At 67.4% G+C, this 218111-nt stretch carries 185 protein-coding genes and 3 tRNA genes; 97 read left to right on the plus strand and 91 right to left on the minus strand.

The genetic code is table 11. The features are described 5' to 3' along the window. Positions 1–324 precede the first annotated feature (324 nt). Positions 325–1014 carry a GAF and ANTAR domain-containing protein gene (locus tag ABZ004_RS17560; RefSeq protein ID WP_355680909.1) on the plus strand — a complete coding sequence of 230 codons (690 nt, stop codon included), beginning with the start codon at positions 325–327 and terminating at the stop codon, positions 1012–1014. 97 nt (positions 1015–1111) lie between these two features. After that, complete coding sequence (locus ABZ004_RS17565) at positions 1112–1339, plus strand: ANTAR domain-containing protein (protein WP_355680910.1); 228 nt, start codon at positions 1112–1114, stop codon at positions 1337–1339. Positions 1340–1481: 142 nt separating this feature from the next. Here the strand turns inward: ABZ004_RS17565 and ABZ004_RS17570 are convergent, their stop codons facing one another. Then, complete coding sequence (locus ABZ004_RS17570; RefSeq protein ID WP_355680911.1) at positions 1482–2429, minus strand: helix-turn-helix transcriptional regulator; 948 nt, start codon at positions 2427–2429, stop codon at positions 1482–1484. Between the two features lie 175 nt (positions 2430–2604). On the opposite strand from ABZ004_RS17570, the gene ABZ004_RS17575 reads away from it, so the two are divergent. After that, positions 2605–3450, plus strand: coding sequence for an SDR family NAD(P)-dependent oxidoreductase (locus ABZ004_RS17575; RefSeq protein ID WP_355680912.1), 846 nt, complete (start codon positions 2605–2607; stop codon positions 3448–3450). Between the two features lie 42 nt (positions 3451–3492). Here ABZ004_RS17575 and ABZ004_RS17580 read toward each other — a convergent pair whose 3' ends face one another. From ABZ004_RS17580 to ABZ004_RS17605, 6 genes are all read right to left on the minus strand, one after another. After that, positions 3493–3621 carry a hypothetical protein gene (locus tag ABZ004_RS17580; protein WP_355680913.1) on the minus strand — a complete coding sequence of 43 codons (129 nt, stop codon included), beginning with the start codon at positions 3619–3621 and terminating at the stop codon, positions 3493–3495. Between the two features lie 460 nt (positions 3622–4081). Then, positions 4082–4411 carry a multidrug efflux SMR transporter gene (locus tag ABZ004_RS17585; protein WP_355680914.1) on the minus strand — a complete coding sequence of 110 codons (330 nt, stop codon included), beginning with the start codon at positions 4409–4411 and terminating at the stop codon, positions 4082–4084. Continuing rightward, complete coding sequence (locus tag ABZ004_RS17590; RefSeq protein ID WP_355680915.1) at positions 4408–4755, minus strand: SMR family transporter; 348 nt, start codon at positions 4753–4755, stop codon at positions 4408–4410. Before ABZ004_RS17590 ends, ABZ004_RS17585 begins: the two co-directional genes overlap by 4 nt. Then, the gene (locus ABZ004_RS17595; protein WP_355680916.1) at positions 4752–5321 is read right to left on the minus strand and encodes a TetR/AcrR family transcriptional regulator; all 570 of its coding nucleotides are present in this window, start codon (positions 5319–5321) and stop codon (positions 4752–4754) included. Before ABZ004_RS17595 ends, ABZ004_RS17590 begins: the two co-directional genes overlap by 4 nt. Positions 5322–5351: 30 nt before the next feature. Next, positions 5352–5951 carry a cadmium resistance transporter gene (locus tag ABZ004_RS17600; RefSeq protein ID WP_355680917.1) on the minus strand — a complete coding sequence of 200 codons (600 nt, stop codon included), beginning with the start codon at positions 5949–5951 and terminating at the stop codon, positions 5352–5354. Between the two features lie 58 nt (positions 5952–6009). After that, positions 6010–6132 carry a hypothetical protein gene (locus ABZ004_RS17605; RefSeq protein ID WP_355680918.1) on the minus strand — a complete coding sequence of 41 codons (123 nt, stop codon included), beginning with the start codon at positions 6130–6132 and terminating at the stop codon, positions 6010–6012. Positions 6133–6409: 277 nt separating this feature from the next. Between ABZ004_RS17605 and ABZ004_RS17610 the strand changes: the two genes are divergently transcribed. The 3 genes from ABZ004_RS17610 (at position 6410) to ABZ004_RS17620 (ending at position 8764) form a co-directional block, all read left to right on the plus strand. Next, entirely contained in the window at positions 6410–7480 is a 1071-nt protein-coding gene (locus ABZ004_RS17610; RefSeq protein WP_355680919.1) for a carboxylesterase family protein, read from the plus strand. Further along, on the plus strand, positions 7407–7649 hold the full coding sequence (locus tag ABZ004_RS17615) for a hypothetical protein (RefSeq protein ID WP_355680920.1): 243 nt from the start codon (positions 7407–7409) through the stop codon (positions 7647–7649). The genes ABZ004_RS17610 and ABZ004_RS17615 overlap by 74 nt, the downstream gene beginning before the upstream one ends. A 92-nt stretch (positions 7650–7741) precedes the next feature. Next, on the plus strand, positions 7742–8764 hold the full coding sequence (locus tag ABZ004_RS17620) for a zinc-binding dehydrogenase (RefSeq protein WP_355680921.1): 1023 nt from the start codon (positions 7742–7744) through the stop codon (positions 8762–8764). 87 nt (positions 8765–8851) lie between these two features. On the opposite strand, the gene ABZ004_RS17625 is transcribed toward ABZ004_RS17620, so the two are convergent. Then, positions 8852–9784, minus strand: a complete 933-nt coding sequence (locus ABZ004_RS17625) for an AraC family transcriptional regulator (protein ID WP_355680922.1) — start codon at positions 9782–9784, stop codon at positions 8852–8854. Positions 9785–9913: 129 nt separating this feature from the next. On the opposite strand from ABZ004_RS17625, the gene ABZ004_RS17630 reads away from it, so the two are divergent. Further along, positions 9914–10285: an MmcQ/YjbR family DNA-binding protein gene (locus tag ABZ004_RS17630; protein ID WP_355680923.1), complete on the plus strand. Its 372-nt coding sequence runs from the start codon at positions 9914–9916 to the stop codon at positions 10283–10285. Positions 10286–10611: 326 nt separating this feature from the next. Here ABZ004_RS17630 and ABZ004_RS17635 read toward each other — a convergent pair whose 3' ends face one another. Further along, entirely contained in the window at positions 10612–10908 is a 297-nt protein-coding gene (locus ABZ004_RS17635) for a hypothetical protein (protein WP_355680924.1), read from the minus strand. A 116-nt stretch (positions 10909–11024) separates the two neighbouring features. On the opposite strand from ABZ004_RS17635, the gene ABZ004_RS17640 reads away from it, so the two are divergent. Continuing rightward, a complete protein-coding gene (locus ABZ004_RS17640) occupies positions 11025–12224 on the plus strand; it encodes a LuxR C-terminal-related transcriptional regulator (protein WP_355680925.1) in 1200 nt (399 codons plus the stop codon). Positions 12225–12304: 80 nt separating this feature from the next. Here the strand turns inward: ABZ004_RS17640 and ABZ004_RS17645 are convergent, their stop codons facing one another. Further along, the gene (locus ABZ004_RS17645; protein ID WP_355680926.1) at positions 12305–13129 is read right to left on the minus strand and encodes a class I SAM-dependent methyltransferase; all 825 of its coding nucleotides are present in this window, start codon (positions 13127–13129) and stop codon (positions 12305–12307) included. Between the two features lie 264 nt (positions 13130–13393). On the opposite strand from ABZ004_RS17645, the gene ABZ004_RS17650 reads away from it, so the two are divergent. Next, the gene (locus tag ABZ004_RS17650) at positions 13394–14053 is read left to right on the plus strand and encodes a hypothetical protein (RefSeq protein ID WP_355680927.1); all 660 of its coding nucleotides are present in this window, start codon (positions 13394–13396) and stop codon (positions 14051–14053) included. Positions 14054–14286: 233 nt separating this feature from the next. Here ABZ004_RS17650 and ABZ004_RS17655 read toward each other — a convergent pair whose 3' ends face one another. Then, on the minus strand, positions 14287–17043 hold the full coding sequence (locus tag ABZ004_RS17655) for a LuxR C-terminal-related transcriptional regulator (protein WP_355680928.1): 2757 nt from the start codon (positions 17041–17043) through the stop codon (positions 14287–14289). A 124-nt stretch (positions 17044–17167) separates the two neighbouring features. On the opposite strand from ABZ004_RS17655, the gene ABZ004_RS17660 reads away from it, so the two are divergent. Further along, entirely contained in the window at positions 17168–17824 is a 657-nt protein-coding gene (locus ABZ004_RS17660; protein WP_355680929.1) for a hypothetical protein, read from the plus strand. A 24-nt stretch (positions 17825–17848) separates the two neighbouring features. Further along, the gene (locus ABZ004_RS17665; protein WP_355680930.1) at positions 17849–18175 is read left to right on the plus strand and encodes a rhodanese-like domain-containing protein; all 327 of its coding nucleotides are present in this window, start codon (positions 17849–17851) and stop codon (positions 18173–18175) included. 90 nt (positions 18176–18265) lie between these two features. Here the strand turns inward: ABZ004_RS17665 and ABZ004_RS17670 are convergent, their stop codons facing one another. Beyond that, positions 18266–18904: a helix-turn-helix domain-containing protein gene (locus ABZ004_RS17670; RefSeq protein ID WP_355680931.1), complete on the minus strand. Its 639-nt coding sequence runs from the start codon at positions 18902–18904 to the stop codon at positions 18266–18268. Between the two features lie 105 nt (positions 18905–19009). Here ABZ004_RS17670 and ABZ004_RS17675 point away from each other — a divergent pair, with 105 nt between their 5' ends. Beyond that, complete coding sequence (locus ABZ004_RS17675) at positions 19010–20455, plus strand: MFS transporter (RefSeq protein WP_355680932.1); 1446 nt, start codon at positions 19010–19012, stop codon at positions 20453–20455. Positions 20456–20662: 207 nt separating this feature from the next. Here the strand turns inward: ABZ004_RS17675 and ABZ004_RS17680 are convergent, their stop codons facing one another. The 6 genes from ABZ004_RS17680 to ABZ004_RS17705 all read right to left on the minus strand — a co-directional run bounded on the left by ABZ004_RS17680 (position 20663) and on the right by ABZ004_RS17705 (position 24043). Further along, on the minus strand, positions 20663–21022 hold the full coding sequence (locus tag ABZ004_RS17680; protein WP_355680933.1) for a hypothetical protein: 360 nt from the start codon (positions 21020–21022) through the stop codon (positions 20663–20665). A 2-nt stretch (positions 21023–21024) separates the two neighbouring features. After that, positions 21025–21201, minus strand: coding sequence for a hypothetical protein (locus ABZ004_RS17685; RefSeq protein WP_355680934.1), 177 nt, complete (start codon positions 21199–21201; stop codon positions 21025–21027). 9 nt (positions 21202–21210) lie between these two features. Beyond that, entirely contained in the window at positions 21211–21573 is a 363-nt protein-coding gene (locus tag ABZ004_RS17690; RefSeq protein ID WP_355680935.1) for a nuclear transport factor 2 family protein, read from the minus strand. 228 nt (positions 21574–21801) lie between these two features. Next, the gene (locus ABZ004_RS17695; protein ID WP_355680936.1) at positions 21802–22374 is read right to left on the minus strand and encodes a hypothetical protein; all 573 of its coding nucleotides are present in this window, start codon (positions 22372–22374) and stop codon (positions 21802–21804) included. Between the two features lie 61 nt (positions 22375–22435). Beyond that, entirely contained in the window at positions 22436–22864 is a 429-nt protein-coding gene (locus tag ABZ004_RS17700; RefSeq protein WP_355680937.1) for a hypothetical protein, read from the minus strand. Between the two features lie 210 nt (positions 22865–23074). Further along, a complete protein-coding gene (locus tag ABZ004_RS17705; protein ID WP_355680938.1) occupies positions 23075–24043 on the minus strand; it encodes an AraC family transcriptional regulator in 969 nt (322 codons plus the stop codon). Between the two features lie 105 nt (positions 24044–24148). On the opposite strand from ABZ004_RS17705, the gene ABZ004_RS17710 reads away from it, so the two are divergent. After that, positions 24149–24727, plus strand: coding sequence for a dihydrofolate reductase family protein (locus tag ABZ004_RS17710; RefSeq protein WP_355680939.1), 579 nt, complete (start codon positions 24149–24151; stop codon positions 24725–24727). Between the two features lie 153 nt (positions 24728–24880). Here the strand turns inward: ABZ004_RS17710 and ABZ004_RS17715 are convergent, their stop codons facing one another. Together ABZ004_RS17715 and ABZ004_RS17720 are read right to left on the minus strand one after the other, a co-directional pair. Continuing rightward, a complete protein-coding gene (locus ABZ004_RS17715; RefSeq protein ID WP_355680940.1) occupies positions 24881–25252 on the minus strand; it encodes a VOC family protein in 372 nt (123 codons plus the stop codon). A 14-nt stretch (positions 25253–25266) separates the two neighbouring features. Further along, positions 25267–26019 carry an ArsR family transcriptional regulator gene (locus tag ABZ004_RS17720; RefSeq protein WP_355680941.1) on the minus strand — a complete coding sequence of 251 codons (753 nt, stop codon included), beginning with the start codon at positions 26017–26019 and terminating at the stop codon, positions 25267–25269. Positions 26020–26333: 314 nt separating this feature from the next. Between ABZ004_RS17720 and ABZ004_RS17725 the strand changes: the two genes are divergently transcribed. Both ABZ004_RS17725 and ABZ004_RS17730 read left to right on the plus strand, forming a co-directional pair. Next, entirely contained in the window at positions 26334–26696 is a 363-nt protein-coding gene (locus ABZ004_RS17725) for a trypco2 family protein (protein WP_355680942.1), read from the plus strand. Positions 26697–26701: 5 nt separating this feature from the next. After that, positions 26702–28153, plus strand: coding sequence for a hypothetical protein (locus tag ABZ004_RS17730; RefSeq protein ID WP_355680943.1), 1452 nt, complete (start codon positions 26702–26704; stop codon positions 28151–28153). A gap of 481 nt (positions 28154–28634) precedes the next feature. On the opposite strand, the gene ABZ004_RS17735 is transcribed toward ABZ004_RS17730, so the two are convergent. The 3 genes from ABZ004_RS17735 to tenA all read right to left on the minus strand — a co-directional run bounded on the left by ABZ004_RS17735 (position 28635) and on the right by tenA (position 31003). Continuing rightward, positions 28635–28710: transfer RNA gene (locus ABZ004_RS17735), tRNA-Lys, on the minus strand. A gap of 74 nt (positions 28711–28784) precedes the next feature. After that, positions 28785–30338: an NAD(P)/FAD-dependent oxidoreductase gene (locus ABZ004_RS17740; protein WP_355680944.1), complete on the minus strand. Its 1554-nt coding sequence runs from the start codon at positions 30336–30338 to the stop codon at positions 28785–28787. Next, positions 30335–31003, minus strand: coding sequence for a thiaminase II (tenA, locus tag ABZ004_RS17745; protein WP_355680945.1), 669 nt, complete (start codon positions 31001–31003; stop codon positions 30335–30337). Before tenA ends, ABZ004_RS17740 begins: the two co-directional genes overlap by 4 nt. Positions 31004–31087: 84 nt before the next feature. Here tenA and ABZ004_RS17750 point away from each other — a divergent pair, with 84 nt between their 5' ends. Continuing rightward, a complete protein-coding gene (locus tag ABZ004_RS17750; protein WP_355680946.1) occupies positions 31088–32863 on the plus strand; it encodes an aminotransferase class V-fold PLP-dependent enzyme in 1776 nt (591 codons plus the stop codon). A 7-nt stretch (positions 32864–32870) separates the two neighbouring features. Here the strand turns inward: ABZ004_RS17750 and ABZ004_RS17755 are convergent, their stop codons facing one another. Continuing rightward, complete coding sequence (locus ABZ004_RS17755; protein WP_355680947.1) at positions 32871–35489, minus strand: hypothetical protein; 2619 nt, start codon at positions 35487–35489, stop codon at positions 32871–32873. 183 nt (positions 35490–35672) lie between these two features. Between ABZ004_RS17755 and ABZ004_RS17760 the strand changes: the two genes are divergently transcribed. Genes ABZ004_RS17760 through ABZ004_RS17780 form a run of 5 tightly spaced genes read left to right on the plus strand, consistent with a single transcriptional unit; the run spans position 35673 to position 40415 of the window. Then, complete coding sequence (locus tag ABZ004_RS17760; protein ID WP_355680948.1) at positions 35673–37037, plus strand: extracellular solute-binding protein; 1365 nt, start codon at positions 35673–35675, stop codon at positions 37035–37037. Position 37038: 1 nt separating this feature from the next. Beyond that, entirely contained in the window at positions 37039–37980 is a 942-nt protein-coding gene (locus ABZ004_RS17765) for a sugar ABC transporter permease (protein ID WP_355680949.1), read from the plus strand. Between the two features lie 2 nt (positions 37981–37982). Continuing rightward, a complete protein-coding gene (locus ABZ004_RS17770; protein ID WP_355680950.1) occupies positions 37983–38876 on the plus strand; it encodes a carbohydrate ABC transporter permease in 894 nt (297 codons plus the stop codon). A gap of 28 nt (positions 38877–38904) precedes the next feature. Further along, positions 38905–40080, plus strand: coding sequence for a mandelate racemase/muconate lactonizing enzyme family protein (locus ABZ004_RS17775; RefSeq protein WP_355680951.1), 1176 nt, complete (start codon positions 38905–38907; stop codon positions 40078–40080). Next, positions 40077–40415 carry an L-rhamnose mutarotase gene (locus ABZ004_RS17780; protein ID WP_355680952.1) on the plus strand — a complete coding sequence of 113 codons (339 nt, stop codon included), beginning with the start codon at positions 40077–40079 and terminating at the stop codon, positions 40413–40415. Before ABZ004_RS17775 ends, ABZ004_RS17780 begins: the two co-directional genes overlap by 4 nt. 2 nt (positions 40416–40417) lie before the next feature. Here ABZ004_RS17780 and ABZ004_RS17785 read toward each other — a convergent pair whose 3' ends face one another. Further along, positions 40418–41200: a FadR/GntR family transcriptional regulator gene (locus tag ABZ004_RS17785; protein WP_355680953.1), complete on the minus strand. Its 783-nt coding sequence runs from the start codon at positions 41198–41200 to the stop codon at positions 40418–40420. Between the two features lie 47 nt (positions 41201–41247). Then, positions 41248–41763, minus strand: coding sequence for a hypothetical protein (locus ABZ004_RS17790; RefSeq protein WP_355680954.1), 516 nt, complete (start codon positions 41761–41763; stop codon positions 41248–41250). Between the two features lie 153 nt (positions 41764–41916). Between ABZ004_RS17790 and ABZ004_RS17795 the strand changes: the two genes are divergently transcribed. The 6 genes from ABZ004_RS17795 to ABZ004_RS17820 all read left to right on the plus strand — a co-directional run bounded on the left by ABZ004_RS17795 (position 41917) and on the right by ABZ004_RS17820 (position 45681). Next, complete coding sequence (locus ABZ004_RS17795) at positions 41917–42570, plus strand: DUF1345 domain-containing protein (RefSeq protein WP_355680955.1); 654 nt, start codon at positions 41917–41919, stop codon at positions 42568–42570. Positions 42571–42663: 93 nt separating this feature from the next. Continuing rightward, positions 42664–42858 (plus strand): hypothetical protein, encoded by a 195-nt coding sequence (locus tag ABZ004_RS17800; RefSeq protein ID WP_355680956.1) that lies wholly within the window; start codon positions 42664–42666, stop codon positions 42856–42858. A gap of 1 nt (position 42859) precedes the next feature. Next, positions 42860–43366 (plus strand): redoxin family protein, encoded by a 507-nt coding sequence (locus tag ABZ004_RS17805; protein ID WP_355680957.1) that lies wholly within the window; start codon positions 42860–42862, stop codon positions 43364–43366. Then, positions 43341–43511, plus strand: a complete 171-nt coding sequence (locus ABZ004_RS17810) for a hypothetical protein (RefSeq protein ID WP_355680958.1) — start codon at positions 43341–43343, stop codon at positions 43509–43511. Before ABZ004_RS17805 ends, ABZ004_RS17810 begins: the two co-directional genes overlap by 26 nt. 56 nt (positions 43512–43567) lie before the next feature. After that, the gene (locus ABZ004_RS17815; RefSeq protein ID WP_355680959.1) at positions 43568–45157 is read left to right on the plus strand and encodes an ABC transporter ATP-binding protein; all 1590 of its coding nucleotides are present in this window, start codon (positions 43568–43570) and stop codon (positions 45155–45157) included. Further along, positions 45154–45681 carry a MauE/DoxX family redox-associated membrane protein gene (locus tag ABZ004_RS17820; RefSeq protein WP_355680960.1) on the plus strand — a complete coding sequence of 176 codons (528 nt, stop codon included), beginning with the start codon at positions 45154–45156 and terminating at the stop codon, positions 45679–45681. Before ABZ004_RS17815 ends, ABZ004_RS17820 begins: the two co-directional genes overlap by 4 nt. Here the strand turns inward: ABZ004_RS17820 and ABZ004_RS17825 are convergent. From ABZ004_RS17825 to ABZ004_RS17835, 3 genes are read right to left on the minus strand one after another with little or no spacing between them, the layout of a single operon-like run. Next, positions 45651–46085, minus strand: coding sequence for a S26 family signal peptidase (locus ABZ004_RS17825; protein ID WP_355680961.1), 435 nt, complete (start codon positions 46083–46085; stop codon positions 45651–45653). The two genes, ABZ004_RS17820 and ABZ004_RS17825, sit on opposite strands and share 31 nt — an antisense overlap. Continuing rightward, positions 46082–48427, minus strand: a complete 2346-nt coding sequence (locus ABZ004_RS17830; RefSeq protein ID WP_355681089.1) for a hypothetical protein — start codon at positions 48425–48427, stop codon at positions 46082–46084. The genes ABZ004_RS17825 and ABZ004_RS17830 overlap by 4 nt, the downstream gene beginning before the upstream one ends. A gap of 18 nt (positions 48428–48445) precedes the next feature. Then, positions 48446–49198, minus strand: coding sequence for a hypothetical protein (locus ABZ004_RS17835; RefSeq protein ID WP_355680962.1), 753 nt, complete (start codon positions 49196–49198; stop codon positions 48446–48448). A 294-nt stretch (positions 49199–49492) separates the two neighbouring features. Between ABZ004_RS17835 and ABZ004_RS17840 the strand changes: the two genes are divergently transcribed. Next, complete coding sequence (locus tag ABZ004_RS17840; protein ID WP_355680963.1) at positions 49493–54868, plus strand: Ig-like domain-containing protein; 5376 nt, start codon at positions 49493–49495, stop codon at positions 54866–54868. Positions 54869–54902: 34 nt separating this feature from the next. Here the strand turns inward: ABZ004_RS17840 and ABZ004_RS17845 are convergent, their stop codons facing one another. The 4 genes from ABZ004_RS17845 to orn all read right to left on the minus strand — a co-directional run bounded on the left by ABZ004_RS17845 (position 54903) and on the right by orn (position 57294). Further along, positions 54903–55139 (minus strand): hypothetical protein, encoded by a 237-nt coding sequence (locus ABZ004_RS17845; protein ID WP_355680964.1) that lies wholly within the window; start codon positions 55137–55139, stop codon positions 54903–54905. Positions 55140–55207: 68 nt separating this feature from the next. Next, positions 55208–55708 carry a hypothetical protein gene (locus tag ABZ004_RS17850; RefSeq protein WP_355680965.1) on the minus strand — a complete coding sequence of 167 codons (501 nt, stop codon included), beginning with the start codon at positions 55706–55708 and terminating at the stop codon, positions 55208–55210. Positions 55709–56566: 858 nt separating this feature from the next. Continuing rightward, a tRNA-His gene (locus tag ABZ004_RS17855) sits at positions 56567–56639 on the minus strand. A gap of 46 nt (positions 56640–56685) precedes the next feature. Continuing rightward, on the minus strand, positions 56686–57294 hold the full coding sequence (orn, locus tag ABZ004_RS17860; RefSeq protein ID WP_355680966.1) for an oligoribonuclease: 609 nt from the start codon (positions 57292–57294) through the stop codon (positions 56686–56688). A 238-nt stretch (positions 57295–57532) separates the two neighbouring features. Here orn and ABZ004_RS17865 point away from each other — a divergent pair, with 238 nt between their 5' ends. From ABZ004_RS17865 to ABZ004_RS17875, 3 genes are all read left to right on the plus strand, one after another. Beyond that, positions 57533–60754 (plus strand): tetratricopeptide repeat protein, encoded by a 3222-nt coding sequence (locus ABZ004_RS17865; RefSeq protein WP_355680967.1) that lies wholly within the window; start codon positions 57533–57535, stop codon positions 60752–60754. A gap of 33 nt (positions 60755–60787) precedes the next feature. Next, positions 60788–61147 (plus strand): M23 family metallopeptidase, encoded by a 360-nt coding sequence (locus ABZ004_RS17870; RefSeq protein ID WP_355680968.1) that lies wholly within the window; start codon positions 60788–60790, stop codon positions 61145–61147. An 86-nt stretch (positions 61148–61233) separates the two neighbouring features. Continuing rightward, positions 61234–61716: a GNAT family N-acetyltransferase gene (locus ABZ004_RS17875; RefSeq protein WP_355680969.1), complete on the plus strand. Its 483-nt coding sequence runs from the start codon at positions 61234–61236 to the stop codon at positions 61714–61716. A gap of 78 nt (positions 61717–61794) precedes the next feature. On the opposite strand, the gene ABZ004_RS17880 is transcribed toward ABZ004_RS17875, so the two are convergent. Then, complete coding sequence (locus tag ABZ004_RS17880) at positions 61795–61998, minus strand: cold-shock protein (protein ID WP_112239219.1); 204 nt, start codon at positions 61996–61998, stop codon at positions 61795–61797. A 350-nt stretch (positions 61999–62348) separates the two neighbouring features. Here ABZ004_RS17880 and ABZ004_RS17885 point away from each other — a divergent pair, with 350 nt between their 5' ends. The 3 genes from ABZ004_RS17885 to ABZ004_RS17895 all read left to right on the plus strand — a co-directional run bounded on the left by ABZ004_RS17885 (position 62349) and on the right by ABZ004_RS17895 (position 67908). Beyond that, complete coding sequence (locus ABZ004_RS17885) at positions 62349–64994, plus strand: FAD/NAD(P)-binding protein (RefSeq protein WP_355680970.1); 2646 nt, start codon at positions 62349–62351, stop codon at positions 64992–64994. A 134-nt stretch (positions 64995–65128) separates the two neighbouring features. Beyond that, complete coding sequence (gcl, locus tag ABZ004_RS17890; protein WP_355680971.1) at positions 65129–66898, plus strand: glyoxylate carboligase; 1770 nt, start codon at positions 65129–65131, stop codon at positions 66896–66898. After that, complete coding sequence (locus tag ABZ004_RS17895) at positions 66895–67908, plus strand: 2-dehydropantoate 2-reductase (protein WP_355680972.1); 1014 nt, start codon at positions 66895–66897, stop codon at positions 67906–67908. The genes gcl and ABZ004_RS17895 overlap by 4 nt, the downstream gene beginning before the upstream one ends. 98 nt (positions 67909–68006) lie before the next feature. Here ABZ004_RS17895 and ABZ004_RS17900 read toward each other — a convergent pair whose 3' ends face one another. Genes ABZ004_RS17900 through sucC form a run of 3 tightly spaced genes read right to left on the minus strand, consistent with a single transcriptional unit; the run spans position 68007 to position 70944 of the window. Continuing rightward, positions 68007–68882, minus strand: a complete 876-nt coding sequence (locus ABZ004_RS17900; protein WP_355680973.1) for a 2-hydroxy-3-oxopropionate reductase — start codon at positions 68880–68882, stop codon at positions 68007–68009. Position 68883: 1 nt separating this feature from the next. Next, a complete protein-coding gene (sucD, locus tag ABZ004_RS17905; RefSeq protein WP_355680974.1) occupies positions 68884–69774 on the minus strand; it encodes a succinate--CoA ligase subunit alpha in 891 nt (296 codons plus the stop codon). Between the two features lie 15 nt (positions 69775–69789). Next, the gene (gene sucC / locus ABZ004_RS17910; protein WP_355681090.1) at positions 69790–70944 is read right to left on the minus strand and encodes an ADP-forming succinate--CoA ligase subunit beta; all 1155 of its coding nucleotides are present in this window, start codon (positions 70942–70944) and stop codon (positions 69790–69792) included. Between the two features lie 141 nt (positions 70945–71085). Between sucC and ABZ004_RS17915 the strand changes: the two genes are divergently transcribed. The 7 genes from ABZ004_RS17915 (at position 71086) to ABZ004_RS17945 (ending at position 80319) form a co-directional block, all read left to right on the plus strand. Continuing rightward, entirely contained in the window at positions 71086–72450 is a 1365-nt protein-coding gene (locus ABZ004_RS17915) for an OFA family MFS transporter (RefSeq protein WP_355680975.1), read from the plus strand. A gap of 20 nt (positions 72451–72470) precedes the next feature. Next, positions 72471–73004 carry a hypothetical protein gene (locus tag ABZ004_RS17920; RefSeq protein WP_355680976.1) on the plus strand — a complete coding sequence of 178 codons (534 nt, stop codon included), beginning with the start codon at positions 72471–72473 and terminating at the stop codon, positions 73002–73004. Positions 73005–73113: 109 nt separating this feature from the next. Next, positions 73114–74829 (plus strand): thiamine pyrophosphate-binding protein, encoded by a 1716-nt coding sequence (locus tag ABZ004_RS17925; RefSeq protein ID WP_355680977.1) that lies wholly within the window; start codon positions 73114–73116, stop codon positions 74827–74829. A gap of 13 nt (positions 74830–74842) precedes the next feature. Next, entirely contained in the window at positions 74843–76069 is a 1227-nt protein-coding gene (gene frc / locus ABZ004_RS17930) for a formyl-CoA transferase (RefSeq protein ID WP_355680978.1), read from the plus strand. A 23-nt stretch (positions 76070–76092) separates the two neighbouring features. Continuing rightward, a complete protein-coding gene (locus ABZ004_RS17935) occupies positions 76093–78237 on the plus strand; it encodes an acetate--CoA ligase family protein (protein WP_355680979.1) in 2145 nt (714 codons plus the stop codon). Positions 78238–78275: 38 nt separating this feature from the next. Beyond that, positions 78276–79769 (plus strand): Nramp family divalent metal transporter, encoded by a 1494-nt coding sequence (locus ABZ004_RS17940; protein WP_355680980.1) that lies wholly within the window; start codon positions 78276–78278, stop codon positions 79767–79769. A gap of 1 nt (position 79770) precedes the next feature. Further along, entirely contained in the window at positions 79771–80319 is a 549-nt protein-coding gene (locus ABZ004_RS17945) for a hypothetical protein (protein WP_355680981.1), read from the plus strand. 172 nt (positions 80320–80491) lie between these two features. Here ABZ004_RS17945 and ABZ004_RS17950 read toward each other — a convergent pair whose 3' ends face one another. From ABZ004_RS17950 to ABZ004_RS18010, 13 genes are all read right to left on the minus strand, one after another. Next, complete coding sequence (locus ABZ004_RS17950) at positions 80492–81226, minus strand: GntR family transcriptional regulator (protein ID WP_355680982.1); 735 nt, start codon at positions 81224–81226, stop codon at positions 80492–80494. A 109-nt stretch (positions 81227–81335) separates the two neighbouring features. Next, the gene (locus tag ABZ004_RS17955; protein ID WP_355680983.1) at positions 81336–81482 is read right to left on the minus strand and encodes a hypothetical protein; all 147 of its coding nucleotides are present in this window, start codon (positions 81480–81482) and stop codon (positions 81336–81338) included. A gap of 162 nt (positions 81483–81644) precedes the next feature. Continuing rightward, entirely contained in the window at positions 81645–82805 is a 1161-nt protein-coding gene (locus tag ABZ004_RS17960; RefSeq protein ID WP_355680984.1) for an NAD-dependent formate dehydrogenase, read from the minus strand. Between the two features lie 108 nt (positions 82806–82913). Then, positions 82914–83852 (minus strand): LysR family transcriptional regulator, encoded by a 939-nt coding sequence (locus ABZ004_RS17965; RefSeq protein WP_355680985.1) that lies wholly within the window; start codon positions 83850–83852, stop codon positions 82914–82916. 88 nt (positions 83853–83940) lie between these two features. Continuing rightward, positions 83941–84822 carry an aminoglycoside phosphotransferase family protein gene (locus tag ABZ004_RS17970; RefSeq protein ID WP_355680986.1) on the minus strand — a complete coding sequence of 294 codons (882 nt, stop codon included), beginning with the start codon at positions 84820–84822 and terminating at the stop codon, positions 83941–83943. 96 nt (positions 84823–84918) lie between these two features. Then, positions 84919–90351 carry a PKD domain-containing protein gene (locus ABZ004_RS17975; protein WP_355680987.1) on the minus strand — a complete coding sequence of 1811 codons (5433 nt, stop codon included), beginning with the start codon at positions 90349–90351 and terminating at the stop codon, positions 84919–84921. A 435-nt stretch (positions 90352–90786) separates the two neighbouring features. Next, positions 90787–91842, minus strand: coding sequence for an acyltransferase (locus tag ABZ004_RS17980; protein ID WP_355680988.1), 1056 nt, complete (start codon positions 91840–91842; stop codon positions 90787–90789). A gap of 196 nt (positions 91843–92038) precedes the next feature. Then, complete coding sequence (locus ABZ004_RS17985) at positions 92039–92797, minus strand: maleylpyruvate isomerase family mycothiol-dependent enzyme (protein WP_355680989.1); 759 nt, start codon at positions 92795–92797, stop codon at positions 92039–92041. Between the two features lie 67 nt (positions 92798–92864). Further along, the gene (locus ABZ004_RS17990) at positions 92865–94007 is read right to left on the minus strand and encodes a winged helix DNA-binding domain-containing protein (protein WP_355680990.1); all 1143 of its coding nucleotides are present in this window, start codon (positions 94005–94007) and stop codon (positions 92865–92867) included. Between the two features lie 57 nt (positions 94008–94064). Next, positions 94065–95222 (minus strand): xylose isomerase, encoded by a 1158-nt coding sequence (gene xylA, locus ABZ004_RS17995; protein ID WP_355680991.1) that lies wholly within the window; start codon positions 95220–95222, stop codon positions 94065–94067. A 118-nt stretch (positions 95223–95340) separates the two neighbouring features. Further along, positions 95341–96225, minus strand: a complete 885-nt coding sequence (locus ABZ004_RS18000; RefSeq protein WP_355680992.1) for a carbohydrate ABC transporter permease — start codon at positions 96223–96225, stop codon at positions 95341–95343. 1 nt (position 96226) lies between these two features. Then, complete coding sequence (locus ABZ004_RS18005; protein ID WP_355680993.1) at positions 96227–97150, minus strand: sugar ABC transporter permease; 924 nt, start codon at positions 97148–97150, stop codon at positions 96227–96229. After that, complete coding sequence (locus ABZ004_RS18010) at positions 97147–98496, minus strand: extracellular solute-binding protein (protein ID WP_355680994.1); 1350 nt, start codon at positions 98494–98496, stop codon at positions 97147–97149. Before ABZ004_RS18010 ends, ABZ004_RS18005 begins: the two co-directional genes overlap by 4 nt. A 266-nt stretch (positions 98497–98762) precedes the next feature. On the opposite strand from ABZ004_RS18010, the gene ABZ004_RS18015 reads away from it, so the two are divergent. Beyond that, positions 98763–101162, plus strand: a complete 2400-nt coding sequence (locus ABZ004_RS18015; RefSeq protein WP_355680995.1) for a glycoside hydrolase family 3 N-terminal domain-containing protein — start codon at positions 98763–98765, stop codon at positions 101160–101162. 4 nt (positions 101163–101166) lie between these two features. Then, positions 101167–102210 carry a LacI family DNA-binding transcriptional regulator gene (locus tag ABZ004_RS18020; RefSeq protein WP_355680996.1) on the plus strand — a complete coding sequence of 348 codons (1044 nt, stop codon included), beginning with the start codon at positions 101167–101169 and terminating at the stop codon, positions 102208–102210. On the opposite strand, the gene ABZ004_RS18025 is transcribed toward ABZ004_RS18020, so the two are convergent. Together ABZ004_RS18025 and ABZ004_RS18030 are read right to left on the minus strand one after the other, a co-directional pair. Further along, positions 102172–102717 carry a DUF1707 domain-containing protein gene (locus ABZ004_RS18025; protein ID WP_355680997.1) on the minus strand — a complete coding sequence of 182 codons (546 nt, stop codon included), beginning with the start codon at positions 102715–102717 and terminating at the stop codon, positions 102172–102174. The genes ABZ004_RS18020 and ABZ004_RS18025 overlap by 39 nt on opposite strands. Then, on the minus strand, positions 102714–103463 hold the full coding sequence (locus tag ABZ004_RS18030) for a PadR family transcriptional regulator (protein WP_355680998.1): 750 nt from the start codon (positions 103461–103463) through the stop codon (positions 102714–102716). Before ABZ004_RS18030 ends, ABZ004_RS18025 begins: the two co-directional genes overlap by 4 nt. 140 nt (positions 103464–103603) lie before the next feature. Between ABZ004_RS18030 and ABZ004_RS18035 the strand changes: the two genes are divergently transcribed. The 3 genes from ABZ004_RS18035 (at position 103604) to ABZ004_RS18045 (ending at position 106409) form a co-directional block, all read left to right on the plus strand. Then, on the plus strand, positions 103604–104845 hold the full coding sequence (locus tag ABZ004_RS18035; RefSeq protein ID WP_355680999.1) for an MFS transporter: 1242 nt from the start codon (positions 103604–103606) through the stop codon (positions 104843–104845). Positions 104846–105115: 270 nt separating this feature from the next. Beyond that, a complete protein-coding gene (locus ABZ004_RS18040; protein WP_355681000.1) occupies positions 105116–105316 on the plus strand; it encodes an isoprenylcysteine carboxylmethyltransferase family protein in 201 nt (66 codons plus the stop codon). Between the two features lie 61 nt (positions 105317–105377). Beyond that, the gene (locus tag ABZ004_RS18045; protein WP_355681001.1) at positions 105378–106409 is read left to right on the plus strand and encodes an aminoglycoside phosphotransferase family protein; all 1032 of its coding nucleotides are present in this window, start codon (positions 105378–105380) and stop codon (positions 106407–106409) included. A 124-nt stretch (positions 106410–106533) separates the two neighbouring features. Here the strand turns inward: ABZ004_RS18045 and ABZ004_RS18050 are convergent. Beyond that, positions 106534–106610: transfer RNA gene (locus ABZ004_RS18050), tRNA-Arg, on the minus strand. A 220-nt stretch (positions 106611–106830) separates the two neighbouring features. Here ABZ004_RS18050 and ABZ004_RS18055 point away from each other — a divergent pair. The 3 genes from ABZ004_RS18055 to ABZ004_RS18065 all read left to right on the plus strand — a co-directional run bounded on the left by ABZ004_RS18055 (position 106831) and on the right by ABZ004_RS18065 (position 113557). After that, positions 106831–108399: a PrsW family glutamic-type intramembrane protease gene (locus ABZ004_RS18055; RefSeq protein WP_355681002.1), complete on the plus strand. Its 1569-nt coding sequence runs from the start codon at positions 106831–106833 to the stop codon at positions 108397–108399. A gap of 89 nt (positions 108400–108488) precedes the next feature. Continuing rightward, the gene (locus ABZ004_RS18060; RefSeq protein WP_355681003.1) at positions 108489–111890 is read left to right on the plus strand and encodes a dynamin family protein; all 3402 of its coding nucleotides are present in this window, start codon (positions 108489–108491) and stop codon (positions 111888–111890) included. After that, on the plus strand, positions 111887–113557 hold the full coding sequence (locus ABZ004_RS18065) for a GTPase (RefSeq protein ID WP_355681004.1): 1671 nt from the start codon (positions 111887–111889) through the stop codon (positions 113555–113557). Before ABZ004_RS18060 ends, ABZ004_RS18065 begins: the two co-directional genes overlap by 4 nt. Positions 113558–113570: 13 nt before the next feature. Here the strand turns inward: ABZ004_RS18065 and ABZ004_RS18070 are convergent, their stop codons facing one another. Then, entirely contained in the window at positions 113571–114197 is a 627-nt protein-coding gene (locus ABZ004_RS18070) for an SRPBCC family protein (RefSeq protein WP_355681005.1), read from the minus strand. 178 nt (positions 114198–114375) lie between these two features. Between ABZ004_RS18070 and ABZ004_RS18075 the strand changes: the two genes are divergently transcribed. Beyond that, the gene (locus ABZ004_RS18075; protein WP_355681006.1) at positions 114376–114873 is read left to right on the plus strand and encodes a single-stranded DNA-binding protein; all 498 of its coding nucleotides are present in this window, start codon (positions 114376–114378) and stop codon (positions 114871–114873) included. Positions 114874–114949: 76 nt separating this feature from the next. On the opposite strand, the gene ABZ004_RS18080 is transcribed toward ABZ004_RS18075, so the two are convergent. Then, a complete protein-coding gene (locus ABZ004_RS18080; protein WP_355681007.1) occupies positions 114950–115972 on the minus strand; it encodes a sigma-70 family RNA polymerase sigma factor in 1023 nt (340 codons plus the stop codon). An 82-nt stretch (positions 115973–116054) separates the two neighbouring features. On the opposite strand from ABZ004_RS18080, the gene ABZ004_RS18085 reads away from it, so the two are divergent. Both ABZ004_RS18085 and ettA read left to right on the plus strand, forming a co-directional pair. Next, on the plus strand, positions 116055–116489 hold the full coding sequence (locus ABZ004_RS18085) for an SRPBCC family protein (RefSeq protein WP_355681008.1): 435 nt from the start codon (positions 116055–116057) through the stop codon (positions 116487–116489). A gap of 135 nt (positions 116490–116624) precedes the next feature. Further along, the gene (ettA, locus tag ABZ004_RS18090; RefSeq protein WP_355681009.1) at positions 116625–118307 is read left to right on the plus strand and encodes an energy-dependent translational throttle protein EttA; all 1683 of its coding nucleotides are present in this window, start codon (positions 116625–116627) and stop codon (positions 118305–118307) included. A gap of 4 nt (positions 118308–118311) precedes the next feature. Here the strand turns inward: ettA and ABZ004_RS18095 are convergent, their stop codons facing one another. The 5 genes from ABZ004_RS18095 to ABZ004_RS18115 all read right to left on the minus strand — a co-directional run bounded on the left by ABZ004_RS18095 (position 118312) and on the right by ABZ004_RS18115 (position 122691). Beyond that, complete coding sequence (locus tag ABZ004_RS18095) at positions 118312–118983, minus strand: response regulator transcription factor (protein WP_355681010.1); 672 nt, start codon at positions 118981–118983, stop codon at positions 118312–118314. Further along, entirely contained in the window at positions 118983–120317 is a 1335-nt protein-coding gene (locus ABZ004_RS18100) for a sensor histidine kinase (RefSeq protein ID WP_355681011.1), read from the minus strand. Before ABZ004_RS18100 ends, ABZ004_RS18095 begins: the two co-directional genes overlap by 1 nt. Positions 120318–120340: 23 nt before the next feature. After that, a complete protein-coding gene (locus ABZ004_RS18105) occupies positions 120341–121192 on the minus strand; it encodes a hypothetical protein (RefSeq protein WP_355681012.1) in 852 nt (283 codons plus the stop codon). Next, on the minus strand, positions 121189–122112 hold the full coding sequence (locus ABZ004_RS18110) for an ATP-binding cassette domain-containing protein (protein WP_355681013.1): 924 nt from the start codon (positions 122110–122112) through the stop codon (positions 121189–121191). The genes ABZ004_RS18105 and ABZ004_RS18110 overlap by 4 nt, the downstream gene beginning before the upstream one ends. A 129-nt stretch (positions 122113–122241) precedes the next feature. Then, on the minus strand, positions 122242–122691 hold the full coding sequence (locus tag ABZ004_RS18115; RefSeq protein ID WP_355681014.1) for a MarR family transcriptional regulator: 450 nt from the start codon (positions 122689–122691) through the stop codon (positions 122242–122244). Between the two features lie 111 nt (positions 122692–122802). On the opposite strand from ABZ004_RS18115, the gene ABZ004_RS18120 reads away from it, so the two are divergent. Next, positions 122803–124161, plus strand: coding sequence for an NAD(P)/FAD-dependent oxidoreductase (locus ABZ004_RS18120; RefSeq protein ID WP_355681015.1), 1359 nt, complete (start codon positions 122803–122805; stop codon positions 124159–124161). On the opposite strand, the gene ABZ004_RS18125 is transcribed toward ABZ004_RS18120, so the two are convergent. Together ABZ004_RS18125 and ABZ004_RS18130 are read right to left on the minus strand one after the other, a co-directional pair. Next, positions 124158–124817 (minus strand): SGNH/GDSL hydrolase family protein, encoded by a 660-nt coding sequence (locus ABZ004_RS18125; RefSeq protein WP_355681016.1) that lies wholly within the window; start codon positions 124815–124817, stop codon positions 124158–124160. The genes ABZ004_RS18120 and ABZ004_RS18125 overlap by 4 nt on opposite strands. Continuing rightward, entirely contained in the window at positions 124814–125272 is a 459-nt protein-coding gene (locus ABZ004_RS18130) for a MarR family transcriptional regulator (RefSeq protein WP_355681091.1), read from the minus strand. Before ABZ004_RS18130 ends, ABZ004_RS18125 begins: the two co-directional genes overlap by 4 nt. Before the next feature lie 137 nt (positions 125273–125409). Here ABZ004_RS18130 and ABZ004_RS18135 point away from each other — a divergent pair, with 137 nt between their 5' ends. Further along, positions 125410–125967 (plus strand): YceI family protein, encoded by a 558-nt coding sequence (locus ABZ004_RS18135; RefSeq protein ID WP_355681017.1) that lies wholly within the window; start codon positions 125410–125412, stop codon positions 125965–125967. A gap of 87 nt (positions 125968–126054) precedes the next feature. On the opposite strand, the gene ABZ004_RS18140 is transcribed toward ABZ004_RS18135, so the two are convergent. Next, positions 126055–126654, minus strand: coding sequence for a TetR/AcrR family transcriptional regulator (locus ABZ004_RS18140; protein ID WP_355681018.1), 600 nt, complete (start codon positions 126652–126654; stop codon positions 126055–126057). Positions 126655–126725: 71 nt separating this feature from the next. On the opposite strand from ABZ004_RS18140, the gene ABZ004_RS18145 reads away from it, so the two are divergent. The 3 genes from ABZ004_RS18145 to ABZ004_RS18155 are packed head-to-tail and all read left to right on the plus strand — an operon-like array spanning position 126726 to position 129860. Next, complete coding sequence (locus tag ABZ004_RS18145) at positions 126726–127871, plus strand: acyl-CoA dehydrogenase family protein (RefSeq protein WP_355681019.1); 1146 nt, start codon at positions 126726–126728, stop codon at positions 127869–127871. A 13-nt stretch (positions 127872–127884) separates the two neighbouring features. Next, complete coding sequence (locus ABZ004_RS18150; RefSeq protein ID WP_355681020.1) at positions 127885–129105, plus strand: acetyl-CoA C-acetyltransferase; 1221 nt, start codon at positions 127885–127887, stop codon at positions 129103–129105. Further along, positions 129105–129860 carry an SDR family oxidoreductase gene (locus ABZ004_RS18155; RefSeq protein ID WP_355681021.1) on the plus strand — a complete coding sequence of 252 codons (756 nt, stop codon included), beginning with the start codon at positions 129105–129107 and terminating at the stop codon, positions 129858–129860. Before ABZ004_RS18150 ends, ABZ004_RS18155 begins: the two co-directional genes overlap by 1 nt. 82 nt (positions 129861–129942) lie before the next feature. Here the strand turns inward: ABZ004_RS18155 and ABZ004_RS18160 are convergent, their stop codons facing one another. After that, entirely contained in the window at positions 129943–130506 is a 564-nt protein-coding gene (locus tag ABZ004_RS18160) for a TIGR03086 family metal-binding protein (RefSeq protein WP_355681022.1), read from the minus strand. Between the two features lie 77 nt (positions 130507–130583). Between ABZ004_RS18160 and ABZ004_RS18165 the strand changes: the two genes are divergently transcribed. After that, on the plus strand, positions 130584–131561 hold the full coding sequence (locus tag ABZ004_RS18165) for a WYL domain-containing protein (RefSeq protein ID WP_355681023.1): 978 nt from the start codon (positions 130584–130586) through the stop codon (positions 131559–131561). Here the strand turns inward: ABZ004_RS18165 and ABZ004_RS18170 are convergent. The 5 genes from ABZ004_RS18170 to ABZ004_RS18190 all read right to left on the minus strand — a co-directional run bounded on the left by ABZ004_RS18170 (position 131552) and on the right by ABZ004_RS18190 (position 135713). Continuing rightward, a complete protein-coding gene (locus ABZ004_RS18170; protein ID WP_355681024.1) occupies positions 131552–132073 on the minus strand; it encodes a hypothetical protein in 522 nt (173 codons plus the stop codon). The two genes, ABZ004_RS18165 and ABZ004_RS18170, sit on opposite strands and share 10 nt — an antisense overlap. A gap of 227 nt (positions 132074–132300) precedes the next feature. Then, positions 132301–133017 (minus strand): ABC transporter permease subunit, encoded by a 717-nt coding sequence (locus tag ABZ004_RS18175; protein WP_355681025.1) that lies wholly within the window; start codon positions 133015–133017, stop codon positions 132301–132303. After that, a complete protein-coding gene (locus ABZ004_RS18180; RefSeq protein WP_355681026.1) occupies positions 133017–133931 on the minus strand; it encodes an ABC transporter ATP-binding protein in 915 nt (304 codons plus the stop codon). Before ABZ004_RS18180 ends, ABZ004_RS18175 begins: the two co-directional genes overlap by 1 nt. Then, positions 133928–134821 (minus strand): ABC transporter permease, encoded by an 894-nt coding sequence (locus ABZ004_RS18185; RefSeq protein ID WP_355681027.1) that lies wholly within the window; start codon positions 134819–134821, stop codon positions 133928–133930. Before ABZ004_RS18185 ends, ABZ004_RS18180 begins: the two co-directional genes overlap by 4 nt. Further along, on the minus strand, positions 134814–135713 hold the full coding sequence (locus ABZ004_RS18190) for an ABC transporter ATP-binding protein (RefSeq protein WP_355681028.1): 900 nt from the start codon (positions 135711–135713) through the stop codon (positions 134814–134816). Before ABZ004_RS18190 ends, ABZ004_RS18185 begins: the two co-directional genes overlap by 8 nt. Before the next feature lie 120 nt (positions 135714–135833). Here ABZ004_RS18190 and ABZ004_RS18195 point away from each other — a divergent pair, with 120 nt between their 5' ends. From ABZ004_RS18195 to ABZ004_RS18205, 3 genes are read left to right on the plus strand one after another with little or no spacing between them, the layout of a single operon-like run. Next, a complete protein-coding gene (locus ABZ004_RS18195; protein ID WP_355681029.1) occupies positions 135834–136724 on the plus strand; it encodes a GNAT family N-acetyltransferase in 891 nt (296 codons plus the stop codon). Continuing rightward, positions 136721–137605, plus strand: a complete 885-nt coding sequence (locus tag ABZ004_RS18200) for a GNAT family N-acetyltransferase (RefSeq protein ID WP_355681030.1) — start codon at positions 136721–136723, stop codon at positions 137603–137605. The genes ABZ004_RS18195 and ABZ004_RS18200 overlap by 4 nt, the downstream gene beginning before the upstream one ends. Positions 137606–137653: 48 nt before the next feature. Then, complete coding sequence (locus ABZ004_RS18205) at positions 137654–138541, plus strand: GNAT family N-acetyltransferase (RefSeq protein ID WP_355681031.1); 888 nt, start codon at positions 137654–137656, stop codon at positions 138539–138541. On the opposite strand, the gene ABZ004_RS18210 is transcribed toward ABZ004_RS18205, so the two are convergent. Both ABZ004_RS18210 and ABZ004_RS18215 read right to left on the minus strand, forming a co-directional pair. Next, positions 138538–138993: a MaoC family dehydratase gene (locus ABZ004_RS18210; protein ID WP_355681032.1), complete on the minus strand. Its 456-nt coding sequence runs from the start codon at positions 138991–138993 to the stop codon at positions 138538–138540. The two genes, ABZ004_RS18205 and ABZ004_RS18210, sit on opposite strands and share 4 nt — an antisense overlap. 9 nt (positions 138994–139002) lie before the next feature. After that, the gene (locus ABZ004_RS18215) at positions 139003–139761 is read right to left on the minus strand and encodes an SDR family oxidoreductase (protein ID WP_355681033.1); all 759 of its coding nucleotides are present in this window, start codon (positions 139759–139761) and stop codon (positions 139003–139005) included. Positions 139762–139857: 96 nt separating this feature from the next. Between ABZ004_RS18215 and ABZ004_RS18220 the strand changes: the two genes are divergently transcribed. Genes ABZ004_RS18220 through ABZ004_RS18235 form a run of 4 tightly spaced genes read left to right on the plus strand, consistent with a single transcriptional unit; the run spans position 139858 to position 141595 of the window. Continuing rightward, positions 139858–140304 carry a thioesterase family protein gene (locus tag ABZ004_RS18220; RefSeq protein ID WP_355681034.1) on the plus strand — a complete coding sequence of 149 codons (447 nt, stop codon included), beginning with the start codon at positions 139858–139860 and terminating at the stop codon, positions 140302–140304. Continuing rightward, on the plus strand, positions 140301–140708 hold the full coding sequence (locus ABZ004_RS18225; protein ID WP_355681035.1) for a thioesterase family protein: 408 nt from the start codon (positions 140301–140303) through the stop codon (positions 140706–140708). The genes ABZ004_RS18220 and ABZ004_RS18225 overlap by 4 nt, the downstream gene beginning before the upstream one ends. A 13-nt stretch (positions 140709–140721) precedes the next feature. Further along, positions 140722–141141, plus strand: coding sequence for a globin (locus tag ABZ004_RS18230; protein ID WP_355681036.1), 420 nt, complete (start codon positions 140722–140724; stop codon positions 141139–141141). 22 nt (positions 141142–141163) lie between these two features. Then, positions 141164–141595, plus strand: a complete 432-nt coding sequence (locus tag ABZ004_RS18235) for an OsmC family protein (RefSeq protein WP_355681037.1) — start codon at positions 141164–141166, stop codon at positions 141593–141595. Between the two features lie 43 nt (positions 141596–141638). Here the strand turns inward: ABZ004_RS18235 and ABZ004_RS18240 are convergent, their stop codons facing one another. Beyond that, entirely contained in the window at positions 141639–143069 is a 1431-nt protein-coding gene (locus ABZ004_RS18240) for an MFS transporter (RefSeq protein WP_355681038.1), read from the minus strand. Positions 143070–143281: 212 nt separating this feature from the next. On the opposite strand from ABZ004_RS18240, the gene ABZ004_RS18245 reads away from it, so the two are divergent. Next, positions 143282–143881: a dihydrofolate reductase family protein gene (locus tag ABZ004_RS18245; protein WP_355681039.1), complete on the plus strand. Its 600-nt coding sequence runs from the start codon at positions 143282–143284 to the stop codon at positions 143879–143881. Next, positions 143878–144570 carry an aspartate/glutamate racemase family protein gene (locus ABZ004_RS18250; protein WP_355681040.1) on the plus strand — a complete coding sequence of 231 codons (693 nt, stop codon included), beginning with the start codon at positions 143878–143880 and terminating at the stop codon, positions 144568–144570. The genes ABZ004_RS18245 and ABZ004_RS18250 overlap by 4 nt, the downstream gene beginning before the upstream one ends. On the opposite strand, the gene ABZ004_RS18255 is transcribed toward ABZ004_RS18250, so the two are convergent. Next, positions 144567–145775, minus strand: coding sequence for an ROK family transcriptional regulator (locus ABZ004_RS18255; protein ID WP_355681041.1), 1209 nt, complete (start codon positions 145773–145775; stop codon positions 144567–144569). The genes ABZ004_RS18250 and ABZ004_RS18255 overlap by 4 nt on opposite strands. Positions 145776–145841: 66 nt before the next feature. Beyond that, positions 145842–146690 (minus strand): mechanosensitive ion channel domain-containing protein, encoded by an 849-nt coding sequence (locus ABZ004_RS18260; RefSeq protein WP_355681042.1) that lies wholly within the window; start codon positions 146688–146690, stop codon positions 145842–145844. Positions 146691–146710: 20 nt separating this feature from the next. On the opposite strand from ABZ004_RS18260, the gene ABZ004_RS18265 reads away from it, so the two are divergent. The 3 genes from ABZ004_RS18265 (at position 146711) to ABZ004_RS18275 (ending at position 151721) form a co-directional block, all read left to right on the plus strand. Further along, a complete protein-coding gene (locus ABZ004_RS18265) occupies positions 146711–147898 on the plus strand; it encodes a hypothetical protein (RefSeq protein WP_355681043.1) in 1188 nt (395 codons plus the stop codon). A 421-nt stretch (positions 147899–148319) separates the two neighbouring features. After that, entirely contained in the window at positions 148320–150455 is a 2136-nt protein-coding gene (gene malQ, locus ABZ004_RS18270; protein WP_355681044.1) for a 4-alpha-glucanotransferase, read from the plus strand. A gap of 225 nt (positions 150456–150680) precedes the next feature. Beyond that, complete coding sequence (locus ABZ004_RS18275; protein ID WP_355681045.1) at positions 150681–151721, plus strand: helix-turn-helix transcriptional regulator; 1041 nt, start codon at positions 150681–150683, stop codon at positions 151719–151721. Here ABZ004_RS18275 and ABZ004_RS18280 read toward each other — a convergent pair. The 7 genes from ABZ004_RS18280 to ABZ004_RS18310 form a co-directional block, all read right to left on the minus strand. Further along, the gene (locus tag ABZ004_RS18280) at positions 151713–153302 is read right to left on the minus strand and encodes a hypothetical protein (protein WP_355681046.1); all 1590 of its coding nucleotides are present in this window, start codon (positions 153300–153302) and stop codon (positions 151713–151715) included. The two genes, ABZ004_RS18275 and ABZ004_RS18280, sit on opposite strands and share 9 nt — an antisense overlap. After that, positions 153299–154951, minus strand: coding sequence for an acyl-CoA dehydrogenase family protein (locus ABZ004_RS18285; RefSeq protein WP_355681047.1), 1653 nt, complete (start codon positions 154949–154951; stop codon positions 153299–153301). Before ABZ004_RS18285 ends, ABZ004_RS18280 begins: the two co-directional genes overlap by 4 nt. Continuing rightward, positions 154951–156660 (minus strand): AMP-binding protein, encoded by a 1710-nt coding sequence (locus ABZ004_RS18290; protein WP_355681048.1) that lies wholly within the window; start codon positions 156658–156660, stop codon positions 154951–154953. The genes ABZ004_RS18285 and ABZ004_RS18290 overlap by 1 nt, the downstream gene beginning before the upstream one ends. 84 nt (positions 156661–156744) lie before the next feature. After that, positions 156745–157509, minus strand: a complete 765-nt coding sequence (locus ABZ004_RS18295; RefSeq protein ID WP_355681049.1) for a 4'-phosphopantetheinyl transferase superfamily protein — start codon at positions 157507–157509, stop codon at positions 156745–156747. A 1-nt stretch (position 157510) separates the two neighbouring features. Further along, positions 157511–159292 (minus strand): fatty acyl-AMP ligase, encoded by a 1782-nt coding sequence (locus ABZ004_RS18300; protein ID WP_355681050.1) that lies wholly within the window; start codon positions 159290–159292, stop codon positions 157511–157513. A gap of 64 nt (positions 159293–159356) precedes the next feature. Continuing rightward, positions 159357–161111 carry an acyl-CoA dehydrogenase family protein gene (locus tag ABZ004_RS18305; protein ID WP_355681051.1) on the minus strand — a complete coding sequence of 585 codons (1755 nt, stop codon included), beginning with the start codon at positions 161109–161111 and terminating at the stop codon, positions 159357–159359. After that, positions 161111–161371: an acyl carrier protein gene (locus ABZ004_RS18310; RefSeq protein ID WP_355681052.1), complete on the minus strand. Its 261-nt coding sequence runs from the start codon at positions 161369–161371 to the stop codon at positions 161111–161113. The genes ABZ004_RS18305 and ABZ004_RS18310 overlap by 1 nt, the downstream gene beginning before the upstream one ends. A gap of 262 nt (positions 161372–161633) precedes the next feature. On the opposite strand from ABZ004_RS18310, the gene sbnA reads away from it, so the two are divergent. The 16 genes from sbnA (at position 161634) to ABZ004_RS18390 (ending at position 196265) form a co-directional block, all read left to right on the plus strand. Next, positions 161634–162638 (plus strand): 2,3-diaminopropionate biosynthesis protein SbnA, encoded by a 1005-nt coding sequence (sbnA, locus tag ABZ004_RS18315; RefSeq protein WP_355681053.1) that lies wholly within the window; start codon positions 161634–161636, stop codon positions 162636–162638. Then, positions 162635–163642 (plus strand): 2,3-diaminopropionate biosynthesis protein SbnB, encoded by a 1008-nt coding sequence (gene sbnB / locus ABZ004_RS18320; RefSeq protein ID WP_355681054.1) that lies wholly within the window; start codon positions 162635–162637, stop codon positions 163640–163642. Before sbnA ends, sbnB begins: the two co-directional genes overlap by 4 nt. Positions 163643–163654: 12 nt before the next feature. Beyond that, the gene (locus ABZ004_RS18325) at positions 163655–163864 is read left to right on the plus strand and encodes an MbtH family NRPS accessory protein (protein ID WP_355681055.1); all 210 of its coding nucleotides are present in this window, start codon (positions 163655–163657) and stop codon (positions 163862–163864) included. A gap of 36 nt (positions 163865–163900) precedes the next feature. After that, positions 163901–168802 carry an amino acid adenylation domain-containing protein gene (locus ABZ004_RS18330; protein ID WP_355681056.1) on the plus strand — a complete coding sequence of 1634 codons (4902 nt, stop codon included), beginning with the start codon at positions 163901–163903 and terminating at the stop codon, positions 168800–168802. Between the two features lie 3 nt (positions 168803–168805). Continuing rightward, complete coding sequence (locus tag ABZ004_RS18335) at positions 168806–177871, plus strand: amino acid adenylation domain-containing protein (RefSeq protein ID WP_355681057.1); 9066 nt, start codon at positions 168806–168808, stop codon at positions 177869–177871. Positions 177872–177883: 12 nt separating this feature from the next. Beyond that, a complete protein-coding gene (locus tag ABZ004_RS18340; RefSeq protein ID WP_355681058.1) occupies positions 177884–178816 on the plus strand; it encodes an ornithine carbamoyltransferase in 933 nt (310 codons plus the stop codon). Beyond that, entirely contained in the window at positions 178813–180066 is a 1254-nt protein-coding gene (locus ABZ004_RS18345) for an MFS transporter (RefSeq protein ID WP_355681059.1), read from the plus strand. The genes ABZ004_RS18340 and ABZ004_RS18345 overlap by 4 nt, the downstream gene beginning before the upstream one ends. Beyond that, positions 180059–180271, plus strand: a complete 213-nt coding sequence (locus ABZ004_RS18350; RefSeq protein ID WP_355681060.1) for a hypothetical protein — start codon at positions 180059–180061, stop codon at positions 180269–180271. Before ABZ004_RS18345 ends, ABZ004_RS18350 begins: the two co-directional genes overlap by 8 nt. 72 nt (positions 180272–180343) lie before the next feature. Then, positions 180344–181267 carry a hypothetical protein gene (locus ABZ004_RS18355; protein ID WP_355681061.1) on the plus strand — a complete coding sequence of 308 codons (924 nt, stop codon included), beginning with the start codon at positions 180344–180346 and terminating at the stop codon, positions 181265–181267. Then, the gene (locus tag ABZ004_RS18360; protein WP_355681062.1) at positions 181264–182031 is read left to right on the plus strand and encodes a DUF6182 family protein; all 768 of its coding nucleotides are present in this window, start codon (positions 181264–181266) and stop codon (positions 182029–182031) included. Before ABZ004_RS18355 ends, ABZ004_RS18360 begins: the two co-directional genes overlap by 4 nt. A gap of 74 nt (positions 182032–182105) precedes the next feature. After that, positions 182106–183047, plus strand: a complete 942-nt coding sequence (locus ABZ004_RS18365) for a TauD/TfdA family dioxygenase (protein WP_355681063.1) — start codon at positions 182106–182108, stop codon at positions 183045–183047. Positions 183048–183075: 28 nt separating this feature from the next. Further along, positions 183076–184077, plus strand: a complete 1002-nt coding sequence (locus tag ABZ004_RS18370; RefSeq protein ID WP_355681064.1) for a TauD/TfdA family dioxygenase — start codon at positions 183076–183078, stop codon at positions 184075–184077. Next, on the plus strand, positions 184074–184811 hold the full coding sequence (locus ABZ004_RS18375; protein WP_355681065.1) for an alpha/beta fold hydrolase: 738 nt from the start codon (positions 184074–184076) through the stop codon (positions 184809–184811). Before ABZ004_RS18370 ends, ABZ004_RS18375 begins: the two co-directional genes overlap by 4 nt. Next, a complete protein-coding gene (locus tag ABZ004_RS18380) occupies positions 184808–185008 on the plus strand; it encodes an MbtH family protein (protein ID WP_355681066.1) in 201 nt (66 codons plus the stop codon). The genes ABZ004_RS18375 and ABZ004_RS18380 overlap by 4 nt, the downstream gene beginning before the upstream one ends. A 93-nt stretch (positions 185009–185101) precedes the next feature. Beyond that, the gene (locus ABZ004_RS18385; RefSeq protein WP_355681067.1) at positions 185102–195211 is read left to right on the plus strand and encodes an amino acid adenylation domain-containing protein; all 10110 of its coding nucleotides are present in this window, start codon (positions 185102–185104) and stop codon (positions 195209–195211) included. Positions 195212–195269: 58 nt separating this feature from the next. Further along, positions 195270–196265, plus strand: coding sequence for a TauD/TfdA family dioxygenase (locus ABZ004_RS18390; protein WP_355681068.1), 996 nt, complete (start codon positions 195270–195272; stop codon positions 196263–196265). Positions 196266–196315: 50 nt separating this feature from the next. Here ABZ004_RS18390 and ABZ004_RS18395 read toward each other — a convergent pair whose 3' ends face one another. Then, complete coding sequence (locus ABZ004_RS18395; RefSeq protein ID WP_355681069.1) at positions 196316–196588, minus strand: dihydrofolate reductase family protein; 273 nt, start codon at positions 196586–196588, stop codon at positions 196316–196318. A gap of 25 nt (positions 196589–196613) precedes the next feature. Further along, the gene (locus tag ABZ004_RS18400; protein ID WP_355681070.1) at positions 196614–196775 is read right to left on the minus strand and encodes a hypothetical protein; all 162 of its coding nucleotides are present in this window, start codon (positions 196773–196775) and stop codon (positions 196614–196616) included. 185 nt (positions 196776–196960) lie between these two features. On the opposite strand from ABZ004_RS18400, the gene ABZ004_RS18405 reads away from it, so the two are divergent. Then, the gene (locus ABZ004_RS18405) at positions 196961–197512 is read left to right on the plus strand and encodes a hypothetical protein (RefSeq protein WP_355681071.1); all 552 of its coding nucleotides are present in this window, start codon (positions 196961–196963) and stop codon (positions 197510–197512) included. A gap of 146 nt (positions 197513–197658) precedes the next feature. On the opposite strand, the gene ABZ004_RS18410 is transcribed toward ABZ004_RS18405, so the two are convergent. From ABZ004_RS18410 to ABZ004_RS18420, 3 genes are read right to left on the minus strand one after another with little or no spacing between them, the layout of a single operon-like run. Beyond that, complete coding sequence (locus ABZ004_RS18410) at positions 197659–198759, minus strand: amidase (protein WP_355681072.1); 1101 nt, start codon at positions 198757–198759, stop codon at positions 197659–197661. Between the two features lie 46 nt (positions 198760–198805). Next, positions 198806–200653, minus strand: a complete 1848-nt coding sequence (locus tag ABZ004_RS18415) for a BTAD domain-containing putative transcriptional regulator (RefSeq protein ID WP_355681073.1) — start codon at positions 200651–200653, stop codon at positions 198806–198808. 23 nt (positions 200654–200676) lie between these two features. Continuing rightward, on the minus strand, positions 200677–200847 hold the full coding sequence (locus ABZ004_RS18420) for a hypothetical protein (protein WP_355681074.1): 171 nt from the start codon (positions 200845–200847) through the stop codon (positions 200677–200679). Positions 200848–201467: 620 nt separating this feature from the next. Between ABZ004_RS18420 and ABZ004_RS18425 the strand changes: the two genes are divergently transcribed. From ABZ004_RS18425 to ABZ004_RS18445, 5 genes are all read left to right on the plus strand, one after another. Further along, positions 201468–202067, plus strand: coding sequence for a lytic polysaccharide monooxygenase (locus ABZ004_RS18425; protein WP_355681075.1), 600 nt, complete (start codon positions 201468–201470; stop codon positions 202065–202067). Positions 202068–202130: 63 nt separating this feature from the next. Further along, entirely contained in the window at positions 202131–202634 is a 504-nt protein-coding gene (locus ABZ004_RS18430; protein ID WP_355681076.1) for a hypothetical protein, read from the plus strand. 99 nt (positions 202635–202733) lie between these two features. Continuing rightward, positions 202734–203012 carry a hypothetical protein gene (locus ABZ004_RS18435; RefSeq protein WP_355681077.1) on the plus strand — a complete coding sequence of 93 codons (279 nt, stop codon included), beginning with the start codon at positions 202734–202736 and terminating at the stop codon, positions 203010–203012. After that, the gene (locus ABZ004_RS18440) at positions 202999–203397 is read left to right on the plus strand and encodes a DUF5130 family protein (protein WP_355681078.1); all 399 of its coding nucleotides are present in this window, start codon (positions 202999–203001) and stop codon (positions 203395–203397) included. The genes ABZ004_RS18435 and ABZ004_RS18440 overlap by 14 nt, the downstream gene beginning before the upstream one ends. A gap of 3 nt (positions 203398–203400) precedes the next feature. Continuing rightward, positions 203401–203961 carry a GNAT family protein gene (locus ABZ004_RS18445; RefSeq protein WP_355681079.1) on the plus strand — a complete coding sequence of 187 codons (561 nt, stop codon included), beginning with the start codon at positions 203401–203403 and terminating at the stop codon, positions 203959–203961. Here ABZ004_RS18445 and ABZ004_RS18450 read toward each other — a convergent pair. The 3 genes from ABZ004_RS18450 to ABZ004_RS18460 form a co-directional block, all read right to left on the minus strand. After that, positions 203958–204584: a response regulator transcription factor gene (locus ABZ004_RS18450; RefSeq protein WP_355681080.1), complete on the minus strand. Its 627-nt coding sequence runs from the start codon at positions 204582–204584 to the stop codon at positions 203958–203960. The genes ABZ004_RS18445 and ABZ004_RS18450 overlap by 4 nt on opposite strands. 80 nt (positions 204585–204664) lie before the next feature. Next, positions 204665–206119, minus strand: a complete 1455-nt coding sequence (locus ABZ004_RS18455; RefSeq protein WP_355681081.1) for a dynamin family protein — start codon at positions 206117–206119, stop codon at positions 204665–204667. Continuing rightward, on the minus strand, positions 206116–208200 hold the full coding sequence (locus tag ABZ004_RS18460; protein ID WP_355681082.1) for a dynamin family protein: 2085 nt from the start codon (positions 208198–208200) through the stop codon (positions 206116–206118). Before ABZ004_RS18460 ends, ABZ004_RS18455 begins: the two co-directional genes overlap by 4 nt. Positions 208201–208286: 86 nt before the next feature. Between ABZ004_RS18460 and ABZ004_RS18465 the strand changes: the two genes are divergently transcribed. Beyond that, positions 208287–209345 carry a hypothetical protein gene (locus ABZ004_RS18465; RefSeq protein WP_355681083.1) on the plus strand — a complete coding sequence of 353 codons (1059 nt, stop codon included), beginning with the start codon at positions 208287–208289 and terminating at the stop codon, positions 209343–209345. Here the strand turns inward: ABZ004_RS18465 and ABZ004_RS18470 are convergent. Beyond that, a complete protein-coding gene (locus tag ABZ004_RS18470; protein WP_355681084.1) occupies positions 209342–210895 on the minus strand; it encodes a fibronectin type III domain-containing protein in 1554 nt (517 codons plus the stop codon). The genes ABZ004_RS18465 and ABZ004_RS18470 overlap by 4 nt on opposite strands. Positions 210896–211087: 192 nt before the next feature. Here ABZ004_RS18470 and ABZ004_RS18475 point away from each other — a divergent pair, with 192 nt between their 5' ends. From ABZ004_RS18475 to ABZ004_RS18485, 3 genes are all read left to right on the plus strand, one after another. Beyond that, on the plus strand, positions 211088–211744 hold the full coding sequence (locus ABZ004_RS18475; protein ID WP_355681085.1) for a DUF4255 domain-containing protein: 657 nt from the start codon (positions 211088–211090) through the stop codon (positions 211742–211744). Beyond that, positions 211741–213804, plus strand: a complete 2064-nt coding sequence (locus ABZ004_RS18480) for an ATP-binding protein (RefSeq protein WP_355681086.1) — start codon at positions 211741–211743, stop codon at positions 213802–213804. Before ABZ004_RS18475 ends, ABZ004_RS18480 begins: the two co-directional genes overlap by 4 nt. A 111-nt stretch (positions 213805–213915) precedes the next feature. Continuing rightward, positions 213916–216201 carry an Hsp70 family protein gene (locus ABZ004_RS18485; RefSeq protein WP_355681092.1) on the plus strand — a complete coding sequence of 762 codons (2286 nt, stop codon included), beginning with the start codon at positions 213916–213918 and terminating at the stop codon, positions 216199–216201. Here the strand turns inward: ABZ004_RS18485 and ABZ004_RS18490 are convergent. After that, positions 216198–216980, minus strand: a complete 783-nt coding sequence (locus ABZ004_RS18490) for a methyltransferase (protein WP_355681087.1) — start codon at positions 216978–216980, stop codon at positions 216198–216200. The two genes, ABZ004_RS18485 and ABZ004_RS18490, sit on opposite strands and share 4 nt — an antisense overlap. Before the next feature lie 60 nt (positions 216981–217040). On the opposite strand from ABZ004_RS18490, the gene ABZ004_RS18495 reads away from it, so the two are divergent. Further along, the gene (locus tag ABZ004_RS18495; RefSeq protein ID WP_355681088.1) at positions 217041–217601 is read left to right on the plus strand and encodes a TetR/AcrR family transcriptional regulator; all 561 of its coding nucleotides are present in this window, start codon (positions 217041–217043) and stop codon (positions 217599–217601) included. Positions 217602–218111: the final 510 nt, after the last annotated feature.

Consider the following 218111-nt stretch of genomic DNA (forward strand, 5'->3'; position numbering starts at 1 on the left):
TGCCGTCCTGGACGGTGATCCAGGCGCCGTCGGCACCCAGGATCAGGCGGCTGGCCTCGCACAACCGGTCGGCCAGGTGCTGGTGGCTGGCGTTGGTCGCCGCGAGGCGGGCCAGTTGGGCCAGTAACGCCGTCTTGTCGGTCACCGTCGCTCCTTGTCCACCGGTCCACTGTGCCAGCACCCGCAGGTACTTCGCTCTACGCCCGGTGCCCAGATGGATGCGTGTCTGTCTGAGGGGGTGCCTAGCGGCAATTGTGTCCGCTGTCGGTGCAGACTGAGCTATCGGTCGGTAGTCAACTGGCCTTCTTGAAGCGGTGGGCACGAGTGGACCAGCAGGAACTGATTGCTGTGGTGACCGAGGTGGCTGGCTCGCTCAGCCTGCCTATGGATCTGGACGAGGCACTGGAGCGGATTACCCGCGGCGCGGTCGACACGATTCCCGGGATCGACTACGCGAGTCTGTCGGTGACCGCGAACGCCGGCCAGATCGAGACCCTGGCTCCCACCGATCCAGTGGCGCTTCGGGCCGACCAGCTGCAGTACGACCTGCGCGAAGGCCCCTGCTACGAGGCGGTCGATGGTGCGCCGGTGCTCGAAGTCGACGATCTGGCCTCGGACCTGCGGTGGCCCGACTACGGCCCGAAGGCTGCCGCAACATTCGGGCTGGGCGCTCAGATCGCCTTCCAGTTCCGCGCCGCGCCACATGCCCGCGGCGCGCTGAACCTGTACGCAGAACGGCCGCACGCCATCGACGGCGAGACCCGCGAACTCGGCGAGATGTTCGCCAACCTGGCGGCGGTGGCGCTGGGCTGGTCACGCCACGACCAGACCCTGCACGAAGCGTTGTCGACCCGCGAGCTCATCGGACAGGCGATCGGCATCGTGATGGAACGTTACCGGCTGGACGCCGACCGCGCGTTCGCGTTCCTGGTCCGCACCTCGCAGGCCGGCAACGTCAAACTGCGAGACGTCGCCGCCGGCATCATCACCGACGCCGCCGGCAAGGCTGAATAGCGGTACACGCGTAGGCTGGACGTGCCGTCGGCTACTCGACGTCGCCGCTCAAGGCGCGTCGTCAGCGGTTCTCGACCAATCGGTCAGACCGTAGGCCATGAAACGGACGTGCCCGATGGGCGACGACCACCTCCGCGACACCGCCCCGAACCGCATCGATCTGGACGCGGTTCACACCATCGCCATCGCCCAAGGAATCCTTGTCGAACGCCTCCGCGCAGACGCCGACCGCGCGCTCGATCTCCTCGACCAGCACGCGCAACGCGCAGGGATCCCGGTAGTCGAGGCAGCAAACTGGCTCATCGCCACCGGCACGCTCCCATAAACCAGCACGCGCTCGGTGAGGCTACGGGCTTCGACGCGAGAACCTCGTCGCCCCGACCAATTTCAACACCGCCGCGCCCTCCGCTGCTCCGACTTGTCAACGAGGTTCTTCAGCTGGCGGCCGAAGTCGCGAAGCTGGCCGTTCAGTCGGCCTTTGGGGGTGTCGAGCTGGGCTCTGGATCCTTGACGGGGCGGAGTGGCTCGAGGTTGTCCCTGGTGGCGGTCCAGCTGGCCAGCAGGTTGAGGGCGTCCTCGGTGGGCGATCCGGGTTCGGCGGTGTAGGTGAGCAGGCTCTGGCTGGGGTCTGCGGGCAGAGGAAGGGACTCGAATGCCAGGTCGAGATCCCCAACGACGGGATGGTGGAGGAGCTTGGCGCCGCTGGTGTGGATTCGGACGTTGTGCGCGGCCCAGCGCTGTCGGAACTTATCGCTGCGGGTGGACAGCTGACCGATCAGGTCGGAGAGGTCGCGGTCGTAGGGGTCGCGCCCTGCTTCGGCGCGCAGCAGGGCGACGGTGTCGTTGGCGGCCTTGTCGTAGTCGCGGAAGAATTCGGTGGCGAGCGGGTTGAGGAAGACGAACCTGGCGGTGTTGGCCGGTCGAGCGGGGTCCGCGTAGATCGGTGAGTACAGCGCAGCCCCGAGGTGGTTGGCGGCCAGGATGTCGAGTCGGCCGTTGAGCACGAAGGCCGGTGCTCCGCTCATGGAGTCGAGGATGCGCTGGACGGTGGGCCGGACGCGCTGACGGGCGGGGCGGCGCCGTGGCGGCCGGGTGCTGCCTGCAGTGCGGAGCAGATCTTCCAGGTGAGCCCGTTCGGCGTCGTCGAGCTGAAGAGCCTGTGCGAGGCCGTCGATCACGCTGGCGGAGACGCCGGTGGCATTGCCGCGTTCGAGCTTGGTCATGTACTCCGGGGAGATCCCGGCCAGGCTCGCGACCTCGGAGCGGCGCAGCCCCGGCACCCGGCGGCGGTCTCCGCCGTACGCCGGCAGGCCGGCCTGATCGGGACTGATCCGTGCCCGCCGGGTCGTGAGGAACTCGCGGATCTGAGCGCGGACGTCTCCTCGCACGTCGCCATGGTCGTTGCCCTGGGTCATATCTCGACTCTACGAGCAGTTCCGGCGGTTTGGGGGACCCTGCCGGTACCCCTCTCGCAGGGTCTCCCACCTTCGCGACTCAGCTGGTTGCGTAGTAGATGCCACCGGCCACGAGGCGGTGGACCTACAGGCAGAACCCATCCCACCCAGCACCAGACGAAGGAACAGCATCACCATGAACGAGCAGAAGGTTTGGTTCATCACCGGCGCCGGACGGGGCCTCGGTGTCGACATCGCCAAGGCGGCCCTGGCCGCCGGCCACGCGGTGGCCGCCACCGCCCGCAACGCCGAATCCGCCATCTTGGCGCTCGGTAAGCACGACGACCTGCTCACCGTCGACCTCGACGTCACCGACCCGCGCGCCGCCCAGGCCGCCGTCGCCGCCACCGTCGAGCGGTTCGGCCGGCTCGACGTACTGGTCAACAACGCCGGCAACTTCCAGGCCGGATTCTTCGAGGAGATGGCGCCCGAGGCGTTCCGCTCCCAGCTCGACACCACTCTCTTCGGGCCGGTCAACGTCACCCGCGCCGCCCTACCCCAGCTGCGCGCACAACGCTCCGGCCTCGTGGTCACCATCTCCTCGACCGCCGGCATCGCCTCGCCGGTGGAGTTCACGACGGCATACGCGGCGTCGAAGTTCGGCGTCGAGGGGTTCATGGAGGCGCTGGCTCCCGAGATCGCACCGTTCGGGGTCAAAACCATGCTGGTCGAGCCGGGGTTCTTCCGCACCGAGCTCCTCAGCCCGCAGTCCACGCAGTACGCCGAACCCTCGATCGCGGATTACGCCGAGCGCACGCAGCAGACCATCCAGGCCTGGCAGGGCATGGACGGCACCCAAGGCGGCGACCCCGCCAAACTCGCCGACGCTCTCGTCGAGCTCGCTGCCCTCGAACAGCCCCCGATGCGCTTCGCCGCGGGCGCCGACGCCGTGGCTGTCTTCGAACAGAAGGCGAACGACCTCCTCGCACAGGCCGAAGCCCACCGCAAGCTGTCCACGAGCCTCGCCAACGACGACGCCTGACGCCCATCCGCTACGCACTCCGAAGGAAGAACAGCAGCCATGTCACCCGAAGCTGACCGTCGACATCAGCTCCATCGCCGGCCGGGTCGCGTCGACATCGCCGACGGCATCACCTACATGGTCACCCGACCACGCCACACCTCCATCAAGCGAGCTGTGGATCATGCCCACCGACCAAGTCTGACCAGACCGACGCATACGGGCTACGAAGTCCAGCCCCGGTGTCCTTGCCGCCAGGTAGTGGCGCATCTACTTGCCTAGGGCAACATCTGAATAGATGGGCAGGCTGACGCCTGGATTGATCGGGCCCATTGGGCTGGACCTCGCCCGGGCGGTCGACAGTTGCCCGGACCCCACCGCCGACGACTGGCTTTGGCCGTGAATTCCGGCGTCGTTTGCTCGTGAATGTTGGAGTCAGTGCGGCTTGGCGAGTGGCCGATCTTTCCGCGAATTCTGAAGTCGGTGGCCCTGAGTGGTCAGCGGCTAACGGTCCTCAGTTCAGGTCATCCACGGCTACTCGCGGAGGTTGCCCTCGGCACCGCTCGAAGGGGGCCCAGGTGGATGGGCGTGAGCGGCATCGAGGCCCCTGTCCGATCGTGCTGGTGTGGGCCGTGATTGCTGATCGTCGCTGTTAGTGGGCGGCGTCGGCGCCGAGTTCGACGACCAGGACGCCGGCGGCGATCAGACCGATTCCGATAGTCATTACGGCGGTCAATGGCTCCTTGAAGATGACACGGGCGAGGGCTGCGGTGAGGGCGACGCCGGTCGCGGCCCAGATGCCGTAGGCGACACCGAGCGGCATGCCTTCGTCGAGTGACAGGCTGAGTAGCACGAAGGCGAGGACGTAGCCGCCGGCGATGGCGGCGATCCACTTCTTCTTGCGCATCCCGTCGGAGGCGCGCAGTGACATAGTGGCGCCGACTTCGGCGGCGATGGCTCCGAGGAGGAACAGCCATTTCATGCTTCGATCTCCTTTTCGTGCTGGGCCTTTTGGGAGCCGAGTTCGACGGTGAGGACGCCGGCGATGATGAGCATGATGCCCAGACCCATAAGTACTGTCAGTGGTTCGCCGTAGATGCCGGCGGACAGGAGGGCGGTGACGGTGACACCGCCGGCACCCCAGATGCCGTAGGCGACGCCGATCTTCATGCCGGCCTGTAGGCAGGCCGAGATGAAGACGAAGGACGCGACATAACCGGCGACCACCAAGACGTACCAGGCCGGCCGATCCAGCGCCGCCTTGAGCGACAGAGTTGCTGCCACCTCGAAGCCGATCGCGGCCACGAGGGTGAGCCATTTCTTCATACGGACATCTTCCTGTCGGTGTCGGGCTGAGCGGTGTGGGTCAGGTCGACCAGTTGGTCGATGACGGCGTCGCGGTCATCGGCCGGTGCGAAGATGCCGGTGGCGTCGGCAATCCACAGACCGTCCGCTGCCAGGTGGGCGGCGCGGAGCCGGGCCCGGATTGTCCGGTCGGTGACCTTGTCGAGGGCCAGCCAGCGCTCCAGGGCCGTTTCCCAGGGAGCGGCCAGTGCTGGATTGGCCAGGGACTCGGCAAAGATCGCCAGGTCGGCGCGGGTCAGCCGGCCGGCAGCGACGACCCTGATGTAGGCGCGGATCCGTTCTGAGGCCGTGGCCTCCTCGAACGGCTTACCCAGCTGACCGAGCATTGCCTCGTCGACGCGCTGGGCAACGTATTCGACGACGCCCAGCACCAGGTGGTCGCGGGTCGGGAAGTGGTAGAGGACGCCGCCCTTGGTGACACCCGCCTCCTTCGCGGTGGCCTCAAAAGTGATCTCGATTGAGCCACCGTCGTGGCCTGCCAACCTGAACGCCGCGTCGAGGATCGCGGTTCGTGAACTTGACCTCATTTCCGTAACTATACCATACGGCTGGTATAGTTACGGAATGGTGGATGAGACGCCTTCGATGAGGATGAGTAGACCGATGCCGATGAGGACGACGGGAAGCAGGATGTGGCCCCACCGCGACAGTGCCTTGGCGATCGCGGGTCGGGTGGCGAAGTAGCGACCGGCGGCGATCCAGACGGCGACCAAGATCAAGAAGACGACGACATAGACGATCATGCCGCCGATGCCCGCGGTGGCGAAGACGGGGACGTAGACGCCGATGTTGTCGCCGCCGTTGGCGAACGTCACGGTCGCCACGGCCGCGGCGGCGGGCGCGCTGGTCTTGGCCTGGTTGTCGTCGTCGGGGTCGCTGCGATGCCGCCAGACCTGGATCGCGGCCCTGATCCCGAGCGCCAGCGGCAGCAGGCCGAGGTAGGGGATGGCCTGGTCGGGAAGGAACGTCGCGCCGAAGGCTGCGGCGACCGCGAGGGTGAGGATGGCTATGAACCCGACGTACTGGCCGATGGTGATGGAGCGTGTCGCGCCTCGGTGCCCGGCACCTTGGGCGAAGAACAGGGCCAGGACGAGGATGTCGTCGATGTTGGTAACGGCAAACAAGCCGGCAGCCTGACCGATGATGCCGAGATTCATGCTCGACGCGCTCTCATAGCGGCAGCCGAATGCGTTTCCCCCACGTGTTTGCCGTCCCTCAGCGAGTGTCGTCCTGGCCGTCGATCAGGGGCAGCATCGCAGATCCGCGTGCCCTCTCCGGCGTCATCGGTATCAGCCGCTCGGCGTCGTTCTTGCTCGGCACGATGTGCAGCAGCGGCACCAGCGTCCCGGTCGACGCGGCGGTGTAGTGGCGCAGTGACAGCTGGGTGAGCTCGAGCAGCTCCTCGACCCGGATCCCGGTCAGGCGCAGCGTCTCGATGACCGGTCGAGTGCTCGTCGTACTCGCGGCAGAGTGTCAGCTGATGACCACGGGGTGACTGCTGTCCGCTCGGTGATCTGTCGGATTCCGGGCAATGCTTGGGGAGCGTCACTGCGAGCGTTCAGCTGCGGGTACGGCGCGCGAAACACCCGAACCTCATCGGAAGGAATCTCACGCCATGACCGCGACCGTCCCCAAGGCTCCGACTGCACCAGGAGTGCGGTCCTGGTGGGGAATCCCGTTCGCCACCGCGGAGCGATACCGCCGCCCTGCGGTCGCGGATTTCGATCCGGACCGCCGCTATGACTGCAAGGGCGTCGTCGCTGTTCAGCCCGACAGCGGCGACTGGCTTGAAGCGGACAGCGGGATGGGCGAGGACTGCCTGAACCTGAATGTGTGGGCTCCTGAGCAGCCGACCGCCGACGCGCTGCCGGTAGCCGTGTACATCCATGGCGGCGGCTTCGAGTACGGCGCGAACACGCAGATCACCTCGAATGCCGCCGGTCTCGCCGCGTCGGGGCGCGTGGTGAGCGTATCGGTCAACTACCGGCTCGGCGCGCTGGGCGCGGTGTCGCTGTCGCAGTACGGCGGGCGGCTTGCCGAGGCCAGCAACCTCTGTCTGCAGGACGTCGTCGCCGCGCTGACCTGGGTCCAGCGCAACATCGCCCACTTCGGCGGCGACCCCGACAACGTCACCGTCTACGGTCACAGCGGCGGCGCCTATGCCACCTTCGGGCTGCTGGGCGCGGCCGTCGGCAACGGCCTGTACCGGCGGCTGGCCGGCTTCTCGGCCGGGCCCTCGCGTCTCCAGCCGGCCTGGTGGGCCGAGGAACTCGCCCACCGGTTCGTCGTTGAGCTCGGCGTCGCGGACACCCCGGAGAAGTTGCTCGACATTGATACGGCCTCCCTGGTGGCCGCGCTGCACAAGGTCACCCCGACGGACCTCGGAGTCCGTGGCGGGATGGACAGCAAGAGCCTCGGCGTCGTCCTGGACGCTGGCCAGCCCGGCGCGGTCCTGCACGCGCACCCCATGGACGAACTCGCCTCGGGCGCACACCGTGATGTCGACGTGCTGCTGAGCATGGCCAGTGACGACATGGTGTGCCCTGGCGCACACCGCGGCGGGCGGCAATGCCCATCTGCTGCTGATCGGGCCCGCCGAGGGCGCGCCCGCCGTGCACGGCTCCGAGCTGTACGCCCTGGTCGGCCAGGAAAAGCCGGGCCGCAGCGCCGAACAGGCCGCCCGTGACACGCGCATTCGCGACATCGTGCTCGACTTCGCCACCGGCGAGCAGACCCGGTTGTGGCCCGCCGTCATGGACCGGCCCACCTCGGAAAGCGTCGGCAACCCTCCCTTCGACGCCACCGCCCACTACCAGCAGGCCCTCGAACTGTGGGAGGGCATCGAGCGCCCCTGACAGCCGTCGGGCGACACCGAGACGCATAACGGCGTAGGTCAGTCACCGGCTGACCGCACACCACAATGAGCCAAGGAGAGAAGGAACTCGGCATGGGCCAATCGACAGCAGCCGGCGAGGCCACACCGGCGACGATGCGAGCCGTTGTTGTCGCCCGCCCTGGCGGCCTAGACGCACTGGAGATCAAGGAAATCCCCGTACCTGAACGCAAACCCGGCTGGGTGCGGATCAGGGTGAAGGCGTTCGGTGTGAACGAGTCCGAGGTCACCACCCGCAAGGGTGAGGCGGATGCGGACGTCACCTATCCGCGTGTTCCCGGGATCGAGGGCGTCGGTGTGGTCGACCAAGCCGACGTGGACAGCGGGCTGTGGCCGGGGCAGCAGGTGGCGACCATGATGGGCGGGATGGGTCGCTCGTACGACGGTTCGTACGCGCAGTACCTGACTGTCCCCTCAGAGCAGGTCATCCCGTTGGATACCAGCCTGCCGTGGGATGTGGTCGGGGCGCTTCCGGAGATGCTCCAGACCGCGTACGGATCGCTGACCATCAGCCTCGGCCTGCAGGTGGGACAGACGCTGCTGATCCGCGGCGGCACCTCCACGGTCGGGCTCAGCGCGGCCACGATCGCGAAGGACCTCGGCGCCACCGTACTGTCCACCACTCGCAGCCGGGAAAGGGCCGGTGAACTCACGGCCGTGGGTGTCGACCATCCCCTCGTCGACGACGGCACGCTCGCCGACCAGGTGCGCGAGCTGGTGCCGGACGGTGTCGACGCCGCTCTGGAGCTGGTGGGCTGCTCGGTTCTCGCCGACACCCTGCGCGCCGTTCGCCGCCACGGCACGGTCTGCTTCACCGGAGCTCTGGCGGGGCAGTGGACGCTCCCCGACTTCAGTCCGTTCATGATCCCGCGCGGGGTGCGGCTGACGTCGTACGACGGTCAGGCCGCCGACCTTCCGGCCGATGTCTTCGCGCGCCAGCTCCGAGCCATCGCGGAAGGGCGCCTCAAGGTCCCGGTCGCGAAGGTCTACCACGGCCTGGAACAGGTCCGCGACGCCCACGCCGACCTCGAGTCCGGCACCACGCCGGGCAAGCACGTCGTCGTCCTTGCTGGTTGATCGTCTGGACTCACGCACCTGCAAGCTGTCCAGCTTCACCACCGACTGACCGCTTCGGGAGCCATCCCGTCAGGCAAAGGGCCTCCGTCACGCGTCGGCCCTCACTTCTCCGGCCGCGAAGGCGGCCGGGGTGAGGCCGGTGCGGTCGCGGAAGAAGCGGCCGAAGTTCGCAGGGTCGGTGAAACCGAGGTGGACGGCTACCGCCCGGGCGTCCCACCGGGCAGCTCCCAGCAGGCGTCGGGCTTCCAGGAGGCGCCGCTCGTCGATGAGCTCGCGTACTCCCTTGCCGGTGGCGTCCTGGGCGGCGCGGCTGAGGGTGCGGACCGAGCAGCCGAGCAACTCGGCGTACTCCGCGGCTTGGTGCAGTTCGCGAAAGTGCAGCTCCAATGCGTCCAGGAAACGCCCGTACCTGTCGGCGCGGCCGTTGCCGGCCGTTGCCGTGCCGGTTCTGGCGATGCCTGGGGAGTTGGCCAGGCGCAGCAGCAGCGATTCGAGCAGGCTGCGCCGCAGGGCGTGGTGGATGTCGAGGGGCCGGCGCCCCAGCGCGCGGTGTTCGTCCAGGAGCTGGAGCGCGGTCTGCTGAAGCCACGCGCTGTCATCTGGGTGCGGGCTGAGCACGGGAGGCGCCTCGTGCGCGATGAGCGGCGCCAAAAGACGGGCGAGGTCGGGCCGCAGCACGCCCGGTTCGAACAGGATGAACGGGCCGCGGGCCGCTCCGGGCGGATGCCAGCACTGCGCGTGCCCGGGACGCACCCACAGCCACTGACCGGGGCCGACGATCCGCGTGACGTAGTCGACGTCATGCCGCAGCTCACCCTCGGTGACCGCGATGAGGTAGTGGAAGGTGGCACGACCCGGAAGCGGCGGGTTCCACGGCCAGTCGTCGTGCCGGGCGAAGAAGTCCTCGACAGTATTCACCTCAAGCCCGTACGGAGTACCGACCGGGGGCTGGAAACCGAAGAGCGGCACCGCAGCCGGTTCGGCTTGACTGCTCGGCTCGGAGTGTCGCTTGTCGACCATCACGTGTCCGCAGGCTAGCACCTTTCTGGTCGGCTTCGAGGGAAGGATGGGACCTGCCACCGCGCCCGCGTGGCGCCCCCTCCACCTACTTCGATGCCACAGTCCATCAACACCTGAGAAGGCTCACCCATGAACGGATCGGCCCTGCACAAGACCGCCGCCGCCTGCGCGCAGGAGCTCCCCGGAGCCCAGCTGGAGCATCCCTTCGGCCCGGCCTGGGAAGTCTTCAAGGTGCGCGGCAAGGTGTTCATGCTGATGACCGAAGTCCCGGGGCGGCCCGTCCTCATCCTCAAGGCGGACCCCGACGAGGCCCACGCCCTGCGGGAGCAGTACAGCCAGATCACCCCCGGCTACCACATGAACAAGAAGCACTGGATCACCCTGGACAGCGGAGAAGGCGTCGACAAAGAGCTCGTCGAGGAGCTCGTCACCGACTCCTACCGGCTGGTCGTGGCCCACCTGCCAAAGGCCGACGCCGAAGCGATAGAGCAACTGCTCTGAACCTCAGGGGTCCATGGCTAGCGGTCCGTCACGATGGTTGGGGTTGCGATGCCACTTTCGCTGATGAGGAACGATCCTCTCGCGCTGCCTTCGAAGGTGCCGTTGGCGGGAGTGCAGCGGGGGCCGGAACGGCCGCCGAGGTGGAGAAGGTGGCTTCCGCAGTGCACCTGGACCGAGCAGCAGGAGACGGTGGCGACGCACGGTACGTCGCGTGGATCGCGTGCTGGGTTCGGACATGAGGCGGACTCCTTGCAAGGTGATGCGTTAGCGATCGATGCAGTGCCGACGGGCAGTGGAATCGCTGCGAGACTTCGCAGATCTCGGACTCACGTGGTGACGGTTCGCTGTTCCCGGAGCTCTCGCAGCTCTGGATCGGGGTGGCCAGTCGCTACGGCGCGCGAGAGCGGTGTCCGCCAGATTCTCTCCAGGAGGTGGACGAACTCGTCCGCATCGTGGCGACTTTGGAAGTCGAGGTCGACGTAGACAGCATGATCGTCGTCAGCGGGCTGACTGATCCGGTAGGCGAGAACGTGATGGTCGCGCCGGGCGCCGTCGTACCGGTCGAACGCCTGCTTCCAGGCGTCGTAGTCGCTGATCTGGTTCACGACGTGCACCGTGATCACGGCAACCTCCCTCTCTTCGTCCTGCTGTCAGCGTGGGTCTGGTGGAGGGAGATTCCCATCCCCGATCCGGGGGGATAAAGCGCCGGTGCCTGACTCTGCGGCCGTATGCTCTTACCGTGCTGGACCGAGTGGAGCGGCTCTGTGCTGGTGTGCTCGACGCGAAGACGTTGCGCGAGCAGACACTGGCCGAGTTGCGGCGAAAACTGGCCTTCGACGGTCACGTCTGGGCGCTCACCGATCCTGTCTCGCGGGTGGGAACCTCGCCACTGGCCGACGTTCCTGGGCTGTCGTGGGAGGAACTGCCGCGGATGGTTCGGTGGCGATACCTCAGCCAGGGCACCCGGTGGACCGACCTGATCCAGGCGAAGACGAGATTCATATCGTTGCGTGAGGCAACGGCCGGTGACCTGGGCAGGTCGCCGGGATGGCGGGAGGTGCAGCAAGCGCTCGGCGTCGTCGACGTGCTGACAGCGGCCTTCTGGGACAGATTCGGCTGCTGGGCCTGGCTCGACCTGTGGCGCACCGCCCCCGCCCAGCCATTCACCCGACCCGAACAAGAGTTGCTGGCATCCCTTGTGTCCGTGCTCACCACAGGTCTGCGCCGTAGCCAGGCCCGGACGTTCATCCCCACACCGCGTATGAAGCCGCAAGCCGAAGGTCCGGCCATCATGCTGCTGAGTCCCGAACTGCGCGTCCGACTGCGTACTTCGGCGGCCCAGGCGACGCTACAGCGGCTGAACCCACCAGACGACCCGGATGCTGCAATCACGGCGATTCCGGCCGCCGCCTACAACGTCGCGGCCGCGCTGATAGCCCATGAACACGGAGTTCCTGTCGGACCACCATCGTCGCGTGTCCATCTCGGCGCCGGTCGATGGGTAACACTCCGCGCCGCACGCACAGCGACCGGCGACCGGTCGGCAGATATTGCCGTCAGCATCGAGGAATCCACGCCCGCGGAGCGACTCGAAGTTTTCGGGCTGGCGTACGGACTCAGCCCCCGCGAGCGCGAAGTACTGTCCGAGCTCGCCACCGGCGCCGACTCCCGCCAGCTGGCCCGGCGACTGGTGCTCTCCGAGCACACTGTCAACGACCACGTCAAAGCCGTATTGGCCAAGACAGGCTCCCCTACGACGCCTGGTGCCGCCGATCACATCACGCCGATCCGGCTAGCACCGACGGTTGTTGCCTACCTGCCCGAGGCGTACGTCGTCGACAGCGTTACCGGCACCAACTGGGAGGGCGTCGGCGTCGCGCCCGACGTCGTGAGCCCGCCCGACACGGTGATCGAGACGGCGGTGGCAGCGCTGCATTGAACGGCCGCCGACGAGATCGACGGCAGTTACGCCGACGTGAGCTGCATTCCGCAGCTCGCATTCCGGGACCGCCGAGACGATCAGACCGGTCGCCGGCAAGTGAACATGACGGTACGGATGCGTCGCTCCGCGAGGTTGGCGACCTGATTGGCAGCCATTTGCCCGAACGTTTCGCCAAGGAATGCTGCGAAGGTGACTGGTGGTGGTCCGTCTCGTTGGATCCGGGCGCGCATCTGCTGGAACCAGACGAGGCTTTCGTCCGACGAGTCGACTTCCGAGATGACCTCAAAACCTGCTGCTGGGAGCAGTTCGCGCATCTCTTCTGGCGTGGCGAGAAAACTCGTCGAGGAATCGTAGGCCCATGGGACCGGGTAATGGAGGTCGCCGCCTTCACCCTGGAGAACGTCGTAGACGACGAATCTGCCGCCGGGTCGGAGCACTCGGAAGGCTTCTGCGCAGAGCGCATGCTTGTCGGAGATGTTCATCGCCACATGTACGGTCAGCGCACCGTCCACAGACGTGTCGGCAAGACCGGTGGCCGTTGCGTCCCCAACGTGAAAGCGGGTCCGGTCGGACAGGCCTGACCACTCCGAGAGCGCCGTCGCCACCTCGCAGAATTCTGGTGTGAGGTCGATGCCGGTGATTGTGCATCCAGTCAACTCGGCAAGCGTCCGTGCAGGCCCGCCCAATCCGCTACCGAGGTCGAGCACGTGAGAGTCGGCAGTGAGACCGAGTGCCTCCATGATTTCCAGAGTTGCCGCACGACCTCGGATGTGGAACTCGTCGACCGGAGCGAGGTCAACCGGTCGCAGATCTGCACGGTCCAGACCGGCCGCGTCAAATGCGGAACTGATGGCCGCTACAAGTTCCCCGGGGCCGCTGTAGAACCTCGCAACCTGGCTCATGGCGCCATCGTCGCACTAAGTGGCCGCGGCGTCGACGGAAAGATTGCTCCTTCCAAGCCCACGCCTGGCGTGCAGGCACGCACATCGGCAAGAGGTGCAATCCGGACCGCCTTCAAAATCGGCATACCGACGCGTAGTGGTCCCAGGTCGTGGAGGAGCTGCTGCAGACGTCGTCCTAGTTGCTTCGTACCGCTCGATTTTCGCTCGGCCAGCTGTGGCCAGTGGCAGCGTCACGCTCGTCGCCCGCGTTGATATTGTGCCGAGATGTCCGACGTGCCAGATCGACAAGAGCTTCTCACCGCCCTGACAACCGAGCACTTCACCCTCCAGGGCGCCAGGGCGCAGACGGCGAGCGAGAGCGCCTCTCGGGCCTCCCTCTTCATCTTGTCCGTCTCGAGCACCCTGGTCGCTCTGGGCTTCCTGGGCCATGGGTCCCCGTCCGACGACACGTTCGATGTGTTTGCGCTGATCGTGCTCCCCACGCTCTACCTGCTCGGCGTCTTCACGTTCATCCGAATCGTTGAGTGCGGGGCGGAGGACTTCCAGTACGGCGTGGCGATCAACCGCATCCGCAACTACTACAAGCAAATTGCCGGTGCTGAGGCCAAGCTGTTCCTGCTGTCGGGGCATGACGACGGTCGCGGGGTGTTCGCCAACGCCGCTGTGCCGGCCGAAGGGCGCACGCAACTTTTCAGTTTCGCAAGTGTGGTTGCGCTGATCGACAGTGTGATCGGCGGCAGCACGATCGCGATCGCCACCAGCGTGGTGTTCGACGCTCCGCTCGCGGTTGCTGCGGGCGCAGGAGGGGCCGTTGGGCTGATCTCACTGGCGCTGTTGCTCCGAATGGCCGCGCGTCTCCTCGCCAGGCGGACGGGCAATATCGACCCGCTCTTCCCGACCCCGGAGGTCGGCTCGCCGGTTTGAGCATACAAGCGGACGGCCGAAGCGCAGACGTCGTCCGTCGAGTTGAAGCGGCACCTGTGGCCCGGTCGATTCGGCCATATCGAGGCGGTTGCTGACGGCAACGGAACCACAAACGCTCGCACCCGGGCCTCCAACTCCCAATTCAGCTTCCGCCACGAGCGCCACCGTCGGACCCGCCTTCCAGCTGTTCGCGTAGCCAACGTCGTCCTGACCGTTGCGTTGACCAGGACCGGTCATGGGCTGCCATCCGAAGGGAGATGAGCTGTCGCCCGGGCGGCCAGCTCGGTTCGGCTGACGATGCCGAGCTTGGCGTACACGTGGTTGAGGTGGGACTTCACGGTGGCGCGGCTCACGAATAGCCGCTCTGCGATGAATTCGTTGGTCCCGCCGGTCGCAACGAGTCTGACGACCTCCAGTTCGGTGGGTGTCAAGCTGCCCCAGCCTGACTTGGGGCGGCCGCGACGTCCGCGGCCCCGGGTGGTCTGCTCCACTGCCTCCGCCAGTGACATCGCCTGGCCCTCGGCCCACGCCGACTCGAAGGCGCTGCCCAGGGCGGCGCGCAGGGACTTCCCGACCCGCTCGTGCTCTCGGCGAGCGGGGATCGAGCGCGGGTAGTGCAACTGTTCGCGAACTGTGGAGCTGCAGCTCAACCACCGGGCAGCCGCCTCGGTGGGTTCGTGCTCCGCGCTCAGCGCGACCAGAGCGTCCAGGCTGTCCGGAAGGTAGGTCGTGAGTCCAGCTTGGCGACGCTCGGCCAGGGCCTCTTGGTGCAGATCGAAGGCTCTGGCGGGATCGTCATCGCGCACGAAAAGTGCTTCCAGGTCCGCCAGATCGGCTCGAAGCTGCGGCGCATCGAAAGTGGCTGTGAGCGCGCGGCCGACGGCGAGCAGCTCTCGGGCATCGTCTGTTCGCCCGAGCTGCTGCATGGCGCGAACGGCACCGGGCAGACAGCGTGCTGCGGTCCACTCGGGTCCACTACTCTCGAGCCGCGAGAGGGCCCTCGAGTACCAGGCGAGGGCGTCCTCCCAGCGTCCTTCGAAGAGGCTTAGATAGCCCAGGGGTACCTGGAAGCCAACGACATCGACATCCGGCGCCAAGTCGATCGAGGCGACGATAGGCCGCATGATCCGGCGCGCACCGTCGGTGTCACCGTGCAGCGCCATCGCCAAGGCGAGGTTCGAGGTCAGCGTGCCGACGCCGAAGTAGTCACCCAACGGCGCGATCACGTCGACCATCTGACGTCCAAGCTCGATTGCTCGTACGAGCTCGCCGGTCTGCATCGCGCAGTACTGTTCGACGCCCAACCCGAACCCCAGGCAGAATCGATCACCGCGTGATCGGCTGCGCTCCAGCGCACGCCTCGCCAGCTGGACGGCATCGGTATGACGTTCGCGCGGGACGAAGCTGTACGCCGCCATGATCAGACTGAAGTCTTGGCTGAAGGGATCTGCACCGCCCTCCAGGTCCGCGGTCTCGCGACCGAGCCGCTCGCAACGAGCGAAGTCGGAGAAGAACGACTGGAACGTGTCGACCAGCAACCGTCGAGCGCGCAGGCGACCATCGATCGCCGTGTCAAGGTTCGTCGCACCCCTGGCTGGTGGCTCTGCGGACTCGAGCGCTTGGCGGGCCGTGCGGTGACCGCTGATCATCTCCAGCATGGACACCGATGCGGCGAGGTGGTCGCGAATGCCTTCGCGGTGATAGTCAGAGTCGGCAAGCGCCCGGCGCAGGAAGGACAGACCGACGTGCGTCTGACCGCTGAGGAACCACGACTGTGTCATCGCCACGGCCAGCCGCCAGGCCCGCAGTCGTTGCACCGACGGGCCGGTCAATCCCCACTCCAAGGCAGCCGCGACATCGTCACGGAGGGCGGCGGCCCAGTCGAGAGCCCGATCCTGGTTCGCTCCGAGGTCGCTGTCGATTCGCAAGGCCGCGCCCAGCACCCAGTCGAGATGGCGATCCCGAAACCGCGCGACCTCGCCTCGTTCGTTCAGGCGGTCGATGGCGTAGTCCCGCACGGTGTCGAGAAGCCGGTAGCGGACGCGCCCCGCACTGAGGTCGGAGATGACCAGTGACTTGTCTACGAGGCGTGCGAAGACCGGCAGCAGGTCGACGCCGTCGTTCACGTCGTCGGCGCAGACCTCGGATATTGCCTCGAGCTTGAACCATCCCGCGAAAATTCCGAGCCGCGCGAAGAGGGATTGTTCGCCCGCGTCGAGCAGGTCGTGGCTCCACGCCATGGACGCCTTCAAGGTCTGATGCCGTGGGGTCGCATGCCTCAGACTCCCGGTCAGCAGGCGAAAACGGTCGTCCAGTCCGGCGAGCAGCTGGGCAGGGGAGAGTACGCGCGTCCAGGCAGCAGCCAGTTCGATGGCGAGCGGCAGGTGATCGAGTCGCGTACAGATCGCGCTGAGGTCACTCTGATGACGTTCGACGTCCAATTCCGCTCCGGCCAGTTCGGCTCGCGCGGCGAACAAGGCCATGGCGTCGTCGTTCGTCAGCGAAGACACCCGCCAGACTGCCTCGCCGTCAACCGAGAGCGGCTCGCGGCTGGTCGTCACGACGTTCACACCGGAGCAGCGCGCAATCAGTTCCGCTGCCAGCGCGGCGGCCACGTCCAGTACGTGCTCACAGGTGTCAAGGCACACCAACGTCCGTCGATCACGGAGGCCCCGAACCAACGCGGCCAACGGGTCGCCCTCGGGGTCGAGGCGGACATCCAGCTCGACCGCGCACAGAGAAATAGCCTGGTCCGGGTCGTGAGCCGATCCGAGGTCCACCCACCAGACGCCGTCCGGCCACCGGCGCTCGGATATCGGGTCCTCCACCAGTCGCAGCAGCGCGGAGCTGGCGAGTCGGGACTTTCCGCATCCGCCGATGCCGGTCAGCGTCACCAGACGCTGCCTGGCGATGGCGGCGCAGAGGTCGGCAAGCTCGCGAGCCCGTCCCACAAACGGGCTCGATGTCGCCCGCACATTGTGTCTGACCATCCCATGATCCTTTGCAGTCACCACCAACGCACGATCCCATGTGCCGGTCACGTTGGTGATGGACATCTCGGATATCAACCACTTGGCCGATGTTCATAACGCCGAGCAGTTTCAGGCTCGAACCATGTCTGATTACCACCATCGTCCCGATTTTTCCGCAGCTGTCAGCGGCGTCCTGACCGGCGTCAGTTTTGTGGCGGCCATCACCGGCGCCACGCGGCTGGCGGCGACGCCCATCCCTCGTCCCGGAGCTGCAGCTCCCGCGATCCGCGACTACTACTCGGGCAGTGCCGCGGCCGTGCGGTTCAGTGTGGCCGGGCAGGCCGTCTCGATCGCTTCGTTGCTGGTGTTCACTCGGGCCGCAGCGCGACTCGCCCAGCCCGGGAGCGGAGTGAAGCGCGGGGTGCTGATTGGCTCCGGCATTGCCTCTGCGGCTCTCCTCACCGCTTCGGCGGCGACGCACGTCTCCTTGTCCGTGCCGGCCGGCCGTGACGACGAAGCGGTCCTGCGCTCGGCGCGAAGGGTGTTCGTGCTCGGCGGACCTGTTCACGGAGTGACCTACGGCGTCTTCACCGGCGTGCTCGCACTTCTCGGCCGACGTGCCGGGCTGTGGGGGCGAGCCGGGCTGGGCATCGGCCTGGCGTCCGCCGTCGCCGGGGTGCTCTCGCCGTCGTACTTCAAGTGGGAGAACGCGGGGTGGCTCATCCCGATCGGCCGCTTCTCCGGATACGCCCTGGGCGCGCTGGCCGGTGTGCGTATGTCCCGCCGTGCCTCGAACTGATTCCAACACCAAAGGAGAAGACTCGTGACGACAGTCCAAGACGTTGATCGCGATTTCGTGCTGGCGGCCATGAAGGCCGGCGCCATCCTTGTCGACGCGCTGCCAGCCGCGCCCTTCGCGCGCAGACATCTGCCTGGAGCGCTGAACATCGTGGCAGAAGACCAGGATGCGGATGTCGAGGACGCTCTTCCCGACCCATCGGCGGCCATCATCACCTACTCGACCGATAAGGACTGTGACCGCGGCCCGGCCCTGGCCGCACGCCTGATCACCTTGGGGTACACCGACGTCCGCCATTACCGCGCAGGCATCTCGGACTGGGTGGCCGCCGGACTTCCGGTGTCGAACTAGCGGACCGTGAGGCCACGACATGGGATTCACAGGGCGTTGTGTCGCTCGCATAATCGTCTCGATAGGCGACCAGAATCGTTGGACAAGGGCTTACCGCAACGATTCCGCGTCTCGGAGTGCCATCTGGGCCAGACCGTCCCGCGAAAGGGCAGGGCCCACCAGCTTGTCCCCTCGCCGGCCGAGCCCTCGGACGAAGAGCTCGAGGTGGCGTCGGGCGAGCTCGTGCTTGAGCTCGTCGGGCAGCGGGCCGGGCAGCGGCCTGGCGATGCGGACCAGCATCATGCCGACGTCGGCGAAGGTGACGTCCTCCGGCAGTTGCCCGCTGGCGTGGGCGGCGTCAACCAGCTCCTCCGTGGCCCTGGCGGACGCCTCGCGGGCGGCGGCGAGCTCGGGCTCATTGAGGTCGAGCACGTCGAGAACCAGCGGAATCACCGCGGCGACCCGGAGCTCCAGGGCCGCGCGGAGGTACGCCGCAAGCGCCTCGAAGGCGTCGTCATGCTCCTCGGCCGCCCGCTCGGCGGCGGTCCTGGTCTGGTCGAGCGAGTGCAGCACCACGCCCCGAAGCAACGCGGTGCGGTCCGGGAAGCGGCGGTAGAGCGTGGCGATCCCGACGCCGGCCCGCTGCGCGACCTCGTCGAGCGCGACGCCGGCGCCCTTCTCGGCAACAAGGTCGCCGGCCGCCGCAAGCAGCTGCTCGAGGTTGCGGCGGGCATCGACGCGCAGAGGCACGAACTCACCCTACCGAACCGGAGAAAACTTCTCCACATCCTTCCGTGGTGACCATCTGGTCCCAGAGCGATGCGGAGGGAGACATTCCACTGAGGAGGAACGCTAATGGCCACAGGCTCTGTTCAAACACCAGCACGGACCGACCACCGCTGGGCCGGCCTGGGCGTCATCGCGCTTGCGCAGCTGATGGTCGCCCTGGACGCGACCATCGTGAACGTCGCACTGCCGACCGCCCAACGCACCTTGGGCTTCGACGACGCCCATCGCTCCTACATCGTCACCGCCTACACGCTCTCGTTCGCGGGGCTGCTGCTCCTCGGCGGCAAGACCTCCGACCGGATCGGTCGGCGCCGCGCGCTGACTTTTGGGCTGATCGGCTTCGCCGCCTCCTCCGCCCTGGCCGGCGCCGCGCCGACGTTCGAGGTCCTCGTGGCTGGTCGCGCGCTCCAGGGTGCGAGCGCCGCATTCATGGCGCCCGCCGCGCTCGCCCTGATCGCCTCGACGTTCACCGAGCCGCGCGAGCGGGGCAAGGCCTTCGGTGTCTTCGGTGCGGTCGCCAGCAGTGGCGCAGTCGTCGGCTTGCTGCTGGGCGGCGTACTTACCGAGTACGCCGGCTGGCGCTGGTGCCTCTACGTCAACGTAATCGTCGCCCTCATCGTGATCGTCGCCGGCCGCCGGGTGCTGTCGGCCGACGACGGCTTCCCGGTCAGGGTGGACGTCATCTCTGGCCTGCTGGGCACTGCTGGCCTGGCGGGCCTGGTGCTCGGCGCCAGCGAAGCGGCTGCCCACGGTTGGGAGTCGGCCGCGGTGCTCGTCCCCGGGTTGGTCGGGCTGGGAATGATCGCCGGCTTCCTGGTCCGTCAACGGGCTCTGGCCGCGCCGCTGCTGCCGCTGGCAGTGCTCGCGGACCGGGGCCGCGCGACGGCGTATGTCGCCACCGCGATCAGCGTGGTCGGCACTTTCGGGATGTTCCTGATGCTGACCTACCACTTCCAGGTGGCGCTCGGCTGGAGTCCGGTCCGCACAGGACTGGCCTTCCTGCCGATGAGCCTGGCTGTCGCCGGCAGCTCCTACGGTCTGGCCAGCCGCCTGATGGATCGCGTCGCGCCCCGCGCTCTGGTGGCTCCCGGGCTCCTCTTGGCCGCCGCCGGTCTCGGACTGCTCACGCAGTTGACGCCGACCAGTGGCTACCTCACCGTCATCCTGCCCGCCGAGGTGCTCGTGGGTCTCGGCATCGGCTGCGTCTTCACGCCGTCGATCGGGGTCGCCACCAGTGGTGTCGACCCGCGCCAGGCCGGCATCGCCGCCGCTATCGCCAACACGGCCATGCAGATCGGAAGTAGCGTGGGGACCGCTGTGCTGAACACCGTGGCAGTCAGCGCCACCCGCGACTTCGAGGGGGCGCCGATCGCGGCATTGGTGCACGGCTTCGCCACCGCAACGGGTGGCGCGGCGGTCGCCCTGGTCGTGGGTGCGGCGCTGGTCGTCGCCTTCCTGAGGCCAGCGGCGCCAGTTGACTCGGCCCGGACCACAAGTCAGAAGCTCGCGTGAAGGTTGACAATTTCGCCGGGGGACTGAGGATGCGCCGGGCGGCAGGTCTCCCTAGTGCGTCAGTGCTGAGTTGAGAATCCGATCAGCCCATGCCAACACATGTCAGTTGGTTGGTCATCTACAGCGTGGGCCGTGCCGGGGGCGCGGCCCACGCTGTCGCCCATGGTCACAAGCGATGTGCCGAGAGTTCATTGCACCGGTCAGCTGTCATTGTGGCCCGCGGGGGTGCGCGAGGTCGTAGGCGCGGGAGAGCTTCTGAGGGACGACCATGCGCCACGCGTCGACTACGAGCTCGCGGGCCTCGGTGGGTTCCAGAGACGCAAGGTCGGCGTGAACCCAGTTGAAGCGCAGATCCGACTCCGAGGGCATCTGGAACTTGCGCGGATCTCCCGAGACCAGCGCTGCCCGTTCCTCCTTCGGGAAGGCGAATTCCATCACGGTCTCGTCGAGCGAGAATGCCACGTAGACCATTTGACCGACGCGGAACTTCAATCGTCCCCGCACGTAAACATGGTAGGAGCGCTCCAACTCTGCCCCCAGTGCTCGGACATCGTCGATCGTCGCCATTGTCAGAGCCCGCCGGTCATGGCGGGGGACAAGCAGCCTGTTCGCAACCGGTGCCGCATCGGAGCGTCGTCGGCGCGGTCACCGGACGCCGAGATGCCGACGGCGGCGCAGGGCTTCTGCAACACCGCGCGATCCGCGATGGGTAAAAGGGTGCCCGTGCGGGCAAACGTCCGAACCATAGCGACACCTCAGGCCTTCACATAGCCCCGTGCCTCGACGATCCTGCCGTCGCGGATGCGGATGAGATTGACGCCGCGGACCCAGTCGTTCTTGCCCTGTCCCCAGCGCAGGACCCACGGTGCCACGGCGAGGTCGCCGGCGATGTCGGCGGGCTCGGTCGAGAAGTTGAGGGCTTGGTTGCCCGCGAGCTCGGACCAGCGCGCCAGGCACGCTGGACCGCCCTCATGACGGGCTCCGTCGGGAGCCGGGCCTGTGTCCTCGATGACGCATTCTTCCGCGATCAGATCCTCCAGAAGCGTTGGATCATGCAAACGGAACGCTGCGTTGTATCGGTCTATGACCTCATGAATGGTCCGGGGTGATTCGGTCATTGCGGCCTCCGGGAGTGGTGGAGCGATCGGATATTTGGCTTGACGCGGTCAGCTGTCTCGACAGCCGTAGAGCGAAAGGTCCGTGGGGATAGGTCGTCCTGGCGATCGGTACTTCACTGGGTTCAGCCGCGCCTCTCGCGATCTTGCTGCCATCGTCAATCCTGCGATCACTGTGGGTTCGCGAGTTCCCATGGCTGCTGTTGTCACCTGTTCGCGGCCCTGCAGTGCTCAGCTGGTAAGTGCAGTGACAACCAGCGCTGGACCCACGATCAGATCGACCACCACGCACATCTCCGACCAAGCGCGGGTGACGATCTTGTTACGCACGAAGTGATAGCCGTCCCACAGCCCATGGGTGAAGAACCCGATGCCGGCGAGAACCCCGGCGGCGCGCTGGTCTACTGCCAGAGCCAGCAGGGTGAGCCCGCCGAAGAAGACCATCCCTGAGGTCTGGATGGCGAACCAGCGACCGTCGCGGGCATGTCCCTTGCCTACGGCAACAATCCAGAGCGCAACCAGGAGGACCGTCAGACAGATCCGTGGATCGACGCCGGCGTACTCCATGACGACAGAGACCGCGACGACCCCGGGGTAGGCCGCCCACGCGACAGCGCCGCGCCCGGCGGCGTAAGCAGCCATGTAGATGCAGGCCATGGCAGCGACGCCGGCTGCGAAGTCCGTCTTTCCCTCACTGAGGATGAAGTAGAGGGCTGCGGCGACCTGGAGAAGGGCGAGTGCGGTGGGCCAGCGCCGGGCGAGGCCCATAGAGGCCACAAGTCGGTCCGGCGAGCTAGAGGTCATGGCGCGTCGCCTTCCGCAGACTCTCCGAGAAGGTCGTGGCCAGGGCCAGGTCTCACCGGGCTCACGAGTTGACGGTTCCAAGGTCGGCAGCTGCGGCGAGCTTCTTGCCGCCTATCGCGAGTAGAGCCAAACCTGAGAACCGGCCGATAGGGATGAGCCAGCCTGCGGTCTCCGCGGCGAAGTAGGACGGGCAGAGGATCCCGGCGACGCTGGCCACGATGCCGAGGCCGGTCAATTGTGGCCCAAGGGCGCCGTTGCCGGATCCCGCTGCCGTGAGGGCGGCGGTCATTACGCCGAACCCGAGTCCGTGTGCTGGGCCGCCCGCGACGAAGGCACGTCTCGACAATGCGACGGACTCGTCCACGGCCATCCGGTCGGCGAGCGTGACAGCGAGCGTCGCGGAGCCGGCCAGTCGTGCGGCTAGCAGCTCCTGGTGCATGCTCGGCACATGGTCGGTCACAGGCTCGCCTGGATCGTCCTCAACGGTCATTGTCGTTCTTCCTTCTCAGCGGTCGAGGGCTCACGAAGCTGGGCCTGCGCCATGACGCCAAGGGCGAGCCAACGCTGCTTGACCGCGCTAAGGCCAAGCGGTTCGGGCCTCTCGGTAAGCATCTCGGCAACCGCGTCTGGCAAGTGGAGGAAATCGCTCCGGATAGCATCGTCGGGCGGTGGAGCCCATGTCAAGATATGCGGAGGAGTTTCATCCGATTAGCTTTTTTTGGGGTTTCTCATCGTCGCCGTTGAGGTCCAGCAGGCCGTGCTGTCTCGCTGGGCCGGCTACGGACTTGATCCTGCGCTCGGCCCGGGTGGCGGGTCGGTCGTGCTGGCCCAGTCGTGACCGGAGTTCGCTCAGTCGCTTGCCGGTGAAAGTGCGGACGGCCTGTGAGAGGTGGCTCTGGTCGACGAAACCGAGCTCGGAGGACAACAGTGCGAGGTTCTCGTGTCCGTCGGCCAGCCGGTCGAGTGCGATGGCGACCCGAACCCGGTTGCGGAACTGCGAGAGCGTCATACCGGTCGTCCGCGAAAACACGCGGCTGACGTGGAATCGCGTGTGCCCGAGGGTATGCGCCAGGTCTGCGAAATCCGTGCCCGCCGGGTCCGAGACGATCGCTTCCCGGGCTTGCTGAACGATGCCGTGGTGACTGGTCCGGGTGGCCGAACGGCGGGCCGTCAACCGCCCCGGTGCCGCCCGTTCGGTCAAGGCACCGACGAGGTGCACCAGCCGTTCGTCCAGTTCGAACCGATCGATGCCGCGGCGCAGCGCAACGACGAGTTCGCGATGCCGAAGATCGATGGCAGGGGTGGTGGTGATCGGCTCATCGGGAACGCGCCCGTCGCCGGTCAACGCGCAGACGGCGTCTTCGGACAGCCACAGCGACAGGCAGCGGTCGCCGCCGTCGCGATGGTGGGTGATGCGCTGTTCGGCGAACGGTCGCTCGAAGAACGCATCGGTCGGTCCCAGGTAGGCGCCCTGGCCGTTGACCTCACGCCAGTACCCGCCCCGGCGTACGAAGACCACGCCGAAATCGCGGCTGTATTCGTACGAGCCCCGGTCGCCCGCCGGTTTGCGGCAGTCGTGGTCGACGACCCGTACGCCGGGCGCTTGACCGAGCAGCGTGAGAACAGCATCCGGGGCCGCGATCTCCCCATGGAGGCTTGCCGTTGGCATCGTGTTCGTCCTCCGATCCAACCGGACACAAATCTACAAGAGAGCCTAACCGCTCTCGACTAGCGTCGTCGGCGTGAACATCACCGGCGCCGAAGCGAGCTCACGATGCGAAAACTGATTGCTGGAATGCAGGTCTCCGTCGATGGCAAGATCGCCGGATCGGAGGGGTTCGCGGACTGGGTCGACGAGTGGGGCGACAACTACGAGCTGATGCCGCGCATCGACGCCTGCCTACTGGGCGGAGGGATGTATCCCGGCCACGAGCAGTACTGGACCGCGATCGAGCAGGCCGAGCCCGGCAAGCCGCTTCCCTTCACCGGCACGGTGCCGACGCCGGCCGAGATCGAATGGGCCCGCTTCGCCGCCCAGGTCCCGCACTACGTCTTGTCCAAGACCCTGACGAAGGCGAACTGGCCCCGGACGACCTTCCTGCGCAGCACCGACGAGGTCGCGGCGCTCAAAGACCAACCAGGCAAGGACATCTACCTGATCGGCGGCGCCCGCACCACCACCGGCCTGCTCGAGGCCGGCCTCGTCGACGAGCTACACCTCCACATACACCCGCTGATCGCCGGCGACGGAACGGCGCTCTTCCCACCCACCGGAACGCGTCGCCCCCTTACCCTCCGCACCGTCCACCAACTCCCAAACGGCCGCGTGAACCTGGTGTACGAATTCGGATAGAGGCTTGCGCGCGCGGCATGGCGATATCCCCGGTCACGAAAGGATCGGACGGGCTAGCTCGCCATCATGCGTCAATGTGGCGTCGGCCATGCAGCCCATGCTTGTAATGCACGGCCTGCTTGCTGACCTCCTCCAGCGACGCTCGCTGTAGCGTCAGGTCGCGGGCTGGAACAGTTCGACGAGGTTGCCGGCGGGGTCGGCGATGAGAATCTGGCGGCCGCCTGGTCCTGTGGTGAGTTCGCTACGGAACGGAACCTCGGCGGCTTGCAGCCGATCGATCTCGGTATCGAGGTCGTCCACGATCAGGTGGATACGGTTCCGGCCCGGTCCGGCTGTCTCGTCTGGAGTGGCCCGGGCGCCCGAAGACTGGGGTCCGGACAGGAGCAGGCGCAGCGGTCCGAGGGTGACGTCGGCGAAGGCTGGTGCCGGGTTGCTGCGCAGGATGAAGCCGAGGTGGGTGGTGTAGAAAAAGCTGGCCGCCGGTACGTCGTCGACGATGTAGCGGACGCTTGCGAAGGTGTCCATGCTCAATCCTCCAGCTACATGCTGAGGCTCGGCAGCAGATGCCGAACGCGGGTGTCGATCTCGGCCGCGACCGACACGTATGTCGAGTAGTTGCTCCGGCCGTCGCCGTCGGCCGCTGGGTCGGCGATGGACCAGTGTGTGCGCGGCCGGAACCCGGTGGCGGGGAGTGCTTCACGGGCGTTGTCGCACAAGGTGATCACGCGGTCGAACCGACGACGGCCTTGCGCTGAGTCGAGCGCACGAGGGGCCTGTCCATCGATGTCGATGTCGTACTGCTCACGCAGTACCCGGATCACGTGAGGATGGATGTGGTCCTTGGGCCGGGTGCCGGCGCTGCTCACTCGCACCCGGTGCCCGGCTCGGTGATGCAGTAGGGCTTCGGCGATTGGCGATCGGCCGCTGTTGCCGCTGCAGACGAACAGGACGCTCGACCTCCCTGACTGTCGCGTCGGCGAATCCGGCACCGGCGGCACCCGCAGAGCGGGATGGAGCGCGGTTCCAAGACCCGCAAGCTCTTCGACGCAGCGGTCGAGGTCGAGGTGGTAGTAGCTGTCTCGCGCGTCGAAGCTGCTGCGTCTCGATGCCACCAGGCCGCCGTCGCGCAGGAGTCGCAGATGATAGGAGACAAGATTCTGCGGCTCATCGACAAGGGTGACGAGCTCACGGACCCGCAAGTCGCTTCGCGCGAGCTCGCCCATCACTCGCCATCGCAGCGGATGGCTCACGAGCCGAACGAACTCTGGCAAGGCCGCAACATCGGAAACCACGGGCTCGAAGTTACATCAAACCCAGTTGATGTACTAGATCCGAGGGCACGCTGGGGTTACAGTCCGGGCTGCCCAGCAAGAACAGCTGGACTATCTCCGAGCATCCGGCCGACAACAGCCCCCACGGGTGCAGCACCTGCCACGCAAGGCCGTCTGGGATGCCGGCTATATCGCCAGGCCGTCCCGCGCCCGGGCTCAATCCGATCGCTGCCGGATCGAGGGATCTCGCCGCGCAGTCACCGTCGATTTGTCCCACGTCTCCCATGAGAAGCCTTACGCTGCTAGGCAGACGTCCGTCGTACGAGGGAGATCGCATGCGCTTGCGGCCGAGGCAGACAGTCGCGGACCTTGAAGGCTCGTTGTTCCTCAAGGAACTGCTCGCGCGGGTGCAGCGGGAGCTTCGGGAATCGCAGCAGGAGCGCCAGGAACGTGGCGAAGGGGCGATCTTCGAGGTCGAGCGGCTGACTCTCGAGGTGAACTTCGTGGCCCAGGTCGACCGTGAGATTCAGGGCGGACTGGATCTCCAGATCGTCACGGCCGGCGGCAGCGCGTCGTACCAGAACCAGCAGATCCACAAGATCGTCCTCGAGCTGGTTGGTGTAGGCCAGGCCGATCCGGACGACGAGACATTGCTCGATCTGGAGACCGCTCCGCGGTTCCGGCCCCGCGAAGACTGACCTCGATGAGCGACGGGGACGACATCCTCGATCTGGTCGCCGGGCCGACGCTGCGCGACCGCCCGCTCTCCGGGCACATGGACGCGATCTCGCTCACCGCCAGCTACGACTTCAGCCGGGCCGAGTACGAGAACGGCGGCCCGGCCTTGCGGGCGACCAGGACCGTCCGGCACGAAACGACGCACGCGTACCAGACGCTGGCCACGTCGTACGGGTACTACTTCCAGCTGATCAAGCAGTTCCAGACCAGCCGGGTGCTTCACCTCCTCGCCGGCCTCGACGCCCTCGGCGAAGACCCTGCGCCGCCACTCATCACCCAGATCGCCCGGCAACGCGGCGATCGCTGGCGGCAACTTCGCATCGAGCTCTATGCCTGGTATCTCGCGGAGGTCGTCCTGATCCATCTCGAAGGAGAACAGGAGCATTGGACCCGCGTCCTGCTGGAGAACCCCGCCTTCGCCGGGCGTACGTTCCCCGACCTGTACGTCGAGCTGGAGGAGCTGCTGGTGCTCTGGCTGACCGATCTCGGGCATCGAGTGGGAGTCGCTCCCGGGGCACCTCGCCAGAGCAGCCCGGCACTGGATCTTCATCTGCGAGCCCTCACCGACAACGGCAGTACTGCGGCGGTTCTGGAGAGCGCTGCACACATCAGTGAGCACTGGCGTGTGTACCCGTCCGACCTGGAGACCCTCGCAAGGCAGTTGCCCGGCTCCACGCAGTACAGCAGCTGGATCCGCTGGGCCCTCGCGGCGGGCTTCACCGACGATCCGGCGGCCTTCTGCCTGACCTTCTCGGCAGTCGCCGACCTGGCGCTTAATGGCGCGTTGCTGCCCCACCAGGCGGGATTTCGGCGCCCCGGCTATGACGCCAACAGTGTCAGTCCGCCGCACCGCATGTTCCTGGCCATCGGAAACCTCGGCCGCGGCAACCTGTCGCCGATCCGCGACCTCGCGACAGAATACGTGCCGTTCGTCCAGGCGCTCTGCGACCGGCTGGAGTGGCCGCTGCCCTGGGAGATGGCGCGGTTCGTCGTACCGTCGCTGCCTGAGACCGGCCAACTCGATCCACTCGGAGAGATCTTCCGCTTCTCCCAGGAGTTGCGGCTCAACGTTCCCTACGCGTTCGTCGACCTGGACATCTGGTCGATTGACGGCCCGCTGGCCCGGAAGTTCCGGCACGCGTTCGTTCACCCGGTGATCCAGTTCTCCGACCAGGTCTTGCACCACCAGGACCAAGACATTCCGGCGTACGCCGTGCTGAACCACGCCCTCGGCACCTACCTGCGCCAATTGATGATCGTGGGCAACCAACCCGTCCGCCTTCCGCTCCGGGCCGGCGCCGAGGAGTTGGCCTTCTACCAGGATCTGCTCGAACGTCATCTCGCCGCGACCATCGGCCTGCTCGATCCGCGCATCACCCTCGAGTCAGCTCCCCCCAGCATCAACGGCGTCCACTGAGCCAGGCAAGCCGGTCGCGTGTCAACCGGGCGACAACACCGTCGAAGCGGTCCAGCTCTGCCGGCTCCGCTACGGCAGGCCGCGGTGCACGAATACCGAGTCTCCGGTCGGGTCCGAACAGGCATCTCGAAACCGGCGGGGTCGTAGGTGTTGTGGCTGACAGGGCTCTGCTTGCTGGTCGACGCCCGCGCGTACCGAACTGCGCGATGAGCTTCCGAACTTCCGGTCGATCGCTTCTGGGACTGATGGAGGCCGCGGTCGGAGGCGAAGCGGGCTGAGTCTTCGGCGTAGAACTGGGCTGCTGAGGGTTGTGATGTGACGCACAGTGATGATGGGTCAGCATGGCCGATCGCCGGGAGGGTCGTCGGCGGGTGCGGGCTCGGTCGCTGGCGAATCCGAGAGGAACGACGTCCGGCAGAGTGGTGCGTGGACAGCACAAAGGCCCAGGAACAGATTGCGATATCTGCCTGGGCCTCGATGCTGGTGCGCCGCCAGGGACTCGAACCCCGAACCCGCTGATTAAGAGTCAGCTGCTCTGCCAATTGAGCTAGCGGCGCATGTTCCGTTGTGCGAACGAAGAGGATCGTAGCAGGAGCGGCGGGGTGATGCGAAATCGGTTATGGCCCGAACTTCAGGGGTGTAGTTCGAGGACGGCCTGGGCGGCGTTGTGGCCGGGGATGCCGCTGACGGCGCCGCCGCGGCGGGCGCCGGAGCCGCAGATGAGGAGGTTGGCGACGTCGGTCTCGACGCCCCAGCGGCCGGTGTCGACCGAGTCGTCGAGCCAGGGCCATTGGAGGTCGCCGTGGAAGATGTGGCCGCCGGGCATGCCGATCGATTCCTCGATGTCCAGCGGGGTTTTCGCCTCGATGCAGAGGTTGCCGTCGGCGTCCCGGGCGATGCAGGGTTCGAGCGGCTCGGCCAGGTAGGACTCGAGGCCGGCGAGCACCCGGCGTACGGACTCGTTGCGGGCGGCATCGTTGTCGGAGGCAAACAAGCGGGCGGGGAAGTGGACGCCGAAGACAGTGAGGGTCTGGTGCCCGGAGGCGACCAGTGATGGGCTGAGGATGGACGGGTCGGTCAGTGAGTGGCAGTAGACCTCGGACGGCGGTACGGCGGGCAGGACACCGCCAGCTGCCTCAGCAAATGCTGTAGCAAGCTGGGAGTAGTCCTCGTCGATGTGGAAGGTCCCGGCGAAGGCGCGCGAAGGGTCGTCGCCGGACCGCAAAGCGGGGAGCCGCGACAGCAGCAGGTTGATCTTCAGCTGCGACCCTTCAGGCCGCGAGACACCAGGTCGGCCGCGGAGGGCATCGAGGGTGGCAGGCGCCACATTGGCCAGCACGTAGGAGCAGTCGACCGAGCGCTCTCCGTCACCGCCGAGCCACGTCACGGATCCGCGAGTCCCGTCGGCCTCGACCGCGGTCACGGAGGCGTTCGTGACCAGCGAAGCGCCGGCTCGTCGGGCAGAGGCAGCCAGCGCGTCCGTCACGGCGCCCATCCCGCCGACCGGCACCCGCCATTCGCCGGTCCCGTTGCCGATCAGGTGGTAGAGGAAGCACCGATTCTGGATCAGCGACTCGTCCCACAGCGAGGCGAACGTCCCGATCACGGAGTCGGTCGCGACCACACCCCGCACCGTGTCGTCCGCGAAGCGCGACTCCACCAGCTCCCCGAAAGGCCGCTCGACCAGCGCCTCCCACAAGGCAGGATCCACCCGACGACGTAGCGAAGTACCCGAGACAAGCGGCTCGAGCAGTGTCGGCGCCACGACAGCAGCGACCTCTCCCACCGAGGCATAGAAGGCTTGCCAGGCGTCGTACTCCGCGTCGCTCCCGGTCAATGCGGAGAAGGACGCGCGGGTGGCCGGCCCCTCAGGGCGATCCACCAGAAGGCCCAGGTCGCGCCCACCGCGGCGTACGGGCGTGTACGACGCGACGGAGCGGGACCGGAGTTCGAGGGAGAGCCCGAGGTCGGCGACGATCTTGTCGGGCAGCAGGCTGACCAGATACGAGTACCGCGAAAGGCGCGCGTCGACGCCAGGGAACACCTGCTGACTGACCGCCGCGCCGCCGGTATGACCCTGCTGCTCCAGCACCAGCGTGGACAGGCCGGCGCCTGCCAGATAAGAAGCCGCGACCAGCCCGTTGTGGCCGCCGCCGACGATCACGACGTCGTAGAAGTCCTTCATCCGACCGGCCAATCGAGCTCGCGGTACGCGGCGTCCCAGAACATCCACTCGTACCTGGTAGTGGTGGAAAAGTGCCGGTGGCAACGTTCGCGTTCGCCCGGGCCGACCTCGGAGCCGAGCCGATCCGTCACCGCCAGTACCGACTCTACGACCGAATCGAACTCCGCGGATCCGTAAGTCCCGATCCATTGCGCATACACCGGATCCGGCGACGACCGCTTGATCAGCTCCCGGCCGACGTCGCGGTAGATCCAGTAGCAAGGCAGCACGGCCGCCACCGCTTCGGCGTACGTGCCAGTGGCGCAGACGGCCGTCAGATAGGACATGTACGCCGTGGTTGTCGGCCGCGAGCCAGCTGCGTCGACGTCGGCCGGCGTGAGACCGAGTGGCCCAAGGAGCGACGTGTGCAGGTCCTGCTCGACCTCGATCGCCTCGGCCGCGTGCTTGGCGAACATGCGAACCGCGTCCGCATCGGTCGCCCGCGCCGCAACGAGCGTGAGCGCACGGGAGTAGGCGCGGAGGTAATGACTGTCCTGGACGATGAAGTAGCGGAAGGCGGCGTGGTCCAGCGTGCCGTCGGTCAGCCCGGTGATGAACGGATGCCGGAGGATCTCCTCGTAGACCTTGGCGGCCCCGCGATCCCACAACTCGGCGGAAAACGTCATCCCCAGCTCCTCACCATCGACTGCCCTGAACCCTAGCCACTATGGCAGGAGGCAAAAGTCACTGACGAGCCTTACTCTGGCGCCATGACCATCCAGGACGCCCTGCCCAGCGACGCGCTGCCGACCGGCGGACCGTTCAGTCAAGCACTGGCGGGCGACCGGTCAGCGATGCCGCCGGACACCCCGCTGCTGAGCAAGATCCGCTCGTCGGTGATCGGTGACGACCAGGTGATGCCCGGGCCGTACGGACCGCGCCGCGTCACGTACGCCGATTACACCGCGTCCGGCCGCGCCCTGACGTTCCTCGAGGACTTCATCCGTGACGAGGTGCTGCCGCGGTACGCGAACACCCACACCGAGTCCAGCGGCACCGGTCTGCAGACCACCCGGCTGCGTGAGGACGCCCGCAAGATCATCCACGACAGCGTCGGTGGCGACGCCGAGACCGCGGTGATCTTCTGCGGCTCCGGCGCGACCGGCGCGATCGACAAGCTGATCGGCGTCCTCGGCCTGCGCATCCCGGCCGGCCTCGACGACGAATACAGCCTCACCGACACGATCCCGGCCGACCGCCGCCCGGTGGTCTTCATCGGCCCGTACGAGCACCACTCCAACGAGCTGCCGTGGCGCGAGTCGATCGCGGACGTGGTGACGATCGGCCAGGACTCCGACGGCCACATCGACATCCCGCGACTCGAGGAAGAACTCCTCCGGTACGCCGACCGCCCGCTCAAGATCGGCTCGTTCTCCGCCGCGAGCAACGTCACCGGCATCGTCAGCAACACCCATCGCGTCTCCGCCCTGCTGCACCGGCACGGCGCCTTGTCGTTCTGGGACTTCGCCGCCGCCGCGCCGTACATCGAGATCGACATGTACGGCGGGCGCTCGGCCGACCCGCTGGCGTACAAGGACGCGATCTTCCTCAGTCCGCACAAGTTCATCGGCGGACCCGGTACGCCGGGCGTGCTGGTCGCGCGCCGCGACCTGTTGCACAACCGCGTCCCCGACGTACCGGGCGGCGGCACCGTCGCCTTCGTGAACCCGACCGGGCACCGCTACCTCGACGACCCGATCCATCGCGAGGAAGGTGGCACGCCGGCCATCATCGAGTCGATCCGGGCCGGCCTGGTCTTCCAGCTCAAGCAGGCGGTCGGGATCGACGTGATCCGCGCGCACGAGGACGCCTACCTACGGCGCGCGGTCGACGCGTGGCGCGCGGAGCCGAACATCCAGATTCTCGGCAACCTGGACGCCGAGCGGCTGTCGATCGTCTCGTTCGTGGTGAAGGCACCGTCCGGGCGCTACCTGCACCACAACTTCGTCGTCGCGCTGCTGAACGACCTGTTCGGGATCCAGTCGCGCGGCGGCTGTTCGTGCGCCGGACCCTACGGGCACACGCTGCTCGGGATCGATCTGCAGCAGTCGGCGGAGTTCGCCGAGGAGATCATGCACGGCTGCGAGGGGATCAAGCCGGGCTGGGTCCGGGTCAACTTCAACTACTTCATCTCCGAAGCGGTCTTCTCGTACGTCGTGGAGGCGGTCCGCCTGGTCGCGCGAGACGGCTGGCGGCTGCTCCGCGACTACCGTTTCGACCCGGCGAACGGCCTCTGGAAGCACCACCGCGGCCCGGTCGAGCCTCCCATGCGCCTCTCGCAGGTCGGTTACGACGCGGACGGCACGCTGCGCTACCCGCGCCACGACGACAAGGCTCCCGAATCGGCGCTCGACGACTACCTCGCCGAAGCCCGCCAGTTGCTGTCCGCTTGCCAGCACACCGCGAGCTCCGACGAGGCAACCGTCAACGCCGAATTCGACAACCTCCGCTGGTTCGACCTCCCGGCAGGCTGCATCAGCAGCTGAATCAGGGCTAGCTAGGCCACGCGACGGCGTCGAACTGGTTGATGGCGGACTGGGTGACGTCGTGGGAGGTGGAGAAGATTCCGGCGTCCTGCTGAGCTGCGGCCGAGTTCAGGGTCACGGGGGCGCCGATCGGGACGTAGTTCGCACCGTCATAGGAGTACGAGGCGCTGTAGGACCTACCGGATCGGGCGAGCTTCACCCAGACGGGCCGGTAACTGTCGACGGCTGCCCGAGCGTCGGTGTCCAGGTAGCCGTCGCCGTTGGCGTCCCACTCGAAGACGACGCCGTTGCGTGCGGTAACCGCGACGACGGCATAACCGGCGGACGCCCCGGGCTTGGTGATGTCGTTGCGGACCATCACCCCGGACTTGGCCCAGGCGTTGGCGTCGTTGACCGCGACGACCCGCGCGGACACCGTCGACTCTGCCGCGAACGAGCCCGCCCGGTAGATCGAGCCGAACTGGTCGTCGTGTTGACCGCCGGCGCCCCAGACATCGGCACCGGCGGCAGCGATCCCGAAGGATCCGCCGCGCTGGCCGAAGTACGAGCTGACCGTGGACGTGGTGGCGAGCCCGGCGGCTACGGGGGCGTCGACCGGGCAGCCGCTGAACCCGAACTGGTTCGCGTTGAGTGACGTCCGGTACTGCGGCGCGACACCGGCGGCGCAGATCACGTCACGCGCGCCGGCGGGCCAGTTGGCCCCGCTGATCTTCACGTTGTTGATCAGCTTGTTGTTGTGGGCAGCGGCACCCGGTGTGGAGGCCCCGCCGGAGTTGTACCAGTTGTTCTGGATGAGGTTGTCGCTGGTGTTGTTCCGGTTGGAGGCGTTGGTGAACACGAACGACCCGCCCTGGATCACGTTGTTCTCGTACGTCATCGACCGTGAACCCTCATCGAGGTACAGGCCGACGCCCGAGATGTTGAACAGGTAGTTCTTGTCGACCACGCTGCCTGGGCTTGCGGAGAGGTTGTAGACCGAGCCGCCGTCGGCGAAGCGTGCCTTCGTGTTGTGCACGAGGTTGCCTTCGACCCGGTTGTCCTTGAGCGTGGTCGGTGTCGTGTAGAGCGGGTTCCAGTTGTAGTAGCCGCGGTCGACGTAGTCGTTCGAGCCGCCGGCGTCGTTGATGCCCCAGCCGTAGCCGGTGTCGATGCCGTCGTACGGAACGTTGGAGACCTCGTTGTGGAGGATGCGGGCGTTCGTGACATAGGTGCTGAGGATGCCGCTGTTGTCCTTGTAGTCAACGGCGACCCGGTTGATCGTGTTGTTCTCGATCAGGATGTTCTGGTTGGTCATCCGCGGATCGCTCGGGTGATGCGCGTCGGGCAGCACGCCGCCGACGGCGACCCCGTGGCCGCTGTTCTCGACGAAACGGTTGCCGACGACATCGATGCCGGCGGCACCTAGTCCGAGTCCGGTCAGGGTGGCGTTCGCGTCGTTCCCGATGCCGAGCGCCGACTGTCCGAGGTTGGTGAACGTGTTGCCGGTGAAGGAGATGCGGCTGGCGGCCGATACCTGGACGGCGGCGGGTTCCTGGAACCACGTCGTACGGGCTCGTTCGAACAGCTCGCAACCGCGCGAGCAGCTCGCGAAGGCGTCCGCGGGGCGATAGTCGTACGAGCCCTTGAGGAAGAGTCCGTTCTGCTGATCGGCGTACCCGTCGACCGACGGGCCGAGCCACGACGTTCCGGAGAACTGGATGCCGTCGAAGGCAAGCCCGGTCACCGGCTCGTCGTACGTGCCGCCGATGCTGATCAGGGACTGCAGCCGCGGCAGCTCGACGTCGAGTTGGTTCGGGTCGACGCCGTCGGCGGGCTTGTAGTAGAGCTTGCCGCCGGTCGGGCTGATGTACCACTGACCGACCTGGGTGAGGAAGCTCAGCGAATTGTCGAGGTACCAGCTCGGGCCGGCCAGGAAGGATCGCTGGACCGTGTCCCAGCCCCAGGTGTTGTTGTCCCAGGCCGGCTGCGCCATCGTGATCTCGGTGGCGCTGATGCTCTGAACCGGCGAATACCGGTTGGTGAAGTCGCCCAGTGATTCGAACTCGATCCGGCCCTGGTCGGGCAGCGTCGCGAGATAGCTGAGCGCGGGGTTGTTGATGGTGAGCCCCGTCGCGGTCGGAGTGACGTCCGAGTTGGCGAGGCGGATGGCGGCGCGCGGAGCGATCACGCCGTTCACGTACAGCTGACGGCTGTCGAGGCCGGCCGGAGTGTTCGCCTCCCAGATCCCGGATCCCGCGCCGGACCTGGACCAGCCGGTGACCTTCGATGCGCCCGTGACGACGGGATGGGCGCCGGGTGCGGCAGTCCAGCGGACGGTGTGCTCGCCGCCGCCGTCCTCGGCCCCGAACCGGAGCGGTGCCGAGAGACGATAGTTGCCGTCGGCAAGTTCAACGGTCACGTCGCCGTGCTTCACGGCCGGCCGGATCACCTTCTGCGCTCGTTCGAGCGAGCAGGGTTTGGCCTGGCTGCAGTGACCGGTGTCCTTGCCGTCGGGCGCTGCGTAGTAGACGGTCGCCGGTGCGGCCTGCGCAGTCAGCGGACTGAGCCCCGCTGATGCGATGACGGCACCACTGCCGAGCAGCGCGAGGACGACCGAGCTGCGCCCCCTTGGCCTGGTCAATGTCATGTGCGATCGCTTCCTGTCGGAGGGGCGTCGATACCCCGACAGACAGAGTTAGCATACGTATGATGTTTGCGACAAGGGCTCTGTTCTTCCAGCTGCAGCGGTGATAAACATAATACGTATGCTCGATGATCGGGCACGATTCACTCCGCGTCGTCACCGGAGCCGACAAGACAAGGACAGTTCATGGCCGGATTCCACACCGCGGTTCACCGCCGTCCCACCGCGGCGCTGATCGCCGCCGGACTCTGCGCGTTCTTGGCGCTCGCCGGATGCGGCAGCAGCACCAGCTCGGCGACCGGGTCGTACGGCTTCCCCGAAGCCAAACAGGACACCGCCTCGACGATCACGGTCTGGGTGGACGCCGACCGGCAGGCCGCTGCGAAGGCGTTCCAGAAGGCCGATCCGGACACCAAGATCCAGGTGGTCAGCTACGACGGCTCGGCGAACGGGTCGAACTCGTTCCGCACGAAGATGCAGCTCTTCGATCGGGCTGACAGCGGCTGGCCGGACGTCGTCTTCTCCACCCAGAACAACGACGCGGCGTGGGCCAGTCAGAAGAGCGGCGGTAAGCAGGCATTCGCGGGCGTGCTGGACAAAGGTCTGGTCCCTGCTGAGACGCTCGCGAAGTTCACCGAAGGCTCACTCAACCCTTGCACGGTGGACGGTCACGTGTACTGCCTCCGTAACGATCTCGCCCAGGCGGTGCTCTGGTACAACAAGAAGCTGCTGGATCAGTTCGGTTACGCCGTACCGACCACCTGGGAGGAATACCAGGCCCTCGGTGAGAAGGTTGCTCAGCAGCACCCCGGCTACATCATCGGCACTGCCGGAGACGCCTGGACGCCGGAGGTCTTCTTCTGGGCCAGCAAGTGCCAGGCCAATGGCGTTACCGGTCCCAAGGCAGTCACCGTGAAGACCGACACGACCGAGTGCAAGCGGGCAGCGGCGATGCTGGACACCCTCCGCGGAAACGGCACGGTCCCCGTCGTCAGTGTCTTCACCCCGGAGTTCGTGAAAAAGTACTCCGGCAAGGTGCTGATGATGCCCGGTCCCGCCTGGTACGCCGGAGCGATCTTCAACAACCCGCAGTCTCTGAACGTTCCGGCCGGCCAGCTCGGCATCGCCGCGCCGCTGCCGTGGAAGGGTGAGGACAAGCCGGTCACCGGCAACGTGGGTGGCGGGACGTGGTTCATCTCCAGCCATTCCAAGAACCTGCAGGCTGCGGAGAAGTTCGTCCAGTTCGTCACGACCGCCGACGACTACCAGGTGAATGTCGCGCCGGGCTACCCCGCCTATGCGCCGGCCGCCGAGAAGTGGGTCGCCAAGCAGGAGTCCAGCAAGTACTTCGCGACCTCGCTGGAGCCGGTGGTGACCGCCGCCTCGCAGATCTGGGACGGCTGGGGCTACGGCACCTTCAGCCAGGAAGCGGTCTGGGCGAAGACGGTGACCACGGCGGTCACCGGGGGCAAGTCGATCGTGGAACTGCTGCCGACCTGGCAGCAGGCGATCGAGAACCAGGCCAAGGTCAACGGATACTCGGTGAACTGACATGACCATCGCTCCACCGAGCGACCAGCTGATCGCCGGTGCCGCCGAGCACCGGCGACCGGCCCGGCCGACCGGCCGGGCACCCGGTCACACCCGGATCGGCTACGTCTTCGTCTCGCTCTACGCACTCCTCGCGCTGGCGTTCGGGGTAGTTCCTTCCCTGTACGCCGTGGTGCTGGCGTTCACCAATGTCGACGGGGGATTCGCCGGCATCGCCAACTTCACAAAGGTGATCGGCGACTTCCGGTTCTGGCCGGCCGTGCTCCATGTGACGGTCTACCTCGTCATCTGGCTCGTCGGTCTGGTCGTCTTCGTCGTCGGGCTGGCCTTGCTCGTGCACGCCGTACGCCTGCGCTGGGCGAGCACCGCGTTGCGCTTCATCTACTACCTGCCGGGCGCTCTCGCGGGCGCGTCCAGTGTCCTGCTCTGGCTGTTCGTCCTCGATCCGACCGCCAGTCCGGTCAGCGGCCTGCTGCACGCGTTCGGGTTCGACAGCTTCGTAGCGGTGATCCAGCCCGGGCATCTGCCGGCCATCTTCGCGATCATCGCGTTCTGGACCGGAGCGGGCGGGTGGATCGTGATCATGTATGGCGCGCTGAACAACATCAGCACGGAGGTGATCGAGGCAGCCAAGGTCGACGGTGCGAGCGCCGTACAGATCGCGCTCAAGATCCAGCTTCCACTGCTCCGCAAGTGGATCGCCTACATGGGGGTCATGTCGCTGGCGGCCGGCACCCAGCTGTTCGTCGAGCCGCAACTGCTCAGCCAGGCCAGCAATGCTGTGGTCCCCAACGACTATTCGCTGAATCAACTCGCCTACCAGTACGCCTTCCAGCAGAACGACTTCAACGGAGCTGCCGCCATCTCACTCATCCTGCTGGTCGTCGCGCTCCTGCTGTCCTGGGTGTTCGTGACCCGCGGTGGCCTCTTCGAGAGGGAATGAGCATGTACGCCGAAAGCCGTCGTGTGAACCTCCGAGGATGGAGTGGCCGGTCGGTCGCGAGCCTGGTGACGATCCTCTTCGTCGGTTTCTTCGCCATTCCGATCGTCTGGCTGTTGTTCGCGGTCACCAAGTCCGCCAGATCCCTGGTCGTCTCGAATCCGTTCTCCGTCGGGTCGTGGCACGACCTCGTCGCCAACTGGAACCAGCTGTTCGCCTTCCAGGACGGCGCGGTCACGACCTGGATCGCCAACTCCGCGGTCTACGCGGTGGGAGCGCTGGTGATCACCCTCGTGGTGAGCATTCCCGCCGGGTACGCACTCGCGCTCACCGAGTTCAAGTTGCGCCGTGCGCTTCTAGTGCTGACCCTGGTGGTGATGCTCATTCCCAGCACGGCACTGGTTCTGCCAATCTTTCTGGAGCTGAACGGCATCGGCTTGATCGGGAGTCCACTGTCGGTCATCTTGCCGATGTCGTTCTTCCCCTTCGGCGTGTACCTCACCTACATCTATTTCTCGACGAGCATTCCGCGTGACCTGCTGGCAGCCGCCCGGATCGACGGTTGCACCGAGTTCCAGGTCTTCGCGCGGATCGCTCTGCCGCTGGCCGCGCCGATCGTTGCGCTGGTCGCCTTCTTCAGCTTCGTGCAGAACTGGAACAACTTCTTCCTGCCGTTCGTGATGCTGCCCTCGAGCGACGGCTACCCGATCCAGGTCGGCCTCACCTCGCTGCTGGCCGCGACTCCCGCGTTCAACCCCAGCTCGGCGGGCTCGGACTCCATCCAGCTGCCTACCCTGGCGTTGGCGACGGTCGTCTCGATCCTGCCGGTGCTGATCGTCTTCCTCTTCTCCCAGCGGTTCCTCGTCGATGGGATGACGGCGGGAGGAACCAAGGAATGACCGCTCCGGCTTTCAAGGAGAACTACCTGTGAAGATCACTGGATACCGAAGTCTGAGCACCGTTCATGACTGGGGGAGAGTCACCGGCGACGTCAACGGCGTCCAGAGTGGCAACACCACGCCGGTGCCCGTCCTCATCATCGAGACGGACAGCGGGCTCGAAGGAGTCGGCGTCGGCCCGCACGGCGACATCGCGCGGGTCTTCCCGGCCGTCGAGGGCGAGGACCCCCGGGCGGTCGTCGCCCTCTACGACCGGATGCTCGACTGGGTTTTCAAGACCGGTCATTCCGGACCGGTGTTCGGCACGATCGGGGCGATCGACACTGCCCTGTGGGATCTCAAGGCCAAGGCGGCCGACGAACCGCTCTGGCGGACGCTCGGGGCGCGCGAACGGTTCGTCCCCGGGTACGCCTCCGGCCTCGAGTACGGCCTGGCCGACGAGGAGCTCGCCGAACTCTACGGCCGGTTCGCTGACCGCGGGTTCAAGGCGGGGAAGCTCAAGGGCGGCCGTGATTTGGACCGTGACCTGCCCCGGCTGGAGATCATGCGCGAGGTGCTCGGCCGTAATTCCCGGCGGCCCGCGCTCATGTTCGATGCCAACGAGTCATGGAACCAGGCCCAGGCCACCCGGTACGTGGCTGCCATCGAGGAGAAGATGGACCTCACCTGGGTGGAGGAGCCGCTGCGCAGGTGGGACGCCGCAGGTATGGCCGCGTTGCGCGGGAAGGTTCGGGCGGCGATCGCCAGCGGCGAGAACCTGACCGGGCTGGAGCAGTATCGTCCGCTGCTCGATGCCAGGGCGCTGGACGTCGTGCAGGTGGGCAACGTCTGGGGGATCACCCATTTCCTCCGGGTGGCGACATTGGCTCACGGGCACGACCTGCCGGTGAGTCCCGTTGCCTACAACGCGAATCCGGTCGCTCACGCGGCTGTCGCCGTACCGAATCTTCTGACTTATGAGGTCCAGGATCTTCATTTCCCGATCGGGCTGGACGTCGACCAGACCTTCGACGACGGCGGGATCATCTTGGGCGACCGTCCGGGGATCGGCATTCTGGTGGACGAGTCGCAGCTGGTGCCGTCCGCGGCGGCGGTTCCGGCAGCGACCGGGCCCCACGTCCGGCCTGAGCGCGCCGCTTTGCGGCTGGTGGCCGAGCCGGACGTGATCGACGTTCCCGCCGTACCGCTGAGGCCGGTCTCGTGACGCGCGAACCGGAGCGCCGGGCGTTCGTGGTCGGTGTGCGTCCTGAGAAGCGCGAGGAATACCTGAAGCTGCACAGTGCAGTCTGGCCTGGCGTCGAGCAGAAGCTTGCCGAATGCAACATTCGCAACTACAGCATCTTTGTCTTCGGCGACATTCTGTTCGCGTACTACGAGTATGTCGGCGATGATCACGATGCCGACATGCGGCGGATCGCGGACGACCCGGTGTCGCAGGAGTGGTGGACGCACACCGACCCTTGCCAGGTGAGGATCGCCGAGGAACGCACTCCTGGTGCGTTGTGGCAACCGATTGACGAGGTGTGGCACCTCGGCTGACACTACTGCCGCTTCTGATTCCGCTTCCGGTTGCGTGGCCGGGGAGCGTGGTCCGAGGGCCGGCGTCGCTCCCACGCCACGTGGATGTGAGAAAGCATCGCCTTCTCGGCGGCGGCTACGTCGTTGCGCGCGATGGCGCTGACGATCGCCTCGTGTTCCTTGATCGTCAGCGCCACGGCGTCGGGCGGGTTGATGCCCTGGTACCGGCTGGACTCCACCGCTCGTTTGTAGATCTGCTTGGCGATGTTCTCGGCCAACCGGTTGCCGGAGATCTCCATCACGGCGTAATGGAAGATCACATCCGCCTGCCGGAACGAGTCTGTCTCCGACTCGCTTTCCCGCATCGCCGTCAGGGCGTTCTCCAGCCGCCGGAGCTCGTCCGCGGTGTGCGATCCGGCCACCGCCCCCGCCATCGCCGACTCGAGGCTGGCCCGCACGATCGTCAACTCGTCGAGGACGCCGAGGGTTTCGTCGTTGTCGATCAGGGCCGACAGCACCACCGGGTCGAGCATGTTCCAGTACCCCGGCGCCCGCACCTGCGTCCCCCGGCCCTGCGAGACGGTCACCAGACCCTTCTCCTCGAGTCGCTTCACCGACTCCCGCAGCACCGTCCGGCTCACCCCGAAGTGCTCGCTCAACGGCCCTTCCGGCGGCAGCAGGTCGCCCTCCTTCAACCGCCCGGTCACGATGAGATCCACGAGCTCGGCAACCACCGAAACCCCGAGCCGACCCACCGGCAGCCGTCGCGGCATCAACTGCGCAGCAGGAATCGAGTCCTTCACCATACGTATGATCTTAGCTTTCGCAGGCTTTGGATCTGGTGATCGTGTGCTCAGCTCGTGGGGCTTGCCTCGAGGAGATGAAGGACCGGTACGTCGAGGTGGCGGCGAGCTCGGGCAGACCAGTCGAGGTGGAGCAGTTCGGCGACGACGTGGGGGCGGGTGAGGATGACGACTTCCTGGCCGTTCACCTGCTTGATGCGGTCGACAAGTTCGTCCACGGGGGATCGGCGGGTGATCAGCCCGTCCGCCTGCTGGTCGAGTGCGTGCAGCCGTTCAAGACTGCGATCGAGGGCCGCCGGGGCTTGGGCGTCGACAGCGCGTTGCGCATCGTGCGGAGCCCGGGCTGCAGCTTTGTCCGATGCGACCGAGTATCGCTCAGCTGCGATCCCGTAGAACTCGGTTCCGGCGAAACCGGACAGCGACGCCTCGACCTGAGCCTCGGCGTCTTCGCACGGAATGATCACGTGGTATTTCACCTGCTCTTGCGAGCTTGCGTAGAGCTGCACCAGTTCTTCCGCGTCCCGCACGCTCAGCTCTTGCTCCACCAGCACCACAACGTCGTACATGTCTCTCGCCTGATTCCCACATCGCGAACACCTGACCGGTACCCATCTGCGCCGACGGCACTCTGCCGCTTGAGCCTGCGGTGTCGTGGCGAGTGTGTTGCTGGTGGGCGTGGGGGCGGCTGGATCGGGGTGAGTGGTCGTAGCTTGCGGGGCATGCTGGCTGTTCGGGTTGATGCCCTGGTGCGCGCGCTGCTGCCGATGGCGGGGATTGCGTTACTTGTCATTCTGTGGATCGTGGGCGGCGGGACCCATCTCCTGACGCTGACGCTTGGCGGGTGGGACGTGCTCGCGTTGCTGTTCCTGGCCCGTCAGGTGCTGTTGATGCGCCGTGGCTCGGGTGATCTCAGTGACGACGAGGTGCCCTCCTGGGTATTGTCTGCCCGGGCAATCCGGCCGCGGTACGGCGCATTACTCGTCGCCAGTGGAGCAGGGCTCTCCGCTGGGCTGCTGATCGTGACGCTCGACAGCTTCACTCCCGAAGAGGCATTGGCATCGGACTCGGTGGTCCGGATCCTCGCCGCGGCTACCGTCGTACTGGCCTGGCTGATCCTGCACACCGGCTACGCGATGCACTACGCGACGCTGTACTTCTCCCGCGGCCGCGGACTGAGCTTTCCCGGTACGACGCTGCCGAACTTCCTCGACTTCGCCTACTTCTCGTTCGCGATCGGCGCCGCCTTCGCGACCTCCGATGTCGAGGTCTGCCGCCGGCCGATCCGGCACGCAGTCCTCTGGCACTCGGTCCTGTCGTTCTTCTACAACGCCGCCGTCCTCGGCATCGCCATCAGCACCTTCACCGGCAAGTAGTTCCGCCCTTTTCGAGGATTTGTGAATAGATATCGCGACCGGCCGTCCGGGGACATACTCGGAATCCCCTGATGAGAGGAAGTGGGAGCGATGATGAAGTCGTTCGTACGGCAGGTCAGTGATCGGCTGCTGGAGTTCGTCGTACCGAAGGGGACTGCTGAGGCAGCACAGCCGCCGCCGCAGTGCCGGCCGGTCGGCAACTGCGCCTACAGCCCCACGCTGCAGGGCACGCTCTACTGGGACGAGCAGCACGACACCTCCTGTGGTTGCTGGTACCCGCACCCCTGAGATGCCCTACCTGATCGCGGCCGTCGCAATCCTCGGTGTGCTCACCCTGTTCAATTTGTTCTTGCTGTATGGCGTGATCCGGCGACTGGGTGCGCAGAACCAGCCGCGGTCGGCCGGCATCGCCGAGGCCGGTTCGGTGGTGGGCGCATTCGCTGCGACCACCACCGACGGCGTGGACCTGACGACCAGCGACCTCCAGCCGGACACTCTGGTGGGCTTCTTCACGCCGAGTTGTAGTGCCTGCACGGAGGAGTTGCCGAGGTTCGTCGACGCTGCTGCCGGGCGTGCGCAGGACCGGGTACTTGCCGTGGTGGTCGGCACGGAGACCGACACGATCGAGCAGGCAAGAGCGCTGTCGCCGAAAGCGCGGGTCGTGGTGGCACCGCTCGGTGCCGGGATCGTGAAAGCCTTTGATGTACAGGGATATCCATCCTTTGCACTGATCGGCGCTGCCGGTGAGGTGAAGGTCTCGGGCGGGTTGAATGCCGTCACCCAAGCGATCAGGTAGCCGCGCGAGCGTAGTACTGGCCGCGATCCGTTGGGCGCTGCAATCGGCGCCGCGGCTCGTGGCCGGGCAGCTGCTGGTGGCGCTGGCGACCGCAGTACTGCCGGTCTTCGCAGCCTGGTTGACGAAGCTGGGGATCGAGAGCTGATCGACCGGCGCGCGCCACTGGGGCTTACAGGCGGGCTGGTCGGAGCCGGTCTGGGGTTGGCGCTGTTGCCGCGGGCAACGGTGTTTCTGCAGCAGGCAACCGGCCGGGTGGTCGCGCGGCGGGTGCAGGAGCAGCTCTATCGCGCGGTGGAAAGCTTTACCGGGTTAACGCGGTTCGAGACGCCCGCGTTCCTGGACCGGCTGCGGCTGGCGCAGGCGATGGGAGCGCAGTCGCCCGCGAGCGTGGTGGAGAACTGCCTCGGACTGGCCGGCGCGGTGATCACCTCGATCGGATTCGTGGGCTCGTTGGCGGTGATCAGCCCGGTGATGGCAGCGGTCGTCGTGACTGCTGCGGTGCCGGCTCTGATCGCACAACTGCGACTCTCCCGCCGGCGTGCGGGGATGATGTGGACGCTGGGTCCGGTGCAACGCAGGGAGTACTTCTTCGCCACACTGCTGAGTGATGTACAGCCCGCGAAGGAGATCCGTCTGTACGGCGCGGGTGAGTTCCTGCGCGATCGGATGATGGCAGAGCGCCGTACGGCGGACGCCGAGAAGCAGCGGATGGATCTGCGCGACCTGCTCACCCAGGGCGGTCTCGCATTGCTGTCGGCTTCAGTAGCTGGTGCCGGGCTTGTGTGGGCGATCGTGAACGCCTCTAGGGGTGTGATCACTCCAGGGGACGTGACGATGCAGGTGGCGGCGATCGCCGGAGTACAGGGCGCGTTGGCCATGCTGACTGGGTCCCTGGCTAACGCGCATGCTCAGTTGCTGCTCTTCGAGCATGTGCTCGCTGTGGTGGAGGCAGGTCCTGATCTGCCTGTCGCTGCACGTCCGGTGCTGGCGCCTGCGTTGCAGGAGGGGATCGAGTTGCGTGATGTGTGGTTCCGCTACTCCGAGGCGCATCCCTGGGTGTTGGCCGGCGTGAACCTGTTCCTTCCGGCTGGGCAGGCGATTGCGCTGGTGGGACGCAACGGTGCAGGTAAGTCCACGTTGGTGAAGCTGCTGTGTCGGCTGTACGACCCGGTGAAGGGGCAGATCCTGTGGGACGGCGTAGATCTGCGCGATCTGGCGCCTAGCGACTTGAGGCATCGGATCGGGGCGGTGTTCCAGGACTTCGTGCAGTACGACCTGACCGCGGCGGAGAACATCGCGCTTGGTGATGTCGATGCGCTGGGCGATCAGGAGCGGATCACTACTGCGGCGCGGCTGGCTGGGATTCACGACACCATTGAGAAGTTGCCGAATGGATACGACACCCTGCTGTCGCGGCTCTTCGGGTCAGCTTCAGAGGCAGAGACCGGGACGGTGCTTTCCGGAGGGCAGTGGCAGAGGCTGGCGCTTGCCCGGGCGTTTCTGCGGGACAGGCGGGATCTGCTGATTCTCGACGAGCCCAGCTCGGGGCTGGACGCGGCTGCTGAGCATGAGGTGCACACGCGGCTGCGCGAGCACCGCACTCGGCGTACGAGCTTGTTGATCTCACACCGGCTTGGCGCAGTGCGTGGTGCTGACCGGATCGTCGTGATCGATGGCGGGGCGGTGGCGGAGCACGGTACGCACGACGAGCTGATCACTGCCGACGGCTTGTATGCCGAGCTGTTCCGGCTGCAGGCGTCTGGCTACCAGGAGGACGTGGTGGCGCTGTGAGCGCGTTGATCGGGGTTGGGTGTTGCTGGCTGGTCGCTGTTGTGTTCGCGAGCTCGGCTGTCGGCAAGTTGAGGGTTCGTACTGCGTTCCGTCGCTCGGTAGCCGACATGGCTGTGCTACCCGCCCGACTAGTCGGACCGGTGGCTACTGCTGTTCCGCTAGCCGAAGCAGTGGCTGCAGTGCTGCTCGTGGTGCCGCCTACCGCGGTGGTCGGCAGCCTGCTGGCGCTTGTGCTGCTCGCTGCTTTCACCACGGGGATCGTGATCGTACTGCGCCGCGGTACGGAGGCCAGTTGCCTCTGCTTCGGCACCACAGAACGCCCGTACGCCGTACGTCATCTCGTCCGCAACGGTCTTCTCATGGTGGCCGCTGCAACCGGTGTGGTGGCAGCGGGTCCAGTTGCCGATCTCCTGGCGACGCTGATTGCGATCGTGGCGGGTGCTGTGGCTGCTTTGATGCTGATCGTCTCCGACGAGTTGCTCGGTGCGCCGGCTCAGCCCATCCGTCGTACGACGCGTCCGTAGGTGAAGGTGGTCGGGACGTAGCCGATCATCCGGGAGTCGAAACTGGCTGCGAGGTTGTCGCCGAGCAGGACGAGCTGGCCGTCGGGAACGACTGCATCGTCCATCGGAACGCTCTCAGGCACCGGCTCACCGGCAACCGCCGCAACCCGCTTGATCATCCGCCGACCGTCCTCCGTCCCGGCGGGCCTCTCTGGCCAGCCAGGCTCGCCACTCGGTCGCCGGACAACCACCACATCCCCGCTCGAAACCGCCCGCTGCCGCCGTACAAAGACCCGATCGCCGTCGTGGAAGGTGGGTTCCATGCTTGGGCCCACCACGGTGATGACTGCCCAGTTGCGGCGTACCCACGCCACGCCACCGACTGCGAGCCCAAGCCCGGCAACGACAGCGAGTTTCCGGATCATGGAAGTTCGTAGATCAGGGCGTCTGAGGACTTGTAGCGCAGGGTGGCGTAGTCGTTGAGCTTGGGGGACACGACGGTCTGGGTGGGGTCGGCGTAGAGCCAGCGGACGCCGTACTTGGTCTTCAGCAGCCGCACGTTGTCGCGCGTCGGGGTGATGAACGCGCGGTCGTTCTCCTCGAGCTTCTCCTGGTCCCAGAACGGGAGGCCGTTCGAGTTCGAGCCGGTGCCGGCGACCAGTTCGTTGATGGTGTTGGTGTAACCCCAGCCTTCGACCAGGACGTGGCGCTCGCTGAGGGCGGCGATCCAGAAGTGCCTGGCGTCGCAGCCACTGGTGTTCTTGGCCGCGCAGTGTGCGTTGGTCGCGATCAGCTCGTCGGGCGCGGTGTGGTCGCGGAGCCAGGTGGCAGCGGCTGCTTGGGTGGCGGAGGGACCGAGCGGGTTCTTGTCGCTGATCGGTGCCAGGTCGGGCGCCTTGTACTGGCTCATCGCCTGGATCGGCAGGAACAGTCCGGCACCCATCCCGGCGAGAACGAAAGACGCCATGGCGATCCGCGACGGCCGTCCTCGGCGCTTGAGTAGCTTCCACACCACGGTGACCAGCGCTGCGACCGCGAGCAGGAATCCGATCGTCCACAACCATGGCGTGACCAGTCCGGTCAGGTGGCCATCGGGAGTCAGGAAGGGCCTGCCGGCGGACGGGTGCGCCTTCACGATCGCCCGGGCCGCCGCGGTCGCGCCGTACCCGCCGGCGAGCGAAGCAGCGACGAGCAGACCGGATCGTCGGTCGGCGAACCAGAAGACCAGCATCCAGGTCCCGGCTGCGGCGAGGGCGGCGATCAGCGGCACCGCGGTGCGGTGGAAATAGAGCTGGCTGCCGCCGGGCTGGTCGGTCAGCACCATCCCGCCGAAGCCGGCGATCGAGATCCCGACCAGGAAGATCATTCCCGGATCGCGGAACCAGCGGGCCGCAGTACCGAGCAGGACCAGCAAGCCGGCCGAGCCGAGGAGCAGGCTGAGGCTCATCGTGATCGCGGTGATCCACATCGCGCCGTGGTCGTACCCGCCGCCTTCGAGCTCCTTGGAAACATAGGGATAGAGCCCGAACTTGGCGAAGATGACCCACGGCCGCACGGCCAGGCCGGAGGACTTGTTGCCGAAGACGACGAAGATCGCGGCGACGAAGATCCCACCGAGTACGACGGCCAGTAGCAACGCGCCTTTCGCGAAGCGCCCGTAGAGCAGCCGGATGAAGACCACCAGCCCGAGTCCGCAGATGATCAACGGCAACACGGTCGCCTTGGACCCGGACGCGGCCGCCGCGATGACGACGAACAGCACCCAGGTGCCCGGCCCGCTTCGGCCACGCAACAGGTCGATCCCGATCAACGCCAGCAACGTGACCACCGCGCCGCCAAGGTTCTGCGTCGGGCTGCCCCAGTCGTAGCTGATCAGGCTCTCGGCGGGAAGCCGGACCGAGGTGTAGGCATCCACATTGCCGCCGATGGCAGCGACAGCGATCGCCAGCGGGCCTACCCACCGGGATCCAGGAGCAAGCCGGTCGGTGACTGCGAAGATGATCGCGCAGCCGGCCAGCATCAGCGGCAGCCAGCCGGTGTTGTAGACCAGATCGGTCAGGTTCACGCCGCTCGCCCACGAAGTCGCAGCGGTGAACTGGTGCCAGAAGTAGTGGTAGTCCATCCGCTCGCCGTTGACGTACGGCGCTTGCAGCGGGGAGTCGTACTTCGCGCTAGCTGCCAGGGCGTGATGGAAGGCCATGTCGGGCACGTTGGAGCGGGCGTCGGTGTAGGGCTCCGGCGCCAGGTTCCGGTAGCGGCCGATCGAGTAGAGCGGCAACCCGCAGGCGATAGCGATCAGCCAGGCAGTTAGTGGAGAGATGGGCCGTTCCACGCGGCTCAGGCAGCGCCGGCGCCAGGACGGCACCGCCACCACGAGCACCAGGACCGGAACAACCCAGAGCCACGCCCACTGCTGACCGCCGAGTGGCGCTACCGCCAGATAGACCAGGATCAGTACTGCGACGCCGACCAGCGAGCCGGCGGCGAAGTCCTCGACCAGGTTGTGCCGGAACGGGCTGGCCAGCCGCCACAGCACGGTGCCCGGCAGGGTGATCCCGAAGATCCAGAACCGGAGCAGGGCGACGATGCTGTCGCCGGACGCATGTCCGGCCATCAGCCAGATCATCAGCCAGGCAAGGGCGACGCCGGCGGCGGCCTTGACGGCACCGGCCCCGACCTGTCGCCAGGGCAGCGTACTGACGGACCACGACGGACGGGCGACCGCACCCTCCGGAACAAGCCGGCTACTGGGCGCGACGCCCGTCATCGTTGGCACAAGGAGAGCTTAGGCAGCCCGCAGCCACCAGTGTGTCGCCTGGGGTCCCGCGGCGCCGTGGTACCGGCGGCCCTTCTCGGACTTCTCGATCCGGAAGCCGGCCTCTTCGAAGATCTTGGTGCAGATCTCGTCGGTGAGGATCAGCGGGTGCATCGAGTCCGGCTGGTCGTGCATGTCGAAGCTCAGGATCGCCAGGCCGTCGTCCTTCAGGTACTTGCGGATGTTCTTCGCGCCCTCGGCGAAGTTGTACCCGTGGTCGAGCGCGTTGATCGAGACGATCAGGTCACCGCGGTTGACGAGCTGGGGCAGGAACTCCTCGGCCGGCACGGAGTACATCTCGTCGGCCTTGTCCAGGTCGTGCCAGGCGACCTCCTGCACGTACCGGTCCGCGAGCGGCTCCAGCACGATCAGCGTCGCACCCTCGAACCACAGGCTGCGCAGCTTGCTGCCGGCACCGACGTCGATGATCGTCTTGCCTTCCCAGCCGGTCGGCTTGAGACCGAGGGCCTCCCAGTCCTTGGTGACGTGCGCCCACCAGACTTCCTGCTCGGCACGGAAGTTGTGCCGCTTGTGGAAGCCGAGCTCGCCTTCCTGCGCCGCGGACGCCCAGGCGTCCCGGTCGATACTGGAGCGCCCTTCCGCTGGGGCTTTCGGTGCTGCCGGTGCTGCGGCCGCCGCGGGCTTCGGGGCCGGCTTGGCCGGCTGCCCGGACAACATGCGACGTAGGCGCCGCTTGACCCGCTTCAAGAATGGTGTGGCCATGCCCCAGAAATTCCTTCCTAATGGTATTTAGCGAGACAGCATAGGGGTAAAAACTTTCATCCCGCTGTCATCCGCAGACCGGGTGCCGCCTGGCGTATTTCCCTACCGGCCAGTACGCGATGGCGGCCCCTGCCGGATCCCCTCCGAGGCGACTGAGCCTAGGGGATCAGGGTGTCAGCCGAAAGTCCGATCTCCGTGACCGGCTGTGACGGTGCGTCATCCGGCCGCCTTTAAGGCTGGCTGAAGACCCGTCCGGACGATCGGTCCAGGTCTGTCGAGGAGAGGTCTGGGGCGATGGTGCAGTTCTGGGGTGGCTGGGTACGGGGTGGCAGGGTCCGGGCGGCAGTGCTGGCCGGGGCACTGATCGCGGTGAGTGCGGTGGTGGCCGGTACGCCGGCCTGGGCCGCGCCGCCGGGCAATGACGATTTCAGCGCGGCGACGGTGCTCACCGGAGCGTTGCCGATCGACATTTCCGGAAATACCAGCGAGGCGACCAAGGAACCGGGGGAACGCGCGCACGGCGGCGATCCTGGCGGGGCATCGGTCTGGTTCAGCTGGACTCCTTCGGTCAGCGGGCCGGTCGTGATCGACACCTGCGACGCCGACCACTGGTCCACGCTCGGCGTCTACACCGGTACGACGGTCTCCGCGCTCACCTCCGTCGGCGCGGAACCCGAGCTGTGCGACGACTTCCCCGGCAGCTCCTCGCTGATCCGATTGGCGGCTGTCGCCGGTACGACGTACCGGATCGCCGTTGACGGACAGGGTGGGGCGACCGGCGGCTTCGGGCTGCATATCCGTACTGCGCCACCGAACGATCAGTTCGCGGCGGCTCAACCGCTGAATGCAGCGCTGCCCGTCTCCGTCACCAGCTCCACGTTCGGTGCCAGCCGGGAGGCAGGCGAGCCGACGCATGCAGGCAAGGAGGGTGGGCACTCGATCTGGTTCGACTGGACTCCTGCCACTTCCGGTGCGGTCACTGTTTCCACGTGCGCGAGTGACTTCGACACGTTGCTCGGGGTCTATCGAGGGACTGCTCTGGCCGCTCTGACACCAGTGGCTGCCAACGACAACGGTTGCGGCTCCAAGAGTGCTGTCTCCTTCACCGCGGTTGCTGGTACGGCGTACAAGATCGCTGTGGACGGGCCGAGGGGCGACCAGGCGGCCGAGATGGGGACGGTCAAGCTGGTGATTCGAGCGGCCGCTCCGCCTGCGAACGATGACTTCGCTCAGGCGCAGGTTCTCAGTCAAGAGCTGCCGGTCTCAGTGACAGGCAGCAGTGTGGACGCAACGGCCGAAGCTGGCGATCCGTCGGCAGGTGGGCGATCTGTTTGGTACAGCTGGACCGCGGGGTTCACAGGGCGGGTCACTGTCGATACCTGCTTGAGCAACTTCGACACTCTCCTCGCTGTCTACAGCGGCTCGGCACTGGGCGACCTGACGACGCTGGCTTCCAATGACGATGCCTGCGGCTCCAGTAGTACGGTCCGGTTCCAGGCGACGGCCGGTACGACGTACCGGATCGCCGTCGACGGCTACGACGGCGCTAGTGGGCAGCTGCAGCTCAAGCTGAACCGCACGCCTGGGAACGACGACTTCGAGTCCGCACAGGTGTTGACTGGCTCGTTGCCGGTCAGTGCTACCGGGAGCAATGTCGGTGCGACGAAGCAACCGGGTGAGAACAGTGGTGGCGGCGGTGCGACCGTCTGGTACCGCTGGATGCCGGCGGGGACAGGTCAGGTCACGCTGAGCACGTGCTCGAGCCAGGTCAACACCAAGCTCGCTGTCTACACCGGTGACGACCTCGCTGGTCTGGCTCCTGTGAACCTCAGTGATCTGCACTGTGGCGGCGGGGGAAAGGTGTCCTTCAGTGCCAACGCCGGTACGACGTACTGGATCCAGGTGGACGGCGGAGCCTACTCCGATGGGTCGGCACTCACTGGAGCCATTGGACTGACCATCAGGACGTCCACACCGCCTGCCAACGACGACTTCGCGGCAGCGGAGACGCTACCTGGAGCGCTGCCGGTGTCGGTGACTGCTGCCACGACGGACGCCACTGTGGAGACAGGTGATCCGCTCGGTGCTGCATCAGTTTGGTACCGCTGGACTCCTGCGGCCAGTGGGCCTGTGGTGGTGAACACCTGTAGCGGCGCCGCGATCGGCAACCTGTCGGCGGTCTACACGGGTTCCACCCTGGCGGACCTGACTCCGCTGCCGGGTCAGAGTGGCTGTCGGTCGGTGGTGACGGTTGCCGCCGGCACGGAGTACAGGATCGCCGTGGCGGGGCAACCGCCTAATGAGTTCTTTGCCTTCACGCTGACCATCCGCTCCGTACTGCGGCCTGCCAACGACGACTTCGCGCATGCCCAGGAGCTGACGGAACCGCTGCCTTTCGAGGTGACGGGGAACGCTGCTGATGCCACGACTGAGACTGATGAGCCGAACGGGCCGGATGCCACCGTCTGGTATCGCTGGACAGCCTCTGCAAACGGTCCGGTCTCGGTCGACACCTGTGACTCCGGGCGAGGGCTTGAGTCGACCCTGGACGTCTACACAGGTACGGCCATCGCAGCGCTGCACGCTGTGGGCACTCACAAAGACTGCGGAGGTCTCAGCCGAGTGATCTTCACGGCGACCTCCGGTACGACGTACGCGATCCGCGTCGGCAGGTCACTGGGCTCCTTCAAGCTCCGCCTGCGGGTGCCCAACCCGCCGGCCAATGACGACATCGCCAATGCTCGCGTGCTGTCGGGCTCCATGCCGCTTTCTGTTGCCGGGACCAATCTCGAGGCGACGCAGGAGAGCTCTGAGCCCAGTCGTGGTGACCTCCGTGGCTATGCGTCGGTCTGGTATCGCTGGACGGCAGTTAGCTCTGGGCGCGTCTCGGTCGACACATGCGACAGCGACTTCGACACTCAGCTCGTTGTGTACGCGGGGAGCAGCCCAGCTACGCAGATCGATGCCAATGACAACGGTTGTGGGACACCGGCAGCAGGAAGCAAGCTGGCGTTCACTGCAACGGCCGGTACGACGTACTGGATCCTCATCGACGGGACTACCGACTACATGGGTACCCCGAGCCCGGAGGGATCGTTCACGCTGGGGCTGAAGGCGATTGACCGGCCGGACAACGACGATCGCGCGCAGGCCGCAGTACTGGCTGGGGCTCTTCCTGCTTCTCGTGCCGGCACGACTGTCGGTGCCGGCAAGGAGCCGGGCGAGGGCAGCCACGTAGGTAACGAGGGGGGCGCGTCTGTCTGGTACAGCTGGACGCCTGCAGTCAGTGGCGCGGTCACGATCGATACCTGTGACGCGGCATTCGCCACCCTGCTTGCTGTTTACCGGGAGCGGTCGGATGGTGCGAACGTAGTCGTCAGCACCAACCGCAACGGTTGTGGACAAGGCAGCCGGGACACGTTCGTTGCCACGGCTGGCGTCAACTATCAGATCGCTGTGGACGGTGCGGATGGCGCGCAGGGGACCTTCACACTTCGGTTGCGGGCTGCTGACACTCCTGCGAACGACAACTTCGCCAACGCGATCGCACTGACCGCAGACTTGCCGCTGACCGTCACTGGGACGAATCGCGAAGCGACACGGGAGACCGGCGAACCATTCCACGACGGCACCAATGGTGGGGCATCCGTCTGGTACCGCTGGGTCGCGCCAACTACTGGTCCGGTATCGATCGACACGTGCGCCAGCGACTTCGACACTGTCCTCGGGGTCTACACGGGCTCTGCTGTGAACGCCCTGGCGAAGGTGGCGAGCAACAACAACACCTGTGGAGACCGCAGCCAGGTCGACTTCACTGCAACAGCCGGTACGACCTACTGGGTTGCCGTCGACGGTCCGATTCGCAACGTCGGGACGATCCGACTGGCGATCCGCAAGGTAGTGCGGCCGGCCAACGACAACTTCTCCGACGCGCAACAGCTCACTGGTGCGCTGCCGGTGACCGCTAGCGGCAGCACCCTCGATGCCACTCGGGAGCCCAATGAGCCCATGCACGGTGGAGTTCTTGGTACTGCGTCTGTCTGGTACCGGTGGACTGCTCCTTCTGCAGGCAAGGCGGTCGTGGAGACCTGCGGTAGTGCTTTCGACACGACGCTCGGTGTCTACACGGGTGTCGAGGTGGGCGATCTGAGTACGGTTGCGTTCAACGGGGATGCGTGTGGTGCACAGAGCCGCGTGGAGTTCGGTGCAGTCGCCGGCCGGACGTACTGGATCGCAGTCGATGGTGCGGGCGGAGCCGTTGGAGCAGTGCAGTTGACAGTGAGAGCACCGCAACGACCCTTGAATGACGCGTTTGCGGCGGCGTCAACACTCAGTGGTGCACTGCCGATCGGAGTCACTGGCAGCACTGTCGACGCTACGAGCGAGAACGGTGAACCTGTGCATGCGCAGTACAGCCAGGGCACGTCTGTTTGGTACAGCTGGACGCCGTCTACCAACCGCCGGGTCACTCTCGACACCTGTGCGAGTCAGGTGAACACCGTCATCGGCGTGTACTCCGGCTCAGCCCTGGCCGCTGTGTCCGAGGTGGCCTCGGCTGATGATGGCTGCGGTAAGACCTACGGCGGCAGCAAGGTGACGTTCACAGCGAACGCTGGTACGACGTACAGGATTGCTGTGGACGGCTGGACCAGTGGGGTCGCCGGTGCCTTCCCAGGGACCGGGGAGTTCCGGTTGGCGTTGACTGGTACCGATCCGCCTGCCAACGACAACCTGTCTGCTGCGCGGGTGCTCGGTCCGGCGTTGCCGATCAACGTGACTGGGACCAACGCAGGGGCGACCCGGGAACCGGGTGAACCGTTCCACGCGGGCTTCGTCGGCGGTACCTCGGTTTGGTACAGCTGGACGCCGACGCTGTCCGGGCGCGTGTCCATCGACACCTGTGGCAGCACCTTCGACACGCTGCTCGCGGTCTACACCGAGCCGGGTCTGACCGCAGTGGCTTCGAACAACAACGGCTGCGGGTCAGCGAGCAAGGTCAACTTCACAGCAACCGCTGGTACGACGTACCGGATCGCTGTGGATGGTCGCGATGGGGCGACTGGCACGATCTCGCTCGCAGTGGTGGACCTGGAGCCACGCACGCCCACTGTCACCCAGGTAACCGCAGCACCTTCGCCCTCGGCGTACGGGCAAGCGGTGACGTTCACGGCGTCGGTGAGCGGCGGCGCGAGCGGGACCGTGCAGTTCAGTGTCGACGGTACCGACTCCGGAGCACCACGACCGCTGTCGGCAGGCAAGGCGACACTCAGCCTGTCCACGCTCGGCGTCGGGTCGCACGTAGTGACAGCCCGGTACGCCGGGGATGCCGGGCACTCGCCTAGCTCAGGCAGTGTCACGCACCGCGTCGACAAGGTGGGCACCAAGCTGGTCGCCCACCCAGCAGTTCTGCAGGTGCTACCGCTGAGGGTCTCCCTACTGCTCTCCGCAACCCTCACCGATGCAACCGGCCACGCTCTATCCGGCCAACCGGTTCGCTTCGTGGTAGCGGGCCGCGCAGCGTGCACAGCCACTACCAATACCAGCGGGGTCGCCACCTGCAACTCCCTGGGGGCCTGGCTGGTCGCAGTACTCACCCTCGGCTACGACACCTACTACGACGGCACTGCAACCCACCAGGCGAGCCACGCACACGGCACAGTCCTGGGCTAACAGCTTGACGCCGGCACCTCGGTGCCGGCGTCAGCTACACCCGCTTACCCACCGGATCCCGCCGGTAGTAGAACTGCCAGGCCCGCTCAGCAGCCTTCACTGCCGCGAACTTGTCTCCCAACGCCTCATAAATCCCAGCGCGGTCGTAGTACAGCGAACCCAGCACCCGATCGTCCTGCGGGAACGATGCGCTCATCGCGATCGCCCGCTCGACCGATTCCTCCGCCTGCTGGTTGGCCGCCATCGCCAGATACCAGCGCTTCGCCTTCACGGAGAACTCGCAACGCCGAATCTGCCGATGCGCAACCCGCCGCCACCCATCCGCCGACCGCCAGAACATCAGGACCCGGTCCGCAACGCCTGCCGATACTTCCCGGTCTCCGTCGCCGTCCACGGCACCCCGTTGACAATCACCACCCGATCCCCGAGCGGCGCCTTGGCGGTCACCAGCACCGGCCGCCGCAGCCACCGGCACCCACCCGTCACCCGCTGAGTAACCCGCACCGCCACCGCCCCGTCTCCCTCCGCATAAGCCACCCCACGAAGATTCTCAGCACACCCCACCGGCGTTGCGACGATGACAACAACCTGCCGCGCATCAGCCACCACCCCCCGAACCTCCAACACCTGAGCCGCCTTCACAACCGGCTTCACCGAAGGCTCCACCGAGTCCGTCACCGACGGCTGCGCCTGCACCACCGCAGGCCGCTCATGCTCAGCCGAATCCCCGCCGAACACCTTCGACAACACAAACACCCCAAACGCCAATACTCCGATCACGAACGTGACCAGCACAGCCACCCCATACCCAAGCCAAACGCTCCCAGAGCCCTTCTTCACCCCCGGATCCTCCCAGCCAACCCAGTCCAACCCCGGCAGGAAAACGCACTACGGGCGTGACGGGTATGGAGCACCGTACCGAGGGGCCGGCGCGAACCCGGTTGCGGCAGACAAGCCACGCCACCGACGCCAACCGAGCCGACGTATGCCAGACCGCGCCTGTGCCCGGGTCAACGGTTCCCCTCGAAAATGACCTCTCGGTGCGACTCGCCGCCAGAGGTTCCACTCACCGGCTCGACTCGCCGTGGCTTCTCGACGTACCGGTTCGACACGCCGATTTGTCGCCTGAAACCCGGCGAGTCGAGACGGCAGGATCAACGGCACCGCCAGTCGAGTGGTGGGGGTTGAGGTGGGGGTGGGGGTCGACTTTGAGCATGACCTGAGCGTTCTGGGGTCTGGTTGATGCTCAGGTGGTGCTCAAGGTGGGTTGGTGAGGTGCCCACGTGGGGGTGAGGGAGGGCGGGGTTGGTGAGGGTGCGCCGGAGGTGGGGCGCGTGTGGGAGTGCGGCGGCTGAGGTGAGGGCGAGCGGGCCAACGCTGAGTGGGGTGGTGCTGTGATGTCGGTGAGGTGTGCGGGTGCGGTGAGGGAAGGCGGGGTGGGGGTCGCAGGTGCGGTGAGGCAAGGCGGACGGACGGCCGGAGTACAGGCGGGGACCGATGCGAGGAAGGTGATGGTGCGGGGGAACCTCGGCAATGTGGTGACCCAGACCCCGCAGCTTCCCAACCACCCCACCCCCCGCCAAACCCAGGGGGGTGCGGGTGGGCGAAGCCCCCCGCCCGCGCGGAGCGAAGCGACCGCGCACAAAACAAGAGCCCGACTGCGCTCTGCGCACTCCGCAGACACAGCCGGGCCAGTCGGGTGAGTAACGGGACTTGAACCCGCGGCCCCCTGGACCACAACCAGGTGCTCTACCAGCTGAGCTATACCCACCATTGCCGCCCTTACTGCGACGGCTGGGTAATCATAGCGACGATCCTCAGTTCCCTGAAATCGGGTCCTTCAGAGCACTCGCGGCAGCTTTCGCGGTCTCGCTGTCGGGCCCGGGTTGAGGCACGAAGACGGTCTGCCGGTAGTAGCGGAGTTCGGCGATGCTCTCGGTGATGTCGGCGAGGGCGCGATGGTTGCCGTTCTTGGCCGGCGTCGCGTAGTACACCCGCGGGTACCAGCGCCGGACGAGTTCCTTGATCGAGCTGACGTCGACGTTGCGGTAGTGCAGGTGCGCCTCGACCTTCGGCATGTCCCGGACCAGGAACGTCCGGTCGGTGCCGACCGAGTTGCCGGCCAGCGCCGCCTTCCGCGGGTCCGGCACGTACCCGGAGATGAAGTCGAGCACCTGCTGTTCGGCGTCGGCGAGCTCGATCCCGTGCTCGAGTTCGGCGAGCAGCCCGGAGCCGGTGTGCATGTCGCGGACGAAGTCGCCCATCTGTTCGAGCGCCGCCGGGGGCGGTGCGATCACCAGGTCGATCCCTTCGCCGAGCACGTTCAGTTCGTAGTCGGTGACCAGGACCGCCACCTCGATCAGGGCGTCCGCCACCAGATCGAGTCCGGTCATCTCACAGTCGATCCACACCAGCCGGTCGTTCATGGGGACCCACCCTACGGCGACACGCCGACAGGCTCACGCCCGGCAGCCTCAACATCGGGCGTGGCGGTGCTTTCGGTACGCCGGCCGCGGCGCCCGGGACAGCGGTCCCGCCGGGTTGGGACAACCTCCCGGCGAATTCAGGGGTAGCACCGTTGCGGCGCGGCTACTGACGGTGCTGTTGTATCTGCAGGCCCTCCCGCGACACTAATGTCGCGACAGGGGACAGGAAGGTGAGGCCATGCCTGGCGACGGGGCAACGATGCAGGGGACGGTGCCACGGCCGCGCCTGCTGGCGCTGCTCGACGAGGGGGCGCAGCGGCGGCTGATGACGGTTGTCGCCGACGCGGGCTTCGGCAAGTCCACCCTGCTCGGTTCCTGGGCTGCCGGGCGGCCTTGTGCCTGGCACACCGTTCGTGTCGAGGACCGTTCGCTGGCAGGCATGGTCACTGCACTCGTGGAGGCCTTGAGGCGCCAGGTGCCCGCGCTGTCCGCAGTACTGGCTGCGGAGCTGCAGGGACCTCGTGGGCCGGACGCGGATGCCGAGCAGGAGACCAGAGCTCTTGCGTACGCCGCAGTGCTGGCCGAGGCACTCGAGCAGAACCTCAACGACGACCTGGTGCTCGTCCTGGACGACCTGCACGAGATCCACCCGCACGACCCGGCGGCCAAGCTGATCGAGGGACTGGTCCGGGTCGCCCCGTCGTTGCTGCACCTGGTGGTGGCCTCCCGTACGGCGATGCCGTTCGGGATCGACCGTCTCCGCGGACGCGGCCAGGTGCTGGAGATCGACGCGACCGCAGTCGCCTTCACTGTCCCGGAGACGCTGGCAGTGCTGCACGCAGTACTGGGTGAAGGAGTCGACGAGCTGGCCGAGCCGCTACAGGCCGCAGTACAGGGCTGGCCTGCTGCTACTCGCCTGGCAGTGGAGGCCTTGCGGACAGTGCCGCCTGCTGAGCGGTCCATCCGGCTGAGGCGTGCGCTGCGTTCGGACGGGCCGCTCTACGACTACTTGGCCGAGGAGGTCTTCTCTGCCGAGCCTCCTTCCGTACGCCGGTTGCTGGCCGCCGTCGCCGTACTACCGCGCTTCGGAGCGGACCTCTGTCAGGCCATCGGGCTCATCGACAACCCCGACACCCTGCAGCAATTGAGGACCCGAGGACTGCTTGTCTCTGCCGGTGAGGCGGACGGGTACGAGCTCAACCCGTTGGTCCGCGACTTCGCCAACGACCGGTTGTCCAGTGACGATGCGGAGATCACCGAGCTCACACTGCAAGCCGGTAGATGGTTCGAGTTGGTAGGGGACCACCGGGACGCGCTGGCCTGTTTCCAGGCAGCTGACCAGGCGCAAGCGGCTCGCATGCTGATCGAGAGCGGTCACACGATGGTCTCGGGAGGTCTTGCCGAGTCGGTCGTTGCCGCCGTCACCATGTTGCCGCAGGAACTCCGTGACTCCGCGATGGACCAGCTGGAAGGCGAGGCCAGACAGGTCCTGGGTGACTGGCAGGGCGCCGAGGACTGCTTCGACCGGATCATCGACCCGGAGGGTGAGATCCCGGTGGCGGTCGCGTGGCGGCTGGGGCTCATCCACCATCTGCGTGGACGGACAGACGTTGCCATCGCCACCTATCGCCGGGGCCGGATCGACGGCGGGCAGCCGGCCGACGAAGCGCTGCTACAGGCCTGGTGGGCCGGGGCGCACTGGTTGCGTGGGGAGTTCGACGACTGCCGCAAGCTGATCGAGTCGGCCCACCGAGCAGCCAAGGTGTCCCGCGACGACCGCGCTCTAGCGATCGTCCACACGGTCCTAGCCATGTTGGCCGCTGTCGACAGTGACCCACGTGGCAACGCCTCGCACTACCTGCGCGCCTTGGAACATGCAGAGCGGGCAGGCGATCTGCTGCAGTCGATCCGCATCCGGGTGAACCGCGGATCCCACCACATCGCTGAGGGGGACTACATGCTCGGTCTGGAGGAGTTGGATCGGGCACTGGAGCTCGCTGACCGTGCTGGCTTCGCAGTGTTCCGTGCGTTGGCTTTGAACAACCGTGGTGAAGCCCTGCTCAGGCTGGGCCGACTGGACGAAGCCATTGGTGAGCTGGAAGGTTCCAGGGCGCTCTACCAGAAGCTGGAGTCGAAGCGGGTCGCACAACCCCTGTCTGTGTTGGGGGAGGTGTACCGCGAGCGCGGTGATCGCGCGATGGCCCGTGCTTGCTTCGAGGAAGCCATAGCGATGGCGGACGAGACCAAGGACATGCAGTCGCTGGTGCCGTCCCTCGCTGGTCTGGCGCGAGTGCTGGCGGGCGAGGAGCCCGAGAGAGCGGCAGAGTTGGCCGAGATCGCCCAGCAGGCCGTTGCCTACGGCCCGGTGCTCGGTCAATCCAGCGCGCTGGTCGCCCTCGGTTGGGTGAAGCTGCACGCAGGTGACAAGACTGGTGCAGCAGCCGCCGCGGAGGAGTCGGCAGCTCTCTGCCGCAGACGTCGCGACCGGGCCGGCCTGGCAGACGCTCTGGAACTCCTAGCCGCAGCTGACGGCGGAGCTGAGCCACTGCACGAAGTACTGAATATCCGTACTGAGCTGAAGGACACGCTCGGACAAGCGCGTGCTGAGTTGATGCTCTCCAAGCGCACGCGTGGTCCTGAAGCGCGGGAGTTGGCACTGCGTGCGCACAAGCAGTTCCTCGCGGCCGGAGCGACCCGCTATGCAGCGGCTGCTCTAGCAGCAGGTGAAGAGACCGGTCCCGCTCCCGTGCGCATCGAGTGTCTAGGCGGCTTCCGCGTACTCCGTGATGGCCGGACCGTGCAGCTCGGTGAATGGCCGTCCAAGAAGGCCCGGGACCTGCTGAAGATCCTGGTAGCCCGTCGCTGCCGCCCAGTGGCTCGGGTGCAGCTACTCGATCTCCTCTGGCCCGACCAGGGCGAGTCGGTTGCGTCCCCACGTCTGTCGGTAGCGCTGTCGACCGTCAGATCAGTGCTGGATCCCGAGAAGACCTACGCCGCCGACCACTTCGTCGGAGCCGACCGCGCCACTATCTGGCTCGACGGCGACCAGACCGCCGTAGACGTCGAGGACTTCCTCCGGGATGCACGAGCGGGCCTCGACAGCAACGACCTGACCAAGTTGCGCGCGGCCGAGGCGTCGTACAGCGGCGACTTCCTTGAAGAGGATGTGTACGCCGACTGGGCAGCCGGCATGCGTGAGGAAGCCCGTGCTTTGTATGTCCGAGTAGCGCGCGTCCTGGCCGACCGGGGCAAGCGCGACCCGGACGCGGCCGCCGGCTACCTCCTCCGCATCCTGCAACGCGACCAGTACGACGAGCGGGCCCACCTCGGCCTCGTCTCGGCCTTCCAGAACAGCGGGGCCCACGGCGAAGCCCGCCGCGCCTACCGCACCTATGTCCAGCGAATGAGTGAATTAGAGGTCGAGCCCGCCCCCTACCCAGCGGCCCCGGCCCGGGTTTAAGGGTTTCTGAAGATGCCTGCGGAGCATGGAGTCATGGCTGCGCCGGTGCACAACGCGAGGGTGACCTGTGAGTTCGGGGTCGCGGGGGAGTGTGGTGCGCATTCGGGGCGGGATTACGGGGCCGAGCCGGGGACGCCGGTCCGGGCGACGCTTGCGGGGGTCGTCGTCCGGACCGGGAGTGACGAGGTCGTGGTCGAGTCGAACGCGATCTGGCACTTCTACGGCCACCTGGCGCAGGTAGAGGTCCGGCAGGGGGACACGGTGGAGACAGGGGATCGGCTGGGCGTCGCGGGCGGTCCGCACCTGCACTACGAGGAGCGGATCACGCCGTACGAGCCAGGCGACCACCGGAGCCCTCGGTTCGACCTCTACCCGAATGCCCGGTTGCCGTAGCCGGCGCAGCTGTTCGGTACGGGGGTGTCGCCGGGCGGGTCGGCCGAGGAGGGAGCGGCCGGATCACCCGGCGCTACCGTGTGCCGGTGATTGCCACCAGGTTCGAGACCGAGCGACTGGCCATGCTGCCGCTGGAAACCCGGTACGCCGAGGAGATGGCCGGCGTACTGGCCGCACCGGAGATCTACGCCTTCACTGGTGGTGAGCCGCCGACGGTAGAGGCTCTGGCGGCGCGCTACGAGCGACAGACCAAAGGCCCGGACCGGCCTGGTGAGTACTGGCTCAACTGGGTTCTTCTCCAGCAGAACGAGACTCTGGTCGGCTACGTGCAGGCAACTGTCACTGACGACGAGGCGGAGATCGCCTGGGTCGTCGGTACTGCGTGGCAGGGGCGCGGCTATGCCAAGGAGGCTGCAGTTGGCCTGGTCACCTGGCTAGAAGCGCACGGCGTACGGCGGATCGTCGCTCTGATCCACCCGGATCACGCGGCGTCGGCGGCGGTGAGCTCAGCGGCCGGCCTGACCCGCACCGAGGTGATGCAGGACGGCGAATACCGCTGGCAGAAATGAAACAGGCCCGGCCGAGGCCGAGCCTGCGTCAGACATGAAACAGACCCGGCCGGAGCCGGGCCTGCGTCACACGGTGGTTCAGACCGGGCGGACGTTCTCCGCCTGCGGGCCCTTCGGGCCCTGGGTCAGGTCGAACTCGACCTTCTGGTTCTCATCCAGCGAACGGTAGCCGTCCGTCGTGATCGCCGAGTAGTGCACGAACACGTCGGCGCCGCCGCCGTCCTGCGCGATGAAGCCGAAGCCCTTTTCGCTGTTGAACCACTTCACTGTTCCGTTAGCCATGATCTGCTCCTTTGTGGGGCGAGTTGACGAGTTCCGGCGAATACCGGTTCCCGGGTTGCCGAACGAGCCCTCCCACATCGGACCAAGGCCCGGAAATGAGAAAACGCCCTGCGGATCACAAACTCCGCGGGCGTCTCGAAAACGAACGTGGAACTGCAAAACTGCAACCGGAGAAAACGGTAGCACACAATGCCGGGGGAACTACCGGCAGCTCGCACCGCGCGTCGCCGGTCACCCAGGACCCGCGGCAGCAGGCCGCGCTGCTGGTGATCGGGGCCGGGATCGGCTACCGTCAGACCAGTAAGTCTATTGGTTCAGTAGAGTTTCGCGCCTGTGGGGGGTGGGTCAGCATGACCGAAGGGGAAGCCGGCTGTACGGTCGCGGTGATCGGCGCCGGCGCCGCCGGTGCGTTGACCGCGGCCAGACTGCTGGATGCGAACGTCCACCGGGTCGTCCTGATCGATCCAGGCCCGAATACCGCGAGGGGTGTGGCGTACTCCACCCCGGACGGCCGACACCTGCTCAACGTCCCGGCCGCCGGGATGAGCGCGCTGCCCGACCAGCCGGACGACTTCGTCCGCTGGTTGCACGCGAACGTCGACCCCGAGATCAAGCCGTCCACCTTCGTGGCAAGAGCCCGGTACGGCGACTACCTCGCCGACCATCTAGCCACCGCGGCCACCAGTTCCACAGGAGTGCTGGACCGCATCCATGCTCGCGTGTCCGCAGTGGACCACCACGGTCGCCGCTTGACCTTGCACCTCGACAACGGGCAGACCCGGGTCGCCGACGCCGCCGTAGTCGCCAGCGGTACGGCACCGGGCGTCGCCTGGGCTCCGCCGGGTCTCCAGACCTCAGACCGCTTCGTCGCGGACCCGTGGCGTCCCGGCGCACTAGAGAACCTCCCCGACACGGATGTGCTGCTGGTCGGCACCGGTCTCACCATGGTCGACGTAGTACTGGCCGCTGACCGCCCTAGTCGCAGCCTGCATGCAGTGTCGAGGCACGGCATCATCCCGGCCGTCCACCGCTCCGAGAAGACACCGCCAGTGCAGCCTCCTGCGGAACTGGTTGAGGCCGACAACCTCGCAGTACTGCGGTCAACGCTCATGCGGCACGTGGTGCAGACGGTACGGCGTACTGGTGACTGGCGGGCTGCTGTCGACGGGCTCCGGCCGATCACTGCACGGGTGTGGAAGCGGTTGTCCGCAAGGGACAAGCAGGAGTTTCTCCGCAACGACGCACGGACTTGGGATGCGCACCGGCACCGCATGGCGCCCATCACGGCTGAGCGGTTGGCTGTGGTTCGCGAGTCGGGACGGCTCTGTCAGCACACCGGTGAGGTGGTCAGCGCAGAGGACACCGGCGACGCCGTACGTGTGCTGCTCAGTGACGGCACCGTCATGACGGTCGGTGCCGTAGTCAACTGCACAGGTCCGGTCGGCGATGCCACGGCAGACCCGCTGCTGCGGGAGTTGCTGGCGTGTGGCCTGGCCAGGGCCGGCGAGGTTGGGCTAGGACTCGCCACTGCTGATGACGGCCGGATCCTTGGCGCTACTGGACGTCGGGCACCGCTTTGGACGCTGGGAGCCCTGCGGCGCGGCAGTCTGTGGGAGTCGACCGCTATGCCGGAGATCCGCTCACAGGCGGCCGATGTGGCCAAGGCGGTTGTCGCACATCTCAGCCTTCCCGCCGTACGCCGGCAGGCGGACGTCTACGGCCTCGCCCTCACCACGACGGTCGACGCGGCCGCGAACTACAACGAGGCGCTCAGGCGCTTGCTGCGGTTGCAGGGCGGAGCTGAAGAGCTAGTCGTTGCAGCGATCGAGGAAGACCCGGACTTCGCGGTCGGCCATGCCGCGATCGCTCTGCTCGGTCATGAGTGGGGCGTCGGCGTGGATGTCCGAACAGCCCTGTCCAAGGCTCAGCAAGCGGGCAAGAAGCGTCTGTTGGATGACCGCGAGCGCAGCTTCCTCAATGCGGTCACCGCACGAGTTGACGACGGCAGTGCGAGCGCGTTGCTTTCACACATCCGCGAGTACCCACTGGACGCGCTGGCTGTCAGCGTGGCGATCCCGACAGTTGCCTTCGGTGGTCTGACCTCCGGCTCCGAGACGGCTGAGCTCGTGGAGAGCCTGGCTCCGTCGTACGGCGGTGACTGGTGGTACGCCGGTCAGCTGGCGTTCGTCCGACAGGACCAGGAGCGCTGGAGTGAGGCGGAGCAGCTCTCGGCGTACGCGCTGTCGCTGGAACCGTCGTCGGGGCACGCGGTCCACGCCAGGGCACACGTGTTCTACGAGACCGGCCTACACGTCGAAGGACTCCGCTGGCTGGACGGCTGGATCAACGAGCGTGGTCCGCAGGCGAACCACCGGGCACACTTCTCCTGGCATGCCGCCCTGCACGAGCTGATGATGGGCGACACCGATGCTGTCCGGCAGCGGTACCTCACGCAACTGGCGCCGCCCGGTGTGAGCGGCTCCCGAGTACTGGTTGACTCCGGCGCGATGCTGTGGCGCTGCCGGATGACTGGCGCCTGGTCCGATCACCTACCGGTCGCGGACGTGATGGCTGCTGCTCCGGATGGTTGGCTGCAGCAACCACCGACAGGTTTCGCGGCTCTGCATAGCGCTGTCACCCTCGCGGCCGCCGACGACCTCGCCGGACTCGACCAGCTTCGCCGCAACGCCGCAGTACATCCGGACCCCGTCTTCCGGAACGTAGTCGCGCCTCTGTGCTCCGGCCTCGCTGCCGTAGTTGGCGGTGACTGGGGGACCGCGCTGCTCATCCTGGAAGCCCTCCCGTCCCGCCTGCAGGCTCTAGGCGGCAGTGCTGCCCAGCGCGACGTCGTAGAGGAGACGCTGGTCTACGCCCTCTCCGCATCAGGCCGGGGCGAAGACGCAGCCACTCTCCTCGACACCCGGCTCACCAGGCGCCCGTCACCCCTCGACGTCCGCCGCCGCAACGCCCTCGCGGCCCTGGAACGCTCTGCTTAGTAGCTAGCTCGAGCAGTAGAAGACACCTATCAAGAGCCCCATTTTGTGAGCTTCGTCATGCCTTGACCGCCTTCGGGCCTCGGCCTACTGTATCCGGTATACAAAGCCACTCCGGAACTGAGAAGGAGTCAGGCATGCCACGAATGACTGCCGCCCGCGCGGCGGTGGAGATCCTCCGGCGCGAGGGAATCACCAACCTGTTCGGCCTCCCCGGTGCGGCCATCAACCCCTTCTATGCGGCCGTCCGCGCGCAGGGCGAGCTCAAACACGTCCTCGCCCGGCACGTCGAAGGCGCCTCCCACATGGCAGAGGGCTACACCCGTGCCAGAGCCGGCAACATCGGCGTCTGTGTCGGTACGTCGGGTCCGGCCGGCACCGACATGATCACCGGCCTGTACTCCGCGTCCGCCGACTCGATTCCCATCCTCTGCATCACCGGCCAAGCCCCGGTCGCCAAGTTGCACAAGGAAGATTTCCAGGCGGTCGACATCACCGAGATCGCCAAGCCGGTCACGAAATGGTCGGTCACCGTGCTCGAGGCCGCCCAGGTCCCAGGCGCTTTCCAGAAGGCGTTCCAGCTGATGCGCACCGGTCGTCCCGGACCGGTGCTCATCGACCTGCCGATCGACGTCCAGCTGACCGAGATCGACTTCGACCCCGACCTCTACGCCCCGCTGCCGATCGCCACGCCGCGGATGACCGTTCCCCAGGCCGAGACCGCACTGCGCATGCTGGCTGACGCCGAGCGCCCGCTGATCGTCGCCGGTGGCGGGATCATCAACGCCGATGCGGCCGACCTGCTGGTGGAGTTCGCCGAGGTGACCGGCGTCCCCGTCGTACCGACCCTGATGGGTTGGGGCGCGATTCCGGACGACCATCGACTGATGGCCGGCATGGTCGGGCTGCAGACGTCGCATCGCTACGGCAACGAGACCTTGCTGGCCTCGGACCTGGTGATCGGGATCGGCAATCGCTGGGCCAACCGGCACACGGGTTCGATCAAGACTTACACGGAAGGCCGGAAGTTCGTTCACGTCGACATCGAGCCGACCCAGCTCGGCCGGGTGTTCGCGCCCGATCTCGGCATCGTGTCTGATGCGAAGGCGGCACTCGAAGTTCTGATCCATGTCGCCCGGGAGAACGCTCCGCTGCAGGATCGGTCAGAGTGGACGGCCGCTTGCCGTGAACGTAAGCGCACGCTGCAACGGCGTACGGACTTCGACAATGTGCCGATCAAGCCTCAGCGTGTGTACCAAGAGATGAACAAAGCCTTCGGTCCGGACACTCGCTATGTCTCGACGATCGGGTTGTCACAGATCCAGGCCGCTCAGATGCTGCATGTCTATCGGCCGCGGCACTGGATCAACGCCGGTCAGGCAGGGCCGCTCGGCTGGACCGGTCCGGCGGCGCTCGGGGTCGCGGTCGCAGATCCCGGCACCACGGTCGTCGCGTTGTCGGGCGACTACGACTTCCAGTTCTTGATCGAGGAACTCGCGGTGGGTGCGCAGTTCAACATCCCCTACATCCATGTCGTGGTGAACAACGCCTACCTCGGGCTGATCCGGCAGGCGCAGCGCGGGCTGGACATGGACTACTGCGTTCAGCTTGCCTTCGACAACATCAACACGCCGGAGCTGGAGGGCTACGGCGTCGATCATGTGAAGGTCGTGGAAGGCCTTGGCTGCAAGGCGTTGCGGGTGCTGGAACCGGAGGGGATCCTGCCCGCGCTGGACGAGGCGAAGAAGCTGATGGCCGAGTTCCAGGTGCCGGTGATGGTCGAGGTGATCCTCGAGCGCATCACCAACGTGTCGATGGGGCTGGAGATCGACAACATCATCGAGTTCGAGGAACTCGAGGGTGTCCAGAACCCGGTCCCGACCGCGTCCGGGTTGGTGACACCATGAGAGTTGCTGTTCTCGGCGCCGGCGCGATCGGTGCCTATGTCGGCGCGGCCCTGCACCGGGGTGGGACCGAGGTGCACCTGGTTGCCCGTGGCCCCCATCTGGAGGCGATCCGGAAGAACGGCGTACAGGTCTACAGTCCGCGCGGCGACTGGCTGGCCCGTACGCCGGCAACGTCCGACCCGGCCGAGATCGGGCCGGTCGACTTCGTCTTCCTCGGGCTGAAGGCGAACTCCTATGCGTCGTCCGGGCCGCTGATCAAGCCGCTGCTGCACGAGACGACGGCCGTGATCGCGGCCCAGAACGGGATCCCGTGGTGGTACTTCCACGGCCTCAAAGGTCCGTACGAGGGTCGCCGGATCGAGTCCGTGGACCCGGGCGGTGAGGTGACCCGGGTCCTCGCGCTCGAGCGTGCGATCGGCTGCGTGGTGTTTTGCTCCACCGAGCTCGAAGGGCCTGGCGTCGTCCGGCATCTGGAGGGCACCCGGTTCTCGATCGGGGAGCCGGTCGGTGGGCGGAGCGATCGCTGCCTGGAGTTCAGCGAGGCGATGATCGCCGGCGGGCTGAAGTGCCCGGTGGAGGACGACATCCGCAACGACATCTGGATCAAGCTGCTCGGCAACGCCGCCTTCAACCCGATCAGCGCGCTCGCCCGCGCGACGATGGTGGAGATCGCCCAGCACGAGGGCACCCGGGCGATGATCCGGCTGATGATGGAGGAAACCCTGGAGATCGCCGCCGCGGTGGGCTCCCATCCCGACATCTCGGTCGACAAACGCATCGACGGCGCCGAACGCGTCGGCGAACACAAAACCTCCATGCTCCAGGACCTGGAAAAAGACAAACCCCTGGAACTGGACGTGATCCTCGCCGCCGTGGTCGAGCTCGCAGACCTCACCGGCACCAAAGCCCCAACCCTCAGAGCCGTCCACGCAGTAGCCGACCTCCTCTCCACCAAGATCGGCCAACCCCCCAGAGCCCACGCCCCCACCGCGGCGGTAGCGCCGGGTTAGACCCAGGTGGGTCCGAGGAAGCGTGCCCTGCCAGGCCCCCTCGGACCCACCTGTTCCACGAAACGCCCCCTCCATCAAGGAGGGGGCGTTCTCTTCGGTCAGCGATCTGACAAGCCTTCGATGACTGCAAGAAGCGACGAGTGGTCGTCTGAGCCGTGGCCCTGGGCCCTGGCTGCGGCGACCAGCTGCGCCACCAACGCAGTGACCGGCAACGAGACCCCCGCGCTTCGGGCGGACGACAAAGCGATGCCCATGTCTTTGTGGTGCAGGTCGATTCGGAAGCCGGGGGTGAACTGTCGGGCCAGCATCGTCGACGCTTTGAGGTCGAGGATGCGGTTGCCGGCCAGGCCGCCCGCCAGTACTTCGAGTCCGCGCTCAGCGTCGACCCCCGACGCCTCCAGCAGGACGATCGCTTCGCTGACCAGGCTGATGATCCCCGCCACCAGCAGTTGGTTCGCCGCCTTCACCGTCTGCCCCGCACCATGCGGACCGACATGCACGATCGTTCGCCCGAGATCCTCGAACACGGGCCGAGCCGCCTCGAAGTCCTCAGCACAACCACCGATCATGATCGACAACGACGCGTTGATGGCACCTTGCTCACCACCACTCACCGGCGCATCCAGCACCCGTACGCCGTGCTCCTCACCGGATGCGGCGACCGCGAGCGACGTCTCCGGCGCGATCGAGCTCATGTCGATCAGCAGTACGCCGGGCGCGGCCGCCTCCAGTACGCCGCCCGCACCAAGCACCACTTCGGCAACCTGCGGCGAGTCGGGCAGCATCGTGATGATCACCTCCGCACCCGCCACCGCCGCGGCGATGTCAGGCGCGGGTTTCCCGCCGGCCTGGAGCAGCTTCTCGACGGACGCCGGCACCAGATCGTACCCGGTCACCTCGTGCCCGGCCCGGATCAGATTGGCCGCCATATGCGACCCCATGATCCCGAGCCCGATGAATCCGATCCTCGCCATCTCAATGCACCAGCAGCTGTTCGAGAGCGTCGCGCATCAACTGCGCAGCCTCTGACGGCGTCTTGCCGACCTTCACCCCAACAGCCTCCAACGCCTCCTGCTTGGCAACCGCGGTCCCCGACGAGCCGGACACGATCGCCCCGGCGTGACCCATCGTCTTACCCTCCGGCGCCGTGAACCCGGCGACATACCCAACGACCGGTTTCGTCACGTTCTCCTTGATGAACGCCGCCGCCCGCTCCTCGGCATCACCACCGATCTCACCGATCATCACGATCGCATCGGTCTCCGGATCATCCTGAAACGCTTGCAGCGCGTCGATGTGCGTCGTACCGATGATCGGATCACCACCGATCCCGATCGCGGTGGAGAACCCGTACTCCCGCAGCTCGTACATCATCTGATAAGTCAGCGTCCCCGACTTCGACACCAACCCGATCCGCCCGGCGCCGGCGATGTCGGCCGGGATGATCCCCGCGTTCGCACGACCGGGACTGATCAGCCCGGGGGAGTTCGGCCCGATGATTCGAACGCCGGCCGCCTCCGCATGCGCGAAGAACGCCGCCGTGTCATGCACCGGCACACCCTCGGTGATCACCACGATCAACGGGATGCCGGCGTCGATGGCCTCGATCACCGCACCCTTGGTGAACCGCGGCGGCACGAAGACCACGGACACGTCGGCACGCGCCGACTTCACCGCGTCCGCACAAGATCCGTAGACCGGGATCGACCGCCTGGCGAAGTCGACCGACTGGCCGCCCTTGCCCGGCGTCACGCCGCCGACGATATCGGTGCCCGCGGCAAGCATCCGGGTGGTGTGCTTCAAACCCTCGGACCCGGTCATGCCCTGGACGATGACTCTGCTCTGTTCGGTCAGGAAGATTGCCATGCTCCGACTGCCTCCTCAGGCTTGGGCTGCCAACTCGGCGGCGCGATCGGCGGCGCCGTCCATGGTGTCGACCACTGTCACCAGTGGGTGGTTCGCCTCGGCGAGGATCCGGCGGCCCTCGGCGACGTTGTTGCCGTCCAGCCGGACCACCAACGGCTTGTTCGCCTTGCCTCCAAGAAGTTCGAGCGCCTGCACGATCCCGTTCGAGACCGCGTCACAGGCGGTGATCCCGCCGAACACGTTCACGAACACGCTGCGGACCTGCTCGTCGCCGAGGATGATGCTCAGCCCGTTCGCCATCACCTCGGCGGATGCGCCGCCGCCGATGTCGAGGAAGTTGGCCGGTTTCACGCCGCCGTGCTTCTCGCCCGCGTAGGCGACCACATCCAGCGTCGACATCACCAGACCGGCGCCGTTCCCGATGATGCCGACGGAACCGTCGAGCTTGACGTAGTTCAGGCCCTTCTCCTGCGCGGCCGCCTCGAGCGGCTCCGCGGCGGCCTTGTCGTCGAAGGCCGCATGATCGGGATGCCGGTACGCCGCGTTCTCGTCGAGCGTCACCTTCCCGTCCAGCGCCTCCAGCGACCCGTCGGCCAGCTTGACCAGCGGATTCACCTCGACCAGCGACGCATCCTCCTTGAGGAAGACATCCCACAGCGCCCGTACGACGGACGCCGCGTCGGCCGGAAACCCTGCTGCGGCGACGATCTCGGCCGCCTTCGCCTCGTCGACACCGGTGGCCGGATCGATCGAGACCTTGGCGATCGCCTCCGGATGCGTGTGCGCGACCTCCTCGATCTCCACGCCGCCCTCGGTACTGGCGATGCAGAGGTAGCTCCGGTTCGCCCGGTCGATCAGGAACGAGAAGTAGTACTCCTCGGCGATCTCGGCTGCCGGGGCGAGCAGCACCCGTCGTACGGTGTGGCCCTTGATGTCCATCCCGAGGATGTCGCGGGCGCGCTCGGTTGCCTCGGCGCGGGTGGTCGCGAGCTTCACGCCGCCCGCCTTCCCGCGGCCGCCGGCCTTCACCTGCGCCTTGACGACGACCCGCCCGCCCAGAGATTCGGCCGCGTCGGCTGCATCGTCGGGGTCCTCGATCACCCGCCCCAGCGTGACCGGCACCTGGTGCCGGGCGAAGAGTTCTTTGGCTTGGTACTCCATCAGATCCACGGGCATGTCCTCCTCGTGGCGGGATTTATGACGACTGTATGCTGTATGCACTCTAGTCACAAGACGCCATCAGCTCTGGACAACTCGTAGCGCAGGGGAGTACCAAGGTTCCATACGGTATGCAGTAGTCAGGGAGGCGCCATGAGCGAGACAGTTCCCCGGGACGTACGCGATGTCTATGGACGCAGGTATCGGATCGGTGAGGATGCGCAGGAGCTGACCGGTCATTCGCGGCGCTGGCAGCTGTGGGCCGCGTGGGCCTGCATGGTCGCGATCGGCCCGCTGCAGTACTCCTTCGGTTCTGCCGCACTCGGCCTGGAGACGAGTCGCGGCTGGGGTGTGGCGCAGGCGATGTGGCTGCTGGCGCTGTTCGTCGCCTGCCAGGCGCTGGTGGCGATCCCGGCTGCCCGAGCGCAACGCATCCGGCGCGCTTCGCCGACGCAACTCGTCGTACTGGGTGGTGTTCTGGCTGCTGCGGGATTGGCGACGCTGGCGCACTCGGGTAGTTATGCCGCAGTGGTTGTGGGGTATTCGGTGCTCGGCGGGATCGGCGCGGGGCTGGTCTATGCCGCATGCATCACGACGTCGGCCAGGTGGTTCCCGGATCGGCGGGTGGCGACGATCGGGTTCGTCACCGGCGGATTCGCTTGCGGCGCCGTGCCGAGCATCGCCTTGCTGACCATCTTCGACTCACCGGCCGGCCAGCGACTCGTCTTCGATCTGACGGCGGTGGTGACGCTGCTGATCGTGATGACGGCAGGTGGCGTCCTCAAGGATCCGCCGCGACATTGGTGGCCGGCCGACATCGATGCGCAGGCGTGGGCCGTGGATCGCAAGCTGAACCGAAGCATCCCGCACAACATCCCCGCTGCCCGCCACTACCGGCCGGGTGAGGCGATGCGCACCGGTGCGCTGCCGCTGATGTGGCTCACGCTGGCTTTCAGTACTGCGCTGTCGTTGTTCGGCATCGCCTTTGTCGTCAGCTATGCAGTCGATTCCAACCTCGGTACTGCGGTGGCGGGCTTCGCTGCCGGATTGCTTGCCGTGGTCAACGGTCTCGGCCGGTCCTTCGCCGGGCACTTGTCCGACCGGTTCGGGCGTCGCCGGGTGCTGGCCGCAGTACTGATGCTCGAAGGGCTGGCGCATGTCGGTCTCGTCGCGGCCGGCGAGTCCGGCGTACAGGCTGCGTTCGTGGTCTGTGCGATGTTCGCCGGCCTGGGTGGCGGCGCCTTCTACGCGATCATGGCGAACCTGGTGCTCGAGTTCTTCGGCGAGAACAGCCTGCTGCAGAACCAGGCGATCCTCTACAGCGCAAAGGCCGCGGGCGGTCTGCTCGGCGTCGGCGTGACGGCCAGCCTGGTGGCGACCGTAGGCTATCGCCCGCTCTTCCTGGCGGCAGGGCTTGTCGGCCTCGTCGCTGCTCTGTCCGTCCGATTCCTCAAGCAACCAGGCAGACCCGCACTGCCGGTCCGACCACAACTCGGTACGCCGGTCGCAGGCGAGTGAGCCGCTCGCAGTACACGCAGGTGAAACGCCCCGAACCCTGCGTGTTGGAGATCGTGTCGAAGCTGGCGCGCGAACCGTGGACCGATCGCCCGACCTGTGTGCATCCGGTGCTCGGATCGATCGGCAGAGCAGTGCACGACTACAGCAGCAGGCCAGCTCGGAAGGCATTGCTGCCGCTGGCTCCGGGGTTCATCGGGACGGCTCAGGTGGGTTACGAGAGATCGGCTCGCCTGGTGGCGCTCTGCGTCTCCACTGCGCTGACCGGGGCGATGACCGAGGATGAAGCTCGTCGCCTCACCGCGTCCCATCGGACGGCCCTCTATCTGCTGGCCGGCGGCGGGGCACCTGGGGGACTGGCGCGTTGGTGGCTGCCCGTCTTGGAGCGGCTTCGACTCGGTGAGTCCTGCTATCGAACGTTCGTGGCGACCGAACACGCCGCAGAAGCGGTCGCGGTCGTCGCCAGAGCCTCCGGCGACGACCGCGACGTACGGCTCAGGCAGTTGCTCAGGCAATGCCTGGCAGCCGTCGGAGCACTACAGGGCCAGGTCTTCTGAGCTCTGGACAACAGCTGAGGCGATGAGATATGACTACGACTACTAAATACTGTATGCAATCTACAAGCAGCGACCCACACTGCCTTCCTCCTAGGAGATGACCGCACAGATGGCGCAAACAGTTTCGGAATCCAACGCAGTGGTCACCGAGCCGGAACCGAGCACGGCGACGATCTCGGGCGGGCACCTGGTGGCCAAGGCTCTGAGGGCCGAGGGGATCGACGTCATCTTCACCCTCTGCGGCGGCCACATCATCGACATCTACGACGGTTGCGTCGACGAGGGCATCGCGGTCGTCGACGTCCGGCACGAGCAGGTCGCGGCGCACGCGGCCGACGGGTACGCCCGGATGACCGGCAAACCCGGCTGCGCGGTGGTCACCGCCGGCCCCGGTACGACGGACGCGGTGACCGGCGTCGCGAACGCCTTCCGCGCCGAGAGCCCGATGCTGCTGATCGGCGGCCAGGGTGCCCTGAACCAGCACAAGATGGGCTCTCTGCAGGACCTGCCGCACGTCGACATGATGACCCCGATCACCAAGTTCGCCGCCACCGTGCCGCACACCGCCCGGGTGGCCGACATGGTCTCGATGGCGTTCCGCGAGTGCTACAACGGCGCGCCCGGCCCGTCCTTCCTGGAGATCCCGCGCGACATCCTGGACAACTCGGTCCCGGTCGAGTCCGCCACGATCCCCGAGGCCGGCCGCTACCGCGCGTCGACGAAGAGCATCGGTGACCCGGCGAACATCGAGGCTCTCGCCGATCTGCTGGCCCGCGCGGAGAAGCCCGTCGTCCTGCTCGGCACGCAGGTCTGGACAGCGCGGGGGAGCGATGCGGCGATCGAATTCGTCCGCCAGCTCGACGTACCGGCGTACATGAACGGCTCTGCTCGTGGCACTCTGCCGCCGGGCGATCCGCACCACTTCCACCTGTCCCGGCGGTACGGGTTCAACAACGCCGACCTCATCCTGATCGTCGGTACGCCGTTCGACTTCCGGATGGGCTACGGCCGACGGCTGCCGCAGGGTGCGACCGTGGTCCAGATCGACATGGACTACCGCACGGTCGGGAAGAACCGAGACATCGACCTCGGCCTGGTCGGCGACCCGGGCGCGATCCTGGCGGCCGTCACGCAGGCGTCGTCGGGCCGGGTCCGCAAGACCGACCGGAAGGCCTGGTTCGCCGAGCTGCGGGCGGAGGAGGATTCGGCGTACGCGAAGCGGCTGCCGCGGCAGCTGTCGGACGCGAACCCGATCCACCCGCTGCGGCTCGCGCACGAGATCAACGAGTTCCTCACCGAGGACTCGATCTACATCGGCGACGGCGGCGACATCGTCACCTTCTCCGGTGGCGTCGTGCAGCCGAAGTCGCCCGGCCACTGGATGGACCCGGGACCGCTCGGCACCATCGGCGTCGGCATCCCGTTCGTGATGGCGGCGAAGTACGCCCGGCCGGAGAAGGAGGTCGTCGCGCTGTTCGGTGACGGCGCGTTCTCGCTGACCGGCTGGGACTTCGAGACGCTGGTCCGCTTCAACCTTCCATTCGTCGGTGTCGTCGGCAACAACTCGTCGATGAACCAGATCCGCTACGGCCAGGAAGCGAAGTACGGCCACGCCCGCGGCCGGATCGGCAACACGCTCGGCGACGTCAAGTACGACGAGTTCGCCAAGATGCTCGGCGGTTACGGCGAAGAGGTCCGCGACCCCAAGGACATCGGGCCGGCAATGCAGCGGGCCCGCGAATCCGGGCTGCCGTCGCTGATCAACGTCTGGGTCGATCCCGACGCCTACGCGCCCGGAACCATGAACCAAACCATGTACAAGTAGCCGGAGGACCGTTATGGGTAAGGCCCTTGAAGGTGTTCGTGTACTCGACATGACCCACGTGCAGTCAGGACCCTCCTGTACTCAGATCCTGGCCTGGCTGGGCGCCGACGTGATCAAGCTGGAGGCGCCGACGGGTGACATCACCCGCCAGCAGCTGCGCGATCTGCCCGACGTCGACAGCCTCTACTTCACGATGCTGAACTGCAACAAGCGCAGCATCACCTTGAACATGAAGTCCGAGCGGGGCAAGGAGATCTTCACCGATCTGGTGAAGAACTCCGACATCCTGGTGGAGAACTTCGCGCCCGGCGCGATCGACCGGATGGGGTTCACCTGGGACCGGCTGCAGCTCATCAATCCCGAGTTGATCTATGCCTCGATCAAAGGCTTCGGCCCAGGCCGGTACGAAGACTTCAAGGCCTACGAGGTCGTTGCCCAGGCAATGGGCGGCGCGATGAGCACCACCGGTTTCGAGGACGGACCGCCGACCGCGACCGGTGCGCAGATCGGCGACTCCGGCACCGGGATCCACCTGGTCGCCGGCATCCTCGCCGCGCTCTATCAGCGGGTCACCACCGGTAAGGGTCAGCGAGTCAGTGTGGCCATGCAGGAAGCCGTGCTGAACCTCACCCGGGTGAAGCTGCGCGACCAGCAGCGGCTCGCGCACGGACCGCTGCGGGAGTACCCGAACGACCACTTCGGCGAGGCGGTGCCACGATCGGGCAACGCCTCCGGCGGCGGTCAGCCGGGCTGGGCGGTGCGGACCGCACCCGGTGGGCCGAACGACTACATCTACGTGATCGTGCAGCCGCCCGGCTGGGCCCCGATCGCCAACCTGATCGGCAAGCCAGAACTGGCCGACGACTCGGACTGGAACACGCCGGCCGCCCGGCTCGACAAGCTCGACAAGATGTTCGCGCTGATCGAGCAGTGGACCGAGCAGCACACCAAGTTCGAGGTGATGGAGAAGCTCAACGCGCTGAACGTGCCGTGCGGTCCGATCCTTTCCACCCAGGAACTGATCGAGGACGAGACGCTGGCCGAGCTCGGTGCGGTGGTCGAGGTGAAGCACCCGCAGCGCGGCAGCTTCAAGACCGTCGGCTGCCCGATCAAGCTGTCCGACTCGCCGGTCCAGGTGGAGACCTCACCGGGCCTGGGCGAACACAACTCCGCGATCTACGGCGGCCTCGGCATCGACACCGCCGAACTCGAGTCCCTGCGCGCAGCCGGCGTGGTCTGACTTCCTTCAAAGGAGCTTCTGGCATGTCGTATGACAAGGCAGTGGTCCAGTCCATCCTCGACCAGGCTCTGGCGGACGGCCGTACCTCGCTGAGTGCGCCCGAGGCCAAACAGGTGGCCGACGCGTACGGCATCCCGACTCCGGGGGAAGGGCTGGCCACGACTGCCGAGGCAGCCGCCGCGCTCGCGGCCGAGATCGGCTTCCCGGTGGTGCTGAAGATCGTCTCGCCAGACATCTTGCACAAGACCGAAGCCGGTGGGGTGGTGGTCGGCGTCGACAGTGCCGAGTCCGCTGTCACGGCGTACGAGCAGATCGTCGCGAACGCCAGGGCGTACCAGGCGGATGCTTCGATCACCGGTGTGCAGGTGCAGAAGATGCTGGTCACCGGCGGTGATGTGCAGGAGGTCATCGTCGGAGCGGTGACTGATCAGACGTTCGGCAAGATTGTCGCCTTCGGCTTGGGCGGTGTCTTGGTTGAAGTCCTGAAAGATGTCACCTTCCGGCTCGCCCCGACCTCGCCGGAGGAAGCCCGGTCGATGGTCGACGGGATCGGCGCGCACGAGATGCTGAACGGCGTACGAGGTGCCAAGCCGGTCGACAAGGACGCGATCGCCGCGATCATCACCAAGCTGTCCGACCTGGTCGAGGACTTCCCGCAGTTCGCCGAGGTGGACCTGAACCCGGTGCTCGCCGGGCCGGACGGAGCCACCGCGGTGGACTTCCGGATCATCGTCGACGCCGCCGCGGGGCAACCGGTCGAGCGGTATTCGCAGGACGAGATCCTGACCGCGATGACCCGGATCATGAAGCCCCGGGCGGTCGCCGTGATCGGTGCCTCGAACGAGGACGGCAAGATCGGCAACTCGGTGATGAAGAACCTGGTCAATGGCGGGTATCAGGGTGACATCTACCCGATCAACCCCAAGGGTGGCGAGGTCCTCGGGCTGAAGGCCTTCCCATCGATCACGGACGTCCCGGGTGACGTCGACGTCGCGGTGTTCGCCGTGCCGGCCAAGTTCGTGGGCGGCGCGCTCGAGCAGTGCGGCCAGAAGGGTGTCGCCGGCGCAATCCTGATCCCGTCCGGCTTCGCGGAGACAGGCGAGCAGGAGCTCCAGGACGAGGTCGTCGCGATCGCTCGCAAACACGGCGTACGGATTCTCGGGCCGAACATCTACGGGTACTACTACCTGCCGGAGAACCTCTGCGCGACGTTCTGTACGCCGTACGACGTCAAGGGGAGTGTTGCGCTTTCGTCACAGAGCGGCGGGATCGGGATGGCGATCCTCGGCTTCAGCCGGTCCAGCCGGATGGGCGTCTCCGCGATCGTTGGGGTAGGCAACAAGGCCGACATCGACGAGGATGACCTCCTGACGTTCTTCGAGAACGACGACAACACCAACCTGATCGCCATGCATCTAGAGGATCTGAAGGACGGCCGTGCCTTCGCCGAGACGGCCTCGCGGGTGTCGAAGAAGAAGCCGGTCGTCGTGCTGAAGGCCGGCCGGACCGCCATGGGTGCCAAGGCGGCGAGCTCGCACACGGGCGCGCTGGCCGGCAACGACAAGGTGTACGACGACATCCTGCGGCAGAGCGGGGTGGTCCGGGCGCCGGGGCTGAACGAGATGCTCCAGTACGCCCGGGGGATCCCGCTGCTGCCGACGCCGAAGGGCGAGAACGTCGTCATCATCACCGGCGCGGGCGGCTCGGGTGTCCTGCTTTCGGACGCCTGTGTCGACAACGGGCTGCAGCTGATGACGATTCCGCCGGATCTTGATGAAGCGTTCAAAAAGTTCATCCCGCCGTTCGGGGCGGCCGGGAACCCGGTCGACATCACCGGCGGCGAGCCACCTTCGACGTACCGGAACACCGTCGCGCTGGGGCTGCAGGACGACCGGATCCACGCGCTGATCCTGGGCTACTGGCACACGATCGTGACGCCGCCGATGGTGTTCGCTCACTTGGTGGCCGAGGTGGTTGAGGAGTACCGGGCGAAGGGCATCGACAAGCCGGTGGTGGCTTCGCTGTCGGGTGATGTCGAGGTAGAAGAAGCAAGTCAGTACCTGTTCGAGCACGGGGTCGTCGCTTATCCGTACACCACCGAGACACCGGTCCAGGTGCTCGGTGCCAAGTACCGCTGGGCCCGGAACGCGGGTTCGCTCGGTTCGTAGTACCCCATCCCTGCTGGCGTCGATCTAAGGAGTCCGCCTTGGACGTCACAAGCAAGACCTCAGAAGTACCCGAAGAACCCGCTGCGGTGACCGAGCGGGTCTGGCACGCCGGCCGGCTCGAACCGATGCCGATCCGGCCGCTGCCGCCGGCCCCGCCCTCCCTGCACATCCTCGGTCCGACCGTCTTCCTGGTCGCGCTCGGCGTCGGCATGGGCGAGTCCTACATGTGGCCCCGGCTCGTCCTGGTGTTCGGTCCGGATATCCGCTGGTTGTTCATGGTCGGTGTCACCCTGCAGGCGTTCGTGCTGCTGGAGATGGCGCGCTACGCGATGGCGACCGGGGAGAGCATCTTCTTCGGCGCGGCCAGGGTCTTCAAACCGTTGATGTGGTTCTTCTACGTCGCGGCGATCCTGATCTACATCTGGCCAGGCCATCTCTCGGCCGGAGCCGCGGCGTTCGAAGAGATATCCGGCATACCGTGGCAAGTCACGGCCTGTGTGGCGCTGGTGTTCGTCGGAATCCTGTTCAGCATGCTCTCGGTGATCTACAACTTCCTGGAGAAGTTGCTGGGGTTCCTGATCGGCTTCCTGGTGGTCGGTACGTCGATCATCGCGGCGATCGTCGGCAGCTGGGACGACCTGGCGCAGACCCTCGGCGGCATGTTCGCGATCGGCTTCATGCCGGACAAGGCCTTGTCGGAGGCGTGGTTCCCGATCCTGGTCGGCTCGATCGCATTCGCCGGCCCGTCCGGTATGCAGCAGATGTGGTACACCCTGCAGTTGCGTGACAGCGGGGCCGGTATGGGCGCACACATCCCGAAGGTGCGCGGCCTGCGGACATCCGGCGAGGCGGAGGCGATGCCTTCGCGGGGCTACATGTTCGACACCGACAACCCCGAGGAGATGAAGAAGTGGCGCGGGTGGCGCAAGTGGGTCACCTTCGACGCGATCCTGCTGTTCTGGGGGATCACGATGCTGGTCACGATCTCCTTCACGGTGCTGGCCATGTCGGCGGCCCGGGAGAATCCGGATGTCGGCTCGCTGATCGAGGGTGGCGACCGGGAGGCGGCACTGAAGGCGATGTCGGACGCGTTCGCGTCGGCCGGCAGCCCGATCCTGGGCACGCTGTTCTTCGCCTTCATCGCGCTGATCGGGCTGAACGCCACCCTGGGGCTGTTCGACTCGTTCTCCCGCGGCCAGGCGGACATGACGTACTACTTCATCCCGGGCGCCAAACGGTTCTCGATGTCGAAGCTGTACGCCGGGTTCCTCTGGGGGGTGATCACCTTCGGCATCCTGATCCTGCTCTTCGGGCCGGCCGACGGTCCGGCCAGCATCCTGGACGTGCTCGCCTTCTTGTCCACGTTCGCGATGGGCGCCTACTGCATCGTGTTGCTCCTGGTGAACAACAGGCTGCTGCCCAAACCGATCAGGCCCGGACCGGTGCGGAACGTGATCATCGGCTTCGGCGCGGTGTTCTACCTCGGCATGCTGTTCTACAGCCTGATCCGCTTCGGCGTCGTGGTGGGCTGACATGCCTACTGACTATCGTCGTGAGGTGAAGCAGTTGGCGGAGTTCTGTGTCCCTGCCGCCTCGGTAGGTATCGCAGCCGGCGTGGTCGCCGGCGCCCTAGGCGTCTTCGTCGGCCAGCCGGTCGGTTGGGCGGTCTTGACCGGCCTCGGCCTAGCCGTTCCGCTCGCCTTACTGGGCGCCGGGTACGCCGCTCTGCTGGCACTGAAGAAGATCCCGGCCGGGGTCTACGCCCCAGCCGCGCTCTACTGGGCCTTCGGCTTCCCACTGGCCCTGTTCATCCACGCAATCGTCACCGAATGGGTAGTCACCGGCACCCCCGGCCTCCCACCCGAACCCTGGAAGTTCCTGGCCTTCCGCGCCCTCCTCAGCATGGGATTCGCCATCGGCTTCCTCTGGATGCACGAACAAATCGGCCGCCACTGGTGGCCCCGCATCATGCACCACAACCTCTACGCCCACCGCTGCGTAGAGCAATACGTCCACCTGGCCGAATCGATGACGGCCCGCAAGGCGGCCGTAGTACGAGCCCGCAAGAACCGCACCGCCTAACACCAGTTCCCCCAGCAGCCCGTGCCCGCCCACCTTCAGGCACGGGCTGCTGGGGTTTGCTGCCCCCGGCGCCCGGCTGACTGCCGCTAGCCCGACTCTGTGCTTCAAACCCTCTTCGCGCCAGGGTCTCGGCGCGGGCGGGGAGGGGGCGACGTGGTTGGGGTGGCTGGGGCTAGCGGCGGCGGGTGGGTTTCTTTTCCGCTGGGGCCGGCTCGGAGGGTTCCGTTGACTGGAGGTCGTGGTAGGCCTTGCGGGTGTGTTCGGTGTGTTCTCGCATGATCTGGGCGGCTTTGTCTTCGTCGCCGTCGCTGATGGCCTTGACCAGGCGGGTGTGTTCGCGCCAGGAGGCGGCGCCGCGGACCGGGGCCAGCGGGGTGTAGTACCAGCGGACGCGGCGGTCGACCTGGCCGGCGAAGTCGACCAGGAAACGGTTGCCGGACATCTGGGTGATCAGGCTGTGGAGTTCGGCGTTGGTCCGTACGGCGCCGTCGGTGTCGCCGGCCTCGTGGTGCGCGGCGCCGACCTTGCAGAGGTCGCGGAGTTTCGCGAGGTCCTCCTTGGTGGCGTGCCGGGCGGCCAGCCGGGCCGACTCCGACTCGAGGGCGGCGCGGGCGGCCAGGAGCTGGTCCACCTCGTCCTCGGCGGGAACGTGGACCATGGCACCGAAGCCCGGGCGGAGGTCCACCCAGCCTTCGTTGTTGAGCCGCTGGAGGGCTTCACGGACCGGCTGCCGGGAGACGCCGAGGATGCCGGCCAGCTCGACCTCGACCAGGTGCCGGCCGCGTTCGAGAGTGCCGTCGATGATCATCTCGGTGAGGGCCTCGTAGACCGACTCACGCAACGGCTGCGGCCGCTTGACATGCCGTACGCCGGGCGCTTCGGCCTGATCGGTGCTGAGCGTCGTCATGAGGTCCTTCCCGGTGTTTCGCCGTACCAATGATCGAGAAAATCACTAGTGTGGATTAACCATGATGGCACTTGGTAGACAGTCTACCAAGTGCCACAGAGGTTGAAATTCAGGCAGCCGACTCGACGGCCACCTTGCGGTCCTCGGCGTCCGGGGTCTGCTCGGGGAGTTCGACATCGAGTTCCTGCTGCAGCTCCGGGGCATCCGGGAACTGCGGACGGGCCGCCAGAGCGCCGAACCTACGGGTGAAAATCATTGCTTCCTCTCCCGCTCCGGATCCGATTCCGGAGCTTCCTTGGGTGACTACTGCCTTCTGTATACATTCAACCAGGCGAAGCGACCGGTTATGCCCGCATCTCACGTGACACGGGTTACGTCGTACGTGATCCCTGTTACAGCACGCGTTTGCGGCGTGGGTCTAGGACTTGGTGGAGTATGAGTGAGCACCGGTACCGGCTAGTCGGCCGCCGTCGACGATGAGGTACTCGTCGCGGATCGGCGTACCGGCGAACCAGGACTCCAGGATCTCCCGGGTGCCGGCGGCGTACCGGGCCTGAGCTGGCAGCGATGAGCCAGAGATATGCGGCGTCATCCCGTGATGAGGCATGGTCCGCCACGGGTGGTCGGCCGGAGCGGGCTGCGGGAACCACACGTCACCGGCGTACCCGGCCAGTTGTCCGCTCTCCAACGCACGCACGATCGCATCCCGGTCGGCGATCTTCGCGCGCGCGGTGTTGATCAAATAGGTGCCGCGCTTCATCCTGCCCAGCAGTTCGTCCCCGAACAGGCCTTCGGTCTCCGGGTGCAGCGGGGCATTGATCGTCAGGACGTCACACAACGGCGCCATGCTAGCGGCATCGGGATGGAAGGTCAGGTTGAGTTCGCGCTCGATCGACTCGGGTAGGCGGTGCCGGTCGGTGTAGTGCAGCTTGACGTCGAAGGGTGCCAGTCGCCGGAGTACGGCGAGACCGATCCGCCCAGCGGCCACGGTGCCGACGTGCATGCCTTCCAGGTCGTACGAGCGGGAGACGCAGTCCGCGATGTCCCAGCCGCCGTCGAGCACCACCTGGTGGGACGGGAGGTAGTTGCGAACCAGGCCGAGGATCATCATCACCACGTGTTCGGCGACGCTGATGCTGTTGCTGTAGGTCACCTCGGCAACGGTGATGCCGTTGGCAACGGCTGCATCCAGATCGACGTGGTCCGAGCCGATGCCGGCGGTGATCGCGAGCTTCAGGTTCGGCGCCTTGGCGATCCGTTCCGCGGTCAGGTACGCAGGCCAGAACGGCTGCGAGATCACCACATCGGTGTCGGGCAGCTCGCGGTCGAGAATCGAGTCGTCGCCCTCCTTGGACGACGTGACAACCAGGGTGTGGCCTTGGCTCTCGAGGAAGTTCCGCAGCCCGAGTTCGCCGGAGACACTCCCCAGCAACGAGCCCGGGGCGAAGTCGATCGCCTTCGGAGTCGGCGCTGTCTGGCCGCCTGGATAGCCCTCGATCCGCGGGATGTCGTCGCGGGCGTACGAGGTCGGGTAGCCGTCCTTCGGGTCGTCGTACAGCACACACAAGACCTTTGCCATGGTGGGCAACTCCTCAACGTTTTCAGGGTTTTCCGTCCCTGCCACAGTCGCGCCGCCACGTCGTACGGGTCAAAGACTTGCTTGCTATGTCGGGATAGCGCGGCGCTATCAAGCCGACTGAGCACTCATCAGATGATCGTCGAGGAGCTCATCCAAAGCCTTGTGTACGCCGGCCTGCCGGGCCACATCGAGCAGGGCGCGGGCAAGCACTGGCTCAGGACTCCGCGCGGCGATCACCAGGCCGACCCGCGGTCCGTGCGCAGGACTCTTCAGCGGTACGACGCGCATGCCGGCCGGTACGCCGAACATGTGCAGCCACGCGTGCGAGATCACCGTCGACCAGTGACTGCCGCGAAGGTGGCTGTAGAGCCCGGAGACGGTGTCGCTCTCGATCGCGGGCGCGGCCGTCACCCCGTCGTCGGTGAAGTAGCCGTTCATGATCCGGCGGTTGCGCATCTGGGGTGAGAGCAGACAGAGGGGGAGTTCCGCGACCTCGGCCCAGGTCGCGACCGGCTGTTCCGCGAGCTGGCTGTGGTTGGGGGTCAGCAGAAGATAACGCTCTTCGTACAAAGGGGTTTTGCGGACCTGGCCGAGGGTGTCGTCGTCGAGATAGGTCATCGCGACGTCGAGTTCGAACTCGGCGAGCTTGTGGGTGATGTCCCGTGACGACAGGGATTCCAGCCTCACCCTGGCCTGCGAGTGGCGGGCGCAGAACGGAGTGGTGAGCAGCGAGACGACCGGCATCGCGGTCGGGATCGCGCCGAGGCGGAGGGTGCCGGTCAGGCCGCCGCGCATCACCGACAGCTCGTGCCGCAGGGCATCGCGTTCGGAGAGGATCCGCTGGGCCCAGAGCAGGACGCGTTCACCTTCCGGGGTGAGACCTTCGAACCGCCGTCCGCGCCGCACGACCGGGACGTCCAGTTCCTGCTCGAGCTTGCGGATCGCGGCCGACAGCGAGGGCTGGGAGACGTAACAGGCAGCCGCGGCGCGGGCGAAGTGCCGTTCCCGGGCGAGGGCGACGAGATACTCGAGCTGACGCAGCAGCATGGCGAGTCAGCCCTGATTCCATCCGGCATACCGTTCATCTGTATACATAATCCAACACTACGCTGCCCGCGGCGTGCCGGGAAGGGCATCACTGGAGAATGCGGTCGAGCGTCCGGCGTCCCAATGCGCTCATCGTCGGGTTGGTCTCGGCGTAGTACCAGACAAGGCCCATCGCCTGCTGGAACGCCCAGGCCTTGCCGCGCTCCCACTCCAGATCGTCAGAGGCCAACCTGCGTCGAAGCACTTCCCGCGGCCCTGACTGCAACAGGTGCCAGGCACCGACCAGATCCAGAGCGGGGTCGGCCGGACCGAAGCCGCCGGTGTCCAGTACGCCGCTCAGCCGGTCACCCGCCACCAGGACATTGCCAGGAATCAAGTCACCATGGGTCATCACGTCGGCGCCCTTGCGTGGCAACTCCCGGAAATGGCTCCACATCTGGCGCAGGCGATCCACGTCGAGCAGCCCTTCACTCTCCTCGAAACACGTCGCCATCCACTCGTCGTGGTCAGTGAGAACGCCGCCGCGACCTTGACCGCGGAAAGACCGGCCTCGCGTGTCGGCGTCCCGCAGGGCAGCGATGAAGGCGGCGAGGTCTTCGGCAAAGTCGTCCGAGCCGCTCGGATCGGCCTCGAAGGCGACTGTTCCCGGCAGCCAGGTCTGCACCGACCAGGGCATCGGGTAGCCCGCTCCCGGCTTTCCCAAGCCAACAGGTTCCGGGACAGGGAACCGGCACACCTGCGCCAGCTCCGCGCTTGCCTGGGCTTCCTGCTCCAGAACCGCCAGCGTCTTGGCAGGATCGGCCAGCCGCAGGGGGAACCGGGCGGAGAGGTCGTCCCCGATGCGGAAGACGGCGTTGACAGTCCCGGTCGACGACAAGAGACGGATGGGCTTGCCGCTCCACTGCGGGAACTGTTCCTGGATGAGGGTCGCAACCGTTTCGGTGGTCACGTCCACTTGGTCGTCATGCATGCCCCATGCCTACACGAGCTACACAGCAACCAGCACTTCATTTACACGAGAAGGGGCGCCGGTCGTTGGACCGGCGCCCCTTGGCTAGCTGATGAGCTAGACGGTTACTTGCCTCGTGATGGTGGCTGCCTTGCCCCAGCCATCGGTGGTGGTGAGAGTGACGGTGTAGGTGCCTGCTGCTGGGAAGGTGTGGTTCGGGGCCTGCGTCGTGCTGACCGCAGTACCGTCGCCGAAGTCCCAGCGGTAGGTGAAGGTGTCACCGGTGTTCGGATCGGCCGAGCCGGCACCCGAGAGGTTACAGACCAGTCCGGAGCAGACCGGCGGGTTGATCACCGGGACCGGAGCCACGTTGTTGGTCGGCTCGGTGATCGTGATGGTTGCGGTCGCCGTCGAGGTCGACAGCCACTCGTCCGTGGCCGTCAAGGTGACCGTGTAGGTGTTGGCGCTGGTGTAGGTCCTGGTCGGCAGCGGTCCGGTACCGGTGCCGTTGCCGAAGTTCCAGGAGTACGTCAGCGACGTCGGGTTCTCGTCGGTCGAGCTACGAGCGTCGAACGTGCACACGTTCTGGTTGCACGAGGTGGTGAACGCCGCCACCGGCGGGTTGTTCGCCGGGTGCGTGACCGTCACGTGCCGCTCGGACGGCACCGCCGTGACGAAGTCGTGCGAGTCGACTCCGCGGACCCGGACCGTATAGGCGCCGTCTGGGATGACGACTGACGTGTACGAGAAGTTCGAACCCGGCGTACCGGGGCTTGTCAGGAACGCGGTCCGCCAGCTGGCGTTCGTGCTGGTGAACGTGCCGGACGAGCTCATGTACTGGCCGAGGGAGTTGACGATGCCGATCTCGACCCGCTGCATCGCCTGGTCGTCCTCGGCGCGGCCGCTGATGAAGATCTTGCCGTCCGAGAAGGTCGTGCCCTCGGTCGGGGTCAGCAGCGACTCGTTCAGGACCGGCGGCGTGTCACCCGGATAGATCGGGTACCTCGACGTCGCGCCCGTGCTCGACCCGTCCTGCTGCCCGACGGTGTCGAAGGCGATGGCCGTCACCGACCAGTCGCCCTGGGTCGGCAGGTTGACCGGCAGCGTCCACGTCGTACTCGTAGCGCCTGGCGAGGCCAGGGTCGCCGGGAGTGTGGCGAAGTTGGCCGACATGGTGCCGTTGGGCTGCAGGTAGCGACTGGTGTCGTTGTCCCGCAGCGAGACCCGTACCTCGGCCACCCCTTGGCCGTCGGTCGCCGAGCCGGTCAGGTCGAGATGCAGCACCTGGAGGCCGGTGATCGTGCCGGTCGGGGTGATCGTGGTGTCCGGTGGATTGTCACCGGGGATCTGGGCGTTGATCGTGAGCCGGCCCTGGTTGGTCGACGACGTGGACAAGCCCAGCTGGTCGGTGCCCCGCACCGAGAAGCTGTACGTCCCTGGCGTCAGGTTGAACGGCGTGGTGTACGTCCAGTTGTAGCTGGTCGCGTTGATGTGTACCGGCGAGACCCGGTACGAGCCCGCGAGCACGTTCACACCCCAGGTACCGTCGGAGCCCAGGTTCTCGCGGGTGCTGGTGTTGCGGAGTTGGACCTCTACCGTGTCGAGCTGCTCATCGTCGTTCGCAGTACCGGAGAAGGTCATCTGTCCGCCCGGTGCCACCGTCACGGCCGGAACCGTGAGCGGTGGGGTCATGGCGACCGGTGCCGTGATCGTGACGGTCGGCGGGTTCGCTGTGTCGGAGACGATCCATGACCGGTCGGCCGTGTCCAGAGCGGACTGACCGGTGGTGTCGGTGGCTCGGGCCTGTGCCTGCCAGGTGCCTTCGCTCGGCACAGTGACTTCGTAGGTCCAGGTGGTGTTCGTGCCACCCACGACGTCCGGAGTGATCCGGAACGAGTTGTAGATCGGCGAGACGGTGCCGTCGTTCTGCAGGTAGCGGTTGTTGGGATCACGCAGCGTCAGACTCAGCGAGTTGACGCCCAGGTCGTCGGTAGCACGGCCGGTGATCGTGAAGGTGGTCGTCGGGACGACGCTGGTGGTCGGCCCGGTGATGGTCTGTGTCGGCGGCGCGTCCGTCGTACCGAAGGTCTCGAACTTCTTCGTCGCCTTGGAGTTGTCGGCCGCGTTGGTGTTCGCGATCGTGCGGGCGAGCACCTTCAGTGCGCGGTTCTGCGGGATCGTCAGCGGCAGCGACCAGTCGGTCGAGCCCGCGTTCGGCGACACCAGGGTGGCGTTGATCGTGTTGCTGGTGGTCGATCCCCAGGTGGTCAGGTCGTCGTTGAGGTAACGGCGGCTGTCCCGGTCCTGGATCTCGACCTCGACCCGCTGCACGGTCCGGCCCTGGTTGGCCGAGGCGTTGCCGGTGATCGTGAATTCGGTGTTGATCGGCTTGACCCGGCCCTCGATCGGGTCGGTGATGGTCGTCTCCACCCCGTTGCTCGCCGGCACCGAGTTGAAGTCGTAGAACGCCAGCCGGCCGACGTTGTACTCGCCCTGGGTGGTGGCGTCACCACCCGTGATGAGTCCTCGCGGTGTCAGCTCCATCGCCTTGTTGCCCTCGAAGGAGTTCGATCCCGGGTTCCACTGCAGCGCCGTACCGTCGACCGGGTTCAGCGCGCCGATGTGCTCGCGGTGGACCACGGCGTCACCGAGGCCGTAGCCGGACAGGCCCTGGCCGGTGCCGTAGCCGACGTCGTCCAGACCTGGCCACGGCTGCGACGAGGTCGGCGACTCGTTCCAGGCGAAGTGGCCACCGATGTAGACGGCCTGCTCGGAGATCGCGATCGAGTAGGTGCTGTCGAAGTTGCGGGCGATCCACAGCGGCTGGGCGTTGTCCGCCATCGTGCCGGTCAGCGAGTAGGCGACCACCGTGTCGTTGATCGGCGGCCGGTCACCGCCCGAACCGCTGGTGACCGCGAAGTACGAGTCGTCCGGCGAGATGTCGCCGCCGTAGATACGCTGGATGCCGCCGACGAACTGCAGGTTGTCGTCCCACAGCCGGGTGCGCCACGGCGACAGCTTGTTCGTCCGGGTGTTGATCAGCGCCACGCCGTACCGGTCCTGGCCGTTCACCTGGCGACCGGTGTGCACCACCATCAGCGTGCCCTGGTCGTGGGTCAGCTTCAGGCGCTGCACCGTGAGCTCGCCGTTGCTGCCGATCCCGCCGGTGATGTTGTTGACGAAGTCGGTCCGGACCGCGCCGGTGCTGGAGTTGACCGCGGCCAGCGCGCTGCGCGGGACACCGTTGACCGTGCTGAACCGGCCGCCGATGTAGACCGTCGAGTTGGTGACGGCCAGTTCGGTCGCCTTGATGTCGGTGTTGGCCGTGAAGGTGGTGACCGGTGCGCCGGTGGTCGGGCTGAGGCTGGCGACGCCTCGCTTGGTCACCCCGTTGATGGCGTTGAAGTTGCCGGCCACGAAGAGCTTGGTGCCGTCCGGTGAGGCCTCGACGGATTCGACTCCGCCGCCGCCGAAGGTCGGCCGGAAGTTCGCGTCGACCAGGCCGGTGGTGAGGTCGTACGCCGCCAGGTTCGCCTGCGGGTAGCTCGTGGTGTTGCCGGTGGCCTGGTTACGGATCGAGGTGAAGCCACCCGCGACGTACACGCGGTTGCCGACGACCTCGATGTCCCAGATCTCGCCGTCGCTGATCAGCGGCATGTTGGTGCGCGGGATGTCCGGCACGATCCGGGTGTGCCCCGGCGCCGGGTCCTTGGCCGTCGTAACGGCGGTGCCGGTCTTGGTGGCGGTGTGGGTGCCGTCGCTGACCGTCATGGTGAAGGTGCGGGTGCCGACGGTCGCGTAGGTGTGCGTCGGGCTGTCGCCGGTGCCGGTCTGGCCGTCACCGAAGTTCCAGGTGTAGCTCAGCGCGTCGCCGTCGGGGTCGTAGGTCCGGTTCCCGTCGAACTCACACGTCATCGTCGCGCAGCCGAAGGTGAAGTCCGCGATCGGCGGCTCGTTGGTCGCCGTCTGGTCCGGACCCGGGTCCAGCACGACGGAGAAGTCGATGTCGCGCGAGGCGGCGGCGCTGGTGGTCGCGGTCCGGGCGGCGGCGGTGCCGATCGCGACCGGGCCTGCTGAGTCGCCGACGACCGAGCTCACCTTGCCGGTGCCGGTGTAGGCCGCGGTGGTGCGCTGGGTGGCCTCGGCCGGCAGCGTCCAGGTCTGGTCGACCGAGGACTTCTCCGACCAGGCGTTGACCAGCCAGGAGTTGCCCTTGGCAACTGTGACGGCCGGGCTGGCGTGGCTGGAGGAAGAGGCGTCGAGCCCGCGAATGGCCGATGCGGACACAGTGGCGATACCGGTACTGCGGTACGCGGCGACGCTGATCACGGACTTCGTCAGCGCGCTGCCGTCGACCGTGACGTCGCTACCGGCATCGGCAGCGGTGGCCTGCTTGGTCCACACGCGGCCCCGTACGCCGTTGCCGTCGCGGGACTGCAGCAGGGTCCAGCCGGCCACCGTGTCGGTGATCGTGCTGGCGGTGTCGTTGGTGGTGAGGAAGAGCAGCAGGCGGTCCTGCGTCCGCACGGTGGTCGGAATCTTGACCGAGTGGGACTGCCGGTTGCCCGCAGTACTGGCGGCACCGACGTACGAGATGTCGCCCTGGGTCACCGTGGCGACCGGGTTGACCGTGCCGGTCGCGGTGTCGGTGAGGCTGCCGTCGCTGACCGTCAGGGTCACCGTGCGGGGGCCGTCGCTGGCGTAGGTGTGGTTCGGGTTGATGCCGGTGCCGGTCTGGCCGTCACCGAAGTTCCACGCGTAGGTGAGGGTGTTCCCGTCCGGGTCGGTGCTCGCCGACGCGTCGAACCCGCAGAGCCGGCCGTTGCAGCTGGAGAGGAAGGAGGCGTGCGGCGCCTGGTTCACGGGATCGGCGGTTTGACCGGGGCTGAGCGCGATCGAGAACTGCACGTCGCGCGAGGTGGCGACGCTGGTGGTCGCGACCTTGGCGGCCGCCGTACCGGTCGGCACCGGGCCGGCCGAGTCGGCGATCACCGAGCTGATCTTGCCCGAGCCGGTGGTCGCGGCGGTGCCCCGCTGGGTCGAACCGGCCGGCAGCGTCCAGGTGAGGTCGGTCGAGGACTTCTCGGACCAGACGTTCACCAGCCAGGAGTTGGTATCGGCCACCGCCACGGCCGGAGCCGTGTGGCTGGTCGACGAGGCGTCGCTGCCGCCGACCGCCGAGGCGGTCACCGACGCGTTCCCGGTACTGCGGTACGCGGCGACGCCGATCACGGACTTGGCCGCGACGCTGGTCGTCACCGTGACGTTGGCGTTGACGTCGGCCGCGGTCGCGATCTTCGACCAGAGCCGGCCGCGGACCCCGTTGCCGTTGCGGGACTGCAGCAACGTCCAGCCGGTCACCGTGTCGCTCATGACGCTGGCGGTCTCGTTGGTGGTGAGGTAGAGCAGTAGCGCATCGCCCGCCTGCGCGGTCGCCGGGACGCGGACCGTATGAGCGGTCCGGTTCCCGCCATTACTGGTGCCGGCCACGAAGGAGATCTGCCCAGCGGCCGCCGACGCGGACTGTGCGAGGACAGCGGTCAGAGTCAACGCCGGGACAAGAGCAACCAACGCGGCAAGCAGCAGACTGACACGCCGCCTTCGACCGCGAAACGATCGAGCGAAGAGCTGGGACACAATCACTCACCAACCAGATTCAGAGAACAGGACCAGGCCCGGCGAAATGCCGAGCCGTTGCTGGAGTTCCCGTAGGTGAGGCGTGCTGAATGGAATGTGGCGTAGCCGTGGATTCAGGCACGCGTGTGACAACGACGTCGTCTACCGACACGGCGCGTCACCCCCCAGTGACCGAGAATCCCACCCCAAAGACCCGCCCCCCGGATCCCCAGGGCTGACTGTGGCATTCCGCCACGCTGCGTGCAAGAGTTTCGGCGGAGATTCGGCATATCAACCCGTTATCACTACCGAGGGTAAGGGTTTCGGCTGGCTCCGGTGAGGTCATTCGGTGCCTGAATCCACGGTATTTCAGGTAGTGACTTTCGCCCGCTGGGGCATCCTTTCGAGAAGTTTCTTGAGCCGCGGCGCGAGCGGCTTTTCGACGCCGTAATGCAGGGCCGCGGCCGCGCCGATCATCAACGCCATGGTGGCGACGACGAGCAGGATCGCGTTCACGTGCGGGCCGACCCGCTCGAAGATGATGAAGCCGACGTGCGCGTGGACCAGGTACAGCGGGTAGGTGAGCGCGCCGAGGACCGCGAACCAGGGCTTGGCGAGATTCTGGGTCTTGCCGAGTGCGACCAGCAGCATGATCGCGAAGATCACGAGCACGATGGCGACGACGACCGTGCTGTGGATCGTGGTGTGGTAGCGGACGCCGACCCGGTCGGCGAACCCGATCGCGCGCGGGATCGCGTTGCCGAGGGCAATGACGAAGATGGCCAGCGACTGCAGGCTCGGGCCGTTGCGGTAGATCATGCAGAGCGCCATACCGGCGATGAAGTAGTGCGAGAACTGGGTGTTCAGGACCAGGTCGGCCGCGTGCGGGAGAACGCCGGTCTCGTAGATGAAGGTGAGCCCCAGCCAGCCCCACAGAAAGATCGTCACTCGCTTGGTGGTGACGCCGATCCAGGTCAGGACAAGGATCATCGCGTAGAAGCGGAGTTCGGCCCAGAGCGTCCAGTAGACGACGTCGACGTTCTCGATGTTCGGCAGCGAGTTGAACATCGTCAGGTTGGCCACATACTGCCCGATGGAGACGGGGAATCTGCCCTTGCTGAACGCCACCGACACGATCGCGGTCACCGTCACGGCGATCCAGTACGCCGGGTAGAGCCGGACGATCCGGGAGATCAGGAAGGACCTCGGCGGCCGGTCCCAGGCGCTCAGCAGCACGACGAAGCCACTGATCGTGAAGAAGAGGTCGACGCCGAGGTACCCGTAGCGGGCGATCGGGTCGGCATGCGGGAAGTACAGCGGTGAGAGACCGCCGGCGTACCCGGAGAAGAGATAGTGGTAGGTCATCACGGCGACCGCGGCGATGATCCGGAGCAGGTCGATCTCATGCAAGCGTGGGCGAGTCACGACGGATACTCCATCGTATTGACGCCCGGAGATCAAACGACCACGGCCGGATACTGGACTACGACCATCGGATGACGCCGGCACGCTGGTTCAGCCTCCTGGTGGACGGACGAGTTCCGGAAATGCCGCCGCGACGTTGCGGTAGGCAAGGATCACGTCCGGTGGGACGTCGACCTGGTCGACAAAGTTCAGGCGCTCATCCGAAGCTGACCCGTTCCAGGTAGAAGTCGAGGAGGTCCGCGTCACCGATGACTTCCACCGTTTCGACCGGCCGGCGCTTGTAGATGACGAGCAACAGGTCGAGGACCGTCCCGCGGGCGGCCACGGCTGCCTTCGCCCGAGCATGCCGCCAGACGATCCTGTCGCCGGTGAGATCCACCAGCCACTCGGCGTCTGTGTCGGTGGCATGGAAGTGCAGCGTGCGGCCCGGGCCGAGCAGTTCGCGCATCCACGGATGCACCTCGAAATGCAGGGGCAGTGCGCCGAGCTCCATCCACTCGTCCAGGGTGTCGCGGGCGACCTCGGTCTCCACGGCGTACTCCAGGCCGAGAGCGAGCGCCGCGTCCGCCCGGTGCATCGCCGTCTCGTGGGTCATCCGGCGGGCGATGAACTTGGTGCTCTGGTCGGCGACCGGCGTCGCGACTGCCCGGTCCGGCCCAGCGACGCGCAACGCGGCTGCCAGCTGCTGGGCGCCCTCGACGAGCCAGGCGCCGAGTTTTTCGGGGTCCGAGTCGGTGAAATGGGTCGGGTCCCGGAAGTCGTCGTCACCCGGTGCTTGCCCGTGACGGACCACGTACTCCGCTTCGCGGTGCGCTCCACCGACATGGCGGACGAGTTGGCCCACGTTCCAACCCGGGCAGGAGGGGACCGGCGTACTGAGGTCTGCGTCCGCCAGATGCTCGTTCAGCAGGGCGGCCTGGGCGACGAGCTGGTCGCAGTACTGGTTGTAGTCCACTGGGGGTCTCCGTTTCGCTGGGGGCTGTCAGCGCTTGGTCGGAACCCGTTGACGCTCTTTGACATCGCTACCGACGGGCTCGCAGTACCCGGGTTTCGTAGTCGGGGAGCTTGGGCCACCAGTGGTGGTAGCGGCTGTAGGGGTGCGGGTCGCGCTTGGCGAGGAACTTGGTGAGCGCGCGGGCCTCGACGCCCAGCTCCTTCCAGACCTTGGCCGGGAGTTTGTGGAAGGCGGTCGCCTCGATCCCGTCGTCCACGGTGCGCCAGACGCCGGCGACGTACCCGTCGACGAGCAGGGTCGGCAGGGTGTCCCCGTTCATCCGGATCACGATCTTCCGGTACTCCGGTGGGATCACCCGGCTGCGGTCGGCGTACGCGAGGAGCGTGCTGTCCCACATCGGCAACAACCGCGACGGCGCCGGAGTCTCCTCATCGGGCCTCAACCCACCCGGTACGTCGTACAGCGCTTTGCCATCGGGCCCTTCGAGTTTCTCCAGCTTGTCGCCCAGTGCCTCGATGGCCAGCTTCACCCGGCCTCTTTGGATCAGGCCGAACTGCCCGATGTCCGCCACGGACGCCGGGCCGAAGCCTTCGAGATACCGCCGGACCAGGCTCTGCAAGGCGATGTCGGAGGCGGCCTTGTCCAACGGGGAGTGTGGCGTGGTCGAGGACATGTAGGACGGCCGGTACCCGAAGGCCCACGGACCACCGGTGGGTGCGTGGAGCACCGGCAGGAAGGTCCGCAGCGCCCACCACATCCGCTTCGGGTCCGTCTCGATCCGCTGTTGCAGCCAGGCCTCGACCTCGGCGTTCGACCGTGGCTCGGCCACGAACTCCAGCGCGTCTTCGACCACTGCTTCGGCAAGCTCCCGGGTCAGCCCTGTCTCGGTGTACCGGGCATCTCCGAGACGGGACCGTAACTGTGGCTGCATCGCCTTGTGCATCGCCGGATGATCACTCGGATGCACCACGTGCAAGGTGAACCGCATCAGGGTGGCCTTCACCAGCTCCCGCCCGGCAAAGGCCGCGTCGAGCTCTTCGGGGTCGAACCCGTCCAGCCGATTCCACAACGCGATGTACGGCGAGGCTGCCTGCTGGCCCTGGATCGCGACGATCCGCCGGGTCCCCTCGGCAACCCCGAGCGGCTCGCGACCCAGCAGAAGCTGCCGCCCCAACGTCGCCCGATTGAGACCCCGCTCCGTCAGCGTCATCCCAACACCCTAAGTGCCCCCACCGACACGAATGTTGATGAGCGATGGGGGCTCGTTTCAGCGGGTGCCGTAGAGGTGGTCCAGGGCTAGTTGGTCCAGGCGTTCGAAGGCCATCCCTCGGGCGGCCGCCTCGTCCGGGTCGAAGGTGTCGGTGCGGAGGGTGGCGATCGTTTCGTCCGGGCCGAGGGTGGGTTGGGCCAGTTGATCGAGGCGGGCGTCGAGGAGAGCTTGCTGGACCTCGGGGTCGGCGCGGAACGCGCGGGCCTTCGCCCGGAGTACGAGGTAGTTATGCATGCAGGCTTCGGCGGACGCCCACACGCCGTCCATGTCTTCGGTGCGGGGTGGCTTGAAGTCGAAGTGGCGCGGACCGTCGTAGCCGCCGTGCTCGAGGATGTCGACGGTCCAGAAGGCACCGCGGGCATTGCCGGCGCCGAAGCGGAGGTCCTGGTCGTAGCGGGGACCGTGCTGGCCGTTCAGGTCGGCGTGGAAGAGCTTGCCGTGCCAGAGCGCCTGGGCGATCCCGTGGGCGTAGTTCAGCCCGGCCATCTCCTCGTGGCCGACCTCGGGGTTCAGCCCGACGCGGTCGGAGTGTTCGAGTGTCTCGATGAAGGCAAGCGCGTGGCCGATCGTCGGCAGCAGGATGTCGCCGCGCGGTTCGTTCGGCTTCGGTTCGATCGCGAACCGGATGTCGTAGCCCTGCTCGATCGCGTAGGAGCCGAGCACGTCGAAGGCTTCCTTGTACCGGTCGAGGGCGGCCCGCACATCTTTGGCCGCGCCCGACTCGGCGCCTTCGCGTCCACCCCAGGCGACGAACGTCGAGGCGCCGAGTTCGGCGGCGAGGTCGAGTTGATCGGCGGCCTTGCGGATCGCGTACCGGCGGACGTCGCGGTCGTTGTTGGTGAACCCGCCGTCGCGGAACACCGGGTGGGCGAACAGGTTCGTCGTCACCATCGGCACGGCGAGACCGGTCTCCTCCAGCGCCGCCCGGAACGGTTTCAGGTGCGCGTCCCGTTCGGCGAGCGAGCTCCCGAACGGGAAGATGTCGTTGTCGTGGAACGTGATGCCGTAGGCGCCCAGGTCGCTCAACCGGTGAACGGCCTCGGCCGGGTCGAGCACCGGCCGGACCGGACCGCCGAAGACGTCGACGCCTTGCCAGCCGACGGTCCACAGCCCGAAGGAGAATTTGTCCTCGCGAGTGGGCGCGAAGTCGGTCATGGTGTTCCTCCAACAAAGAGTGGTGATCGGCTGGCCCCGGGAAGCGTGGTGCTCGGCTGGGCCTGGGACCAGCGGTTATCGGCTGGGTCCGGGAAGGGTTCGGCTGGCCCGGGAATGGTTATCGGCTGAAGCCGGCGGTGAGTCCGCTGAGCAACTGCCGGCGCCCGAGCGCGTACAGGACGACGATGGGAAGAGTGGTCAGCACGACGGACGCCAGGACCGCGGGCACGTTGACGCTGTACTGACCCTGGAAGGTCCACAGCGCCAGCGGAAGCGTCCGCTTGTCCGGGCTCTGGGTGAGAATCAGTGGCAGCAGGAACCCGTTCCAGACGCCGAGCCCGTTGTAGATGCTGACCGTGACGAGCGCGGGCCGGGTCAGGGGAAGGGCGAGCTTGCGCAGCATTCCCCACTCGGTCGCGCCGTCCACCCGCATCGACTCGAAGAGTTCCTTCGGTACGTCGCGGATGAAGTTCGTCAGCACCAGCACCGACAGCGGGATCGAGAACGCGATCGACGGCAGGATCAGTGCCAGCAGGCTGTCGTACAGGTGCATCCTGATGATCAGCAGGTAGACCGGGATGATGGTCGCCTGCAGCGGAATCGCCAGCCCCATCAGGAAAAGCCCGTTGACTCCAGCGAGCAGGCGGCTGCCCGCGCCTCGCACGATGGCGTAGGCGGCCATGAAGGAGATTGCCACCGCGGGCAGGATCGTGCCCGCGGTGACGATCACGCTGTTCAGGAAGTACCGCGGGAAATCGGACTCGATCACCAGTCGGTAGTTCTCGACGGTCGGATCAGTGGGCAGCGCGAACGGGTTCTGGGTGAAGAACGCGCTTTGGTCCTTGAAGCTGGTCACCACGATCCAGTACAGCGGGACCAGGACGATCACCAGCCAGAGCCAGCCCGCCGCCCCACCGAACCAGTTCAACTGGCTGAGCCGGCGCATTCCCACCGGTTTGGATCCGGCCGACCGGGTCGCCGCGCTTGTGGTCAGGACTGCCATCTCACGCACCTTCCTGCTGGCTTGCCGTCGTGCTTCCGCCCAGTCGCCGCAGCAGCAGGGCCAGGAAAAGGCCGAGCACCACCAGCAGTACGGCGATCACACTGGCGGGTCCCATCAGGTTTGCCTGGAAGCCGCGCTTGTACATGTCGAGTGCGAGCACCCGGGTGGCATCACCGGGACCGCCGGCGGTCAGCACGAAGATCAAGTCGAAGAAGGTCAGCGAGCCGACCACCATCAGCGTCGACGACGTGATGATCGTGTACTTGAGTTGCGGGACGGTGATGCTGAAGAACTGCCGGATCCGCCCGGCCCCGTCGATCGCGGCCGCTTCGTACATCGTGGTCGGGATCTGCCGGACGCCGCCTTGGTAGATCAGCGAATGGAACGGGATGAACTGCCAGGAGACGACGAAGATCACCACCCCGACCGCGAGATTGCCCTTCCCCAGCCAGTCCTGACTGAGGAAGTCCAGATGCAGCCCGGCCCCCAGCCCGAAATTGGGGTCGAGCAACGCCTTGTAGGTGATCGCGATCGCGGCCGAGCTGAGCAGCAGGGGGACGAAGTAGAGCACGGCCAGCAGGGCGCGGTAACGCTGCCGGCCGGCCAGGAACACCCCGAGCAGCAGACTGAGTGGTGTCTGCACCGCCCAGGAGAGGATCATGATCTCGAAGGTCACCACGACCGTGTGCGGCAGCGCGGGATCGCGCAGTACCGTGCGCCAGTTGGAGAGTCCGGCGGTGTGGATCGCGCCGAGGCCGTCCCACTGGGCGAAGCTGAGCACCAGGACGCCGACCAGCGGCACGATGCCGAACACCACGAACATCGCCAGCGCCGGCACGACCATCCAGCTGACCGAGCCGCTCCGCCCGGCGCGCGAAGAGTGAGGCCGCAGGACCGGTACGCCGGGGGGAGCGGCGGCCGTCACTTGCCGATCACCGCGTTCATGCTGCTCGCGAACTGCTGCGGCGAGATCGAGAGCTGGAAGAGCTTGGCGATGTTGTCGAGCAGCGTCTCCGCCGCGGTCGGGCTGAGGGCCTGGTCCCAGGACTGCGCGAAGTTCTTGGCATTCGCCGCCGTGTCGTAGACGAACTTCAGCCACTCGGCGTCGTTCTTGTCAGTGATCGACGAGAGCTTGTCCTTCGCGCTCTTCACGACCGGAATGTTGCCGGACTTCACCCAGGCATCCACGGTGGCGTCGTCGAGCGTGTTGTTCGCGATGAACTTCTTCGCGGTGTCCTTCTCGGCCTGGCTTGCCTTGGAGGAGATCGACATGTACTGACCCGGGTTGCCCACGGTGTCGCTCGGGTCGCCCTTGCCGCCGTCGACCGGCGGGAAGTTCATGTAACCGAGGTGCCCGCCGGTGACGAAGTCCTTGCCGTCGGCCTTCATCCCGCCGTACGTCCAGGCGCCGTGCAGCATCATCGCGGCCTTGCCGGTATAGAGCAGCGCCTGGTCGGCGTTGGAGTCGGCGGTGATCGAGGAGAAGCCCTTGATGAAGCCCTTCGCGTTGATCAGCTTCTGCATCTCCTCCAGCGCCTTGAGCGCCGACGGGTCCGACCAGGCGTTGGCCTGACCGTCGAAGATGTTCTGGAAGACCTCGCTGCCACCGATCCGGTCGAACAGGAACTCCAGCCACATCATGTTGGTCCAGCGTGACTGGCCACCGAGCGAGAACGGCGCGATGCCCTTGTCGTTGAACTTCGGCACCAGGTCCATGATGTCGCCCCACGACTGCGGGGGCTCGGCGCCGATCTTCTCGAACGCGCGCTTGTCGTAGAACAGCACGATCGGCGTCACGGTCTCACCAGGCACCGCGTAGATCTTGCCGTTGACCGTCGCCGCCGTGAAGGCGGACGGGAAGATCGAGTTCTTCAGCTCGGTTTGCTGGCCGAGCCACTCGGTCAGGTCCTCGACCTGACCGGCTTCGACGTAGGATTTCAGGCCGCCACCGCCCCAGCCCCAGATCAGTGTCGGGCCCTGGCCGGCCCCGATCGCGGTCTTGATCTTCTGCTTGAACGCGTCGTTCTGGAACTCGGTCTGCTTGATCTTCGTATTCGGGTTGGCGTCGTTGAACCGCTTGACCTGGGCTTCGCGGATGGCCTGCTGCGGCTGACCGGTGAGCGACCAGTAGGTGGCTCCCGAACCGGTCGCGCCACCACCGGTCGAGCTGCCGGAGCTTTTCGGGCCGGATGTACCGCCGCAGGCGGCCAGCCCGGCTGCCACGGCGCCGCCACCGACCAAGGTGAGGAAGGTACGCCGGGATGTCGTCATGGGATCCACTGTGATCTCCGTACTCCGTGCCGAAGCACTAACCGGTTAACAAGTTGCGATGTTTCGTAACGTAGGTTTCGAGCGTGTGGCTGTCAAGGTCTTGAACTCAGGACAATCAGCAGTCAGAGTTACGATGCGGATACGCCGTACAAGCAGGCGAAATGGAGCGTCGCTCTGGATTCTTCCGGTGACGACATGGTCCACACAAAGTCTCGAAAAGTTTCGATACTTTGTTACTGCATCCGCCGAAAATTAGGGAGAATTTCGTGACGACCTCTGGTGTGCCGGTGACCCCGGACGACCGTCCGTGGCAGAACACCTCCCTGCCGGCCGAGAAGCGGGCCGAACTTCTCCTGCAGGCGATGACGCTGGCCGAGAAGGTGGCCCAGCTCGGCAGCCGCTGGGTGGGCAACGACATGGCCGAGCCGGAGCTCCCGCCGGAAGAGACGATGAACGTCGCCCCGATGCAGGACGTCTTCGCGGCCGGTGGATCCGTCTCGCTGGAAGAGGCCAGCCGGCACGGTCTCGGCCACCTCACCCGCGTCTGGGGGAGCGTGCCGCTGACCGTCGAGGAAGGCGTGGCCGAACTGCTTCGCCAGCACGAGGTCGTGCTCGCGGAGTCGCGGCTGGGAGTGCCGGCCCTGGTCCACGAGGAGTGCCTGACCGGCTTCACGACCTACGGCGCGACCGTCTATCCGACCGCGCTCGCCTGGGGCGCCACCTTCGATCCCCAACTCGTGGAGCGGATGGCCGCGGCGATCGGCCGCGACATGGCCGCCGTCGGGGTCCATCAGGGTCTGTCGCCCGTGCTCGACGTGGTCCGCGACTACCGCTGGGGCCGGGTCGAGGAGACGATGGGCGAGGATCCGCACCTGGTGGCGATGCTCGGCTCGGCGTACGTGCGGGGCCTGCAGAGTGCCGGAGTCATCGCGACCCTGAAGCACTTCGCCGGCTACTCCGCGGCCAGGGGTGGACGGAACCACGGACCGGTGTCGATCGGGCGCCGCGAACTGCTCGACGTCATCCTGCCCACCTTCGAGGCCGCGATCGCGACCGCCGGCGCCGGCTCGGTGATGAGTTCGTACTCCGATGTCGACGGGCTGCCGGCCGGTGCCGATCCCTGGTTGTTCACCGAACTGCTCCGCGACCAATGGGGCTTCGACGGCACGGTCGTCTCCGATTACTGGGCCGTGCCGTTCCTCGCCACCATGCATCGCGTCGCTGCCGACGTGGACGCCGCAGGTGCCCTTGCTCTCACCGCCGGAACCGACGTCGAGCTGCCCGACACCATCGGTTTCGGCGGTGGGTTGATCAAGCGGGTCGAATCCGGCGAACTGTCGGAGGACCTCGTCGACCGCTCCGCGCGCCGCCTGCTGTTGCAGAAGATCCGCCTCGGTCTGCTCGACCCGGACTGGACTCCTGCCGGTTCTGTTCAGGCCGAGGCGGTCGACCTGGACTCGCCGGCGAACCGCGCGCTGGCTCGCGAGCTGGCCGAACGCTCGATCGTGCTGCTCGACGCCGGCACGGCGCTTCCGCTGCGCGGCGAGGATCGCCCTGCTCCGCAACGGATCGCCGTCATCGGGCCCTGCGCGGACGACCCGCGCACGTTCATGGGCTGCTATGCCTTCCCCAACCATGTCCTACCCCGCTATCCCGATCGCGACCTCGGCATCGAGGTCCCGTCCGCGTTGAATGCCCTGGGCAACGAAATCCCGGACGCCGAACTCCTGTACTCAAGAGGATGCCCGGTTCTGGGCGATGACCGATCGGGATTCTCCGAGGCTGTGGACAAAGCCCGCGAGGCCGATCTCTGCATCGCTTTCGTCGGCGACCTGTCCGGCCTGTTCGGCCATGGCTCCTCGGGAGAGGGCTGCGACGCCGAGGACCTGCGCCTGCCCGGCGTACAGGCTGACCTGCTCGCCGAACTCCTGGACACCGGTACGCCGGTCGTCGTGGTGGTCGTGTCTGGACGGCCCTACGCACTCGGCGGCATCGCGGAGCGCGCGGCCGGTGTCGTGCAGGCCTTCTTCCCTGGTCAGGAAGGCGGAACGGCGATCGCCGGAGTGCTCAGCGGGCGCATCACGCCAGGCGGCAAGCTGCCGGTGCAGATCCCGCGGCACGTGGGTGGACAGCCGGCGACCTATCTCCAGCCGCCTCTCGGCAGCGTCGAGAGCGCCGGTATCAGCGGACTGGAGACGGTGCCGCTCTACCCCTTCGGCTTCGGTTCGTCGTACACGACCTTCGAGGTCGACGACCTGCGCCTCAGCGCCACCGAGATCCCGACCGACGGCGAGTTCACCGCGACGGTCCGGGTCCGCAACACCGGCGCACGCGCGGGTGACGAGGTCGTCCAGCTCTATCTGCACGACGTGGTGGCCCAGGTCGCGCGGCCGGTGAAACTGCTGACCGGCTTCGCCCGGGTATCCCTCGAGCCCGGCGCGGCGATGGACGTCACCTTCCATGTGCACGCTCACCGTACGGCGTACAGCGGGCCCGATCTTCGCCGCATCGTCGAGGCCGGCGACCTCGAAGTACTGGTCGGCACGTCGTCGGCGGACCTGCCCTGCAGTGGGACCGTGCGGCTGATCGGAAATACCCGTGTCGTCGGGCACGACCGTAAGATGATCACCCCTGTCGACCTGACCCCTGTAGCCGGAGGAGTGTGAGCTGGTGCCGCGCTTGAGTGGCCGTACCACGTTGGCCACCGTCGCCGCCTCGGCGGGGGTTTCGGTCGCGACGGTCTCCAAGGTGCTCAACGGGCGCAGCGATGTCTCCGAATCGACCCGGGCCCGCGTGCAGGAGGTGCTGCGGCAGCACGAGTACGTCGGTCGCCGGCCCGAGCCGGTCGAGCGGCCGGCGGTCGAGCTGTTCTACCAGGGCTTCCTCAACAACTACTCGGTCGAGGTGATCCAGGGCGTGGTCGAGGCGGGTCAGGCCGCCGAGGTCGACGTCGTGGTGACGTCCAGGCCGAAGCACCCGCAGACCCGCAGTTCGGGCCGTGCGCAGCCGTGGGTCCGCGAGCTTGCCGCGACCGGTCGCCGTGCCGCGATCGGGATCACGTCCGAGCTGACTGCCGCCGACCTGGCCGCGCTGTCGCGCGCCCGGCTGCCGCTGGTGGTCGTCGACCCGATCAACATCGCGCAGCCGGACGTGACCAGTGTGGGCTCGACCAACTTCGCCGGTGGCATGGCGGCGACCCAGCATCTGCTGTCACTCGGCCACCGCCGGATCGCCTACCTCGGCGGCCCGCCGACCTCGGGCTGCAACCAGGCCCGGATGAACGGCTTCCGCGGCGCGATGGAGGCCGCCGGAGCGCCGGTGCCCAAGGAGTACGTGTGGTTGCGCGAGTTCCTGTACGACGACGGGCTGGCCGGCGGCGCGGCGCTGCTGGACCTGCCGGAGCCGCCGACCGCGATCTTCGCCGGGAGCGACGAGGTGGCCCTCGGCGCCCTGGAGGCGGCTCGCGCCCGGGGGATCCGCGTTCCGGAGCAGCTCAGCGTGGTCGGGTTCGACGACACGCAGGTGGCGCGGCTCGCCTCTCCGCAGCTGACGACGATCCGCCAGCCGCTCCGCGAGATGGGCGCCGTCGCACTCCGTACGGCCCTTCAGCTCGCCGCGGGCGAGAAGGTCGACTCGCACCACGTCGAGCTGGCGACCCAGCTCATCGTCCGCAGCTCAGCGGCCGAACCCGCGCTGGAACCGGCCGTCTCCTGAGCCCGGGTGGTGCCGGCGATAACGGGCTCGCGGTCCGCCGATGATGAAGACCCAGAACAGGATCCAGAGGATCCACGGTGCCGCGAACGTCACGCTGGCCACGACCACGCCCATCAGCAGGATCGGTAGCAGCCAGAAGAACGGCGGCGGACTGAATCGCTGCGGTGTCTGCGAACGCCGCGCCCACGGTGCCCGGCCGTCGCGGACGACCACGGCGTACGGGAACTGCTCGACGGCCTGCTCGTCGGGAAGGTCGGCGAACAAGGGCGCCAGGTCCCCCACGTAGCGGGCGCGGGTGGCCTGATCGCTGCGTTCCTCGAACTCGGTCTGGGTGAGCCGGCCGGCCACGAAGTGATCGCTGAGGGCGGCCACCGCCTGGTCGCGCTCGGCGTCACCGATCCTGACCTGACCGCCGGTCGCCCGCCGGAACGGGCTCGGGTTGTCCTGGCGACGGAACGGGCCCGGGTCGTCCTCGCGCCGGAACGGGACTGGTTGGTCCTCGCTCATGCCCGGTCCTGCTTGCCGGAGCCGCCGTCGGAGTCATCTGCCGTCTCGTCTGCCGGGTCGTCGTCGGCGAGGATCGAGTAGAGCGTCTTGCGCAGCTCGACGAGTGCCTTGCGGGCCTTCTCCTGCTGGTCGGGGTTGCCCGCGGCGAGGATCTGCCAGAGTGCGGCCCCGACCTGGCCGAGGAGCGGCTTGAGGTTGTTGTCGTCGTCCGCGGGAGGCGGGGTCATCGCTTCCCACGGAGCAGACACCTCGTCAGCGTGCTCTGCGACGTACGCGCGACCCTCGTCGGTCAGCGTGAACGTCCGGCGCCCGACGGCGGCATCCGCCGTCACCAGGCCTTCGTCCTCGAGTTGCTGCAGGGTCGGGTAGATCGAGCCCGGGCTGGGTTTCCACGCCCCGCCACTGCGCTCCGCGACCTCTTGGATGATCTGGTAGCCGTTCATCGGCTGCTCAGCCAGTACTGCGAGGATCGCGGCCCGTACGTCGCCGCGGCGAGCCTTCGGCCCACGCCAGCCACGCGGCCCGCCCCAGCCCGGCCCCTGGCCGAAGGCGGCGCCGAAGCCTGGGCCGCCGCCGAACAAGGTGCCCCACTGGCCGCCGAAGGGGTGCTGGCCGGCGTACGCGCTGTGTCCGCGCCGCCCGCCGCCCATCGCGGCGACCCAGTCCTTCTTGATGTCTTCGATGAACGAACAATGTTGTGCGATCTGCTGCCAGGGCCACCCGGCCGCGTACGTCGATCCGGTCATGCTGGACCACCGTTCCTCAGAAGTGTTCCGATACGTCGACGATATATCGCGAACCTATCGGACCCAAGGATTCGTCACCCTGAATTTCGGTCGAGAAGCCGCGATCGGCTCCGACGTTGCCTGTGACGAAGGAGATGCTGATGAATCCCGAGAAGCTGTTGCGGACGTACGTGGTGCTGACTGTGGTGTCGACGGGGGCCTCCTCCATGATCTGGGGGATCAACACGCTGTTCCTGCTCGACGCGGGTCTGAGTGTTGGCGAGGCCTTCGCGGCGAACGCGTTCTTCACCGCGGGGATGGTGCTGTTCGAGGTGCCGACCGGGGTCATCGCCGATACGGTCGGCCGGCGCGCGTCGTACCTGCTCGGCTCGGCCACCCTGTTCGGATCGACGTTGCTGTATCTGCTGCTGTGGCACTTGCATGCGCCGTTCGCGGCTTGGGCGGGTGCGTCGATCCTGCTCGGGCTGGGCTTCACCTTCTTCAGCGGCGCCACGGAGGCTTGGCTGGTCGACGGTCTGAACGCGACCGGATACAGCGGTTCGATGGAGTCCGCCTTCGCCAAGGGACAGGTCGCGAGCGGCATCGCGATGATGTGCGGCACGATCGCGGGCGGCGTACTGGCTCAGGCGACCAACCTCGGTGTTCCGTACCTCGTCCGGGCGGTGCTGCTCGGTGTCACCTTCGTGGTGGCGTGGCGGTCGATGTACGACGTCGGGTTCGCGCCGCAGCCGCGGGTGTCGCTGCTGGGGGAGATGCGCGGGATCGTGCGGTCCTCGCTCGACTACGGGTTGCGTAACCCGCCCGTGCGCTGGCTGATGCTTGCCGCGCCGTTCAGCATGGGCGTGAGTGGCTACGGCTTCTACGCTGCACAGCCCTACTTGCTTCAGCTCTACGGCAGCCACGACTCGTACGCCGTGGCGGGTCTCTCGGCCGCACTGGTCGCCGCCGCGCAGGTTGTCGGCGGTCTGTCCGCACCTGTTGTAGCCAGAACTTTCAGGCGCCGTACGACGGTGTTGCTGGTCACCTCGATCGGTACTGCGGGCGTGCTGCTGTTGATCGGCCTGGTGTCGAACTTCTGGGCGGTACTGGTGCTGCTGGCTGTTTGGGGGATCTTGTTCGCCGCTACTGGGCCGGTGCGGCAGGCGTACCTCAACGCGTTCATCCCGTCGGCGCAGCGGGCGACCGTGCTTTCGTCGGACAACCTGCTGGCTTCAGGTGGCGGCGTGGTGATCCAGCCGGTCCTCGGCAAGGCGGCCGACGCTTGGAGCTACGGCCCGTCGTACCTGCTCAGCTCTCTTATCCAGCTGCTCGTCCTGCCGTTCCTGCTTCTCGCCCGGTCGGAGTCTGTTGCTCGAAGCAATGACCTAGAGGTCGTCCGGTGAGGGGAGAGGCTTCTTGCGCTCGGACTCGACCTGGAGTTCTAGGTGCGATTCGACGGCGGCTGGGTGCCACATCTGGTCGAACGGTCCCATCATCGACCCGCTGATCCCGCGCCGCCGGTGCCGGAACAACGGGGGAGTGCGGCGAGTCGTTCCAGAACCCGACTTAGCTAACCTCGGTACAGCGATCTGGAAGGGTGCGCGGTCCACGTCCATGGCGCGAGCGTCGGCTCCGGAATCGTCCGCTGGCTGGTCTTCGACATCGGCATCTTGGTGATCCTGGTTGGAGCTGCGCTGAGAATGTGGGCGATCTTGACCTTGGGCAGATGGTTCACCTACGACGTACGCGTCGCCGAGGGCCAGCCAGTCGTCACCACCGGTCCCTACCGCTGGGTCAGACATCACACCAGCTTCGGCCCTACCTACGACCGGTACGCCGCCAGCAAGCCCCACCTATTCCCAGGGATCTGGTGACGGCGGCCTGCCGGTCGAAAAGGCGTCGCCTGCCCGGTACGGCGCGTGGCATCATCCCCGGATGCCGATCTCCGCTGAGCAGGTCGCTGATGCTTTCGGTCTCGGGGCCGTCCTGGAGGATCGCCCGCTGGCCAACGGGGACCGCCCTGCCGTCACCCGCGTCGTGTCGACGACGAACGGTCGCTGGGTGGTCAAGCACGACCGCCTCGGCTCCGCCGACCGTCCCGACCTCTCCGAATGGCAGCGCACGAAGGCCTGGACCGTGCACCGGTTGGAGAGCGCTGCCGCGGCGGCCGGCATTCCCATGCCGCGCCCCGTCCAACCGCCCGAGCCGAGCGTGGGCTTCTGGTACGCGCCCCCGGATGCGGGCGGCGACCTCGCCAGAGTGACCGAGTGGGTGGAAGGACGCGACCTGCGGGACGCCCACGTTCCCGACGAGGAGCTGGCCGCCTGGCTCGGCGGCGTACTGGCCCGGATCGCCCGGCTGGATGTGGCGGTCGACCAGGACGCCGACGCGTCGCCGGTCCACCCGCTGGAGGAGTGGCAGGACTGGGTCCAAGAGGCCGAGAGCATGCCGGACCCGGCGCTGGCCCGGGCCGCGCGCGCCGTGCTGGGCGTGGCCGAGGACTCGGCCGACCTGATCGCCGACGCGCTGCGGAACCGCCCGGCTCTGACGATGACCCACGGGGACGCCGCCCGAGCCAACATCCTCGCCACGTCGACCGGACTGGTGCTGATCGACTGGGAGTCGGCGACCGCCGATGTCGCGTGGTGGGACGCGGCAAGCAACGCCGTCCGGCTCGCCGCTGCCGACGAACGAAGCATCGCGGGCGGCGACGCGCGGATCGTCCGGCCGCTGATCGCGTCCTACCGCGACCACGGCGGCCCGGCCGGGCCCGCCGACGCGACCGCCTTCGCCGGGTTGCTCGTCGGCCACCTCAGCTTCACCGCCTGGTGCCTGTGGGTGGCGCTGGGACACCGCGACGAGAGCGCGGAGCAGGTCGAGTTCTGCACCCGCTCGCTCCTCGACGCCGCCGAGCACCTGCCTCGGATCCTCCGCGAACTGGACGACTGGGCAAGGCTCCTGGACTGACGGCCCACGCGACCTATTGACCGGCCTCTGGTGACGGCGGCCGGGCCAGGTAGGCGGTTTTGGCGTCAGGCGAGAAGCCGCAGGCCCGGTAGAAGGCGTGGGTGGCCGGCGTGCGGAAGTTGGTTGGCGCGCCCGGCAGGATTCGAACCTGCGACCAACGGATTAGAAGTCCGACGCTCTATCCAGCTGAGCTACGGGCGCATGGCCGGGCCAGGGGCGCGGCACGGATCAGAGTCTCTCAGATGTGGGGGCGATCGTGCTCGTGGGTTAGCGGGTGGGTCGGCGGACGGCGTACGGGAAAGGACGGGAAACCTGCGGTGGGGTGTATACAGGGAGTGAGATGGGTGGGTTGTCGTTCCATCCCGGTAACGCTGAGTGGGCTGTTCTGCCGCGTTGAGGGCTCTACAACTAGGCTGCGGGCATGAGTTACCCCTCAGGAGGCCCGGCCGAGTCGCCACAAGCGGCGGCAGGGTCGGCTTACCCGCCCGGTGGCCCCCGACCGCAGCCGAACGTGCTCGGGACCCATCCGGTCCCCGGCCAGCGGCGGAATCAGGGCATCCTGATCGGCGTCGTGATCGCGGTGGTGTTCGCGGTCGCCGGACTGCTGATCTTCGGGATCGTGGCCAGATCCACCGGCTTCGGCGGGTTCGCCTGGGGGCTGCTGTTCGCGTTCGTACCGGTGGTGCCGGTGATCGCGGTCTACCTGTGGCTCGACCGGTACGAGCCGGAGCCGGCCAAGTACATCCTGTTCGCCTTCTGCTGGGGTGCGTTCATCGCGACCCTGGCCGCGATCTTCATCAACACCCGGGCGGCCGACCTGCTGCACGAGGCGCACAGCGGTGGTAACCGTGCGGCCGTGTTCGTCGCGCCGGTGGTGGAGGAGTTCGCCAAGGGGTCCGTGATCCTGCTGCTGGCACTGGTCCGGCGCAAGGAGTTCGACGGGATCATCGACGGCCTCGTGTACGCCGGGATGGTGGGCGTCGGCTTCGCCTTCACCGAGAACATCCTCTACATCGGCCGGATCTTCGACGAGCTCTCCAAGGAGTCCGGGAGCGCCGCAGGGCTGCGCGGGGCTTTCCTCTTGTTCCTGCTGCGTTGCCTGGCGACTCCGTTCGCCCATCCACTCTTCACCTCGTTCACCGCGATAGGCATAGGTGTCGCAGTACGACATCGGAGTACGGCGGTGCGCTACCTGGCACCTGTCGTCGGGTACCTGACCGCAGTACTGGCTCACGGCCTCTGGAACGCCGGTGCGGGCTGGGCCGGCGGTGGCGGCTTCATCGCTGTCTACCTGGTGCTGATGGTGCCGATGTTCTTCGCCATGGTCGCCTTCGCTCTGGTGATGCGGAACCGCGAGGGGCAGATGATCGCCTCCCGGCTGTACGACTACGTGCGTTTCGGCTGGCTGATCCCGCAGGACGTGCCGTTGATCGCCACCTTGCGCGGTCGCAAGGCGCTCCGGCAGAACGCGAAGCGGTACGGCGTACAGGCTGAGACCGCAGCCAAGGCTTTCCAGCAGAACGCCACTGAGCTGGCGTACTTGCGGGACAAGATCGTCCGCCAGGTGATCGGCCCGGACGCGCTGGAGACGGAGAAGCAGCTGCTGGACGAGCTGCGGGTCCGGCGACCGAGCGTGCCGTTCCCGCCGATGCCGGCGTTCGCGCAGGCAGTGCCGCAGGGCCCTGCCGCCGCGTACGCCGCTCCGGCTGGACCTGGTCCCGGTGGATATCAGCCAGCGCCTGGAGGAGCCGGGGAATACTCTCCGGCACCAGGAAGCGCGGGGGCTGCTGGGTACTCGCCCGCGCCAGGCGGAGTCGGTCCAGGGGGTACTGGTGGATATCCGCCGGCACCAGGTGGTTACCAACCGGCCCAGCCGGGGTATCCCTCGGGGCAACCCGGCTACCCTGCGACCCAACCTGGTTACCCACAGGGACCCCCTGGGGCGCAAGGATCGCCGGGAGGATACGGTCCGTATCCACCGTCGCAGTGATTGCCACCCGTCCACGCCGCCAAACGGGATCAACATGACTTTGCTTCTGCGCTGTCCGACCGGGCACTCTGTGCTCGTGGACGGAAGCCGTGGCTGACACCAGGTCAGCAGCAGGCGAGGGTTCGGAGCCGAAGGTTCCGGCCCAGGCCGAGCCTGCCCACGAGCTGGCGAAGTTGATCGCCGAGTCGGATGCCAAGGGCAAGGGCTTCTGGCGCCGCCTCCGCAAACCCAAGCCGGCACCAGCCGACCCGTCCGGTACTACGGACGCCGAGCAACCACCTGCCACCGACACCCCAGCACCCGGTACGACGGACGCGGGCGACCCGCCTGCCGCCGACGCCCCGGCACCCGGTACGACGGAAGCAGGCGGCCCGCCTGCCACCGGCGACTCTTCCTCCGGTGCTTCGGACGACGCGACCGCTGGTGCCGCGGGCAAGACGACGCGCGGTACTGCCGACGGTGCGGAACCGGATTCCACCGATGCGACCGCGGACGCCCCGAGGCCGGATGCTGCCGGGGCGGCTCCCGACGCCGCCGAAGAGGCGGAGCCGATCGCGGATGAGACCGTTGCCTCGGCGGAATCGAAATCGGAAGCGGACTCGAAGGCGGACGCAGCGCCGGAGGTTTCTGACGCGGAAGCTGTCGGGAAGTCCGAGGAAGCTGAGCCGAAGTCCGAAGAGAGCTCTGACGCCGAAGACTCTTCTGCGGAGGTAGTGGCGGACGGCAACGATTCTGCGGACGGCGAGGCTGCCGGTGCAGAGACGCCCACCGCGGATGCGGACGACGAGAAGGATCTGGTGCGGCCGGCGGTCGGTGTGGTGTACGAGCCGGACGAGTCGCCGGACGGGTTCCCGCTGGAGTACGGCGACATCATCATCGGCCTTCCGAAGCCACCCGAGCCGAAGAAGAAGCCCGAGGCAACCGAATCAGCCGACACCAAGTCGGACTCACCAGACAACGACCAGCCGCAGTTGGACACCCCAGACACCGACGGCGGGCAAGCGGTCGACGCAGGACGCGACGAGCAACCAGTTGGTCTCGAAGCCGAAGACGCACCTGAGGCGAGTACCCCGGGCGAGTCCGCAGCTGACCAGGAGCGCTCCGGCAAGGAGCAGGTCGTCGCCGAGGCCCAGCAGCCTGACGGCGAGAACTTGAAGCACGCCGAAGAGCCGGCAGCCGAGCAAGAGGCCTCGGCTGAGCCGACCGCCGACACCGAGGCAGCCGACCACACGGAGTCTGACCGCGACCCCGCCGACGACAAGCCCGCCGACGAGGCTCCCGCAGTCGCAGACGCCGAGCCAACCGCAGAAGCTGAACAGACCGCAGACCCTCACCACACTGAGCCCACCGACGATTCGGCTGAGGCCGGGACGCAGGCGGACGCCAAGTCGACCGCTGACGCCGACGGGCCCGGTGAAGGCGGACTGAGCGAGGATGCCGAGTCGACCGCCGATGGTGAGCTGGCCGCCGATGGTGAGCTGGGCGGCGAAGCGCCGTCGACCGGGAACGGCGACGAATCGGCTGGGGCTGAGAAGGACGCGGAGGGCGGCGCGACCGCTGACGCTGAGCCGACTGCTGACGCTGAGCTGGGCGGTGACGCTGAGCTAAGCGGGGATGGTGGTTCGGCCGGTGATGGTGACGCGAGCGCTGACTCGAGCGGGGAAGGCGCTTCAGGTGCTGACGCTGACCCTGCCGAGGAACGCGACGCCGATGCAGCCGATGCGGCTGGGGACGGGGCTGTAGTCGCGGAGGAGGATGCGGCTGCGGTGGCGGAGAAGGCTGCTACTGAGCAGGCTGCTATGGCCTTGATTACGGCGCTCATGCGGTTGCGCGGGGCGCTTGCCAGTAGCAAGTTGCCGATTGATGTGGTCGGAGCGGACGAGGCTCGCCAGCAGCAGAAGGCGATGCTGGATCAGCTGGACGACTACATCTTGCCGCGACTGGTCCAGCTCGAAGCACCGGTGCTTGCGGTCGTCGGTGGTTCGACCGGCGCCGGCAAGTCGACCCTGGTCAACTCCCTGATCGGCCAGGTCGTCAGCGAGCCCGGCGTACTGCGCCCGACCACGCGTTCACCAGTCTTGATCCATAACCCGGTCGACGCCGAGTGGTTCACCGGCGACCGGGTGCTTCCCGGCATGGCCCGCTCCACCGGTGAGAAGCCAGGCGGCATGGAGGACCCCGGTCAGATCCGTCTGGTCGCGGCCGACTCGGTACCGCAGGGCCTGGCGATCCTCGACGCACCCGACATCGACTCGGTCGTCGAGGCCAACCGCGAGCTGGCGACTCAGCTCCTCGCGGCGGCAGACCTCTGGCTGTTCGTGACGACTGCTGCCCGGTACGCCGACGCGGTTCCGTGGGAGTTCCTGCAGAGCGCGTCCGACCGCAGTACGGCGGTAGCTGTTGTACTCGACCGTGCTCCGGCAGACACGATCGACGACATCACCGGTCACCTCGCGCAGATGCTGCTCGAGCGCGGACTCGGTGACTCGCCGCTGTTCAGCATCAAGGAGACCGTTGTCGACGGCAACGGCATGCTGCCGGTCGAGACGGTTGCCTCGATCAAGGACTGGCTGATCGACCTTGCTGCTGACGCCGAGGGCCGGACGGCCGTAGTGCGGCGTACTCTGCACGGCGCTGTCACGGCCATGACCAAGAAGACGCCGGCCTTCGCCACCGCAGTACGGGCTCAGGCTGACACTGTCGTCGAGTTGCGGGCTACTGCGGAGACGGCGTACGAGCGGGCCGTCAAGGACATCGCCAAGGCGACGCAGGACGGCACGATGTTGCGCGGTGAGGTGCTGGCTCGTTGGCAGGAGTTCGTCGGCACCGGTGAGCTGCTGAAGGGTCTGCAGACCAACGTCGGCCGGCTGCGCGACAAGGTCCGTACTGCGGTGGTCGGCAAGCCGCCGCCGACGCGTGACCTCAACGACGCGGTCGAGTCCGGCCTGGAGTCGCTCCTGCGTGAGCATGCGGAAGCAGCGGCCGAGCGGGCCGAGGAATCCTGGCAGTCGCTCGCCGCTGGACGCCAGTTGCTTGCAGCAGGCGACAAGGACATGGGTCGTATGTCCAAGGAGTTCCCGGCCGCGGCTAGCCGCGCAGTACGGGACTGGCAGGGCTATGTGCTCGAGCTGGTTCGCAAGGAAGGCGCAGACAAGCGTTCGACTGCGCGGATCCTGGCGTACGGGGTCAACGGACTTGGCCTCGCACTGATGATCGTCATCTTCGCCAGTACTGCGGGTCTGACCGGCACCGAGGTCGGTGTGGGAGCCGGCACCGCGGTGGTCGGGCAGAAACTGCTGGAAGCCGTCTTCGGCGACCAGGCGGTCCGCAGCCTGGCCGCGAAGGCTCGCGAGGATCTTGACGGTAGGGTGCATGCGTTGATGGATGCCGAATTCGCCCGCTACCTGGCAGTGCTCGACCAGCATCCGGTCGATCCCGACGCACCCAGGCGATTGACTGAGGCCGCGCGCGCGGTGGAGGACTGCACGTGACGGGAATTGTGGATACGGTCAAGGGCCTGGTGCGCGGCTCTACCGATGTCCTGACGAAGATCGAGGCACTCGAGGACGCTGCCGCGGCCGGTCAGGGTCGGCTGGACCCCGTAGTACTGAGTGAGGCTTCGCAGATCGTCGACCGGGCCAGTCAGCGGCTCCGGATGTCCGGTGACCTCACAGTGGTTGCACTGGCAGGTGCGACCGGCTCTGGGAAGTCGTCGCTGTTCAATGCGCTCACTGGGCTCGACCTGGCGGCTATCGGTACACGCAGGCCGACCAGTTCGATGCCGCTGGCATGCGTGTGGGGCGAGGAGCCGGCCGGTGAACTGCTGAACTGGTTAGGGATCCCGCGGCGTCACCAGGTCGCGCACCGCAGTTCACTGGAGGACGCGCACTCGGAGGACCTCGACGGTCTCGTGCTGCTGGACCTGCCCGACCACGACTCCACTGAGGTGGAGCATCGGCTGATCGTGGACCGCCTTGTCGAGCTGGTTGATGTGCTGGTGTGGGTAGTCGATCCGCAGAAGTACGCGGACGCCGCACTGCACAACCGCTACATCAAGCCGTTCGCGTCGCACTCGTCCGTGATGGTGTTCGCGCTGAACCACGCCGACAAGCTGTCCGACGAGCAGCGCAAGAGCTGTGTGAACGACCTGACCCGCTTGCTGAAGTCGGACGGGTTGAAGTCGCCGACAATCGTTGCCACCTCCGCGGTCAGCGGTACCGGGCTGGACGACCTGCGCGCCCTGCTGGTGAAGCGGGTCAACGCCAAGCGCGCTGCCCGTGAGCGGCTCGCAGCGGACGTCGACCGGGTCTCTGACCGGATGGCGAGCCAGTGCGGCAACGCGAAGACGCCGGAGATCGCCAAGTCCGACATCGCCGAGCTGATCGAGGCACTGTCCGACGCGTCCGGCGTACCGGTAGTGGTTGAAGCCGTACGCCGGTCGTATCTCCAGCGTGCCCGTGCTGCGACAGGCTGGCCCGTCACCAAGTGGCTCGGGCGGTTCAAGCCGGACCCGCTGCGTCGTCTTCACCTGGACCAGGGCACCAAGCAGCAGGGCAAGGCGGCGCGCAAGTCGGCCTCCAACGAGGTGTCGATCGCCCGCTCGTCGTTGCCTGCGGCAACACCGGTGCAGCGCGCCCGGATGGACACGGCAGTCCGGAACATCACCAACAAGGCGGCCGCCGGACTGTCCCGCCCCTGGGCCGATTCAGTCCGTACGGCGATCCGTCGCCGCGAGGAGTCGCTCGGCGACGAGCTGGACCAGGCTGTCGCACGCACCGACCTCGGGGCGAACAGCAGCCCGGGCTGGTGGGGCGCCGCCCGGTTCCTGCAATGGCTGCTGTTCCTGGTCGCGCTGGGCGGATTCGTCTGGCTCGCCCTCGTCGGCTTCCTGCAGATCGGCGACCTGGTACTCCCGAAGTGGGAGGGCATCCCGTACGCGACCATCATGCTCATCGGTGGCGTCGTACTCGGTGTGGCAGTCTCCATCGCCTGCCGCCTCTTCGCCAGCAGCGGCGCAAACCGCAGAGCACGTTTGGTTGCCAAGGCTCTCCGCGCCGAGCTCGAGAAGGTAGCCGACAGCCACGTGGTCGCTCCGGCCCGCGAGGAGCTAGAGGCCTACACGCTCTGCCGGGACAAATTGGCGATCGCCCGCCGCTAGTACGCAGTACAGGTCAGAGGTAGTCGTCGGCGGAGGTGCCGGGGGCGAACTGGGCAGCGGAGGCTTCCGTGGCGGCTTGGAGCTCCTCGGGGGTGACCAGGGCGGAGTCGCGGAGGGCTGTTGCCCAGGCTCGGATGGATGCCTTGTTGAACTCGATGACCTCGGGGGAGTTGGCCATCTGCTGCGGATCGTCGGTCTCCTTGAGCTTGCCCTCGACGTACAGGGCGATGCCCAGCAGCGCGCCGTCCCAGCCCGGGCCGACGTAGAGGGCGCCGCTCGCGCCGCCGAAGTCGGCGGGCACCGAGTGGTCCATCTGGAGATCGGTGGTGCTGTCGGTGCCCGCGTTCAGGCGGATCTCGACCAGGCTCGTCGCGCCGCCGAAGGTGACTTTGAAGCGCTCCGGCGGCTCGCATTCGAGGATCTCGCCGCCGGCGTTGCCTTCGAGCTGGAAGGTCCCGCCGACCTTCAACTCCCCGGTGACCGGCATGAACCAGCGGCGGATCCGGTCGGGGTCGGTCAACGCGTCCCACACCTCGTCGACCTCGGCCCGGTACGTACGCCGGAGCGTCACCCGGACCTCTTCCCCGGTCCGGCTGACCTGACGATGGATCGCGTTGATGTGCTCGATGATGTCGATCATCTGTGGGTCCTTCTGGCTCGGCTCGATCTGTCCCGGCCAGCCTGCCAGGCTTGGCTTATATAAGTCAATCCTGAAATAGGTTATCCCCAGGCGGCGGATTCGCCGGCCGTCGGCGGTGGTGTTCGGTGCATCTTCTCTGGTGACAGCGCTTCTGCGACGTGAAAGGAAGGTGACCGGCATGAGCGTCAACGAGACCACCGTGACCGTGCTCGGTTGGGTCGGCGGGGACATCAGCTACCGGGAGGTGTCGGGCGGCTTCGGGGTGGCGAACTTCCGGGTCGGCACGACGCCGCGGCATTTCGACAAGGGTGTCGGCGGCTGGGTCGACAGTACGACCACCTGGTTCCAGGTCGAATGCTGGCGGGCGCTGGCCGAGAACGTGCGCCAGTCCGTCCGGCGAGGCCATCCGGTGGTCGTCACCGGCCGGCTGAAGACCACCGAATGGGTCGATGCCGAAGGCAACAACAGGACCAAGACAGTGATCGACGCCTTCTCGGTCGGCCACGACCTGTCGCGGGGCACGACGGCCTTCAGCAAGGGATCCCCACGTTTGGCCTCGGCCGGATCCAGCTCTCCCGACCAGGAATCAACCAACGCAGGCGACGAGTCAACGGCTCCCGACTTCGCCACCACCAGCGACACCGATCCCTACGAGTCCCGACCCCAGGCCGCCTGAACCGCTCGGCCCAACCCGGGTCGCAGGTCAAACCCCAGGACCCGGGTCAGCCCCGGGACCTGGGTCACGCCCCGACCTAGTCCGTTGCGGGGCCTGCCTCGCAGGGGGTTTGTGAGTTGTCCGTGGATTCCACTACGTCGAGCGTGGCGAGTCGGTTGTGGTTGGCGAGGACCTCGATCGCGGCGATCCGGGCGTTGTGTATGGCGAACGTCAGGATCGTCACGATCCGGTTGTCGACGGCGACGACAATTGCTGGTGCACCGTTGACCATCGCCACGCGAGAGTTCGCGGCGGGGATGGCGAACAAGAGCGCCTGGCGTGCGACGGCCGTGGCGCCCCGCACCTCGGTGGGCACGCCCGATGGCGCGGCGGCTGCGTCGGCGCGGACGACGACGTCGGGATCGAGTACGGAGAGCAGCGCATCGAAGTCACCCGCGCGAGCGGCCGCGAGAAACGCCGCGACCAGCGCACGGCTGCGGGCAGGGTCGGCGTCCTGCGTCGGCGACTGGTACTCGGTGGCGGGCTGCTCGGCCGAGGTTCGATGGCGAGAGCCGGGTATTAACCGCTCTGCGGACGCCTGCCGCACCCGGCGTCGGGCGCGGCTCGCGAGCATCTTGGTCGCGTCCACCGACCGGCCCAGGATCGCCGCGATCTCATCGAAGGGGACGCCGAAGGAGTCGTGCAGCACGAACGCCAGCCGCTCTGCCGGGGTAAGCCGGTCCAGGACAAGCAGGAGCGCCAGCCCGACCGAGTCGGCCAGCAGTGCCTCCTCCTCCGGGCCAGGTCGCTCCCAGCAGCCCAATGGGCCCGCCATGTCGAGCGGCTCCTCCGACCAGCCCGGCAGGCCCGCCGCGTTGAGCGGCTCCTCACGCCGTGCCTTGCGGGTGCGGAGCATGTCCAGGCACACCCGTCCGGTGACCGCGGTCAGCCAGCCGCCGAGGTTGGCGATCTCGCCGGGGTCCGACCGGACCAGTCGCAGCCAGGTTTCCTGCACTGCGTCATCGGCCTCGCTCAGCGAGCCGAGCATGCGGTAGGCCACCGCGCGCAGCCCGCCGCGGTGGGCCTGGAACTGTTCCGCAAGCCACTCCTGGTCGGCCACCGTTACCTTCCCGGGTTCTCATCCGTCATAGCACTGACGAATCAGCACCGTGAAAGGTAACCAGAACAAGGAGGTGGGCTCCATGGAGTCGATCATCGAAGTCGCCCTACCGCCCGAGGAGGTCTTCGCCTATGCGACCGACCCTCAGCGATTCGGCGAGTGGCAAGGCGATGTCGTGTCAGTGAGCACCGACGGCGACGCCCCGCTCCCCGTCGGCGCACGATTCACCACGACCCGCCGCATCCGCGGTACCGACCGGGCGATGACTCAGGAGGTTACCGAGAGCTCGCCGCCGTACAGCTGGGCGGCGCGGGGGACGGATGGCCCGATCCGTCCCACGGCGCGACTGACCGTCGAACCCGGACCCGGCGGCGCGGGCTCACGGATCACCTTCGACCTCGACTTCGAGGGCCACGGGATCGGGATTGCTCTGCTCCCACTGGTCCGCCGGCAGGCCGAACGGAGCGCGCCGATCAGCTTCCGCAAGTTCAAGGAGCTGCTCGAGGCACGCGGCTGACCGTGTGGTGATCGAACGCCGTACGCGGCAACTCGTCCGCCCGGCGCCCCAGCCGGCCCGGCCGAAAGTGCCGGGGCCAGGCCGTGTCGACTGCCGGTTGGGTTTGCGTGGGGGTGTGCACATAGGCTCTGGGGTATGGCGGAATTCATCTACACCCTTCGCAACGTCCGGAAAGCGCACGGCGACAAGGTCGTTCTCGACAACGTCACGCTGAACTTCCTGACCGGGGCGAAGATCGGCGTGGTCGGGCCGAACGGCACCGGCAAGTCGTCGCTGTTCAAGATCATGGCGGGGCTGGACCAGGCCTCCAACGGTGAGGCCCGGCTGGCCGAGGGCGCCTCGGTGGGGATCCTGCTGCAGGAGCCGCCGCTGACCGAGGGCAAGACGGTGCTGGAGAACGTCGAGGAAGGCGTCGGCGACACCAAGGCGAAGCTGGACCGCTTCAACGAGATCTCCGCCGAGCTCGCCGATCCGGACGCCGACTACGACACGCTGCTGGCCGAGATGGGTGACCTGCAGACCGAGCTGGACCACCGCAACGCCTGGGACGTGGACGCGCAGCTGGAGCAGGCGATGGACGCGCTGCGCTGCCCGCCGGCCGACGCGATCGTGGACAACCTGTCCGGTGGTGAGCGCCGCCGGGTGGCACTCTGCAAGCTGCTCCTGCAGCAGCCCGACCTGCTGCTGCTCGACGAGCCCACCAACCACCTGGATGCCGAGTCCGTGCTGTGGCTCGAGCAGCACCTGCAGAAGTATCCGGGTGCCGTCCTGGCGATCACCCACGACCGGTACTTCCTGGACAACGTCGCCGAGTGGATCCTGGAAATGGACCGCGGCAAGACCTACGGGTACGAGGGCAACTACTCGAAGTACCTGGAGACCAAGCAGCAGCGGCTCGTGGTCGAGGGCCAGAAGGACGCGAAGCGGCAGAAGATCCTGGAGCGCGAGCTCGAGTGGGTCCGGTCGAACGCTAAGGCCCGGCAGACCAAGAGCAAGTCCCGGCTGGCCCGGTACGAGGAGCTCGCGGCCGAGGCCGAGCGATCCAAGAAGCTGGACATCGACGAGATCAACATCCCGGCCGGTCCGCGCCTGGGCAGCACCGTGCTCGAGGCGAACAAGCTGGAGAAGGGCTTCGGCGATCGCAAGCTGATCAACGGCCTGAGCTTCTCGCTGCCCCGGGCCGGCATCGTCGGCATCGTCGGCCCGAACGGTGTCGGCAAGTCGACGCTGTTCCGGATGATCGTCGGCGAGGAGACCCCGGACGCCGGCTCGCTGAAGATCGGTGAGACGGTCCGGATCTCGTACGTCGACCAGTCGCGCGGCGGCCTCGATCCGAAGAAGACGGTCTGGCAGCAGGTCTCCGACGAGCTCGACTACATCAAGGTCGCGAACTTCGAGATGCCGAGCCGCGCGTATGTGGCGTCGTTCGGGTTCAAGGGCCCGGACCAGCAGAAGCCGACCGGCGTACTGTCCGGTGGTGAGCGCAACCGGCTGAACCTGGCCCTGACGCTGAAGATGGGTGGCAACCTGCTGCTTCTCGACGAGCCGACCAACGACCTGGACGTCGAGACCCTGCAGTCGCTCGAGGACGCGCTGCTGGAGTTCCCGGGCTGCGCCGTGGTGATCTCCCACGACCGGTGGTTCCTGGACCGCGTCGCGACCCACATCCTGGCGTGGGAAGGCACCGACGACGACCCGTCGCAGTGGTTCTGGTTCGAGGGCAACTTCGCGGCGTACGAGGCGAACAAGGTCGAGCGGCTCGGCGCCGAAGCCGCCCGTCCGCACCGGGTCACCTACCGCAAGCTCACTCGCGACTGAGCCTTCACGTGGGGGAGTTAGGGCGGGTCAGCTCCAGGTCGTAGGCGAGGATCACGGCCTGGATGCGGTCCCGGGCGCCGATCTTGGCGAGCACCCGGCCGACGTGTGTCTTGACGGTGGATTCCGACAACGTCAGCCGGGTGGCGATCTCGGTGTTGGTCCATCCCTTGCCGATGGCAACGAGAATCTCCCGTTCGCGATCGGTGAGACTGCGCAGCCGCGGGTTGTCCTCCTGCGACTCCTCGCGCACCGGTAGATGGTGGATGTAGGCATCCAACAGCCGGCGGGTCAGCGCGGGTGCGATGATCGCATCGCCCGCGGCCACCGCCCGAATGCCGGCCAACAGCTCCTCGGGATGAGCATCCTTGAGCAGAAAGCCGCTGGCACCGGCACGCAGCGCGGCATGGGCGTACTCGTCCAGATCGAACGTCGTCAGCACGAGCACCCGCGACCGCCCACCGTTGGCGACGATCTGCCGAGTCGCCTCGATCCCGTCCATGCCAGGCATTCGCACATCCATCAGTACGACGTCCGGGCGCAGATCCGCCGCCTGCCGAACCGCCTCCGAACCAGTCGACGCCTCGCCGGCGACCTGGGTGTCGGGGACGGATTCCAGCAGCATCCGGAACCCCAACCGCTGCAGCGGCTGGTCGTCCACGATGAGCACGGTGGTCATCAGATCCCCTCGGATCGGAGTACAGGGGTCAGGTCGAGTTCGGTCCGCACGATCCAGCCGCCGCCCGGACGAACGCCCGCGGTGACAGCTCCGCCGTACAAGGCAGCGCGTTCCTTCATGCCGATCAAGCCATGTCCGTCATCGCCGGCGCTCGGCCGCGTCCCAGCAGGCGGTCCGGTGTCCTGGATCTGGATCTGCAGGCGAGGTCCGTCGACAACGAGCGAGACGACGGTCGCGGTCGAAGGTCCCGCGTGTTTGAGGGAGTTGGTGAGGGCTTCCTGCACGATCCGGTACGCCGCCAGCTGGACGCCTCGATCCAGCGAGTCGACGTCGCCGGTTGTCCGGTAGACGACACCCGGTCCCGCGGCACGGATCCGCCCGCAGAGTGCGTCGATGTCGCCGATCCCCGGCTGAGGGGCGAGCTGCGGCGTGTCCGTGTGCTCGCGGAGAGCGCCGAGCATCCGGCGCAGTTCGCTCATCGCCTGCCGGCCGGTCTCGCCGATCAGCCGCAGCGCCTCGCCGCCGCGGTCGGGGCTCACATCCGCGGCGTACGCGCCACCGTCGGCCAGCGTGATCATCACGGACAGGTTGTGGCCGACGATGTCGTGCATCTCGCGCGCGACCCGGGCCCGTTCGTCGGCGGCGGCGAGCCGGCTGCGCTGGTCCCGCTCGATCTCCAGCCGGGCCGCGTGTTCGCGCAGACCGGCCAGCTGCGAACGCCTGATCCGTACGACGAGACCCAGCGCGACGGCTGCGATCGTGGCCGTGAACAGGAAGAACAGCGCCTCCGCGATCGAAGCCACAGCCGAGACCCGTACGCCGGCCAGGGCCAACTCGCCGATCATGACGCCTCCGGCCCACAGCAACTCCCGGAGCCGGCCGTGCAACGTCAGGCTGTACAGCGCGATCAGGAGCGCGACATCCGCGCGCAGGAAGGCCGGTTGCGACCACTGGATCGCAAACACGAGGGCGATGACGGCGAAGGCGACGAACGGAGCACGCCGGCGGAGGAACAGCGGCAGCACCAGACCGGCCTGGAACAGCAGCATCGCGCCGACGGGCAGCTCCGCGAAGGAGTCCCCGAGCTCTCGCGCGTCGTGCCGATGACCCAGGTCCGGGAGGCAGAAGATCGCGAAGACGACGATCACGACGAGAGTGTCGAGCACCCACGGGCGGTCCGCGTCGGACCGGCGCAACCGCCTGCCGATCCGACCGAACCGGACGACCAGTGGATGCTGCCACAGCGGATCGGCAGGAGTGTCGGCGCGCTGCGCCAGCGGATCGGCGGCGGCTGGCTCCGCGCCGATCGGCTCGCTGCTGGTCACTGTGGTCACCTGTTCATTGTTGCCGTAGCGCCCTAAGCGTCCGTGCGCTTGAGGCGCCAGGCCGCTGCTGCGACGAGCAGGACCGTCCAGCCGCCGAAGACGGCGAAGCCGGCACCTGGGGAGAGCGTGTGGGCAGCCTTGTGGAGCGCGAACATCGATTCACCGGCGACGCTGGGCAGGTAGGGCTGGATGGAGTTGTGCCAGGAAGCGGGCAGCAGAGAGATCAGGCCGGGGACGAGCATCAGGGCGGCGACCAGGACGGAGATCCCGCCGGCGATGGAACGCAGCAGGGCGCCCAACGCTGCTCCGATGACACCGACCAGGCCGAGGTAGACAGCGGCGCCCAGGAGACTGCGAACGACGCCGGAGTCAGAGATCGTCAGAGCCGCCGGCGTACCGGAGAGAATGCCGCTGCCGATCAGGAAGGTGACGACGGCGCCGATCAGGGCGATCAGGAAGGCGACGACTCCGAAGACCGTGACCTTCGACCACAACACCGGCAACCGCTTCGGTACCGCGGCCAGCGTCGAACGGATCATTCCGGTGGAGTACTCGCCGGCGGTGACCAGCACCCCCAGGACGCCGAGCGCCAGCTGGGCCAGGGCGACCCCGAAGAGGGACAGAGTGAGCCCGGTCGCGTCGGCGAAGTCGGGGTCGAGCTGCCGGCCCGACGTCACACTCGACTTGTACCGCGCGGCTGCGATGAGGCCGAAGGCGATCAGGAACAGCAGGCCGACGCCGAGAGTGATCCAGGTCGAGCGCAGCGACCACAGCTTCGCCCATTCGGACCGGAGTACGCGACGGCCGGTGACCTTGTACTCCGGACGCCGGGCCGCCGGCGTCGGGTTGCTCGACGCGGGGGCTGGTGAGGTGAGGACGCTCATGCGGCCACGCTCCCGGTCGTGCCGTGGTACTCGACGGCGTCCTTGGTCAGTTCCATGAAGGCTTCTTCCAGCGAGACGGTTTTGGCGGTGAGTTCGAAGAGCGCGATTCCTGCTTGCGCTGCTGAGGTTCCGATCTCCCGGGCTGTCAGACCGCTCACCTGGAGTTCCTCCGAGCCTGCCTGGCCGGTGATTTCGACGCCTGGACCAGCCAGTACTTCGCGCAGGCGTGCGGGGTCGGCCGTTGCGACGGTGACGGTGTCGCCGTCGGCCTGGCGGACCAGCTCATCGACGGTGGTGTCGGCGAGCAACCGGCCGCGGCCGACGACGATCAGGTGATCGGCGACCAGGGCCATCTCGCTCATCAGGTGTGAGGAGACGAAGACCGTGCGGCCTTCCGCGGCGAGCCCGGTGAGCAGGTTGCGGATCCACAGCACGCCTTCGGGGTCGAGCCCGTTCACCGGTTCGTCGAGCATCACGGTGGCTGGATCGCCGAGCAGAGCGGCCGCGATTCCCAGTCGTTGCCCCATGCCGAGTGAGAACGCGCCGGCGCGTTTCTTCGCGACCGATTGCAGGCCGGTCAGCTCGATGACTTCCTCGACCCGGCGCTTCGGGATGCCGTGCGTGTAGGCCTGCGCCATCAGGTGGTCGAACGCGGATCGCCCGGGGTGGATCGACCGCGCCTCCAGCAGCGCTCCGACCTCCTGCAGGGGCGCGGCATGCGCGGCGTACCGGCGTCCGTTGACGGTGACGGTGCCACTGGTCGGTGCGTCCAGGCCGATGATCATCCGCATCGTCGTGGACTTGCCGGCCCCGTTCGGCCCGAGGAACCCGGTCACCGTCCCCGGCCGCACGGTGAAGTCCAGCCGATCCACCGCCGTCGTCTCGCCGTACCGCTTGGTCAGTAGCTGTGCCTCGATCATTCGCGTAGTCCCCAACCTCCGGGCCCCGGACCACCCGGCCGCCTCACCTCCCACGCTAGGAACCCACCACCCCCGAACCCGTAGTACCACCGACCGATTTCCCCACCACCCGGTCGTACCGCAGTACCACTACAGGTCTTGAAGCGGTTGGGAGTTGTCGATGGCGTCGGCGAGGAAGGTGGAGATGGTTCGGAGTTCGTCGGTGGTGCGGGTGGCTAGGACGGCCTGGATGCGGCGGCCTTGTTCCTCGTAGAGGGGGGCGAGTTTTTCCTGGATGGCCTCGAAGGAGGGGGTGACCAGGACCTTGCGGCGGTCGGTGGGGTCGGGGCGGCGGGTGACCAGGCCGAAGGACTCCAGGCGGTCGATGACGCCGGTGACCGTGCCCGAGGTGAGGCCGGTGAACTCCGAGAGCTGGCGTGGGGTGAGTGGGCCGTGCGACTGGAGCAGCGTCATGAACTGCGAGTCGCTGGCGCCCAGGCCGAGCTTGGCCGAGACCGCGTGGTTGAACAGGATCACGTCCGCGATGAAGCGGATCATCCGCTGCTGCAGCTCCGCGGTGACTTCTTCTCTGGTGCTCATCTCGACCTCCACGCCAGAACCGGGCTTGCATTTCTCTCGGATCTCCAAGATACTCGGATTACCGAGATACTTGAACAATCGAGAGAACTGATCTTAGAGGAGCTGACCACGATGAAGGTGCTGGTGATCGGTGGTGGGACCGGCGGACTCGCGCTGGCGCACGGCCTCAAGCGGGCCGGGATCGGCGTCACGGTGTTCGAGCGCGACGTACTACGGACCGACGGGCTGCACGGCTATCGGGTCGGCATCGACCCCGACGGCAGCCGGGCGCTCAAGGCGTTGCTGCCGAGCGACCTCTACGACACGTTCGTGGCGACCAAGGCCCGCGACCCGAAGTACTTCAACATGATGACCGAGGACTTCAAAGAGGTCCTCTCGCTGGAGATCCCGCCGCAGTCCGACCCGGTCGAGAGCGAAAAGTCGATCAGCCGGATGACGCTGCGCCAGGTGCTGCTGACCGGCCTGGAGGACGTGGTCGAGTTCGGCAAGGAGTTCGTCCGCTTCGAGCAGCGCGCGGACGGCGTCACGGCGTACTTCGCGGACGGTTCGGAGGCGACCGGGGATCTGCTCGTCGCCGCGGACGGCTCCGGCTCGCGGGTACGCCGCCAGTACCTGCCGCAGGCGAAGACCGAGGAGACCGGGATCATCGCGATCGCCGGCAAGCTCCCGCTCACCGACGAGAGCGGCAAACTCGTTCCACCGAAGGTGTTCGAGGGCATCACGCTGATGCAGGCGCCGCGCGGTATCGCCTGCATCGTGCACGTGATGGAGTTCCAGTGGGACCGCGACGGCAAGGTCAAGCACGGGATCGGTGGCAACACCGAGGAGCTGATCAACAACTGGCCGGGCCTGCAGTTCGACAACACCCGCGACTACATCAACTGGGGTCTGTCGGCGACCGCTGACAAGCTCCCGGCGAACGTGATGGACCTGCGCGGCCAGGAGCTGATCGACCTCGCGATCAAGCTCACGCCCGACTGGCACCCGAACTTCCGCCGCCTCCTCGAGCTGACCGACCCCGGCACCTGCTTCCCGGTGAACATCTGGACCTCGGTGCCGCTGGATGCCTGGCCGAGCAGCAATGTGACGCTTCTGGGTGACGCCATTCACACGATGACGCCAGGTCGTGGAGTCGGCGCGAACACCGCCTTGCGCGACGCGTTGCTGCTCTGCCGCAAGCTGATCGAGGTCCGCGACGGTCGCGCCGAGTTGATTCCAGCTGTCCATGAGTACGAGGCGAAGATGATCGAGTACGGCTTCGACGCGGTGCTCAAGTCGCGGGCACAGATGAGCGGCAACGACCCGATCCACAAGCCGGTGATCGGCCGGGTCGTCCTGGCCGGGATGCGTACGGCGATGCGCACGGTCAACCACCTGCCCCCGGTGAAGCGCCGGATGCGCGACGCGATGATGGCCTACCGCGGCGAAGGCCGCGACGAGGCACCCTTCGAGATCACCACCGCGAGCTAGCTGGAGACCGCGTCGATCCAGGTGTCGGCGAGGATGCGTTGGCCGGCGTACGTCGGGTGGATGCCGTCCCAGATCCAGTGTTCGGCAGGAGCGCGCGTGGCGGCGGCGTCCAGAGCGCGCTGGTAGGGCACGAAGGTAGCGGAGTAGGCGCCGGCAAGATCGCGGACGATAGCGGCGTACGCCGTGACGAGGGCGGCCCAGGTCTCTCGCAGTTCGGGCCGCGGGCTGGTCGGCAGGTAGAACGGCTCGCCCAGCACCAGGCGTACTGACGGCAGCGCCTCGCGAGTCCGCTCCAGCAAGGCCCGGTACGCCGATCGGAAGGCGACCCCGGAGCTATCGTCCGATTTGCCCTCCATCACTTCGCCGACATCGTTCACGCCGACCAAGATGCTCAGGACATCGGGCCGATGGTCGAGCGCATCAAGATCCCAGCGAGCGGCGAGATCCGCGACGGTGTCACCACTGACGCCGCGATTCACGAACTGCCAGCCGTGCTCGGGGTACCGCGCGGCGGCCTCGGCGGCGATCAGGAACGGGTACGAGTGCCCGAGAATGTGGTTGGGGTCCTCCGAAGGTCCGCGGCCGCCGTGCGTGATCGAGTCGCCCTGGAAGACGACGAGGGATCCCGCCGCCACCAGGGCTTCGGTCAGGGTCAACGCTGGCCGATGTGTTCCGCGACGGCGTCGAAGACCCGGCCGATGGCGGCGAAGTCCTCGGGTGAGGCCACGTCCACGAGGTTCTCGCGGACACCTTCCACGTGGTACGGCGCTGCTTGCTCGAGCAGGGACATCCCCGCGTCGGTGAGCTCGGCCCATACGCCCCGCTTGTCGCTCTTGCACGAAGTACGCCGTACCAGCTCTGCTGCTTCGAGCCGGCCGACGGTGTGGGTGAGGCGTGAGCGGCTCTGGTGGAGCCGGTCGGCGAGTTCGGCCATCCGGAGTCGCCGGTCGGGCGATTCGGACAGGCGGACCAGGATCTCGTAGTCGTTGATGCCCAGACCGAACTGGCGCAGGTCGTCGTCGAGCTTGGCCATCAGGCGTGCAGTGCCCAGCAGGTAGGCACGCCACGCCACCTGCTGCTCGGCGGTCAGCCACCGGGTCCCAGTAGTCATCGTCACGAGAACAGTGTACCGGGAATGTAGTTGACTTTTAAATCGTTACTGTCTACTGTCGTACCCATCGGTTGATGCATCAACTCATCCTACCGAGCGGCACGACGCCCCCATCCTGATTTGCCTGAGAGGACCTCATGAGCCAGACCGCTACCACTTCGATCCCCGGCCTGGTGACCGGTACGTACGCGCTCGACGTGGCGCACACCGAGATCGGTTTCACCGTTCGCCACCTGATGACCAAGGTTCGCGGAACCTTCGAGGAGTTCAGCGGCGAGATCGTCGTCAAGGACGCGCTCGAGGAGTCGACCGCCAACGTGACGGTCGAGCTGGGTTCCGTGCACACCCGGAACGCGCAGCGCGACGGTCACCTGAAGTCCGGCGACTTCTTCGACGCCGAGAACAGCCCGAAGATGACGTTCGTCAGCACCGCCTTCAAGCCCGAGGGTGACGACTACATCCTGGCCGGCGACCTGACCATCAAGGACGTCACCAAGCCGATCGAGTTCGCCGTCGAGTTCCTCGGCGTCGACCAGAACGCCTACGGCCAGACCATCATCGGCTTCGAGGCCTCCACCTCGATCAGCCGCAAGGACTGGGGCATCGACTTCAACGTGCCGCTCGAGGGTGGCAAGCTGCTGATCGGCGACAAGGTCGACATCCACCTCGACGTCCAGGCCGCTCTGCAGGCCTGATCTCCGGTACGCCGGTACGCCGCGTCGCGCGGTGAATTTGTAGGCCTCGCGCTTCCCGCTTGTTTGTGGGGGAGCGCGGGGCCTCTTCTATGCCTGGACCATGCGGAGCGCGAGGTCGGCGTACAAGGTGCCGAGTTCGCTGGGGTCCTGGCGGGACGGTGAATACCACCGGGCTACGTCGATCGACAACGAGAGCACGGCGAGCGTCGTACCGTGCAAGTCGCCCACTGCGAACGAGCCGTCTGCTACTCCGTCCGCCAGCACCCGCTCCACCAGATCGGAAATCGCCCGCCGGATCGTTGCGACCTCGGCGAAATGCTCCGGACTCAACGCCGCCAGTTCGTACTGCACCACCCGGGCAATCGTGTGGTGCTCCGCATGCCAAGCCGTGAACGCCGAAACCATCCCGCGCAGTCTTTCGCCAGGGTCGATGCCCAGGTCGGCGGCGGACAAGATCTCCAGGGCTGCTTTGTGGCCGTAGAGGGAGATCTCGAAGAGGAGGCGTTCCTTGGAGGGGTAGTGGACGTAGAGGGCCGCAGGACTCATGCCGGCCCGGGAGGCGATGTCCCGGGTGGTGGTGGCCTGGAAGCCGCGTTCGGCGAAGGCGTCGATGGCACCGGTGAGGAGCCGGCGGGCGGCGGGGGGCTGGACGTGCTCCCAGACGAGGGGGCTGGTGACTGCGGACACGTTGACAGCCTGCCCTAGATTGGTCAAGCTAAGCAAGCGCTTAGCCAGCACATCTCGAGGGAGGCCCATCGATGGACCGCATCATCTTCGGCGAGGACCACCACGCCTTCCGGGCGAGTGCCAAGGAGTACGCCGACCGTTCGCTGGTACCGCGGATGGAGCAGTTCCTCGAGGAGAAGACGATCGAGCGTGCCGCCTGGCTGGAAGCCGGCAAGCAGGGCTTCCTCGGCCTCGACGTACCGGAGGAGTACGGCGGATCGTCGGTCGGCGACTACCGGTTCAACGCGGTCTTCGCCGAGGAGGTCTCGAAGGTCTCGGCCTCCCTGTCGAGCTGCTTCGGCATCCACTTCGACTGCGCCGCGCCGTACCTGGTCGATCTCGGCACCGAGGAGCAGAAGCAGCGCTGGCTGCCAAAGTTCTGCTCCGGTGAGCTGATCGCCGCGATCGGGATGACCGAGCCGTCCGGCGGCTCCGACCTGGCCGCGCTGAAGACGACCGCGAAGCGGGTCGACGGCGGCTGGGTGGTGAACGGGTCGAAGACCTTCATCACCAACGGCGACATGGCCGACCTCACCATCACCGCCGCCCGGACCGACCCGAGCAAGGGCGCCAAGGGCATCACCTTGTTCGCGATCGAAGAGGGGATGGAGGGCTTCGCCCGCGGCCGCAAGCTGGACAAGGTCGGCCAGACCGAGTCCGGTACGTCGGAACTCTTCTTCGAGGACGTCTTCGTCCCGGACGAGAACGTGATCGGCGAGGTCGACCGCGGCTTCATCCACATGATGGAGCGCCTCGCCCAGGAGCGGGTCGGCGCCGCGGTGTCGAACATCGCGCACGCCACCCAGATCCTCGACGAGACGATCGAGTACGTGAAGCAGCGCAAGGCGTTCGGTCAGCCGATCGGGTCGTTCCAGTACAACAAGTTCGTGCTCGCCGAGCTGGTCACCAAGGCCGAGGTCACCCAGGCGTATGTCGACAACGCGATCGTCGCGCACGACGAGGACCGGCTCTCCGCGGTCGACGCGGCGAAGGCGAAGTGGTGGAGCGCACAGATCCAGAACGAGATCCTGGACGCCTGCGTCCAGCTGCACGGCGGCTACGGGTATATGAATGAGTACCGGGTCGCGCGCGCCTGGCGGGATGCCCGCGTCACGAAGATCTGGGCGGGATCGAACGAGATCATGAAGGAACTCATCGGCCGCGATCTGGGCCTGTAGAAAGGGATCTGGAATGCCTGAAGCAGTCATCGTCTCCACCGCGCGGTCGCCGATCGGGCGGGCCGGCAAGGGTTCGCTGAAGGACATCCGGCCGGACGACCTGGCCGTCCAGATGATCAAGGCCGCGACCGACAAGATCGGACTCACCGGCGACCAGATCGAGGACCTGATGGTCGGCTGCGCCGAGCCGCACGACGAGCACGGCGGCAACATGGCCCGCCGGATCGCCGTCCAGCTCGGCTGGGACAACACCCCGGCGACCACGATCAACCGGTTCTGCGCGTCGTCGACCCAGACCGCGCGGATGGCCTTCCACGCGATCAAGTCCGGTGAGGGCGACATCTTCGTCAGCGCCGGCGTCGAGTGCGTCTCGCGGTACAAGAACTTCGGGTCGGCCGGGGTGGGCGATCCGAGTTCGTTCAACGAGGCGTTCGCCGACGCGGTGCAGCGGACCGAGAAGTACGCCGAGACCAACGAGACCTGGCACGACCCGCGCGAGGACGGCCTGATCCCGGACATCTACATCTCGATGGGCCAGACCGCGGAGAACGTGGCGACGCTCAAGGGGATCAGCCGGGCCGATCAGGACGCGTTCGGCGTACGGTCGCAGAACCTGGCCGAGAAGGCGATCGGCAACGGCTTCTTCGAGCGCGAGATCGTCCCGGTGACGCTGCCGGACGGCACCGTGGTGAGCAAGGACGACGGCCCGCGGGCCGGTACGACGCTGGAGAAGGTCAGCCAGCTGCAGCCGGTGTTCCGTCCCGACGGCACGGTCACGGCGGGCAACTGCTGCCCGCTGAACGACGGCGCCGCGGCCGTGGTGATCATGAGCGACACCAAGGCGCGTGAGCTCGGCCTGACCCCGCTGGCCCGGATCGTCTCGACCGGTGTGAGCGGGCTGTCGCCGGAGATCATGGGTCTCGGCCCGGTCGACGCGACCCGGCAGGCCCTTGCCCGGGCCGGGATGAGCATCGGTGACATCGACCTGGTCGAGATCAACGAGGCCTTCGCCGTACAGGTGATCGGTTCGGCGCGCGAGCTGGGGATCGAGGAGGACCGGCTGAACGTGCACGGCGGTGCGATCGCTCTCGGCCACCCGTTCGGCTCGACCGGTGCGCGGATCATGACGACGCTGGTGAACGGGCTGCAGTTCGAGGACAAGCAGTTCGGGCTGGAGACGATGTGCGTCGGCGGCGGCCAGGGGATGGCCGTCATCCTGGAGCGCCTCAGCTGATGAGTCTCAAGGACCGTACGGCGATCGTCACCGGTGCCTCCCGCGGTATCGGCCTGGCGATCGCCCAGCGTCTCGTGGCCGACGGCGCGCGTGTAGTGATCACCGGGCGTACGCAGGAGACGCTGGACGAAGCAGTGGAGTTGCTTGGCGGCCGGGCGAACGCACTGGCCGTTGCAGGTAAGGCGGCTGACCCTGAGCACCGTGCGAGTGTTGTAGCCGCTGCAGTAGCGACGTACGGGTCAGTGGATCTGCTGGTGAACAACACCGGCATCAACCCGATCTACGGTTCGCTACTGGACGTGGACCAGACCGTCGCCGCGAAGATGGTCGACACGAACGTGTTGGCGACCATCGCCTGGGTGAAAGCCTGCAAGGACGCGTGGATGGGCATCCACGGCGGTGCCGTCGTCAACCTGTCGTCGGTGGCCGGCTTGTCGCCGTCGCCTGGCATCGGCTGGTACGGCGCGACCAAGGCGATGCTGTCGCGCGTGACTAGCGAACTGGCCGTCGAGCTCGCGCCGGTCATCCGGATCAACGCGGTTGCTCCCGCGGTGGTGAAGACCAAGTTCGCCGGCGCGCTCTACGAGGGTCGCGAGGACAAGGTCGCCGCGACGTACCCGATGAAGCGCCTCGGCCGCCCGGAGGACGTCGCCTCGCTGGTCTGGTTCCTGCTCTCCGACGAAGCGTCGTGGATCACTGGGCAGACCATCACCATCGACGGCGGCATCACCTTGACGGGCGGGATGACCGGCTGAACTACCCCGGCGGCTGTCGGCAACCCGTCGGCCCCGACCTGGCCGCCCGGCTCTCGTGTGAGAGCCGGGCGTTCGGTCCGTACTACGGCCTGCGGCCTTCCCAGGCGACTAGCTGGTCGTACGCCGGGGCGTCGGGCGCGACCTCGATCACGGGGCCGAACGGCACGTGACCGCCTCGCGGCTCGGCAGGGATGAACTGCTTGACCAGGGGCAGACAGTGCTCGGCTAGTGAGTCGTCGAGCATCGCAGTACGGTCTGTTGCTTTGGCCAAGTCCCAGGAGTGAGTCGTCAGTTCGCCTGTGTAGGCAGCGATTGCTGCTGCGCCCGGCAGAGTTCCCCAGGGCAGCTTGCAGATCTGGGTGAGTACTGAAGCGTCGGCGAGGGTCTCGTCGAGCTTTGTGCGTCCTTCCTTCCAGGCGCCGGCGAAGTCGGTGATGCCGGTCGTCACCGACGGGATCGTCAGCGGGTCGCCGCCGGACAGGGCAAGGTTGATCCGGCCGACCACGGTGACGAGATGCCCGAGCAGCGTGCGTACGTCGTACTCCGGGCAAGGCGTCGGCCGGTCCAGGTCCTCGGCGCCGACGGTGTCGATCACCGCCTGCGTCTGGTCCAGTGCGGCGATGAGCATCGGGCGTGGGTCCGTCACGATCTTCCTCCAGTGAGTTGGTGTCGGAACCACTCTCGCGCTGTATATGGGACATCTTCTGTCTTATATTTCTTGGCGTGAGAGCCGACCGCCTGCTGCAGATCATCCTGTTGCTGCAGCAGCACTCGCGGCTGAGTGCAGGCGATCTGGCCGGGAGGTTGGAAGTCTCCAGGCGCACGGTGATGCGAGACATGGAAGCCCTGTCGGCAGCAGGCGTCCCTGTCTATACAGAACGCGGTCGCAACGGCGGCTGCGTGCTCCTGCCCGGCTACCGAGCAGACGTGAGCGGCCTCACTCCCCGCGAAGCTCAAGCCCTCTTCGCTTGGTCCGGCAGAGCTTCCCTGTCACAGGAGCTAGGCCTGCATGACGCATTGCAGTCCGCGATGGGCAAGCTGTCCTCCACGTTGCCCCTGCAACTTCAGGACGACGCCGAAGCTCTCTCCGGCGCCATAGTCGTAGATCGCCGCCGTTGGTTCGCCGAAGCCGAAGACACCGGCGCCTTGCCCGTACTACGCCAGGCGGTGGTGACCCGCCGTCGCATCCGCATCCGCTACGCGTCCGCATCCGAGGGTCGCCGAGTACGCCGTACCGTCAACCCCTGGGGCCTGGTCGAACAAGCCGGCCGCTGGTACCTGGTAGCCGCTCACCGTGGCGAGCCGAGAATGTACAGAGTCTCCCGCGTAGAACAGGTCGACGTGCTCGACGAACCAGCAACAAGACCCGAAAACCTGGACCTGCAAGAAGAATGGCAACGCCTACGCTCAGGCCTGGAACGCCACGCCCCCGCCGGCGTAGACGTCATCATCAGAGTCCACCCAGACCGAGCCGCCACCGTCCGCCGGATAGCAGCCCCCATGCTCGCCAAGGGCGAACACCCCCGCCCCATCCCCGCCCCCACCGACCCCTGGCCTCACGTAGCTCTACGCTTCCGAGTCCGCGAAGCAGCCTGCGGCGTACTCCTAGGCTTCGGCGCCGACGTAGAAGTCCTCGAGCCCCCAGACCTCCGCACCACCCTCCTAGACCTAGCCACTGCCGCAGTAGCCACCTACAGCTGACTGCTGCGGGTCGCCTGGAAGGTTTGGCGGAGGGTGATGTTGCCGGCTTCGTCTTCGTCTTCGTTGCGCCAGTTGAAGGTGGTGGCGGTGATGCCGGAGAAGGCCCAGCGGGTTTTGGTGGGGCCGGGGGTTTCCAGGGTGATGGTGTCGTCGGTGGCGTGGGCGATGAAGGTTTTGACGAGGGCGGCCGCCGGGCCCATCCAGGTGGAGCGGAAGGCTTTCAACTCCGGGTCGTAGATGCGGACGGAGAGGCCCCATTCGCCGTCTCCGTCGATCACCCGTTGAGCGCGGCTCGGGGTGATCCAGATGTCGGCGACCGCTCGTCCGTCGAGTGCGTAGGCGAAGTGCCACTCACCCTTGGTCGCCCGGCTCACCTGGCCCTCGTCGTCGTACCAGCTCACGTCGAGATCCCAGCTCCCGATCAACGGCGCGAACGGCCGCAGGACCTCCTCGAACTCAGGCCGAGGAGCATCCGAAACCATCAAACCCGCAAACACCGAAGCAGCCGTCATCCCACCAGTCTGCGCCGACCCCGGTCCCACGGACGACCCCTTTACCTGCAGACCAAGGGGTTGTGGACCGTAGGCACCAGCAGGCGCTCCGCCCCTATCGCATCCTGGCCAACCCGAGATGATCCGGGAGCACCTACCGTCTCGACTCGCCGAACCACCCGCGTCCTACCGGCTCGACTGACCGATGCCGGGTGGTTGAGGAATTCCTCCGCGGTGCTGGCTGTGGATTACTCCGCGGAGGAGAGGGTTAGGGAGCGGAGGCGGGTGGTGGCTAGGACTAGGCCTGCTGCGGTGACTGCGACCAGGAGGAAGGCGCCGATGGGGAGTTTGACGGCCGGGTCCAGGTGGGGGGCATCGGAGAGTTTGTGGATGAGGGAGAGGGTCCATTGCTGGACCGAGAGGGCTCGGGCGCCGGCGACGTACTGGCCCATGACGCTTTCCCAGAGCAGGGCGTAGAAGAGGCCGATGGTGACGGCGTTGCCGGAGATGACCGACAGGGCGATGAAGATCGCGGTGTAGGCGATGCCGGCGACCAGGGTGCCGAGGCCGAAGGCGAGCGCCGTACCGGGGTCTGAGTGGTCCAGGATCAGGCCGCTGAGGACCATCGGGACCGCGGCCAGGACGAAGATGACGCCGATCGCGACGGCGGCCTTGGTGAGGATGATCGCGGAGCGCTTGATCGGCTTGCTCAGCAGGTACACGATCGAGCCGTCGTCGATCTCGGTCGCGATCGCGCCGGTGGCGGCGATCAGCGAGACCAGCGGCACGATCACCGCGAGCCCGAACTGCAGGAGCAGCGCGGCACTGAAGTCCGCGGTGCCGTCGACCGTCAGCGCCAGCAGCACGCAGAGCCCGAGCAGCACGCCCGGCAGGATGAACAGCAGCAGCCCGCGCCGATGACCGAACAACGTGGAGAACGTCAAAGCAGCGATCGTGCGGACCATCAGCGCCTCCCGACGAGATAGGAGAAGACGCTCTCGAGCGACTCGTCGGTCGGCGCCACCTCGAGCAGCCGGATACCGAGCTCTCGGGCCAGCCCGGGCACCAGCCGGCTGAAGCGTTCGAAGTCGATCACCTGCACCTGCAGAGCGGTGCCGTCGAGATCGAGACCCGACGTACACGGGTCGCCGATCAGTGCCGACGCGAGCCGGCGGTTGTCGCTGGAGCGCAGCCGGTAGAGCACCGGCCGGTCCGTCATCAGCGTGCGGATCGCGCGGTAGTCGCCGGAGGCCGCGTGCCGCCCGGAGACCACCACCTCGATCTGCGTCGCGACCTGCTGCACTTCCTCCAGGATGTGCGAGCTGAACAGCACCGTCCGCCCGTCCGCGCCCATCTTGCGGAGCAGCTCCATCAGGTGCAGCCGCTGCCGCGGATCCATCCCGTTGAAGGGTTCGTCGAGGAGCAGCACCGACGGCTCGTGGACGAGCGCCGCGGCCATCTTGATCCGCTGCTTCATCCCCTTCGAGTACGTCGAGATGCGTCGCCCGGCAGGCTCCTGCATCTCGACCAGCCCCAGCGCGGCCGACGTCGCCGCACCCGGATCGTCCAGCCCCTGCAGCGAAGCGTTGGCGAGCACGAACCGATACCCGGTCAACGTGTCGTAGGCAGCCTCGGTCTCCGGCACCAACCCGATGTGCCGATACGCACCTTCGTTGCGCCACACCGGCGTACCGTCCAGTGTCACCGCACCGACCGACGGCGGCAGGAAGCCCGCCATCATCGTGATCAGGGTGGACTTGCCCGCGCCGTTCGGTCCGAGTAGACCGGTGACGCCCGGCCCGATCGTCATCGACACGTCGTTGACCGCGACCACGTTCCCGTACCAGCGGGAGACCTTGTCGATCCGGATCACGCTCATCCGCGGGCCACCTTCGCGTACCGCCCGTTGACGCCCCAGACGAGCAGGCCGACGAGCACCACGTAGACCCCGGCGAACACCAGCCCCTGCACGGTCGTCGGCCGCCAGCCGCCACCGCTGTGCAGGATGAATCGCTGCAGCGTCTCCACCAATGAGAACGGCGAGGCGAGATTCGCATACCGCGCCGCGACGCTGGTCATGTTCCCGTCCCTGTCGAGGATCGCCGATGTCGTGACGACCGCCGTGAACGACACCATCAGTACGGCGATGATCGCGGCGACCGCGAATCCCCGCCTAGGCGTCGCGGCCGCGATCAATCCACCCAGCGCGGCCAGCAGGATCGACAGCAGGAACGCCGCGACGAGCCCCGCGAGGAACTCCTTGCTCATGTCAACGAAGTTGTACTTCGCCAGCAGCGCCCCGACGTACAGGATGAACAGCGGCAGGCCCATCAGCACCATCTGCGCGAGGACCAGCGCGACCAGCTTCGCGAACGCATAGTCCGTACGCCGGGGTGGGCGCGCCAGGTAGAGCACGATCGACCGGTAGCGCAGGTCGCGGGAGAACAACTGCGGTGCCTGGGATGCCAGGTAGAGCGCGATGACCGGTTGCAGCAGGAACAGGAAGTCGGCCGGGATCACCGCTGGCTTGTCGAACTGCATCGCGTTCTCGATGCCGACGATGATCGCGGTCGGGACGACCATCACCGCGAGCAGCAGGATCGGCATCACTTTGGACTTACCCGACCGGCCGAGGCCGTAGGCGTGCCGCAAGCTGCTCGCCGTCAGCGCGCGGGTGATCGCGAACCGGCCCAGCCGGGGACCGTCGTAGTGCCGGTAACCGATGTCGTGGATGACACCTGCCGCGGGCGGACGCAGCTGATCAGACACTGAAGACCTCTTCCAGCCGGTGCCGGTGCTGCTCGATCCGGACCAGGCCGAGCCCGAGCTCGGCGACGGTGTCGCGGACCACGTCGTACGTCTCCTCGCCGGTGATCTCCACCAGCACCAACGGGCCGTCCGGCCGGGCTCGCGCACCGGCCCGAGCCAACGCGGCGCCCAACCGATCGCGACCACTGAGATCCCGTACTTCGATCGCAAGTACTCCGGTCTCACCGGTCAGCGCGGCCTTCGACTCCGACCGCAACAGCCGGCCGCCGTCGAGTACGACGATGTGGTCGCAGACGTGCTCCAACTCGCCGAGCAGGTGCGAGGTGATCAGAACGGGGATGCCGAACTCGGTTCCGATCCGTCGGACCAGCGCGAGCATCTCGTCGCGGCCGGCCGGGTCCAGACCGTTGGTCGGTTCGTCCAGCAGAACAAGTTTGGGGTCGTGCGTGAGTGCCTGGGCGAGTTTGACCCGCTGCTTCATACCGGTCGAGTAGCCACCCATCGGGCGGTAGCGCGCCTCGTCGAGGCCGACATGCCGCAGTACGTCAGCGGCTCGTTCACGGGCGGCGGTCGCGGGCAGGCCGGACATCTGGCCGAGGTGCACGACGAACTCGGTCGCCGACACGTCGGGCGGCAGGCAGTCGTGTTCGGGCATGTAGCCGACGAGGGCTCGGACCGCCTCGCCGCCGGTGACCACGTCGTGTCCCAGCACGATGGCACTTCCGGCGGTCGGGGCGATCAGTCCGAGCAAGATCTTCAGCAGGGTCGACTTGCCGGCACCGTTGGCTCCGACCAGCCCGGTCACGCCGGACCCCACCTCGACAGTCAGCTCGTCCAGGGCCGTGACACGCGGATACCGCTTGGTCAACGCTGTGGTCGCGATCACGGGCACCGGCCAACCCTAATGCCCGGCAGGCTCTGGACAGAATCCCGTCTGTTGCGATCACGTCCCAACCTGCCCGATCGGGTTATTCCGTGGCGACCGGCAGGGCCGCTGGCTATCGTCGCGAGCATGCAGATCAGACCGGCCGTGGCCGGCGATGCCGAAGAGGTGGCCCGGCTGCGCCGGGAGACCTACAGCTACAAGGTGCTGTCGGCCGACGCGGCCCGGCACATGATCACGGTCCAGTCGCCGGGTGAACGGTTCCTCGCGCTGGTCGCCGAGTCCGAGGGCCGGCTGGTCGGCTGGGGATCGGCCGGGCTGAACGTCTGGACCAGCGAACCGGGTCAGGGAAACATCTCCATCTACGTGCATCCGGAGCAGCGACTGCAAGGGATCGGCGGGGCGTTGTCGGACCGCCTGCACGAACACCTGCAGGAGATCGGAGCGGTCCGGGTCAGCACGGCGACGCAACCTTCCGGTCTGGACTTCGCGAAACGACGTGGATACGACGGAACGCGGCAGCTGCATTTCTCCGGCATCGACCCGCGCGTGCTGCCCGACCTCCCGGCCACCCCGGAAGGCATCGAGCTCAAGCGGATCGACGAGCTGCAACCCGAGCAGGTCTACGCCGCCGATGCGATCTCATCTCTCGACGAACCGGGCGATTCGCCGTTGGACGCGGTCGGCTATCAGGAGTGGCTCGACGAGGTCTGGAACGCACCCGGCCGGAACCCCGAACTGGGAGTAGCCGCGATGGCCGGTGAAGAGGTGGCCGCCTTCACCGTGCTCTCGCGGGACGGCGACCGGGCGTGGACCGGGATGACGGGCAGCATTCCGGCGTACCGGGGTCGTGGTTTGGCGAAGCTGGTCAAGTCGGTGTGTCTACGCCGGGCCGCCGAGGCCGGGATCACCGGGGCGTTCACCGCCAACGACGACGAGAACGGTCCGATGCTTGCCATCAACAACTGGCTGGGCTACAAGCGGATCGCTACCGAACATGGATTGCTGAGGACGCTGTGAGACCTGGCCGGCCGTCCGACGCCGATGAGCTGTTGGCCCTCAACGGCCGCGTCTTTCCCTACCGGGTGACGGCGCCGGCCGATTTCCGCCGGGAGCTGGCGGAGCGGCTCGCCGAAGAGCGCAACGGCTCGTTCGCGATCGAGGATGCCGGCCGGCTGATCGGCTGGGGAGCGGCGATGCTGTCGACCTGGTCACCGCAGCCGGGGGAGTACCACGTCTCGATCGCGGTTCATCCGGACTACCGGCGACAGGGGATCGGTACGACGCTTGCCGAGGCAGTCGATGAGCACCTGGCCAAGCAGGAGGTCAGCCGGGTGCTCTCGAGTGCGACCGAGTCGGGGGTGGAATTCGCGCTCAAGCACGGATACCAGGGAACGGACGTGTTGCACTACGCGGGGTTGGATCCGCGCCGGGCGCCTGAGCCGCCGGCCGTTCCAACGGACATCGAGCTGACCAATCTGGCAGCTGTCGACATGGAGACGGCGTACGCGGCGTTCCTGGCGACGGTGGCTGACGTGCCGGGAGACCAGGATTTCAGTGACTTCCCTCTCGAGTCCTACAAGCGGGAGATCTGGGACTCGGCCGGGTTCGACAAGGAGCTCAGTACGGCGGCTGTTGCCGACGGCAAGGTCGTCTGCTTCACCAACGTGATCACTGCCGACGACCGGCTCTGGACCGACATGACCGGCACACTCACGCGGTACCGGGGTCAGGGTCTGGCGAAAGTGGTGAAGACACACGGGCTGCACGCTGCCGCGGCGGCGGGGATCACGATGGCCTACACGGTGAACCATGACGTGAACGCTCCGATGCTGGCGATCAACAACTGGCTCGGATACCGCCGGGTCGCGAGGCACACCGGTATGGTCCGGATGAGCTGAAACTAGTGCCGGGGTTATCTTCGGCAGAACTTCGCCGAAGGAGTTCCGATGCAGATCAGGCCTGCTGAGCTGGGTGACCTGGACAACGTCGTTGCCCTGCACGACGAGCTCGTCCCCTACCTCGTCCACACCGCGGCCGCCCTGCGCCATCGGCTGAGCGCCGACCCGACTCCCGGCAACGGCACGCTCGTCGCGTACTCCGATGACGGCCGGCTGGCCGGCTGGGCCAGTAGTTCGCTGATCGCCGGATCCGAGCCGCTCGACGGTGGGCTCCGGTTGATGGTCCATCCCGATCACCGCGGCCAGGGGATCGGGAGGCAGTTGCTGGAAGCAGCCCATGACGATCTCCGATCCGCCGGCGCGACCAGCGCCCGGGTGTTCGCCGATCCGGAGTCCGTGGACTGGGCCTCCCAATGGGGTTATCGGCAGACCCGTCAGGTGCACTACGCGCAGATCGAGCCGAAGGTGGCGCCCGCGCTGCCCGCGGCCCCGGACGACGCGACCCTGGTGCCACTGACCGAGCTGGAGCCGCAACTGGTCTACGAGGCGGACGTGATCGCCCAGCGCACCAAGCCGGGCGACGCGAAGATCACCACCCGCCCGTACGACGACTGGCTCGCCGACGTCTGGGAGTCGCCGGACCTGATGAAGGACCTCAGCGTCGCGCTGTACAACGGCGAGCGGGTGATCGGGTTCACCCAGAGCACCGGTGACCGGCAGCGGATCTGGTCGAAGATGACCGCGACCATGCCGGAGTACCGCGGGCAGGGGCTGGCGAAGCTGGTGAAGTGCGCCGCGCTGCATCGGGCCGCCGCGTCCGGCGTACGAGGTGCTTACACCGCGAACTACGACGGCAACGCGCCGATGCTCGCGGTCAACGACTGGCTCGGCTACCGGCGTACGGCGACCCACTCGGTCCTGATCTGCCCGCTCTAAGGCACCAGCAGTACTACGGTCTCGGCGACACAGGCCGGCTTGGTGGAGTTCTCCAGCTCGATCACCCACTGCAGAGACACCTGTACGCCGGCCGGCGTCTCCTGGGCGCCCGCGATCGACGCGCCCGCGCGGATCCGGGAACCGACCGGGACCGGAGCCGGGAAACGGACCTTGTTGACGCCGTAGTTCAGTTTCGCCGACACACCGGAGACGTCGAAGAGCTCCGCGCCGAAGCGCGCGATCAGGCTCAGTGTCAGATAACCGTGCGCGATCGTTCCGCCGTACGGGCCGTTGGCGGCGCGCTCGACGTCGACGTGGATCCACTGGTGGTCACCCGTCGCCTCGGCGAACTGGTCGACCTGCTCCTGGGTGATCTCGGTCCACTCGGTCTCGCCGAGCTGGGTCCCGACCGCTTGGACGACCTCGTCCACGCCGGTGAAGGTCTTCGGCATCATGGGCTCCTAGTTACGAGGTCCGCCGGCGACGTACAGCACCTGGCCGGAGACGAAGCCGGACTCCTCGCTGCAGAAGAACGACGCGGCGGCCGCGATGTCTTCGGGCTTGCCGGTCCGCTGCACCGGGATGCTGGCGGCGGTGGCCTTCTTGAACTCCTCGAAGTCGACGCCGACCCGGGCCGCGGTGGCCGCGGTCATGTCGGTCTCGATGAAGCCCGGCGCGATCGCGTTCGAGGTGACGCCGAACTTGCCCAGCTCGAAGGCCAGCGTCTTGGCCAGGCCCTGCAGGCCGGCCTTGGCGGCGGCGTAGTTGGACTGACCGCGGTTGCCGAGCGCCGAGGTGGAGGACAGGAACACGAGCCGGCCGTAGTTCGCCTCGACCATGTGCGCCTGGACCGCCTTCGACATCAGGAAGCTGCCGCGCAGGTGCACCGACATCACGGTGTCCCAGTCGTCCTCGGTCATCTTGAACAGCAGGTTGTCGCGCAGGACGCCGGCGTTGTTCACCAGGATCGTGGGCGCGCCGAGCTCGGCGACGACCCGCTCGACCGCGGCGGCGACCTGGTCGCTCTTGCTGACGTCGGCGCCGACCGCGAGTGCCTTACCGCCCGCGGCGGTGATCGCGTCGACCGTGCCGGCGCAGGCGGCCTCGTCGAGGTCCAGGACCGCGACCGCGTTGCCGTCGGCGGCGAGCCGCTGGGCCACGGCGGCACCGATTCCCCGGGCTGCCCCGGTCACGATCGCCACCCTTTGCTGCTCGCTCATCCGGCCTGCTCCTTCATCTGCTCGTGTCTGTGGTCCGGGATGCACACTACCGACGCCAGCTCAGCGCCGGTGTGGTCCGGATGGGATGATCGCCGTGTGGATGATCACAGCACTGATCAGGGCGGGTCCCACAACCGGCACGTCTATCACTGCCCGCTCCGCTGGGGTGACATGGACGCGCTCGGTCACGTGAACAACGGCCGGTACGTCGACTATCTGCAGGACGCCCGGGTGGATTTCCTGTTCCGGACCGCCAAGGAGCTCGGCGCGGACGACCTGGAGACGGGACTGCTGGTCGCCCGGCACGAGGTCCAGTACCGCGCTCCGCTGGTCTTCCGGCCCGAACCGGTCCGGATCGAGCTGTGGATCAGCGAGATCAAGGCGGCCTCGTTCGTGGTCGACTACGAGATCCTCGACGACGCGCCCCGGCGTACGTACGTCGAGGCGCGCACCCGGCTGGTGCCCTTCGACTTCGCCGCCAACCGGCTCCGCCGGATCACCCCGATCGAACGCGACGCCTTGTCGAAGCTGGTGGGCTCATGACCTTCACGCATCCGGTGCTGGTTCGGTGGTCCGACATCGACTCGTATGACCATGTGAACAACGTGCGGTACTTCGACTACTTCCAGGAAGCCCGGATCCTGTTCCTGAGCTCGGTCGTCGGCTCCGGGGCGGATTACTTCGCGGAGTACCCGTGTGTGCTGGTCAGTCAGACCGTGGATTATCTCCGGCCGATCCTGCTGCGGCATCCGCCGTACGACGTGGAGGTCTGGGTGGAGGCGGTCGGCAACACGTCGTACACGCTGGGCTCCCGCATTGTCGACGGTGACGACGTGTATGCCCGGGCGGTGTCGGTGATCGTCGCGGTGGACCGCGAGACGCAGGCCAAACGGCAGCTGAGTCCGGCCGAGCGGGAGTCCCTCATGCAGCACGTTTCGGCGACTTGAGACACTGTTCCCGATGACCGAATCGATGAGCTTCTACGACGCCGTCGGCGGGGCGGAGACCTTCCACCGGCTGGTGGCGGCGTTCTACCGCGGGGTCGCCGCCGACCCGGACCTGCGGGCGATGTACCCGGAGGAGGACCTCGGCCCGGCCGAGGAGCGCTTCCGGATGTTCCTCGAGCAGTACTGGGGCGGCCCCCGGACGTACTCCGAACAGCGCGGCCACCCCCGGCTGCGGATGCGGCACAACCCGTTCGCCGTCACTCCTACCCAGCGGGACCGCTGGCTGACGCACATGCGGGCGGCGCTGGACGAGCTCGCCCTGGAACCGGACCGGGACACCGAGATCTGGACCTACATGGTGATGGCCGCGCACAGCATGGTGAACACCGACGAACCGCAGTACCCCGGCGCGATCGACGTGTCCGGCAACTGACCTCTTAGGAGATTCAACGAGCATGGCTGCTACTCGCACCGCCAAGGCCCACTGGGAAGGTTCGCTGCTGGAGGGGGCCGGTCAGGTCAACCTCGAGTCCTCGAACCTGGGCTCCTTCGACGTGACCTGGGCCGCCCGGTCCAACGACAAGGCCGAGGGCAAGACCAGCCCCGAAGAGCTGATCGCTGCCGCGCACTCGACCTGCTTCTCGATGGCGCTCTCGCACGCGCTGGCCGGAGCGGGCAATGCGCCGGAGGCGATCGACACCACCGCCGACGTCACCTTCGTCCCCGGCGAGGGCATCACCGGCATCAAGCTGTCGGTGAACGGCAAGGTTCCCGGCCTGACCGCCGACCAGTTCGCCGAGTTCGCCGAAGAGGCCAAGAAGAACTGCCCGGTCTCCCAGGCCCTCACCGGCACCACCATCACCCTGGACGTCACCTTCACCGCCTGACGCTTGTGACGCAACGGCGCCGGACGTGTTCCGGCGCCGTTTCTCATTGCCCGGGTTCCGCGGGGGCCTGACGGGGCATCAGCGCTACCAGCGGGAGGGTGAGGGTGGTGACGGCGAGGATGACGATGAGGGTGGCCTTCAGGGCGTGGTCCGGGCCCGCGGGGGCGGCGTGAAAATACGTTGAGGTGATCGCGGCTGAGCCGATGGCTGAGGCCAGTTGCTGGATGGAGCTGAAGGAGCCGCTGGCGCTGCCGGCTTCCTCCGGGGTGGCTTCGCCGAGGGCGACGGTGGGGATCGTGGCGAAGCTGAGGCTGAGGCCGACGCCGATGACGAAGAAGGCCGGGGACAGTGTCCAGAGGCCGATGCTGGTCCCGAAGTGTTGGACGAGGGCCAGTACCCAGCCGCAACCGATGAGTTCGACGGCGAGGCCGACGAAGATGAGTGTGCGGCCGAGCTTGGCGACCAGGCCGCCCATGGCGGTGAATGCGGCGACGACGATTCCCAGCGTGAGCGGGAGCAGGCCGAGCGAGGCCTCCTTCGGGCTGACCTGCAGGCCTTCCTGCAGGAACAGTGACAGTACGAAGAGCAGGCCGGAGCCGGCAGCGACGGCGACCAGGCAGACGAGCAGGCCGGATGTGAAGCTCCGCTTCTTCAGCAGCGACGGCAGGATCAGCGGGTGGGTCGCGGTGCGCTGGCGGTAGGTGAAGGCCGCGAAGAACCCGACGCCGACGATGACCGCGACGACCGGTACGGCGCTCCAGCCGTTGGTCGAACCCTCGATCAGGCCGTACAGCAGCCCGAACATGGTCACGGCGAGCAGACCGGAACCCCAGCCGTCGACCACTGTGGACCGGTTACCGTCGTCCCGCGGCAGAATCCGGGCGGCCAGCATCAGCCCGACGCCGCCGAGGACGACGTTCAGCAGGAAGATCGGACGCCAGGACAGGCCGAACAGGTCGGCGCTGATGATGAATCCGGCCAGGACCGGGCCGCCGACACTGGACAGGCCGAGCACCGGGCCGAACAGCCCGAAGGCCTTGCCCAGCATGTCGCGGCTGAAGGCTCTCGTCATGATCGCCATGCCTTGGGGGATGAGCAGCGCCCCGAAGGCTCCCTGCGCAACCCGGGCGATGATCAGCAGCGTCGGGCCGGGCGCGAATCCGGCGACTGCCGACGTCAGGGTGAACCCGCCCATGCCGAGCAGGAAGAGTCTCCGCTGGCCGAACTTGTCCCCCAGCCGTCCGCCGATCACGAGCAGAACGCCCATCGCGAGCATGTACGCCGGCCCCAGCCACTTGATCAGACTCTCGCCGCCGTGAAGCTCGCCGGCGATGGTCGGGGCCGCGATGTTCGTGATCGTCGCATCGATCACGTCGAGAGCGTCGGCCAGGAGTACGAGCCCCAGGATCGCCCACATCGCGCGGCTGGTGATCCGGGTGGTGACCGCAGCCGGTGGTGTCGTCAAGGTAGTCACGAGGAAGATCCTTCTCGGTTCGTCGGCACGTCCCTGCTGGCCGGCCTCTCACCTTGACTACGAAACACTCCTGCACCGATCCGACAACACAGCCGGATTTCCTCTGATCTTCGTGACATCTGTCATCGGTGACTGTCCACAGCGAGATCTGCCGGTGGGCTCGGCCAGCTGCGATCGTGGAAGCCGGTCTCACGGTTGAGGAAGGCTGGACTATGGGCAAGGTAGTGGCGCAGGCGAACATGTCGCTCGACGGGTACGTCGCGAAGCAGGACAACACCATCGGCGGGTTGTTCGACTGGCTGCAGAACGGTGAGGTCGCGATGCCGACCCCGGCCGGCGACTTCACCGTCCGCCTCAGCCCGCCGAGCGCCGAACACCTGCAGCGATGGGTCTCCTCGCTGGGCGCGCTGGTCTGTGGCCGGACCCTGTTCGATGTGGCCGACGGTTGGCAGGGCCGGCATACCTTGGACGTCCCCGTTGTCGTGCTCACCCACCGCGTGCCGACGGACTGGATCGAGGCTCACCCCGATGCGCCGTTCTCCTTCGTGACCAACGGAGTGGAGGCCGCGATCGCACGAGCGCAAGAACTCGCCGGCGACCAGGTCGTGGCCGTCGCCGGTGGAACCATCGCGCGGCAGTGTCTGGAACTGGGGTTGCTCGACGAAGTGGCCGTCGACCTGGTGCCGGTGGTCATGGGCGAGGGGAACCGGCCCTTCTTCGGTGAACTCTCCCGAGAGTTCGTGCTCGGCAACCCGACGACCTGCATCCAGGGCGATCGGGTCACGCACCTGACATTCCCGGTTCCCAGGTGACGCCCACGGTCGGCGTACTGACGCCGCACTCCGCACCAGGACCGGAGGTGGAGCTTCCTGCCATGGCGTCTCTCGACGTGGTGGTCGAGCGCGTGCCGCGTGGTGGTGACACGGCCGCGGACCTTCGCGCGCTGGCGAGACCCTCCATGTTGGAGCCCGCCGTCACCGCACTTCGCGAGGCACGCGTCGACGTCATCGCCTATGCGTCGACGACGTCCGGCTACGCGATCGGGTACTCAGCCGAGGCGGATCTGATGCGTCGTCTGCGCGAACTGGCCGGCGTGCCGGTTGTGAGCAGTGGGCTCGCGGCGACGCAGGCGTTGAAGACGTTCGGCGTACGGCGTATTGCTCTGATCCACCCGCCGTGGTTCGAGGAGGAGATGGCCGATCTCGGCGCGAGGTACTTCGGCGATCAGGAAGTCGTCACGTCGACCGCGACATCGTTGCCCAAGGCCCCCGATCAGGTGAAGCCTGCTCAGGTGATCGACTTCGTCAGCGCTCAGGTGGACGACTCGACCGAGGCCATCTTCATCGCAGGCAACGGCTTCCGAGCTGCCGACACGATCGAGGAACTCGAACGCCGCACGGGCCAGTTGGTCCTAGAGGCAAACCAAGTACTCCTCTGGGCGCTACTGGCAGCAACCGGTTCACATCGCCAGATCAACGGCTACGGCAAGCTCTTCCGCTAGACGGTGGCGGCGGTCGGGGTGGCTGGAGTCAGGGACGCCAGCAGGCGGTCCTGGACTACTGCAGTGGCCGAGCTCAGGGCGCCGAGGAGGACCGCGTCGCCGGGCACGCCGGTGACTTCCAAGTGGGTGCCGAGCGGGGAACGGGCCGCCAGGGCCGCGCTGACCTCGTCCCGGAGTGCGGTGCCGCCGGCCTGGGAGACGTCGCCGGCCAGCACGATCAGCGGCGGGTCGATCAGTGTGATCACCGCCATCAGGCCGATGGCAACCCGGTCGGCCAGCTCCTTGAGAAACTCCTGGGCCCGCTCGTCGTCGAGCGCCGCGACCGCTGCCCGGACGACCTCCTGCGGTGTACGGCCGGTGAAGCCGTAGCGCTCACCGAGGTCGAGCACCGGCCCGCCGCCGACCAGATCCTGGAAGTCGCGCGCCTCGGTGCCGGCCGCCGACACCGGCATGTAGCCGAGTTCGCCCGCGCATCCGTGCGCCCCGCGCATCAGGATCCCGCCCTGGTCGATGGCGAACCCGGAGCCACCGGCGAGCCAGAGCACGGTGAACGCGTCCACGTCCGCGGCGACCCCGTGGGAGCGCTCGGCGATGGCGGCCAGGTTCACGTCGTTGTCGACCATCACCTCGGTCTCCAGCCGAGCCCGGATCTCGTTGACCAGCCCGGGCCGGTCCAGACCCGGCACATCGACGTACCGGATGTCGCCGGTGCGTGGATCGGGCGAGCCCGGTACGCCGAGTTGCACCTGGAGGAGCAGTTTGCGGTCGATCCGGGCCTTCTTGCAGAGCTCGGTGACGATGCCCGCGACGATGTCGACCGGGTCCGCATCGGCGAACGCGACGAAGCTCTCGACCGTCGCCCGCACCTCACCGGCCAGGTCCGCGATGATCGCCGACACCGACGGCTGGCCGACGTCGCCGGTCTCACCGACGTCGCGGATCGACAGCGCCGCGATGTACCCGGCGCCCGAGTTCGCGGCGTACATGGCGGCGTTGGGGCCGGGGCCGCCGCTGGAGTGCCCGACCACGATCGCCAGTCCGGCGTCCTCCAACCGGCGCAGCACCTCCGAGGCCGTCGGCTTCGACAGCCCGGTCAGATCGCGCAGGTCGGTCCGGGTCAGCGGACCCCGCTCGAACAGGTACGCCAGCGCGGCGGCCTCGTTCATCCCGCGCAGCAATCGCGCAGATCCCGCCGGTCGCGCCACCCCGAGTCCTCCTACCGTTCAGTTGACCAACGATATCCCGCGCCCGCCGGTCTCCGCCGCGTTGAGTCAGCTCAGGTGTTCGTGTCCGCCCACCCCGCGGTGCGGCGCCGCCGGATCGGAGCCGGTACTACGGCCCTCGGCGGGCGCCTCGCGCGGTGCGTCGCCGGATGTTTCGACCGGAGCCAGCCCGTCGGCCACCTCGGCCGCGCTGCCGACGCCGGTCGTCGACGACGTCGGCGCATCGGGGTCGCGGGTGGTCAGGTTGCCGACCCGCAGGACTTCGCCGTTGCGGACGTACCAGGTGGTGCCGTCCTCGCCGCGCAGCTGGGTGACCCGCAGGCCGACCGCCTCGACCACGCCGGTCGCCTTCTCCATGTCGACCAGGTCGCCGACGGCGTACTGGTCCTCGAAGATCATGAAGATCCCGGCCAGGAAGTCCTTCACCAGCGTCTGCGCGCCGAAGCCGAGGGCAACACCGATGATGCTCGCCGACGCCACCACCGGCAGGATGTTGAAGCCGAGCTCGGCCAGCACCATCACCACCAGGATCGCGGTCAGGATGATGGTCACCGTGCTGCACAGCAGCGACGCGATGGTCTCGGCGCGCTGGGTCCGGCGTTCACTGTTCAGGGTCTGTTCGACGAACTCCTGACCGAGCTTGGACTTGGCCAGGACGCCGGCCACGGCGCCGTTGCCGGTCCGCCGGGCGAACCGGCGGATCAGCTTGTGCAGGAACCAGCGGACGAGGAAGAACGCCACGATCAGCCCGACGATCCGGGCCGGCACGGTGACGATCTGATCGGTCACCTCCAGCTTGCCGTCGTTGCCTCTGCGGAAGAACGTCGGGAAGGCCGCCGGCAGCGAAAACAGGGGGTGACTGAGCAAGGACACGGGGTGACTGAGCAGAATAGGCATCTCGCCGCCCTACTGTAGTGATGCCGCCAGGATCGCCGCACCCACCCCGAGAAGCCCGCGAGGAGGACGAACACGGCATGTCGACCCGGCTGGATGACGAACTCCGCAGGCTGGTGAGCGCGGGCGTGCTGCGCCAGTACCAGGCCGACGCCCTCCGCGACGCCGCCGAAGCCGACTTCTCCCCGCCCGGATCCGGTACGGCGGCCGCCGGCGCCGCGAGCGCCCGGAGTGCCCGCACCGGGGGCGCCCCCGCCGGGGGTGCGGAATCCGGGGGCCGGGGGACCGCCTCGGGCGGTGCTCGCGATGGAAGCGCCGGGGCCGGCGGCGGAGGCGCTGGTGCACCGGGCGCCGGTGCTGACTCGCGCTCGTCCCGGACGCCACCTGCCGCTCCTCACTCCTCCGCGTTGATCGAGGTGCTCGGGTATCTCGGCGGCGCACTCCTGCTCGGCGCCGTGGCGCTTCTCACGCTCGCCAACTGGGGTGAGATGAGTCGCGCGGCCCGGATCAGCACCGGTGGCAGCGCGGCCGTCCTCCTGCTCGGCACAGCCATCATCCTCGCCCTCCTGAGGCGCCCGGACCAGCTCAGCTCGGCGTTGGCATCACTCGGCTGCTGCGTCACCGGGTTCACCACCTATGTCGCCATCGAGGGCGAGGCGGGCCGGGTAGCCGGCGTCGCGGTCGCCCTCGCCCTGGCGATCGCGGGTCTCTGGTGGCTGGCCGGCCCATCGTTGCTCGTGGCAACTTTCGCGGTGCTGGGCGTCGGCGTACTGGTGCTCACCTCGGACGTTCTCACCCCCGACAACGGCACCGCCACCAACTCGGCCGGCATCGCCGGAACGGGTTTCATCCTGGTGGCCTTCGTGATGGGCATGCTCGGCCTCTTCCGGGATCAAGTGACCGCTTGGTCCCTGGCCGGCGCAGCCATGTTCAGCTCATCGATCTGCTGGCTCATCCAAGAGCGCGGCGAGGTGATGGCCCTGGCCGTCGGCACCGCAGGCCCGGCGGCCCTCCTGGTCGCCTACAGCCGCCGCCATGCCTCGGCGTACGCCGTCGTCGGCTGTTCGATCCTCTTGGTCATCTGGCCCACCGCCCTCTACCAACTCACCGACAACGTCGCCGGCGTAGCCATCGGCCTGGTGATCGCCAGCGCCGCCCTCCTAACGGCTGTCCTCCTCCTCACCAGACACCAACGCCGCCTGATCGAATAGCAAGCGGTTATGCGCTACCAGCGCATCTCGGACGGGCACGTAACTCCTGCCCCTCGGCGCCGACATCTCGAGTCACCCCCACCAGCACGTCCTCTGCCCGCCGCGCGTGCAGCTCAGTTCGCGTCGGTCGGCGTACTGACGGACATGAGGTAGTCGCCAAAACCAGCCCTTGCCCCAGCCGGCTGAGCGTGAACTTGGGGCTCGGGCGCCGACACGTCCTGTCCGTCGGTACGCACACCCGCAAGAACTAAGCGCCGGGCCGGCGTGATCCACCTCGGTTGGCCCCCCGAGGTGGATCGGTGGGGCGAGGGGCTGGGTGTGGAGACGGTTGGCGCGAGGGCGGAGTGTGGGGTGGGGGAGATGGCTCTGGTGGAAGAAGTGGGGAGGTGGTTGGTGTGGTTGGTTCGACGGGGTGGAGTGGATGGGGCAGACTCGCGGGGTGACTGCTCCTACTGCGGCCCTTGTCGAGCTTGCTGTTGCGCATGGGGTGGCGACTGAGTACTGGGACTGGCAGGGCAAGCATGTGCTGGTTTCCAGTGAGGTTGTCGCTGCTGTGCTGGCGGCGCTCGGGGTGGATGCGTCGACGCCTGAGCGGGCGGCCGACGCGCTGGCTGAGCACCGGCTGGCCAGGTGGCGGCGGGTGCTGCCCGCGACTCTGGTGCTCCGGGAAGGGTGGACGCCCTGGTTCGCGGTGCATCTGCCGCACGGGTCGACGGCCGAGGTGTGGCTCGATCTGGAGGACGGCGGTCAGCGCCGGGACATCCCGCAGCAGGAGCACTGGGTCGAGCCGCAATTCATCGACGGCGTACAGATCGGTGAGGCGACGTTCCAGCTGCCGGGCGATCTTCCGCTCGGCTACCACCGGCTCTGCGCGCGGATCGGCACCAACCCGGAGATCTCCGTCGGCACCGTGATCGTCACGCCGCAGAAGCTCGAGCCGCAGAAGTTGCGCCGGACCTGGGGGTGGGTGCTGCAGCTGTACTCCGTGCGCTCGCGCCGCTCCTGGGGTATCGGCGACCTGCACGACCTCGCGGATCTCGCCGCCTGGTCGGCCAACGATCTCGGTGCCGGGTTCGTCCTCATCAACCCGTTGCACGCGGCCGAGACCGCGGGCCGGATGGAGCCCTCGCCGTACCTGCCGGCCTCACGGCGGTTCTCCAACCCGCTGTACCTGCGGATCGAGGACATCGACGAGTACGGCGATCTCGCGCCGGCCGAACGCGATCGGGTCCGGACTTTGAGCCTGCAGACCCGGGCGCTGAGCGAGGACGCGACGGCGATCGACCGCGACACCGTCTGGGCGGCGAAGCGCGAGGCACTCCAGTTGCTGTTCGGCGTACGGCCGTCGATCGGCCGGATCGCGGAGTACGGCGCGTACTGCGACCGCGAGGGCCAGGGGCTGATCGACTTCGCCACCTGGGCCGCGATCTCCGACGTGCACGGCCCGGAGTGGAGCAAGTGGCCGGACGAGCTACGGGACCCGTCGTCCGGGCCAGTCGTTGCCTTCCGCAACGAAAACCCGGATGCGGTGGAGTTCCACTGCTGGCTGCAATGGCAGCTCGACGAGCAGCTCGCCAGGACACAGGCGCGGGCGAAGAGCGCCGGGATGTCGCTCGGGATCCTGCACGACCTGGCGGTCGGCGTACACCCGGACGGCGCCGACGCCTGGGCCTTGCAGCGGGTGCTCGCCGCCGGGATCCACGTCGGTGCGCCGCCGGACGCGTTCAACCAGCAGGGCCAGGACTGGTCGCAGCCGCCGTGGCGTCCGGACGCGCTCGCCGAGACCGGGTATGCGGCGTGGCGTGACCTCGTCCGCGCGGTGATCCGGCACGGTGGTGGCCTGCGGATCGACCACATCCTGGGGATGTTCCGGCTCTGGTGGGTGACCTCGCCGGAGTCGCCGACCGAGGGGACCTACGTCCGCTACGACCACGAGGCGCTGATCGGCATCCTGGTGCTGGAGGCGGCCCGGGCCGGCATCGTCGTGGTGGGCGAGGACCTCGGCACGGTCGAGCCGTGGGTGCGCGACTACCTGACCGAACGAGGCATCCTCGGTACGTCGGTGCTCTGGTTCGAGCGGGACGCCGACGGCCGGCCGCTGGCACCGGAGTGCTGGCGGGAACTCTGCCTGGCAACGGTCACTACGCATGACCTTCCGCCCACAGCGGGTTACCTCGCGGGCGATCACGTCGAGCTGCGCGACCGCCTCGGCCTGCTCACCCGGCCGGTCGCCGAGGAGCTGGCGGTCGACGAGGCCGACCGCGACGCGTGGCTGAACGCCTTGCGGGAAAGGCATCTGCTCGGCCTGGCCGACGGCGACGTCGAGCGGATCGTGGAGGCGCTGCACCGGTACGTCGCGCACACGCCGGCCAAGCTGGTAGGGGTCGCGCTGACCGATGCGGTCGGCGAACGGCGTACCCAGAACCAGCCTGGAACGACGGACGAGTACCCGAACTGGCGGATCCCGCTCGGCGGCCCGGACGGAATGCCTGTCATGCTCGAGGACCTGCCGGCGAACCACCGCCTGCGCCGACTGATCGGCACACTCTCCATATAGCCGGAAATCCTTTCTCCGCTAGCCATTCGATCCTGGTCGAATCGTTGCCAGGTCCGGGAAGAACCGGGTGTGATCAAATCCGCCTGATGGCCCGGCGGGTCAGTACTGTCGGTGGTGATGGCTCTTAGAGTGAGTGCGAAAACGGGGTCGAGGAAGGTGCTCCTCGGTCAGGAGCCGGCTGCTTGGGGAGGCATATCGGTGAGAAGCGGATCCGTGGACGAACACATGCTCAGACCGTTGGGACTGTCGGCCGACGCCGAGAAGATCTACCGGTGTCTGCTGGCGGACCCCCGGACCGAGATTCCACCGCTGGCCGCCCGGATGAGCTGGCCGATCGACCGGCTGGAGGCGGGCGTCAACGAACTGCTCGAGCTCGCCCTGGTCCGGTATTCCTGGGAGCGCCCGCACGAGCTGCACCTGGTCAGCCCGGAGGTCAGCCTGGTGCCGCTGCTGACCCAGCAGGAGCTGGCGCTGCTGGACAAGCAGAAGGAGGTCGTGGCCAGCCGGGTCGCGATCGAGGAGATCGTCGCGGAGTACGGTGACCGCGCCGCGGCCGGCGGGTACCACGACGCCGAGCGGCTGGTCGGCCTGGACAACATCCGGCTCCGGCTGGAGGCGCTGATGGCCGGCGTCGAGACCGAGGTGATGGCGTTCTCCGACGGCGGTCCGCAGTCCGCGGCGAACCTGGAGGCCGGCCGGCCGCTGGACGAGTCGATGCTGGACCGGGGGGTCCGGATGCGCGGCGTCTACCTGGACAGCCTCGCCAACGACGGCCCGACCGCCCGGTACGTCGGCTGGCTGCACGAACGGGGCGCCAGGATCCGGACCACCGCGACCCTGCCGTTGCGGATGCTGATCACCGATCGCAAGTGCGTGATGGTGCCGATGGACGTCACCGACAGCGCCCAGGGCGCGCTGCTGATCCGCGACACTGGTGTCGTCGCGGCTCTCTGCGCGCTCTTCGAGGCGATCTGGGAGAAGAGCGCTCCGTTCGGGGGCGCCCGGTCCGGCCGCGACGACGTCGGGCTGACCCGGCAGGAACGAGCGGTCGTCCAGTTGCTCGCGGAAGGCCATACCGACGACGTGGTCGCCCGCCGGCTCGGCGTCTCGGTCCGGACCAGCCGCCGGCTGACCGCCGATCTGATGGTCCGGCTCGATGCCCGCAGCCGGTTCCAGGCCGGCGTCCGGGCGATCCGGGCCGGCTGGCTGCCGGTCGATGACGACGACCAGTTCCTGCCCGCCCCGGCGAGCTCGGACTCAGCCTGACCGAAGGTCGAACGCTCGCCGGGCATCGTGCCGGGCGAGCAGTTCGGCCATCACCCGTTCGCCCGCGTCGGCCGGCGGAGCGCCAGGGGCGTCGCCGAGCCGACCGAGCAAGCGATGCAGTGCCACCGTCAGCCAGGCCGGATCCTTGATGAACCCTGTCTGGTTGTGCCGCCAGACCCCGACGCACGACGCAGCCGCGATCAGCAACGCGTACCGGCCGGCCAAGGTGAACGCATCGGGAGTGGCCAGTGGAGTCCGATCCCGCGGCGGAAGCGCTTTGCTCCGTGCCCGCACCTGCCGTACGCCGATGGCGAGCTGCTCCCCGTACGACGCCAGAGCTCCGGGCAACTCTTCAGCCGTGAGCTCACCCAACGGATCGCCCGGGCTCAGCCTCGCCGCCGCCAACCCCGCGAAGTCGAGATCCGGCAATGCTGCGTCGAGCCCGAACAGCGTGGCCGGGTCAGGGGAGTCCCGCTCGATCTCGCCACCCGGTAAGCCGGGAATCAACGTGGCGCGTCGCCGAGCACCACCCGTCGCGACCAGAGGAGCCGCCAGCAGATCGCGCCGATGCTTCTGGAAGATCGCGTCCCGCCGATGCGCTTCCATTCCGAGCACATCGTCGAGCGCAGAGATCACGTCACGAGCCAGTACGACGGCGAGGCGATCCACGGCTCCGAGATAGCTAGCCGGCCGGCCAGGCATCAGGTGCAGCGCCCGTCCCGCGACAGTGGCCAGACAGTCGAGCACGAGCACATCGACAAAGGCTCCGACCAGGGCAGACCGCACGTACGGCAAACGATTGCGTTGCTGCGCCGACTCAAGTGCCGCTCGCAGTTGCGTGTCCAGCAGCCCGACTATTGCACCGGCCAAGGTGGTCCGGGTGACAGCTAGGGCAGTCCGGGCAAGCTCCAGACCACCGTTGAATTCCCCGACCAGCTGTGGATCGTGCCGCTGCGCCCCAAGATCCAGGTCCCCGAACCGAAGTCCCCGTACGCCGGTGTGCTGCCGTGGCACCCGAGGCTGAGACCCGTGCGGCAGCAGAAGCACCGAGTACTTCGTACTGCCCAGCGCAGAACCTGTTCGCGCTACGACGGCAACTGGTGAGTCCCAGCCGGTCAGGCCCGACACCGCGGGCCGCGAGCCGTCCAAGGCCAGCTCGTCGCCGTACCGGCGGGCCACCAGTTCCGAACCGGCTAGTTGGCTGTCGGGCTCGCCGTACGAGGCCACGGGTAGGCGGTTGGCCAGCATCGTTTTGGCGAGCGGCTCCTGGTGGCCGACGTCACCTGACGACCACACGAGTGCTGAGCTCAGTAGTGGAGCGATACCGGCGCCGAGGCCGACTGTGGCGTCTCTGCGGAACAGTGGACGCAGCAGTTGGACCAGTCGATCGATCGTGCTCAGTTGTCCGCCATGGATCCGCGGGACCAGCTCTGCCGACCAGTTGAGTTCCGTGAGGAGCTCGGTCGATCCAGGCAGCGGTACGGCGGCTTCGTCGGCACCGAGGACGGCGTCGAAGCTGAACGGGTTGTGGGGATCGGCCGCGTCGCCCAATGCCGTCTCGATGGCAAGGGTCGTGGTCATGGCCGGCTCGCTTCACTGAGGGAGTACGGGAAGAGGGACAACAGCCGGCCGGAACGGAGCTGCTGAACCATGGCGGGCATCAGCCGCCCGTAGGCGATCTGGACGGTTTCGGCCAGACCGGACGGCGCTACTCGCAGCAGACCGAGCAGCCGGACCAGACAGGCTTCCAGCCAGACACCTCCGGTCCAGAGGTCGTCCTTGGGATGCTCGGCGTAGTTCCGCAGCCACACCTGCAGACATGAAGCTGCAGCAAAGCAGAGCGTGTACCGGCGAGCCAGATCCATGGCGACTGTCGGGTCCAGGTCCTCGGCCAGCTGGCAATGCAGGTCGTTGGCGACGCTGAGCACGACGTCGGCGCTCCCGGCGAGCTGATGGCTGACCACTCCCGCGTTGGCCAGCGATTCGAGCTCGGCCACGGCGGCCGGCAGTCCGTTCAGTACCGAGGAGCCGTTGCGGGCCAGCAGTTGCAGCTGGTCCGGACGCAGCTCGGGCAGGTCGGTGGACAGGGCCGCGGCTGCCGCCAGCGGAGCCTCTTGTCCATAGGTACGAACCAGGAGTGGCAGCTGGCCCGCAAGGCTTCGCAGCACCCGGACCGCATCAGAGACCGCTCCGGCCGTCTGGTGATCGCGCAGCGCCTTGCCGACCTGTTCCTCGTCGGTGGTGAGCTCTGCGGCGAGCTGGATCAGGTCATCGGCCCGGTCGCGAAGGAAGACCGTCGCAGCCGGTCCGACCACCGCCAGTTCGTCGGTGCTGAGCTGCACGCTTCTGGTGGCGACCATGGCCACTGCCTCGGCCGCGAGGAGATCCGCATAGGCCTCTGTGAGTCGGCGCCGGACCTGCGGCAGGTCCACCAGGCGAAGGTCGTAGACGGTGTCCTCGATCACCCGGTCGAGGGCGAGTCGTAGTACCTGGTCGATGCCGCCCAGGGAGACAGCTGCGTCGAGGATCCAGGTCAGCTGCCGACTCTTCAACGACAGCTCGACACCGGAACCTTCGGTCCCGATCAGGTCCGTCGCAGGAACGCCGAGCAAGGTCAGGCTGCCGTGATCAGCACCGCGAATTCCGTGCAGCCGCGCGGGAGGTTCAAGCTGTGCGCGGTCGGTCTCGACCAGGAACATCGACCACTCGCTGATGCCGTCGCCGGTCCGCGCGAGCAGACCAGTCAGTGCCCCACGAGTCCGCGGCGCAGCCGGCGTCGTACCGGTCAGCACATAGCCGGCCGGTGAAGCAGCGGCGACGGGTGGACCGATCGCCTCGGGTGGACTGCTGTCGGAGAATCGCCGCTCGGCCTTGTGCCCTCGCACCAGCTCCCCACCGAGCCGGGACGCCAGGGCCGGGGTAGCGGCGATCCAGCTCGGCACTGCATCCACGTACGCCGTACCGTGGGCGACCGCGACGGTCATGTCGCGGCGGGCCACTGTGCGCAACAGTTGGAAGAGGTCCTCGTAGTTCTGCAGCGCTCCGCCGTACTGCGGCGGCACGTAGTACGCCGAGAGACCGAGGCCGTCGAGCTGATCGCAGATGGCGGCCGGGAACTCGTCGTGGGCGTCCAGCTCGGCACAGTGGGAGTAGGAGAACAGCTGGTCGGGGTCGGTCGGGTCGCCTAGCTTGGCGTCGAGGTCGGCGGCCAGCTGGTACGCCTTGTGCATCACTGCGCCGCCACTGCCGGAACGGCGGTATTCCTGCGTCGGGTGGGCTTGGCAGGTGTGGGCAGTGGGTCGGTGAAGCGGAACCGCTGGCGGGTCTGGCGACCGAGCACTTCGTAGACGGGGGCCAGTGCGTCACTACGGAACAGTTCGCGCATGAGCGTGCGTTGTACCCGCCCGGCGACCCGGTGAATCTGTCCTGGCCGGAGGAAGACCACGTTCGCAACCCGCACTCGGTAGCGATCACGCAGCGCGTCACGGACGACGGACGAAAGTGCGCTCAGATCAGCGCTACTGATCCGAGCAGGAACTTCCTGCAGCACAACGAGTTCCTCCCGCGGTACGTCGACCGCGCAGACGCAACCGGGGAGGTCCGCGAAGGCCGGGTCGAGCTGAGCCAACTCCTGCTCGATGTCCTGGGCATAGAGGCTGCGACCGTCGATGACCAGCCGGTCCGAGACTCGTCCGGTCCGGTAGAGCTGGGCGCCGTGGATCACACCGAGGTCGCCGGTCGGCGCGTAGCCGTCCAGCCAGATCTCACCGATCAGGCCGTCCAGCAGCTCGGTCTGGGTTGCCGTGTTGAAGACCTGCAATCCGGTGCCTTCCACCGGACCACAGCTGACCAGGTCGAGTCCGCCGCTAGCGGGCTGCAAGGTGTCGCGTTCGAGCGCCCACCGATCGGCCGGCGTGATCAAAGGCCCGTCCAGACGGTCGCCGGGTGGGGAGACGGTGATCAGCCGATCGGCCGGACCGTAGGCGGGAGTGAGGGCGCGTGGGTTCAGCCCGGCCGGGGCGAAGCGCTCCGCGAAAGCGGTCAGCGTCGCGGCCGAGACCGGCTCCGGCCCGTTGACCGCCGTACGCAGTCTGGACAGGTCGAACGAGCCGGCCAGCTCGGCGGGAATCCGGCGGACGCAGTGGTCGTAGGCGAAGTTCGGCGCCGCGGTCAGCCGGATGTCGAAGGTGTCGATGAGCTGCAGCCAGCGGTGCGGGTGCTTCAAAAACTCGGTCGGCGACATCAGCACGCTGGTCGCGCCGACGGCCAGCGGAGCCAGCAGCAGTCCGACCAGGCCGAGGTTGTGGTGCATCGGCAACCAGCCGCCAACAGTGCCGTGGGCAGCAAGGTCGAGTGTGTCGTCCAGCAGATCGATGTCGCGAGCCAGCGCTGCGTGCGAGACCGCGTGCCCAGAGAGATCAGTGCCGGAGCACGTGTACTGCACGAAGGCCGGCGAAGGCCCGTGCACCTCGAGCGGTCCGGCGGGCTGCACCCTGGACAGGTCGACCAGGTCGGTGGCGAACAAGGCCAGCTCATTCAGCCGGTCCTGGATCAGCCAGTCGGCGACACCGTCCAGATGCTCGGTGTCGGTCAGTACCAGTCGCGGACCGGCATCGAGGGCGATCCCGGTGGTCAGCGACAGGTGATGACCGAAGGTGCCCGGCAGGGGAGCCGGGACCGGCACGCACCCGGCGTACAGGCAGCCCCAGAACGCCTTGGCGAAGTCGATCGAGGACGGGTAGAGCAGCAGTACCCGGTCGCCGGGGACCGCGTGGGCCCGCAGCCACCCGGCGATCGCCCTGGCCCCGTCATGCAGTTCCCGGTACGTCGCGGTGCCGGCGGCGACCCGCCCGTCCCGGTGGCTGACCTCTATCAGCGCCGGGCGGGACGGGTCGTCCTGTACCTGCCGGCCGAACCTGGTGACCAGATCCTCGTTCATCATCGCCTCCTACCGATCAGCAAGTTCTTTGTGCTTCTCAGTGAGTATTGACGACTTCAGAGGCCGGATGGGGCGTTCTGATTGTCATGAAGCGCCGACTGCAAGTTGCTGCCAATCGACCGCCGGCCAACTGATCTCAGCCGGCAGACCGGCCTCGAGAGCCAGCGCAGCGACGCAGCGAGAACCGGCTGGCAGGTCCTGCACGGACCACGCTGGTGCACCCACGATGGCCTTGTGCGTGACCTTGACCAGCCCGTTGGCAGCAGGCTGCACGTCGATCTCCCGCAGAGGTGCCATCAGCCCGATACCGCTGGCTTTCAGGACAGCCTCCTTTCTGGTCCAGCAGCGCAGGAACAAGGCCTTGCGGGCCTGGTCGTCAGGCTCGGCACGGAGCGCTGCCAGCTCGGCAGGTGTCATCACCATCGGCGCGACCCGGTCGAAGTCGACCGCGGCGGCACCTTCGATGTCGACCCCGATCAACCGGTCCCTGGTGACCGCGAGCAGCCAGTCGTAGTCGGATCTCGACAGGCTGAAGGCCAGTCCGGTGCGCGGCGTGATCAGCTGCGGCGGCCCATGATCTGGACTGCCGCAACCGGGACAGATCCGGCGGCCGAACCCCAGCCGGCCCGGAGTCTCCCGGACGTACCCGGCCAGGATCCGCCGGACAGCGGCCCGCGATCCCGCGAACTGCGCGCCGGCCGACGGCACCATCCGGGCGAACCGTTCCAGCTCGACGGCATCCAGCAACGCCAGATCCGCCGCGTCCGGCTCGGTGGGCGCCCGGCCCCGGAACAGGTGCACCGCGCCGTCTGTCGGCGGTGGCGGGAACCCATGGGTGTGAACGGTCATCTCAAACTCCGACTCCGACGAGCGTCTCCGTCAGTGGTGCCCGGTGCAACTTCTTGATCGAGGGCTCGAGGTCCTCGAAGTGCGGCAGCAGCGTGTCGGTGACGAACAGCTCGCGCATGCTGGTCCGGCGCACCTTCCCGCTGGTGGTCCGCAGCACCCCGCCGCGCTTGACGAAGCAGACGTTCGCCACCGGACTCCCGGCGTACGCCGAAAGGTCGGCCTTGATCAGGTCGGCGAGCTCCTGCAACCCGGTCGGCGCGGCAGCCCCTGCGGTCCGGATCTCCTGGATGACAACGATCCGTTCCGCGCCGTCACCGGGTACTCCGAACGCGGCGCTCGCCCCGTCGGCCAGGGCCGGGTGCAGCAACCCGAGCTTGCGCTCCAGATCCTGCGGGTAGATGTTGCGGCCGTTGATGATGATGAGTTCCTTGATCCGGCCGGTGATGTAGAGGTCGCCGTCGTGACAGACCCCGAGGTCACCGGTGCGCAGGTACGGGCCCTCGTCCTCGACGGTGTACGCGTCGAAGACGGCCGCGCTCTCGTCCGGCTTGCCCCAGTAGCCGAGGGCGACGCTCGGGCCGCGCAGCCAGATCTCGCCGATCCGGCCGTCCTCCAGTGGGGTTCGGGAGTCGGGATCGACGATCCGCAGGTCGAACCCGGTCGGCACCGGGCCGCTGCTGATCAGTTCACGACCGGCTGCGACGTCGTCGGTCGGGGTGAACAGGCGACGCTCGATGTCGGCGGCGTCGACCCGGACCGGCTTCGGGCGCCGGTTCTCGTCGGTGCCGGTGACCAGCAGGCCGACCTCTGCCATGCCGTAGCAAGGCCGGATGGTCTCCGGCTTCAGGCCGGCCGCGGCGAAGTGCAGCTCGAACCGCTTCAAGGTGGCCGGGTCGACCGGCTCGGCGCCGTTCAGCGCGTGCCGCCAGCGACTCAGGTCCAGCTGCTCGACCTGGGCCGGCTTGATCCGGCGTACGCACAGGTCGTAGGCGAAGTTCGGTGCCGGGCTGATGTCGATGCCTTCTTGGTCGATCAGGTCGAGCCAGCGGTACGGGTCGCGCAGGAAGCTCATCGGCGACATCAGGTAGAGCGTGCCGCCGAGGAAGATCGACGACAGCGAACCGCCGATCAGGCCCATGTCGTGGTAGTGCGGCAGCCAGGAGCCGACCTTGCCGCCGGTCGGCAGCCCGAAGGTCTTCTTGATCAGGCCGAGGTTGTGCCACAGGCTCTGGTGCGACACCATCACGCCGCGCGGCTCGCTGGTCGAACCGGACGTGAACTGCAACAGGGCCAGGGTTTCGGGCTTGATCACCGGCTCGGTCCAGCTGCCCTCATCGCCGAGGTCGATGTCGGTGGCGGCGCAGAGGATGTCGGTGTCGACCAGTTCGGTGAGCTGCTCGGTCAGGTCGGCGAGATTCGCGCTGTCGGTGAAGAGTACCGAGCAGCCGGCCGCGTTGACGATCGTGCGGAGCCGGTCGACCTTGCCCTTGCCGTCACCGGCGGGCAGCGGGGCCGGCACCGGGATCATCTGAGCGTACAGGCAGGCGAAGAAGGCGTTCACGAAGTCGGCACCGGGCGGATAGAGGAGCAGCACCCGGTCACCCGCGGCGCGGTGCTCCTGCAGCCAGGAGGCGAGTCGCCGCGACCGGAGGTCGAGCTCGGCGTAGCTGAGCTCGGTCCGCACCGCCGATCCGGGTCCGTCGGGCAGGAAGACGATCGCGTTCTGATCGCCTCGGGTCTGCGCGAACTCCCGGGTCGAATCGAAGATGTTGTTGTGCTGCATGGGTTTCCTTCCTGTCCGCGAGCCACGAACGGGGCGGCCGTGGCTGCTGGGGGGTCGAGGGTCTTCAGTCGGTGGCGGCGGCGCCGAGGCGGAGCGGGACCAGCGAGAACAGCCGCTCGTCTTCCCAGCTGCTGAGCATCTCGGCCTCGACCACGACCAGGCTGTCCGGATCGAGCTGCTGGTCGGGCACCAGCCGGCTGAGGATGCGCTGCAGGGCGAGCACCACCCATTCGGGCCGGCCGACGAATCCGCCGCGTCCCGCGTTGGCGTTCCAGGTGTGCAGGCAGGCCGCCGCCGCGTGGACGAGACAGTACTGCCGGGCCAGCGTGAAGCCGCGGGAGTTGGAGTGCAGGTCGTTGCCCTGCTTCACCAATTCCCGGACACCCTGTTGCAGTTTCTCCTGCACAGCAAGGACTTCTCCGGCTACCTGCTTCAACGTCGCGTACTCCGCGGGGATCGCGGCAACCACATCGGGCAGGCTCTGGGTGATCTCGTCAAGGCCGCCGTTGGTGAGCTTGAACCGGTCGAAACGTAGATCCCACTGCGGTGGCTCGTACTCGTGGTCGTACAGGTCCTGCAGCAGCGCCTCGGTGTTCAGGTCGTACTCCGGACGCAGCAACAATGACGGCAGCTGACTCGCCACCACGTGCTGGTGGACGTGACTGGTTCCCTCGAAGATGCTGACGATCTTGTTGTCCCGCAGCATCTTCTGGAAGATGCCGTCGTTGACGCCCTCGCGCATGAAGTGCCGCGCGGCCAGGACGGACCCGAGACTGCTCAGTACTTCGTCGATCAGACCGGGCACCAGGTACTTCGTGACCGACGACCACAGACTGAGTCGCTCCGGCATCACCGAGATGGCTCGGGCGGTGGCGGCCGTGGTGCACTCGGCGACCAGCAGATCGACGTACGCCGCCAGCACCTGCTCGCGGATCACCTGGATCTCGTGCACCGTGCGCCCGTAGAGCCGGCGCCTGCGGATGTGGTCGAGCGTGGTCCGCAGACCGGTGTCGGCGACTCCCATCGACATCGCCGTGACCAGGGTCCGGCTGATCTGCAGGGTCTTGATCGCCTCCTCCATCCCGCGACCACGGTGACCGATGATCGCGTCGGCCGGCAGCGGGCAGTCGTTCAGCGTGATGCCGGAGACATCCGCGCCGCGCAGGCCGAGGGTCTTGACCCGCAGTTCGGTTGCCCAGCGCAACGGGTCGAGATTCTCCTTGTCCACCAGGAAGGCGGAGAAGCCACGCGGCCCGGCCGGACCGGTCCGGGCGAAGATGGTGGCGAACGAGCTGCGGATGCCGTTGCCGATCGGCCACTTAGTGCCGGTCAGCAGGTAGCCCGCCTCGTCGCCGCCCTCGGCCAGCACCTCACCGGCGACGACGTCGCAGCCGTGATCGGCCTCGGACAACCCGAACGCCCCGAACCCGCCGCCCTTGATCAGCTCGGCGACCCGGGCCCGCTGGGCGGCGGAACCCCAGCCCCAGACCGGCATCGCGCCGAGGAAGGTGGCGCCCGAGCTCAGCGCCGGCGTCATGTCCCGGCGGGCCAGCGACCGGATCAGCCCGAACATCCGCTCCATGTCGTGGAACCGGCCACCCTCGGCCGCCGGCACGTAGTGCAGCGGATAGCCCCACTCCGCCAGCGCGTCGAACGCCGGGACGGCCTTCTCCTCGCGCTCGTCGTACTCCATCTGTTCCGCGAAGGTGATCCGCGCTCCCGGGTCCCGGGGGTCGCCGAGGAACTCCTCGAAGTCCTCGACCGTTTCGTGCACCGAGCTCCGGCCCGCCCGCACCTCGGGGTGCGTCGCGGTGGACATCAGGCGAGGCTCTCGGCGCTCGCCAGCTGCTCGGAGATCAGCGCGATGGTCGGGTACGACCAGGCCAAGTGGTCCGGCACGTGCGTGCCCAGCCACTCCTCGAGCTCGGCCACCAGCTCCATCGCGTGCACCGAGTCGACGCCGATCGACGCCAGCGGCGCGGCCGGGTCCACCTCGTCCGGGGTCAACCCGATCATCCGGGCCACCCGGCCGCGCAGGAACTCGGTGAGTTCGGCGGCGGTGACCACACGGTTCAGCACCGGGGTCTCTGTCCCTCCGGATTTAAGAACACTCGATTCTACCTGTGACATAACGTCTCGCTCCTTTGCGTGCTTTCTCGGAAGCCGGCACAACTCACCGACAGAGATCACCCTCCCGAGCGCGCCTATATTCCGCCGATAGCACGAGAAGCCCCGTTGGTATAGGGGCGATATGGCGGGCCGGTCGAGTCTTCAGGGGAGTCCCCTGATTGGCCGTCGCCAGGCGGTCACCGGCGAAGCAGTGAGGTTGGTGGTGACAAAGATGACGCGAAAAGTTGTGCCGAGCATTCTCGACAGCATCGGTGACACGCCACTGGTGGAGCTGGGGAACCTGATCCCCGGTTTCCCCTCCCGCGTTTTCGCGAAGATGGAACGGTTCAACCCCAGCGGCAGCATCAAGGACCGGACGGCGTACAGCATGATCCGCGCCGCGCTGCAGTCGGGTGAGCTGGTGCCCGGGCGGTCGGTGGTGGTGGAGTCGAGTTCGGGCAACCTCGCCATCGGTTTGGCCCAGATCTGCCGGTACTTCGGGCTGCGCTTCGTCTGCGTGGTCGACCGGAACACGACGGAGCGCAACCTCGCGATCCTGGACGCGTTCAAGGTCGAGGTGGAGGTGGTCACCGAACCGGATCCGGCCGGCGGGCTGCTCGCCGCCCGGCTGCGGCGGGTCCGCGAGCTGGCCGCGACCGTCCCGCACGCGTACTGGCCGAACCAGTACGCCAACCCGATGAATCCCCGCGCGCACCACGACACGATGCGCGAGATCGAAGAGGCGCTGGCCGGCAAGGTCGACTACCTGTTCGCCTCGGTGAGCACGTTCGGCACCCTGCGCGGCTGTGCCGACCACATCCGCCGGGCCGGCCTGTCGACCACGGTGGTCGGCGTCGACGCGGTGGGCAGCGTGATCTTCGGCGGATCGGCCGCCTCCCGGCTGCTGCCGGGGCACGGTGCCTCGGTCCGGCCGCCGCTGGCCGACAACTCGATGGTCGACGAGGTGATCCACATCTCCGACCTGGAGGCGGTGATCTCCTGCCGCCGGCTGCTGATGACCGAGGCGATCCTCGGCGGCGGCTCGTCCGGCGCCACCGTGGCCGCACTGGAGAAGTTCTCCGACCGCGTCCCGGCCGGCTCGAACTGTGTACTGATCTTCCCCGACGGCGGCGACCGCTACGTCGACACCGTCTACTCCGACACCTGGGTCCGCCGGAACTTCGGCGAGGTCTCCCACCTCTGGAAGGAACCTTTTGAGATGAGTGTTCCCGCATGATCATCCTCGGTCATTCGGACGTCCACGAGATCCTGTCCGGTAGCGAGCAGCAGACCCTGGACGTGGTCGCCGCGGCGTACCGGCTACACGACGAGGGGCAGTCCGCTGTCCCGCACTCGGTCTTCCTGCGGTTCCCCGGGAACAAGAGCGACCGGATCATCGGCCTGCCCGCGTACGCCGGTGGCGAGAACCCGGTCGCCGGGATGAAGTGGATCTCTTCGTTCCCCGGCAACGTGCAGCGGGGACAGCAGCGCGCCAGCGCCGCGATCCTGCTGAACTCGCTGGACAACGGTCACCCGGAGGCTCTGATCGAGGGCTCCCAGATCTCTGCCCGCCGGACCGCCGCGAGTGCTGCCGTAGCAGCGCGCGAGCTGACCGCGGGCGACCCGCCGACCGGCGTCACGCTGATCGGCACCGGCGTCATCAACCTCGAGGTGTTCCGCTTCCTCACCGAGGCGCTGCCCTCGATCGAGGAGATCACCGTCTTCGACACCGACGCCGATCGGGCCGCGAGCTTCGCGGAGAAGTGCCAGGAGATCAAGCCGGTCAAGGCCGGCCAGGCCGCCACGATCGACGAGGCATTGGCCGCGCAGAAACTGATCTCGTTCGCCACCACGGCGATCGAGCCGCACACCGGACTCGACGCGTGCCAGCCGGGCACCGTCGTCCTGCACCTGTCGCTGCGTGACCTGTACGCCGACGCGATCGTTGCCGCGCGCAACATCGTCGACGACGCGGACCACGTCTGCCGCGAAGGCACCTCGCTCTACCTGGCCGAGCAGCAGACCGGCAGCCGCGACTTCATCGACGCGCCGATCGGAGCGCTACTCCGCGGTACGGCGAAGCTCGATCGCACCCCCGGCGAGTTGGTCGTCTACTCGCCGTTCGGCCTCGGCGTCCTGGACATGGCGCTGGCCGGCTACGTCCGGACCGAAGCCGAGCGCCGCGGTCTGGGCGCCACCTTCGAGACCTTCATTTCAAACGAGCCCAGTATCCCGGCCTGAGGAGCCAGAAAGATGCCTGAAGCAACTGACGACCGCGCCTACCTGGTGGTCCGCAACGACGAGGAGCAGTACTCGCTGCTGCTCGCCGACCGGCCGCTGCCGAAGGGCTGGCAACCGGCCGGGTTCGAAGGCGACCGGGAGTCCTGCCTCGCGCAGATCGGCGCGACCTGGACCGACCTGCGCCCCCTGAGCCTGCGCCGCCGGCTCGCCGCCACCGCCTGAATCCCCGTTCGAGACTTCCGCCAGGAGACGACTGCCATGAGTGTGCAGACCACCGACACCACTTTGATCCCTGCCCTCGTGGCCCAGCAGGCGGCGAGCGCGCCGACCGCGACGGCCGTCGTCGACGGTGATCGCGAGCTCAGCTATGCCGAGCTGGACCAGCGGGCCGGCCGGCTGGCCCACCTGCTGCTGGAGGAAGGGGCCGGCCCGGAGACCGTGGTCGGTGTCGCGCTCGACCGCGGCATCGACCTGGTCGTCGCACTGCTCGCGGTGTGGCGGACCGGCGCGGGCTTCGTGACCATCGACCCGTCGTACCCGGCGGCCCGGCTGCAGTGGCTGCTCAACGACACCGGCGCCGAGGTGGTGCTCGCCGAGCACCACCTCACCGAGGCGATCGAGGCGGCCGGCGCCCGGGTCGTCGTACCGTCCCGGCTGGTCACCGCGATCGCCGTCCGGCCGGTCAGCCCGGTCGCCGTGACGGACCCGGACGCACTCGCCTACGTCATGTACACCTCCGGGTCGACCGGTCAGCCCAAGGGTGTCGCGGTCACCCACGCCGGGATAGCGAACCGGGTCCGCTGGGCCGTCGACGCGCAGGCACTGACGGCGAGCGACCGGATCCTGCAGAAGACCCGGATCACCTTCGACGCCATGGTGTGGGAGTTCTTCGGACCTCTCGTCAGTGGCGGAACCGTCGTCCTCGCGCCTGCGGGCTCCGAGAGCGACCCCAAGGCTCTGCTGGAGGCAGTGACCCGGCAGCGCATCACCGTCCTCCAGGTCGTTCCGTCCGTACTCCGGTTGTTGGTGGACGAGTCCGGCTGGGACGCAACTGGTTCCCTGCGACTCGTGTCCTGCGCAGGCGAGCCGCTGCACGCGGAGCTGGCCCAGCGACTGCTGAAGTGCACCGATGTGGAGCTGTGGAACACCTACGGCCCGACCGAGTGCTCGATCGACGTCACCGCGTTCCGCTTCGACGCCGAGCAGAAGACCGGCCCGGTGCCGATCGGCCGCCCGATCAAGGGCATGCGCGTCCTCGTCCTCGACCCGGTCACCGGTTCGCCGGCCGCGGTCGGTGCCGTCGGTGAGCTGTACGCCGGTGGTGTGGGCGTCGCGCGCGGTTACCTGAATCGTCCGGACCTGACGGCCGAGCGGTTCGTCCCGGACCCGTACGGCAAGAACGGCTGGCGGCTGTACCGCACCGGCGACCTGGTTCGCTGGCGCGAGGACGGCAACCTGGAGTACGTCGGCCGCACCGACGACCAGGTGAAGATCAACGGTGTCCGGTTGGAGCCGGGCGAGATCGAGGCCGCGCTGACCGCGCACTCGAACGTCGCGGGTGCCGTGGTCACCGCGAAGGCGAAGGCCGACGGGAGCACTCAGCTGGTTGCCTATGTGACGGCAGTCAGCACCGAGGGCCTGCGCGACCACCTCCTGGATCGCCTCCCCGAGACCCACGTGCCGAGCGTGTTCGTGGCCGTCGACGAGTTCCCGCTGACGCCCAACGGCAAGGTGGATAAGGCGGCGCTGCCCGACCCGTTCAGCCGGGACGCTCGCGAGTACATCGCGCCCCGGACGACCGCGGAGCAGCTGGTCGCGGATGTCTGGCGGCAGCTGCTCGGTGTCGAGCAGATCAGCGTCCACGACAGCTTCTTCGAACTGGGCGGCACCTCGCTCACCCTCACCCGGCTGGCCAACCAGCTGCGGTCGACCGCGGGCGGCGAGATCCAGCTCCGTGGGTTGCTCAGGGCAACGACCGTCGAGGCCCAGGCGAAGCTGATCTCCGCCGTGATGGACGACGGCACCCAGCTCACCGCCGTACCGCGGACCGGTGCTCTGCCGCTCTCCGCGAGCCAGCGCCGCCTGTGGTTCATGGAGCAGCTGGAGGCCGGCAGCAGCGAGTGGGTCGCCCCGACCTTCCTGCGAGTCCCCACGGACACCCCGTTCACCAAGGTCCAGAAGGCCGTCGACGCGCTGGTCGCGCGGCACGAGACGCTGCGCACCCGCTACCAGGTGATCGATGGCGAGCCCACCCAGGTGATCGACACGCCGGCTCCGGTCGAGCTTCGCGTGCAGGACATCTCCGGGGACGAGCTGGCCCACGTACTGACCGAAGAGTTCAGCACCGGCTTCGACCTGGTCAACGGGCCGGTACTCCGGGCGCTGCTGACCCGGTCGCCGCGCGAGCACCTGCTGACGCTCGCGATCCACCACATCGCCACCGACGGCTGGTCCGCCTCCGTCCTCGCCCGCGACTTCGCGGCTCTGCTCAAGGGCGAAAACCTTCAGCCCCTGGAGATCCAGTACGCCGACTACGCGGCCTGGCAGCAGCGGACGCTGACCGAAGAGGTCATCGCGCAGGAGCTCGACCACTGGCGGACCGCCCTCGACGGCGTCGTACCGCTCGACCTGCCGACCGACCACAGCCGGCCACTCACCCGCGACCCGCAGGGCGCGATGGTGACCTTCACGATCCCCGCCGACCTGGCCACCGCGCTCGACAACCTCGGCCGTAAACACGGCTGTACGCCGTTCAGCACCCTGCTGACCGCCTACGCCACCGTGCTCGCCCGGTTCAGCGGGACCTGGGACGTGACCGTCGGCGCGCCGGTCGCCGGTCGCGACCTCGGTCAGCTGGAGAACCTGGTCGGCTTCTTCCTGAACACCGTCGTACTGCGGTGCAAGCTGGCCGCGGACCTCTCCTTCGACGCGTCGCTGGAACTCGTCCGGGCCGCCTGCGAGGACGCGTTCGCCCACTCGGCCCTGCCCTTCGACCGGCTGGTCGACGAGCTGGCCGCGGACCGCGACCTGTCCCGTACGCCGCTCTACCAGGCCGCCTTCGACTTCCACGGCGAAGGCTTCTCCGGTGCCGAGGGCAACGAGTCCGACCTGGCAACCATCGAGGCCGCCCTGCAGGTCGCCAAGACCGACCTGACGCTGAACATGCGCAAGCTGGCCGACGGATCGTTGCTCGGCGCAATGGAGTACGCGACGGCACTGTTCGACCGCGACACGATCGAACGGATCACCGCCGCCTTCCTCCAGTTACTCGAGACCTTCGCCGCCGCGCCGGCCACCGCGCTCGGCTCGGTCGACCTGCTCTCCGCGGCCGACCGGCACCAGTTGCTCATCGGCTGGAACGAGACGGCTGTCAAGGTTCCCGCCTTGACCGCAACCCAGCGTTTCGAGGCACAAGCCCTGGAGACTCCCGACGCGATCGCGGTTTCCAGCGAGGGCGGCGGCAAGTCGTACAAGTGCCTGGACCGGAACGCCAACCGGGTCGCGCATCACCTGGCGGCGCGAGGAGTCAAGCCCGGCGACGTGGTGGCCGTCCTGCTCGATCGCGGACCGCTGCTGCTGGCCGCGATGCTCGGTGCCTGGAAGGCGGGTGCGGCATACCTGCCGATCGACCCGTCGACCCCGGCGGACCGGATCGCTTACCTGCAAGAGGATGCGGCCGTCCACACCACGATCACCCAGGCCCGGTACGCCGAGGTTGCCGGAAGCAACGTCGTACTGGTCGACCAGGACGCGGACCTGATCGCTGCCCGGTCGAGCGAGCCGCTGGACATCGAGGCCGACCTGGACGCCACGGCGTACATCATCTACACGTCGGGCTCGACCGGTAAGCCGAAGGGCGTCGACGTGCCGCACCGCGGTCTGATCAATCACCTGGACTGGGCGGCTCGCGAGCTGGCCGGTGCGGGGACGGGTGGCGCGCCGGTGTTCTCCTCTGTCGCCTTCGACCTGGGTGTGCCGAACCTCTGGGCACCCCTGCTGGCCGGACAGACCGTGCACATGATGCCGGCCGACCTCGACCTCGGTGATCTCGGCAAGGCGATGGCCGCCAACGCGCCGTACAGCTTCGTGAAGCTGACGCCGTCGCACCTGGAGATCCTCTCCGCCCAGCTGACCGCGGAGCAGGCCCAGCGCCTGGCCGAGGTGCTGGTCGTGGCGGGGGAACCCTTCACCAGAAGGGCTTTGGAGGCCTGGCGGGCACTCGCGCCGGACGTTCGGGTCATCAACGAATACGGACCCACTGAAGCCTCGGTCGGTACGTCGATCTACCCGGTGCCGGCGGACGACAAGTCCGACGTACTGCCGATCGGGTTGCCGCTGCCGAACATGACGATGTACGTCCTCGATGCCGACCGGCAGCCGGTGCCGGTCGGAGTCGTGGGGGAGCTGTACGTCGGCGGCACCGGCGTGGCCAACGGCTACGTCAACCGTCCCGAACTGACCGCCGAGAAGTTCATCGAGAGCTCCTACGGCCGCCTCTACCGCACCGGCGACCTGGTCCGGCGCCGTCCGGACGGGAACGTCGAGTTCCTCGGCCGGACCGACCACCAGGTGAAGATCCGCGGCTACCGGATCGAACCCGAGGAGATCCAGATCGTTCTGGCCGCCCACTCCGGCGTCACCGACGCCCTGGTGATCGCCCGCGAGGACAAGCCAGGCGACCTACGGCTCGTCGCGTACTACGTGGGCACGGCCACCGAGGCTGACCTGGCTGCGCACGCGGCCCAGTCGCTGCCGGACTACCTGGTGCCGGCCGCGTTCGTCGCTCTCGAAGCTCTGCCGCTGAACGCCAACGGCAAAGTCGACCGGGCCGCCCTACCGGTCCCGGAGAACACCGGCACCGAAGAGCTGGAACTGCCGGGCACTGTCGTCGAGGAACGAATCGCCGAGATCTGGGCCGAGTTGCTCGACCGCCAGGTCGGCATCCGGGAGAACTTCTTCCGCAGCGGCGGCAACTCGATCCTGGCGATCCGGCTGATCGCGAAGCTGCAGAACGCGTTCGAGATCGACCTACCGGTCCGCGCCGTCTTCGAAGGCCCGACGGTCGCCGAACTGGCCGCCGCGGTCGAGGACCGGATCCGGGCCGAGATCGAGGCACTGACCGACACCGAAGTACTTGCTTCCACTGTTGAGGAGAACTAGGCGATGACCACCGCTGACGCCCGCGAAGAACTGCTCCGCCGCCGGCTGGCCGGCGTGCGGGGAGGCAATCGGTCGACGATCGCCAAGGCCGACCGGACCAAGCCGCTGCCGTTGTCCTTCGGCCAGCAGCAGATGTGGTTCCTGAACCGGCTGGACACCGACAGCTCGGAGTACCTGCTGCCGGCCGCGCTCCGGATGCGCGGACCGCTCGACCTCGACGCACTCCGCCGGGCCTGGTCGGACCTGCTCGCCCGGCACGAGATCCTGCGCACCCGCTACGAGCTGCAGAACGGCGACCCGATCCAGATCGTCGACCTCAACGGCGGCAGCGAACTCGGCTTGGTGGACGTCAGCGACGTCCCGGCCGCCGAGCGCGAAGCCAAGCTGACCGACCTGGTCGCGCTGGAGACGTCGGCCGGCTTCGACCTCGAACGCGAGTGGCCTGCCCGCGCGACGCTGTTGCGTGCGGCAACCGATGACCACCTGCTCGTCGTCGTCCTGCACCACATCGCAGGTGACGCCTGGTCGACCGAGCAGCTGTCGGCAGAGCTCAGCGAGCTGTACGGCGCTCACGTCGCCGGCGTATCTCCGTCGCTCGATGAGCTGCCGCTGCAGTATGCCGACTTCGCCGCCTGGCAGCGGTCGCAGGATCTGACCAAGGAGATCGGCTGGTGGCGTGAGCAGCTGGACGGGATCCGCCCGGTCGATCTGCCGTCGGACCGGCCACGTCCGGCGGTCCGGAGCAAGGCCGGTGCCGACCTCCCGTTCGCTCTACCGGACGGTCTGGCGGGCAAGGTGCGCGAGCTGGCACGCAAGCACGACACCACGCCGTTCGTGGTGATGCTGACGGCGTACCAGCTGATGCTCTCGCGCTACACCGGTGAGCAGGATGTTGCAGTCGGCACCGTTGTCTCCGGCCGGACCCGGCCCGAGCTGCAGCAGATGATCGGCTACGGGATCAACACCCTGGTGATCCGCAACCGCTGGTCTGGCGACCCGACCTTCGAGTCGCTGGTCAAGGAGACCCGGGCTCGGGTGCTGGACGCGCATGACCACCAGACCGTGCCGTTCGCCAAGCTGGTGGACGAGTTGCAGCCGGAGCGGGACATGTCGCGGCCGCCGCTGTTCCAGGTCGCCTTCATCGTGCGGCAGGCGCAGCCCGACGCGTTCACGCTCGGCGAGGTGGTGGTCGAGCCGGTGCAGAGCGACTTCGCCGTGGCCAAGTTCGACCTGAACCTGAAGCTGACCGAGACGACCGACGGCGCGCTGGACGGCGTACTGACCTACGCGACCGCGTTGTTCGACCAGTCGACGGTGCAGCGGATGGCCGGCCACTTCGTCCGGCTGCTCGCTGCTGCGGTGGAGGCTCCGGCGACCCGGTTATCTGTGGTGGAGATGTTCGGCCCGGCCGAATCCGACCAGCTGACCGACGGCTTCGCGAGCAGCGGAGGCGAGCTGGAGATCACCGCTCCCGTCTACCTCCAGGTCGCTCGGCAGCCCACTGATGAGGTCGCGGTCGTCGACGGCGAGACCGAGCTGTCGTACGGCGAACTGAACGCGCGTGCGAACCGGCTCGCCCGGTTCCTCGTCGACGAAGGTGTTGGACCCGAGTCGCGGGTCGCCGTTGCGATGCCGCGATCGGCCGACCTGATCGTCGCGGTACTGGCTGTTCTGAAGGCCGGTGGCGCCTATGTCCCGATCGACCCGGACTACCCGGCCGACCGGAACAGCTACATCCTCGAGGACTCCGAGCCCGAGCTGATCCTGGTCTCCGGTGCCTCTACGTCGGGGCTGCCGGCAACTTCCGTTCCGACCGTTGCCGTCGACTACCAGGCACGCTTCACCGGCTTCTCGACCGCGGATCTCGGCGTCACGGCCGGGCCCGACAACCCGGCGTACCTGATCTACACCTCCGGCTCGACCGGGCGGCCGAAGGGCGTCGTGATCGAGCACCGCCAGCTATCCGGCTACCTCGCCTGGTGCGCCCGGGAGTACGAAGGTCTGGCCGGCTCCTCGCTGCTGCACTCGTCGGTGTCGTTCGACCTGACGGTGAACGCCTTGTGGGGTCCACTGGTGCTCGGCGGTCGCGTTGTCATCGGCTCCCTGGATGGCAGCGCGCCCGCCCCGGCCATCGCGCCGACCTTCGTCAAGGTGACCCCGAGCCACCTGCCGTTCCTGGTCGAGCTGCCGGACGCGTTCTCTCCGACGGTCGACCTGATGACCGGTGGCGAGGCGCTCACCGGCGAGTCTGTCGACGCCTGGCGGGCCAAGCACCCGGGCGTGACCGTGATCAACGAGTACGGGCCGACCGAGACGACCGTCGGCTGCACGGCGTTGCGGATCGAGCCGGACGATGAGCTGCCCGCGGGCGGCCTGGCGATCGGCAAGCCGATGCCGAACTCGCGGATCTACGTGCTCGACGCGTTCCTGCGGCCGGCGCCGATCGGTGTCGTCGGCGAGGTCTACGTCGCCGGTGACTGTGTCGCTCGCGGCTACCTGAACCGTCCCGACCTGACCGCCGAGAAGTTCGTGGCCTGCCCGTGGGGTGCGCCCGGCGAGCGGATGTACCGCACCGGCGACCTGGCCGCCTGGGACCTCGACGGCACGCTGACCTGCCCCAGCCGGGTGGACAACCAGGTGAAGATCCACGGCTACCGGATCGAGCTCGGCGAGATCGAGACGACGCTGCTGCGGCACAGCGGGATCAGCCAGGCGATCGTGATCGCCCGCGATGGGCTCGCCGGTGACAAGCGGCTGGTCGCGTACGTCGTACCGGCTGCCGGGGTGGAGCTGAACCAGGCCGGGTTGCGGGGGCATGTCCAGGAGTGGCTGCCGGAGTACATGGTGCCGTCCGCGTTCGTCGTACTGGACGCGATTCCGCTCACCGAGAACGGCAAGACCGACCTTCGTGCGCTGCCGGCTCCGGGAGCACCGGCGCAGGACGCGACGCCGACGGTGGTTGCCCGGACCACGACCGAGGAGCAGCTGGCCGCGGTCTGGGGCAAGGTGCTCGGCCTCACCGAGGTCGACGTCCGGACCAGCTTCTTCGAACTCGGCGGCGACTCGCTCAGCGCGGTCGCGGTGGTCGGCGCGCTGCGCGAGACCGGCGTGGACGTGGCGGTCTGGGACGTCTTCGAGTACCGCACCGTCGCGGCGCTCGCGGAGAAGCTGACCGGCCGCGCGGCCAAGGAGGAGACGTTCGTCGAGCCCTTCGCGCTGATCACGGCCGACGACCGCGAACAGCTGCCGGAAGGGGTGACCGATGCCTATCCGTTGTCTCAAGCGCAGACCGGCATGGTGGCGGAGATGCTGGCTGGAGAAGACGAGGCGCACTACCACAACACGACCTCGCACCGGATCCTCGACGACCGGCCGATCGACGCCGCCGCGCTGCAGCGGGCAGCCGCGGTCCTGGTCGAGCGACACGAGAACCTGCGCACGTCGATCGACCTAGGAACGTACTCGCGACCGCTGCAGCTGATCCACGCGACCGCGACGATGCCGATCGGGATCACCGCACTCGGTGACGTCACGGCGACTGAGCGGGACGAGGCTCTGCGAGCGTTCCGTACTGCGGAGCGCGCCAACCCGTTCGACCTCTCGTCGCCCGCCCTGCTGCGTTTCCACGTGCACACGACGGCGGAGACCGACGGCTGGTGGCTGACCAGCACCGAGTGCCACGCTGTCTCCGAAGGCTGGAGCTACCACTCGCTCCTGATGGAGCTCGTCACCACCTACCGAGCGATCCGCGACGGTGTCGAGCTGGAGACCTTCGAGGCGCCCAAGGTCCGGTACGCCGACTTCATCGCCGGCGAGCTCGCGTCGGTTGCCTCCGCGGAGGACAAGGCCTACTGGCTGAACGTTGCCACCGGCTACAACCCGGTCGAGCTGCCGACCGGCTGGGGCGAGGAGACCTCCAGCGCCCTGTACGCCGGTGCGCGGAGCATGGATCTCGAAGACGGCCTGCGAGCCCTTGCTGCCAAGGCGGATGCATCGCTGAAGAGCGTCATGCTCGCCGCGCACATCAAGGTGATGAGCCTGCTGAGCGCCGAGACGTCGTTCACCACAGGCCTCGTCTGCGACGCCCGTCCCGAGGCCGCCGGCGCCGACAAGGTGCACGGGATGTACCTGAACACGCTGCCCTTCCCGGTCGAGCGTGGTGCTCGGACCTGGCGCGAGCTGGTCGAGCAGACCTTCGCACGCGAGCTGGAGCTCTGGCCACACCGCCGCTACCCGATGCCGCAGATCCAGCGCGACTCAGGCCAGCGCCTGATCAACGTGTTCTTCAACTACCAGGACTTCCGTCAGCTCGACGACGACCTGGTCGACCCGTACGCCGGGGAGACCTACGAGTCGCTCGACGACATGCCGGTCGTCGCCGCCCGCCGGATGAGCCTGCAGAACGAGAGCATCACCGAGGTACCGCTGACGGTCTCGTCGCGCGGCGGCTACGTCATCCTGACCGCGGACTCCCGGGTGATCAGCCTGGAGAACGCCGAGCGGCTGGCCGGGATCTACCGGTCGGTGCTCGAAGCGATGGCCGCCGATCCGGAAGGCTCTGCTCTTCTGAGTCACTTGCCGGCCGGTGAGTCAGCGCAGGTACTGCGTGAGTTCGCGAACGGACCCGATGGTGACCTCGAGCCGCCGACGCTGCTCGAACTGGTCGAGGACTCAGTGGTCCGGCTGCCGCAGAAGACCGCGTTGCTTGCGCCGCGACTCGAGCTGACCTATGCGGAACTCGATGAGCAGGCGAACAAACTGGCCCGGTTGCTGATCGCCCGGGGCGTCGGTCCCGAGTCTCGGGTCGCCGTGGCGTTGCCGCGCTCGCCGGAGATGATCGTGGCGTTGCTCGCGGTACTCAAGGCCGGTGGCGCGTACGTGCCGATCGACCCGGAGAACCCGGCCGACCGGGTGGAGTACGTGCTCACCGACTCGACCCCGATCCTGCTGCTGACGGCCGGCAACCTGCTCGACCGGCTGCCCGTCGGCGACGTACCGGTGCTGCTCACCGACGCAGCGTCGTACGCCGATCAGTCGGGTGAGCCGATCACGGACGCCGACCGGATCTCGCCGCTGAGGCGGGAGAACGCGATCTACCTGATCTACACCTCCGGCTCGACCGGCAAGCCGAAGGGCGCCGTCCTGGAACACCGCCAGGTGGCGAACTACCTGGCCTGGTGCGCGCAGGATGTCGCGGCATTGGCGGAGTCCTCGCTGCTGCACTCGTCAGCGTCGTTCGACCTGACCGTGAACGCGCTCTGGGGACCGTTGGCTCTTGGCGGCACCGTGATCGTCGGGGCGCTGGACGGGACCGAGGAAGAACCGATGGCCAAGCCGGCCTTCGTCAAGGTGACCCCGAGCCACCTGCCGATGCTGGCCGAGCTGTCCCAGGACTGGTCGCCCGCCGGGATGTTGATGACCGGCGGAGAACCCCTGCTCGGTGAGGTCATGCAGGCCTGGCGGGCGGCCAACCCTTCTGTTGCCGTGATCAACGAATACGGTCCGACCGAGACCACGGTGGCGGTCACCGCGATCGCCTTCGAGCCCGGCGACGAACTGCCTGATGGTCCGGTCACCATCGGCCGGCCGATGCCGAACATCCGGGTCTACATCCTGGATGCGAACCTGCAGCCGACACCGATCGGAGTATCCGGCGAGATGTACGTCGCCGGGCCTCAGGTCGCTCGTGGCTATCTGAACCGTCCGGACCTGTCGGCGGCCAAGTTCGTGGCCTGCCCGTGGGGCCCGCCGGGAGAGCGGATGTACCGCACCGGCGACGTGGCGGCCTGGAACGCGGACGGCACGATCAGCTGCCCGACCCGGCTCGACGACCAGGTCAAGATCCACGGGTACCGGATCGAGCTCGGCGAGGTCGAGACGACGATCCTGCGGCACCCGGCTGTGTCCCACGCGACGGTGATCGCCCGCGAGGACCGGCCTGGTGACAAGAAGCTGGTCGCGTACGTCGTACCGGCTGGTGCTTTGGATCTCGACGAGTTGCGCGAGGCCGTTGCTGGGTGGTTGCCGGAGTACATGGTGCCGGCCGCCTTCGTCCAGCTGCCTTCGTTGCCTTTGAGCGCGAGCGGGAAGCTCGATCGGGCTGCCTTGCCGGCGCCTTCGTTCACGGTGGAGACGCAGGAGTTCGTGGCGCCGAGGACCGCGGCCGAGCAGCAGGTGGCTGCGGTGTGGCGGAAGGCGCTCGGGATCGACCGGGTGGCTGCGTTCGACAGCTTCTTCGATCTGGGTGGCGACTCGATCAGCGCCGTCTCGGTGGTCGGTGGACTTCGGCGCGCTGGGCTGGATGCCGGCGTACGGGATGTCTTCGAGCTGCGGACCGTGGCTGCTCTGGCGGAGAAGATCACTGGGCGTCCGGCCGTGGTGGCAGAGGCTGCTGTTGAGCCGTTCGCGTTGATCTCGTCGGATGACCGGGCACTGGTGCCGGCGGGTGTGGTGGATGCGTATCCGTTGTCCGAGGCGCAGACCGGGATGATGGTCGAGTTGCTGTCGAGTGAGACGCCGCGGAACTACCACAACGTGGTGTCCACGCGGCTGACTGACGAGAAGCCCTTGTCCGTTGAGGCTCTCCGGCAAGCGGCTGCGTTGCTGCTGGAGCGTCATGAGGTACTGCGAACAGGTGTCGACCTGGAAAACTTCTCGGTGCCGATGCAGCTGGTGCACGCGACTGCCGTGCTTCCTCTGCATGTTGAGGATCTGACGGGCCTCTCGTCTGATGCCCAAACTGGGGCTATTGCCGCCTTCAAGGCTGGTGAGCAGGCGACGCACTTCAACCATGAGGAGCCGCCGTTGCTGCGGCTGGCTGTGCACAGGATCGACGAGCACAGCTGGGAGGCGACCGTCACTCAGAACCACGTGATTCTCGAAGGTTGGAGTCATCACGGTCTGGTGATGGAGTTGCTCGACTATTACCTGCGGTTCCGGGACGGGCTGGAGCAGGCGCCGTACGAGGCTCCGCCGGTGCGGTTCGCGGATGCGATCGCGGGTGAGCTCAAGGCGCTGGAGTCCTCGGAGGATCGGGCGTACTGGGCGAAGGTGGCGGCGCTGCCGAAGTTCACGATCCCTGCGGGGTGGGCCGGCGATCCGGCGGGCGAGCGTACGGCGTACCGGATCGAGGTTTCGTATGCGGACCTGGAGCAGAAGCTGCGGGCGGTCGCATCCGAGGCGCAGACGTCGCTGAAGAGCGTGTTCTTCGCTGCTCATCTGGCGGTGCTCTCGTCGCTGACGGACAGCCGTGAGTTCCACAGCGGGCTGACTTGTCACATCAGGCCTGCTGTTGAAGGGGCTGAGCGGGTTTATGGCATGCACCTGAACATGCTGCCCGTGCGTCATCGCCGGGAAGCCGGTTCGTGGCGTGAGCTGGTGGCGCGGACGTTCGCGGCTGAGGCCGATCTGTGGCCGTACCGGTTCTTCCCGATGCCGGTGATCCAGCGGGAGTTCAGCTCGCAGCGACGGTTGCTGGACGTGTTCTTCAGCTACCAGGACTACTCGTCGGTGGCGGCGAAGGCGGACGGCAGTGGGATCGAGGGGCTGGACGCGAGTGTGGCCAGCGGGACGACCGAGTTCCCGTTGTCGGTCGCGACCGGGCCTGGCTATCTGGCTGTTCGGTCGAACACTCACGCGCTGGATCGGGCGGCGGCGGACAAGCTGGCTGCGATGTACCGGAAGGCGCTCGAGGCGATCGTCGAGGCGCCGGACGCTCGGTGGGACACCTACGAACTGCTGCCGGCTGCTGACCGCGCTGGACTGGCGGCTCGGCCTGCTGTGAAGGCTGCTGAGGAAGGTCCGGCGTTCGTGCCGCCGCGCACCGAGACGGAGAAGATCCTCGCCAAGATCTGGGCGAAGCTGCTCGACATCCCGCAGGTCGGCCGGCACGACCACTTCTTCGACCTCGGTGGCTACTCGATGCTGCTGGTCAAGACGGTCTCGAAGGCCAAGGCGAAGGGGCTGCCGCTGTCGCTGTTCATGTACTACGACAGCGACCGGCTCGACCACCTCGCACTGGCTGTTGATGCTGCCCTGGCTGCCGAGCGTGGCACCGCGCCGGCTAGCTGGTACGGGCCTGGTGTCGACATGTTGCCTTCGGCAATGGAAGAGCTTGTTGTGCCGGGTGCGGCTGTCGCTGTGATGGAAGGTGGCGAGTTGGTCGCCGTTCGTGGCTTCGGAACGGTGTCAGAAGGGGGCGAGGCGGTGACGGGGGAGACCTTGTTCACGGTGGCTTCGGTGAGCAAGCTCGTCACCTCGGTCGGTGCTTTGAAGCTGGTCGACGACGGGGTGCTTGACCTCGACGAGGACATTCACACCTACCTGACCAGCTGGGAGGTGCCGGATCGGCCGCGGGTCACTCTGCGGCAGTTGCTCGGTCACCGGTCCGGCTTCACGGTGTCGCCTGGTGGCGGGGTTGCTCCTTCCGAGGAGGCGCCGACGCTGCTCGACGTACTGAACGGAACTGGGCCTGCTTCCAACGAGCCGATCCGGTGTGAGTTCAAGCCGGGGGAGACGTTCGTCAAGGCCGGCGCCAACTTCGTCGTACTTCAGCAGCTGATCGAGGACGTCACAGGTGAGCCCTTCGAGACGGTGATGCGCCGGCTCGTGCTCGACCCGCTCGGGATGGCCGGCTCTAGCTACGACCCGTCCTTCCCTGTCACCTCGGGGCGGTCCGTCGCCCTAGGACACCTGGCCGACGGGCCGCTCGAAGGCGGCTGGCGGGTCCGGGCGGACGCCGCTTCGGGCGGTTTGTGGACCACGGCCGGTGACATCGCCACGCTCACGCTGGAGATCCGCCGGTCCTACCTCGGCCGGCCGCGGGCGTTGCTCTCGCAGGCGATCGCGCGGCAGATGCTGACCCCGTCCGGGGACGGCTCGTTCGGCCTCGGTGCGACCGCCGAACTCAACGGCGACGACGTGCAGTTCGGCCACGGCGGCGAACCGCGCGGCTACTACGGCGGCACCATCTGCCGCACCGGTCCCGGTCACGGCTTCGTGCTGCTGGCCAACACGACCGCCGGCAAGAACCTCGCCCAGGGGCTGGCCGCACGGCTGGCTTCCTCTTAAGGAGCATGGGAAATGACTGTCCGACACCTGATCTCGACCGACGATCTTTCCGACGACGAACTGCGCTATGTAGTGGATCGCGGTGACGACTTCTCGTCCGGCCGGGCTGTTCTCGATCTGCCGCTGGCCGGTCAGATCGCCGGGATCTACTTCCGCAAGACCTCGACCCGGACGCGGACGGCCTTCTCGGCCGGCGCGCTCCGGCTCGGCGCCCAGATCGTTGCCTATGGCCCCGATGACCTGCAGCTGAACACCGGCGAGACGAGCGAGGACACCGGAGCGGTGTTCTCGCGGATGCTCGACGTGCTCGTCGCCCGGACAGCTGGTGACCCGGCGGAGATGCGTGCCTGGGCCTCCCAGGACCGGATGTCGGTGATCAACGCGATGAGCTCGGCCGAACACCCGACGCAGGCGGTGACCGACCTGGTCACGCTGCAACGGCGGTTCGGCAAGATCGTGGGACTGCGGATCCTGTACGTCGGGGAGGGGAACAACTCGGCTGCCTCGATCGCCCTGGCCGCCACCCGCTACCCCGGCGTACACCTGGAACTGCGCACACCTGCCGGCTACGGCCTCGACCCGGAGATCGCCGCCCGCGCCGCTGCCCACGCTGCCCGCTGCGGCTCCACGCTGATCGAACGCCACGACATGAACGACCTGCCCGACGGCCTGGATGCCATCTACACCACCCGCTGGCAAACCACCGGCACGACGAAGCCGGATGCCAACTGGCGCGACATCTTCGCCCCCTTCCAGGTCAACCTGGCGCTCTGGGACCAGAACCCCCAGGCGATCTTCCTGCACGACCTCCCCGCCCACCGCGGCGAAGAGGTCACCGCAGAAATCCTCGACGGCCCGATGAGCATCGCCTTCGACCAGGCCGAAAACAAAATGCACGCCGCCATGTCGGTCCTCGACTGGACCCGCCGCGGGATAGTCGAATGACCACCCAGGCCGAGCAGCCCTTGGCTTTGTGGAGGAACAAGGACTTCGGGCTGCTGTGGTCTGGGGCTGCTTTTTCCATCTTGGGGATGCGGGTTTGCTCTATCGCTTGGCCGTTGCTGGTGGTTTTCGACGGGGGGTCGCCTGAACGGGCAGGGTTGGTGGGATTCGCCGCTTTGCTTCCCCAGTTGGTGATTCAATTGCCGGCGGGGGTAGTGGTCGATCGCTGGGATCGCAAGAAGGTGATGATCTCCTGCGACATCATCGGGATGGCAGCGATCGGGAGTGTTCTGGCCGCTTTGTTCATGGGTGGACTGTCTTTGCCGCATCTGCTGATTGCCGCGTTCCTGGAGGGGAGCGCGGCCATCGGGTACCAGCTCAGCGAGCGCGCCGCCGTACGGGCTGTCGTTCATCCGAAGCAGTTGCCGACAGCCCTTTCCCAGAACGAGGCCCGAAGCAAAGGCGCCGGACTACTGGGACAACCGATCTCAACGGGGTTGCTGTCCTTGGCGATGTGGATGCCGTTCATCGTCACCGTCCTCGGTCACCTGTTCTCCCTCCTCACCTTGCTCGCCATCCGGACCCCGTTCCAGAAGGAACGCCGGCAGGCCCCGCGAAGTGTTCCCAAGGAACTGGCCGAAGGTCTGCGCTGGATGCACGGACAGAGGCTCCTCCGCAGCGCACTCGTACTGATCTCGGCGACGAACATCATCACCCAGGTCCTGAGCCTGTCGATGGTCCTGATCATCCGCGAGAGCGGCCGGTCCGTCGCGACGATCGGCGTGATCGGTGTGGCCAGTGGTATCGGTGGACTGCTGGGTGCCCTGTGTGCCTCGTTCTTCATGGCCCGCTTCGGGCTGAGCACACTCTTCGTCGGCACCCTCCTGCTGCGGTTCCTGATGATCCCGACGATCGCCTTCACCGACAGCCCGCTCGTCCTGGGAGCGTTGTTCGCCGCGATGAGCTGGGCCGGCGGCCTGATGAACGTCGTCGGCGGCGTGTACCAGGTCCAGATCACGCCCGAAGAGATGCAGGGCCGAGCGGGCAGCGTCAGCTCCCTGGTGACCTCCGGCGCCAACTCGCTAGGCCCACTCACTGCAGGCCTTCTCCTGGGAGCGGTCGGTACGACGCTGACCGTCCTCTCGTCCGCCGCCGTGATGGCCGTGCTCGCCATCGCCGCGGCCGTGGCCGCCTACCGCTTCCGTTCGCCGACCTCGTCCGATGCCGAGCAAGAAGTGCCAGTGCATGTCTGAGTCCGCCGGGCTGTTGATCGCGCCGATCACGATCACAGCCACCAAGCCGCTGCTGCCCACCCACGCCAAGGGGTTCTTGTGGGTAGACGTGCTGTATCGGAGCAACCGTCTGCTCGGTGAGGTGACGTACCGCTGGAATCCGCGGCTGCCGAACCTCACCCGGGCAGACGGTCCGGTTCTGGGAGTGGACTGTTCGGCTTGTTAGTAAGGGAAATGTATGGGCGGTGCTGGCACCGTCGGGGGTCCGGTAAGAACGGACTCCGCGGAGGACAGACCCATGACACGACCTGTGACTCAGCGCCGGCCCCGAACCACGACCCGGGTCGCGGTCGTGGGTATCGACGGCGCCGGCCGTACGACGATCTGCCGGCTGCTGCAAGACGGCGGCTACCTCGACCAAGACGTGACTGTGCTTCACGCACTCCGTCCCTATGAGACACCCGGGGCACCGTTCGGGCATCTCTCCCGCAAGTTGCATTCGCTGGCTGCCGCGGCAGAGCTGCTTGGCCAGCCTGAGCTGAAAGCAGCCGCGCTCTATCTGCAGCTGTCGACGTACGCGCCGGTCGAGCACTTCCTCGTCGAGGCCTACCAGCCGGAGACGCTGGTGACCGCCGGTCATCCGTTGGTCGACACCCTCGCGCACCTGCCGATCCAGCGCCCGCCGACCGTCGCTTCTCAAGGCGACTGGCAGCACGTGATCGAGCCGGACGTACTGGAAGCGGCCGAAGCCTGGGCCGAGGGGATCGGCTGCCCGAAGGACCTGCGCGCACTCGGTCAGGAGGTGTTGTCGCTCTACCACCTTCCGCTGGACAGGTTGCTCGACCGCTTCCACCGCCGGTTCCGCGCGAACCTTCCCGACGTGGTTGTGCTGCTCGACGTGAATCCACTCGAGGCCGTACGCCGGTTGGGTGGTGAGGGCGAAGCCGACGCGGTAGAGCTGGCCCAGCGCTTGGGCGGTCCGTCGGTCACCGCGGCTCGGTTGACGATCCTGCGAGAGCAGTACCTGCGAACCGTCGACTGGCTGCAGACCACCGGAGTCGTCATACACCGTGTCGACGTCACCGGTCGCTCAGCTGCCCGCGTCGCGAACCTGGTCCGCTCGAAACTCCCGCGCACCTGGGACGCCCCACCTACCCCATCACGCCCGGAAGCCCCGCACCTGCAGTGGGCCGGCGACCTCGTGGCAGGAGTACTCGCATGAGCGGCAAGCCACTTCCCGCGCGCGGCGAACCCGGCGGTCCGCTCGACCGCCAGATCATCCTCCACAACATCTCCCAACGCCGCTGCGACCGAGCCCGCCGAGGACTTCCCGCAGCCACCCCCATCGAATGGCTCACCTGGGAACCCCGCCGCCCACCCGCCACCCAACCAGGCTCACCCACCCTCTCGGTGATCGCAGTAGTAGGCGACGTCGACTGCGAATCCTTCATCACCGGCCTCCTCGACTACCTGACCCAACTCCCCCTCAACACCCGAGACGCCTGGTGGCGAAACCTCACCAAAACCTTGTTCTTCCGAGGACGACCGGCAGACCACACTGCTGAATTCGTCGCGGGTAGCGGGACTATCGCTTGGATCGGGCCTGAGCCTGCTGAGCGGTTTGTGGGGCTTGGGCTTGAGCGGTTCTCGGGAAGTCTGAAGCTGCCTGACGAGTTCGAGCTCTACGTTCCCGGCGGCGCACCGACCGGGCGGCGGATGGCACTCCGGGTCGCCACGAAGGCGGTGACCGGGCGGGCCTATCTGACTCACATCCATCACGTGCTGGCTGAGGCGTATTTGCGGAACTTCCTCAGGCCGGGGGATCGGTTGGAGGTGCGGCATGAGGACGAACTGGATCCGGTGGAGGAGATTCCGGCCGGCAACCGCGACTTCGAGGCGCGGATTGCCAACGACTCGCGGAGCCCGGGCTGTCTGCGGCTGTACGCGAACCTCACCGTCGTTCCCGCGCTGCACGGCGCCCCGTAACAGCAGCAGAGAAAAAGTATGGCTGCCCTGACGAGAGTGGCAACTGACCAAGGACACAGGGAAGGGCTGGACAGATGAGCGCAGTGCAGCAGTGGGAGCCGCGGGTGATCACGCCCGCCGAGGCCGGTGTGACGCCGAGCGCGGCCGGGCTGATCGAGTACCTGCGGGACCGCACCGACCTCGACGACCTGCTGGTGGAGGAGAAGGCGCTGGTGTTCCGCGGCTTCGGGGTGGACCCGGACCACCTGGACCCGGTGATGGACCTGCTGCTGCCGGGCCGGCTGGCCTACGTGCATGGCAACTCGCCGCGGACCAAGGTCGGCGACAACGTGTACACCTCCACGGAGTACCCGCAGGAGTTCACGATCTCGATGCACAACGAACTCTCCTACGCGCACTCCTACCCGTCCCGGCTGATGTTCTTCTGCCAGCAGGCCGCGGAGACCGGCGGCGCCACCCCGGTGGTGGACGGGGTGCGCTGGCTGGAGGCGCTCGACGACGAGATCACCGACGCGTTCGCCGACGGCGTCCGCTACCTGCAGAACCTGCACGGCGGGATGGGCCTAGGGAAGAGCTGGCAGGACAGCTTCGAGACGTCGGACCGCGACGAGGTGACCGCCTTCCTGGCCGAGTCCGCCGCCGAGGTGGAGTGGACCAAGGACGGCGGCCTGAAGATCATCCAGTTGCGTCCGGCAACGATCAAGCACCCGGTGACGAACACCGAGGTCTGGTTCAACCAGGCCGACCAGTGGCACCCGGCCGGCCTCGGCGACGAGACCGCGCAGGCGCTGGCCCAGATCATGCCGGCCGAGGAGCTGCCGCAGGCGGTCACGCTGGCCGACGGTACGCCGATCCCGGACGCCTGGGCGATCCAGATCCGTGACCGCGGCCTGGACAGCGCCGTCGACGTGAACTGGAACACCGGCGACGTCCTGCTGATCGACAACCTGCTGGTCGGCCACGGCCGCCGCCCCTTCACCGGCCCGCGACGCGTCCTCGTCGCCATGTCCGCCTAAAGCCGAAGCCACAGAGGAGAGAAGACAGATGAGCACGCTGCCGTACCTGATCACCGGTACCCCGGACGGTCCGGGCATCGTCGAGCGGCTGACCACCGACGGCGCCGAGATCCGCAAGCTGCTGACCACCCATGGTGCCGTGATGCTGCGCGACTGCAAGGTCGACGGCGTCGCGGGCATGGAGCAGGCGGTCATCGCGCTGTCCGGCGAACCGCTGAAGTACGCGGAGCGCTCGTCGCCCCGGCGGTCCATCAAGGGCAACGTCTACACCTCGACGGATTACCCGCCGACCGAGGAGATCTTCCTGCACAACGAGAACTCCTACCAGGCCGCGTGGCCCCGGCTGCTCTACTTCTACTGCGACATCGAGCCGGAGACCCAGGGCGCGACCCCGCTCGCCGACATCCGCAAGGTGTACGACGCGATCGACCCGGCCGTCCGCGAAGAGTTCGCCCGCCGCAAGTGGATGGTCGTCCGCAACTTCCACGAGGACTTCGGCGTCGCCTGGCAGCACGTGTTCGACACCGACAGCCGCAGCGACGTGGAAGCACACTGCGCCCGCAACGGCCTGAAGACCGAATGGATCGGCGACGGCGGCCTCCGTACGACGGCCGTCCGCGAGCCGATCCGGATCCACCCGGACACCGGCGACCACGTCTGGTTCAACCACATCACCTTCTTCCACCACACCACGCTGCCGGCCTCGATCCGCGAGGGCCTGCTGGCCTTCCTGACCGAGGACGAGCTGCCGACCAACACGTACTACGGCGACGGCGGCCGGATCCCCGACGACGTGATGGATCACCTGCGCGCGGCGTACCGCAAGGAGTGGACCCGGATCGACTGGAAGCAGGGTGACCTGCTGCTGGTGGACAACATGCTGTCCAGCCACGCCCGGGAGCCGTTCACCGGTCCGCGCAAGATCGCGGTCGCGATGGCCGAGGCCTTCCAGCCTGACGCCACCTCGGTGCCGCCGGTCGAGGCCGCCCTCAAGCCGTCCGACGCCGCAAGGATCGGAGCACCGGCGTGAGCTGGTTCCGGACCTACACCCCGAGGCCGCAGGCCACCCTCCGTCTGGTGTGCTTCCCGCACGCCGGCGGGGCGGCCAGCGCCTACCGTGACTGGGCTGCCCGGCTGCCCGAGGACATCGAGCTGGTCGCGGTCCAGTACCCCGGCCGGCAGGACCGCTTCCACGACCGGCTGCTGACCGACTTCACCGCGCTGGTGGACGGGATCACCGAGGAGCTCAAGACGCTCCAAGGACCGACCGCGTACTTCGGGCACAGCATGGGCGCGACCGTCGCCTTCGAGGCCGCCCGTCAACTGGATGCCCGCGGCAACGGACCGATCCGCCTGTTCGCCTCGGCCCGTATGGCGCCCGCGGTGGCCACCCGGCTCGGGATCAGCTTCGACACCGAGGACCAGGTGATGACCTACATCCGCAGCCTCGGCGGAGCCGGTATCGAGCTGCTGGACGACCCGGACCTGCGCGAGCTGGCGCTGCCGATGCTGCAGGCCGATTTCCGGCTGATGGAGAGCTACCAGTACAAGGCCGGCGCCCGGCTCAGCTGCCCGATCACCGTGCTGGCCGGCTCCGACGACCACACCTTCGGGGCGGCCGATGCCGAGCACTGGGCGCAGCACACCACAGCCGGGATCACCACCGAAACCCTGCCTGGCGGTCACTTCTACACCGAAGAGGTGCCCGGCCTGGTCACTGACCTGATCGCCCGTACGTTCACCACCGAGGGAGCACACCCGTGAGCACCAATCCGTTCGAGGACGACAGCGCCACCTACCTGGTGCTGCGCAACGACGAGGGCCAGTACTCGCTCTGGCCGGAGTTCGCCGCCGTACCGGCCGGCTGGAATGTCGCGCTGGACCGCAGCGAGCGGGCCGCCTGCGTCGACTTCATCAACAGCAGCTGGACCGACATGCGGCCCGCCAGCGTCCGCGTCTAACACCAACCCTGTCCGGCTGCATTCATTCAAGAAGACCTTTCCATTCTCCCGCCCTTCTGCCGAAGCGGCGGCACCGAACGTGCGATGAGGACCATGGCTGAGAATTCGATCGTCCGTCTGCCGCTGTCGGCTGCCCAAACCAGCGTCTGGTACGCCCACCAGCTGGACCGTTCCGGGCACCGCTACACCATCGGTGAGTGCGTGGAGATCCACGGCTCCGTGGATCCCACCCTCTTCGAGCAGGCCTGGCGTCAGCTGGCGCTCGAGGCCGAGGCCTGCCGGGTGCGGGCCGTGCACAACGACGACGGCCTCACCCAGGAGCTGCACACCGAGGTCGCGGACACCATCGTCCGGACCATCGACGTCAGCAAGGAGGCCGACCCGCGCGAGGCCGCGTTCGCCTGGATGCGCGAGGATCTGGCCCGCCCGGTCGACCTGACCAGCGACGACCTCACCGCGACGGTGCTGTTCACCGTCTCCGCCGCTTCGGCGATCTGGTACCAGCGCGGCCATCACGTGACCTTCGACGGCTATTCAGGTGGCGTCGTAGCGAAACGGCTGGCCGCGCTGTACGACGACTTGGTGGCCGGCCGCCCGTTCGGGCCGTCCCCGTTCGGCACCCTGACGCAACTGATCGAGGAGGAGCGCGACTACCGCGGCTCCGACGCCTTCGTTGCCGACCGCACCTATTGGATGGACCAGCTGGCCGACCTGCCCGACCCGGCGCGGCTGAGCTGGAAGACGCCGGGCCGCGAGCGCACTGACGAGGTACCGCTGCGCAGCTCGGGTGCGTTGACGAGTGACGACACGACCCGACTGCGGAAGGCTGCCCGCAAGGCAGGGACGCACTGGTCGATCTGGACGATCGCGGTCACCGCGGCGTACCTGCACCGTGTCACCGGGCTCACCGATCTGGTCCTCACCCTGCCGGTGACCGCACGCACCACGGCGCTCTCACTGGCGACTCCCGGCATGCTCTCCAACCACGTGCCGCTGCGCGTCCCCGTGTCGCCGCGGCAGAGTATGGCCGAGCTGGTCCCGGTCGTCACCGAGGCTCTGCGCGCAGCCCTCAAGCACCAGCGGTACCGCCAGGAAGACATCCGCCACGACCTCGGTCTGCCCGCCGACGGGGGTGGTATCGCCGGCCCGATGCTCAATGTGATGGCCTTCAACCACGACCTGCGGTTCGGCGGCCACCGGACCACTCTGCACAACCTGTCGCACGGTGCGATCGACGACCTGGCGATCGCCGTGTACGACGACGGCGCCGGCCTGCGGGTCGACATCGACGGCAGCGCGGACCGCTACGACGCCGACGACCTGGACAGCTATCAGACCCGGTTCGTCAGCTTCCTCGAGCGCGTCGTCGCCGAGCCGGACCTGGCGATCGGCCAGATCGAGCTGGTCTCGGCCGACGAGCGCCGCAAGGTCCTGGTCGACTGGAACCAGACCTCCGTCCCGCTCGACGGCGGCTCGCTCCCTGACCTCTTCGAAGCCCAGGTACGCCGTACGCCGAACGCCGTCGCTCTGCGCTACCACGGCACCGAGGTGACCTACGCCCAACTGAACCGCCGGGCCAACAAACTCGCGCATCACCTGATCAGCGAAGGCGTCGGACCGGAGAAGGTCGTCGGCCTGGCGTTGCCGCGCTCGATCGATCTGCTGGTCGCCATGTACGCCGTGGTGAAGACCGGTGCGGCGTACCTGCCCATCGACCTGAGCTACCCGGCGGACCGGATCTCCTACATCGTCGAGGACGCCGAGCCGGCCTTCGTCATCACCACCGAGACCGCCGCGGCCGCCATGCCCGAAGGTGTGCGGTTGCTGCTCAGCGACAGCCACCTGGAGGACCTGGTCGCGTCGCGACCTGACACCGACCCGACCGACGCGGACCGGACGACCGCGCTGACGCCCGAGCACCCGGCGTACGTGATCTACACATCCGGATCGACCGGCCGGCCGAAGGGCGTGCTGGTTCCGCACGCGGGAGTCGTCAACCGGCTGCTCTGGATGCAGGCCGAGTACCGCCTGGAGGCGGCGGATCGGCTGCTGCAGAAGACGCCGATGGGCTTCGACGTGTCGGTCTGGGAGTTCTTCTGGGGTCTCCAGGTCGGCGCGTGCCTGGTGATCGCGAAGCCCGAGGGGCACCGCGACCCGGCGTACCTGGCGAAGCTGATCCAGGACGAGGGCGTCACCACCGTGCACTTCGTGCCGTCGATGCTCACCGCTTTCCTGGCCGATCCGGGTGCTGCTGACTGCACGGGGATGCGGCGGGTGTTCTGCTCCGGCGAGGCGTTGTCGATGGAGCTGGCCGAGGACTTCCGGTTCCAGCTGCCCGACGTACCGCTGCACAACCTGTACGGACCGACCGAGGCGTCCATCGACGTGTCCTACTGGCAGCACGCCGGTGAGACCGCGAGCACGCTGCCGAAGATGTTCGCCGCACAGGTGGCTCGCGTTCCCGGTCAGCCGGCGGTTGTTTCTGTTGACCGGCGGATGAGCTACGCAGAGCTGGATGCTGCTGCCGACCGGATGGCGCGGGTGCTGATTCAGCGCGGGGTCGGGCCGGAGCGGTTCGTGGCTGTTGCGCTGCCGCGGAAGCCTGAGCTGCTGGTGACTCTGCTCGCGGTGATCAAGGCGGGCGGGGCTTACCTGCCGATCGACCTGTCCTACCCGGCGGAGCGGATCGCTTATCTGCTGGATGATGCCCGGCCCACCATGCTGGTGACCGAGGAGTCGGTCGAGCTACCCGAGCACGGCGTACCGACGTTGTTGCTTGAGGCATTGAAGGATCAGGCTGCTGAGCCTGCGCAGGTCGAGATTTCGCCGAGCAGTCCGGCGTACCTGATCTACACGTCCGGATCGACCGGGAAGCCTAAGGGCGTGGTCGTCGAGCACCGGGCGCTCGGGCAGTATCTGCGCTACTCGGCGGAGCGGTACGACGGTCTCGACGGGCAGGCGCTGCTGCATACGCCGGTGTCGTTCGACCTGACCGTCACGTCGATCTTCGGGACGCTGGTCCGGGGCGGTTGTGTCCAGCTCGGATCGCTCGATGACGGTGTGGTCGGGGTGGACGAGCCGTTGACCTTCGTCAAGGCGACGCCTAGTCACATGGCTTTGTTGGAAGGCGTTTCGGCTGACCGGTTCGGCAGTGGCTCGCTGCTGCTCGGCGGGGAGAACCTGCCGGGTTCCGCGCTCACCGAGTGGCGGGAGGCGCACCCTGACGTCACGATCGTCAACGAGTACGGACCGACCGAGGCGACCGTCGGCTCCGTCGAGTACCGGCTTGCGCCGGGCGACGAGACGCCCGCCGGCGCGGTGCCGATCGGACGGCCGGTCTGGAACACCCAGGTCTACGTGCTCGACGACAACCTCGTCCCAGTGCCGCCTGGTTTCGTAGGAGAGCTCTATCTGGCCGGCGTTCAGCTGGCCCGTGGGTACCTGAACCGCCCGAGCCTGACCGCCGAGCGCTTCGTGGCCAACCCCTACGGCGTACCGGGTAGCCGCATGTACCGCAGTGGTGACGTGGTGCGGTGGAACACCGACGGCGTCCTGGAGTACCTCGGCCGGGCCGACGACCAGGTGAAGATCCGCGGTTTCCGGATCGAGCTCGGTGAGATCGAGGCCGCGCTGCTGCAGCAGGCCGGCGTGGCGAAGGCCGCGGTGATCGTGCACAAGTCGTCCACCGGGGACCAGCGACTGGTTGCCTACGTGGTTGGCGGAGGGCTCGACCCGGTTGCTCTGCGCGACGCGGTGGCTAAGCGGCTGCCGGAGTACATGGTGCCGAGCCTGGTGATGGAGGTCGACGACCTGCCGGTCTCGCCGAACGGCAAGCTGGATCGCAAATCACTCCCGGAACCCGACTTCTCCTCGCTCACCACGTCCCGCGGTCCGCGGACGCCCGAGCAGGAGGTGCTCTGCAGCCTGTACGCCGAACTGCTCGGCCTGGTCCGCGTCGGTATCGACGACAGCTTCTTCGAACTCGGCGGCAACTCGCTGATGGCGACCCGGCTGATGAGCCGGATCCGCGCCACTCTCGGTGCGGAACTGTCGGTCCGGGCGCTGTTCGAGCACCCGACCGTCGCTGGTCTGTCGACGCAACTCGACGGCGTGACCGCGGCGCGGCCGCCGATCCAGGTGAGCGAGCGGGCGGAGCAGGTGCCGCTGTCGTTCGCGCAACGCCGGCTCTGGTTCATGAACCGCTTCGAGGGCCCGTCGGCAACGTACAACAACGCCTTCGCTGTCTCGCTCGACGGCGTGCTCGATGTGGAGGCCTTGCGGGCTGCGCTGGCCGATGTGGTCGAGCGGCACGAGACGCTGCGGACGATCTTTGCCGATGACAACGGAACTCCGTATCAGGTCGTCCTGGACTCGGTTGACGTTCCGTTGCCGGTAGCAAACATTGCCGAGGAGGAGTTGGCTGCGCGTCTGGATGAGGGTGCGGGCTATGCGTTCGACCTGAGTGTCGAGACGCCGCTGCGGACGACTCTGTTCGCTCTGGCTGCAGACCGGCACGTTCTGTTGATCACGCTGCACCACATCGCGTGCGACGGCTGGTCGACGACGCCGATGGCGCGCGACATCGCCACGGCGTACGCGGCGCGCGTCTCTGGCGAGGTTTCTGGTTGGACGCCGCTTCCGGTGCAGTACGCCGACTATGCGCAATGGCAGCGCGACTTGCTCGGGGACGAGAACGACCCGGACAGCCGTGCCCGCCAGCAGATCGACTACTGGACCGACCAGCTCGCCGGCCTGCCCGACCAGCTGGAACTCCCGACCGACCGGCCCCGGCCGGCCGTCGCGAGCAACCGCGGCGACGTCGTGCCGGTTTCCGTGCCTGAGGACTTGTATGCCGAGCTGTCGGCGCTTGCCAAGGCCAACCATGTCAGCCTGTTCATGCTTCTGCAGGCCGCCTTCGCGACACTGCTCACACGCCTCGGCGCCGGCACCGACGTGCCGATCGGTACGCCGAACGCGGGTCGCACCGATGAGTCCCTCGACGATCTGGTCGGTATGTTCGTCAACCCGCTCGTACTGCGGACCGACACCTCCGGCGACCCGACTTTCGAGGATCTGCTGGCCCGGGTGCGGGAGACGAACCTGTCGGCGTACGCGCACCAGGACCTGCCGTTCGACCGGCTGGTCGACATCGTCAACCCGGCCCGCTCTACTGCTCGGCACCCGTTGTTCCAGGTGATGATGCCGTACCAGAGCGACGACCCGGCTGCGGTTGAGCTGCCTGGTCTGACGGTGTCGCACGCTCCGGTGGACTCGGGGATCGCACAGTTCGATCTGCAGCTCGCGCTCCGTGAGGGTGTGGACGGGCTCTCCGGTCATCTGGAGTTCGCCCTGGATCTGTTCGACCGCGGGACCGCTGAGCAACTGGTCGAGCGGTTCGGTCAGGTATTGCGGCAGGTCGCCGAGGCGCCGGATCAGCGGATCGGTGCGCTCGAGGTGATCGGGGCTGCCGAGCGCGAGCTGCTGGTTGCCGGACGCAATGAAACTGATCGTGAGATCGATTGGTCGACAATTTCTGAGCTGGTCGAGCGTCAGGTTGTCCGGACGCCGTCCGCTGTTGCTCTGGAAGACCACGGCACGTCGCTGACCTATGCCGAGCTGAATGCCGAGGCGAACAGACTCGCTTGGCACCTCCGCGGCCTGGGGGTCGCACCCGATGTGGTGGTCGGCGTCCATGTGGATCGGTCCGCTGGTCTGGTCATCGCTGCGCTGGCGGTGCTGAAGGCGGGTGGCGTGTATCTGCCGCTCGACCCGGACTACCCGGCTAGCCGGCTGGCCTACCTGGTCGAGGATGCCGAGGCGTCGTTCGTGATCAGCCGGTCGGATCTCGTCGGCGACCTGCCGGCGACCGACGCGTACGTCGTACTGATCGACTCTGCTGACTGGGCCTCTGCGTCTGCTGACGACTTGCCGGCTGGGGCTGGACCGGATGACGTCGCCTATCTGATCTACACGTCCGGGTCGACCGGGCGGCCGAAGGGGGTGCTGGCGACGCACCGCGGTGCGGTCAACCGGTTCCACTGGACGCAGCGGGCGTACTTCCGGTACACGCCGGAGGACTCTGTTCTGGTCAAGATTCCGACCGGCTTCGATGTTTCTGTCGGTGAGATCTTCGGGCCGTTGAGTCAGGGCGCGCGGTTGGTGATCGCCAAGCCTGGCGGGCACCTCGATACGGCGTACCTGCGGGAGACCATCAAGAAGCAGCAGGTCACGCAGGTGTACTTCGTGCCGTCGATGCTGGCAGTCATGCTCGCCGAGGGTGGGCTGGAGGAGTGCACTTCGCTGCGGGTGCTGCTGTCCGGTGGCGAGGAGTTGCCGGTGTCGCTGGCTCGGCAGGTGCTCGAGCGGTTGCCTTGGGTGGAGTTCTACAACCAGTACGGACCGACCGAGGCTGCGATCGACTCGACTGCTTGGCGGGTCACTGCTTCAGCTTTGGAGGGGCTGCACCGGGTGCCGATCGCTTCGGTGGAAGGGCAGGTCGGACTGCACGACAACGTGCGGCTCTACGTGCTGGACGAAGAGCTGGCTGTGGTGCCGACTGGGTCTCCTGGTGAGCTGTTCATCGGTGGTGCCGGCGTTGCTCGTGGGTATCTGCGGCGGCCGGAACTCACTGCGGAGCGGTTCATTCCGGATCCCTTCCGTTCCGACGGTCGGGTCTATCGCACCGGCGACCAGGTTCGCTGGACGACCGATGGCCGGCTGGAGATTCTCGGCCGCGTCGACGATCAGGTGAAGCTGAACGGCGCCCGCGTCGAACTCGGCGAGATCCAGGCGGCGTTGGCTGCGCACCCGTCGGTCCAGCACGCTGCGGTCGTCGTCCGGGACAAGCGCCTGGTCGGCTACGTCGTCGCCACCTCCGATGCCGACCTGCGGGACTACCTGGCCGAGTCGCTGCCGGAGTTCATGGTCCCGAGCACCATCGTCCCGCTCGACTCGTTGCCTTTGACACCCAACGGCAAACTCGACCGCGCCGCCCTCCCCGCACCGGCTGCCCCTGTGTCGGTATCGCGATCGGTGCTGAGCAGTTCGATCGAGCAGACCCTCGCCGGCCTGTACGCCGAGGTGCTGGGCATCGAGTTGGTCGGACCGGAGGACGGGTTCTTCGAGCTCGGTGGCGACAGCATCATGTCGATCCAGCTGGTCAGCCGGGCGCGCAAGGCCGGCCTGATCTTCACCCCGCGAGACGTCTTCCGCCACCAGACAGTCGCAAAGCTCGCCGCCGTCACGACGGTCGACCAGACCATCGAACAAAAGCCGGCCGAAAAGCTCCTCCGCGGCCTGTTCTGCGAGGTCCTCGGTCTTGCCGAGGTCGGCGTCGACGACGGCTTCTTCGACCTCGGCGGCGACAGCATCATGTCCATCCAGCTAGTCAGCCGAGCCCGCAAGGCCGGCCTGACCTTCACACCGCGAGACGTCTTCCGCCACCAAACGGTCGCCAAGCTCGCCGCGGTGGCAAGTGTGGATTCAGTTGTCAGTGTGAGTAATGCAGAGGTGGGTCCTGTGCAGTTGACTCCGCTTCAGACTGCTCTTGCGGCAACCGGCGATGCTTGGTCGGGGTTCCACCAGTCGGTGCTTGTTCAGGTGCCTGCGGAGCTTGGGTTGGAGCGGTTGACCGGGGCTCTGCAGAAGGTGGTGGATCACCACGACGCGCTGCGGTTCGTAGTACGGGAAGGTTCGCCCTGGCAGTTGGAGTCGCGAGCTGTCGGATCGGTGGATGCGGCTGCGCTGGTGACCCGGGTTGACATCGCGGGACTGAGCGCTGCCGAGTTGGATGCGGCTCAAGTCGAAGCGGCTGAGGCTGCGCGAGAGCGGTTGGCGCCGTACGACGGAACGATGCTGCAGATGGTCTGGTTCGACGCCGGCCCGTCCAAGTCGGGCCGACTGCTCGTGCTGGTTCACCACCTCTCGGTAGACGGTGTCTCGTGGCGCATCCTCCTCCCAGACCTCCTGGCCGCCTGGCAGGGCGAGGCGCTCCCCCCCGTCCCCACCTCCTTCCCCACCTGGACCACCCACCTGCCCACACCCCCCAACCCCTCCGATGATCATTGGTCCCTTGTTACCCGGCGTGTCCCCCATCGTCGGTCCCTTGAGCCTTTGCTGGGCAGCCGGCCCCTGGAAGCTTCCGACGTCGTCGGTAACGCGGGACGAATCGAGCTTGTCCTGCCGACGGCCGAGACCAGCCCGCTGATCACCAAGGTGAGCCAAGCGGTTCACGGTGGGATCAACGATGTCCTGCTCGCTGGTCTCGCGCTGGCGGTGAAGCGGTGGCGCGGGCACGAGTCGGTGCTGGTCGACCTCGAAGGGCACGGCCGCGACGCCGTACCGGGGCTTGACGTCTCCCGGACCGTGGGTTGGTTCACCGAGGTCACGCCGGTTCGGCTGACCGCCGTGGACGACGACCCGGGGAAGACGCTGAAGGCCGTCAAAGAAGAGTTGCGTACAGCAACAAAGTTGAAGGAAGGGCGGACGGCGGAGAGCGAGAGCGGTCGCGCGCAACTGATCGTGAACTATCTCGGGCGGGTGGAGTCGCCGGCGGCGAAGGACTGGTCGCTCGTGCCAGGTGGCGCGGGGCTGATCCCGGGTGCTGACCCGCGGATGCCGATGAACCACGCGATCGAGTTGAACGCGATGGTGCTCGACGGTCCGGACGGCCCACAGTTGAAGGCCGAATGGACCTGGGCGGACGGCGTACTCACGTCGTACGAGATCGACCAGCTCGCCCAGCTCTGGTGGGACGCGCTCGGCGAACTCGTCGCGGCGGAGGTCTCCGGGCACACACCGTCCGACTTCCCGCTGGTGAAGATCGACCAGGAGCGGCTGTCGCTGCTCGAGGCGAAGCACCCCGACCTGGAGTCGCTTCTCCCCGTCACCTCACTGCAGGAGGGTTTCCTCTACTACTCCCTGCTGGAGGGGGAGGGGATCGACCTCTACACCGGCCGGATCTGGATGGACCTGGAGGGCCAACTCGACGTACCGGCTCTGCATCAGTCCGCCGACAACCTGCTTGCGAGGCACGAAACGCTGCGGGCCGGCTTCACCCACGACGCGCTCGGCAACCCGTTGCAGGTCGTGCACGAGAAGCTCGACGTGCCGTGGACCGAGGTCGACCTGAGCGCGCTCGACGAGCTGACCCAGGAGGCCGAAGTACTGCGGCTGCTGGAGGCCGAGCAGCTGACCAAGTTCGATCCCGAGCGGCCGCCGTTGCTGCGGTTCGTGGTGATCAAGCTCGGTCCGGAGCTGCACCGGCTGGTGCTGACGAACCACCACCTGGTGCTCGACGGCTGGTCGATCCCGGTGCTGCTGCGCGAACTCTTCGCCGGGTACGCCGGCACCGAGTTGCCCCGCGTCGCGGCGTACACGAACTACCTGGAGTGGCTGGCGGAGCAGGACCTCGAGGGCGACCGGACGGCCTGGAGCGCAGCGCTGGCAGGGCTTTCCGAGCCGACACTGGTCGCGCCCGGAATTGCCGAAGGGCACGCGGTGCTGCCGGAGCGGGTAACGGAGCACCTGGATCCTTCGCTGGGTGAGGCGGTTGGCGCGCTGGCTCGGCGTACCGGCGTCACGGTGAACACCGTCATCCAGTCGGCCTGGGGATTGTTGCTCTCCAGGCTGACCGGCCGCGACGACGTGGTGTTCGGTACGACGGTGTCGGGCCGGCCGCCGGAGATCAGCGGGATCGAGCAGATGGTCGGGTTGTTCGTGAACACCATTCCGGTGCGCGTCCGGACCCGCTCCGACGACGACGTGGAAGCGTTCCTGGGCAGACTCCAGGACGAGCAGACCGCGCTGTCCGACCACCACCAGCTCGGCACCAGCGAGATCCTCGCCGGTGCGGGACTCAGCCCGCTGTTCGACAGCACGGTCGTGTTCTTCAACTACCCGATCGACGCCGGCGTGATGAAGCTGTCGGTGAACGGGATCCGGCTGGTGCACATCGACGCCCGCGACGACACCCACTTCGCGCTGCGGCTCAGCGTGTTCCCGGGCGAGGACGGCTTCCAGCTGAACCTCGACTCCCGGCCGGACGCGTTCAGCCGGGCCGAGACCGAAGACCACCTGCGCCGCTACATCGAGCTGCTGCAGGAACTGACGGCTCCGGACGCCGGTCCGATCGCCGAACTCGGCACGGTCAGCCAGGCCGAGCAGGACCGGCTGCTGGTCGAGTGGGGTGGTTACGGCGACTGACCGGCACTTCAACCACCTGCTGCGTGACCCCAGATGAAGATCCTTTAAGGAGTGCACGATGAACTCGCTGTTGCAACAAGTATTCGACGCCAGGACCGCGGGTCCGGTGATCCTCGGCCCGGACGAGCACGAACTGGCCGAGCAGGTCGCCCGCCGGGTCGTGTCCGACGGCGACGGCTGGGTCAACTCCGATGCCTGGCTGAACGCTGCCCGGGACGGCTACCACGACCTGCCCGCCGTACTCCGGAAGGGGCTCGCGGAGTTCCGCCGCGACTCAGGTGCCGGCGGAGCCTTCCTGGTCCGCGGGTTGCCGGTGGATCCCGACACGATTCCGGACACTCCTGCGTTCAGCGGCTCGATTCAGAAGGAGGGGACCGTTCCGGCCGCTCTGCTGACTCTGGTTGCGAGTGGGCTGGGTGACCCGGCTGCCTATTTGGCGGAGAAGTCGGGTGCGCTGGTGCATGACGTCGTACCGGTTCCGGGGAGCGAAGCTTTTCAGGGTAACGAGGGGTCGGTGATGCTCTCGTTCCACAACGAGAACGCGTTCCACGCCCACAAGCCCGACTACGTGCTGCTGCTCTGTCTGCGCGCCGATCACGAGAAGGTCGCCGGGCTGCGGGTGTCCTGCATTCGCAAGGCGCTCGACAAGCTGAGCAAGGAGTGTGTCGAGGCGCTGTTCCGGCCGATTTACATCACGTCCCCGCCGCCTTCGTTCGGTGACGGCGGCCAGCTGACCGAGCCGCACAGCATCCTCAGCGGTGCTCCCGACGACCCGGACATGCTGGTCGACTTCGCCGCCACGAAGCCGCTCGGCCCGGACGCGGTCGAGGCAATGCGCGAACTCCAACGCACCCTGGCCGCCACCGCCGACACCATCTACCTCGAAGCCGGCGACCTGGCCATCGTCGACAACCGCGTCTCGGTCCACGGCCGCACCAGCTTCACCCCGCGCTACGACGGCCGCGACCGCTGGCTCCAACGAACCTTCTCCATGCGAGACCTCCGCACCTCCCGCCACCTCCGCCCCGCCGACTCCCACGTCATGATCCGCTGACGTCCCTCCAAGAGACCGCGGGCGCCATCCCCCCGCGCCCGGGGTCTCTGCTAGCGGCGGGGGCGGTACCGGACGTCGACAGTGGCTGTTGGGTCGTCGCTGTCCAAGAGGTCCAGCCGGATCGGAGTACCGCCGGGGTTTTCGTACAGGCGGGTGCCTTCGCCGAGGAGGACCGGGACGACGTGCAGGTCGATCTCGTCGAGCAGGCCGCGCTCCAGGAGTTGCCGGCCGATGTCCGCCGAGAAGACCACGACGTCCTTCCCGCCCGCCGCGTCCTTCGCGATCCGGACCGCCTCGGTGACATCGCAGTCCAGGAAGGTCACCCCGCCACCCTCGCGCCGCGACTCGTCAGTCTACGGCGCCGATCTTGCCGGCGTACTCCGCATCCACTCCAGGCCGGAAGGTCGCCCCACTCATCCATCCAACTGCGTCAGCGTTCGGCCCCGCGATGAACCCGTCCAACGACATCACAAAATGCCACAGCACCTTGCCCGTCCCTGCCCCTGTCATGCCGTCAACCATAGAAGGGCGTACCGACCGACGGGAGGTGTCTGGTGAGGAAGGGCTTGCCTGGTCGGCTGGGGTTGGTGTCGGCTGAGGTGGTACATGCGGTCTTCTACAACTTTGCCGAAGGGGAGGTTGCGCGGCACATCCCGTGGGTGTGAGGGAAGACGACGCCCGCGGAGGCGATCGCTGTGCGCGAGCGTGGTAGCGCCGCCACGCTTCGGCAGAGGATCGGGGGACTCGCCGACTCTGCTGATCTGGTGCGGGTCGCCGAGCTCCTCACCCGGGCAGCTGTCAGCCCGCCGACCGAGGGCAGGCCGCTGTACGCCGGACTCCGGGCACTCGACGTCCCCGAGGAGCCGGTCGCCAGGCTCTGGCATGCGGCGACGCTGCTCCGGGAGTATCGCGGGGACGGCCACAACGCCCTACTCGTTGCCCACGGCATCGGTGGCACCGAGGCGCACGTCCTGACCGCGCTCTCGATCGGAACGCCGGCGGAGAAGTTCAGCCGGACCCACCACCTCCCGAAGGCCCAGTTGGCCGCTGTCGTCGACGGGCTCCGCAGCCGCGGCCTCGTGGATGCCACCGGCGGATTCACCGACGCTGGCCGGACGATCAGACAGCGGATCGAGGACCTGACCGACGAGCTGGCAGCTCCGCCCTACGACGTGCTGAGCGCCGACGAACTCGACGAACTCATCGCAAAGCTCACCCCGATCGCCGCCGCGCTCAGCCGAAGGTAGAGCCCACACACGGCCCGACTCCGGCCCGGTCATGCGTCGAGGTGGCGTGGGTTGACTGAGGGGCGAGGCAGCGTGCGGGCGAACGTAGGAGTCCGTAGCTGGGGGGTGGGGAGCGAAGCGGATGTAGGAGCCTCGCGGGGACGGGGCTACTGGTGGAAGGTGGTGGCTAGGGAGAGTAGGTGGGGCTCGGAGTTGGCGGGGCCGACTAGTTGGAGGGATGGGGGGACTGGGCCGGGGCCGGCGATGGGGAGAGCTACGGCGGGGTGGCCGGTGAGATTGAGGGGGGCGGTGAGGGCGGTGAAGTCGTAGCGGGATTCTTCGCCGAGTTTGGGCGGTGCGCTGATCATCGTGGGGAGGGCGAGTACGCCGTACCGGTTCAGCAAGATGTCCAGCTGGGTGCGGAACTGGCGGCCCAGTTCGCGGGCGTCGGTGATCATTTCGTCGTCGAGGTATTTGCCGCGGGTGATCCAGTCGCGGACCCGGTCGCTCATCCGGCCGCCGTCGAGCAGGTGCTGGTGGGCCTGGTAGCCCTCGGCGTTGATGATCAGGCCGGCGGCGACACCGGCGCGGAGCCAGCCGGTCAGCGGTACGTCGATGATCACGCGGCCGGAGGCTGCCAGGGCTTCGTCCACGGCTTGATCTATGGCGGGGTCGATGGTGATCTCGGGCAGCCGGAGCCGGCCGATCGCCCCGTCGTACGGGGTGAGCTCGAAGCCTGGTTCGAGCAGGGACATTGCCTGGGCGAGGCCACTCGCGTTTGAGGCGATCGCGCCGATCGTGTCCATGGTTGGGGCGAAGGGAAAGACGCCGTCGAGGGGGAGTCGGCCGGTGGTGGTTTTCAGGCCGGCTACTCCGCAGCAGGCGGCGGGGAGGCGACTGGAACCGCCGGTGTCGGTGGCGATCGCGATGTCGGCTTCGCCGTTGGCCACCGCCACGCCTGAGCCGCTCGAGGATCCACCCGGGACCAGAGAGCGGTCGAGCGGGTTGCGCGGCGTACCGGTCCACGGGTTGACCCCGTCCGGCGGGCGACACAGCTCGGTCAGGTTGGTCTTGCCCACGAAGACCGCTCCTGCCGCGCGGGCTCGTGCGACGACCGGTGCATCGGCGAGAGCGGGCTGGGCGTCGTCGCCGACCGCCGGGCAGGCCGCGGTGGTCGGCAGACCTTCGACGTCGATCGCATCCTTCACCGCAACGCGTGGCCCGGTCGCGTCGAGGGGTGGATCAAGGCGAACAAGCCAGGTGGTCATGAAACCCCACTTCTCTTGGATGAACGGTGGCTTGGGTTGTTGGTACTTAGGCGGCGGATTGCCAGGTGTGGGGGGTGTGGTGGATGCGTTCGAGGGCGGCGCCGCGTTCGTGGGGGGCTTCCTCGGCGAGGGCGCGTTCTCTGGCGTAGGCGCGGACCAGCGGATGGATCGTGTAGAGGTCGAGCTGCCCGATCCGGCTGTCGCTGACCTCGGCCAGATGCCGTTCCGCCAACGCGTTCAGCAGATCGTGTACCTGGGCCAACGGAGCATCCAGCAGTACTGCGGTATGCCAGACCGAGAACTCGCCGGTCAGCCCGATCGCCATCAACCGCAGCGCCCGCCGCCGTGCCGTCGAGAGTTGTTCGTACGACGCTTCGATCCGCTCGCCGACATCCAGATCGCCCAGCCGCAACTGGTCGAACGGCTGCAAGCCATAGCTCAACCGGCCGACCAACTGCGTCACCGTGAGATCAGGATTCGCCGCGAGCCGCGCAGCGACCACCCGGATCGCCAGCGGCAGCCGGCCAGTTGCCGTTAGCAACCGTCGTACGGCGACCGGCGAGTCGGACCCGTGCCGTGGACCGGCCAGCGAATCCAGCAGTCGCACAGCTTCCGCAGTACTGAATCCACCGAGCTTGATCCGCGTCGCGCCTTCCAGCGCGGCCAGCCGAGCCCGCGACGTCAGCAACACACTGCTCTTCCCGCCACCTGGCAGCAACCAGCGAACCTGGTGCTCATCGGCGACATCATCCAGTACTACGAGGAGCCGTCGCCCAGCCACCAAGTGCCTGAAGAGCTGCGTGCGTTCGGACGGACCCGCCGGCAACTCGGCTTCGGTCACTCCCAAGGAGTGCAGCAGTTCGGCGAGTGCGGTGGACGGCTCCATCGGATCCGGCGTACTCCCTGCCAAGTCCAGATAAAGCTGTCCGTCCGGGAACTCGGAACGGATGCGATCCGCGACGTGTAAGGCAAGGGCGGTCTTGCCGGTCCCCGCCAGGCCGACCACTGCCGCCGTACCGCCGCCGGCCCGAAGTACGGAGTCGAGTCGGTCGACAAAGGCAGTACGGCCGGTGAAGTCGCTGGGTGCGGGTGGGAGCTGGGCCGGCGCTGTCGGCGTCGGCCGGGTGACGACCTCGACCACTGGCGGGGCGGTGAGGTCGGCGTTCTGCTCCAGGATCGCCTGGTGCAGATCCTTCAGCTCTTCACCCGGGTCGATGCCGAGCTCTTCGGCCAGGTGCCGGCGGCAGGCGTCGTACGTCGACAACGCCTCGGCCTGCCGGCCACAGCGGTAGAGCGCGAGCATCGACAGTCCGCGGACGCGTTCGGAGAAGGGGTGCTGGTTGACCATCGCGGCCAGTTCGGAGACCACCCGGTGGTGGTTGCCGCGGGCCAGTTCGGCGGTCATCAGCGCCTCACCGGCGGCGAGACGGGCTTCGTCGAGCCCTGGCTGCTCGATCGCGGCCAGGTATTCGGTGGCACCGACCAGCGCGTGACCGCGCCAGAGGGCCAGCGCCGAGCGCAGCGAGGTCACCGCGTCGGCGTACCGGCCGCCGGTGAGTGCGGCGTGGCCGGTCGTTGCGTGGGCGTGGAACTCGTCCAGGTCCACCCACGCGCCCGGGGCCCGCAGCAGGTACCCGCCGCGCTGGCGGACCAGTTCGACCTGAGGACCGAGCTGGTTCCGCAGCCGGGAGACATAGGTCTGGATCTGGGCGTTGGAGGTGCTCGGCAACTTCCCCCGCCAGAGCATCTCGGAGACCGTCGAGTCCGACACCACCTGGTCACGGCTGAGCAGCAGCGTGGCCAGGACGGTCTGGATCTTGGACCCGCCGAGGGCGAGGCGCTCACCGCCCCGGGTGACCTCGATCGGGCCGAGGAGCTGGAACCTGATCATCATCGTCTCGGCTCGATCGGTTCCGGCTATTCCCAGCAACCGATGCAGCCCGGCCGGTCCGGACCGGCCACCGAGACGGTGGCGGGGGTGCCGGTGCCGTGGTCGGCGACGGCCGAGGAGAGGGTGGCGCCGGCCCCGACGAGCAGGACAGCGGTCGCGACGATGGCAATTCGGGCGGTGGTGAGGACATTCTTCATGGTGTTTCCCCCAGCTTGGTCGTGGTTTTCTCGATGCCTTGACCCTGCCTTTCGCCGGGGGTGATGTCACCAGTATTCGACTGTCCTGAAGTTGCGTTGGCAACACCCTGAAGGTGATCATCCGGGCGTTTGGATTGCACCTTTGAGCGCCCATATCAGGGATGCCATCCCTTGTTCACCTGGTTTTTCTCCGGCCTCTACCTGACCTGCTGGGACGCCTCTGACCAGCGTAATCACGCAGCGTGACCGTTTGGGGCCGATTGTGTGACGGTGTCCTGAGGTAGCCTTCGAATTGTTTCGCGACAGTATTAACTGTGAACGAAATACATTGTGGAGAATTGTTCAGTTTGTTATTTCCTGGGTATTTGAACGGCTCGCTACGCTCATTCGGCCGAGCTGCGGCATAGACCAGAAATGAAACCTACTGCCGGCGGCGCCGGTGAGCGTGGTCACCCATCGTGTCTGTCGCGGTCCGTGCTGCTGAGATCACGGAAAGTCAGAAAATCCGGGGCTGAGCCGTTGACAATAGATTCGAACGGTTGTTATCTATTGCCACCGAAGGCGCCTTCCTTCCATTCCTGCCGCCCCCACGCACCACGGGAAGAAGAAGGAGTGTCCGCATGCAGCGAACACGCAAACTCAGCATGGCCGGAATCGCTGTCGGCGCCCTGGCGCTGACAGTCAGCACGTCGATCCCGCTCGCCTACGGCCATGGCTACACCACCTCGCCGACCAGCCGCGCCAAGTTCTGCGCGGACCGGGTCGTCCAGAACTGTGGTCAGATCCAGTACGAGCCGCAGAGCACCGAAGGGCCCAAGGGCTTCCCCGGTGCCGGACCGGCTGATGGCAAGCTCTGCTCCGCAGGCCTGTCCCAGTTCGCCCAGTTGGACGATCAGCGCAACGGTGCCTGGCCGGCCACCGCGCTGACCTCTGGTGCGACCTACACCTTCCGGTGGCATCTGACGGCCGCCCACGCCACCACCGACTTCAAGTACTACGTCACGAAGGCGAACTGGAGCCCGAATCAGCCGCTCACCCGGGCCCAGCTCGAGCTCGTGCCGTTCCTCACCGTGCCGTTCAACGGTGCCCGGCCGGGGACGGAGGTGTCGCACTCGGGCCGGTTGCCGAACCGGAGCGGCCGGCACATGATCCTGGCGGTCTGGACCATCGCCGACACGGCGAACGCCTTCTACCAGTGCTCGGATGTCAGGTTTGGTTAGTAATTTTCCTGGGCAAGGCACTCCTTGAAACCTTCCGCCCCAACGTTTCAAGGAGTGCCGCCCATGAAATCCGTTCTCCGCCGCGTCGTCGTGCCCGTCGTCGCACTGATCGTCGGGCTGCTGCCCGGCGTGATCGCGATCGAGCAGGCGTCGGCCGTCACCAAACTGACCCAGGCTCAGGCCGAGTCGATCTTCCGCGCCGCCGGCATCACCTGGTCCTCGTCGGGCGGGTGCACGACCCGGTCGAACTCGACGTGCACCTCGTTCGAGCAGATCAACCAGAGCACGGCGTACGGCGTCCGCACGCTGAAGCAGGCGAGTGGGTGCGCGATCAACATCACCGGTGGAACCGAGGTCGGCCACGCCTCCGGGACCTACAGCCACTACAACGGCTACAAGGTGGACATCAGCAAGTACACCTGCGTCGGGAACTACATCCACAACAACTTCACCCGGATCGCCAACCGAGCTGACGGCTATGCGCAGTGGCAGGCTGCGTCGGGCAACATCTACGCCGACGAAGGCAGCCACTGGGACATCACGTACTACAACTGCGGCGGCTGCTGAAGAAGCAGCTGCGGCGCTGCTGAGCGCACGTAGTACGAACTCTGTGCCTGTCCTGGGGTCTTGGGGCAGGCACAGAGGCGTGGGGCTAGTCTTCTGGTCGTGACTCCATTGCTCTCCGGCCACACCTTGCTGGTGTTCGTCGGCATCCCCGCGCTGGTCGTCGCGGTGGTGGCGCTGCTCGTGTTCGCGTCCTCGATCGCGAGTGGTCCGCGCTACCGTCCGGGCCTGTCCTGGTGGGCTCCGCCGGTCTGGATCGGCGGCCCCGAGCCGCTGAAGCCGAACCCGGCGAACCTGCCCGAGTTGCCGGCCGGCAACACCCCCGCGACCACCGCCACCGGTGTCGCCCGGACGACCGGAGGCGCAAGTGCCAGCTGGTGACGCATTCACCCCGGACCAGCTCTACGACATCGAGCGCGCGGTCCGCAACGCCGAGGCCAGCTCGGGGCTGCACTTCTCCGTGTACGTCGGCGGCGCCGACTCCGAGACCCGCCCGTTCGCCCTCGAACTGCTGAACGAGCTGCCGGACCCGGACCACAGCGTCCTGGTGTACGTCGACCCGGCCGGTCGCCGGCTGGAGATCGTCACCGGTGCGCAGGCGCGGCGTCAGCTGTCCGACACCGAGGCAGGCCTGGCCGCGCTCGCGATGCAGACCTCGTTCGCCACCGGTGATCTGGCCGGCGGGCTCGTCACCGGCGTACAGCAGCTCGGCGCGCACGCGCATCTGGCGCCGATGATGCACGTCAACGAGCCCCACAAGCAGTAGGACTTGCCAGCGCTGGAAGCTCGTCGGCTCACGGTCGACGAGCTGGTGCTGCGCCCGTTCACGGTCGGCGACGAACCGGCTGTGGCGGTCGCGCTGGAGGATCCCGGCATCCTCCGCTGGACAGCCGGTACTGCGGTACTCCGGACCCCGGCTCCTCAGCGCGCGGCCAAGTGGCTCGAAACCCGGATCGACAGCTGGTCGCGCGGAAACGCGGTCTTCGCGGTCGTCGATGCTGCTTCGGATCAACTGCTGGGCTCGGTCACCCTCCGGGACGTGAACCGGATCCCCGACCAGGCAGTCTGCGCCTACTGGGTCAGCCCGGCGGCCCGCGGTCGCCGGATCGCCACCCGCGCGCTCAACGCGGCTGCGGGTTGGGCCTTCGCCCCAGACGGACTTGGCCTGCACCGGCTGTCCCTCGACCACGCGTTGATCAACGAGGGCTCCTGCCGAGTCGCCTCGGCCGCCGGCTTCCTTCTCGAAGGCACCATGCGCGACTACTACGTCGAAGCCACCGGCCGCCGCCACGACTCCCACCTCCACGCACGGCTGGCAACTGACGCCTAGATCAGTCCTTCCCGTACGGCGTACGCCACCGCGTGTGAGCGGTTGCGGAGTTGGAGGCGTGTGGTGAGTTCGTGGAGCACGTTCTTCACGGTGCGTTCGCTGTAGTTGAGGGTGTCGGCGATCTCGCCGGTGTCGAGACCGTCCGCGACGAGACGTAGTACGTCGACCTCGCGCGGACTCAGACCGGTGAAGGTCAGACCGCGCGGCGCGAGCACCTGGCGCTGCAGCCGGCCGAGTTGTTCCATCAGCCTGCCGAGCAGGTCGGGCGGGATCTCACCGTCGCCGGTCGCGACCCGGGTGATCGTCCGGACCAGGGCATCGGGAGTCGCGTCGATCCGGCGCAGCAACCCACCGACCCCGATCTCTGCCGCCACCACGAGCGCCGCCTCGTCCAGCACGGTCGCGACCAGCAGCAACCGCGGGCGGTCGCCGCGCCGGAGGGCTCGCATCGCGCGGGCCGTCTCCTCGTCGAGGACGTCGGTGACGACGAGCGCGACGGCGGCCTCGTCCACCTCCATCTCGTTGACGAGGCGGATCTCGGGCCGGGCCCGGAGCTGGCTGATCACCCCCGCCCGCGAGATCGGGTCACTCCCATGGACGTAGGTCAAGATCGGCACACTCATCGGAACCCCTCCCCAAGGACAAGGCTCTTACCGTCCCAAACCGCCCTCAACAGAGGTTCTACAACCGCTCCACAATCTCCTTATGCGAGCAGGCCTTCCAGAGTTCGGGTCGCTACCCGGGCGGCCAGTTGGGCCGGCCGGCTGGTGAGCGGGTGGGTGGCGAAGCCTTGCCAGGAAGACAGAGCAGCGAGCGCTGCTTGCCGTACGGCGTCCGCGGGTGCGTCGTCGGGGAGGCCGAGGCGCGCGGTGGGGGCGTGGCCGGAGCCGCCCAGCAGGCGATCGAGTTGTTCGGCGCGCTCGGGTTTGAGGGTGACGCCGCCAGATCTGAGATCGGACAGGAGGCGGATCTCCTGGAACTCGTGGGCGCCGGCGCTGATCTCTTCGACGCGCGATTGGAGTGCGGGCTCGAAGTTGCCGGAGCATAGGAGGTCGGCGAGCGCCGCGACGGCGGAGTACGCCTTGAGCACCCGGCTGCGCGCCTCGAACTGGCGCACCAGGATCGCGCGGAGCCGGTTCAGTCCGCTGCGTTCGCTCAGCTCGGTGCTGAGCTCGGACGAGGTCGAGGCGACGCCGCTGCGAATCAGCTCGACACTGAGGCGTACGCCGTACAGACCGAGTCGCCCCAGCAGGTGTTCGCGTTCGAGCTCGGTGACCGGCAGGCCGCTCGGCGTCGTCGCGAATCGGTCGGCGGTGAGCAGCAGTTCGGTGACTTCCTCGACGGGCGCCGCGGCGATCGCTGCCAGCATCGCGTACTCCGCTTCGCGCAAGGTGGTCGCGGTATGACCGAGGAGCCCGTTGACCGGCACGATCACCGGGCACAACCGATGCAGGCGCGGCTCGGCCTCGTAGCGTTTGGCGACCCGCTCGGCGACCTCCATCGAGTCGAGCCGGCAGGAGCCGATCTCGTCGGCGCGGGAGAGGACGCCGATCGCGTTCATCGGCGTACCGTGCGCCAGTTCGTCGTCGTGGAACGACTCGAGGAACCGGATGTCGCTGGAGTGGGTGTGCCTCAGCAGGTAGAGGATCGCGTCCGCGACCGGCACGCGGCCGTCGTCGGCCGCCAGCACGCGTTGGGTGCGCGCGGACACGTCGGCCGAGATCGAGGCGATGCCGGGGGTGTCGAGGATGGTCAGTTCGCGCAGCCGGCTGGTCGGCCAGCCGATCTCGAGGTGGTCGACGTCGGCCGGTTTCAGTCCGCCGAGGTCGACCTGGAGGGCGCCGCCGTCGCGGTCGTACGGGCGTTCGCGCGGCTCGCCGTCGAGGGGGTAGAGCGTGGCGTGCGGGCGGTCGTCGAGGGCGTACCAGGTGACGATCTGGGTGCACTCGCCGGCGTCGGTCGGGGCTAGTTCCTCGCCCAGCAAGGCGTTCAGGAGGGTGGACTTGCCGGCTTTCACCTTGCCGGCGATGGCGAGCCGGAGCGGGCCGGTCAGCCGCTCGCGAATCTCGTCGAGCTGCTTGCGTTCACTGTCGGTCCCGGCCGCCTGCTGCGCTCGGTCGATGACGTCGAGAATGCTGGCGGAAAGCTCGTCACTCATCTCTTTGCACCTCCCGAGCCCGCTAGGGCGACCTCGCGGAGGCCGGAGCGCATGGACCTCAGCCGGTCGCCTTCGACCGTCAGCTCGGCGGCTCTCGCGGTCTGCTCGGCGGGGGCGAGTTTTGCCGTACGGTCGGCGGCTGTCAGGGCAGCTGTGGCGGAGCGGTGGATCAGGCCGGCGCGTTCCTGGAAGTCGTCGCGGAGCTGGCGCTGGGTCTTGCGGAGGCTGTCGCGGGTGTCCTTGTTCATCACGAAGGCGACCTCGTCGATGTACCGGCGGACGGCGGCCTTCGCCTGCTGCTGGCGGTAGGTGCGCTGCCGTTTGCGTTCGTCCTTCAGCAACTTGCCGCCGATGCCCGCGCCGAGCGTCGCCGCGATCCCGGCGACGGCCAGCGGCGGCATGATCAGCGAACCGAGGCTGAACGCGATCATCGGGACGAAGATGCCGGTCCGGCCGGCCATCATCAGCGACTGCAGCCGGCCGCCCGGCATCGACAGGCTCGCGACCGACGCCAGTTCGAGCTGATCGAGATCAGCGCTGAACTGGGAGAGTTCGACCTCGACCTCCGTCCCTGCCTCCAGGTCGAACGCCTCGGCGACCCGTTCGCCCAGCCCGCGGGCCCGCTCGATCAGCAGGTCGCGGTTCGCGACGCCGACGACGGCGACCTGGCGGCGCAACCAGACCTCGGTATCGGTCCAGGTCTCGTTCGGATCGCCCTGCTCGATGATCGTCTCGACATCGCGCATCACCGCACGCAGGCGGCTCTGCAGATCGTGCTCGACGTCGGCGACGAGGTCGGCGATGCCGTCGGACAGGGTCTGCTGCCAGGTAGCGCTGGGCGCGGTGAGTACTGCTGCCTGGTCACGAGCTTTCGCAAGTTTGGTGAGGACCTCTGGGCGGCTCTGCGGCTTGCTGAGTACTACGCGCTCCGCGTCCGACTCCTGGGCGAGCTGGGTCGCCACGAAGTCGACCTCCTGCGCGATGCTGGCCGCTGCGCGCGTCGTACCTGGTACTACGACTGCTGTGGCGAGGAACTCGACTAGTGGCGCGAATCCCGACTCCTGGTTGAGCTCTGGGCGCTGGGTTGCGCGTAGGCGGAGGAAGGACGACACGGGGAGGATCGGTAGGTCTAGACCGGCATTGGCTAGGTGGGTGCGGTTCAGCTCGACTATGCGGCGCCAGTGGCCGTACAGGTCGGTCTTGGTGATTACTAGGGCTGCTGCTGGGCAGCGGGTGATCGCTGTCTTGAGGAACTCGAGCTCTGGGGCTGTGAGCTCTTGGGCTGCGTCGGTGACGAACAGGATGGCGTCCGCTTGGGCTAGAGCGGCCAGGGTGAGCTGGCCGTGTACGGAGTCGAGGCCGCCTACCCCTGGGGTGTCCAGCAGGCTGAGGCCGGAGCGGAGCATGCGGTGGGGGACCTCGACGGTCACTGACTGCAGACGGCCTTGTTCGCTGGCGTCGGGAGATTCGGAGACGAGCTGCGCGATCTGGTTGAGTGGCGCCGGGTAGCCGACTGGTGGTTCGCCCGGGGTGGTCTGCCGGTACGCCGTGAGGCCGGCCTGCTCGCCGTACCGGACCAGCGTCGGCACCGCGGTCACGATGTCGGCGTCGACCGGGCAGACGGCCGTCTGGAGCAACGCGTTCACCAGGGTGCTCTTGCCGCGCTTGAACTCGCCCACCACAACTGCTGTCACAGTCCGCGAATCCAGCTTCGCCTTCGCACTCTCCAACTTCGCCCGCAGATCCGGCCGCCGCCGCTCTTTGGTGAGTGTCCGCCCCTGATCGATAGCCGCAATCAGCTGACCAACACTCGCCGGCGCCCGCGTGCTTGTAGTACGAGGTGAAGGCCGGGAGGGCACAGGAGTTTCAGGCTGAGGTGTGTCCGCCGTTGTCGCGGGGCTGGGGTCGGGGGTGAGTTCTTCTCGCTCGGGCAGGGTGGGTTCGGGGTCCGGCTCGGGCGGCGTCGGCTCGGGTGAGGGCGGCTTGGGTTTGTCGGCGGACCAGGCTAGGTAGTGGTTGCAGGTCGTGCAGAAGATGGCGCCATCGTCGTTGGCGCGCCCGCAGTTGTCGCAGTTGATCATCGGTTGCCGATCCCCCCGGCGTCCGTCGTTGTCACCCTCGTAAGCAAAAGGCTAGTGCCATAATCAGCTGCGAGGGGGAGGTGGCGATGATCGAGGACGTCTGCACCGCGTGCGGGGAGCGCAATCCGGCTGGGTCGGCGTTCTGCTTGTACTGCGGGGTTTACCTCGGCTGGGACCAGGCGACCGCGGAGCAGCGCGAGCCGAGCTCGGTGGCGATTCAGCATCCAGGTCCCGCCCGAACCCCCACGTCGGCGGGCGAAACGCCGCGCCAAACAGCAACCAGCCAGACGACGCCGGCCGGCATACCGCAGTACGAGGATGTCTCCGCGCGTCCGAAGCCCGGTGAGGTCGCCTGTCCCCAGTGCGGTGTGCCGAATGCGGCGACGCTCAGGTTCTGCAGCAAGTGTGGCAAGGCGTTGCGCCCCAGCCTGCCTACAACCCAAGCGTTCTCCGCTGTTCCCACTCAGAGCTGGTGGCAACGACTCTGGGACCCCAAGGACCGCCGTGCGCGTCGCGAGTACCGCCGTAGCCTGCCTCCGCTCTACCGCTGGCGCCGCGTGATCGTCGGAGTCGGCGGACTCGCCGCTCTCCTCGTGGTCTTGTCCGTAGTCGGCAAGAACCCGGTGAGCTGGGTCAAAGATCGCCTGTACGACGTACGCGGCACCCTGGTGACCGTAGATCCGGTCGTGTTCGAGGCAGTGCCGGCCCAGTCCGTTGCCACCGACTACAACGTTCTCGCGCTCGGCACTGCACCTCTCGACGATGCCTGGGCGACCGCCTGGAACCCAGCTGACTTTGCTCAACTCGACGGCTGCAGTGGAAAGCAAGCGGCCAAGGGCATGATCACCATGTCCTTCAAGGATCCCGTCCGCGTACGACGGTTGGACATCCGCGCCGGGCTGCCTGCTGCGAATGCCAAGCGGCCACTGCAGTTCCGGCCGAGCGTGCTGCTCGTCATGTACGAGGGACGTTGTAGCGAGTTGCAGCTCAAGGACAGTAGCGATCTCCAGCAGCTCAAGCTCGACACCGGCGTACCGGTCAACCAGCTGCAGATCGCTGTCGGTGCTACCTACCCGGCACGACCCGATGCTGCTGAGAACCTGACAGCAATGACCAGCATCACTGTGCTCTCGCGTCCCCACTAGCCGGGCGCCACAGCAGGTCGGTAGGTGATGCATGGTGAGCTGTGAATCGCCTGCACCTTGGCGGACTTACAGACGGCCGCTGCTTGAGCTGGTGCAGCTGCTGGACCCACATAGACAGCCCAGTCGTCAGCCATCGGCGTCTTCCGATCGGCTTTGACCATGCCCGGGTACTGACCGGCTGCATGCAGCACCTTCGCGTCGACGCCGCTGCTCTTCAACTGAACCATCAGGTCCTTGGCCGTCTGCTCGGCGATCCCGGTCGCTCCGGGGTAGATCTCGATGGCGGCGATCGCGTCGGCAGGAGTGAACGCAGGTGTGTCCGGGCCGACGACCGGCGGCGGTCCGGACTGCGTCGTACCGGAGCTGGGCGGTGCAGAACTCGGCCCGCCGGTAGGTCCTCCGGTGGGTGCACCCGTCGGAGCGCTGGTGGGCGTGCCTGACGGCGTACTGGATGGCGGCGGCGCCGGGGCAGTCGTTGCGCAGGCAGCGGCGGACAGGGGACCTTCGAGCTTGCCGTTGATCGCGCTCAGCATGAAGCAGTACTTCGTGCTGGGGTTGAGCCCGGTCACGTTCTTCGCGGTCTGCTTCACGTCGACGCCGCGTTCGGACTTGTTGATGTGCCCGGCCGGGTCGACATAGTGGAGCGCATACGAGTCGATGTTCGGCACCTGCGGCCAGGTGAGCGCGATCGTGCCGGGACCGGCTGCGGCCGCAGTCAACGCCGGCTTGGCAGGCAACGTCGTACCGTCTCCGGTCGGTGTCGTCGCAGGACCGCCGCCTCGGGTCAGCGCGAACGCCAGTACGCCGATCAGTGCGGCTCCGGCGACCGTGGCCGCGGTGATGACGCCGCGAGTCAAGATCGGCTTCTGGTTGAAGGCTCCGTCGACCACCGGTCTCGACGGGTCTGCCCCGGCAGGCTCCGGTACGCCGAACGGGCGCGGGGGATCGGGCTCGCCCACCACCTTGAACGGCAGCCGGGACGCCGAGCCGCGCAGTACCGGCTTGCGGGTACGGGCCTTGATCCGCGCGGTCACCGTGGAGCCGAGCGGTACATCGACGACCTCGGGACGGATCAGGAACCCGAGCGCCTGGTCAGGATCGGAGGCGACGATCCGCAACCGGGCAGGCGCGTTGCCCCAGTTGCTGAACTGGATGGTGTGCAACCCACGCCAGCGCCCGGAGGAGGTGACCGGCGTGAGCTTGGCCTGCAACCCGAACACCTGGCCGATCTCCAGCTGCCCCTCCACGACCGCGCTGCTCGCCGGATCGACCTGCGACTTGGCCCGGATCCCGAACGGCACGGTTCCAGCCGGCCCGGTCGGACCCGTGGGTGGGGTGAAGATGACAGTCGCAGTCTCCTGCTGCTGTGGATAGACGGACAGCACAGCAGGCATCACCTGGGCCCAGGGGATCGGCTGCTCGCCCACGACGTCCAGGGCGTAGCTCTCGACGATCGTGCCCGGGTTGAGCACGGTGAACTCCGCCCGGGCCTGGCCGCCGGGCTCGACGCTCAGCTGCGTCGTCTCCAGCCGCACTACTGGGTCCGTCACGCGCCCCTCCCCGTCCTCCATCGGCTCAACTCCATCGCTCACACAGGCTAAGCCCGTACGCCGTACCTCCGGCAGGCCTCGTCGCCTGCCTGCCGGTGCACCCCGATCTGCCCGATCGGGCAGTCGACGGTGCCCCGGGCGCGACCCCTGCCCGCTCCAGACGCGTGCTGCCGGAGCAGAACACTCGGAGGTGTGATCCAAGAGGTGGACTCGGCGCTGCAGGCCCTGATCCAGCGCGAAGCGACCGGCGCGCGGGATGTCGAAGTGGTGTTCGACGCGCCGACCAAGGAATGGTCCAGCCGTCGCAACGCGCCCACGATCGACGTGTACCTCTATGACATCCGCGAGGATCTGCGTCGCCGGGAGCGCGGCCTGCTGAACGAGTACGACGAGGAGCAGCGGATCACCGCTCGGCACCTGCCTCCCCGCTACTTCAAGCTGTCCTACCTGGTGACGGCATGGACCCAGCGACCCGAGGACGAGCACCGGCTGTTGTCCGGGCTGCTCTCCTGCTTCTTGCGGCACGAGGCGTTGCCTACTGACCTCCTCACTGGTCCGCTGGCTGAGCTGGCGCTGTCTGTGCCGGTGTCGATCGCTCTGCCGCCGCCGGAGGACCGCTCCTTTGCGGATGTCTGGTCTGCGCTCGGTGGCGAGCTCAAGCCTTCGCTGGATCTGGTGGTCTGCGCGCCGACGCCGACCGGTCGTGTCTACGAGGCTGCGACGCTGGTGGATCAACCACCTCGGGTATCGATGGGTGGCACGGATGGCTGGCCGCCGCGTGAAGAGGCCGGTGGCCGTTCCGAACCGCAGCGACCGAATCCGCGCCGGGCCCGGAAGAGGACGGGGTGAGGACCGGTGAAGATCGGGTGAGCCAAGGGCTGGACTACCTGCTCGCGCGCCTGGGTCTGGTCGAGGACCGGATCCGGGCGCTCGTTGCGCGGCGTCGTGCCGACGATCCGGCGATGGACGATCCCTTCCGCGGGTTGTACGTGAACGACGAACTCGTCGATCGGTTGCTCAGCGGTCAGGCACATACGGCGGTGGTGGACGATTCGGCTGCCGTGGCTCTGGAGGAGTCGGCCTCGTTAACCGTTGCTGAAGGCAACGTCATCAGGTTGCGGCGGCTGGCTGACGTCGCGGGGCTGTCGGCCCTGGATACCGAGCTTCTGGTGATCGCGTTGCTGCCCGATCTGGACAGCCGGTTCGAACGGCTTTACGGCTATCTCAACGACGACGTGACCCGGCGGCGGCCGAGTGTCGGGCTCGCCTTGGAGCTCGCCGGCGCCTCGTCGATGTCGTCGGTCGCGCGGGGACGGCTGATGGCGAGCGGGCCGCTGGTGGATCGTGGTCTGCTGATCGTGGAAGACCCGGAGCGGCCGTTCCTGACCCGCGCGATCCGGGTGCCGGACCGGGTCGCCGCTCACCTGCTCGGGGACGACCTGCCCGATCATCGGTTGGTGCCGATGCTCGAGGAGCTCACGGCCTACAAGTCCGACGCGAGCGCTGATCTCGGGCGCAGCCTGGCGGCCGGCGTACGGCTGATTCATCTGCGCGAGCACGAGGCCGGTACCGGGCAGTCCATCGCGGCTGCGGCGTTGGCGGCGGCCGGGCGTGGCGTGGTTGCTCTGGACCTTCGGTTGCTGGCGCGCGATGCGGATCCGCTCGGCCTGGCGGTGATCGTCGGCCGGGAGGCTCTGTTGCAGGACGCGGGGCTGGTCGTCGGTCCGGTGGAGGTTCTGGCCGAGGCGTCGCTGGAATCGCTGCACCGGTTGAGTCGCTGGGATGTTCCCGTGGTGTTCGTCGGTACTACGACGTGGGATCCGCGGTGGAGCCCGGAGACTCCGTTGACGGTGGACGTGCCGGTCCTCGGTGCGCAGGACCGGATCTCGTTGTGGCGGGAGCATCTTCCGGCTGACCTTGATCCGGAGGTTGTGGCGGCGCATCTGGCGTTGGGGCCGGGACAGGTGCGGAACGTGTTCAAGACGGCCGCGGCCTCGGCGCTGCTGGCCGGCACTGCGATCACCACGGACGACCTGCGCCGCGGCGTACGGGCCCAGAATGCTGCCGGGCTCGAACGGCTGGCGCGGCGGATCGAGCCCGAGGTCGGGTGGGACGATCTCGTGCTGGCGCCCGCTGTACGGCGTGCGTTGCAGGGGTTGGCGGCTCGGGCGCGGCATCGCGACACGGTGCTGACGGACTGGCGGATGCGGCGGGGTGGCGGTCGCGGGCGAGGTGTGACTGCCTTGTTTGCCGGGGATTCGGGGACTGGGAAGACGATGTCGGCCGAGGTGATCGCCACTGAGCTCGGGCTTGATCTGTACACGGTGAATCTGGCGACCGTGGTGGACAAATACGTCGGTGAGACCGAGAAGAATCTGGAGCGGATCTTCAGTGAGGCCGGTGGGGTGAACGCCGTGCTGTTCTTCGACGAGGCCGATGCGATCTTCGGTAAGCGGAGCGATGTTCGTGATGCGCATGACCGGTACGCGAACATCGAGAGTGCGTATCTGCTGCAGCGGCTGGAAAGCTTTGACGGGTTGGCGATTCTGGCGACGAACCTGCGGGCGAATATCGACGACGCCTTCACCCGGCGGCTCGACGCGATCATCGACTTCCCGGGGCCGACACCGGATCTGCGGCTTCGGTTGTGGCAGCAATGTCTGGCGCCGCCGCTGCCGTTGGGTGATGACCTTGACTTGTCCTTCTGCGCCGAAGCCTTTGAACTTGCTGGAGGCAACATTCGGTCGGCTTCGGTGAGTGCTGCTTATCTGGCGGCGGAATCGGGGCAGCCGGTGTCGATGGCTGATGTGATCGCGGCAGTCGGGCAGGAATACCGCAAGCTGGGCCGGCTGGTGCTGGAACGTGAGTTCGGCCGCTACTACTCGCTGTTGGATGCACTTAACCTTTGAACTGGGGAGACGGAATTGGGGTATCGACTCGGCATCGATCTGGGGACGACCTTTACCGCTGCGGCTGCCCTCGAGTTGGGCGACGGTCAAAGGTCGGCTGACGTGCCGTCGATGGTAGGCCTGGGGAATCGGGCGCTGCAGATTCCCTCCGTCCTGTATCTCCAGGAGGACGGCTCGTTCCTGGTGGGTGAAGCGGCCGAGCGACGTGGCCTGAGCGACCCGTCGCGGGTGGTCCGGGAGTTCAAGCGGCGGCTGGGTGATCCGGTGCCGCTGATCGTCGGCGGTACGCCGTTCTCCGCCCAGGTGCTGATGGCGAAGCTGCTCTCCTGGGTGGTGGCGGCAGCGACCGAACGCCGGGGAGCCGAGCCGGACGAGATCGTGCTGACCCATCCGGCGAACTGGGGACCGTACCGGCGCGAGTTCTTCGACCAGATCATCGCGCTGGCCGATATCGGTCCGGCCGTGACGTGTCCGGAGCCGCAGGCGGCCGCGATCCAGTACGCCGCCGAGGCGCGGCTCGATCGCGGCAGCCGGGTCGTCGTCTACGACCTCGGTGGCGGCACCTTCGACGTCTGTGTGCTGGAGAAGACCCTTGGTGGGTTCAAGATTCTCGGTACGCCGGAGGGGATCGAGCATCTCGGCGGGATCGACTTCGACGAAGCTGTCTTCCGGCACGTCCTCGACTCGCTGGGAGCTGCCGATCTCGAGGCGCCGGCTGCCCGGGCAGCTTTGACGCGGCTTCGCCGGGACTGTGTCGAGGCGAAGGAGGCTCTGTCGGTCGACGTCGACACGGTGATTCCGGTGACGTTGCCGGGACGGAGTACGTCGGTGCGGTTGACGCGGGGCGAGCTGGAATCGCTGATCGAGCCGGCGTTGACGGACACGATGGAGGCGACAGCTCGCGCTCTACGGGTCGCTGGTACTACGCCGCAACGGTTGACCGCGATCGTCCTGGTGGGCGGGAGTTCGCGGATCCCGTTGGTGAGTCATCTCCTGCAGAACCGGTTCGGGACGCCGACGGCGCTCGATACGCACCCCAAGCACGCGATCGCGCTGGGAGCAGTCCTGTTCTCCCCACCAGGTCCGAGACCCCGGCCAGCCGATCGGCCAACCATCCACATCCCCATCGTCGACGACGACCCACCGACGCTCGCCATCCCGCCGTCCTCTGCTCCGACTGCGCCCGCTGGCCCCACTGCTCCTGGCCCGTCGGCTATTAGCACCGGTCGTTCGGGGCCTACCCTGCCGCCCGAGCCCCGGCCTTCCGGGCCGCCCCCTCCTCCTCGGGGCGCCCCGTCGCCCGGGTCAGGCCCTCCGCGGCCGGCTGGCGTACCGGCGTACCGGAAGGGGCGGCTGCTGGCGGTTGTCGCGGCGGTTGTGGCAGTGATCGCGATCGGCGCCGTCATCTTCAGCACTCGTGACCACCCTTCGGGCGAGGCGGCCAAGGACCCGACCACGCCGGCGACCTCGCCACCCACCAGCGTTGCGCCTGTTGGAAATGCCGCTCTGTACGGCGTGGCTGTGAGCCCGGACAACCGGCAGATCTACGTGACCCATCTGAACGAGAACACGTTGTCGGTGATAGACGAGCGAACCGGCCGGCTGACAGCAACGGTTCCGGTCGGCAGCAAACCACTCGGTGTGGCTGTCAGCGGGACCACCGGCACCATCTACACAGCCGACTACGGATCCAGCACCGTGACCCGGATCAGCGGATCCACCTACAAGCCGGTCGGTCCGCCGATCAAGGTCGGCAGGCATCCGCAGACGCTCATCGTGTTGCCCGGGAAGGAGATCGCGTACGTCGCCAACGCCGGTGACGACACGGTCTCCGTCCTCGATCTCTCCCTCGGCAAGGTGGTCAAGACGATCTCCGTCGGCGACCAGCCGATCAACCTCGCCACCGATACCTCGGGCCGCCGGGTCTACGTAGCGAACGCGGCCTCGTCCACGATCACCGTCATCAATGCCGCCAGCAGGACGAGACACCACACTCTCCGGGTCGCCAGGCCTCCGCATGGCATCGCGGTCAGCCCGGGTTCGGACCAGCTCTACCTGACCTCCGACAAGTCCGGCGAGATCGCCGTCGTCGATGTGGCGGATGGCACGACTCGGTCGCCGATCGTCGTCGGCAGCGAGGTGGCGGACCTTGCGATCGCACCGGCGGTAGGCCGGCTGTACGCGACCTTGGTGACGGCGGGCGGGATCGCCATCGTCGACACCACCACGGGGGCACTCGCAGCCGCCGATCGGATCGCGGTCGACGGTCCGGGTGGTATCGGGCTCAGCCCCGATCGCCAACGTCTGTACGTCACCGCGAACGGCACCGCCTCCCTGATCACCATCGACACCGCGACCGGCCGGGTGCTCGGCGAGCCCATTCCGGTCCCTCGTTAGCCCTTGCGGCCGACGAGGTGGAAGGGGCGGCTGAGTTGGCGGTAGGGGTCTCGTCGGCTGGCTTCGAGTTCTACCGCGGCGATCTGCTGCAGCTTCTCGGTGTCGGCGGGATCGAGTTCGACTCCGCTGAAGTCGAGCCAGTCGGTGAACAGCCATACGCCGTACCACTGCAAGGGCTCTACGTCATTCTTCTTCAGGAGTTCGCTGAGGTTCTCGACGGTGTCGCCGCGGGTCGGGACGCCTAGTACGCCAATCTCGTGGGTGGCGTCGAATGCTTCCAATGCGTCTGCCCAACGCTGCTCCAGGGCCGGCCGGACTGCTCCCGTCCTGCCGTTGCCAGACATGATCGAGACGATGCCGCCCTCCTTCGTGCACTGGCAGAGCTGGGTGAGGAGTGGTTCCGGATCCGCGAGGTAGCCGAGTACGCCGTGGCACAGGACCGCGTCGTACGTCTGACCATCGACGGCTTCGGCAGCTTTCTCGCCGTCGCCTTGCAGGAGGGTCACCCGGTCCTTGGTGGGCAGGTGTGCGAGCCGTTGTCGTGCCTTGTCCAGCATTGCCGGTGACGAATCGAGCAGCGTCACCTCATATCCGGCCTGGGCCAACGGGAACGATTGATGCCCCGCTCCACCGCCGACGTCCAGGACCCTGGCGGGCGGCGGTGGGAGATGTTCGAGCAACTGCTGGTGCATCACATAGGTCCGCACTTGGCCCTTCACGGAGCCGTAGGCGCCGTCGGCGAACAGTCCGACCAGGTCCTTCCAGGTGTCATCGCTCACGGCTCCTAGTCTATAAGTTAGTAGTTAGTAACTGGTAACTTAATTCTCATGGCTTCCCGGATGAGTGGATCTGACCGGCGTACTCAGGTGCTGGCAATCGCCGCTGTCGAGTTCGCCGACCACGGTCTGCACGGCGCCTCGGTCGAGGCGATCGCGCGTGAGGCGGGGATCACGCAGACGTACGTGTTCCGGATGTTCGGCACCAAGAAGGCACTGTTCGCCGAACTCGTCGGCGCTGCCTTCGACCACTTCAGTGACGGTATGTCCTCGGTGGCGGGTGGATCGGAAGGCGTTGACGCGTTGGCTGCGATGGGTTCGCAGTACTACGAAATGCTGGCGGACCGCACCACTCTCCTTCTCCAGCTCCAAGGCTTCGCAGCCTGCGGCGACGACGAGATCCGCGACCTCGTCCGCTCCCGCCTCGCCAAGCTGTGGAACACCGTCGCGGACTCGACCGGCCTCGACCCGGTCACCGTCAAAACCTTCCTGGCCTTCGGCATGCTCCTCAACACCACCGCCGCCCTCGACATCGAAGACCTCGACACCCCCTGGTCCCAAGGCCTCCGCACCCGCATCCAGCCCGCCCTCTTCACCCACATCACCACCGCCACCAACCAGTAACTGCTCACGCCCCCCCGTTACCCCCGCCCGGCTCGGCCCGCCCCCGCCACCGGCCCACCGCGTCGCGCCGGCTCGGTTCGGCTCTCGTCGACCGTCCCACCGGGTCGCGCCGGCTCGGTTCGGCTCTCGTCAACCGTCCCACCGGGTCGCGCCGGCTCGGTTCGGCTCGGCTCTCGTCAACCGTCCCACCGGGTCGCGCCGGCTCGGTTCGGCTCTCGTCGACCGTCCCACCGGGTCGTGCCGGCTCGGTTCGGCTCTCGTCGACCGTCCCACTGCGTCGTGCCGGCTCGGTTCGGCTCTCGTCGACCGTCCCACCGGGTCGTGCCGGCTCGGTTCGGCTCTCGTCGACCGTCCCGCTGCGTCGCGCCGGCTCGGTTCGGCTCTCGTCGACCGTCCCGCTGCGTCGTGCCGGCTCGGTTCGGCTCTCGTCGACCGTCCCGCTGCGTCGCGCCGGCTCGGATCGGCTCGCGAACAGAGGCGCGGCGGGTCGGGCCAGATAGGAGGCGCTCT

It is taken from the genome of Kribbella sp. NPDC006257, assembly GCF_040613535.1.
In the GTDB taxonomy this organism is placed as follows: domain Bacteria; phylum Actinomycetota; class Actinomycetes; order Propionibacteriales; family Kribbellaceae; genus Kribbella.

Bases quoted from the DNA above. Each gene is read 5' to 3' on its own strand.
- ABZ004_RS17700 (WP_355680937.1), bottom strand. From the start codon at position 22,864: ATGACCGTTGAGGACGATCCAGGCGAGCCTGTGACCGACCATGTGCCG.
- orn (WP_355680966.1), bottom strand. From the start codon at position 57,294: ATGAACGACCGGCTGGTGTGGATCGACTGTGAGATGACCGGACTCGAT.
- ABZ004_RS18155 (WP_355681021.1), top strand. From the start codon at position 129,105: ATGAGTCTCAAGGACCGTACGGCGATCGTCACCGGTGCCTCCCGCGGT.
- ABZ004_RS18455 (WP_355681081.1), bottom strand. From the start codon at position 206,119: ATGAGTGACGAGCTTTCCGCCAGCATTCTCGACGTCATCGACCGAGCG.
- ABZ004_RS17880 (WP_112239219.1), bottom strand. From the start codon at position 61,998: ATGGCTAACGGAACAGTGAAGTGGTTCAACAGCGAAAAGGGCTTCGGC.
- ABZ004_RS18045 (WP_355681001.1), top strand. From the start codon at position 105,378: ATGCCGATCTCCGCTGAGCAGGTCGCTGATGCTTTCGGTCTCGGGGCC.
- ABZ004_RS18450 (WP_355681080.1), bottom strand. From the start codon at position 204,584: ATGAGTGTGCCGATCTTGACCTACGTCCATGGGAGTGACCCGATCTCG.
- ABZ004_RS17650 (WP_355680927.1), top strand. From the start codon at position 13,394: ATGTCCGACGTGCCAGATCGACAAGAGCTTCTCACCGCCCTGACAACC.
- ABZ004_RS18285 (WP_355681047.1), bottom strand. From the start codon at position 154,951: ATGCACAAGGCGTACCAGCTGGCCGCCGACCTCGACGCCAAGCTAGGC.
- ABZ004_RS17690 (WP_355680935.1), bottom strand. From the start codon at position 21,573: ATGACCGAATCACCCCGGACCATTCATGAGGTCATAGACCGATACAAC.
- ABZ004_RS18075 (WP_355681006.1), top strand. From the start codon at position 114,376: ATGAGCGTCAACGAGACCACCGTGACCGTGCTCGGTTGGGTCGGCGGG.
- ABZ004_RS18120 (WP_355681015.1), top strand. From the start codon at position 122,803: ATGAAGGTGCTGGTGATCGGTGGTGGGACCGGCGGACTCGCGCTGGCG.
- sbnB (WP_355681054.1), top strand. From the start codon at position 162,635: ATGATCATCCTCGGTCATTCGGACGTCCACGAGATCCTGTCCGGTAGC.
- ABZ004_RS18130 (WP_355681091.1), bottom strand. From the start codon at position 125,272: ATGACTACTGGGACCCGGTGGCTGACCGCCGAGCAGCAGGTGGCGTGG.
- ABZ004_RS17945 (WP_355680981.1), top strand. From the start codon at position 79,771: ATGCCTACTGACTATCGTCGTGAGGTGAAGCAGTTGGCGGAGTTCTGT.
- ABZ004_RS17590 (WP_355680915.1), bottom strand. From the start codon at position 4,755: ATGAAGAAATGGCTCACCCTCGTGGCCGCGATCGGCTTCGAGGTGGCA.
- ABZ004_RS17750 (WP_355680946.1), top strand. From the start codon at position 31,088: ATGACCATCCAGGACGCCCTGCCCAGCGACGCGCTGCCGACCGGCGGA.
- ABZ004_RS18225 (WP_355681035.1), top strand. From the start codon at position 140,301: ATGACCTTCACGCATCCGGTGCTGGTTCGGTGGTCCGACATCGACTCG.
- ABZ004_RS18290 (WP_355681048.1), bottom strand. From the start codon at position 156,660: ATGAACGAGGATCTGGTCACCAGGTTCGGCCGGCAGGTACAGGACGAC.
- ABZ004_RS18180 (WP_355681026.1), bottom strand. From the start codon at position 133,931: ATGAGCGTGATCCGGATCGACAAGGTCTCCCGCTGGTACGGGAACGTG.
- ABZ004_RS18350 (WP_355681060.1), top strand. From the start codon at position 180,059: ATGTCTGAGTCCGCCGGGCTGTTGATCGCGCCGATCACGATCACAGCC.
- ABZ004_RS18030 (WP_355680998.1), bottom strand. From the start codon at position 103,463: ATGACCGGATCGACGTACGCGGCCGGGTGGCCCTGGCAGCAGATCGCA.
- frc (WP_355680978.1), top strand. From the start codon at position 74,843: ATGGGTAAGGCCCTTGAAGGTGTTCGTGTACTCGACATGACCCACGTG.
- ABZ004_RS17730 (WP_355680943.1), top strand. From the start codon at position 26,702: ATGAGCGACGGGGACGACATCCTCGATCTGGTCGCCGGGCCGACGCTG.
- ABZ004_RS18430 (WP_355681076.1), top strand. From the start codon at position 202,131: ATGAAATCCGTTCTCCGCCGCGTCGTCGTGCCCGTCGTCGCACTGATC.
- ABZ004_RS18400 (WP_355681070.1), bottom strand. From the start codon at position 196,775: ATGACAGGGGCAGGGACGGGCAAGGTGCTGTGGCATTTTGTGATGTCG.
- ABZ004_RS18390 (WP_355681068.1), top strand. From the start codon at position 195,270: ATGAACTCGCTGTTGCAACAAGTATTCGACGCCAGGACCGCGGGTCCG.
- ABZ004_RS18135 (WP_355681017.1), top strand. From the start codon at position 125,410: ATGAGCCAGACCGCTACCACTTCGATCCCCGGCCTGGTGACCGGTACG.
- ABZ004_RS17740 (WP_355680944.1), bottom strand. From the start codon at position 30,338: ATGAAGGACTTCTACGACGTCGTGATCGTCGGCGGCGGCCACAACGGG.
- ABZ004_RS17595 (WP_355680916.1), bottom strand. From the start codon at position 5,321: ATGAGGTCAAGTTCACGAACCGCGATCCTCGACGCGGCGTTCAGGTTG.
- ABZ004_RS17565 (WP_355680910.1), top strand. From the start codon at position 1,112: ATGAAACGGACGTGCCCGATGGGCGACGACCACCTCCGCGACACCGCC.
- ABZ004_RS17695 (WP_355680936.1), bottom strand. From the start codon at position 22,374: ATGACCTCTAGCTCGCCGGACCGACTTGTGGCCTCTATGGGCCTCGCC.
- ABZ004_RS17865 (WP_355680967.1), top strand. From the start codon at position 57,533: ATGCCTGGCGACGGGGCAACGATGCAGGGGACGGTGCCACGGCCGCGC.
- ABZ004_RS17800 (WP_355680956.1), top strand. From the start codon at position 42,664: ATGAAGTCGTTCGTACGGCAGGTCAGTGATCGGCTGCTGGAGTTCGTC.
- ABZ004_RS17685 (WP_355680934.1), bottom strand. From the start codon at position 21,201: ATGGTTCGGACGTTTGCCCGCACGGGCACCCTTTTACCCATCGCGGAT.
- ABZ004_RS17725 (WP_355680942.1), top strand. From the start codon at position 26,334: ATGCGCTTGCGGCCGAGGCAGACAGTCGCGGACCTTGAAGGCTCGTTG.
- ABZ004_RS17630 (WP_355680923.1), top strand. From the start codon at position 9,914: ATGAACGGATCGGCCCTGCACAAGACCGCCGCCGCCTGCGCGCAGGAG.
- ABZ004_RS17925 (WP_355680977.1), top strand. From the start codon at position 73,114: ATGGCGCAAACAGTTTCGGAATCCAACGCAGTGGTCACCGAGCCGGAA.
- ABZ004_RS18115 (WP_355681014.1), bottom strand. From the start codon at position 122,691: ATGAGCACCAGAGAAGAAGTCACCGCGGAGCTGCAGCAGCGGATGATC.
- ABZ004_RS17620 (WP_355680921.1), top strand. From the start codon at position 7,742: ATGGGCCAATCGACAGCAGCCGGCGAGGCCACACCGGCGACGATGCGA.
- ABZ004_RS18335 (WP_355681057.1), top strand. From the start codon at position 168,806: ATGACCACCGCTGACGCCCGCGAAGAACTGCTCCGCCGCCGGCTGGCC.
- ABZ004_RS17990 (WP_355680990.1), bottom strand. From the start codon at position 94,007: ATGACGCTGACGGAGCGGGGTCTCAATCGGGCGACGTTGGGGCGGCAG.
- ABZ004_RS18265 (WP_355681043.1), top strand. From the start codon at position 146,711: ATGCCGCCAGGATCGCCGCACCCACCCCGAGAAGCCCGCGAGGAGGAC.
- ABZ004_RS18425 (WP_355681075.1), top strand. From the start codon at position 201,468: ATGCAGCGAACACGCAAACTCAGCATGGCCGGAATCGCTGTCGGCGCC.
- ABZ004_RS17835 (WP_355680962.1), bottom strand. From the start codon at position 49,198: ATGGCCACACCATTCTTGAAGCGGGTCAAGCGGCGCCTACGTCGCATG.
- malQ (WP_355681044.1), top strand. From the start codon at position 148,320: ATGGGGCAGACTCGCGGGGTGACTGCTCCTACTGCGGCCCTTGTCGAG.
- ABZ004_RS17760 (WP_355680948.1), top strand. From the start codon at position 35,673: ATGGCCGGATTCCACACCGCGGTTCACCGCCGTCCCACCGCGGCGCTG.
- ABZ004_RS18370 (WP_355681064.1), top strand. From the start codon at position 183,076: ATGAGCACGCTGCCGTACCTGATCACCGGTACCCCGGACGGTCCGGGC.
- ABZ004_RS18025 (WP_355680997.1), bottom strand. From the start codon at position 102,717: ATGAGCGAGGACCAACCAGTCCCGTTCCGGCGCGAGGACGACCCGGGC.
- ABZ004_RS18085 (WP_355681008.1), top strand. From the start codon at position 116,055: ATGGAGTCGATCATCGAAGTCGCCCTACCGCCCGAGGAGGTCTTCGCC.
- ABZ004_RS18035 (WP_355680999.1), top strand. From the start codon at position 103,604: ATGAATCCCGAGAAGCTGTTGCGGACGTACGTGGTGCTGACTGTGGTG.
- ABZ004_RS17645 (WP_355680926.1), bottom strand. From the start codon at position 13,129: ATGAGCCAGGTTGCGAGGTTCTACAGCGGCCCCGGGGAACTTGTAGCG.
- ABZ004_RS18325 (WP_355681055.1), top strand. From the start codon at position 163,655: ATGCCTGAAGCAACTGACGACCGCGCCTACCTGGTGGTCCGCAACGAC.
- ABZ004_RS17810 (WP_355680958.1), top strand. From the start codon at position 43,341: ATGCCGTCACCCAAGCGATCAGGTAGCCGCGCGAGCGTAGTACTGGCC.
- ABZ004_RS17805 (WP_355680957.1), top strand. From the start codon at position 42,860: ATGCCCTACCTGATCGCGGCCGTCGCAATCCTCGGTGTGCTCACCCTG.
- ABZ004_RS18150 (WP_355681020.1), top strand. From the start codon at position 127,885: ATGCCTGAAGCAGTCATCGTCTCCACCGCGCGGTCGCCGATCGGGCGG.
- ABZ004_RS17600 (WP_355680917.1), bottom strand. From the start codon at position 5,951: ATGAATCTCGGCATCATCGGTCAGGCTGCCGGCTTGTTTGCCGTTACC.
- ABZ004_RS18175 (WP_355681025.1), bottom strand. From the start codon at position 133,017: ATGGTCCGCACGATCGCTGCTTTGACGTTCTCCACGTTGTTCGGTCAT.
- ABZ004_RS18095 (WP_355681010.1), bottom strand. From the start codon at position 118,983: ATGACCACCGTGCTCATCGTGGACGACCAGCCGCTGCAGCGGTTGGGG.
- ABZ004_RS18110 (WP_355681013.1), bottom strand. From the start codon at position 122,112: ATGATCGAGGCACAGCTACTGACCAAGCGGTACGGCGAGACGACGGCG.
- xylA (WP_355680991.1), bottom strand. From the start codon at position 95,222: ATGACCGACTTCGCGCCCACTCGCGAGGACAAATTCTCCTTCGGGCTG.
- ABZ004_RS17660 (WP_355680929.1), top strand. From the start codon at position 17,168: ATGTCTGATTACCACCATCGTCCCGATTTTTCCGCAGCTGTCAGCGGC.
- ABZ004_RS17895 (WP_355680972.1), top strand. From the start codon at position 66,895: ATGAGAGTTGCTGTTCTCGGCGCCGGCGCGATCGGTGCCTATGTCGGC.
- ABZ004_RS17960 (WP_355680984.1), bottom strand. From the start codon at position 82,805: ATGGCAAAGGTCTTGTGTGTGCTGTACGACGACCCGAAGGACGGCTAC.
- ABZ004_RS18195 (WP_355681029.1), top strand. From the start codon at position 135,834: ATGCAGATCAGACCGGCCGTGGCCGGCGATGCCGAAGAGGTGGCCCGG.
- ABZ004_RS18010 (WP_355680994.1), bottom strand. From the start codon at position 98,496: ATGACGACATCCCGGCGTACCTTCCTCACCTTGGTCGGTGGCGGCGCC.
- ABZ004_RS18410 (WP_355681072.1), bottom strand. From the start codon at position 198,759: ATGACCACCTGGCTTGTTCGCCTTGATCCACCCCTCGACGCGACCGGG.
- ABZ004_RS18245 (WP_355681039.1), top strand. From the start codon at position 143,282: ATGGGCAAGGTAGTGGCGCAGGCGAACATGTCGCTCGACGGGTACGTC.
- ABZ004_RS18205 (WP_355681031.1), top strand. From the start codon at position 137,654: ATGCAGATCAGGCCTGCTGAGCTGGGTGACCTGGACAACGTCGTTGCC.
- ABZ004_RS18260 (WP_355681042.1), bottom strand. From the start codon at position 146,690: ATGCCTATTCTGCTCAGTCACCCCGTGTCCTTGCTCAGTCACCCCCTG.
- ABZ004_RS17755 (WP_355680947.1), bottom strand. From the start codon at position 35,489: ATGACATTGACCAGGCCAAGGGGGCGCAGCTCGGTCGTCCTCGCGCTG.
- ABZ004_RS18280 (WP_355681046.1), bottom strand. From the start codon at position 153,302: ATGACCACGACCCTTGCCATCGAGACGGCATTGGGCGACGCGGCCGAT.
- ABZ004_RS17785 (WP_355680953.1), bottom strand. From the start codon at position 41,200: ATGGTGAAGGACTCGATTCCTGCTGCGCAGTTGATGCCGCGACGGCTG.
- ABZ004_RS18215 (WP_355681033.1), bottom strand. From the start codon at position 139,761: ATGAGCGAGCAGCAAAGGGTGGCGATCGTGACCGGGGCAGCCCGGGGA.
- ABZ004_RS17765 (WP_355680949.1), top strand. From the start codon at position 37,039: ATGACCATCGCTCCACCGAGCGACCAGCTGATCGCCGGTGCCGCCGAG.
- ABZ004_RS18105 (WP_355681012.1), bottom strand. From the start codon at position 121,192: ATGAGCGTCCTCACCTCACCAGCCCCCGCGTCGAGCAACCCGACGCCG.
- ABZ004_RS17970 (WP_355680986.1), bottom strand. From the start codon at position 84,822: ATGCATGACGACCAAGTGGACGTGACCACCGAAACGGTTGCGACCCTC.
- ABZ004_RS17610 (WP_355680919.1), top strand. From the start codon at position 6,410: ATGACCGCGACCGTCCCCAAGGCTCCGACTGCACCAGGAGTGCGGTCC.
- ABZ004_RS17770 (WP_355680950.1), top strand. From the start codon at position 37,983: ATGTACGCCGAAAGCCGTCGTGTGAACCTCCGAGGATGGAGTGGCCGG.
- sucD (WP_355680974.1), bottom strand. From the start codon at position 69,774: ATGGCAATCTTCCTGACCGAACAGAGCAGAGTCATCGTCCAGGGCATG.
- ABZ004_RS17705 (WP_355680938.1), bottom strand. From the start codon at position 24,043: ATGCCAACGGCAAGCCTCCATGGGGAGATCGCGGCCCCGGATGCTGTT.
- ABZ004_RS18365 (WP_355681063.1), top strand. From the start codon at position 182,106: ATGAGCGCAGTGCAGCAGTGGGAGCCGCGGGTGATCACGCCCGCCGAG.
- ABZ004_RS18330 (WP_355681056.1), top strand. From the start codon at position 163,901: ATGAGTGTGCAGACCACCGACACCACTTTGATCCCTGCCCTCGTGGCC.
- ABZ004_RS18495 (WP_355681088.1), top strand. From the start codon at position 217,041: ATGAGTGGATCTGACCGGCGTACTCAGGTGCTGGCAATCGCCGCTGTC.
- ABZ004_RS17870 (WP_355680968.1), top strand. From the start codon at position 60,788: ATGGCTGCGCCGGTGCACAACGCGAGGGTGACCTGTGAGTTCGGGGTC.
- ABZ004_RS18295 (WP_355681049.1), bottom strand. From the start codon at position 157,509: ATGACCGTTCACACCCATGGGTTCCCGCCACCGCCGACAGACGGCGCG.
- ABZ004_RS18415 (WP_355681073.1), bottom strand. From the start codon at position 200,653: ATGATGATCAGGTTCCAGCTCCTCGGCCCGATCGAGGTCACCCGGGGC.
- ABZ004_RS17840 (WP_355680963.1), top strand. From the start codon at position 49,493: ATGGTGCAGTTCTGGGGTGGCTGGGTACGGGGTGGCAGGGTCCGGGCG.
- ABZ004_RS18275 (WP_355681045.1), top strand. From the start codon at position 150,681: ATGCTCAGACCGTTGGGACTGTCGGCCGACGCCGAGAAGATCTACCGG.
- ABZ004_RS17915 (WP_355680975.1), top strand. From the start codon at position 71,086: ATGAGCGAGACAGTTCCCCGGGACGTACGCGATGTCTATGGACGCAGG.
- ABZ004_RS17715 (WP_355680940.1), bottom strand. From the start codon at position 25,252: ATGGACACCTTCGCAAGCGTCCGCTACATCGTCGACGACGTACCGGCG.
- ABZ004_RS18000 (WP_355680992.1), bottom strand. From the start codon at position 96,225: ATGGCAGTCCTGACCACAAGCGCGGCGACCCGGTCGGCCGGATCCAAA.
- tenA (WP_355680945.1), bottom strand. From the start codon at position 31,003: ATGACGTTTTCCGCCGAGTTGTGGGATCGCGGGGCCGCCAAGGTCTAC.
- ABZ004_RS17625 (WP_355680922.1), bottom strand. From the start codon at position 9,784: ATGGTCGACAAGCGACACTCCGAGCCGAGCAGTCAAGCCGAACCGGCT.
- gcl (WP_355680971.1), top strand. From the start codon at position 65,129: ATGCCACGAATGACTGCCGCCCGCGCGGCGGTGGAGATCCTCCGGCGC.
- ABZ004_RS18485 (WP_355681092.1), top strand. From the start codon at position 213,916: ATGGTAGGCCTGGGGAATCGGGCGCTGCAGATTCCCTCCGTCCTGTAT.
- ABZ004_RS18230 (WP_355681036.1), top strand. From the start codon at position 140,722: ATGACCGAATCGATGAGCTTCTACGACGCCGTCGGCGGGGCGGAGACC.
- ABZ004_RS18235 (WP_355681037.1), top strand. From the start codon at position 141,164: ATGGCTGCTACTCGCACCGCCAAGGCCCACTGGGAAGGTTCGCTGCTG.
- ABZ004_RS17950 (WP_355680982.1), bottom strand. From the start codon at position 81,226: ATGACGACGCTCAGCACCGATCAGGCCGAAGCGCCCGGCGTACGGCAT.
- ABZ004_RS17570 (WP_355680911.1), bottom strand. From the start codon at position 2,429: ATGACCCAGGGCAACGACCATGGCGACGTGCGAGGAGACGTCCGCGCT.
- ABZ004_RS17585 (WP_355680914.1), bottom strand. From the start codon at position 4,411: ATGAAATGGCTGTTCCTCCTCGGAGCCATCGCCGCCGAAGTCGGCGCC.
- sbnA (WP_355681053.1), top strand. From the start codon at position 161,634: ATGACGCGAAAAGTTGTGCCGAGCATTCTCGACAGCATCGGTGACACG.
- ABZ004_RS18360 (WP_355681062.1), top strand. From the start codon at position 181,264: ATGAGCGGCAAGCCACTTCCCGCGCGCGGCGAACCCGGCGGTCCGCTC.
- ABZ004_RS18070 (WP_355681005.1), bottom strand. From the start codon at position 114,197: ATGATCGACATCATCGAGCACATCAACGCGATCCATCGTCAGGTCAGC.
- ABZ004_RS17655 (WP_355680928.1), bottom strand. From the start codon at position 17,043: ATGGTCAGACACAATGTGCGGGCGACATCGAGCCCGTTTGTGGGACGG.
- ABZ004_RS18145 (WP_355681019.1), top strand. From the start codon at position 126,726: ATGGACCGCATCATCTTCGGCGAGGACCACCACGCCTTCCGGGCGAGT.
- ABZ004_RS18210 (WP_355681032.1), bottom strand. From the start codon at position 138,993: ATGCCGAAGACCTTCACCGGCGTGGACGAGGTCGTCCAAGCGGTCGGG.
- ABZ004_RS18055 (WP_355681002.1), top strand. From the start codon at position 106,831: ATGAGTTACCCCTCAGGAGGCCCGGCCGAGTCGCCACAAGCGGCGGCA.
- ABZ004_RS17675 (WP_355680932.1), top strand. From the start codon at position 19,010: ATGGCCACAGGCTCTGTTCAAACACCAGCACGGACCGACCACCGCTGG.
- ABZ004_RS17795 (WP_355680955.1), top strand. From the start codon at position 41,917: ATGCTGGCTGTTCGGGTTGATGCCCTGGTGCGCGCGCTGCTGCCGATG.
- ABZ004_RS17830 (WP_355681089.1), bottom strand. From the start codon at position 48,427: ATGACGGGCGTCGCGCCCAGTAGCCGGCTTGTTCCGGAGGGTGCGGTC.
- ABZ004_RS17965 (WP_355680985.1), bottom strand. From the start codon at position 83,852: ATGCTGCTGCGTCAGCTCGAGTATCTCGTCGCCCTCGCCCGGGAACGG.
- ABZ004_RS17710 (WP_355680939.1), top strand. From the start codon at position 24,149: ATGCGAAAACTGATTGCTGGAATGCAGGTCTCCGTCGATGGCAAGATC.
- ABZ004_RS18465 (WP_355681083.1), top strand. From the start codon at position 208,287: ATGATCGAGGACGTCTGCACCGCGTGCGGGGAGCGCAATCCGGCTGGG.
- ABZ004_RS17900 (WP_355680973.1), bottom strand. From the start codon at position 68,882: ATGGCGAGGATCGGATTCATCGGGCTCGGGATCATGGGGTCGCATATG.
- ABZ004_RS17790 (WP_355680954.1), bottom strand. From the start codon at position 41,763: ATGTACGACGTTGTGGTGCTGGTGGAGCAAGAGCTGAGCGTGCGGGAC.
- ABZ004_RS18340 (WP_355681058.1), top strand. From the start codon at position 177,884: ATGACTGTCCGACACCTGATCTCGACCGACGATCTTTCCGACGACGAA.
- ABZ004_RS17955 (WP_355680983.1), bottom strand. From the start codon at position 81,482: ATGATTTTCACCCGTAGGTTCGGCGCTCTGGCGGCCCGTCCGCAGTTC.
- ABZ004_RS17885 (WP_355680970.1), top strand. From the start codon at position 62,349: ATGACCGAAGGGGAAGCCGGCTGTACGGTCGCGGTGATCGGCGCCGGC.
- ABZ004_RS18460 (WP_355681082.1), bottom strand. From the start codon at position 208,200: ATGATCAACTGCGACAACTGCGGGCGCGCCAACGACGATGGCGCCATC.
- ABZ004_RS18420 (WP_355681074.1), bottom strand. From the start codon at position 200,847: ATGAAGAATGTCCTCACCACCGCCCGAATTGCCATCGTCGCGACCGCT.
- ABZ004_RS17575 (WP_355680912.1), top strand. From the start codon at position 2,605: ATGAACGAGCAGAAGGTTTGGTTCATCACCGGCGCCGGACGGGGCCTC.
- ABZ004_RS18170 (WP_355681024.1), bottom strand. From the start codon at position 132,073: ATGACGGCTGCTTCGGTGTTTGCGGGTTTGATGGTTTCGGATGCTCCT.
- ABZ004_RS18305 (WP_355681051.1), bottom strand. From the start codon at position 161,111: ATGTCCACCGCGACGCACCCCGAGGTGCGGGCGGGCCGGAGCTCGGTG.
- ABZ004_RS18355 (WP_355681061.1), top strand. From the start codon at position 180,344: ATGACACGACCTGTGACTCAGCGCCGGCCCCGAACCACGACCCGGGTC.
- ettA (WP_355681009.1), top strand. From the start codon at position 116,625: ATGGCGGAATTCATCTACACCCTTCGCAACGTCCGGAAAGCGCACGGC.
- ABZ004_RS18300 (WP_355681050.1), bottom strand. From the start codon at position 159,292: ATGCAGCACAACAACATCTTCGATTCGACCCGGGAGTTCGCGCAGACC.
- ABZ004_RS18345 (WP_355681059.1), top strand. From the start codon at position 178,813: ATGACCACCCAGGCCGAGCAGCCCTTGGCTTTGTGGAGGAACAAGGAC.
- ABZ004_RS17680 (WP_355680933.1), bottom strand. From the start codon at position 21,022: ATGGCGACGATCGACGATGTCCGAGCACTGGGGGCAGAGTTGGAGCGC.
- ABZ004_RS18385 (WP_355681067.1), top strand. From the start codon at position 185,102: ATGGCTGAGAATTCGATCGTCCGTCTGCCGCTGTCGGCTGCCCAAACC.
- ABZ004_RS17825 (WP_355680961.1), bottom strand. From the start codon at position 46,085: ATGATCCGGAAACTCGCTGTCGTTGCCGGGCTTGGGCTCGCAGTCGGT.
- ABZ004_RS17935 (WP_355680979.1), top strand. From the start codon at position 76,093: ATGTCGTATGACAAGGCAGTGGTCCAGTCCATCCTCGACCAGGCTCTG.